This is a genomic window from Rhodococcus sp. Ni2 (assembly GCF_021352185.1).
Lineage (GTDB): Bacteria > Actinomycetota > Actinomycetes > Mycobacteriales > Mycobacteriaceae > Rhodococcus_F > Rhodococcus_F qingshengii.
This window is the reverse complement of the sequence record NZ_WOXZ01000002.1, coordinates 2544234-2774919: the sequence shown is the minus strand read 5'-3', so window position 1 is coordinate 2774919 and position 230686 is coordinate 2544234. Positions and strand designations below refer to the sequence as shown.

Here is a 230686-nt window from a genome sequence, read left to right as displayed (position 1 = left end):
CATACATGCGGTCCCGGACGGCATCACCCACTCGGTAGACGGCCAGGACGACCAATGAAATCAGAATGCCGGAGGGGAGAATCTGTTGTGGTGCACTCAAGATGTGCAGGTACGCATCGGATAAGTCACCGCCCCAACTCGGAGTGGGGGGCTGTATTCCCAACCCCAGGAATGAGAGTGCCGCCTGCGCGAGAAAAGTCAGGCCGGTGAGCACGGTCACCTGAACGACAACCGGCCCGATTGCGTGCGGAAGAAGATGACGCAGGAGCACTACGTGCGGCGGGCATCCTGAGAGTCGCGCGCTCAGAACGAAGTCTCGGTTCCTCGTTTCGCTGACCCCGGCAGCCAGAATTCTTGCAATTGTGGGTGCATAGACGACTCCGAGCGCTGACATCGACGTGATCAGGCTCGGCCCCAGAACACCGGTAATAGCCACTGCGAGAACCAAACCTGGGAATGCCAGCAATGCGTCCGCCACCCGGAGGAGTGACGCGCCGATCCAGCGTGGCCAATATCCGGCGATCAACCCCCACGGAATTCCCAACAGCAGACTGACAGCGACAGCGATCGCGACGCCGAAGAAGGCGGAGCGTCCTCCCCAGATCAATCGACTGAGCACGTCACGACCGAAGCCGTCAGTGCCAAGCAGGTGCTGTGCACTCGGACCGGCGAACGTGTTGGTCAGGTTCTGATCGGTCGGACTGTGCGGAGCCACGAACGAGGCCAAGACGGACGCCGCTATCAGCGTTCCGAGAAAGCAGTAGCTGAGCCATAATCCGGGGTGCAGTCGAGGGAGAGCCCACTTGGAGCGGGTCTCGCCTGCGGTGGTAAGCGCGAGTTGGCTCACGAGATCGTTCCCTTCCTCAATTGTGGGCTGATCATGTTGTTGACGACGTCGACCAGGATGTTCACGAGAAGCACGATCACGACGAACAGCAACACAATGCCTTGAAGCATCGGATAATCTCGCGTGTCGATCGCAATGACGAGAGCGCTCCCGAGGCCCGGCAGCACGAAGATCTGCTCGAGAATGACCGTCGCACCCAGCATCGCCACGGCGAGCAATCCATAGACAGTGACAATCGTGGGAACGATGTTTCGTAGCGCGTAGCGCCACACGATCTTCCGCTCGTCGATACCCATCGCACGCGCAGTTCGTACGTAGTCACTTGACAGTGTCTCGATCATCGCAGCCCTGGTCTGCCGAACCGCAATCGATGCTGCGCCGGCAGCGAGCGCCGTTGCTGGTAGGACCAAATGGCTCAGGTTGTCGATCACACTGTTCTCGAGAGGAACCCAGCCGAGCACCGGTAGAACTCCCAAACCGAGGGCGAAGACATCGACCAGCACGATAGCGAGGAAGAAGTCCGGTACCGCGAGTCCGATCCCCGAAACCGTGCGGGTCAGACCATCGCTGCGTCGTCCCTGCCGCGTCGCGGTCCACACACCGAGCGGTATGGCGACGACGGCGGACAGTAACAGTGCGAGTACAACGAGCTCGGCGCTCGCCGGCAGGCGCGCAAGGATCTGTGGGCCGACGGGGGCGCTGTTCTGTAGCGACGTTCCCAGATCTCCGTGCAGAGCCGACACCACCCAGTTCCAGTACTGGACCAGCAGAGGTTGATTCAATCCGAGGCGCTCGTTGAGTGCCGCGATCGCTTCATCGCTGCCGTTCGGACCGAGAAGTGCCTCGGCTGGTCCACCGGGGATTATCCGGATAAGGGCAAAGGTTATGAAACTAGCGATGATCGCGGTAGGAATTATCTGTGCGAACCGGACGCCGATCATCCGTATGTAAGGATTCACCGGCGATCGGTGAGGGTTTCGGGTCGGAACGCTCTCAGGCTCGGGGGCCAACGAATTCTCTTGCGATACAACGGTCGTCGTCATGACTTCGAGAGGTACGTCAGATTGGGGGAGCCGTTCAGTGCGGGAACGGCCCCGTGGACGTTCTTCGTGTAGGCGACCACGTCGGGAGTGAAGTACAACGGTACGTACTCAGCGGACTTGATCACGACTTGATTGATCTGTTTGACGATGTCGAGCTGAGCGGTTTCGTCATACGTGTTGTTCAGCAGTGCGATCAGCTTCTCCAACTCCTCGTTGGGGACGGAATTCTGCCGGAAGTACGATCGCGAACCCAGAGAGGCTTCGAAATTGAGCGGTGCGGATGCTCGCGTGGGCCATCCCACGCTGAAGACGTCCGCGCTGTTGTGTGCGACGAACTCCGTAATCGCCTGAGGTCCACTCATTTCGACGAAGTCGACCTTGATGCCGACTTTCTCCCATTGTTCTCCGACAAGGACCGCGTTGGTCGAGTACGGCGGTAGGTTGCCTGCTAGTCCGCGCACGGTGACCCCATTCGGATACCCCGCCTCCGCTAGCAGCGATTTGGCCTTCTCCGGGTCGTACGGCCATGCATCTTCGGTTTCCTCGTCGTAGAACTGCGAACCGGGAGGATATTGACCGAACGCCGCAGTTCCTTCCGAGCTGTCCAGCGCGGCTCGCGCAATTGCCTTGCGGTCGAGCGCATACTGCATCGCCAGACGAACCCGGACGTCGTTAACCACAGGGTTCTTGTTGTTGATCACGACGAGCGCAACTCCGAGTCTCGGGTCGTGACTGACGTTCAGGTTGGGATTCCGTTCGAGGATCGGAGCACTCGACGGTGTGAGCCCGTATGCAAAATCCGCAGCGTTCGATGTCAGGGCATTTGTCAGCGCTGTGGGATTGGAGATCACCTGGATCTGGATCTTGGCGAGCTGGGGGCTGGGTGGACCTGCCGGTTTGTAATCGTCGAATCGACTGAATGTGTATGAACTGTTCGGGACTGCGCTGGTGAATGTGTACGGCCCTGCGCCTACAGGCTTGTTGGCGAAGTCTGCCCCTGCTGCTGCCAGCGCAGTGGGGGAGACCACCATTCCCAATCTGCCGTTGAGCCACCCTGGTAAGCCGGAGGTAGGTGAACTCAACGAGATCGTGATGTGATCTGGGGACGTTGCTTCGATGCTCTTGATCGTCGGGACGGAAACGATTCCGAGACTCAAGCAGTGTTCCATGCTTGCCTTGACTGCTGCTGCATCGAGAGTTGTACCGTCGTGAAAGGTCAAGCCGTTCTGCAACGTCATCTCGAACGTCAGGTTGTCCGGTCCGGAGAAGCCCCACTCGCTGGCGATTCCGGGCCGCAACTTCTGGGTGGCAGGTTCCGCATCGATCAGTGGTGCATACATCAACTGTAAGTAGTCGATGTCGTATCCGATGTTTCCCGCACACGGGTCGAGCGAGGCGGGCACGTGCGATGTCGCGACCTTGAGTTCGGCGTTCGGATCGGCAGGTCCGGTATCGCCGGCGGTACCGGTGGCGCTGCTCGAACAGCCGCTGAGCACGAGAGCAGAAAGTGCAAACGCAGCTACCAGCACACGTGGGCCACTTTTCCCATGATTCTGGAAGCGTGTGATCGGATATCGGGATCGCAAAGACAGACGCGGATTCATATGGTGGACTTTCGCTTTGGTCTTCTCGGAAGGGGGAGACTGACGCGGCACGCATTTACTGCGGCGGGTTGGAGATTCCGATCGATGTGGCCGGGGACGATAGATGGCAGGCGGAGCTGTGTGCGGAATTCGAGGCCGCGCGAAGTGACGGCGCTTCCGACGCACAGCGATCCATCGCAAACGGGCAGCGGGTGCGGAATCGACAGCCCGAGGGTGGATTCCGTGGGTCGGGTAACTCGCCCCGCACCAATGCTTTCCGACGACTGCGCCGCTCGAGTTCGATGTGCGGGGCCGCGGCGAGAAGTGCCTGCGTGTAGGGGTGCGATGGAGTCCTCAGGACCGTGGCAACCGGTCCGATCTCGACGATTCGGCCGAGGTACATCACCGCGACGCGATCGGCGATCCGTGCCACCGAACCCAAATCGTGCGAAATGAAGATGTACGTGAGGTCATGTTCTTCTCGGAGATCGGCAAGAAGTTGCAACACCTCTTCCTGAAGCGAAACATCCAGGGAGGCAACAGGTTCGTCGCAGAGAATCAGTGGCGCCTTGGAGGCAAGTGCACGAGCGATGGTCACGCGTTGGCGTTGGCCACCGGAGAGCTGGGTCGGGAGGCGGTCGGCAAGCTCAGCGCCGAGACCGACCCGACGCAACAGCTCGACGGCTTTCGGCCGCAAGGACTGTGGGATGCGCAGACGCCCTGGCGCCATCGGCTCGGCTACGCAAGCCCATGAGGCCATCCGATTGTTCAAGGCCGACGTAGGGTTTTGAAAAATGAGATGGGAAGATCCACCCTTGCCGAACGCCGGGTCGTCGAGATTCATAGTGATGGAGCCTGCGGCCGTCGCCACCAGACCCGCGAGAGCGTGAGCCGTCGAGGATTTTCCCGATCCTGATTCACCGATTATCGCAAGGGTTTCGCCCCTCTGTACGGAGAAGCTGACGTCGTCGACCGCGCGAAGAGCTTTGCGTCCGCGTCCGTACTCGACTGCCAGATTCCTAACGTCGACGATGACGTCGGTGTTGCTCATCAGCTCACCAGTCCGAGCAACTCGAGTTCGTCGCTGCGGTGACATCTTGTTGCCGATTCCGGTGATCCGATCAGAAGTGGATGATCGGATATGCAGAGCTCCTCGGAGTAGTTGCACCGGGCGACGTATCGGCAACCCACGCCGTCAGCAGGGGCTTTGGTGGTGAAATCGCCTCGCGACTTGGGCGATTGGGGGGAGACTTCTTCGAATGTCGAGCGTGCCGCCTCGAGAAGGCTGAACGTGTAGGGATGCGCGGGCCGCCGAAGCAGCACGTCTCGTGGCGCGACGTCGACGATCTCGCCGCGAAACATGGTGATGACTCGATCCGCGACCTCGGCGACGACCGCGAGGTCGTGACTGATCAACAACACGGCAAGATCGCGCTGTTCGGCCAGTTCTCGAAGGAGATCGACAATCTGAGCTTGGATGGTGACATCGAGCGCTGTTGTCGGTTCGTCCGCGATCAGCAACTTCGGACCGCATGCCAGGGCCATCGCGATCATCACCCGCTGACACATCCCGCCAGAAAGCTCGTACCCGAACGACTTCAAGGTTCTGCTCGGGTCGGCCAGACCGACCTGGTGGAGAAGATCTGTAGCCACGTCCTCCGCATCGACTTTCGTGATGTCGCGGTGGGCCTTCAACACATCGACGATCTGGCGACCGATGCTGACGGAGGGGTTGAGAGCCGAACTCGGGTCCTGGAAGACCATACTGACGTCGCGACCGCGTATTTTCCTCAACTCGGCGGCGGGCAGACCCACAAGTTCCTGTCCTTCCAAACGGATGCTTCCGCTGGTTGTTGCTGTACGGGGCAAGAGACCGAGCAGAGCGAGTCCGGTCAGTGTCTTTCCGCTCCCGCTCTCTCCTACGAGACCGGTGATTTCGCCCGACCCCAACTCGAAGCTCACGCGGTCGAGGAGTCTGTTCGAAATCGATTCTGTCCCAATGTCAACCGTGAGGTCTCGTACTTGCAGAAGTGGGCTCATCGTCGGGTCGTCCACGTGTGATCGTTCATCGCATTCCTCCGTAAACAACTGAACTGTTGTGACTGGAATCACGTACCGGGGAACCATAAACACTCACCTGCAACAAAGTCAATGAATGTTGCAACGATTGCCGTCGATGGCGCCGTCTGATCGCCTCCGGCTACCGACCAGCACGTCGTCAGCGATACATTCACTCCATGGCCGAGACACGTGACATCCGCGCGGAAGCGTTGAGTGCCGCCCGACGACAGTTCGCAGCCGGAAAACCGCTCGATGTGAACGCTTTGGCCACCGAGTTGGGGGTGGATCGGACCACCTTGTTCCGGCGTGCAGGGAATCGCGACACAATTACCGGTGACGTGCTCGATTCGCTGGCGCGCCGAACGTGGCGAATGGGCCTCGAGGAGTGCGGTGGAAGCGGAGCGTCAAGGGTTGTCGACGTCCTCACTTACCATGCACGGGCGACAATCGAGACCGAATTCTTCCGGACGTATTTGACTCGGGAACCGCAAAAGGCGTTGTGCATACTCACAACTGGACTGGGGCCGATTCAGGGCACGATGGTCGAATCCGTGCGAAGGCTGATCGAAGCTGAAATACCGGAGCAGATTCGGCCAGACCTGCCCGTCGAGGACATGGCGTATCTGCTGGTTCGCGTGGGTGAGTCGTTCATCTACAACGATTTGCTCACTGGTGGCACTCCGGATACGGAGAAGGCTCGCTTGGCGTTCCGGCTCATCCTCTCGCGTGACTAGTGTGCCGAGTTTCCGTTTTCTCAGTTTTCGTGAAAGCGCTTCGAATGCAAGCTATTTCATAGCTATGCCTGGTTGTATGACCCAATCAGGCTGGTGGGATCGGCACAAAGCTCCGCATCTCGTCCCGTCCGGGCCGGATGACGCCTGCGGCGGATTCGGGAACCTCGTTCCAGGCGCCGGGAAGGTCACGTAGAGGCTCGGAGACGACGATTCGGGTCTCCTCACTCAGATGGTGCAGGGCATCCACCTCAGGATGGAGCTTGCGCAACGTGGAAATCTCGGTGGAGAAGAACAACGACCTCGACTGGTGCTCGCTGGAATAGCGAAAGATCCAGGTGGAGATGCCATCCGACGTGGCGACGGTCATCTGAACCGGATTGTCGATTCCCTGCGAGCGGGCCGTGTGCTCGACGAATCCGACGGCCCTCGCGACACCTTCGAACGGATCGTCGGTCAGGCCGAACGTCAGCGCGAGGAAGAACAAGGTTTCCGAGTCCGTCGATCCTTCGAGATCCGGAAAGAGCGACGGATCAATGGCAGTCACCAATTCCCGTTTCATGTCGTGGAATCCGTGTAGTGAACCGTTGTGCATCCACAACCATTGCCGGTGCCGGAACGGGTGACAGTTGCTGCGCTGCACTGCAGTTCCCGTCGAGGCGCGGATGTGAGCGAACAGCAGAGGGGTGCGCAATTGGGAGGTGACTTCGCGCAGGTTCGAGTCGTTCCACGCGGGTTCGATGCTCTTGAAAACTGCCGGTTGGGGGCCTTCCCCGTACCAGCCGATTCCGAAGCCGTCGCCATTTGTCGTCGTGGCCCCGAGTTGAGAATGCAGGCTCTGGTCGATCAGCGAGTGCTGTGGCCTGAACAGCAAGTCATGGGCCAGTATCGGCTCTCCGGAATACGCCATCCACCTACACATACTTTCAACTCAAGCAGATCGAGTCGGCGTTGACGGTGCATGCGCAGCGGCGTGCGTCGTCTGGGTGGGCTTCCATGTCGACACAGCCCAGATCACGACGATGTTCAGCGCGATGATGAGAGTCGACCACCAGGGGTAGTACGGCAGCCACAAGAAGTTCGCGATGATCGAGATCGCGCAGATCACCACTGCCGACACCCGCGCCCAGGCCGCTCCGGTGAACAGTGCAAGCCCGACGAGAGCGACGAGCGCGCCCAGCACGAGATGGATCCAACCCCACGTCGTCAGGTCGAACTGATAGACGTAGTCGATCCCGACTACGAACACTTCGTTTTCGGCGACGGCAGCGAGTCCTTGGAAGAACTGCACGATGCCGACCGTCACCAAGATGACGGCTGCCCCGATCGATGTTCCTACCGCGAAACCCTGCTTGACTGATGTTGTATCCGACATGACGGTTTCCCTTGATTCGGTGGGGGGGCGACCGGACACGTGCCCGGCACGCTCGTTGTAGTGATCGTTGTTCCACCGGCTGACCGCTATGAAACGGAAATACCTGTCCAATGCGGTGAGAAATCAGTGCGATCTGCTCCGATGTGCGGGCGAAATGTAACTTCTGACCCCTGTTGATCCGATGTACCCCTTGCCGGAACGTGTGTGCGGAGAAATTGCTCGTAACCGAAGTTCACAGAAAACAAGAGGAATTCGGCACGGAATTCGACCTATTTGTCCAGCTGTACTGGTATTTTGACTGAATTGACCGGAAGCTACGGTCCGCGGAAAAAGGTAGCGAGAGAATGACGATCTTCGGCAGGCGTACCGCGGGCATCACCGCGACGGCCTTCGTCTTGGCGACCGTTGTGTCGACAGCACTCCCCGCAGTGGGATCGGCTGCCCCCGTTTCGCTCACCCGCGCGTGCAACTCGGAAATCAACGAAAATTCGATGTCACTCGATCCGGCCGTGATCGACGGTTGGTACGACATCTCGACTGGATCGCCTGGAACGAAAATCAACTCGATCGAGGCGTGGCGGACAGTGCCGGGAGACATCCTCGAGTTTCGCGCATCGGTGACGATCAGAGCCCACGGAAGTCCCGTCCGAGGGACCCTTCGGATCGACGGCGCCGGCTTGACCGGAGATCAGGATTTGATCTCCAAAATGACGTTGACCCAAGATCTCGGCCGGTCAGGGTCAACGGTCACCGACGCTGACGACGGTTCGGTCATCCCCGTACGTGCCAAGCTCGCATTCGACGTCACAACTCCTGGACAAGTCGCGCAGAACCAGACGGTCAACCTCTCGGCAGTCAAGATTGTCTTGGCAGGCGACACCACCGATCCGGGAGGTGAGTGCCCCGGCCCCGGCCCCGGCGGCGGGGGGAATGGAAGCGGTGGCGGAAACGGCAGCGGTGGTGACGGTTCCGGTGGGAACGGTGGGGATTCCGGTGACGCACTTCCCGGTCGTGACGTAGGAAACCGAGTACCAATTGCCCAGATTCCGTCCGGCCCGACTTCTCGTCCGTGACAGCGGCACTTGGATCCACGGCCAGCCGAACGTGGGCCGCTGCAGTAGTGGCGACAATGCTCTTGATCGGCGGATGTTCCGACGACGGTGACTCGCCGACCCGCGTCCTCGCGACCGGCCAACAAGATTTGCCGCCGGCAGTTCGCGCCGCAGTCGACGGTCCGGATGTCCCGACCACGCTGCGCACAGGCAACAGCACCGCTGACATCCTGCCGATCAAGACGACGACGGACGGCTCGCTCATTCCGCCCGAGGATGTCAGTGAGATCGGATGGTGGGCAGATTCGGCATTTCCCGGCTCCGGCGCGGGCACTGTGGTGATCACCGGACACGTCAACGACATCTATCAGGGTGACGGTTTCGGAAAGAAGTTCTCGACACTGGAAATCGGCTCGGTCGTGACCGTGGCGGGCGCCGGGGGACAGACCTGGAACTACCGTATCGATGCGGTCGATCACTACGGCAAGGACGGCGAGCTGCCGGTCGAGCGATTGAACAGCCTCGACGGACCCGAAACCCTCGCGCTGATCACCTGCGGCGGCGAGTTCGTCGGTCCGCCGTTCGGATACGAGGACAACGACGTCGCGTGGGGAACTCCGGTGCCCGCATAGCCGAAAACCAGACGTCGGAACGGTTGATAAACTGGGTCCCGCGTTCGTGGCCATCCACGCACGTTTCGAAAGTCCGAAGAAGGAGATTGTGCTGTGGTTGACCTCGCCTATGTCATCGCTGGGTCCGAAGCGACTGGCGGTGCCGGCCTGCAGGTCGACCTGAAGACGTTCCAGGCATTGGACGTCTACGGCGTAGCGACCACCACATGTATCGTCTCGTTCGATCCCAAGAACAATTGGGGTCATCGCTTCGTGCCGATCGCTCCTGACGTGATCGCTGATCAGATCGAGGCTGCCACGGCAGCTCACGATCTGGACGTCGTCAAGATCGGAATGTTGGGAACTCCCGCCACGATCGAGGTTGTGGCAGAGGGTCTGCGTCGGCAGTCCTGGCGCCACGTCGTCCTCGACCCGGTCCTGATCTGCAAGGGCCAGGAGCCCGGCGCGGCTCTCGATACCGATACAGCACTTCGTGATTCGATCCTCCCGCTCGCCACCGTCGTCACACCCAACCTGTTCGAGGCACGCACCCTCGCCGGAATGGACAGCATCGAAAGCGTCGACGACCTCATCGAGGCCGCACGTCGTATCCATGACCTCGGACCCAAGTACGTGCTCGCAAAGGGCGGTGTCGAACTCGCCGGTGGCGACGCCGTCGACGTGTTGTTCGACGGGACCGACGTGACGGTTCTCTCCGCCCCCAAGGTCGGCGAAGAGCGCGTCTCGGGTGCCGGTTGCACGCTGGCCGCCGCAGTGACCGCCGAACTGGCAAAGGGCGCCGACGTGGGAGAAGCCGTCGCTCTGGCCAAGAAGTTCGTCACGGCGGGCATCGAAGGCCGCGTCTCGGCACACACGCCGTTCGACACCGTCTGGCAGGGCGCGTTCAAGGGATAGGCGCACGGCGGCTCACATCGCCGCGCGCGGCCTGGCAGGATCGAGTGCGTGAGTACTGCGAACCTGAATCGAAGCGAAGTCGCCGAACGATCTCGAGCCATCTCCGTCGCCGGTTACCGGGTGGAGTTGGATCTGCGATCGGCGGTCGACTCCGCCGTGAAGACCTTTTCGACGGTCACGACAATTGATCTGACGTCCTCGGTGGAGTCCACGTGGCTCGATTTCATCGGTGCTGCAGTCGATTCCGTGGACGTCGACGGTGCGTCGATTCCGGTGGAGTACGACGGATCCCGGATCGGGCTGCGCGGACTCGGCGGATCGAACGTCGTTCGGGTGGCAGCTCACGGCCACTACAGCCGTTCGGGCGAAGGGCTGCACCGATTTGTCGACGACGCTGACGATCAGACGTATCTGTACACGCAATACGAGCCTGCCGATGCCAGGCGTGTTTTCGCCTGCTTCGAGCAGCCGGACCTCAAGGCGCCCTTCACATTCGAGGTGACAGCACCTGACGGCTGGGAAGTCCTGTCGAATCAGCCCGCGACCCAGACTCTCTCCGTGGACGGTGCACAACGCGTCACTTTCGCCCCGACGCTGCCGATCTCGACCTACATCACCGCGATCGCGGCCGGGCCGTATCACCGCGTGGCGTCGTCGTGGAGTCGCGGCGAACTCACTGTCGAGTTGGGTGCGCTGTGCCGGGCGTCGTTGGCTCCACACCTTGATGCAGACAACGTTTTCGACATCACCCGTCAGGGGCTGGACTTCTACGCCGAGTACTTCGACTATCCGTATCCGTTCGGCAAGTACGACCAGATCTTTGTCCCCGAGTACAACCTCGGCGCCATGGAGAACCCGGGACTGGTGACCTTCACCGAGGCATACGTGTTCCGCGGCACCGCAACCGACGAGCAGCATCAGCGCCGCGCCAACACGATCCTGCACGAAATGGCGCACATGTGGTTCGGCGATCTCGTGACCATGGTCTGGTGGGACGACCTGTGGCTCAAAGAATCTTTTGCTGATTTCATGGGATCGCTGGTCAGCGCCGAAGCCACTCGCTTCACCGATGCCTGGGTGGCATTCGCCATCAAGCGAAAAGCGTGGGCGTACCTCCAAGATCAGCTGCCGACAACTCATCCCATCGTCGCCGACATCGTCGATCTCGAAGCTGCGAAGCTTAACTTCGACGGAATCACCTACGCCAAGGGCGCCAGTGTCCTCAAACAACTTGTGGCGTTCGTCGGCCGTGACGCGTTCTTCGAAGCGGCACGACGGTACTTCAAGGCCCACGCCTTCGGGAACACCACGCTGGTTGATCTGCTCGACGTGCTCGCGGAGACTTCCGGACGTGATGTGCGCGAATGGGCCCGAATCTGGTTGCAGACCACCGGAGTGTCCACGCTGTCGCTCGACGGAACAGACCTGGTCCAGACGGACCCGAGGCCGCATCGGCTCGCAGTCGGAATCTACGACTACAACGAGTCCGGAGACCTTGTTCGCACCGAACGCGTCGAACTCGACATCACCGAATCACGCACGTCGGTCGACCTTCCGCCCGGAGCACTCACACTGCTCAACGACGAAGACCTCACCTACGCCAAGGTGCGATTGGACGCGGAATCTCTGTCCACTGTCGAGGCATCCCTGGACCGCGTGAGCGATCCGCTTGCGCGCGGGGTGATCTGGTCGTCGCTGTGGAACTCGGTGCGTGATGCGCAGCTCTCGGTGTTCCGGTACCTCGACATGGTGGAACGATTCGCTCCCGCGGAGACAGATCTTGCGATTCTCAGCTCGATCCTGACCGATGCCCAATACGCGGTTCTTCACTACGTTCCGAAAAGCTTGCGGCCCAATGTAAGTGCAGGCTGGTTGGAAACGACCTGGAAGGCGGTGTTCGAAGCCGAACCGGAGTCCGGAAGGCAGCTGGCATGGGCACGGGCTCTGTCGGCCGCTGCAGCGGTCAACGATGCTCGCGCCGACGAGGTGCGGTCGATACTCGACGGCACCTGCCCGGGGCCGGTCGGACTGGCTCTCGATCCTGATCTGCGGTGGGCATTGTGGATCGCCCTGTCGGCGACCGGCCATGCGAGTGTGAGCGACTTCGATGGTGAGCTGAGCAAGGACAGCACGTCAGCGGGTCGAACGGCGTACGTCCGCGCCGCGGCGTCGATTCCCGATGCCGAGACCAAGGCGGCTGCCTGGGCGTCGGCGACCACTGACGGCTCACTCTCGAACGACCGCCTGGATGCGACGATCGCCGGATTCCGTTCGGGCACGGACCCGTCGTTGATCGAGGGATATGCGGCAGAGTACTTCTCGTCCCTGGGGAAGTGGTGGTCCGAACGCAGCATCGAGATCGCCCGACGGTTGGTGAACGGACTCTTCCCGGCAGCTGAAGACACCTCTGCTGTCGATTCCTGGATCCAGGCCAATGCGGAGGCGCCCGCGTCGCTGCGGAGGCTTGTTCTCGAGCGTCGGGATCACCTGGCCCGAGACCTACGTGCCCAGGCGTCGAACGCAGTGATCTGACGCCATCAGCTCCGAAATGTCCTGTTCTTGGATATTGTCTAAACAGGGCTGCGACGGGAGACGACGTGCACACGATCACGGATCTGTCGCTGGTCACGGGCCCGGTTCCGCCCGTGGTGACGGTGCTCGGAATTCTGGCACTTCTGTGGCTGATCTTCTCGAGATCGAGGCGTCACGTCCTGATCTCGATTCCGGTCTGCATCGTCGCGGCAATCGCGATCACTCTCGTGCTGTACTGGCTGATCGAGAAGGTGTGGCACCCGTTCCCCGATCCGATTGCCCGTCCGGTCTACGTGTGGATCGGGTTGGGCATTCTCGGCGTGCTGCTGGGCGTTTCGCGGGTATTTGCGGCGACGCGGATCGACGGCCGCGTGCTCACCGTGGTCTCCGTGCTCCTGGTGGTCGTGTCGAGCGCGGCTCACGTGAATCTGCAGTTCCAGTCGTATCCGACGTTGGGAACAGCGCTGGGACTCTCGGACGCGGAGAAGGTTTCACTCGCAGACCTGGACGACGGCAAGGACGGGGCGGTACCGGTTTCGCAATGGAAGGCTCCCACGGACATGCCGTCGGCGGGCAAGGTCAGCACGGTCACGATTGCGGGGACGGTCTCCGGATTCAGCGCCCGCGACGCCGAGATCTACCTACCGCCCGCGTATTTCACCAACCCACGACCGGAGTTGCCCGTGTTGGTCCTGCTAGCCGGCCAACCAGGCGCGCCCGAGGACTGGCTACAGGGCGGACGTCTCGTCCAGACCATGGACACCTACGCCGCTGCGCATTCGGGCTTGGCTCCCGTTGTCGTCGTTGCTGACGGGACCGGGTCGGAACTGGCGAATCCGCTCTGCGTCGATTCCCAACTCGGGAACGTCGCGACGTACCTTTCGCGCGATGTTCCCGACTGGGTGCGCGGGAACCTCCAGGTGGATCCCGACCCGAGGAAGTGGGCGATCGGGGGACTTTCCTACGGCGGTACCTGCGCGTTCCAGATGGCAACGAACTTCCCCGCGGTATATCCGACGTTCCTGGATCTGTCCGGTCAGATCGAACCCACACTCGGCGATCGCAAGCAGACGGTCGATGCAGCGTTCGGCGGCAATGACGCCGCGTTCGTGGCAGTGAATCCGCAGGATCTGCTCCGGGAGAAGAAGTTCCCCGACAGCGCCGGGGTGTTCGTGGTCGGCAAACAGGACAACGACTACCGCCCAGGTCTTCAAACGCTCTACGAAGCCGCAAAGGCCGCAGGGATGGACGTCCAGTACGCCGAGGTCGACGGAGGGCACAGCTTCCAGGTGTGGTCGGCTGGATTGGCGAGTCAATTAGGTTGGCTGGGAACGCGACTCGGTCTGCCCGGATGAACGATCGTCCGGAAGTTCCGAAGACCCGATGATCAGCGGGTGAATTCTTCCGGTCGCCCCGGCTTCGGAGCCCAATCCCTGCGGATCCGCCACACTCGCGAGCCGACGGTCGAGTGCGCCGGTCCATTCTCGGGTCAATTGCGCATCGAGTGCGTCGACGCGCTCGAGTAGCGGAGGGTGCTGGTCCGGCGGGCAGGCTTCGAGCAAGGTCGCGAATACCGCGCGCAGACGACGCTGGACCTGCGCGGAATTGGTACTGAAGTGCCGGATCTCGTCGGTGGCGACGGACACGTAATCGGTCCAGGTGCGTTGCTGCCCTCGGATCAGCGTGAGATCCGAGGTTGACGTGTCGAAGCGGACCCGCGGGGCGAGAAGTACCAGAAGATCTTCGATGTGGTCGAGAGCCTGGACGGCTCGGCCCGGGTCGTTGATGGCGGGTGACAGTGCCTTGAGCGCGATGTCCACGATCGACTGAAGCGCTGCACCGGGGCTGACGACCGGGCTGTGCGTGTCACCGAAGATCAAGCACGACATCAAAGTGTCCGGGCGTACCTTCAGCGAGGGTCCGCGTACCTCGAAGAGGGGCGCGTTCTGGGCGACGAACTCGCCGATGCTGGGGACGACTTCGACCGAGACGTCCCAGCGGCCGGCCAACCGCTGCAGTCGTGCGAGGTCGATCGCCAGCAGAATCCGGCCGTCGGGTGAGAGGTGGCGCAGGCGAATCACCAGTGCGTCGGCGCTCTCGGAGTTCTCGGACTCGCGCGGTTGGGGTAGGGGGAGCGGCTGACTGGGTTTCGGTGCGCCAGAGGGCAGGTCCTCGTACAGCGGATAGGCACGAATCGTCGCGCTCCGGCCCTGGGCCGCTATCCAACGCAGCAACCGACTGGAATTGAGAATCGACCCGACCTTCGCCACCAACGCGATGAACAGGATCGCACTGGCCAATGCCAGAAGCAGTGCGATCGCCGTGGAGATGGTCGGTGAGGAATTCTCCGAATCGAGCGCCAGATCGAGCGCAATGATCAAGGAGAAGACGAACGTGGCCAGAAACATGCCGATCGACCACCGCATCACTCGCTGTTGCGCAAGCATCGGGACCACCCGCACCGAAATCTGCGATGCGCCGAACTGCATTGCGAGGGTGATGGCGGTGAACACCAGACCGGTGAGAGTGATCATCCCGCCGGCGATGACGCTGAGCAGCGTCGCGGTGGCCCCGGCGTCGACGCCCTCGGAAATGGTACCGACGTCGCCGTCGCTGACCAGGTCTCCGTCGATCCCGACGAGGATGTTCGCGGTGACGACGGACAGGACGACGAGGATCACGGGGAGACGCCAGACGGGGACTGTTCGTAGTCGTCGGCGAGTTCGACGCCAGCGAATTCTGTCCGAGAGCCGCCGCGACAATCCGACCTTCGACGTGGGGGTTGCGGTGTCGACGACGGGGAGCGGTGGTGGGGGCGGGGGAGTGGAACCGAAACTTCCCGACACCGTTTCCTGAACGTAGATCTTCGCGTGGATCATCGGCTCGCGATAACGCTGTTCACGGGCCACTGCCCGGCTCATCTTCGCCGGCTTGTCGCGGTAACGCGAGCGCGCCCACGGCGCACCCGGGCGACTCAACCGAATTGCTCCGATCAACAGAAGTGGGGTGAAGAACAGCCCGATCAGGCCGGTCCAGAGTTTGCCCTTCATCAACGTGATCACGGCGAGTCCGAGTTGGATCACGATCGCGACGACAACGCCGATCAACGTCGCCAGGCTGCGGTCCTGCTCGTACGGGTCGAACTCTCCCGCGAACCCGATCGGGTGGACCCCGAGAAGGAAAAGGAACGAGATCGCGATGGCAACGAACACCGCGTCGATGGACGAGCGACCTTCCTCGGCCCAGTAGACATCGCGCAGATGCAACACGAGCGCGTACTCGTCGAGGACCAACGCGCTGCCGATGCCGAACACCGACGCGAGAACACAATTGGCGATCGGGGTGTGATAGTCGGCCAGAGCGATGAAGGCGAAGCCGGACACGAGCATCATCATCAAACCGAAAACCATGTGGTGGATGTGCATTCCACCGGGCGTGACATTGCCTGGCCACCACGAGACCTCGGCCCGGATCATCCGGACGCTGAAGCGGATGAACAGGAACGTCAGGACAAAGGCGAGTAGGAGGAAGAACAGCGGGAGCCTGCCGGTGTCGACGACCGTGTGCTCGAACCAGGACCGCACGGCGTCAACTCTTGCTGGTGGCGAGCTTGATCAGCTGAGGAGCCGTCGCGTCGGGCAGGTAGGCACGCGTCAGTGCGATTCCGATCCGAGGCAGGTCGGCCTCGTCGCGGAAACACAGGAAAACGGGTTCGTACCTCGGCTTGAACTTCTTCTTGAACGCGTGAAGAGACCGGAAGCCGTACAGCGGTTCCATCGCGGCTCCGAGCATGTCCAGCAGGCGGTCCATCGATGCGGCGTCGGCGCCGTCGTCGCTGCGGGCGAGCGGTGCTCCGGACAGTGAGACGAATTGGGCACCTTGTTCTTTGAACTCGAGGGCCGACGATGCGATGAGGAACTCGACCACCGGACGGAACCCGTCGGGACGTCGACGCATGACGTCGAGTGTCCAACCCTGAACCACGCCGCCTTCGCCGTACACCGGCAACCACGAGGTGACGCCGTGAATGCTTCCGGTCGGGTCGACGGCCAAGCCGACACGGACGTCGCGATCGAGCGCCTCCTCGACGCTTCCGAGGGTGAACCCCATCTCGGGTAGCCCCTTGTCGCCCACCCATTCCTCGGAGATGGCGCGCACCTGAGCCAATACGGAGAACGGCTCGTCGGCCAATGTTGTCATCCGGAAGGTGATGTCGTCCTTCTTGGCCTTGTTGAGCGCCGAGCGGATGTCCTGCCAGGATTTACCGGTGAACTGCAGTTCTGGTAGGTCGACGATCGTGTCTTCGGCGACCTGAACGGTGCGCCAGCCACGCCGGGTGGCGGCGTCGGCTGTCTCCTTCCCCACGGAGAACAAGCAGGGAGTGAGGCCGTTGGCTTCGGACATCGTCGTGAATTCGTCGACCGCTGCGGCAAGTCGGTCGGGGCTCGCTATCGGATCCGCCAGGACCACGACGACACCGACATGCCGTTGGAATGCAACGACGCTCTCACCCGACTCGCCGAAGTAGTAACTGTTGCCGTCCCACGTCGTCATCCACGACATGGTTCCGCCGCCGTGTCGTTTGAGCAGTTCCCGAGCGGCGGCGCGCGGATCGTTCCCGGACAACGGCCCGCCTCGAATCTTGCGCCGCATCGGTACGTGAAAAGCGTGGCGGCCCTTGATCAACAAGATGAGTTCGAGAAGCCAGAGCAGCGCGGTACCGACCGTGACGGCGCCGGCGCTCTCGTAGTCGAAGAAGATGACCGAGACGAGGACGAGGGCGGTGGCCAAAACCGTCAGTGAACCGAACACCACGGCAACCCACCAGGCCCAGCGGCGACCTCGTCGCAACTGGTCCGCGATCAGGGCAACGATGACCACGTCGATCAATGCCGTCCAGCCCGAACCGGTTTCGGCTTCCGTCGGCCCGAACGGTCCGCTTCCGGGGAACAGCCAGACGGCGATCTCGACCACGCCGATCAGGAGCAGGCCGATGAATCCGAGCAGGCGGATCTCGCGTCGCGTTCGTGGGATGAACCCGCGCTCTCCGTCGCCGAAGAACTTCTCGCCCACCGGCAGGAATATCGCGACCGCGATGAGGTGCTGCACGTCGGCGAGGCGGCCTTCGAAGAGGAACGCGATCGCAATGTACGCGCACAGAATGGCGCGCACTCGCATTCGCCAGGGCGAGCGGAGTGTTGCCGTGGTCGCGGCGAGTGCGGCGATGATTGCGGTGGTCACGCCGACGTCGCGGTGGGTGGCGAGGTTGCGAGCCCAATCCCAGTCGGTGTGGCTGCCCGCCCAGAGGAGGAGCGATGCACCGAGTTCGCCCGCCAACTGACCGCTGATCGTGACGATGGCCGCGTTCTTGGTTCCCAGGCGCCATTCGCACCAGCCGACCGCGAAGGCAAAAACGACGATGATCGAAACATACTGACCCGGCGTCAATCCGAAGAACCACCCCGTGACGAGAGTCCACCACTTGCCTTCCTGCAAGGCAGGAACTCCGTAGGCGATGTCGTTGAACCACGAGTAGGTACGGACGTGATTCCACAGGGCGCCGGTCGCGATCCCGACGACGGTGATGGTGAGGACGACGCTCGCGGTGAACGGCACACGCCGCAGGACGCTCAGCGTGTCGGAAGCAAAGCGAGAGGCCCGATTCGACGCGCCCGGCGCGCCCTGGTCGGTCTGCGGGGTGGGGGTCTGGGACTGCTCAGCCATCGAGGTTCTCTTCTCGCCATGCCGCACGGTGGATTCTGCCTGTTCAGCATGACAGGAATACAGACCGATAATCAGGCGAAGCGGCCAAAATGGACCAGACTGGCTGAGGGTCTCAGTCTCGTGGCGCTACTGTCGAGCCATGGTGAACGGAGATTTACTGAATCGGGACCACGTGGTCGCCTCACTTGCCGCTTTCGAACCCCGGTCGGTCGAATTGGACGGAAGGCGCTCGGCGTCGGTGGTCATCGTCGTCATGCGGACTGCGGACGGAACACCAGTGTTCCCGGTGACGAAGCGGCCGAGCAAGATGCGCGCCCACCCCGGTCAATTCGCGTTGCCGGGCGGAAGCGTCGACCCGGGCGAGTCGTCCGAACAGGCAGCGGTTCGGGAACTTTCCGAGGAGCTGGGTGTCGACGTTCCCGAGTCGAAGATCATCGGCCGGCTCGACGACTACGTCACTCGTTCGGGATTCGTGATCCGGCCGTTCGTCATGTGGTCGGGCGAGGACATCGGGGGACTGGTACCCAATCCCGACGAGGTGGCCCAGGTGTATGCCGTCACGTCGGAGGAGCTCGACGTGGACTCGCGCTTCGTCACCATCGAGGAGTCACCGAACCCGGTGATCCAATGGCCGTTCCGAACGAGCCTGATCCATGCGCCGACCGGAGCCGTCATCTATCAGTTCCGCGAAGTGCTGAACGGACGGCACACGCGCATCGACAAGCTCGAGCAGCCGGTGTTCGCCTGGAGATAGGGGCAGCTCGACACGCTCGGGACAGTTCAGGCTACGGCGCCTCGGCGAATAGTCCGTCGTGCTGTGGAAAGCTGGCCGCACGGCAATCGAACGACGCGAGGTGTGTGCAGTGAACTCTGGCGAACAAGAACCGATCCCCACGGATCGGATTCTCACTGTTCCCAACGTGCTCAGTATCGTGCGTCTACTCGCTCTGCCGCTGTTCGCCTACCTGCTGCTCGTCACGCACTCGGACGGCTGGGCATTGGCGCTGCTGATGCTCAGCGGGTTCACCGACTGGCTCGACGGCAAGCTGGCCAGAGTGCTCGGACAGACCTCGCGTCTGGGAGCGCTTCTCGACCCGCTGGTCGATCGTCTGTACGTCGTGACGACACTGGTCACCTTCGTCGCCCGCGATTTCATTCCCTGGTGGGTCGCAGCGATACTCATCGGCCGTGATCTTCTGCTTGCGTTGACGCTGCCGATCTACCGCAGGCGTGGCCTGCCACCGCCCGAGGTGGTTTATCTCGGCAAGGCTGCGACCTTCCTACTGATGTTCGCTCTGCCGTTGATTCTTGCCGGGCACGGAGACTGGGCCATCGGACCGTTCACCCATGCCTTCGGTTTCGCTTTCCTGATCTGGGGAACCGTCCTGTACGTGTGGACTGCCGCGATCTACGTGCTCAAGGCCGTTGACGTTGCGCGAACCCACGAGGTCGTGCCCCGATGAAGTCGACCGGGGAGGACGTCCGTCGTAACCCGGTACCGTCGCTGCTTCGCTCACTCATGACCGAACATCTCGACCCGGGCTACGAGGCAACTGCATTCGAACGCCAGCACGAGCACACCAAGAACAGATCCTCGAAGACGGGGCCGTGGCTGGCCCTCGGCGCACTGTTGATCGGGTTCATCGTCACGGTCTCGGCTGTTCAGGCGACGAAGCAGGTGACCGGCACCGAAGAGGTTCGAAGCGAGTTGGTGGCGAAGGTCCGTGATGCGGAGGATCGAATCGATTCGCTGGCCGCGTCCCGCGATTCACTCGGCGGAGCCGTCGACGCCGCGCGCGGCGTGGCGCTCGAAGGCGATGCACGCGGCAGCGCCGTCCTCGACCAACTGCGAGCGGTCGAATCCGGCGCAGGAGCCGAAGCTGTTCACGGGGAGGGACTGGTGGTGACGTTGACCGACCCGGCCGGACGCCCGAACCTCTCGGATGCGTCGCAACGGAGTGTCGGCGGTAAGACAGTTGTCCTCGATCGCGATCTGCAGACCGTCGTAAACGCCCTGTGGGCTGGGGGAGCGGAGGCGATCGCCGTCGGCGGAGTGCGAATCGGGCCGACGGTGACCATTCGTCAGGCGGGCGGCGCGATGCTCGTCGACAACCAACCTGTTTTCTCCCCGTACCTCGTCGAGGCGATCGGAGACACGCGAGCACTGCAGCGGAAATTCGTCGTCAGCGACGCCTACGTGAGAATGTCTAGCGTCTCGCAACTGTACGGAGTCGGTTTCGCGGTGGCCGAAGACGATTCGTTGACTCTGCCGCCTGCGGCGCCTCGCGCCGTCCGAGTGGCAACAGAACCCACAGAACCCAAGTGACAGAAGGAGTTCGATGAAGGCCGGTTCCGCCCTGTACGGACTCGCAGCACTGGTCGTCGGCATCGTGCTGGGCGTAGTTTTCAGCCCGCAGGTGCCCGACGTGATCCAGCCCTATCTTCCGATCGCTGTCGTTGCGGCGCTCGACGCCGTCTTCGGTGGACTACGCGCGTATCTGGACGAAATCTTCGACGCGAAGGTGTTCGTGGTTTCCTTCGTCTTCAACGTGCTCGTCGCGTCGTTGATCGTCTGGCTCGGTGATCAGTTGGGTGTCGGTACTCAACTCTCGACGGCGATCGTCGTCGTGTTGGGTATCCGGATCTTCGGCAACGCAGCGGCATTGCGACGCCGACTGTTCGGAGCGTGAGTCATGGCGGAACATTCCACGACCGAACCGGAAGAAGAACCTCCCGTCACCACTGCGGGTGAAGGTCGTCACGAGTTGCGTTCACCGTCCAAACACCGCACCAACGTCGTCTTCGCAATCCTCGCTGCTGTGCTGTTGGGCGTGCTCGGCGTTGCGATTGCCACACAGGTACGCAGCACAGTGGCCGGAGATTCACTCGACGCCGCGCGCCCTGCCGACCTCCTGGTGGTTCTCGACAATTTGAATCGGCGCGAAGCCGCGCTGAGGCAGGAAGTCGCGAATCTTCAGGAATCGCTTGCCACTTTGGAAGCCGGTGGCAACACGGGAGCAGCGCTGGACGAGGCGCGGGCGCGGCTGACCTCACTCTCCATTCAAGTGGGGACCGCTCCGGCCACTGGACCGGGTGTGACGATGACCCTGACAGATCCGGCGGGCGGCGTCGGATCGGAAGTGATTCTCGATCTCATCCAGGAACTGCGTGCTGCCGGTGCCGAAGCCATCTCGATCGCAGGTGCGAACGGCGAACCCATTCGTATCGGCGTGAACTCGTGGGTGAGTGGGCGCGGCGGCGAGATCGAATTGGACGGAACCCGGATCGAGCAGCCGTACACTGTGACCGCGATCGGAGATCCGCCGACATTGGCGGCAGCGTTGAACATTCCCGGAGGCGTCTTCGACAATGTCGCACGCAATGGCGGAACGTCGTCCGTCGAGCAATCGCAGCAGGTCACGATCTCCGTCTTGCGACAATTGAATCCGCGCCAATACGCTCAACCCGGAAATTGATCTTTTTGCGTCCGACTTTCGGACGGCCTGTGAAAGGAAGCCACTGTGAGTGAGCTCGATACACCTACCGATCTGCGCTACACCGCGGAGCACGAGTGGGTGAAGCGAACCGGCCCGACCTCAGTTCGAGTCGGTATCACCGACTTTGCTCAGTCGCAGCTCGGTGACGTCGTGTTCGTCCAGCTTCCCGCTGTCGACGAAGACGTGACCGCCGGTGAATCGCTCGGTGAGGTCGAGTCGACCAAGAGCGTCTCCGACATCTTTGCTCCGTTCACTGCGAAAGTTCTTGCAGCGAACGGTGAATTGGACGGACAGCCCGACCTCGTCAACACCGACCCGTACGACACGGGTTGGTTGGTCGAACTCGAGGTTGCCGACGAGGCCACACTCGACGCCGCACTCGCGGCAACTCTGGACGCGGAGGCATACAAGGGACTCACGTCCGAGTAGAAAACCTGCGCGTGGACCGGCCAACTCGTGTTGTGTCGCGGCCTGTCTCGCTGCACACGGCGGTCTGCGCAGGGTACGGTCGTTAGGTACGCATGTGCCGAGTCGGGGCGCAGGGCCGTATCGAACGTGACTGTGAAAGATGCTCGTGAAGAAAGTGCACTGCGTAGTCCAGTGATTCATGATCTGGATGATTGACCCAGGAGGAGAAACAGTGAGCGAGAACGGTAACGACGCGGGCTATGGGGAGTCGCCGGCGGAGACCACTTCGGTTTTCCGCGCGGACTTCCTCAATGAGCTCGACAACACCTCCTCTGCAGCACCGGCCGCCGAGCAGCCGGTTTCGGGCGTGGAAGGCCTTCCCGCCGGAGCCGCACTTCTGGTGGTCAAGCGGGGACCGAATGCAGGATCCCGCTTCTTGCTCGATCAGCCGACGACGTCGGCAGGTCGGCACCCGGACAGCGACATCTTCCTCGACGACGTGACCGTCAGCCGTCGTCACGCCGAGTTCCGTCAGGAAGATGCAGATTTCCACGTCGTCGACGTCGGAAGCCTCAACGGCACCTACGTCAACCGTGAGCCTGTCGATTCGGCAGTTCTCGCGAATGGTGACGAGGTTCAGATCGGCAAGTTCCGTCTGGTGTTCCTCACCGGCCCTCGTGCCGGCGGTTCGCAGGTCGGCGAGTCGTCAGCAGGTGCGGGTAGCTAATGACGGCAGTGCGGCAGCAGAGCCAGCCCGGAATGTCGATTGGTTCCGTGCTGGATCGGTTGCGTCCAGATTTTCCCGACGTGACGATTTCGAAGATCCGTTTCCTCGAGTCCGAGGGCTTGATCAGCCCGCAACGGACACCGTCGGGATACCGCAGATTCTCTGTCGAGGACTGCGAGCGTCTTCGCTTCGTGCTGACCGCTCAACGCGATCAGTACCTGCCGCTCAAAGTGATCAAAGAACAACTCGAAGCGATCGACAGTGGCGCAGCGACGGTGAGTGCAGAAGTTCCTGCGCCTCGTCGTGCTCGCGTCCTGTCGATCGCTACGGGCGATGTCTCACCCGAGGCGTTCCGGGTCGATCGCGAAGTTCGAGTCGGTCGTCAGGATCTTCTCGCGCGCGCTGACATCGACGATCGGTTTCTGACCGATCTGATCCGCACCGGTTTGGTCGTTCCCGGCGCGGCGGGATTCTTCGACGAGGATGCCGTGACGTTGGCGCGCACCGCTAAGGCGATGTCCGAGTACGGCTTGGAGGTTCGCCATCTGCGGGCGTTCAAGTTGGCTGCTGATCGCGAAGCGGGGCTGGTGACTCAGATCGCCGGACCGGTTGCCAAGGGTCGTGACGCCGGAGCACGTGATCGTGCCGAGGAAATGGTGCGGGAGCTGGCCGCTCTGTCACTGACTTTGCACACGTGTCTGGTCAAATCGGCAGTTCGGGGAAGTCTCGATCGCTGAGTTCCTCGATCAGCGGGGCACACTCGAATAGAATTTCAGTACGACCGCATCGGAGTCGGTCGGCTGGATCACGTCAGGTTGGAGGCAAGCTCGATGGGCGAAATGCGTGTGATCGGAGTTCGTGTCGAGCAGCCTCAGAATCAGCCGGTCCTGTTGCTGCGAGAGTCCGACGGCGATCGGTACCTGCCGATCTGGATCGGGCAAACCGAAGCTACCGCGATTGTTCTCGAACAACAGGGAGTCGAGCCGGCGCGGCCGCTGACTCACGACCTGATCAAGATCTTGATCGAATCTTTCGGTCGGAGCCTCAAGGAGGTTCGGATCGTGGACCTGCAAGAGGGCACTTTCTACGCGGATCTCGTCTTCGACGAGCAGACCACTGTCTCGGCACGTCCGTCGGACTCGATTGCATTGGCCCTGCGCATCGGCGTTCCGATCTTCGCGTCGGAGGCTGTTCTCGCCGAGGCCGGTCTGGTCATTCCCGACGAGCGCGAAGACGAGGTCGAGAAGTTCAAGGAATTCCTCGACACCATCTCGCCGGACGATTTCAAAGCCACTGATGGTTAGCCTGAATTGACTGGTTGCGGACTTTAGTCTTCAACTCTCAAGTAGAGGTTGAGTCTCGGTCGGCGTGTTGCGTTGACCATGCACCCTCCTGGACTTACCGTTGCGTGCGGTGGAGATCTTCTCGCCTTGTCGATCGAGGCGTACTCTGGGTAAGTCCACTCATGGAATTACCTGCCTTGGATTCACATCTGAAAGTTCGGTCGGCACGGGATTCTCGTGACTGCTGATAGCACAGGTTGGTTACATGATGGCGAAGCGAGAGGGAGACGGCAGTGGAAGAACAGTCGAATGAGCGCGGGACGGGCATAGCCGGTAGTGCCGCGACTGCAGAAATGTCTTCCGAAGAGCTGCAGCCGGGCCTGTTCCCGGACGATTCCATCCCCGACGACCTCGTCGGATATCGAGTACCCAGTGCGTGCCAGATCGCCGGGATCACGTACCGCCAACTCGACTACTGGGCACGGACGTCGTTGGTTGTTCCGTCGATCCGTGGCGCTGCCGGATCCGGAAGCCAACGTCTGTACTCCTTCAAGGACATTCTCGTTCTGAAGATCGTGAAGCGTCTGCTCGATACCGGCATCTCACTGCAGAACATCCGCGTTGCCGTCGATCACCTCCGTAAGCGTGGCGTCCGCGATCTTGCCAACATCACTCTGTTCTCCGACGGCACCACCGTGTACGAATGCACGTCCCCCGAAGAGGTCGTCGACCTCCTCCAGGGTGGGCAGGGCGTATTCGGCATCGCAGTCAGTGGCGCGATGCGTGAACTCACCGGAACGATCGCCGACTTCCCCGCCGAGCGGGCCGACGGCGGCGAAAGTGATCCCAACCCGGAAGACGAGTTGGCTTCGCGACGCAAGAATCGCGCCAGCCGCAAAACCGGATAACGTACGTCACATCTCTTTGGAGGATGCCACGGTGCAGGTAGGCGTTTCGGTCAACTAGACTGGGCCTGCGTCGCCGGCGTACGGGAGAGCCTCGGATACCGATTCACCGAACTTGTCTTTGTTTCAGTCTTTGTCTCAAAGGTCAGTCGTGAGCGGGATCAGGGCGCCGAAGGAGCAATACCTCCCCGTCAATCTCTCAGGCACCAAGGACCGTACGGGCTCCGACGCCTCTGGAAAGCGGTGGGACAACCCACCCGCCGACGGGGAAAGGCTGTGGCTTCCGCCTTCGGCGGATCACTACCGAATCTCTCAGGCGCTCGGGAATCGAGCATGCGACAGAGGGGGAGGAACACACCGCAGTTCGGTGTGTGTCCTGATCCTCCGATCTGTCTGGGAGTTGTCGTGATCGACGCTGCAAGCCGTATATTTGCCGACCGCCATGTCGGTCCGAACGCCGCGGAACTCGCGCGCATCCTCGAACTCGTCGGGGTCGATTCACTCGACGAACTGGCAACCAAGGCCGTTCCCTCCGTCATCCTCGACGCTGCCCCGAACGGCATCGCTGCCGGACTCGACGCTCTGCCGCTTCCGGTCGGAGAGCACGAGGCACTTGCCGAACTGACTGCACTCGCAGCCCAGAACACCGTCGCGACGTCGATGATCGGCCTCGGCTACTTCGACACGTTGACGCCGCCGGTGTTGTTGCGCAACATCATCGAGAACCCGGCCTGGTACACCGCGTACACCCCGTATCAGCCGGAGATCAGCCAGGGCCGTCTCGAAGCCCTCCTCAACTTCCAGACCATGGTCGCCGATCTCTCCGGCATGGAACTGGCAAACTCGTCGATGCTCGACGAGGCCACCGCCGCTGCCGAAGCCATGACGCTCCTGCGCCGCGCGAACCGCAGCAAGTCCCCACGATTTGTCGTCGACGCCGATCTCTACCCGCAGACCCTCGCCGTCATCGAGACTCGCGCCGAGCCGCTCGGGATCGAGATCGTCTCCGCGGACCTCACCGCTGGTCTTCCGGAAGGTGAGTTCTTCGGCGTCATCGCCCAGATCCCAGGTGCCTCGGGACGAGTCGTCGATTACACCTCGATCATCGCGGAAGCTCACGAGCGCGGCGCACTGGTTGCCGTCGGCGCCGACCTCCTCGCGATGACGCTCATCACCTCACCCGGTGAGCTCGGCGCGGATGCGTGCTTCGGAACCACCCAGCGTTTCGGTGTTCCCATGGGATACGGCGGACCGCACGCCGGTTACCTGGCCGTGCACTCCAAGCATGCGCGTCAGCTGCCCGGCCGCTTGGTCGGCGTCTCCATCGACGCCGACGGAGACAAGGCATACCGCCTGGCGCTGCAGACACGTGAGCAGCACATTCGCCGCGAGAAGGCGACGTCCAACATCTGTACCGCTCAGGTGCTCCTCGCCATCCTCGCTGCGATGTACGCGAGCTACCACGGCGCCGAGGGACTCAAGGCGATTGCGTTGCGCGTCGCTGCCCGCGCACACGCGTTGGCAAACGGCCTGCGCGAGGGCGGCGTGACCGTCGTCCACGATTCGTTCTTCGACACCGTGCTCGCTCAGGTTCCGGGCAAGGCGGCCGACGTCGTCGCTGCGGCCAAGGAATCCGGGATCAACCTGCGTCTGGTCGACGCCGATCATGTCGGTATCTCCTGCGACGAGGCCACGACCGCCGACCACGTCCTTGCCGTGCTCGACGCGTTCGGGATCGAGGATGCTGTTGTCGCCATCGAAGCCGAGGGCAATTCGGTTCCGGCTGCTCAGGAGCGCACCTCCGACTACCTGCAGCACGAAGCCTTCACCCGTTACCGTACGGAAACGGCAATGCTTCGCTACCTGCGCGCGCTGTCCGACAAGGACATCGCCCTCGATCGCAGCATGATCCCGCTGGGTTCGTGCACCATGAAGCTCAATGCGACCGCCGAGATGGAATCCATCACCTGGCCCGCGTTCAACGCGATCCATCCGTTCGCGCCGACATCGGATGCGCCCGGTCTGCTGAAGATCATCAAGGATCTCGAAGACTGGCTGGTCGCGGTCACCGGCTACGACAACGTCAGCCTGCAACCCAACGCCGGCAGCCAGGGGGAATACGCGGGCCTGCTCGCGATCCGCAACTACCACCTCAGCCGGGGCGACGACCACCGCGACACCTGCCTCATTCCGTCGAGTGCTCACGGCACCAACGCGGCTTCTGCCGTCATGGCCGGGATGCGCGTCGAGGTTGTCGCCTGCCGTCCCAACGGTGACGTCGACGTCGACGATCTGCGCGCGAAGATCGCCGATCACGCCGAGCGTCTCGCCGCGATCATGATCACCTACCCTTCAACACACGGTGTCTACGAGCACGAGATCTCCGACATCTGTGCAGCGGTACACGACGCCGGTGGCCAGGTGTACGTCGACGGCGCCAACCTCAATGCGCTTGTCGGCCTTGCCCGTCCGGGCCGATTCGGCGGCGACGTCAGCCACCTGAATCTGCACAAGACCTTCTGCATCCCGCACGGCGGCGGCGGACCCGGCGTCGGCCCGATCGGTGTGCGCTCACACTTGACGCCGTTTTTGCCCGGACACCCGATGGCCCCCGAACTCGGTGGTGGAGGAACGATCTCGGCAGCGCCGTACGGCAGTGCGTCCATTCTGCCCATCACCTGGACCTACATCCGGATGATGGGTGCTGCGGGCCTGCGCCGCGCCAGCCTGACCGCCATCGCGTCGGCCAACTACATCGCGCGTCGACTCGACGAGTACTTCCCGGTTCTCTACACCGGCGAGAACGGCATGGTCGCGCACGAGTGCATCCTCGACCTCCGTGGGTTGACCAAGGACACCGGCGTCACCGTCGACGACGTCGCAAAGCGTCTGGCCGACTACGGTTTCCATGCACCGACCATGAGCTTCCCCGTGGTCGGCACACTGATGGTCGAGCCCACCGAGAGCGAGAACCTCGAAGAGATCGACGAGTTCTGCGAGGCGATGATCGCCATTCGCGGCGAAATCGATCGCGTCGGCGCCGGCGAGTGGACGGTGGAGGACAACCCGCTACGCGGTGCTCCCCACACTGCCGGAAGCATTGCAGCGCAGTGGGATCACCCGTACTCGCGTGAGATCGCCGTCTTCCCGCGTGGCAAGGCCCGCCCGAAGGTGTGGCCGTCCGTGCGTCGTATCGACGGTGCACATGGCGACCGCAACCTGGTCTGCTCCTGCCCGCCGATCGAAGCGTTCGCAGGCAACTAAGGCGTGTGCCCGCCGGAGATCATCACCTCTCGTGTACGAGTTCGAGAACAGTGATCTCCGGCGGGGCGCCGACGCGTACCGGCGGACCCCAAGCCCCGGCGCCACGCGTCGTGTACAGCACTGTGTTTCCGACCCTGTCCAAGCCTTGCACCGAAGGCTGCTGCAGCGGAACGAGATACCGCAGCGGCCACATCTGACCGCCGTGAGTGTGCCCGGACAGTTGCAGATCGATACCCATCTCGGATGCCTCGATCGCTTGACGCGGTTCGTGCGCGAGAAGCAAGGCGAAAGTATTCGGATCGCGACCTGCGAGCGCGGCAGTCAGGTTCGGCTCGTACGGGGCCGGCGACGTGTAGTCGTGGATGCCCACGATGTCGATGGTATCGCCGCCATGCTGGATCGAGGTGCGGCTGTTGCGAAGTGTGGTGATCCCCAATGTCTCCCACACGTCGAGCCATTTGCCGCCGTCGTCGGCGTAGAACTCGTGGTTTCCGCTGACTCCGAAGATTCCGTCGGGCGCCCGAAGATCGGCGAGCGGAGCAAGATCGGGAGCAACTTTCGCGACGGTTCCGTCCACGAGGTCGCCGCCGATCGCGATCAGATCGACATTCTGCGAGTTCACGATATCGACCACCTTGCGGGTGAAGTCGACCCCGCGGGCCGGTCCCACGTGCAGGTCGGTGATCAAGGCGATCCGGTATCCGTTGAAGCCCTCAGGTAGGCGAGCGAGCGGCACGCGGACGCGGGAAATCTTGGGGCCCGACGCCTCGTAGACGCCGTAGCCGGCGGTGCCGATCGCCGCGAGAGTGACTGCTGCCGTAGCCAACTGCAACGTACGACGCTTGGCTGGGTCGACTTCGGTCGTGGTATCCGTGTGGCGTGCACGTAGTCGACCGATCCCGGCGAACAGGCCGATCACGAGCAGTCCGGGAATCAGATACAGCCACGAAGCCAGCCAGACCCATCCGACAAATCCGATCGGTCGCGCCCACGATGTCGGAAAGACTTCGCCGCTGCCGACCCCGATGAGCGTCGAGACCGCCAAGACGACAAGCGCAGTGTCGGCGAGACGAGCCCATCGCCTCGGGATGCCGGTGGCGCGAACGAGTCGGCGATGCAGGAACCAGGTCAGAAGGGCGAGAAGGACTGCAAAAACCGCGACGCGCCCCATCAGGACAGCATCTTGGTCACTGCGGCCGCGAGAGCGGGGTCGGACGTCGAATCGACCCGAACCAATGTGCCGCCCGTCCGATCCGAGACGTCTTGGAGTGTGGAGACGTCGTCGCCCGCACCGACGACGATCACGTCGACCTGTACCGGACGCGACGGATTGCCCGCAGCGGCGATCGCGCTGAGCAGTTCGGCTCGCGTCGTGGTGGATTCGTCAGGCGTACTCGAGGTGATCAGCAGCACCGAGTTCACTCGCCCCGCGTCGAAACCGTCCACGGCGGCTTTGTAGGAGCTGGCAAGCGCCGGGTATTTGGAGGTCTTTCCGCCGGCCCGAAGCCCGTTGAGGAAATCGGTGATCGTGGCACGCCGATTCGGCTCGGACAGTGAACCGCCCGGAACCAGGATGCGCTCGGACGGTTTTCCGTCGGTGCCCGTGCTGAACTCGCGAAGGCGGATGTCCGAAGCGTCAGGGCTGCGACCCAATTGGGTATTCACCGCCGAGGCAACGTTCGCCAAGCGGGTAGTGCCACCGTCGTCGGTACCCATCGACGCCGACGTGTCCATCAGGATGGTGGCACTACGCGGCGAGACCGGGTTGGCGACTATGTCACCGAGCGCCGCTGCGGTCTCCGCCGAAGCCGGTTTCAACGTGGACGAGATCTTGGCCGGGGACACCGCCCCGAGATCGGGAAGGTCTTGGCCCTCGACCCGGAAACCGGCGCCGACGAACAACTGTGACTGATTCGGCTCACGCATGAAATCGGCAAACTGTGCCGCTGCGCGCGACGCGGTTTCGTCGATCCCGCTGCCCGAGACGATGACCGCCGGATAGTCCGCGACTGGCGTTGCGCCGGCGGGGGAGTACGTCGTCATCGCCGCGTTCGCGCTCTGCGCTATCGACTGTTCCGTGGCCGGAACGGCTTTCACCGAATCCGGTGTTCCGGCGCTCAGTGCTCCGAGGGCTTCGGCAGTGGACGAGGGGGGAGTCGGCAAGGATTGGAACTGCAACGCCCGTGCACTGAGCGCAGCGTTGACCTGAGCGGACTTCGCCTGATCCGTCGTGACCGGACCGGCACCCGCATCGGCGACGTCGGCAGCGATCGCCTGTGCAGCCATCGAGGTTTCGGTACTTCCGACCGGCAGGGCGACCGTCAGATCGGAAGGCAAAGACTTCCAACTCGATGCTGCGCCGGCCAATGCTGCCGCGGTCTCGGGACCGGCTGCCAGAACGATCGGGGAACTCGCGAGCGAGCGAGGATCACCGTTGATCACGGCCTTGCCCGACAGTGGCGCGAGTTCGAACGAACTCGTCGGGATCCACAGGGAGGGACGCGGTCCCAATGCTGCGTCGTCCCAGGGGGCCGCCGGACCGGCTTCGAGTGCCGTCGAGACCGACGCGGACGGCGCACCGTGCACCACGACGGCGATGCAGTGATCACGCACCACCGGCGAGGTCTGGGTGTACCGCTTCGCCAGTTCCTCGACCTGTGGGGCTATGGACGGATCCGCGGTGACGTCGAGTGTCTTGTTGCCCTCGACGCACGTACCGGCTGCCTGCTGTCCCTGATCGTCGATCCGGTTGCTGAGGGCCTTCCATCCGAAGAAGCCTGCCACGATCAAGACGATCAGCACGACGACGAGAATCGGCCCCTTACTGATACCTCTGGCGCCTGACCCGCCGCGATGTTCGCCCACGTACCTTGCCCTACCTTGGTCACTCGAAGAATGTCTGTTGAACGGACTGTGTCCTCGGCCAGTCTAGTGACGAATCTTCGGGGCCTACGCGAACAGCCTCGACACCGGGAGCGGTGCCGAGGCTGTTCGGGTTCAGCTTCGAGTTCGAAGAAGGTGAAATCAGGCGTTGGCAGCCTTGTACTCGCGGCGGCGGCGATGCAGGATCGGCTCCGTGTATCCGCTGGGCTGCTTCGCGCCTTCGAGGATGAGTTCCTTGGCAGCCTGGAACGCGATGTTGGAATCGAAATCAGGTGCCATGTTGCGGTACTCGGCGTCGCCCTCGTTCTGACGGTCGACAACCGGGGCCATGCGCTCGAGTGCACTGACAACGTCGCTCTCGCTGACGATGCCGTGACGCAGCCAGTTGGCGAGCAGCTGGCTCGAGATGCGCAGGGTGGCGCGGTCCTCCATGAGCGCGACATCGTGGATGTCGGGAACCTTGGAGCAGCCGACACCCGCGTCGATCCAACGGACCACGTAGCCGAGGATGGACTGGCAGTTGTTGTCGAGCTCTTCCTTCTTCTCCACGTCCGTCCAGTCGGTGCTGGGAGCGAGCGGGATGGTCAGGATGTCGTCGACGCTCGCACGCGGCTTTCCCTTCAGGCTGTCCTGAACAGCGAACACGTCGACGCGGTGGTAGTGCGTCGCGTGCAGCGTTGCGCCGGTCGGCGAAGGTACCCATGCGGTGTTGGCGCCGGCCTTGGGGTGACCGATCTTCTGCTCGAGCATGTCTGCCATCAACTCGGTCATGGCCCACATGCCCTTGCCGATCTGAGCCTTGCCCTGCAGACCGCAGGCCAGACCGGTGTCGACGTTCCAGTCCTCGTACGCACCGATCCACTTCTGCTTCTTCATCTCGGCCTTGCGCACCATCGCGCCGGCTTCCATGGAGGTGTGGATCTCGTCGCCGGTGCGGTCGAGGAAGCCGGTGTTGATGAACACCACGCGGTCGACGGCTTCCTTGATGCAGGCGGCGAGGTTGACCGTCGTACGACGCTCCTCGTCCATGATGCCGACCTTGAGCGTGTTCTCCGGAAGCCCGAGGACCTGCTCGACACGGCCGAACAGTTCGGTGGTGAAGGCAACTTCCTCGGGACCGTGCTGCTTGGGCTTGACGATGTAGATCGAGCCGGTGCGGCTGTTGTCGAGCGGTCCGTTGGCGTCACTGATCGAGAGGCCGTGCACTGCACAGGCACTGGTGATCAAGGCGTCGAGGATGCCCTCGGGGACCTCGTTGCCGTCGGCGTCGAGGATCGCGGGGTTGGTCATGAGGTGACCGACGTTGCGGACGAACAGGAGCGAACGACCGTGCAGGCTGAGTTCGCTGCCGTCGACTGCGGTGTACTTACGGTCGCCGTTGAGCGTGCGGGTGAAGGACTTGGCGCCCTTCTTGATCTCCTCGGACAAGTCACCACGGTTGAGACCCAACCAGTTTCGGTAGCCGACAACCTTGTCGTCGGCGTCGACAGCGGCGACCGAGTCCTCGAAGTCCATGATCGTGGTGACGGCGGATTCGAGAACGACGTCCTTGACGCCGGCGGCGTCGGTGCTGCCGATCGGGGACGAGGCGTCGATCTGGATCTCGGCGTGCAATCCGTTGTTCAGCAGCAGGATGCTCGTCGGTGCGTCCTTCTCGCCGAGGTAGCCGACGAACTTCTCCGGCTGGGCGAGCGTGGTGACCGTACCGTCTGCCAACGTGATCTTCAGTTCACTGCCGTCGACAACGTACTTGGTTGAATCTGCATGCGATCCCGACACGAGAGGTGCTGCCGCATCGAGGAATTCACGCGCCCAGGCGATGACCTTGTCGCCGCGGACCTTGTTGTAGCCGGAACCCTTCTCGGCGCCGTTCTCCTCGGAGATGGCGTTGGTGCCGTACAGCGCGTCGTACAACGAACCCCAGCGGGCGTTGGACGCGTTGAGTGCGAAGCGCGCGTTGAGGATCGGCACGACCAACTGCGGGCCGGCCGTCGAGGTGATCTCGGTGTCGACGTTCGCGGTGGTGACCGAGAATTCGGCAGGCGTCGGCAGGAGGTAGCCGATTTCCTGCAGGAACGCCTTGTATGCAGCGGCGTCGATGGGAGCGCCGGCGTGATTGCGTTGCCACTGATCGATCTGAGCCTGCAGATCGTCACGCTTGGCAAGCAAGTCGCGGTTCTTCGGTGCGAGCTCGGTGATGACCTTGTCGGCGCCGGCCCAGAACGTTTCGGCGTCTACACCGGTGCCGGGAAGAGCCTCCTCGACCACGAAGTCGTAGAGAACCTTGGCAACCTGAAGACTGCCGACCTGAACGCGCTCAGTCATGAATAGCCTCACTTTTCCGAAAGCGGAGCATCACATATGGATGCCATGAACCAACATCAATGTTACCTGGGAGTATTCCCACCGCTGTCCGCGCCCTGAGCTGCGATAATCGGGCGCGAAGAGCTGAAACGATCAAGTGAAATTCGTTCTGTCTAAAGTTTGCGCGCGGAAATCTCGAAACCAGCCGCGCGTAGACGCTCGACCAGGACGTCGCCGAGCGCTGTCGCTGGAGTCAAAACGCCGGTGGCCGGGGGAAGAGCCTTTTGGTCCTTCGCCAATGACAACGCAGATTCGCCGAGCATTACCGCCGTCGCGCTGTATCCCGGGTCGCCCTTCGCCTTCACTCGTGATGTGTATCGGGCGCCGGTCGTGGTCGTGGTGAACACGTCGAGCGCGAAGTGGCCCTTCTTCTGGGTGCTCTCGCTCGGACCTTCACCGGGAGCCGGCAATACCTTGTCGAGAAGGAAACGTGTCGGAGGTAGAGCGAGTCCGGCGACCAGCGCGCCGAGGCCGACCGCCACGCCGCCCGCAATCACCGGTGACACCACCGATGAGCCGACGCTCATCACCTCGCTGTACTTGAACTTCTTGCCGTACGCCCACTCTCGGAGCGCATTGCTGCGACGGACGACTCGTGTGTTGTACGACGCCATCACGAACGGCGCTTTCCACCCCTTCAACGACGGATCGATCTTCTTGCCGTCGACCACGCTCACGTCGCTCTGGCGTCCGAGTTCGGGCTCCCGATCACGATCGGGGCTCAGCGAGTACGGCGAGGCAGCAAGTTTCCGCAGGCGCGCATCGTCTTTCGACACGTCGATCTGGTTGCGAAGCGAATCGATGGTGCCACCGCTCACGCCGCCGCGCAGGGCCGTGACCACCAGGGTGGTGTCGGTGAGCTCGCCGGCGCCGTCGGCGGCGACCTTCTCGTGCAGGACGTGAACTCCGAGATCGGAAGGGATGGAATCGAATCCGCAGGAATGGACGATCTTGGCACCGGTCGACACGGCCAGGGCGTGGTTAGCGTCGATGCTCTCGCGGTGGAACAGCACCTCGCCGGTGAGGTCGACGTAATGAGTTCCGGCGGAGGCGCATTCGTGAACAAGGGCGTGGCCGTACTTGGCATACGGGCCGACCGTGGTGGCGACGACCCGGGTTCGCTGGGCGAGTGCCTTCAGTGCGGTGGCGTCGTCGGCGTCGGCGATGATCAGGGGGAGATCGGCAGCGGCGGTACCCAGATCGGCGCGAGTGGCTGCCAACTTCTCGAGGGAACGGCCACCGAGGCCGATCTTCGTGCCTTCGGGAGCATGTTTGACGAGGTAGTCGGCGAGTAGCTTACCGACGAAGCCGCTCGCTCCGTAGACGATGATGTCGAGTTCTCGGGCGGGCGAGGTTCCAGTCATGGAGCCAGCCTACAAACGAGCACCCGAAAGTGATGTGACCGAGGTCACTCGGCGGGGAGGGGTTCCTTGACGACGAGGATCGGAGCCTCCACTTCGAGTAGGAGACGCTGCAGCGGGCGTTCGAGGAGGAACTTGCCGATGGGGGACATCCGGCGTGTTCCAACGATCAGGAGATCGACACCCGCGTCGTGGACCAGGTCGACGAGCGCGGTAACCGGATCGCCGTCGTGCTCGGTGGTGCGCAGATCCCACTTCGTTTCCGAGAATCCACCGGCGTCGAGCGCCGACTGGATTTCGCCGCGAAGAGCGGCCCGATCGTCCTCGGTGTCTCCGAGGTTGGCCGTGCCTCCGATGTTGACGTCGTCCAGGACGTGCAGAACCAGCAGTTCCTCGCTTCGACCCACGGATTCCCGTGCGGCGGCCACGATTGCGGCGCGGCCTTCCGGGCTGTCCTTGTGTACGACGGCGATCGTCATGGTTCCTCCGAGTCGGTGAGCAGGTACGCACTCCATTATCGCCTGCAATGCTGTGCTCTACCTGAAATGAGCTACTCGACACGGGGGTTTGGGGGTGACGAGATCGCCACATCGGGGCGGCTGGGTGCTGCCCATCACGAATGCGGCGTGCTGCCGATCACCACGGCGAAGGTTTGTAATCCTTGAGGAAGCAGCCGTGCAGGTCGACGCCCAGTTCACCCTGAACGATGGGGTCGTAGACGCGGGCGGCACCGTCGACGAGGTCGAGTGGTGCGTGAAAACCTTCGTCGGCCAACCGCATCTTGGTGAAGTGCGGGCGTTCGTCGGTGATCCAACCGGTGTCGACGGCGGTCATGAGGATGCCGTCGTCGAGCATTTCCTTGGAGCTGGTGCGGGTCAGCATGTTCAGTGCTGCCTTGGCCATGTTGGTGTGCGGGTGGCCAGGGCCCTTGTACGCGCGGCTGAACTGGCCTTCCATGGCGGAAACGTTCACGACGTACTTGCGTCGTGCAGCGGCCGCGGCCATCGACGGGCGCAAGCGCGAAACGAGGATGAAGGGCGCGACCGAGTTGCAGAGCTGGACTTCGAGAAGCTCGATCGGATCGACCTCCTCGACGGTCTGGACCCAACTGTTGGTGTGCGCGAGGTCCGGCAGCAGCCCGCCGGCGTCGATGGCGATGCCTTGCTCGATGCGATCGGGTGAAGCCGACTTGGCGACGAGTGCGAGTGAACTGACCGCGTCGGCGGACAGATTTCCGGAGGTGATGCTTGCGACATCCGACAGCGATCCGGCCAGAGCCGCGGGGTGAGCGTCGCTCGTCTTGCCGAAGGTCAGGACATCAGGCAGTTCACCGGCGGGCAGCGCTCCGGACTCGGCGTCGACCAGAGCGCCGTAGGCACCGGGGGAGCGTCGGACGGTTTGCGCGGCGTTGTTGATGAGGATGTCGAGTGGACCCTGTGCGGCAACGGAATCCGCGAGTGCAACAACCTGGGCGGGGTCGCGGAGGTCGATGCCGACGATGCGCAGACGGTGAATCCAGTCGTTGCTGTCTTCCATCGCTTTGAATCGGCGGATCGCGTCGTTGGGGAATCGCGTCGTGATGGTCAGATGTGCGCCGTCACGCAGCAGGCGCAACGCGATGTACATGCCGATCTTCGCGCGGCCGCCGGTCAGAAGTGCGCGTCGGCCGGTGAGATCAGTGCTGGCATCACGTTTGCTGCGGCTGGTGGCAGCGCAATCGGGGCACAGTTGGTGGTAGAAGGCGTCGACTGCGGTGTAGCGCTGCTTGCAGATGTAGCACGGCCGCGCCTTGATGAGCGTTCCGGCGGAGGCGCCGGCGGTGTTCGACTTGATCGGAATGCCTGCGGTCTCGTCGTCGATGCGATCGGGTGAACCGGTGGCAGTCGCAGCGACCACTTGGCGGTCGGCTTCGTTGACGGCTGCGCGCGAGGCGAGGCGACGCTTCTTCTTGAGTCGCTTGAACAGATGGCCGACAGCGCGCTGCATGGTGATCGAATCGGGATGCTCGTCGTCGAGTTCGGCGGCTTCGGAAAGGACCTTCAGGCAGATTTCGAGTTCTGCGGGGTCGAGTCCGGTGAGTTCGGCTCGAGCAGATTCTGAATCGGCTGTTTCCAGCGAATCTGCCTGCAGTGCATCCGACTTCTTGGTGTCTGTATCCACTTCGAACTTCTGTTCCATCTCGATCGCCGCTCGCGCGGACTGTTCCCTGGTGCGGGAACTTCGCCAATTACGAGAAAAGCTCCGGTTCGATGAACCGGAGCTTTTCCTGTCTGTCTCAACACAGAGTGTCCGAGGGGGGACTTGAACCCCCACGTCCGTTAATAGGACACTAGCACCTCAAGCTAGCGCGTCTGCCATTCCGCCACTCGGACTCGGCCCCGATTTCTCGGTGCTGGGAAAGAGTATCCGATGCCATCCCCAGGTCCCAAATCGCCCCACTGCTGTGCGCCTTTATTAACCGCCGGGGGTTAATAAAGGCGCACAGCAAAAAGACCCCAACCTGATCAGGCTGGGGTCTTTCTGCTGTATTCGAGTGTCCGAGGGGGGACTTGAACCCCCACGTCCGTTAATAGGACACTAGCACCTCAAGCTAGCGCGTCTGCCATTCCGCCACTCGGACTCGGCCCCGATTTCTCGGTGCTGGGAAAGAGTATCCGATTAGGTGAGCTGCCCCAAATCGCCAGGTTGCGGGGCATTCCGGTCGCCCGCGTCGTTTGATTCGATGGTAGGAAAGTGGAATGACCACAACCCCGAATAATCCGAATCCGAGCAGAGCCGAAGCAGAAGTAGTCGAACTGGTCAGTTCCCTCATCCGCTTCGACACCTCGAACACGGGAGAACTCGAAACCACCAAAGGCGAGCGTGCGTGCGCGGAGTGGGTTGCCGCGCAGCTTCAAGAAGTCGGTTACGAGACGGAATACGTCGAGTCCGGAGCACCCGGCCGAGGAAATGTCTTTGCTCGTTTGAAGGGAGCCGAGTCGGGTCGTGGTGCGTTGATGCTTCACGGTCACCTCGACGTAGTTCCGGCCGAGCCCGCCGACTGGAGCGTCCATCCCTTTGCCGGCACCGTCCAGGACGGTTACGTCTGGGGGCGCGGCGCCGTGGACATGAAGGACATGGTCGGGATGATCCTGGCCCTCGCCAGACAGTTCAAGGCGGAAGGCGTCGTACCGCCGCGTGATCTGGTGTTCGCCTTCGTGGCGGACGAGGAAGCTGGCGGAAAGTACGGATGCCAGTGGCTGGTCGAGCACCGCCCGGATCTGTTCGAGGGAGTGACCGAGGCCGTGGGTGAGGTCGGCGGTTTCTCGCTGACGGTTCCGCGGCCTGACGGAACCGACCGCCGGCTCTACCTCGTGGAGACTGCGGAAAAGGGCCTCGGTTGGATGCGTCTGACTGCCAAGGGACGCGCCGGACACGGCTCCTTCCTCCACGACGACAACGCAGTCGCGACACTCGCCGGCGCGGTCTCGAGGCTTGCTGCCCACCAGTTCCCGATCGTGATCTCGGATTCGGTCGCGGAGTTCCTGACCGCCGTCGGCGAGGAGACCGGATTGGACTTCGATCCGGGATCACCCGACATCGACGGGACTCTCGCGAAGTTGGGGACGATCGCCAACATCATCGGGGCGACGTTCCGTGACACGGCGAACCCGACGATGCTCAAGGCCGGATACAAGGCGAACGTCATTCCGCAGACGGCCGAGGCGGTCTTCGACTGCCGCGTGCTGCCGGGACGTCAGGCCGAATTCGAGCGAACGGTGGACCAACTGATCGGTCCCGACGTGACCCGCGAGTGGATCACCAAGCTGGATTCGTACGAAACAACGTTCGACGGCCATCTCGTAGACGCCATGAACGAGGCGATCCTCGCCCACGATCCGGAGGCTCGCACAGTTCCGTACATGCTCTCCGGCGGAACCGACGCGAAGGCATTCGCGAAACTGGGCATTCGCTGCTTCGGCTTCGCGCCGTTGCAGTTGCCGCCCGAGCTGGATTTCAGCGCGCTGTTCCACGGCGTCGACGAGCGAGTTCCGGTGGACGCACTACTGTTCGGGACACGTGTTCTGGAACATTTCCTGCTCAATTCCTGACGAGCACGTAGATAGATCCGTGAGCTCGACGCACATCGAGCTCTCTTGTCACAGAAAGGATTCGCATGGCGCACGATCCGTACGAACCATTGCCGAAGTTGCCGAGTTTCGAGCTGACCAGTGACGACATCACTGCGGGCCAGCCGCTGAAGCTTGCTCAGGCCAGTGGAGCCTTCGGTGTCCCCGGTGGCGAAGACATCTCACCGCAGCTCTCGTGGTCCGGCTTTCCGGCCGAGACGAAGAGCTTCGTCGTGACGGTGTTCGATCCGGACGCACCGACTGCGTCGGGGTTCTGGCACTGGGCCGTGGCGAACATCCCCGCTTCCGTCACCGAGCTCCCCGCCGGTGCCGGCGCGGCGGACAGCGATGTCCTGCCCGCCGGAACCGTCACCCTCCGCCACGATGGTGGTGGGTTCGGTTTCATCGGTGCAGGCCCGCCTCCCGGGCACGGTCCGCATCGCTACATCGTCGCGGTGCATGCCCTCGACGTGGAGACACTCGACGGAGTCACCCCTGACTCGTCGCCGGCGTTCCTCGGTTTCAACGTGTTCCATCACGCGATTGCGCGTGCAACCTTGACCGGGACGTTCGAGGTCGAATAGTCACCATGCTGTGCGCCTTTATTAACCGCGGGCGGTTAATAAAGGCGCACAGCAGTTTCTAGCGAGGGTTCTCAGCTCCCACAGCCTGGGCAATTGACGAGAAGCCGGCTGCGCGGACCCGCTTGGCTATGCCCTTGTGGATGCTGCGAGCCCAGAACGGTCCGCCGTAGATGAAGCCGGTGTATCCCTGCACCAGCGTCGCGCCGGCGAGGATCCGTTCCCACGCCTGATCGGCCGTCTCGATACCGCCGACCGAGATGATGGTCATCTTGTCGCCCACTCGGGCGTACAGGCGCCGAAGTACTTCGAGTGAGCGCTCGGCGACCGGTGCACCGGACAGCCCGCCTGCGCCGAGTGCAGCTACCTCGGCGTCCGGGGTCTTCAAACCGTCGCGACGGATCGTGGTGTTGGTTGCGACGATTCCGGCAAGTCCGAGTTCGATTGCCAGATCGGCGACCGCGTCGACGTCCTCGTCCGAGAGGTCGGGCGCGATCTTCACCAGTACCGGCACGCTGACGGTGTCGAGCACGGCCTGCAGGATCGGGCGCAGTGATTCGACGGCCTGCAGATCACGGAGTCCAGGTGTGTTCGGCGAGCTGACATTCACGACCATGAAGTCGGCCAGCGGACCCAGAAGCTGCGCGCTGGCGGTGTAGTCGGCAGCGGCGTCGGCGGCTTCGACGATCTTGGTCTTGCCGATGTTGGCACCGATCGGCACCGTGACGCGGCGCTGTCGCAGGAAATTCGCCGCGTGACCAGCGCCGTGGTTGTTGAAGCCCATCCGGTTGATCAGAGCGCGGTCGGCCGGAAGACGGAAGAGACGCGGCGCGGGGTTACCGGGCTGAGCCTGGGCCGTCACTGTTCCGACCTCGGCGAAACCGAATCCCAACGGGCCCCAGGCGTCGACGCCGGTGGCGTCCTTGTCGAATCCTGCGGCGAGGCCGAGAGGTGCCGGGAACGTCAGACCGAATGCCTGACTCCGCAGAACCGGGTCGTCGACGACAAGGACTTTTGCGACCAGCCAGCGAAGGGGAGCGAACCGTGTCACCAGTTTCATCGCGGTGAAGGCAATGTGGTGGATGCGTTCCGGTGGGACCCGGAACATCAGGCTCAGCAGCAGTTGGTACACGATTCTCCAGCTCTTCGATGGTGTGATTTTGTCAGCGGTTTCGACAGCGGCGGGCCCTGGTCGTCTGTTGAACGATCAGTGCTGAATGCCGTCCGGATCGGTCACGTGCAGCGGCGTCTTCTTTCGCTTGAGGAGCACGCGACGACTGCCGTCGGGGTAGAGACGGACTCGGGAGAGTTCCCATCCGCCGAACTCGGCGGAGATCGCCAGGCGCATCGACGCCGTGACCCGCGAAACGTTCGGCGGTAGCCGGAGCGGCACGTAGTCGAACTTGTCGTCCGACGTCTCCCACTGCGCGGGGATCCCGCGCGTACGCTTTTCCATCAGTTCTCCCGTGACGGGATGACCTGCAGCCCGTCACCGGTTGCCGATCCGACGATCAGATTGCCGTTGGAAGAGTCTACGGCCAACGAATTCGGCTGTCGCACCGTCTTGAACCGTCCGGTCTCCACGGGGATGCCGGACGACAGATCGAAGCCGACCACTTCGTTGGTCGCGGTCAGCGTGACCCACACCCGATCCGCGGCCTCGTCGTAGGCGACGGCGTACGGCGACTCGCCGACGGGGTAGCGCTGGTGCATCAGGAGCGGATCGGCAGTGAAGACGAGCAGTTCGTTTCCGGTGGTGTCGGTGACAAGGATGCGTCCGAAGCGATCGGTGGCCAGATGAGTTGCGCCCTCACCGGCGCGAAGAGCGACGCCGAGTTTGCCGTCTTCGAGATTGATCGCCGTCAGCGAGGTCTGACGGTGATCGAGGGCGCTCAGGTTGTCGCCGGTGACCGCGAGTTCGTCGACGGATGCGAATCCCGAAACCGTCTGTGACTGATCGGTCTTCGGGTCGACGATGTGAACTGAACCATTGTCCGTGCCGATCGCGATGCGGCCGTCGTTGAGTTCGACCGCTGAATTCGCCTGCCCGTCGACCGGGATGGACATCTGTTCGCCCGAAGTCAGATTCAGCTTCACTACCTGGCGATCCATCGACAGAAGAGCGCTACCGTCAGAGCCGATCGAAACGTCGCGTACGTCGGAATCCAGGGCTGTTGGACGACCTGCAGAGGCGGGGTCGGCGCCGGCCAAACTGTCCGAAGGAACGACCAGCACCGAACGGGGATCGTTGGCAACCACTACAGCGCTGCGCGTGATCGGGTCGAATGTGATGGAATCGATCAGACCTGAATACGGGTGAACCACGCCGTCCGGGGTACTGGTGGTGGCCGGTGAGACCGCTGCCGTTGCGGGATCGATCGTGATGAGGTCGTCTCCGCCATCTCTGGAAGAACATCCTGTGACCAGCAGAACCGCCGCCCCCATTGCTGCTGCAGTGGTGCGGATCCCTAGGCGAGCCATGTGTAGTTCCTCTTTTTCTTGTCATCTGTTCTTCACGCAGTGCGACTGTCATCGATCATCCCTGATCGCAGTCGGGCGCCGTTCATCGCGTCGAGGAACTACCGACCATTCCGCTCACACCCTTGACGCGATACCGTACGAACAGCGGTTGCGGTTGACGCTGCAATCACCGAGGAGATCATTGTGATTCCCACAGAACCCACCGATTCCGGCGCGCAGTCGCCCGAACCGGCGCGGCCGGGCTTCGAGATCGAGGACCTCACCGTCGGCGCTCACGCACACGGTTTCGGCAGGTCCGACGGTCGAACTTTCGCGTTCCGCGTACGAAAGAGCATGCTGTTCGTCGAGGTATACGGCGAATACTGCGAGCACAGTGTGCCGACCCCTGCAGACGTTGTCGCCACCGCGGAGCGATCGGTGACCGACATCGATCTGACCGACGAGCGAAGCATCGCCGGTGTGGTCCGCGACGCAGTTCTGTCCACGGAGGCTGATTGGTCACAGCCCGGTCCCGGTGACGGAGTTCGTGAGGGCGACGGCCGCAGCCTGCCGACGGTGAGAGCCGTCCTGAACAGGCTGGGATCGATCATCGATTCTGTTCGGTGAATTCTCGGCGCGGGATGACCAGCGTTGCTCCGGTTGTCGGATGCGGGAACACCTCGACCGGATAACCGTAGACGCGGGTCAGAAGCTCTTCGTGCAACACCGATTCCGGGGGACCGTCAGCGGCGATGCGGCCGTTTTCGAGCACGACGATCCGATCCGCGTACGCCGCTGCCAACGCGAGGTCGTGCAAAACGACGACGACGGCATCGCCGTCCGCAGCGCGAGCGCGCGCCACGGACATCACCGCCTCCTGGTGTCCGAGGTCGAGAGCTGCAGTCGGCTCGTCCAGCAGGATGGTCGACGTTTCCTGTGCCAGTACCCGGGCCAGCGCGACCCGCGCCTGCTCGCCGCCGGACAGCACGGCGAACGGCCGATTGGCAAACCCCTCGACATCGCAGGTCTTCATCGCCGCGGTGATAGCAGCGCCGTCGCGGTCTTCTCGGCGAGTTCCGGTCCATGGCGCACGTCCCATACGAACCACCTGGCGAGCGCTGAACGAAAATCCGATGGTGTGTTTCTGGGGGAGCACCGCGCGTCGGCGCGCCATGTCGATCGGCGACCACTGAGTGAGGTCGGTGCCGTCAACGTCCACCCGCCCAGCGATGACGGGCTGATCACCGGCCAACGCCGCAAGAAGAGTCGACTTACCGGCGCCGTTCGGTCCGACGAGAACGACTAGCTCGCCTGCCCGGACTTCGATGGACACGCCTTCCAGAATCTGCCGACCACCGCGTTCGACGGTGATGTCGCGCGCCTCGAGGGTGACATCACCGACGGCTGGGCTCTTCGGTTCGGGGGTGACGCGGCCGAACAGTTCGCGCCAGTTTCTTACGAGGCTGCTCATGCCCACCCGCCCTGTTGCGCGCGCGTGCGTCGGAGAAGCCAGAAGAAGAAGGGGCCGCCCACCAGAGCGGTCAGCATTCCGAGGGGCAGGTCTGCGTTGTCGATCAGCGACCGCGAGCCCAGATCTGCGACAAGCAGAACCAGTGCGCCGGCGAGGGCGCTCGCCGGAATCAGCGCGCGGTGGCCAGGTCCGACGAGAATGCGCATCAGGTGCGGAACGACCAGGCCGACGAAGAGGATGATTCCCGTGAAGGCAACACTCGCCGAGACCAAGAGAGCGACGATCAGTACCGCGAACTGGCGAAGCCGTTCGACGTTGACGCCCAGATGACGGGCCGCGTGTTCACCGAGCGCCAGCAGGTCGAGACGTGGGGCGATCATCATGGTCGCGGCGATCCCGACGACGGTCATCGGCGCCACGATCAGGACTGCGTTCCAGGAAGCGCCGTTGAGTGAGCCGAGTTGCCAGAACACGATCTGATCGCGAGCGGACGGGCTGGCGACGAAGGTGAAGAACGCGATGAGCCCGCCGGCGAACGCGTTGATCGCGACGCCCGTCAGCACCAACGTCACTACTTCGGTTCGGCCTTCGTGCCGAGCCAGCAGGTAGACCGCCGCGGTGGTGACCAGCCCGGCGACGAACGCAGCCGCAGCAACGGCCCAGCCGGCCACGAACGTTCCCCCGACGACGATGACAGCACTCGCGCCAACTGCCGCGCCCGCAGACACTCCGATCACTCCGGGTTCTGCGAGCGGATTGGAGAACACACCCTGCAGGAGCGCACCGGAACATCCCAGCGCCGCGCCGACACAGATGGCGAGCACGACGCGGGGGAATCGAACCTCCCACAAAGTCACTTCACCGCTGGGATGGGCGGGCATCGGACCGAGGTCGAGCCCGATGCGATGCAGGATGCTGCCCAAAACCTCGAGAGGCGACGTCGGAACTTGACCGATGCACGCCGACAGCACCGCGACGATCACGAGGGCGAGAGTCAAGCTGACCAGAACCGCACTCACCCGCGACCGCGACGCGGGGCCAGACGCCGACTTGTCGGCGCCCCCGACGTCGTGTGAATCCTCGGCCGACACAGTCTTACCTGCTTCGGAACTACCTGTCTCTGTACTCACGAATCAGCACTCACGAATCTTTGCTCACGATCCACCGGGCTCGTAGATCGCTTCGGCGAGTGCCGCCATGACGCGTCCGGTGTTCGGCCCGAAGCTGAGCAGTACTCCGTCCGCCATGTCGACTACTCGTTTGTTCTTTCCAGCCGGCGTCTGAGCGATGCCAGGGACCTTTTCGAGGCCGTCGATTCCGCCGATCGATGCCAATCCGTCCGTCATCATCAGCAGGGCGTCAGGCGCTGCGGCGATGAGCGCTTCGCTGGTGATGGGCACGAACTGTTGTGTGATGCCCGAGGCGGTTCCTGCATCGGTGGCGCCGAGTGCCTCGATCAAGGAATCTGCTCCGGACCCTTCACCGCCGATCATGGTGATGGCCGATCCGCGCATGTAGAGGAATGCGATTTTCAGTGGATCGCCCTCGGTGGGGACCAGATCGCGAGCTCCAGCGATTTCCGATTCGGTCCGATCGACCAGCGCTGCGCCCTGGGCGGGTACGCCGAGCGCGTCGGCGACGGCCTGGAGTTGTCCTGGCACACCCTCGAGTGTTCGGGTCGGATCGAAGAAGACGACGGGAACACCGGCGGCGCGCAACTGATCCTGGACGCTCTTGGGCCCGATACTGGTGTCGGTGAGAACAACGGTGGGATTGAGGTCGAGAATCGCCTCGGTGTTGAGCGATTGGCCGCCGACCGTGACAACCGGCACGTCCGCGACTGCGGGGAACTTGGCGGCGGTGTCGCGGCCGACGAGATTGTCACCGAGGCCGAGCGCCACCGTCGTCGTCGCGAGCGTCCCGTAGCGGTCGGCCGCAACAATCCGGCTGTTGTCGGTGATGGTCACGTCGACGCCGTCGAAGCTCTTCACCGTCACGGGCAGTGTCGCGGTCGGGTTGTCGGACACGGGAACCGGGCTGGAATCTTCGAGTACCGCGGTCCTGGCACCCTGAGATGTCGTCGAAGTGTCGCTGGACCCGCAAGCCACCAGACCGAAACCGGCTGCTGCGACCAGAGCCGCCGCGGCCAAGCGCTTCATCATTTGACGAGGTAGCTCTCGATGTCGCCTTCGAGGTCGGCGAACAGGTCGCCGTTGAGGCGGTACGCCAGATTCACCTCGTCGATGAAACGCTGCTGTTCCTCGGCGGGAATCTGCAGTGCATCCAGATTCGAGCGGTAGTCGTCCTTGAAAGGCTTCGGCTTGGGGATGCCTTCGAAGATGTAGAAGCGAAGTCCGTCGGTCTCGAATCCGTAGGCGCGTTCGAGCATCCGGCGGATGATCTGTCCGCCCGAGAGATCGCCCATGTACCGAAGGTAGTGATGTGCGACGAAGCCGGCAGGCCAGTCGAACGCCACCTCCTTCAGGCGGGCGATGTAGCGCTCGGTTGCCGGCAGTGCCACGAGTTCGTCGCGCCAGTTCGGTCCGCCGAGGAACTCGAGATCGGCCTCGAGTGAAGCCACGCGCAACAGATCCTCGGACAGGAACGGGGCGACCAACTCGTTGTCGGCGTGTGTGCGGCCGGCCTCTTCGAGGCTCGTGTAGACGAGGTACGTCTGTCCCAGAAGTGCGGCGTAGCCAGCCGTGGTCAGCTCACCGCCGAGTAGTGCGCCTACGAATCGCGACTGCTCCGTCTCGCGGTGTGCTGCGTCCGTCTCGGTCTTGATTCGTTCGGAGAAGGCTGGGCCTGCGTCTGCGGAAAGGCTGTCTACGTCGAGCGTGGTCATTGATTCTCCTGAGGCTGTAGTCAAGCGTTGCCTACTAGGTTAGCCTGCCCTCGCCAACGCGATACCTCCGGTATTTCGATCAGCGGGACAGATCAAGCGCTCACATCGTCGAGAGCCGCGGCAATCGCTTTCGGAAGTTCCAATTCTTCGGTTGCCAGTACTCCTGTCAACTGGGCGAGATCACGCGTGCCGACGACGGCGCTGGCCACCCCGGCGCGATCGCGCGCCCAGGCCAGTGCCACCGCCAGTGGGGAAGTACCCAGACCGTCGGCAGCGGTAACGACTGCGTCGACCACCCGGATCGAGGAATCGGTCAGATAGCTCTGCACATCCTGCGAATGTGCTTCGTCGGCGCCGCGCGAATCGACGGGAATGCCGTCGCGGTACTTGCCGGTCAGCACACCGCCCGCGAGGGGTACTGCGGCGAACACTCCGACGCCGTGATGGGCCGCCGCTGCGAACAATTCTTCCTCGACGCCGCGTGCGAGCAACGAGTACTCGGCCTGCGTCGCGGCGAGTGTTGTTGCGCCACCGGCTCCTACGGCCGTCGCGAGCTGCCAGCCGAGGTAGCCGCGAACTCCGACGTACCGCACCTTGCCGCTCGAGACGGCGTAGTCGAGGGTTGCTGCAACCTCGTCGACAGGCGTGAGCGGATCCCAGGTTGCGACCTGCCACATGTCGAGGAAGTCGGTTCCGAGTTCACGAAGAGTCGCGTCGAGCTGGCGGAGCAATCCGCGCCGCGAGCAGTCGACGCGGTCGGTGCCGATCGGTGTGGGGTCGATGCCGGCGCTCGAGCTGACGATGAGTTCGTCACGTGGAACGACGTCGTCGAGCAACTCGGCGAGGATTCGTTGCGCCGCACCGGCGCCGTAGGCGGGCGAGGTGTCGACCAGGGTTCCGCCGGCCTCGGCGAACGCGAGTAGCTGCGCAGCAGCCTCGTCGCCGTCCGTGTCGCGTCCCCATGTCAGTGTGCCGAGCCCAAGTCGCGAGACCCGAAGTCCGCTCGTTCCGACAGATCTGTGCTTCATAACCGCCTGCATCTCGCGCCCGACTCGTGTGCGCAAGTGCGGCACCCGAGAGATCTCACCACGTGCAGACTAGTAGGCGCTCGCCTCGAGTCGGGGTATTCGGACACGGACGTGCCGGGCGCGGCGCGGCGCCGTGGGCCCCGGTAGCGTGGCGCCGGTGAAACGTGAACCCGACACACGAAACCTGTGTGCAGTAACCCCATTCGAATCAGCCGGGATCGGTGAGTGATGGGCGAAGCGATGACCTGGCTCCAGGCCGTGATCCTGGGCCTCGTGCAGGGCTTGACCGAGTTCCTGCCCATCTCGTCTTCCGGACATTTGCGAATCGTGTCGGAGATATTCTTCGGCAGTGACGCCGGCGCGTCGTTCACCGCGGTGACGCAGCTCGGCACCGAGTTGGCGGTCCTGATCTACTTCGCACGCGACATCGTGAGGATCATCACTGCCTGGTTCCGAGGTGTGTTCAATGCCGAGCACCGGGGCGATCTCGATTACCGGATGGGCTGGTACGTCATCATCGGCACCATCCCGGTCGGCATCCTCGGGTTCTTCTTCAAAGACCAGATCCGTACCGGCGCACGCAATCTGTGGCTGATTGCCACGATGCTGATCGTGTTCGCGCTCGTCATCGCTGCTGCCGAGTACTACGGACGCAAGACGCGCCCGATCGAATCGCTCACAGCGCGCGACGGCATCATCATGGGTTCGGCTCAGGCGCTCGCGCTCATCCCGGGTGTCTCACGTTCGGGTGGCACGATCAGTGCCGGCCTTTTCCTCGGACTCACCCGTGAGGCCGCAGCCCGTTACTCGTTCCTGTTGGCGATTCCGGCAGTTCTCGCCTCCGGTTTGTTCAGCCTCCCGGATGCCTTCGAGCCGGCCGGTGAGGGTCTGAACGCGAGCGGTCCGCAGTTGCTGGTGGCAACCGTCATCGCCTTCGCGGTCGGTTACGCAGCGATCGCCTGGCTGCTTCGATTTGTTGTCGATCACTCCATGTACTGGTTCGTCGGATACAGAATCGCTCTCGGCGTAGTCGTCCTTGCGTTGCTGGCCACAGGGGTCGTGTCCGCGACATAGGGCCCGTTTCGACGTCGACCACCCGTCCGTGCGGCCACCGCCCCATTAGGGTTGTGGAATGACAGTTGTCCTACTGCGGCACGGGCGGTCGACGTCCAACACTGCCCATACCCTGGCCGGTCGAACGCCGGGTGTGGAACTCGACGACCACGGCCGGAAACAGGCCGAAGGCGTCGTCGATCGGCTGGTCGGTCTGGACATCGCGGAGATCGTCCGCTCGCCGCTGTTGCGGTGTGAGCAGACGGTCGGCCCCATTGCCGTCGACCGTGGTCTGACGCCGGTGGTCGAGGATCGCCTCATCGAGGTCGATTACGGCGACTGGACGGGTCGCCCGCTCAAGGAACTCTTGGAAGAACCGCTCTGGAAAGTGGTGCAGCGCCACGCTTCCGGTGCAGTGTTTCCCGGCGGTGAAGGGCTGGCCCAGGTACAGGCGCGAGCCGTTGCCGCGATCCGAGAGCACGACGCACGGCTGGCCGAAGAACACGGCAAGGACGTCGTCTGGATCGCGTGCACGCACGGTGACGTCATCAAATCGGTTCTCGCCGACGCGTTTGCGATGCACCTCGATTCGTTCCAGCGCATCGTCGCCGAGCCCGCCTCGGTCAGTGTGATTCGCTACACGGCGACACTGCCGTTCGTTCTTCGCGTCAACGACACCGGAGACGTACTCGCCGCGATCGGTGCAGCGAAGGCCGCGACCAACGGTTCGGCTCCCGCGCAGGAGTCCGTCCCCGGCGGAGAGGTCGGTGCGTGAGCTGTGACGGATAATGGGTATTCAGTGATGTTCTGCTCGAACTCGAGGAGGTGCAATGTCGCGCGCGATTCACGTATTTCGCACTCCTGACCGATTTGTCGCAGGAACGGTGGGCGAACCCGGTGACAGGTCTTTCTATCTCCAGGCCGTGCACGAATCACGGGTGGTGAGTGTGCTGCTCGAGAAGCAGCAGGTTCAGGTTCTCGCCGATCGCATGGGCTTACTCCTCGAAGAGGTGCATCGACGCTTCGGAACCGAGGTTCCGCCACAAGCCGACGACGTCTCCGACCTCAGCCCGCTGGTCACACCACTCGACGCGGAGTTCCGGGTCGGCACGATGGGGCTCGGTTGGGACGCCGATGCCGGGGCGGTCGTCGTGGAGCTGCTTGCCGTCAGCGAGACGGAGTTCGACGAATCGGTTGTCCTCGACGACGCCGACGACGGTCCGGACGCAGTCCGTGTGTTCCTGACTCCGGAGCAAGCGCGCGAGTTTTCGCTGCGGTCCGAACGCGTCATCGCGGCGGGACGCGCGCCGTGCCCGCTGTGTGGTGAACCGTTGGCGCCCGAGGGGCACGTCTGCATCCGCACCAATGGGTACCGACGCGGCGAGTCCTTCGGTTTCGCGATCGACGACGCAGACGACGACGAGGTCTGACGTCGTGTCCGAACCTGGTGTGCCGGACGTGCTGCTCGAGGGTGATCTGACTCTGATCGGTCAGATCACCACGGCGAGCAACGCCACGCTGGTATGTGAGTCGACTCTGGGGGAGAAGTCCACCCGCGTGGTCTACAAGCCGGTCCGGGGTGAACGCCCACTGTGGGATTTCCCGGACGGCACACTGGCGGGGCGTGAGGTCGCGTCGTACCGCGTGTCCGAGGCGCTGGGTTGGGGAGTGATTCCGCGAACAGTGTTGCGGGACGGCCCCTTCGGTCCAGGCATGGTGCAGCGATGGATCGACACCGTCGATCGCCGTGCGGATGGATCTGGCGGACTCGAGATGGTGGACCTGTGCAGTCCCGGCAACGTTCCGCCGGGGTGGTTCGAGGTCCTGCAGGCCTTCGACTCGGAGGGTGAACCCGTCTCCCTGATCCATGCGGACGATCCACGGCTGCAGCGAATGGCCGTTCTGGACGTCCTCATCAACAACGCCGACCGCAAGGGTGGTCACGCCCTCGAGGGCGTCGACGGCTCGGTGTACGGCGTTGATCACGGAATCTGTCTTCACTCGGAGAACAAGCTGCGGACCGTGTTGTGGGGGTGGGCCGGGCAGCCTGTACCCGGTGCCTTGATTGCCGACGTCGCCGAATTCGCGACAACTCTCGACGGGGATCTCGGCGACGAGTTGTCCGAACTGATCACCGAGGAAGAGATCGTGGCTTTGGCGGTGCGGGCGATGCAGTTCGCAGAGTCGGCCGTGATGCCCGAACCGAACGGCCATCGAACGATTCCCTGGCCGGCCTTCTAGTCGCGAGACGTTTCCTGCTGTTCGCGAGTTGCCGTCTTCAATCCGGGTGAGCGAACCAATCGCAGTAGTTGTTCGCGCAGCGCGGCGACATCCCCGACGCCGACGGTCAACGCCGCATCTTCCTTCTCGAGCGTCAGTAGTCGCTCGTACGTCAGTCTTCCGGCGTCGGTTATCGCGATCACGCGCCGACGCTCGTCCCTCGGATCGGTGTCACGAGTGACGTAACCCGCTCGTTCGAGACGGTCGATCGTGCGGCTCATCGTCTGATCGGTGACGCGGGCGTTCTTCGCGATGTCGCGTTGAGACGCCGCCCCACCGGCGATCGAGTGGAGCACGATCAGGCCCGCGTGCGTCATGTCCTGAGACCGCAAGACCTTCTCCCACGAGTGCTCCACCAGGCGTGCAGCGGTGGACAACAGCCGGCCGGTGGGCCAGTCGTCCAGGCCGTCGCTGCTCATTTTTCTGCCTTCCGTTTGCAATTACTCAGCATGCTGAACAAAATAGTCGGCAAGTCCTCTGCTGCCGATCCCTGGAGACCCAGTGAGCACACCAGTACAAAATCGTCCTGTTCGTCGCCTTCGATGGATTGTGCCAGCTCTCCTCGTGATCGGCTGGCTGGCAATCGGAGGATTCGGCGGTCCGTTCGCCGGAAAGCTCAGCACGGTGCAGCAGAACGACAACACGTCGTTCCTGCCCGCGTCGGCCGAAGCGACCGAGGTGGCAAAGCTTCAAGAGAGCTTCACGGACACGCGCTTCGTGCCGGCCATCATCGTGGCGGAACGACCGGGTGGCCTCGAGCCCGCCGACTCGACCTTCCTTTCCCAGACCGTCGATTCGTTCGTCGGTACCGAAGGATTCGGCGACGCCTCATCGCCGCCGATCCCGTCGGCCGACGGCCAGGCACTCCAGATGTTCCTGCCGGTCGACAGCACCCTCGAAGTCAAGGACAGCGTGAAAGCGCTGCGCGCGGCGCTGGAGTCGAGCCCTGACGGACTGACAGTCAAGGTCACGGGCCCCGCTGGGCAGGTTGCGGATCTGTCGGCAGCATTCGCCGGTATCGACGGATTGCTGTTGTTGGTAGCCGGATCCGTCGTGATCGTGATCCTGATCATCGTTTACCGAAGCCCGATCCTGCCGTTCGTGGTGATCTTCTCGGCGATCTTCGCACTCGGATTGTCGAGCTTGCTCGTGTATCTGCTCGCGGACGCGGACGTCATCGCACTGAACGGTCAGAGCCAGGGCATCCTGTTCATCCTCGTGTTCGGTGCCGCCACCGACTACGCGCTACTGCTGGTCTCTCGCTACCGGGAAGAATTGCGGATCGAGAAGGACAAGTACGCAGCAATGCGCACTGCGTGGCGCGCGACGCTCGAACCTGTCGCAGCGTCTGCAGGAACGGTCATCGCGGGCGTTCTGTGCCTGTTGCTCTCCGACCTGAACTCGAACCGCGGACTCGGTCCGGTGGCCGCCATCGGTATCGCCGCGTCCTTCCTCGCATCGATGACCTTCCTACCTGCTGTCCTGGTTCTGTTCGGGAGGACGGCGTACTGGCCGACCAAGCCGAAGTTCGATGCCGACCGCGAGCACCACGACGAGGCGAACGATCACCGGTTCTGGGCCGGGCTCGCTGCTCGAATCGGTAGGCATCCGCGCCGCTTCTGGGTGGCGTCGACGCTGGTGCTGGTGATCTTCGCGATGATGATGCCGCAGTTCAAAGCCAGCGGTGTCTCGTCGTCCGACATCTTCTTGCTCGATGTCGATTCGGTTGCAGGCCAGGAGATTCTCGGCGAGCACTTCGACGCGGGTTCGGGTTCACCGGCCGTGGTCATCGCGAATGCAGACCAAGTGGATGCCGTTGCGGCAGCCAGTCGCGTGGAGGGTGTCAGCGACGTAAGCGTCGTGCAGAACGGGGGAGCCCCACTGGTTGTCGACGGGCGAGTCTCCCTGCAGGCGACGTTGACTGACGCTGCCGACTCGCTCGAGGCCGAAGACACCATCGTGCGACTGCGTGATGCAGTTCACTCAGTGGAGGGCGCCGACGCATTGGTCGGTGGCGTCACTGCGACCGACCTCGACACGAAGACCACCTCGACACGGGACCGGACACTCATCATTCCCGTGGTGATCATCGTGGTGTTCGTGATTCTCTCGCTCTTGCTGCGTTCGCTTCTCGCACCGCTGCTTCTCATGGGCACCGTTGTGCTCTCGTTTGCTGCGACACTGGGCATTTCGTCGCTGGTGTTCGACCACGTCTTCGGTTTCCCCGGCGCGGATCCGGTGGTCCCGCTCTTTGCGTTCGTGTTCCTCGTGGCTCTGGGAATCGACTACAACATCTTCCTCATGACGAGGGTGCGTGAGGAAGCGCTGAAGATCGGCACCAGGGCGGGCGCTCTGCGGGGACTCACGGTGACCGGCGGGGTGATCACATCTGCCGGAGTTGTTCTGGCAGCAACCTTCTCGGCGTTGGCGGTGATCCCTCTGTTGTTCCTCGCCCAGATCGCGTTCATCGTGGCGTTCGGTGTCCTGCTCGACGCTCTGATCGTCCGATCCTTGCTGGTCCCGGCCTTGACCTACGACATCGGTCAGAAGATCTGGTGGCCGAGCAAGCTCGCGTCGACGCCCGAACCGGAGCAGGATCAGCCAGCACCTTCCCAGCCTCAGAGCAGTCTCCACTAGGCTCGGCAGCATGCAGTCTTGGTCCGATACCGCACTCCCGTCCGTTCCCGGTCAGGGGCCGCCGTTGCGGCTGTACGACACAGCCGACCGTCAGGTTCGCCCCGTCACCCCGGGCGAGAAGGCGACGATGTACGTCTGCGGCATCACCCCGTACGACGCCACCCACCTCGGCCACGCGGCCACGTACCTCACGTTCGACCTCGTGAACCGCATCTGGCGCGACGCCGGACACGATGTCCACTACGTCCAGAACGTGACCGACGTGGACGACCCGCTGTTCGAGCGAGCCAATCGCGACGGCGAGGACTGGATCGTCCTCGGCATGCGTGAGACGGCACTCTTCCGAGAGGACATGGAAGCGCTGCGTGTGCTTCCGCCGAAGGACTACATCGGCGCCGTCGAATCGGTGAACGAAGTAGTGGAGTTGGTGGAGAAGTTCGTGGCGTCCGGCGCCGCGTACATCGTCGACGACGCGGAGTTCCCCGACGTCTACTTCCGTGCCGACGCGACCGAGCAGTTCGGCTACGAGTCGGGCTACGACCGCGCGACGATGGAGAAGTTCTTTGCCGAACGCGGCGGAGATCCCGAACGCGTCGGAAAGCGCAATCCGCTCGACGCACTTGTCTGGCGTGCGGAGCGTCCGGGCGAGCCCTCGTGGCCCTCACCCTTCGGGCCGGGTCGCCCCGGCTGGCACATCGAATGCGCGGCCATTGCACTCAACCGCATCGGCTCCGGCTTCGACGTCCAGGGCGGTGGCAGCGATCTGATCTTCCCGCACCACGAGTTCTCGGCGGCGCATGCCGAATCGGCAACGGGTGATCGCCGTTTCGCGCGGCACTACGTGCACACCGGCATGATCGGTCTCGACGGCGAGAAGATGTCGAAGAGTCGCGGAAACCTGGTCTTCGTCTCCAAGCTGCGCGGTGAGGGGGTGGACCCAGCGGCAATCCGTCTCGGACTGCTGTCCGGCCACTACCGCCAGGATCGCGCGTGGACTGATCAGGTCCTCGCGGATGCTCAGTCGCGCCTGAAGGTGTGGCGCGAGGCCGCGGCTCTCGGTTCTGCGCCGTCAGCCACTGACACTGTTGCGCGTTTGCGTCAGCACCTGGCCGACGATCTCGACACCCCGAAGGCGCTCGACGCGCTCGACGGTTGGGCCCGCCGCGCCATCGAGGGCGGCGGATCCGACACGCAGGCACCCGGCGAGTTCGCCGATGCCGTCGACGCCCTACTGGGTATTTCGCTTCGCTGAACCCCTGCTGTGCGCCTTTGTTAACCGCCCGCGGTTAATAAAGGCGCACAGCAGTTTCTAGGCGTAGTCCAACGCACCTTCGGCGGGTGTCGGCACCCGGCGCCGTAGCGGCGAGCCCAATGCCCTCGCCAGATCCGTTCCGTCGTGCTCGGCGAGCAGCTCACCGTTCGACCAGACCAGCAGCGCGGCGCTGACAGCCTGTTCGGCCGTGGAGTGCGCGAGGTCGTAGTGCGCACAGCCGGGGACGTCTGCGTACGTGATCCACAGGTCGTAGCCGGTCATGAAGAGGTCCAGGTCGAACTGAACGCTCAAGCCGAGAAGCTCGCTGCGACCGTTGTCGTCGACACCGGCGAAGGCCTCGTCGAGTGCCAGCAGACGCGGGGCGTGCGGGTCGGCCGAGTCCAACATGACGTGCGCCGCGGCGAACAAAGGAAGGTGCAGCGAGACGGACTGCTCGCCACCGGACAGCGCGCTGTGCCGCGCGACGGTAAGACGGTCTTCCTTGCCCTCACCGCTGATGAGGGTGAACGAGAACACGCGCCATTGACGGTAGTCGAGCGCCGAGGACAGAATCTCCGGGTACGAGCGTTCGGGGTGCGCCGCGCGGGCGGTACGGATCTGCGTCGCGAAATGTGCTCGCAGAGTTGCCAGTTCATCGACGCCGAGGGCCGACGCGTCTCGATCCAGCAGCTTGGAGATCGCCCGCGAGCTGTCGTCGAGGTTGTCGGCGAGCACCCAGTGAACGCCGATGGTATTACCTGAGGACATCCGACGCTCACGCATCTCGGTGCCCATCTGTGCGATCAACTCGCGTGCGTCGACCGTGCGCTCGTGGATCTGCTGAGCCAATCCGGTCAACAGGGCATCTTCGAGAATGCGACGCTCGGATTCGGTGAGCAACTGCTCCTGATCGCCGCGAGCGTCGTGGATCCGCGTTGCGAACTCGCCGATCGACGAATAGCCCTGATCGTCCTGGACTCGTACGACGGTCAGCCCATCCGGTGCATCCCACTGCAGACGGTAGTCCTGTCCGGCCGCTGCGAGTTGGGCGTCGAAGTCCTGCAACGCCGAGGTCAGTGCCGTGCGGGTTGCCTTGCGGGCTCCGTCGGTGACTCGGACTGCCGAGGTCGCAGCCTCGAGCGCTCGGTACAACCTGTCGACGTCTTCGGGGAGGACGGGCGGGTGGGCTGCGTCCTCGCTGCGATCTTCGTTCTGGATGCGGTAGACCAACTGATCGGGGCTCATCCACGCCGCTGAACTTGCCGGCCAGCTCAGATGTTCCTTGACGCCCAACAACTCGAGAAGGTCCGGGCGCGCGTAGGGTGCGAGTCGCTCTGCATCACTGCGGGTTTCGGTCAGGGTGTGACGCAAAGTCTCCACGGCGGTGTTGTACGCACCCTCCGCCGTGCCGATCTGGAGGACGGCGGCGTCGTACGCCTTTCGCGCCGCACGCTGTTCGACCTTGCATTCTTCGATCTTCGCGCGGGCTTTTGCCAGGTCCAGGTCGATCTGCTCGGCGCTGGCACCGAGGGTGTCGCGCAGCGTCTCGAGACGCTGCACCTGCTGGAGCAGACTCTCCTCGGCGATGGCGGCTTCCTCGGCGAATTCCTCCGCATTGGCGCGTGATTCGTCGAGACGGTCGCGAGACTCGCGTTCGAGTTCGACTTCCTTGGCATGCTCCCGTCGGCAGCGCAGCGCCAGTTCGCCCTGCTTCTCGAAATGACGGATCGCCGCCGCGAGGGAGTCGAGTTCACGGCCGATATGCGGCGTCCGGTGCTGCGACGCCGTCGCTCGGAGTTGCTTTTCCTTCGCCGCGAGATCAGCGATCGCCGCATCGAGTTCGCGTTGTGCCGTTTCCGTGGCCTCCGAGCGAGTACGGAGTGCGCCGGCGGATTCGGTGACCGTCTTGAGTGCGCGCAGGATCGAACCTGTCTTCGGCAATTCCTTTGCCGCAGAGTTGATCCGGCTCAGTTGCTCGTTGGTCTGCGCCACCAGTGCCTTGGCCGTATCGACTGCCGCGGCAAGTTCTTCCAGAGCCGCGTCGATCTCGGTGATCCGAGCCTCGCGTCGACGCGCCCGTGCTGTGGTGCCGATGTACTCGGCGTCGGCCTTGACGTGCCGGCCACGCGCGACGCCCTGCCAGAAGCGGCCGTCGACGCCGATCGCGACGCTTGCGTCGGAGTCGCCCGGCGCCTCGACGAGACTGATCGACGCGAGAATGTCCTGTACCCGAGCGTCGGGTACGTCGGCATTGCCTTCGACCTCGAGGACGTCGGCCAGCGTTCGTCCCTTCGGACGCTGCTTGACGGGCAGAGCCGTCAGGAACTGCTCGCTGACGTGCTCGGGAATCTTCTCGTCCGGGCAGACCCAGCCGTCGAGCAGATTTGCCGCCTGGAGTGCGGATTCGATTCCCGTGGCCACGTCTGGTTCGACGGAATCGGCGAAGCGCACCAACTGCCACAGCGGTGCACCACCCAGTTCACTGCGGTTGTCGGAGCGTGCGTGGAAGGCAGGCGGAGCGTCGTCGTGTTCCGCGGAGACGGCCTTGCGCTCGGATTTGAGAGCCGCGATGGAGGCGTGTGATGCAGATATTTCAGCTTCGGCCTCACGTCGACGCTCGCGCAGCGTCTCGGTGCCGGCCTCGGTGTGCTCGGCGAGAACTGCGGACAGCGCCGGAGCGTCTTCGTCGCCGACCTCGGCGAGCGCCGCGTCGAGAGCTTCGAACAGCGACGTGTCGGCGCCGACAGCCGAAAACAGGGAGGAGTGATCGGTCCACCACGCGCGCAGCCCGCTGGCGCACTGACTGCGTGCGAGTTCCACGGCAGCTTCGCCCTCGAGTACCGCGGCCTTGGACGCTTCGAGCAGCTCTTGTCCACGGCGAGAGCTGTTTTCGGCCCGGGTTCGTTCGGTCGCCGCCTTCTCGACGGTCGCCAGTGCGGTGCGGACGACGCGTACGTCACCGTCACGCTCCTCGGCATGGCCACGGACGGCTGCCGTGATCTGGTCACTGCGTGAGCCGTCGGGCAGGGGAGTCCAGACGATGCCGGCGTCCTCGGCTGCTGCCTGAAGTTCGTCCTCGGCGCGCGAGAGTGCTTCGGCCGCACGCTTGACCGACGATGCAGCCTTGTCGGCTTCGTCGCCGCGTTGAGCGAGTGCGGCCTGCGCTTTCCGGGACTTGTCTGCCTGCTGCTCGGTCGAGAGCTTGAGCGTCGCGACGGCCTGGGCGAGGTCGTCGAGTTGCTGTTTGCCTTCGTACGCGCTCGAGCGTTGCAGTGCTTCGACATTGGCGCGCGCGTTCTCGAGTGCCTGCTCGGCCTGGTTGAAGCGCTCCTCGGCTGCTGCCCGCGCCTCACGGCTGCGGGTCTGGGCGAGCGACGACTCGTCCATGGCGGCAACACCTCTGGTGACCGCTGCGAGGCGGGTGCTGACCTGTTCGATCTCTCCGCGAGACTGCTGACGCAGGTACTTGGTGTAGACCCCGATGAAACTCTGGGCTGCCTGATCGGCGGCCGCGAGCCCCTCGAGCGCGCGGCCGACTTCCTCCATGTCGCTGAACGAACGCGCAGCTTCGAGGACCAACTGATCGTCGAGTGGACGGAGACCGTCGGTGAGTGCCTGCGAAAGGCCCTTCGGGTCGAGGTTCTTCGCGAGCTGGGGGCGGCGAAGCGTGAGAATGAGATTGATCAGCTGGTCGTAGCGCTGCACACCGAGACCGAACATTCGCGCGTCGATGGCTGTGCGGTAGTCGAGGGGACGGTCGGTGATGGAATCGCTGCCGAGTTGTTCGGCCAACTGCTTCTTGGTGAGAGGACGATCGTCGTTGCCGATCAGCGAGAAGTCGACTCCGACGCGGCCGTCGGCGACGAAGTACCAGCGGGTGACCTTGTCGTTGGTTCGGGTTGCCCGCATGCCGATTCCCACGGTCACCGACTCGGGATCTTCGAGGGAGCCGCGGCAGAACTCCATCCACACGTAGGAGTGCGCGCTGTCCTGGCCCCGGTAGAGCAGGTTGGACTTCATCGTGCGCTCTTCACCGGCGAACGGGTTGAGGCGCCGCGGTTCGATGCGGCCGTCGAAGACGAACGGGAACAGGACCTCGAGGGCCTTGGTCTTGCCGGATCCGTTGGGTCCCCGCAGAACCAGTCGACCGTCGGCGAACGAGAACTCTTGGTCTCGGTAATCCCAGAGGTTGATGATTCCAGCCCGAGTAGGTCGGAAGCGGGCGTTGCTCATACGTTCTCTACCTCTGATAGTTCGCCGTTGGGGGAAGGTTCGGGGCCGAATTCGTCGACCGGATCCGGTGCGGAGTTGTCCACCGCGAAGTCGATCTGAGGATCGCGTTCGCGCACGGAGACCACGACGTCGCGGTACCGGGCAAGGACGGGCAACACCAGTACGCCGCCGTCGACCGCATGCGTCAGGCGCAGACGTTGCAGCAACCCGAGCGCCTGCTTGCGCAGCCCGTTGTGATCGGCCTGCCACTGCGCCGCGAAAGTTCGCCCGAACTGGTCCACCAACTCGGTGACCTTGTCAGCGAGCCAGTCGTCGTCGATTTTCGGGTACGTGACGGGTGGGGGTGGCTCGGCCGGTTCGCCGGCGGGCAGCACGAAGTCGTCGTCCTCGTCGGCGAGGTCCTCGAAGATCCCGGCCTCGGGGATGGCGGCATCGAGTTGTTCGATCAGGTGATCGTCCGACACGTGCGGGATCGGAAGTATCGGCAGTTCGGGAGCGTCGACGTCGAGTACGCGGTCGGCAATCTCGCCGGCCAGGAGAAGTGCCACCTGAGCGATCGTTCCGGTGCTCGGGAAGCGGACGTCGGAGAGTCGGCCGGTGGGATCGATCATCGCGATTCCCTCGGCGCGACGCTCGGCCACCAACCCCGTCAGTAGTTCGACTTCCGACGCGGTCTTGGGCTGCGCCAACGCGATCAATTCGTGCTGATCGAGTTCACCGGCCAGTACGACCGGGCGCTCGACGAGTGCCCGACGTACTCGGCGTCCGATCTCTTTCGCGTCCACGGGAATTCCGTCGTCCTCGGAGGCGCTCGAGGTCTCGGCGGCCAGGAGTCCGCGGATGGAGTGAAGGTGCTGCAGGGCGCGCGGTGGACGGAACAGCGCTACGACGACGGAACGATCGATGTCGTAGAGCGCTTCTCCCGCTTCGGGATTGGACGCCCAGCCGTTTGCGTCACCGTCGGCGAGGGCGATGGCGCCTCTGACTCCGAGCCAGCCCACTGCGTCGACGAAGGCGTCGCGGTCGGACGCACGATCGGTGGAGAGTTCGACGCCGTCGACCTGCGCGGCGTCGGCCGCCACGTGATCGGCCAACTCTGACAACGTGATCTGGTTTCCGGCGCGGCCCAATGCGGCCAGGCACAACGCCAGGTACGCGTAGCGCGTGCGATCGAAGGTTCGCTCGGAGGCAGTTCTGGCCGGTGCCGACGGGTTGAGCCGATCCGACACCGTGAACAGGCGCGCGGTGGTCTCCGTCACCTCGAGGCGGTAGCCGAACAGTTCGAGAAGGTCGTCACGCAGTTCGGTGGCCCAACGGCGCAAGAGCGGCAACGCAATTCGATCCGGGTACGTCGAGGTGATCAGGTGGTTGGACAGGATCACTCGCGCCGCGCGTTGATACGAGTCGAGGGCAAGGGGCGTGATCTCGCGAGCTCTCATCGAACACTGACCTCGATGCCGTCGAGATGCATTCGTCCGCGAGCAGTCTTGATGGTGGTCGAACCGTCCGAGGGACTGAGTGTCAGCTTCACCCCGTTCTCGCTACCGGTGGAGCTCTTGACGCGTCCCACCACCGGAACGCGCGCGGTCAGTGCTGCATTGAGCAGACTCAGCAAAACTTCGGTCTCCTGCTCGTTGAGTTCGCGCTGATAAACACCGTTCGACGCGAGTGATTGCGCCGCGGCGCTGCGCGTACGTTGCGCCGCCAACTGCTCTTCGCGCAGGCGGCGGATGCTGCCGTCGTTGCGGGCGACTTTGCTCGGCAAGCCGGGTGAGGGCGGGCGGCCGGTTTCGGCGAGTGTTCGCGCGATCTCGACCGGCGGTGCCTCCCACCACGAGCGCGAGTGCGAAATGATGTCGGCGTCCGGATGCACCATCGAGAGATGGCGTGGACGACCGAGGTCGAACACTGCCTGGAACAGAGCATGAGCTGCGTCTTCGGACGGCGTGGCGGCGAACCAGCCGGCGAGGTGCCGGAGCTGGCTCTCACGGCTGACGCCGCCGCGACGGGTTTCCGTGACGCGGCGAAGTAGCGCCAGAACCGCGGCGATCGCGCTCATCGTGCCCTCACGTAGACGCTCGGACTCGCTGATCCCCGATTCCGCGGAGACGAACCAGGCGGTCAATCCTCGCCAACGCGCAGCCCAGTCGTCTTCGCGTTCGGTGATCGGGACGAACACCCGTTCGTCACTGGCGGCGGCGAGGCGGATCATGCGATCGACCCCGGTGGATTCGACGTGCTCGATCGCTTCCTTGAGCTTGGGGGCGTAGCGCGCCAGATCGGAGCTGAACTCCCGCATGTGCGTGAGCAGAGCGTCCTTGTGCGTGAGGAAAGCCTGCGGAGTGATCTCCGTGGTCCGTACGAGGTCCCCGAGGGTCAGATAGAAGTGCGCGGCTCGATCGGCCATGTCGGAGAGTGTCGAGTCGAGGCGCTTGAGCTTGCGGAAGATCAGATCGCCGTCGGAGCTTCGGTTGGCCTCGGCGAGTTCGGACATGTCTGCGAGCAGGTCCGGCAGAGCGAGACGCGAGAGCGACGCCGAGTCCAGGCGTGCGGCGAGAACGTCTTCGACTGATCGATAGACCTGGTATCCGGCCTGACCGAACTGGTAGACGAAGTGGCGATTGCGGTACTCGGCCAGCGTGGCCGCGCGGGTGCCGTCGTAGCTGCGCTCGAGGATCTCCCACACGTGGAGCTGATCCAACAGGGGAGTGACCTCTGCTGCCGACAGATCGGCCGCCGGATCCGATCCACCGATCTTCTCGAGGATGTGCGCGACGGCTCCGGCATGCAGCAGGACGGTGTAGTTGGCGCGAGCATGGTCGAAGGCACGAAGTACCCAGAGGTACTCGGCCCGTTTTTCCGCGATCGTGAACGAAAACAGCTTCAGTCGATTGGTGTCGGCGTACGCGGCGTAATCGGGCGCACTCGTTTCTTCCACCATGACAGGGTAGGCGAGAGACGCCCCCTCTTTTTCCTACGGGCGATCCGTAGCAGGGGATGCGGCGCGTCGCCACTGCGATTCGTTCTCGATCATCCATGTGAGCAGGTGCTCGGCCGCCGCCTCGTCGGAGTCCGGGCCGACCAGCAGATCGGCGAACGCTTGGCTGGGGGCGACGATGCGGATGCCGTCGCGGGTGAGCAATCGGTCGAAGGCAGACGGTGAGAGGGGAGCGGTGATCCACACGTCACCGCCGGATTCCACCCGCCGTAGTCCGAGAGCGTCGGCGAACTGATCGACGTTGTCGGCATGGAAGTGGGCACGTCGAGTGGGCGCGTACCGAGCAAAGGGTGCGGCGGCCACCGAGGCGGTACCGGCGTAGATGTGACCGCTGAGCTGACGCAGTTGATCGAAGAGTGCTTCCAACCCGTCCGGCGCGTGAAAGCCGTGAGGCGTCGGCGCTTTGGCCCCGGCCTCAGCCGCCCATTCACGAAGCATCTTCGGCCAGCGGACGTCACCGATCCCACCGCGGGGGAGCCTGGTCACCAGTTCACGATCCGACAGTGTCTGAACCACCCGATAGGTTGCTCCCGTCGACGCACCGGCCAGGCGCACCAAGGCAGTGATCGCCAGTGGCGCCGCGAAATCGGCAAGCGCACGCACGACGCGAGCTGACGGATCGCCCGTCAGCTGTCCGGAAGGACGTCCGGGCCCCCGCCACGGATCGGCGTCGGCTCCGCGTCCACGCACCCAGACGGCGGGTCGATCAGCGGTCAACGACACGTTGCCCGTGGCGTCTGCGTACGAGATCGCGTGGGAATCGAGCTGCCGGCGGACCGGCTCGGACAGATATTTTGCGCACACGAAGCCGGGTTGACCGGTGGGGAAGCGATCGGCGATACCGGGAACGTCGCTGCTCAGGACACCGTGCGCGGCGTAGACGCCGAATTTGGCCACCGCACCGTCAGGGGAGCGGAGGTCGAGTCGGAGTGGCGCCTCGGACAGGTCGGGGGAGCGCTGTGTCGACAAAGACCAGGTAGGAGGCAAATTTTCTTCGATGACGGCAACCGATCGCCGAAAAATGTCGATCGGCCGTTCCGGTTCCGACTCAGATTCGCTCATGTTCCAATGGTATCAATATCTGTCGACGACGGAAACACGAAATTTTCCGAATAATGTTCGCCCTGACAGCCTCGCGACAACGGTGGTCGCTTTCGCCGAGAAACTCACTACCTACACAACTTCAAATTCGAAATTGCCTAGACCGATCAGCGTTGCTTCGGCATGATCAGGGGAGCGACGACGGCGAGCAGTAATGCGGGGATCAGGAAGCTCGCGGCAGGCGAAGAGTCGTAAATCGGTGTCAGGGCCAGGGGAGCAAGAGCGGCGCCGCCGAAGCGCATCGCTTGGACGACGGACACGGCGCCGCCACGGTTCGGCCCCGCGGATCCGAGGACCGCCGCGTTGACGCCGACCAGCACGAACTGGCTCGCGACGCCTGCGACAAACCATGCGATCGCGATCACCGGCACCAAGCCGGCAAGGCCGACGACGGAGACCAGAACTGCTCCGCCCAGGGCGCCGATCATCACGGAGGAGCGTGCGCCGATGCGATCGATGAGGATTCCGATGCGCCGGGCCGAGAGGATGCCGGCCACGCCGAAGACGGTGAGCAGTAGGCCGCGGACGGTGGGGGACAGCCCGAACTCGTCTTCGAAGCGGAAGGCGAGCAGGAAGCTCAGTCCACCGAGGGCGCCCCAGCCGAGCAATGCAGCGATACCGATGCGGAGCACTTCGGGGCGTAATGCATCGCGGAGACGGGCGGGAGTGGTCGCTGCCGGTGCTTCGGACTTCGGAAGTCCGACGGCTCCCAGAATGCCCGCGACCACTGCGATGACGAGAAAGGCCAGACGCCAGTCGAATTCGGCCGCCAGTCCGCCGATCAACGGAGCCGACGACTGCCCTGCGGCCTGGAAAGCGCCGAAGGCTCCGAGGGCTCGACCCAGCCGTGCCTGCGGTGTTGCGGCCGCCAACGAGGCAAGCAGTAGCGGCGTGGTGAATGCGTTCGCGGAGCCCTGCAGTACCCGGGCGGCAAGGAAGATCTCGAGTGTCGGGGCGAGGAAGCATGCCAACGACGCGAGGACGTAGACGCCGTAAGCGATGCGCACCGTCCGAACCTTGCCCCACCGCGTCCCGAGTGTCCCCGACACCAACATCAGAGCGGCGAAGGGGAGCAGGTACGCGGTGAGGGAAGAGGCGGCCGCCGACGGACCGACCCCTAGATCGTCACCGATCTCGGGAAGGATCGAAGCAACCACGCCGCCGCCGAACGGGCCGAGGAACCCGCCGGCGTACAGCGCGATCAGCTGAAGCCGGAGGCGCAGTGGGCGCTGTGTACTTCCGCCTTCTTCTGGAGTGTTCTTGCTCACAGTCCGAAGCTGCCGGGGCCTCGCCGTCTGAGGTAGCGCTCGAATTCCGCGGCGATGGCGTCGCCGTCGATCTTGGAGATTGCTTCGCTGATGTCAGTTTCGGCGTCTCCCCGTTCTTCCAGGGTGCGCACGTATTCGCCGATTTCCTCGTCGTCCGCGGTCATTTCGTTGACCGCTTCCTCCCAATCCTCCGACTGAGCCGGGAGCTCCCCGAGTGGGACCTCGATGTCGAGAACATCCTCGACTCGTTGAAGGAGGGCCACTGTGGCCTTCGGGTTGGGTGGCTGCGAGACGTAGTGCGGAACCGCCGCCCAGAACGAAATAGCGGGTACACCAGCACGAACGCACTCGTCCTGAAGAACCCCGGTGATGCCCGTCGGGCCTTCGTACCGCGTCTGTTCCAGGTTGAATCGGGCGGCGGATTCACTGCTGTAGGCCGTGCCCGTCACCGGGACCGGTCGGGTGTGCGGAGTATCGGCGAGCAGGGCGCCGAGGATGACGACCGTCTTGACGTTCAGTTGGTCGATCAGCTCGAGCAGATCCTCGCAGAAACTGCGCCACCGCATGTTGGGCTCGATCCCGCGAAGCAGGACGATGTCGCTCTCGCTGCCAGGAGGCGAACAGACCGACAAACGTGTTGCCGGCCAAACGATTTCGCGAGTGACACCGTCGACCTGCCGGACTGTGGGGCGGTTGACCTGATAGTCGTAGTAGTCCTCTGAATCGAGTTCGGCGAGCGGCTGGGCATCCCAGATCAGCTCGAGATGTTCGACCGCACCGCTGGCTGCGTCACCGGCGTCGTTCCAGCCCTCGAAAGCTGCAACGAGGATGGGATCACGTAGGACAGGGATGTCGCCCTCGAGGCGGTCGCTGCTGTCGACGGCAAAGCCGTCAGGACTCTCGAAGGCCGCGGAATCATCGAAATCGACCGGGCCGTCGGGAGTGACGGGGAACTCACTTGGACTCACCCACCCAGCCTACGGCCAGAGCTTGTCGGTGCGCCCACTACTCTGGACGGCATGTCTGCCCCATTTAACTCTGCCCTGCTTGATGCGCTGAAACAGCGCGTTGTCATCGGCGACGGAGCGATGGGCACCATGTTGCAGGCCGCGGACCTCACCCTGGACGACTTCCTCGGCCTCGAGGGGTGCAATGAGATCCTCAACGACACCCGTCCCGACGTGCTCAAAGACATCCACCGTGCGTACTTCGCCGCTGGTGCCGATGCCGTCGAGACCAACACCTTCGGTTGCAACCTGCCCAACCTCGCCGACTACGACATCTCTCACCGGATCCGCGAACTCGCGGAAAAAGGCACTGCTCTCGCCCGTGAAGTAGCGGACGAGATGGGACCAGGCCGCGACGGCATGGCCCGATTCGTACTCGGCTCGATGGGACCGGGAACCAAGCTCCCCAGCCTGGGACACGCACCGTACGCAGTCCTGCGTGACGCGTACACCGAAGCTGCGCTCGGCATGATCGACGGTGGCGCCGACGCCATCCTCGTCGAAACCTGCCAGGACCTGCTTCAGGTGAAAGCTGCAATCCTCGGCAGCCAGCGTGCGATGGAGCAACTCGGACTGCGGTTGCCGATCATCACGCACGTGACGGTCGAGACAACCGGAACGATGCTCCTGGGCAGTGAGATCGGTGCGGCGCTGACGGCACTCGAGCCACTCGGTATCGACATGATCGGTCTGAACTGTGCCACCGGGCCGGCCGAGATGAGTGAACATCTCCGTCATCTGTCCAAGTACTCCACGCTGCCGGTGTCGGTCATGCCCAATGCCGGCCTGCCGCAGCTCGGTCCCAAGGGCGCCGAGTATCCGCTGACTGCCGACGAATTGGCCGAAGCCCTCAGTGGTTTCGTCTCCGAGTTCGGACTCGGCCTCGTCGGTGGCTGCTGCGGTACGACGCCCGAGCACATCAGCGCGGTCGCCGACGCGGTCCGTCAGGTCGAGAAGGCCCAGCGCACGCCGATCCACGAGCCGAGCACCTCTTCGCTGTACTCGGCGGTGCCGTTCGAGCAGGACGCCAGCATCCTGATGATCGGCGAACGCACGAACTCCAACGGCTCCAAGGCTTTCCGCGAGGCGATGCTCTCCGCGGACTACCAGAAGTGCCTGGACATCGCCAAGGACCAGACCCGCGACGGCGCACACATGCTCGACCTCAACGTCGACTACGTGGGCCGCGACGGTGCCGCCGACATGTCGGAACTTGCCAGCCGCCTGGCGACGTCCTCGACGCTGCCGATCATGCTCGACTCCACCGAGCCTGCCGTGCTGCAGGCCGGCCTCGAGCACCTCGGTGGCCGCTGCGCCGTCAACTCCGTCAACTACGAAGACGGCGCCGGCCCCGAATCGCGTTTCCACAAGATCATGACTCTGGTCAAGGAGCACGGCGCGGCGGTCGTCGCCCTGACCATCGACGAAGAGGGCCAGGCTCGCACCGCCGAGACGAAGGTCGCCATCGCCAAGCGTCTGATCGAGGACATCAAGGGAAACTGGGGACTCGCCGAGTCCGACATCATCGTCGACGCATTGACCTTCCCCATCTCCACCGGTCAGGAAGAGGTGCGACGCGACGGCATCGAGACCATCGAAGCCATCCGTCAGCTCAAGGCTGCGTACCCGGAACTCCACTTCACCCTGGGTATCTCGAACATCTCGTTCGGTTTGAACCCGGCCGCACGGCAGGTCCTCAACTCGGTGTTCCTGCACGAGTGCACCGAGGCAGGTCTGGACACGGCGATCGTTCATGCGTCCAAGATTCTGCCGATGGCCCGAATTCCTGACGAGCAGCGTGAAACCGCACTCGACCTCGTCTACGACCGTCGTAGCGAGGGGTACGACCCGCTGCAGAAGCTGATGGCTCTGTTCGAGGGTGTCTCGGCTGCGTCGGCGCGCGAGTCCCGTGCGCAGGAACTGGCGGGACTTCCGTTGTTCGACCGGCTCGAACGCCGCATCGTCGACGGCGAGCGCAACGGCCTCGACGACGACCTCACCGAGGCGATGACGATCAAGCCTCCGCTGGCCATCATCAACGAGACCTTGCTCTCGGGCATGAAGACCGTCGGCGAGCTGTTCGGCTCCGGACAGATGCAGTTGCCGTTCGTGTTGCAGTCGGCCGAGGTCATGAAGGCTGCCGTGGCATTCCTCGAACCGCACATGGAAGCGAGCGACGAGGACGGCAAGGGTCGCATCGTGATCGCGACCGTCAAGGGCGACGTTCACGACATCGGCAAGAACCTGGTCGACATCATCTTGAGCAACAACGGCTACGAGGTCGTCAACATCGGTATCAAGCAGCCGATCGCGACCATCCTCGACGTCGCGTTGGACAAGAAAGCCGACGTGATCGGCATGTCCGGACTGCTCGTGAAGTCCACTGTCGTGATGAAGGAAAACCTCCAGGAACTCAACGCACGCGGAGTCGCCGAGAAGTTCCCGGTTCTGCTCGGTGGTGCGGCGCTCACGCGCTCCTACGTCGAGAACGACCTGCAGGAGGTGTACGAGGGCGACGTCAGCTATGCCCGCGACGCCTTCGAGGGTCTGAACTTGATGGACCAGATCATGACGACCAAGCGTGGTGGCGGCCCGGCGCCGGACAGCCCGGAGGCCATCGCTGCTCGCGAGAAGGCTGCCGAGCGTAAGGCACGTCACGAGCGTTCCAAGCGCATCGCCGAAAAGCGTAAGGCTGCAGCGGTTCCCGTGGTCCTGCCGGAGCGTTCCGATGTCGCAACCGACATCGCGGTGCCGACACCTCCCTTCTGGGGCTCGCGCATCGTCAAGGGAATCTCGCTGTCCGAGTACTCGGGGCTGCTCGACGAGCGCGCTCTTTTCCTCGGCCAGTGGGGCCTTCGCGGTCAGCGCAAGGGCGACGGTCCGACGTACGAGGAACTGGTCGAGTCGGAAGGCCGTCCGCGACTTCGGTACTGGCTCGATCGGCTGACGTCCGAGGGCATCCTCGCGCATGCCGCGGTCGTGTACGGGTACTTCCCGGCGATCTCGGAGGGCGACGACGTCATCGTGCTCACCGAGCCGAAACCGGATGCACCCGAAAGGTTCCGGTTCACCTACCCGCGCCAGCACCGCGACCGCTTCCTGTGCATCGCGGACTTCGTTCGCTCGCGCAAGGACGCCGAGGCCACCGGGCAGGTCGACGTACTCCCGTTCCAGTTGGTGACGATGGGTCAGCCGATCGCGGACTTCGCCAACGAGTTGTTCGCGTCGAACTCGTACCGCGATTACCTCGAGGTTCACGGAATCGGTGTCCAGCTCACGGAGTCTCTGGCCGAGTACTGGCATCGACGCGTCCGTGAAGAGCTAGTGCTTCCCGAGGGTCACACCGTCGCGGAGCAGGATCCCACCGAGGTTGCCGGCTACTTCGATCTCGAGTACCGCGGCGCTCGTTATTCGTTCGGATACGGCGCGTGCCCGGATCTCGAGGATCGAGCCAAGTTGGTTGCGTTGCTCGAACCCGAACGAATCGGCGTCGAATTGTCCGAGGAACTGCAGCTGCATCCTGAGCAGTCCACGGACGCTTTTGTCCTGCACCACCCGGAAGCAAAGTATTTCAATGTCTGAGTTGTTGACCGAAGTATCCGAATCAACGCTCGGTGGTGTCCTGTGGGACATGGACGGCACCCTGCTCGATTCGGAGAAGCTGTGGGACATCGCGCTTCGTGAGCTGTCCCTACGCCTGGGCGGACCGATGACGGAAGCGACACGCGTTGCCGTCATCGGTGCGTCGAGCCCCTTCGCCCTTGCGACGGTGTTCGACGCTCTCCGCCTGGAGAAGCATCCCGATGCCATCGCCGAGGCGAAGGACTGGATGTACACCCGCGTCGGCGATCTTTTCGAGGACGGCGTGACCTGGCGGCCGGGTGCTCGCGACGCACTGTCGACCGTGCGTGACGGTGGTCTGCGTTCTGCACTGGTCACCAACACCGAGCGAGTTCTGGTCGATCGGGCACTCGGCATGCTCGGCCGTGAGTTCTTCGACCATTCGGTGTGTGGCGACGAGGTCCCCAACGGGAAACCGGCAGCGGATCCGTACCTGCGCGGCGCGCATCTGCTCGGACTCGAGCCGGCGCAGTGCCTCGCGATCGAGGACTCGCCGACCGGCACGGCGTCGGCCAGCGCTGCGGGTTGCGCGGTGCTCGTCGTTCCGTGTGAGGTCGACGTCCCCGCCGGCCCTGGACGCGTGTTTCGAGAGTCCCTGTTGGACTTGTCCATTCACGATCTTCACGACGTTCACTCGAGCGCGGCACGTTAGGCTGGATTTGCTGTGGCTATTCCGAAAATTGTTCTCTTCTACCAGTTCACGCCGTTGGCGGACCCGGAAGCGATCAAGCTGTGGCAGCACAGCCTGGCCGAGTCCAACAACCTGACGGGCCGGATCATCGTCTCGCCGCACGGGATCAACGCGACGGTCGGCGGAGACATCGAGGATGTCAAGCGATATGTCCGTGGTACGCGTGGTTACGAACCCTTCCGTACCGCTGACATCAAGTGGTCGGACGGCCTCGGTAACGATTTCCCTCGTCTGAGTGTCAAGGCACGCTCGGAGATCGTGACGTTCGGTGCCCCCGACGAGCTGAAAGTCGACGAGAACGGTGTGGTCGGCGGAGGAGTTCACCTGGTGCCCAAGGAACTACACGAACTCGTCGACACTCGCGGTGACGACGTCGTGTTCTTCGACGGGCGCAATGCCTTCGAAGCCGAGATCGGCCGTTTCCGAGATGCGATAGTTCCGGACGTCGCCACCACTCGGGATTTCGTCAACGAACTCGACAGTGGCAAATACGACCATCTCAAGGGCAAAGCCGTGGTCACGTACTGCACCGGCGGAGTGCGCTGTGAGGTGTTGTCTTCGCTGATGCGCTCACGTGGCTTCGACGAGGTCTATCAGTTGGACGGCGGAATCGTCCGTTACGGCGAGACTTTCGGCGACCGCGGCCTCTGGGACGGTTCCCTGTACGTGTTCGACAAGCGGATGAACATCGAGTTCTCATCCGAAGCCAAGACACTCGGCGTGTGTGTCGATTGTGGTACTCCGACCCCGCGGTACCGCAACCGGATCGACGGCGACGGCCGAACCCTCGAATTGCTCTGCGAGAGTTGTTCACCAGACCTCGAGCAGGACTGAGCTGTGCCCAAGGCTCCGTTGCCGATCCGAAACGGTCTCGGACCTGACCGGCTGCGGATGCCGGCGGAGTCGTCGGCGCGGACCGTCCTCGAGCACCTGGTCGGCGAGCATCCCGGGGAGCGGGACCTGTGGGCGGACCTCGTCAGCGCCGGGGACGTCGTCGACGAGCACGGGCGGAAGATCACGAGCCGAACGCCCTATCAGCCGACCCGGTTCGTGTACTTCTACCGCGAGCCGGCCCCCGAGATTCCGGTTCCGCACGAGATCGAGATCTTGTACCGCGACGACTCGATTCTCGTGATCGACAAACCGCACTTCCTGGCGACCATTCCACGGGGAGCGCACATCGTCGAAAGCGCAGTCGTGCGCCTGCGTCGTGACCTGGACCTTCCGGATCTTGCGCCAGTTCACCGCCTCGACCGGATGACGGCGGGTGTCATCGTGTTCACCGTGACACCGGACCTACGACGGCCGTACCAGGAACTTTTTGCCGAGCAGCGGATCGTCAAGGAGTACGAGGCGATTGCGGGCTTCGATCCGGAACTGACTTTCCCTCGCACGGTGCGCAGCCGCATCAACAAAGTTCACGGCGAGATGACGGCTACCGAAATCGCGGGCGAGCCGAACAGTGAGACCTCGATCGAACTGATCGAGGTGATCACCGACTCGGCCGGCCGGACGCTCGGGCGATACAGGTTGCTCCCACGGACCGGCCGGACCCATCAGCTTCGGCTGCACCTCAACTCGTTGGGCGTCCCGATCGTCGGTGACAACTACTATCCGGAGTATCTGCCCGCAGTGCCCGGTGACTTCTCGACTCCGTTGCGATTGTTGGCGCGAGCGTTGGAGTACCCGGATCCGATCACCGGGCAGACCCGCAGGTTCGTGAGTTCGCGCAGCCTCGACGCAGGCCTGTGAACACCGCTGTTCGTGGGCGTGTGAAAACCGCTTCCGTCCTCGTGAAAGAATAGCTACCCGTGAAGACCTTCGAATCCTTGTTCGCCGAATTGACCGAGCGCGCTGCTACTCGCCCCGAGGGGTCCGGCACTGTCGCCGCCCTCGACGCCGGTGTGCATGCTCAGGGCAAAAAGGTCATCGAGGAAGCCGGTGAAGTGTGGATCGCTGCGGAATACCAGAGCGATGAGCAGCTAGCCGAGGAAATTTCCCAGCTGCTGTACTGGACGCAGGTGTTGATGGTCGGTCGCGGACTGACCCTCGAGGACGTGTACCGACATCTGTGATCGGAGCTGACCAGCGAGATGTACTCCGTCTCGCTCGTCCAGGGCTTCCGATTCATGTCGTCTCACGTCACCCACACCTTCCGAAAGGACATCCACCATGCTGCGCGTAGCAGTTCCCAACAAAGGCTCACTGTCCGAGTCCGCCGCCGAGATTCTCAGCGAGGCCGGTTACCGTCGACGCACCGATTCCCGTGATCTGACAGTCCTCGATCCGGCCAATCAGGTCGAGTTCTTCTTCTTGCGCCCCAAGGACATTGCGATCTACGTCGGCTCCGGTGAGCTGGATCTCGGCATCACCGGTCGTGATCTCGCCGGCGACTCGGGTGCTCCCGTATCCGAGCGTCTGTCACTGGGCTTCGGCCGTTCGTCGTTCCGTTACGCAGCACCGGCCGGCAAGGACTGGGCCGTCGAGGATCTGTCCGGCCTGCGCATTGCAACGTCGTACCCGAACCTGGTCCGTAAGGACCTCACAGATCGCGGACTCGACGCCACCGTCATCCGTCTCGACGGAGCAGTGGAAATCTCGATTCAGCTCGGCGTCGCCGACGCGATCGCCGACGTGGTCGGATCGGGTCGTACTCTCCGCCAACACAACCTCGTGGCTTTCGGTGAATCGCTCTGCGATTCCGAAGGTGTCCTGATCGAGCGCACCGGCGCTCCGCAGGACGATCCCGCCCGCAACCAGCTCATCGAACGCGTACGCGGAATTGTCTTCGCGCAGCAGAATCTGATGATCGACTACGACTGCCCGCGCACCATCCTCGACGACGCCATCAAGATGACTCCCGGTATGGAATCGCCGACCCTCTCACCGTTGGCCGATCCCGACTGGGTCGCGGTTCGCGCGATGGTCCCGATCAAGGGACACAACCAGGTGATGGATGCCTTGGCCGAACTCGGTGCCAAGGCCATCCTCGCGTCGAACATCCGCTCGGTACGCGCTTTCTGATCACTGCCTGAATAGATTTACGCGCATTCGCGCCCGTTCCTGGAAATCAGGAACGGGCGCGAATCTGCAAAGTCTGGGCGATACGGCCCACGGCACCCTGCTCGTCGTAGAGCACGCCCGCACACATGCCGACGCCGTCCGGACCCGTTGTGGTTTCGGCGGCGACACCGACCCACTCTCCCTCGGGCACACGGAAGATATGCACCGTGAGATCTGTGTTGAGAAACGTCCAGTGCTCCGGGTCGAGCTTGGCGCCGACCCCGTTTGAGATGTCGGCCACCGCGAACAAACGCTCGAGAGCAGACATCTTCTCACCCTCGACCAGCTCTGGCTTGGGGCGCGCCCATACCTTGCCGGTTCCCACGCACCCGATCGGAGCAATCCAGGACCAGTCGAGGGTCTTGAGATAGCCGACGCTCCACAGACCCTCGAGAACGCCCGGGGTGCCGCTGTCGCGGGGTTCGAGCGGGGGATCGACTACGTGGACGACGTCGCCGGTATCCACCGTCTCCATCCGCCACGCCGTACCGCGCGCAACCGCGCGTGCAGATCCGTCGGCGGTGGTTGCCCACAGTTCGGCGACGATCAATTCGATTCGGCGACCGGGTCGTTCGATCCAGGACCGGACTTCGAGGTCGGCAATCGGAATCGGTCCGAGAATCTCGACGACGACGCGCGTCAGACGGGTTTCGTCGCGCGCACCGCACCGCTCGAGGGCTCGTACCAACAGCGCCGACGGGGGAGCGCCGTGCTGCAGTGTCGGGCCCCAGATGCTGACAGTTGCCTGCGTGCTCGCGAACCGCTCGTGCCCTTCCTCCGTCGTTCCGAGGTAGCGGTAGTACGAACTGTCCGTCATGTTATGAATTCTCCTTTGCGGCAACAGGTTCGGTGCTCAGCAGGTCCGGCCAACCTGGATACGGCGGAGGTGTTCCGCCGAACGAGGGGCACAGTGACTTGTGATCGCACCAGTCGCACAGTTTGCCAGGCTTGGGTCTGAAGTCTCCGGTCGCACCTGCTGCGAGGATCGCTTTCCAGATGGCGGAGAGGGTTCGCTCGAATCGGATGAGCTCGTCGTGATCCGGGGCGTACGTGAGAATCGAGCCGGAGGCCAGATAGATCAGGCGCAGTTGTGCGGGAACGATTCCGCGAGTGCGCAGCAGTACGAGCGCGTAGAACTTCATCTGGAAGAGCGCCTTGGATTCGGTGAACTCGCGAGGCGCTTTTCCGGTCTTGTAGTCGACCACCCGCACCTCACCCGTCGGTGCAACGTCTATCCGGTCGACGAAGCCGCGGAGTCGAACGCCGTTCTCTAATTCGGTCTCGACGTAGACCTCGCACGCCTCGGCATCGAATCGAGTGGGATCTTCGAGCGTGTAGTACGTCGCGACGAGCTTGCCGACTTCGTCGAGGAACGAATCCAGCTCGCCCTCCGGAACAAGGTCAGCGGCCTCGGGAGACTCGGCACTGACACGTTCCCACGCGGGACGGACGAGTTCGGCTGCGCGATCGGGAACCCGGTGACCGGTCGGGAGTGCAAACAGTGCTTCCAGTGCCGCGTGTACGACGGTGCCTCTGACCTGGGCTCTGGTTGGCGTTTCCGGAATTCTGTCGACTGCTCGGAAGCGATAGAGCAGGGGGCATTGTTTGTAGTCACCCGCCCGAGACGGAGAGAGCGCCGGCCGACTACGCGGGCGCTCGTGTGATGTTGCACCCGTTGGAGTGGGGGTTGGCAATTCGACAGAGCTCACACCTGGCAGGCTATGCGGTTGGTCCGACAACTCCGTCGGAGCCGGTGGCGAGGACACCGGAAACAAGCGAACAGGGATCATCTGCGCATGGCGAACGAGCTGCAACCAGAAGAAGGCACGACCGAAGTGGATGAGGTTGTGCAGTCCGCTGTCGCCGAGATTCCCGAACAAGAGCTTCCAGAAGCTGATCTCACTGCGCCGGGCAAGCGGCCGTCAGGTCCGTTCCGCGTCGGCGACCGAGTACAGCTGACCGACGGCAAGGGACGCCACTACACGATCGTTCTCGAGGCGAACCGCGAATACCACACCCACAAGGGCGGAATCGTTCACAACGATCTGATCGGTGCCGACGAGGGCAGCGTCGTCAAGTCGGTCAACGGCACGCCCTATCTCGCACTGCGCCCCCTGCTGGTGGACTACGTGCTGTCCATGCCGCGCGGTGCCCAGGTCATCTACCCGAAGGACGCAGCTCAGATCGTCCACGAAGGCGACGTGTTCCCAGGGGCACGCGTGCTCGAGGCCGGAGCCGGCTCCGGCGCACTGACATGTTCGCTGCTGCGTGCCGTCGGACCCGAGGGCAAGGTCATCTCCTACGAGGTCCGCGACGATCATGCCGAACATGCGGTTCGCAACGTCGAGACCTTCTTCGGGGAACGTCCGCCGAACTGGGAACTGACCATCGCCGATCTCGCCGAGTTCGATCCGGAAGCGCACGGAGGCAAGGTCGATCGCGTCGTACTCGACATGCTGGCCCCGTGGGACGTCCTGCCCGCCGTCTCGCAGGCACTCGTGCCGGGCGGCGTGTTGATCGTCTACGTCGCGACCGTTACTCAGCTCTCGAAGGTCGTCGAGGCGATGCGGGAGCAGGAATGCTGGACCGAGCCCCGCTCGTGGGAATCGATCGTGCGCGGTTGGCACGTCGTCGGATTGGCGGTGCGCCCCGAACATCGGATGCAAGGCCACACCGCGTTCCTCGTGAGCGCTCGTCGTCTCGCCGAAGGAACTGTCACCCCGAAGCCGCAGCGGCGTGCGGGCAAGGGCTCGAACACCGCGGCCAAGTAGTCACACGAAAACAACAAGAGCGGCGATCCGGTATCCGGATCGCCGCTCTTGTCGTAGCTGGAAGTTATGCGGTGCAGGAAGCGCGGCCCATTTCCAGGAGCACGCAAGCCGAGGTGTCGGACAGCTTCCAGGAGCCGTCTTCGAGCTCCCAGGTCCACGGGGTGGCCGGGGCGGCGCCGTGCGGGCTGACGACGGCGACGTCTGCGGTTGCGGTCTGACCGTCGACCTTTACGTTGTCCACGTTGAACGTGATCGCGTAGGCCGGGTTACCGCCCAGCGCAGCACTCATCGTCTCGATGTTGGCCTGACGCTTGGTTCCGTCGACCACCAGAGCGGTCTTCTCCTCGATCGGCTTGGCCGGATCGATCAGAGCGACGAGCGAAGCGTTGAGCTCCTCGGCCGTCGGAGCCGCTGCGGCAGCGGCAGCTGACGTCGTGGCGGAAGCCGAGGCCTTGGCCGTGGTGCTCGAGGCGGCGGCGGAAGTAGAACTTGCAGCCGTCGAATCCTTGTTGTCGTCCGAGCTGCATGCACCCATGGTCAGGACGGCAGCGACAGCACAAGCGCTGATGAGAGTCTTGCGGATGATCACAGCGTTACCTTTCGTTGTAAAGAGAGACAGGCGCTGTCTCCATCTTGTAGGCAAGGCTAACATGACCAAATTCTGGCTCGAGACCAGTCGGCACGGTCCGCGCGCAGGTGTGAATTCGCACTCGCGCACCGTGTCTGGCGACAGTTGGGGCCTTATGCCGGTAGCGTTGATGGATCGCACTGGGAGGAGACGCACATGAGCTCGACAGAGAACCCGGATTCGGTTGCGGCAGCAGAAGAACTCCACGCGCTACGAGTGGAAGCACAAGTACTGCGCCGACAACTTGCACAATCGCCGGAGCAGGTGCGTGAGCTGGAGTCGAAGGTGGACTCGTTGTCCATCCGAAACAGCAAGTTGATGGACACCCTCAAAGAGGCCCGTCAGCAGCTCATCGCGCTTCGTGAAGAAGTCGACAGACTCGGTCAACCGCCGAGCGGTTACGGAGTCCTTCTCTCGGTACACGAGGACAAGACCGTCGACGTGTTCACGTCGGGTCGCAAGATGCGGTTGACGTGCTCACCGAACATCGACACGGACACCCTCGCCCTCGGGCAGACGGTTCGCCTCAACGAGGCACTCACCATCGTCGAGGCCGGCACCTACGAGCAGGTCGGTGAGATCAGCACGCTCCGTGAGGTACTCGACGACGGCTTGCGCGCACTGGTGGTCGGCCATGCCGACGAAGAGCGCATCGTCTGGCTCGCAGCACCGTTGGCGGCAGTCTTCGCCGACCCCGAAGCCGACATCATCGCGTACGACGCCGATTCTCCGACCAGGAAACTGCGTCCGGGCGACTCGTTGCTCGTCGACACCAAGGCCGGGTACGCCTTCGAGCGCATCCCGAAGGCCGAGGTCGAAGATCTGGTTCTCGAGGAAGTTCCGGACGTTCACTACGACGACATCGGTGGTCTCGGGCGTCAGATCGAGCAGATCCGTGATGCCGTCGAACTCCCGTTCCTCCACAAGGATCTGTTCCACGAGTACTCGCTGAGGCCGCCGAAGGGTGTACTGCTCTACGGTCCGCCTGGTTGCGGCAAGACGCTCATCGCCAAGGCCGTCGCCAACTCGTTGGCCAAGAAGATCGCCGAAGCTCGCGGTCAGGACAGCAAGGACGCCAAGTCATACTTCCTGAACATCAAGGGCCCGGAACTTCTGAACAAGTTCGTCGGCGAAACCGAGCGTCACATCCGGATGATCTTCCAGCGTGCTCGTGAGAAGGCGTCCGAGGGCACGCCGGTGATCGTCTTCTTCGACGAGATGGACTCGATCTTCCGTACCCGTGGTTCGGGAGTCTCCTCCGACGTCGAGACAACGGTTGTTCCGCAGCTGCTCAGCGAGATCGACGGCGTGGAAGGGCTCGAGAACGTCATCGTCATCGGCGCCTCCAACCGTGAGGACATGATCGACCCGGCCATCCTGCGTCCCGGCCGACTGGACGTGAAGATCAAGATCGAGCGCCCCGACGCGGAATCGGCTCAGGACATCTTCTCGAAGTACCTGGTGGACGGTCTGCCGATCAATGCGGACGACCTCGCCGAGTTCGGTGGAGATCGCACTGCATGCTTGAAGGCGATGATCGTTCGCGTCGTCGATCGCATGTACGCGGAGAGCGAAGAGAATCGTTTCCTCGAGGTCACGTACGCCAACGGCGACAAGGAAGTTCTGTTCTTCAAGGACTTCAACTCGGGGGCGATGATCCAGAACATCGTCGACCGCGCCAAGAAGTACGCGATCAAGTCTGTGCTCGACACCGGTGCTCCGGGCTTGCGTGTGCAGCACCTCTTCGATTCCATCGTCGACGAGTTCGCCGAGAACGAGGATCTGCCCAACACCACCAATCCTGATGACTGGGCACGTATTTCGGGCAAGAAGGGGGAGCGGATCGTCTACATCCGCACTCTCGTCACGGGCAAGAACGCCAGTGCAAGCCGCGCGATCGACACGGAGTCGAACACGGGCCAGTACCTGTAGCGAAACGAACATCGATCGGGCCGGCCACTCCGCGAGAGTTGTCGGCCCGATCTCTGCGTCGCTGCCGTTGACTCGTTGCGATTGGACCGGTCGGTCGCGCTGGTTTAGAGTCCCGCCGTGCAGATACATCTTCGACACAATCCGTCGTCCACAGTCGCTCGCTGCTACCTCGCGCCCGGCGAACCGCTGCGCGTGGAGAGCGGGGCGATGCTCGCGCATTCTGCCGGCGTAGTACTCGAAGCGAAGGCGCAGGGCGGCGTCCTGCAGGGACTCAAGCGGTCGATGCTGAGCGGCGAATCATTTTTCGTCACGACGTATACCGCTCCGCCGCAAGGTGGTTGGGTCGACGTGACTGGCGTGCTTCCCGGAGATCTGATTCCGCTGACCATCACCTCTGATCGCCCGTTCTTCCTCAACCGTGGAACCTGGTTGGCCAACTCCTACGGTGTGACGGTCGAGTCCAAGTGGGGCGGCATGTCCAACCTCTTCGGCGGTGAGGGAGGCTTCGGCCTGCGGGCAAGTGGCGACGGTGAAGTAGTGCTGGCCGTCTACGGCGCGATCGACGTCATCGACTTGCAGCCAGGCGAGACAGTCACGATCGATACCGGTCACGTGGTCGCCTACGACCTCGGCATGAATTTCAACATGCGGCGCGCCGTTCAGGGGCGCACCATTCAGTCGATGAAGTCCGGTGAAGGATTTGTCTTCGACTTCACCGGACCCGGTCGCGTTCTCGCGCAGACCCGCAACCCCAGCGCGTTCGCTGCTTGGCTCTCGGCGATCACCCCGGGCTGATCACAGGTCCCACCAGTGTTCAGTCCCAGCGGTGTTCAGTCCCAGCGGTGTTCAGCTCCAGCAATAGTCGGCCAGCAGCGCGCGTGAGTCCGGAACGAACGGCCACGACGGGTCCTGCAGGTGGGCGCCGAGTTCTTTCGGCGTCCACCACCAACCTTCGGCGATCTCGCTGGGCTGATGTGCCATCGGCCCGTCGTATCTGAGTTCGAACGCAAACAGGTGACAGCGCAACGGAGAGTTGTTCCACTCGCCGTCCCAGGATTTTCGAGCGATCTCCGTCAGTTGGAGTGGCTGGTCTGCCGTTCCGAAGATTCCGAGTTCTTCACCGACTTCACGGATCGCAGTTTCCTGCGGCGTCTCACCTGGATCGACGACACCTCCGGCCAGACAGTCGTGATAGCCCCCGAACACCGCTTTCGTGTCGGTTCGGCGATGGACGTAGATGCGGGAGCCGTCCCCGGTACGAACCAGGACGCCCGCACTCGCGTGCCAGAGCGCACCCGAGTAGACGACGGAACGTGGTGCTCGGCCGATCGGATTACCCGTCCGGTCGTACACGGCGACTACCTCGTCCGCGGGATTCAGGTCTGCGGTGAGAGGTTGGTGCATTCCTCCAACTGTGCCACGCCTGTGGGTGCCGCGCCGCAATCACATAGGCTCTTGTGTCATGCAGCGGATCATCGGTGTCGAGGTCGAATACGGAATATCTTCACCCAGTGAGCCGTCGGCGAATCCGATTCTCACTTCAACCCAGGCGGTGCTTGCCTACGCCGCCGCAGCGGGCGTGCCACGGGCCAAGCGCACACGCTGGGATTACGAGGTCGAATCTCCGCTGCGAGATGCCCGAGGCTTCGATCTGGGGCGAATGAGCGGTCCCGCGCCGGTGATCGACGCGGACGAGATCGGCGCCGCGAACATGATTCTCACCAACGGGGCACGGTTGTACGTCGACCACGCACATCCGGAGTATTCGGCGCCCGAGGTCGCCGACCCGCTCGACGCCGTGATCTGGGACAAGGCCGGCGAACGCGTCATGGAAGCGGCTGCGCGGCACGCATCCAGCGTGCCGGGTGCGCCTCGGCTCCAGCTGTACAAGAACAACGTCGACGGCAAGGGTGCCTCGTACGGCACGCACGAGAACTACCTCTGCTCACGTGAGACCCCGTTCGCCTCGATCGTGACAGGATTGACGCCGTTTTTCGCGTCCCGGCAGGTGATCTGCGGTTCCGGTCGTGTGGGTCTCGGTCAGTCCGGCGACGAGGCCGGATTCCAGCTTTCGCAGCGATCCGACTACATCGAGGTCGAAGTAGGCCTCGAGACCACTCTCAAGCGCGGAATCATCAACACCCGCGACGAACCGCACGCGGATGCGGACAAGTATCGCCGCCTGCACGTCATCATCGGTGACGCGAACCTCGCGGAGATGTCGACGTACCTCAAGGTTGGAACAACGGCGCTGGTACTCGACCTGATCGAGGCAGGTGTCGACCTCACCGATCTGCAACTGGCGCGTCCGGTCACGGCCGTCCACCACATCAGTCACGACCCCACTCTGCGCAAGACCGTTGCGCTGGCCGACGGACGTGAACTGACAGGGCTTGCGCTGCAACGCATTTACCTCGAACGTGTCTCGAAGTTCCTCGACCGTGAGACCGATCGTGATCCGCGAGCGGACGATATCGTCGCCAAGTGGGCGATGGTTCTCGATCTCCTCGAGCGCGATCCCATGGAGTGCGCCAACATCCTCGACTGGCCGGCCAAACTGCGTCTGCTCGAAGGGTTCCGCAATCGTGAGGGACTCGCGTGGTCGGCGCCGCGATTGCATCTGGTGGATCTGCAGTACTCCGACGTGCGACTCGACAAGGGCCTGTACAACCGCCTGGTTGCTCGCGGCTCCATGGAGCGGCTTGTCACCGAACAGCAGGTTCTCGACGCGGTCACGAACCCTCCCACCGACACTCGCGCATACTTCAGGGGCGAGTGCCTACGCCGATTCGGGGCCGATATCGCGGCCGCGAGCTGGGATTCGGTCATCTTCGATCTCGGCGGTGAATCGTTGATCCGTATCCCCACCCTCGAGCCGCTTCGAGGTACCAAAGCGCACGTCGGAGCGTTGCTCGACTCCGTGGACAGCGCCGCGGAACTGGTTGATCAGCTCACTCACTGAAATCAGCCGATGCGGCTCGCCGTCGCGTCTCTCCACACCTGACGGTGCCGCTCGGTAGGGTGAAGGTCCGAGCGGGATCAGTTACCGACTCTGCTGGGCCGAACAGGATGCTCGCGAGAGCTCCCTTCACACAAGGAGGTCGACGGCGATGGCTCAAGAACAGACGCAGCGTGCCGGTGGCGGCGAAGACGACGAAACCACTGGTGGCGACGGCAGTGCCGGCCAGGAACGTCGCGAGAAGCTCGCTGCAGAAACCGACGACCTGCTCGACGAGATCGACGACGTGTTGGAAGAGAACGCCGAGGACTTCGTCCGTGCCTACGTCCAGAAGGGCGGCCAGTGACGGTGGATCGCGCGCCCCGGATCACAGACGGGGACACACGGTTGAGCTTCGGCTCGAATCTGTCGTCATTCTCGGAATACCTTCGGGTGCATGCACCGGAGCATCTTCCGCAGAACCGCTTCGCCGACACAGGAGGTGTTGTCATGGGCGGGGGAGACGTAGCTCCGCACGGCACCACCATCGTCGCGATCAGCTATGCGGGTGGTGTTCTGCTCGCGGGTGATCGCCGAGCGACGATGGGCAATCTCATCGCCAGCCGTGACGTGCAGAAGGTGTACGTCACGGACGACTACTCGGCTGCGGGTATTGCCGGTACGGCCGGGATCGCAATCGAACTGGTCCGGCTCTTCGCGGTCGAGCTCGAACATTACGAGAAGATCGAAGGCGTCCCACTCACGTTCGACGGCAAGGCCAATCGACTTTCGTCGATGGTTCGAGGAAATCTCGGAGCAGCGATGCAAGGTTTGGCGGTTGTGCCACTGCTCGTGGGTTACGACCTGGACGCGGTCGATCCGTCCACCGCCGGTCGCATCGTCTCCTACGACGTCGTCGGTGGGCGATACGAGGAGCGCGCGGGCTATCACGCAGTCGGATCCGGCTCCCTGTTCGCGAAATCGGCGCTCAAGAAGCTGTATTCACCGGGAATCGACGAGGACACCGCGCTTCGGTTCGCCGTCGAGGCGCTCTACGACGCGGCAGATGACGATTCGGCTACCGGTGGTCCTGATCTGACACGAGGGATCTATCCGACGGCGGTCACCATCACCTCGGCCGGCGCTGTGGAGTTGTCGCCCAGCAGGGCTGCCGAGATCGCCCGGGAGATCGTCGCGGCTCGCACGGCGACCGCGAGTCCGGAAGGGGAGTCTGCGCTATGACGATGCCGTACTACGCATCAGCCGAACAGATCATGCGCGATCGTTCGGAATTGGCGCGCAAGGGAATTGCCCGCGGGCGCAGCGTCGTCGTTCTCACCTACCGCGACGGAGTGCTCTTTGTCGCCGAGAACCCGTCGCGTGCTCTGCACAAGGTCAGCGAACTGTACGACCGTCTCGGATTCGCGGCAGTGGGCAAGTACAACGAGTTCGAGAATCTGCGCCGCGCGGGCATCGTCCACGCAGACATGCGTGGGTACTCGTACGACCGTCGGGACGTAACCGGGCGTTCTCTCGCCAATGCGTACGCACAAACCCTGGGAACGATCTTCACCGAGCAGCCCAAGCCGTACGAGGTCGAGATCTGTGTTGCCGAGATCGGTCGCTTCGGAAGCAGTACGCCGGCTCAGCTCTACCGGATCACGTACGACGGATCCATCGCGGACGAGCAGGAATTCGTGGTCATGGGCGGCACGACCGAACCGATCGTGACGGCGATGCGCGAGTCGTACCAGCGAGACCTCGACCTCGAATCCGCAGTGCGGATTGCAGTCGGGGCGCTCCAAAAGGGCGGCCCGGCACCGGCCGGAACCACTGAGGCGGAACCACGAACTCTCGATGTGAGCGCACTCGAGGTTGCCGTACTCGACAGCAATCGTCCACGCCGTGCGTTCAAACGGATCGCTGGAACGGTTTTGGAAGAGATGCTTCCAGCTCCGGCAGCAGTCGAGGATGCGCCGCCGGCAAACGGCGACGCACCCTCGTAGATACTCCGTAGGTCTGGGAGCTACTGCAGGTCTGGAGTCACTGAGTGACTCGGTAGACGGCCACCGCGCCCGGTTCGGTGTCGAAATCGAACCGGCGCGCGTCTGCCACCACTTCACCGTCGGTGGCGATGGCTACCGGTGAATCGGCGACTCGGACCGACATCGAAGAGACTAGTTCGCGAACGTAGACCCGCGAGCTGCCCAATGTGCCTGTGGCTGCGGCAAACAGCAGACGTGAGCGCGAGAATTTCTTGTCCGCGCGCAGATAGCGGACGTCGAGTAGTCCACGGTTCATCTCCGGACGCGACATCGGCACTTGATCGGAGGGGGAGTATCGCCCGTTTCCGACGAACAGCATCCAGATGGTGGTCCGCTTTTCGTCGATGGTGACAGTCATCGGCTCCGCCGCTGCGAGAACCCGGATCATCGCGGCTCCCGCGGCCGGCCACTTACCGAAACGTGGTTCCCACTTTTCCCTCAGGCGCACAGCATCCGGGTATCCACCGAGGCTGGCTGTGTTGAGAAACCGTGCAGTCACTCCGGAATCCGTGCGCACCACCGCGTGGTCGACGAATGCCGCCTGACCGGACTCGACTGCCTGTGCGGTCTCCTCGACATTCACCGCCCCGACGTCGCGGGCGAAATGGTTCAATGTTCCGCCGGGAAAAACCGCAAGTGGTAGCTCGTGCTTTGTCGCCGCGGTCGCGACCGTGACCACTGTTCCGTCGCCGCCGCATACACCCAACGCTTTCGGCGAGAGCTCGGGGATCTTGGCATCGATCTGCATGTCGAAGTCGATGTCCGCGTCGAACTCGTAGACGATCGCCGCAGGTAGTAGTTCTCGAATCGATTCCACGATCCCGTCGTCCTCGGAGCCTGAACCAGGATTGGTGAAGACCAACAAGCCTTCTCCGCGCGGGAGCGCGGGAACCACGCACTCGGGTCCGAGTTCGGCGGGCTCTTCGTCCCGCACCGCCCACCAACGACGCGTGCCGGCAGCGATAGCACCGCCGACCGCGAGGCCTGCGAAGACGTCGGACGGCCAGTGGACTCCGTTGTGAACACGTGAGTACGCCACTGCTGCGGCCAGTGGTGCGAGAGCAGCTCCAGCAACCGGGGACTCCATGGCCACTGCCGCGGTGAATGCCGCGGCCGAAGACGAATGTCCGGAGGGGAACGAGGACGACGTCGGAATGTCGACGCCTCGCTTCGGGCTCAGCCAGACGCGTGCCGGTGGGCGTCGGCGGGGAAAGAGGGGCTTGAGTATGCCGTTGGCCAGCGCGCTGGAACCGGCCAGTGCGAGCAGCCCGCGTGCTGCTGCCCTACGGGGCCGCCCGCCGATCATCGCGAGCAAGGCGGCGACAACCATCCACAAAACGCCGTGATCGGCGGCTCTGGAGAGAAACCGCATGGTCGGGTCGAGCACGGAAGGGCGCAGTGCTCCAGTGCTTTCCATGACTTTGACGTCGCTTCGGACAACTTTTCGGCGAATAAGGCTCACACCGTCACACTATGCTGCCGCCCGACGTTGTCGAGTCGTGACTTACGACGCGATCGAAGTACACGGGTGAACCTCGCATTCTGGTTGTACTGTCGAAGTGTGCAGAGACGAATCATGGGTATCGAGACGGAATTCGGCGTTACCTGCACCTTTCACGGGCACAGGAGACTGAGCCCCGACGAGGTTGCTCGTTACCTCTTCCGTCGTGTCGTGTCGTGGGGTCGCAGCTCCAACGTCTTCCTCCGTAACGGAGCCCGCTTGTACCTGGATGTGGGTTCGCACCCGGAGTACGCGACGGCCGAGTGCGACAGCCTCATCCAGCTGGTCAATCACGACCGTGCCGGTGAGCGTGTGCTCGAAGAACTGCTGATCGACGCCGAGGCGAGACTCGCCGAGGAGGGTATTGGTGGCGACATCTATCTCTTCAAGAACAACACCGACTCGGCCGGAAACTCGTACGGCTGCCACGAGAACTTTCTCGTCGCGCGCGCCGGTGAGTTCTCCCGCATTTCGGATGTCTTGTTGCCGTTCCTCGTCACGCGCCAGTTGATCTGCGGCGCCGGAAAGGTACTGCAGACTCCGAAGGCCGCGACGTTCTGCCTCTCGCAGCGCGCGGAACACATCTGGGAGGGCGTCTCGTCGGCTACCACTCGCTCGCGTCCGATCATCAACACCCGCGACGAACCGCATGCCGACGCCGAGAAGTACCGCCGCCTGCACGTGATCGTCGGCGATTCGAACATGGCCGAAACGACGACGATGCTCAAGGTCGGTTCTGCCGCACTGGTGCTCGAGATGATCGAAGCCGGGGTGTCGTTCCGCGATTTCGCTTTGGACAACCCGATTCGTGCCATCCGCGAGGTCAGTCACGACGTGACCGGTAAAAAGCCGGTTCGCCTTGCTGGTGGACGTCAGGCCAGTGCTCTCGATATTCAGCGCGAGTACCACGCCAAGGCGGTCGAACATCTTCGTAACCGCGAACCGGACCCGCAGGTGGAGCAGGTTGTCGATCTCTGGGGTCGCACCCTCGACGCCGTCGAAGCTCAGGATTTTGCGAAGGTCGACACGGAGATCGACTGGGTCATCAAGCGCAAGCTGTTCCAGCGCTACCAGGACCGTCACGGTTTCGATCTGTCCGATCCCAAGATCGCGCAGCTCGACTTGGCTTACCACGACATCAAACGCGGCCGGGGCGTCTTCGACGTTCTCCAGCGCAAGGGCTTGGTCAAGCGGGTCACCGAGGACGAGACGATCGACGACGCCGTCGAGAATCCGCCGCAGACCACGCGCGCCAAATTGCGGGGCGACTTCATCACCGCAGCCCAGGCAGCAGGCCGGGACTTCACAGTCGACTGGGTTCACCTCAAGCTCAACGATCAGGCGCAGAGAACGGTGCTGTGCAAGGACCCGTTCCGCTCCGTCGACGAGCGTGTCGAGCGTTTGATCGCTTCGATGTAGGTCACTCAATTTCGAGATGTACAAGACGGCAGGTCTGTTTTGCGGCGACGCGCCGGGCACGAAAGTGTCCGGCGCGCGTTCGGTTATCGGATAGCCACTAGGATTTCGGCGTGGCGACATCAAAAATCGAGCGGTTGATGAACCTGGTGATCGCATTGCTGTCCACCAGACAGTTCCTCACGGCGGAGAAAATCCGTGACAGTGTGGCCGGGTACAACGATTCCGCGAACTATGAAGCGTTCAGTCGCATGTTCGAGCGCGACAAGAACGAACTTCGTGACCTGGGTGTCCCGTTGGAAACCGGTCTGGCAGGACGGTTCTCGACCGTCGAGGGGTATCGGATCAATCGCAATGCCTACGAGCTTCCGGACGTGGACCTCACCAGCGAGGAATCTGCTGCTGTCGCCGTCGCAGTGCAGTTGTGGGAGTCGCCGGAACTGATTTCGGCAGCCCAGAGTGCACTACTCAAACTCCGAGCGGCCGGCGTCCAGGTCGACTCAGAAGTCAGTGCCGCCCCGGTCACCGCGATTCCGGCACGCACTCGCGGTTCGGAGCCCGCGCTCGGCAAGCTGCTTGCAGCGGTCGACGCCGGCCGAGCAGTTCATTTTCAGCACCGCGGCGCATTGAACGAACCGTTCACCGAGCGCACCGTCGAACCGTGGGGCGTCGTCACGCACAACGGCAAGTGGTACCTGGTCGGGCACGACGTCGACCGTGATGCGGTGAGGACCTTCCGGCTCTCACGGATCGGTGACGACGTCAGGGAGTTCGGCCCGGCCGGTTCGGTTCACAAACCTGAAGGTGTCGACCTTCGCGAGGTCGTCGATCGCGTGACCGGTTCGGGCGTCGTGACCGGGACGGCTACGGTGTGGGTCGCAGACGGCCGCGCCCATGAGCTTCGGCGGCTTGCGACGTCGTCGTCCGAACGGCGGTTGACCGATCGCGACGGCAGCGTGCTGGCCATCCCCGTCCGATCCTGGGAATGGACCGCTCGGTTGATCGCCGGTCACGGGTTGGACGCATTGGTGCTGGACCCACCGGATTTGCGTGCTGAGGTCGTCGCGAAGCTGCGGGCCGCCGCGGCGAGCCCGATCACCGGCCATGGACAGGGGGAAAACAGATGAGCAATCGACTGTCGTCGCGGTTGGCACGGCTGCTCAACCTCGTGCCGTACTTCATCGCAAATCCTGGCATCAGTCCCGCCGAGGCCGCCGAGGAGCTCGGTGTCAGCACCACTCAACTGATGACCGACCTCAATCAACTGTGGGTGTGCGGACTGCCCGGTTACGGTCCCGGTGATCTCATCGACCTGTCCTTCTCCGAGGAAAGTATCGAGGTCACGTTCTCGGCCGGGATCGATCGCCCGTTGCGCCTCACCTCGACGGAGGCGACGGCGTTGCTGATCGCCCTGCGGTCCTTGGTGGAAATGCCGGGCATGGTCGATCCGTCCTCGGCGCAGCGTGCCATCGCGAAGATCGAGGACGCAGCAGGCTCGGCCGCGGCACGAGCCATCGGTCAGGACCGGGACACATCGCCTGCGCCGGATATCGCCGAAGACCCGATAGCCGCGACGGTCAGAGCCGCGCTCGCAGACAAGACCGCCCTGCGATTGACGTATTACTCGGCCTCGCGTGACGCGGTCTCCGAGCGCATCGTCGACCCCGTTCGTATCGTGTTGGTCGACAACTACAGCTACCTCCAGGCGTGGTGCCGTCAAGCCGAGGGCGTGCGGTTGTTCAGATTCGATCGGATCGACGCCGCCGTCCAACTCGACGAGCCCGCCGACCCGCCGCCGCAGGCCCTCGAGGAGGATTCGAATCTCGAATTGTTCAGCGGCGACGGTTCCCTTCCGGAAGCGCGGTTGTTCATCACCAAAGAGTGGGTGTGGATGCTCGACTACTACCCGTTGGACGTCGAGCACGTGAACGACGACGGGTCGGTCGAGGCGACGATGAGTTTCGGAACACTTGAATGGATGGCAAGGCTGGTGTTGGGATTCGGTGAGGGCGTTCGGGTCCTTAATCCGCCGGAACTGGTCTCCGAAGTCCATGATCGAGCCGTTGCGGCGCTCGACGCCTATGACGTAATCGGTTCGTAAAACTTCGGGAAACTTCACGTTCAGTGAGTTCGCAGGAAACAAACAGGTAAAAGGTAGCTGAAGTAAGTGCTTTGGCACCTCCGAGCGCCGGTTGTGTCCGGTAGCATCGAGGAATCTGATCATGGGAGGTCGTTATGGGTGCAATGCAGCCGATGCATTGGCTGATTGTCGCTGTTGTCGTCGTAATTCTGTTCGGGTCGAAGAAGCTTCCCGATGCAGCACGCGGTCTGGGTCGTTCCCTCCGCATCTTCAAGAGCGAAGTCAAGGAAATGCAGAACGACGATGCGGCGCCCGCAAGCGCGCCGGTCGCACAGCCTGCTCCGGCACAGTTGCCGACGGCCAACACCGCGGTGGTCGCAAACGGTGCAGCAGCACCTGTTGCGCAGCCGACCGAAGTCAAGCCGCTCTAGTACACACTGCGTTCTAGCCGGGGTGAAATATTCGTTCACCCCGGTTGTCTGCTGACCAAGACCAGGATGCACAGTGCGTATTCCGTTAGACCCGCGTAACCGCAAGCGGAAGGTCAACCCAGACGGCACCATGTCGTTGGTCGACCACCTGTACGAATTGCGGACTCGTTTGTTGTTCGCATTCCTCGGCGTGATCATCACCACGGCGTTCGGCTTCTTCTGGTATTCACACTCGATACTCGGTCTCGAAAGTCTGGGCGATCTGCTTCGCGGACCGTACTGCGAGCTTCCGTCCGAGAGTCGCGCCAACCTCAGCACCGACGACGCGTGCCGATTGCTGGCGACCGGGCCGTTCGAGCAGTTCATGCTGCGATTCAAAGTGGCGCTCACCGCCGGCATCGTTCTTGCCTGCCCGGTGTGGCTTTACCAATTGTGGGCATTCATCACCCCGGGCCTCTACGCCAAAGAGCGTCGCTACGCGGTCGGATTCGTCACCGCAGGTGCCGCTCTCTTCATTCTCGGCGCAATCCTGGCGTACCTCGTCGTGGCGAAGGCTTTGCACTTCCTCCTGACCATCGGTGACAACGTCCAGATCACCGCGCTCAGTGGTTCGGAGTACTTCGGCTTCATCATCAATCTGCTGCTCATCTTCGGCGTCAGCTTCGAAATTCCACTGCTCGTCGTCGTGTTGAACTTTGCCGGCATTCTGACGTACGAGCGTTTGAAGGCCTGGCGTCGAGGATTGATCTTCGGGCTCTTCGTATTCGCTGCAGTTGCCACGCCAGGGTCGGATCCGTTCTCGATGTTGGCGCTCGCGCTGGCTCTAACGCTTCTCTTCGAGGTCGCGGTACAGATCGCTCGCCTCAACGACAAACGTAAGGCCAAGCGCGCCGGTGAAGACTGGGGCGCACTGTCCGACGAGGAAGCTTCCTCCATCTCGGCTCCGTCCGATCTGAACGAGGCTTTCGACAATCCGACCAAACCCAAGGCCGAATCGAGTGGATTGTTCGGACGTAAGTCCAAGTCCAAGGCTCCGGTCGCGGAGAAATCCGACACCGCCGGCGACAACGCGCCCGGCCAGGATTTCACTGACACTCTCTGAGCGCCGTGCCACCACGTCGGCGGCGTGTGAAACCCTGACGAGGTGGTTATGAACAAGAGTGAACTGAGCACGTTCGCGTCCAGCCTGAAGTTCGAACTCGATCCATTCCAGGTGAAGGCATGTGTTGCGCTCGAAGCGGGCCACGGCGTCCTTGTCTGCGCGCCGACCGGTGCAGGCAAGACCGTGGTCGGCGAGTTCGCTGTCCATCTGGCTCTGGCGGCGGGCCGCAAGTGTTTCTACACGACGCCGATCAAAGCGTTGAGCAATCAGAAGTACGCCGAACTCGTCGAGCGGTACGGCCCCGGCGAGGTCGGTCTGCTGACGGGTGATTCGAGTATCAACTCTGACGCACCGGTGGTCGTCATGACCACCGAAGTCCTGCGGAACATGCTCTACGCCAACTCCGAGGCACTGCGCGGGCTTTCGCACGTCGTCATGGACGAAGTGCATTACCTGGCCGACCGGTTCCGTGGGGCGGTGTGGGAGGAAGTGATCCTGCACCTGTCCGAGGACGTACGCCTGGTGAGTTTGTCGGCGACCGTGAGCAATGCCGAAGAATTCGGTGCCTGGATGGAAACCGTCCGCGGCGACACCACTGTGGTCGTGGACGAGACTCGGCCGATCCCGCTGTGGCAGCACATCATGGTCGGTAGGCGAATCTTCGATCTCTTCGACAGTCGTAGTCATCCTGCTGCCGGGCCGAAGACCGTGCTCGTCGACCAGGATCTGGTTCGCCACGTCAAGCAGCGTCAGGCTCTCGAACGCGTCGAGAGCTGGCAGCCGCGTGGCCGCGGACGACGCGGCAGCTACCAGAGTTCCAACGATTTCCGGCCCTTGCCACGACCTGACGTCATCGCTCAGCTCGATCAGTCCGGACTGCTCCCGGCGATCACTTTCATCTTCAGCCGCGCCGGTTGTGATGCGGCTCTTGCACAGTGCCTGCGGTCCAGACTGGATCTCACTTCGCCGGAGCAGGTCCGCGAGATCGACACCATCATCGAGAAACACACCGGGGAACTACCCGAAGAGGATCTCGAAGTTCTCGGATATCGGGACTGGTGCAAGGCACTACGACGCGGACTGGCATCTCACCATGCCGGCATGCTGCCGGCATTCCGCCAGACAGTCGAGGAACTGTTCGTCAAGGGGCTCGTGCGGGCGGTCTTCGCGACCGAGACGCTGGCCCTCGGCATCAACATGCCGGCACGCACGGTGGTGCTCGAACGTCTGGTCAAGTACAACGGTGAATCGCACGCCGAACTGACGCCGGGGGAGTACACGCAGCTGACGGGTCGGGCCGGCCGACGCGGCATCGACGTCGAAGGCCACGCTGTGGTCCTGTGGCAGCCCGGGGTCGAGCCGACGGATGTCGCCGGCTTGGCGTCGACACGGACGTTCCCGCTCCGCAGTTCGTTCCGCCCCTCGTACAACATGTCGATCAATCTCGTCGAGCGCATGGGCGCGGCGGATTCACGGAAGCTGCTCGAACGTTCCTTCGCGCAGTTCCAAGCGGATCGCTCGGTGGTCGGCCTGGTGCGTGGCATCGAGCGGAACGAAGAAGCACTGAAGGGTTTGCAGGAGAAACTCGGCGGTGCGGACGGCGAATACTTCGAATACGCGTCGTTGCGTGAGCGGCTCAGTGCGCGCGAGCGCGCGCTCGAACGTAAGGGCCGCGAAGACCGACGCGGAGATGCGGTTGAGTCCCTTCGTGCACTCGCCCGCGGTGACGTGATCGCAATTCCCATCGGTCGTCATTCCGGGGTGGCGGTGGTCCTCGTCCCGGACAACGATCCGAAGGACCCGCGTCCGCTGGTTCTGACGGCCGATCAGTGGGCCGGCCGACTCTCCTCGGGTGATTTCCCGGAAGCAGCCGACGTTCTGGGAAAGATGCGACTGCCCAAGCATGTCGATCACCACACCGCGCGGATCCGGCGCGATCTGGCCTCGGCGTTGCGTAGTACCGGGATCAGTGCCCCCCGGCGAAAGAAGCGCCACAAGGCCGGCGCGTCCGAAGATGCCGAGGTCGCTACTTTGCGACGTGCTATTCGCTCGCATCCGTGCCATAGCTGGCCCGATCGTGAACATCTGAGCCGGATCGGTGAGCGCTACAACCGGCTGGCCAGGGAAACGCAGTCGATGAGGGAAAAGGCTGCGGCCACCACCAACTCGTTGGCGCGGACGTTCGACCGCATCATTGCGCTACTCAAAGAGCGTGAGTACATGACTGCCGAAGCAGCGCCCGAAGTCACCGAATCCGGACGACGACTCAGCCGCATCTACTCGGAAAGCGACCTTCTGGTCGCCGAATGCCTGCGGACGGGGGCGTGGACCGGTCTCAGCCCGGCCGAGCTGGCGGCCGTCGTGTCCTCGGTGGTCTACGAATCACGTCGGGACGGGGACACCGTCGATCGGGTGCCGACAGCGGCGCTTCGTCACGCACTCAACGACACTCAACGATTGTGGAGCGAACTGCGGTCGGACGAGATTCGCCACAAGCTGCCGCCGACGCGGGAACCGGATCTCGGATTCGTCACTGCCGTTTATCACTGGGCGAGCGAGAACTCGCTTGTCGACGCACTGATCGCGGCTGGAGTGCAGGGTCGTGCGCTGTCTGCGGGTGACTTTGTACGTTGGTGTCGTCAGGTGATCGATCTCCTCGATCAGGTCCGCCTGACTTCGACGGATGCCGACGTCGCGAAGACTGCGGCGCGGGCGGTAGCTGCAATTCGTCGCGGGGTAGTTGCTGTCGACGCAGCATGACCGCAACTATGTGGTTTGATTCGCAGACTGGTATTTCGAGTGGGAGGCGAACATGAGCGGGCCTTACGGACCGAACGATCCGAATCGGCAATGGGGTCCTGGTGATCAGCAGCAGCCGAACGAGCAGCAGTGGGGGCAGAATCCTCAGCAGCCGGGCGGACAACAGCAGCCTGGTCAGCAGCCCGGCCAGCAACAGCCGTGGGGTCAGCCTGGTCAAACACCGCAGCCCGGTCAGCAGCCCGGCCAGCAACAGCCGTGGGGACAACCTGCCTACGGCCAGCCGGGTGGTCAGCCTGCGTACGGTCAGCCGCAACAGCCTGGACAAGGACAACCCGGCCAGCAACAGCCGTGGGGACAACCCCAGCAACAACCTCCCGCACAGCCGTGGGGTCAGCCCGGGCAACAGCAGTCACCTGACGCAACCCAGGCGTGGGGTCAGCCTCCGGCTGCCGCACCGCAGCAGGCGTGGGGCGCCACGGCCCCCGGGCAGACTCCGGGACAGCAGAACCAGTGGAACCAGGCTCAGCCGTTCCCGAGTCCCGGTGCGCCCGGAAACCAGTCGGGTAAGTCGAAGAAGCCCCTGATCTTCGGTGCGATCGGCGTTCTCGTCGTTCTTGCCGCTGTCGTGGTGGCCCTGGTGTTCGGAGTCTTCGGCAAGAACACACTCGATCAGAGCGCGGCTCAGGCCGGCGTCGAGAAGATCGTCACCGAGTCCTACGGGGCGAAGAACGTGAGCAACGTTCAGTGCCCCGCGGACCAGGAAGTCAAGTCAGGCAACAAGTTCACCTGCACGCTTTCGATCGCGGGTGTGAAGTCGAACGTGACCGTGACGTTTGTCGACGACAACGGCACGTACGAGGTCAGCCGCCCGAGCTGACGCCCTATTGGTCGGAACGGCTTGCCGCCGCAGCCTCGAGCGCGGCGGCAAGCCGGCCGGCCGAGCGCTCGATGTTCAGCGAGGCCGCCACTTCCTCGAGGCGTGCGGGATCGACGGGGGTCGCCGGGAGTCGGTCGTCCTTCGAGAACTGAACGTCCGCGTCGCGAACCACTCGTACGACCGGCAACGCAGCATCAAGGTAAGCCATTGCCTCAGGTGAGGTCAGTTTTGCGCGAATCCCCTTGGCCATATCCGATTCAGGATCAGCTGCGGCCGCCCGAAGTCCGGCCAACGAGCCGTAACGGAGCATCAGTGTCGACGCAGTCTTCTCACCGACACCCTTGATGCCGGGTAGACCGTCGGAGGCGTCTCCGCGCAGTACCGCGAGTTCGGCGTAAGCCTCGCCCGCACGGTCACCGGGTACTCCGTATTTCTCCGCAACCTCGACCGGTCCGAAGAGTTCCGCCTTGGACAGGCCACGGCCCACGTACAGGACACGGACGGGCACGTACTCGTCTGTGACGACCTGCAGTAGGTCTCGGTCACCACTGACGACGACGGTGAGATCTTCGCGCTCGGTGGCGGCAAGCGTTCCCAGTACGTCGTCGGCTTCGAGTCCGACTGCACCCGCCGTCGCGATACCCGCTGCAGCGAGCACGTCCATGATCATGTCGACCTGAGGCGTCAACGTGTCCGGAACTTCTTCGGACGCACCGTCAGAGCCTTCCTCGACGCGATGTGCTTTGTACGTCGGAACGGCGTCGACGCGGAACTGCGGTCGCCAGTCCAAGTCCAGGCACACCGCGAGACGACTCGGCTGGTGTTTGGTGATCAGGGAAGCAACCATGTCGGTGAATCCGCGCACCGCGTTGACAGGTCTGCCGTCGGGGTCGACGAATGACTCGGGCAGTGCGTAGAACGCACGAAACCACAGGCTGGCACCGTCGAGGAGAAGCAATGGCCCACTCATGGTCACCATCCTGCCAGTCGGCACTAACCTGTAAGCCATGACGTCTCCAGCCGAACAGGATTCCCGATTCTCCAGCGCCGTGTACGGCGCACGTATCGCTCGTGCCGCCGAGTTGGCTCGATCAGCAGGTCTCGACGGTCTGGTGGTGACTCCCGGTCCGGATCTGCGGTACCTGACGGGTTCTCGGGCTGACTCGTTCGAGCGCTTGACCGCGTTGGTCATCGCCGCGGACACGGCGAAGGCATCCGTCGTACTTCCTCGGTTGGAGTTGGCGTCGCTGAAGGAATCGGCAGTGGGCGATCTCGGGTTGACCGTCCTCGACTGGGTCGACGGTGTCGACCCGTATGCGATTGTGGCGGCGCAACTCCCGACCGGCGCGAAGGTGGCGGTGACGGATGCTATGCCTGCGCTGCATCTGATCCCGCTCGCAGACACCTTGGGCGCGTTGCCGATTCTCGCCACCGGCGTCTTGCGCGAATTGCGGATGGTCAAGGACGGCGCCGAGATCGAGGCGTTGCGGCGAGCCGGTGCGGCCATCGACCGTGTTCACGCCCGCATGGCCGAGTTCTTGGTCGTCGGACGTACGGAAGCTGAAGTAGGCGAAGCGATTTCGGCGGCGATTCTCGAAGAGGGGCACACCGAGGCCGCGTTCGTGATTGTCGGTTCGGGCCCGCACGGCGCCGATCCGCATCACGAGGTTTCGGACCGGGTGATCGAGAGCGGCGATATCGTGGTCATCGACATCGGCGGACCGGTCGAGCCCGGATACAACTCGGACTCCACTCGCACGTACAGCATGGGGCAGCCGTCCGCGGAGGTTGCCGCACAGTTCGCGGTACTCGAGGCGGCGCAGCAGGCTGCGGTCGATTCGGTGCGGCCAGGAATCTCCGCAGAATCCGTGGACGTTGCAGCTCGCGAAGTGCTTGCCGCACAAGGGCTTGCAGAGGTATTCGTTCACCGCACCGGTCACGGTATCGGGCTGTCCGTGCACGAGGAGCCGTACATCGTCGAGGGCAACACCATCGAACTCGTCGAAGGTATGGCCTTCAGCATCGAACCGGGAATCTACTTCCGCGGCAGTTGGGGTGCCCGTATCGAGGACATCGTCGTCGTGACCGCCGACGGTTGCGAGTCGTTCAACAACCGTCCGCACGGCCTGACTGTCCTCGCCTGATCAGCTTTTCTTGAACGCAGCGGACCCGAGTATGCGTGTGACGTCGATTTCGATGACCACGCGCGCGGGATTGACCCGTGGCTGGCGGTACCGCTCGGCATAGCGCCGAACGGCGTCGGCCACGGAGTCCGCGTCGGTGAGCACGCGTGCCGGCCCCTCGAGCGTGAGCCAGCGGCCACCGTCGACCGAACTGACGGCGGCGTATCCGCCACGCGCTGCGTTGATCGCCTTCTGTGAGCCACCGCTGGTGATCACGCGCGCTTTTCCGGCTTCCTGGTCCCAGGTGAACCCGACGGCAACGACGTGTGGGGTGCCGTTCGGACGCAACGTCGTGAGTGTCGCGAGGTGGTATTCACCGACGAACTTCAGCCCGTCTTCGGTGAGAGTCTGCTGTGACGATGGCGTGGTGGAGGGGGTGAGCGTCATGCCACGACGGTAATCCAGGACACTGGAGCGGTGACTGCGGGTGCGAACGTGAATGACATCGAGACGGTACTGCTCCTCGGCGGACGAAGTGAGATCGGCCTCGAGATCGGGGTCAGGCTCGCGCCGGGCCGCAACATCGTTCTGGCTGCCAGACGCAGCGGAGAGCTGTCGGAGCAGGAGCAGATGCTCAAAAACGCCGGCGCTGTCGACGTCTCCACCGTCGAGTTCGACGCCGACGCCGTCGACACGCACGGAGACCTCCTGGGCGCCGTAGTGGCCGAGCACGGCCGGATTTCGATTGCAGTGCTGGCCTTCGGGATTCTCGGCGATCAGGCGCGTGCCGAAACCGACGCGGCGCACGCGGTCGCGGTGGTGCACACCGACTACGTGGCTCAGGTCAGCATCCTCACGCATCTCGCGGAGATCATGCGCGGACAGGGAACCGGAAAGATCGTGGTGTTCTCGTCCGTCGCCGGCGTCCGGGTTCGCCGCGCCAACTACGTCTACGGGAGCGCAAAGGCCGGCCTGGACGGTTTTGCCAGCGGCCTCGGCGACGCGCTGCACGGTTCGGGCGTCCAATTGATGCTGGTACGGCCCGGGTTCGTCATCGGCAAGATGACCGAGGGAATGTCGCCTGCCCCGATGTCGAGCACTCCGTCGCAGGTCGCGGACGCCGTCGTGCGGGGACTGAACTCCGGGGCGACGCGTGTGTGGGTACCGCGAATTCTGCAGCCGGTGTTCTTCGTCATGCGGCTTCTGCCTCAGACGATCTGGCGCCGGATGCCGCGATGACCACACACCCGGTGGTGATCGTCGGCATCGGCGCCGACGGCTGGGATGGGCTGTCCGAGAGCGCAAAGGGCGCAATCCTGGGCGCGGAGGTCCTGATGGGGTCGCCGCGCCAATTGGACTTGGTCCCGGCGACACATCTCGGGGCACGGCGTGCGCCCACCAGGCTGACCTGGCCGTCTCCGATGATTCCGGCGTTGCCGTCGATGTTCGCCGAGAACGCGGACCGCAGAGTATGCGTGCTCGCCAGCGGTGACCCGATGTTCCACGGTCTCGGTGTCACATTGGTCAGGCTGCTCGGCGCGGACAACGTGCGAGTGATCTCCCACCCGTCGTCGGCGGCGTTGGCGAGCGCGCGAATGGGATGGGCATCGGCCGAGATCGACGTCGTGAGCCTGGTCAACCGAGACTCGGCGACAGTATTGGCTTCCGTGACTGACGGTGCGCGACTGCTGGTGTTGAGCAACGGGCGCTCGACACCGGGGGAGGTGGCACGTCTGTTGTCCGGCGCGGGCTTCGGTCGATCGATCGTGACCGTGCTGGCCCAGCTGGGCGGGGCCGGGGAATCGCGGACCGTCATGGTCGCAGACGAGTGGGATCACGCGGACGAGGACGTGGACGCGTTGAACGTTCTGGCCGTCGAGTGCATCGCGGCCGATCCTCTCTTGCGGCTGACTCGAATCCCGGGGCTACCGGATGCTGCTTTTGTCGGCGACGGTCAGATGACGAAGCAGGAGATCCGTGCGTTGACGTTGTGCGCGCTTGCCCCGGCGCCGGGAGAACACCTCTGGGACGTGGGCGGTGGGTCGGGAACCGTCGCCATCGAGTGGATGCGAACTCACCCACGTTGCACTGCAACAACATTCGAGAAGGTGGCGAGCCGCGTGTCGCAGATCGGTGCCAATGCACTCAATCTCGGCGTGCCCGCGTTGAACGTGAAAGGGGCCGCGCCGGAGGCGTTTGCGGACGAAACTCGACGTCCCGATGCGGTGTTCGTCGGCGGCGGCGTCACGCAACCGGGAATGCTCGAAGCGTGCTGGGAGCAGTTGAGCGTGGGTGGTCGTCTGGTCGCGAACGCCGTGACCGCCGAGTCCGAATCGTTGCTGCTCGGCTGGATGAGTCGCCATGGTGGGACGCTTCGACGCTTTCAGGTGCAGCGCGCCGAGCCGTTGGGAACGTTCAACGTTTGGCGACCGCAACTTCCGGTGGTCCAATGGTCCGTCACAAAACGTCAGCCGTCTGCAGGCGCAGACACAGATACGCCGGAGGAATCCACACAATGACCGTTCATTTCATCGGTGCGGGTCCTGGTGCGGCAGATTTGATCACTGTCCGCGCGCAACGGATCATCGCTGCGAGCCCTGTGTGCTTGTACGCAGGCAGCCTTGTTCCAGCGGAGTTGCTCGAGTGGTGCCCGGTCGGAGCTCAGGTCGTGGACACTGCTCGGCTGAGCCTGGACGAGATCACCGCGATTCTTGTCGAAGCGGATTCCGCTGGGCTGGACGTCGCGCGTTTGCATTCCGGTGATCCGTCGATCTTCAGTGCAGTGGCAGAGCAAGCTCGTCGCCTGGACGCCGCAGGAGTCGATTTCGACATGATTCCCGGTGTTCCTGCATTTACCGCGGCTGCAGCTGCGCTGGGGCGCGAGCTGACTGTCCCAGGCGTCTCGCAGACCATTGTTCTCACCCGAGTCTCCACCTTGTCGACGGCGATGCCGGAGGGCGAGGATCTGCGGTCCCTCGGCCGCAGCGGCGCGACGATGGTGATTCACCTCGGCGCTCATCGCATCGAACAGATCGCATCCGAGTTGGCCGACAATTACGGCGAGGACTGCCCGGTCGCGGTGGTCGCCTTCGCCTCACGGCCCGAGGAGATCGTTGTTCGAGGCACTTTGAAGACGATCGTCGAACTTGTTCATGCGGCCGGCATCACGAAGACGGCCGTCGTGATCGTCGGCCGAGTGTTGACTGCGGAGGGGTTTCCGGACAGCTACCTCTACTCGGCAGCGCGCGAGAGAAGCACACACTGACCTCGACAGGTACTCGTCGCCGCGTACTCCTGCTCGGCGGCACAGGCGAAGGTCGAGTGATCGCTTCTCGCTTGGCCGGTTCAGCCGACCTCGAGGTTGTCACATCGCTGGCCGGCCGGGTTCGTGATCCTCGATGGCCGGAGGGGGAAGTGCGTATCGGCGGGTTCGGGGGAGCCGAAGGGCTGTCGGAGTGGTTGTCGGCCAATGATATTCGTGCAGTGCTCGACGCCACGCATCCGTTTGCCGCTCGCATCACCCAGAATGCATTCGAAGCGTGCCTTGCGAATTCCGTGCCGTACGCCATGTACCGACGCCCGCCCTGGCGCGAGCAACTCGGTGACACTTGGCTTCCGGCACACGATCTCGATCACGCCGCAGAGTTGGTGCCGACGGTCGGCTCACGCGCTTTTCTGACGATCGGGAGGCAAGGAGTTTCGGCGTTCGACCGCGTGAAGAGCGTCTCGTTTCTCGTGCGCTCGATCGATCCGCCTTCAGGGACATTGCCGCCTCACTCGCAATTGCTGCTCGCACGTGGTCCATTCGACATCGAAGCGGAAGTCGATCTGATGCGAACTCACAGCATCGACGTCGTGATCACCAAGAACAGTGGCGGCGAGCAGACGTACGCAAAGATCGCCGCAGCCAGGCAATTGTCGATCCCGGTGATCGTCGTCGAACGACCACCGATCCCGGCGACCGTCCCGGCATTCGATACCGAAGCCGAGGCGATGGACTGGCTCACGGCTTTCGGTCGTGGAACGGCGCTGTGAGGCCGACATCGCGTTCGCTTCAGGTTCGTCTAAGGTTCCGTGACCATACTGGAGGGATGTTGGGATTTTTCGACGCCGCACTGCGGGACCGCGCATGAGAGTGTCGGTTCCCGGAATGAGCCGTCGAAAACCATCGGGAATTCACGTGCGGACGCTCCATGCTCGCGTGAAATTGCTGACTGCAGGCCTGGTGGCGATCGCGGTGATCGTGTCGGCGTCGGCGGTGTACATAGTGTTCAACGCGTATTTGCAAGGCAACGTCGATCGGCAACTCGAGCGCACGAGTGACGCGATCACCGACACCGTCAATTTCGGCGGTGTCACACCGGTTCTGGGATTGACGGCCGGCGCGGATACAGCGGTCATCCAGGCGGTGGGGCTTCTCACTGCCGACGGCGCCTTGGTGACGGCGACTCCCGGTCTGCCGCCGTTCAGCACGAGCGCAGACGCCATCAGGTCGATCGCAGACGGCAATTCGTCGCAGACAATCGCGACGGTTGATGCGTATCGAATTCTTGTCGAGCCCTCGGTTGCGGGCCAGACTTTGGTTGTCGCGCAATCCCTGGGGCCGACGCGTTCAGTACTCAAGCGACTGGCAGTGGTGTTAGCGGCACTCGGGGCGGCCGGAATCGCCCTAGCTTACGCGGCCGGAGATGCTGTGGCACGCACAGGATTACGGCCGATCGCGCGACTTACTGCGGCGACGCGGCGGGTCGCCGAAACGGATGATCTTGCGCCGATCCCGGTGACCGGTGACGACGAGTTGGCGTCGTTGACAGTCAGTTTCAATCGGATGCTCGGGACGTTGTCGGAATCGCGGGCACGCCAGAGAAGTCTGATCACCGAAGCGGGCCAGGACCTTCTGGCTCCTTTGACTGCACTTCGCACCAATATCGAGTTGTTGATGTCTTTCGATACCAAGTCCGGCGCGATTTCCGAGGCGGATGCAACGCAGTTGCGTGAGGAAATCACCGACCAGATGATGGAGTTGACGCTCCTCGTCGGAGAGTTGGTGGACCGTGCGCGGGTTGACGAAAGCACGTTGGGGAGAGGAGATTCCCTCTAAATCGGACGTCTGACCAGCGACTTTGTTGCATTCGTAATTGAAGCAATGGAAGGAGCGCTGGTAATGTGGGGCAATTGTGAAGTTTTTGGGTATAGCTGGAGTGTGGCGCGAACCGTGGGGTTTGCTGGGCGGGGGCCTTTGGAGGACGAGAGGGATTCAGTGGTCAAGCAAGCACGCGCCGAGCTGACTCGGCAGCAAATCGTTGCCGGCGCGGCCGCGCAGTTCGAGAAGACTGGTTACGGCAGCACCAGCATGGCCGACATAGTCTCGGGGGCCGGTACTACCAAGGGCGCGTTGTATTTCCATTTCGCGTCGAAGGACGAGCTCGCGCAGTTCATCATTGCCGAACAGCATCGGCTCTCGATCGAGTCGGTGCAGGCGATTTCCGCGACGGGCAAGGACCCGTTGGAACAGATGATCATGCTCACGCACGAAATGGCACGCCAGATTGTCGACGAGCCGATCGTTCGCGCGGGCATTCGCCTCACGCTGGAACTGAGCACGTACGAGGGGCCGGTGGAACCGTACGCCGAATGGATCTCGGCAATCACCGATCTCACCGCCAGGGCTCAGGCGGAAGGTGAAATCCGAAAATCGGTCAGCGCAGAATCGTTCGGCAGGTTCATGCCCTCGGCATTCACGGGGGTACAGCTGGTTTCGAATGTTCTCACCCGACGCTCGGATCTTCCGGATCGTGTCGACGAGATGTGGCAGATCCTGCTTCCGGGGATCGTCAGCGACGAACTTTCCGGTGACATCGAGCGCCTCGTCAAGTCGCGGTGGACTCCGGCGGCGGCGTAACCTGCGGGACATGGCCGTCACGCGGATAGTTTCGGATCTGTCGAGTAGTTCGCTCGAGGCCGCGCAGCGCTTCTACACCGAAGTGCTGGGCCTCGAAGTTGTCATGGATCACGGGTGGATCGTGACGTTGGCTTCGCCGACGGATCCGTCATTGCAGATCAGCGTCATGACGCACGACGCTCATGCGCCCGTAGTACCGGACGTCTCCGTCGAGGTGGATGATCTCGACGCGGCGTACGAGGCCGCGGTGCAGCGCGGCGACACCATCGTCTATCCCGTCACCGAGGAGCCGTGGGGGGTCCGCAGGTTCTTCGCTTCCGACCCCGACGGCCACGTGATCAACATCCTCAGCCACCGACGCGAGCAATGATGGCGTCCCGCCCGGGCGGGCTGACGTACCTCGAGGTGGGCGCAACGTCAGGCGTTCTCCCCGCCGGCTATCACCACGTTCACGAGAGCGCGACGGTCGGATCCGGACGGGAGGATTTCGAGGTTGCCGCTCGAACCGTCGCGAATTGGGGAATGCACCGCGGAGCCGGACTGGCCGTACGGACGGCAGCCCCGACCGCCGTGGCGGGTCAAGATGCGACCTTCGGACTCGGTCCGGTAACTATCCCCGTTCGGATCGTCTATGTCGTAGACGAACCCAATCGCAAGGGCTTCGCGTACGGAACCCGCGCGGGCCACCCCGAATGCGGGGAGGAATTGTTTGTCGTCCAGTTCGACGAGGCCAGCCAAGCGGTTCGTATCGAGATCGTTGCGTTCTCCAAGCCCGGAACGTGGTGGGTGCGTCTCGGCGCTCCGATCGGACGTCGAGTACAGGCGTTTGTCACGCGCCGCTACATCCGTGCCGTCCGCCAGAGCGTCGCCCGATCGCGGGTATGACCGCTGCCGGGCGCGCTGGAAAAATGATTGGACGAGCTTCGGTTCGGGTTGATAGCTTGTGCGAGACCGTGACAACACGCCAGGAGGTGAGACCCATGAACGCTGTAACCATGTGGGTGCTCCCACTCGTGTTCACGGATCGGCGATTGACGTAGGTGTCGCCGGGAGCGCCTCGAGTAGGCAATCCCGAAAGGTAACACCATGCAATCCAATTCTCAGACCATCGAATTCACCTCCGAGACAACGTCGAACGGTGTCATCGAACGCCATTTCGTTGTAGACGACATCACCGGCGTGCTCTGGTCACCGCCATCCGGATCCGTCGGATCACCACTTCTGCTGTCCGGGCACTCCGGCGGCATGCACAAGAAGGCGCCGGGACTGGTTGCCAGCGCACTCCACAGTGTGAGCTCCCACGGGTTCGCAGTCGCCGCGATCGACGCGCCCGGACACGGCGATCGGCCGCGGAACACACAGGACGAACAGTGGGTCGAGGCGATCCACCAGGCTAGGGCGGCCCACGAGCCGATCGCTCCGATCGTCGTCGAGTACAACCGATCGCTGGCGGAGCGTGCAGTGCCGGAATGGCAGGCGACCATCGACGCTCTGCAAACGCTGCCCGACGTCAACGCCGACGCTCCGATCGGCTTTGGCGGCGTGTCGCTAGGGGTCGTGACCGGGCTCATGTTGGCCCCGGTCGAATCCAGGATCGCTGCCGTGAGCTTCGGGGGAGTTTTTGTGGACGACTCCCTCATCGAAGCGGCACTAAAGCTCGCGGTCCCGGTCGAGTACCGGATCCCTTGGGACGACAAGGATTACGACCGCACGTCGGGGATAGCGTTGTTCGATGCCTTCGGCTCGAAGGAGAAGACGCTGCACGCCTACTCGGGCAGGCACTATCCGGTGCCCGACTACGAGCGCGACAGTTCGGCTCGGTTCTTCGTCCGCCACCTCGGCGGGAGCGGTGGCGCTCCTGTGAGCTGACGTGAACACGTATCGGCGTCCGGCCTGTGTCGGACGCCGATACGATCTCGACCAGGTTTCGTTTCTCAGCAAGACCCGAAGTAGTGGCGTCAACGTATCCTGCATCAATTTGACCAAAGCTTTTCAGATGATCATTTTTGTGGCGCTCGCGATGGTGGCGATTTCGATCCTTCGCTCGCTAGTAGCCGTCCAGCTTGGCCATTTTTGCTGAGGCGCTCGATGGCGACATATGTCCTTACGGTCCGCCGGGCGGAATGAACTTGTTCGTGATCCAGTTCGATGCTTCGATCTCGTCGAGGGTTGTCCGGAGAACTTCGGTGGCTAATGTTCATGCTGTGCCGAGTGTCCGGTCGATACCGAACACCGAACAAGACTGGGAACTCTTCTCGCGTCCGAACTGAGGCGACGACATGTCTTTCAACCGCGCATGTCCAGCCATGCGTCGACTACCCGTCCGATACCTGACCCGGGGGCGGTATTTGAGTGGGCCGATATCGCACGGCGACTGCACCCGACTGGAACTCGTGGCGATCGACGAGTTCGAGTTGGATGCGCTTGCGCAGACCGGCGAGCAACGTCGGTCCGTGTCCGGCGAGGACCGGTTGCACAACGAACTCGTACTCGTCGATCAGTCCCAGGTCTGCCAATGCCAGGGGGAGTGTCACGCCGCCAACCCACAGACCTTCGCCGGGCTGCTCCTTGAGCCGTTGAATCACTGGCCCCAAGTCGCCTTGCACGAGTTCGGCATTCCAATCGACCCCGCTCAGCGTGTTCGACAGGACGTACTTCTTCGCCCGGTCCATGGCCTGGGCGAACGGGATCTCCCACTCGTCCATCCAGTCAGGCCATGTGCCCGTTGCGGGCCGCCGCCACGCCGACTCCATCATCTCGTAGGTCACCCGGCCGAACAGCAAGGCATCGGCTCGTTCCATCTGAGCGGTCCAGTAGCGCATCGACTCCTCGTCGGGTGGGAGCCCCGCCTCGTGATGGCAGCAGCCGTCGAGTGTGACGTTGATCGAGTATCGAAGTGGTCTCATCTCGTTGTTCTCCCCTGATAGGCGCAGAGTGACAGCACCGGACCGTACTCAGACTACTGCCGGGCCGTCGGTGTAGATCAGGTTCGGGACCTGGAGTCACGCGGGGGTCGACCGAACAGTAACCAGACGAGCGCACCGAGTACAGGCAGCGCGATCACCAGTGCCGACCACCAGAATTTGCCGCCCGAGCGTTCGAAGTCAGTGCGCACGATCGCCACGAGCGCGCTAATCGTGATGAAGATCCAGGCAAGAACGAAGGCGGTGAAGGTGATGTCCATCCAAAGCGGAATGGTGGGGTTGGGGGTCGATTCGTTCACGCTTCCAAACCACTTTCGACGACTGTGCCTTGATGAAACAACACGCTCCATCGATTCTCGGTGAACCGCCAGATGGATGATCGCTCGGTAACTCGTTGCGCTTGCGCCAGCCGGTAAGTCACCAGATACGTGTCAGGTGCAATCCGGCTCAGCGCGGGTCGGTCAACCCTCCATCCGAGTTCGGCCGCGTCGTTCACTTCGCCGCGGAGTCGCCGGGTCTCGACTACGGACTGCACGTAATCGCGGGCGTACCGCGCACCCGAGGCTCCGATCTCCCGGAACTCCGGGTCGACGACCGCATCGAACTCGTCTCGTGACATCGCTACTCGAGTTCGATGAAACAGAGGTTCGAACTCCATCAACTCGTCGAGGATCGGGCGCAACTCGTGCGGAGTCGTCACGACTGCTCCGAGAACTGCGCCCTCATCTCGATACCTATCTCCGCGTGGCGCAGGAGGAAGGCCTTCTCGTCATACCCCTTGCGCCGCAACCAGAGAGTGACCTCGCTGTTGCATTTGCTCGCATTGCACGAGCGGCAAGCCGGTGCGATGTTGTCGAGCGTGTAGCGCCCACCGCGGGAGATCGCCAGCACACAGTCACGCTGCGGCGACTCGTCCGGCTCGCCGCAGTACGCGCAGCCACCCCAGGCCGCTTTGAGCGCGGACCACTGCTCGACGGACAGGTCGTGCTCCATCAGATCCATTCGGCGTTTGCGCCTACGCGCGTATCTGGCTTTCCGGGTCCGGTTGACGGGCATGAGGCCATGCTATCGCTGTGCGATGTTCACTCCGGGTAGCGCCGCGGGGTGAACACCTGACGGCCCGAACCGGTTTCGACGACCGTCGTCATCGAGGAGCCGACGATCAGCAGAGTTCGCATGTCGATCTCGGAAGGCTCGAGCTCGCCGAGGGTCACGACGCGAACTGATTCCTCGGCACCGGCAACATCGCGGCCGATGACGACGGGAGTCTCGGGGGAGCGGTGCTCGAGCACGAGGTCCTTCATGGCTTGGACCTGCCACGTCCGGGACTTCGACGCCGGGTTGTAGACCGCAAATGCCATGTCTGCGGCTGCAACTGCCGAGATACGGCGCGCGACGACATCCCACGGCTTGAGGCGATCAGACAACGAGAGCACCGCGTAGTCGTGCCCGAGGGGAGCGCCGACGCGACTGGCGACAGCGTTTGCCGCCGTCATGCCGGGAAGGATGCGGACCGGCACCCCGCGCCACTGGTCTTCGGCGGCAACTTCGAGAACTGCTGCAGCCATGGCGAATACGCCGGGATCACCCGAGGAGACGACAGCTACACGGGCGCCGTTCTTCGCCAGGTCCAACGCCATCGCGGCGCGTTCCGCTTCGACGCGGTTGTCGCTGGAATGGCGACGCTGGCCCGGACGCGTCGGCACGCGATCGACGTACGGGCCGTAGCCGACGAGGTCGGTTGCCAACGAAAGCTCATGCGCCACTTCGGGTGTGGTCCAGGCGGTGTCGCCCGGCCCGAGTCCGACCACGACCACCTCGCCGCGAGACTCGGTCGCAGGTCGAGGGTTGTTCGACGGGCTCGGAACGATGGCGATCGAGAAGTACGGAACTCCGTCCGGGTCGACCTCCGCAGCGGATTCGACGCGTTGACGTGTGGTGCTCGCGCGCTCGACGTAGTGGGCCTCGCCGAGGCGACCGGAATCCTCGAGCGATTGGAGGACCGGTGGGAAGGTACGTCCGAGCTTGAGGATGGCCGCGGCGTCGGTTTCCTTGAGCCGCCTGGTCAGCTCGGCCTGCGGCAACGTTCCGGGCAGGATCGTGAGGATCTCTTCACCCTCGACCAGCGGCTTTCCGAGTGCAGCAGATGCCGCGCTGACGGAGGTGACGCCGGGAATCACTTCGGCGTCGAAGCGATCGGCCAGTCTCTTGTGCATGTGCATGTAGGAGCTGTAGAAGAGCGGATCGCCGGCGGCGAGCAACGCGACGGTTCGACCGGCCGCGAGGTGAACTGCCAGCCGTTCGGCAGCTGCTTCGTAGAACTCGTCCATCGCGCCCTGGTATCCGCCGGGATGATCAACGGTCTCGGTGGTCACGGGGTAGACGAGGTGTTCTTCGATCTGTCCTTCGCGCATGTACGGCGCTGCAACTCCGCGGGAGATGCTCTTGCCGTGCCGCGCGGAGTGGAAGGCAACCACATCTGCCTCGCCGATGACGCGGGCGGCCTTGACGGTCACCAATTCGGGATCGCCGGGGCCGATACCGACACCCCAGAGCTTGCCTGCACTCATTCGACTTCGCTCGCAATCGCATTGACGACGGCGGCGGTGATCGCGCTGCCGCCGCGTCGGCCGCGGAGAACGAGATGATCGATCCCGCTGGCGTGTTCGATGAGGGCTTCCTTCGACTCGGCAGCGCCGATGAAGCCGACCGGACCTCCGACGATGGCGGCCGGACGGGGCGCTCCGGCTTCGATGAGGTTCAGGAGATGGAACAGTGCGGTGGGTGCGTTTCCGATCGCGACAACAGCGCCCTCGAGCTTGGCTCCCCACAGTTCGAGAGCAGCCGCCGAGCGAGTGTTGTCGATGGTCGACGCCAGCACGGGAACCCGCGGATCGCCGAGGGTGCAGATGACGTCGTTGCCGGCGGGCAGACGCTTGCGCGTGATGCCGGCAGCCACCATCTGGGCGTCGCAGAAAATCGGCGCGCCGTCGCGCAGAGCTGCGCGCGCAGCCGAGACGACACCGGGTGTGAAGGCGACGTCGTCGACGAGATCGACCTGGCCACTTGCATGAATCATGCGCACTACAGCTTGCGAGACATCCGCCGGGAAACGGCTCAGGTCGGCTTCGGCCCGAATGGTGGCAAAGGACTGGCGATAGATTTCCGCGCCGTCACGGATGTACTCGATCATGTGCCACACGATAGAGGCATCACCGATCGGGCGGATTCACCCGGTAACCGTCACCCGTCGCGATCACATCCGCTACGTCCCCGCGGGGACGTCCGCAGCTGCGGTCGCACCCGGCCCAGTGCTGGCGCCCGACAACCGGAAGTTCTGCCTGCTCGACGGCGGTGATCGCGTCGGCGCGCACGTCGGCGAGCGACTTCTCGCATCCCGGACTTCCGGTGCAGGCGGTGACCTCGAGCCACGGTGAGTTCTCGTCGAAGATCAACCCCATGGGTGCCAGCACCCGGACTACCTGCTCGGCTGCCCATTCGTCGAGGTCGAAGATATGCACCGATCGCCACGGCGTCACGACGACGGGCTTGTCGACGGCGGCGAGGAACTCGGCCAGCCGAGCGTCGAGCAGCCCGAATCGCAGGCCGCCGCCCAGAGCTACGGTCCCGTCGCGCTGCTCGAGCCAGCCGATAGTGGGCCGCGCATCCGGCGTGAGGTCCGCCGCAACGGTGGACTCGGCGGTCAGACCCAGCTGCTCGAGGGTGCGTTCGATTCCGTCCGGAACCTCGGCCAGGCGCCAGTGCTTGTCGCGAACGTCGAGGAATGATCGAGCCGCCTCGAGGAGCAATTCGACGGCGTCGTCCGCCTGGACGAGATGAGTGGTGTGGTGACCGGCGAGCACCAGTGAATGCTCGGTGGCGCTGCGCGCATGGAGTCCGAAATCGCCCCGTAGCCCGGTGATGTCTCCGCGGCCGTCGTCGAGCGTGAACAGGGTTCGCCCTGGCAGATCCGCCAATGCTTGATCTGCTTGGATCGCCGAATCGAGACGGTGGACCAGTTCACGAATGTCGGCGACGCCCCCGATACGGCCGGACAGTGGGGACGCGAGGATGTTGCGCACTCGCTCGTGCGTCGCTGACGGCAGCAGACCGGCCGACGCGATTCGCGCTGCGAAGGCTTCGGGGTCCGAGACCGAGCGCAGTTGTACGTTGCCCCTCGAGGTGAGTTCCATCTGCCCGTTGCCGAGATCGCGCGCCGCGTCGGCGAGCGTCTGCAATTGGACCGGGGTGAGGAGTCCGCCGGGTAGGCGCACGCGTGCCAGTGCGCCGTCGGCGGCGTGGTGAACTTGCAGTGCACCCGGGCACGCGTCTGGCTGTGAACGGTCCGTGGGCATGGCTCCAGGGTACGACCTGTCATGAGTGCCTTCTGCGGACCGGTAGCATCACCACCACCAGTGACGGCAGTTGAGGAAACCGGTGAAAGTCCGGTGCGGTCGCGCCACTGTGAGTGTTGCTCGAGCGGGACGTGTTTCCGCCCGGAAACACGAGTCAGACCCTCAACCGCCGTCGATGACAGATCTGTGCCACGGGGCGCGAAACCCCAGGAAGGCTTCACCCGTGATTCTTCTGCTCTCCACGTCCGACACCGATCTGCTGAGCGCCCGCGCCAGCCAGGAAGCCGGCGACGGAGTTTCCTACCGCTGGGCCAACCCCTCACGCTTGCTGGTCTCGGAGGACTTGCCGCCCTTGCTCGACGGCGTCGACCTCGTGATCGTTCGTATCCTCGGCAGCCGTCGCAGCTGGGAAGACGGCTTGGACATGGTCCTCGCCTCCGGACTTCCCGTAGTCGTTCTCGGCGGCGAGCACGCGCCGGACGCCGACCTCATGGAGTGCTCGACGGTTTCCGCCGGTGTTGCTGCCGAGGCGCACAACTACCTGGCCGAGGGTGGCGCACAGAATCTGGCACAGCTGCACCACTTCCTGTCCGACACCGTCCTGCTCACCGGCCACGGGTTCGAACCGCCGGCCCACCTGCCTTCCTGGGGCATCGCTGATTTCGCGCCCGATCTCGACTCGGCGAGCGGTCCGGTCATCGCAGTTCTGTACTACCGCGCCCAGCATTTGGCCGGAAACACCCGGTACATCCAGGCGTTGTGCGACGCGGTCGCCGAGGCCGGTGGCACCGCGCTGCCGATCTACTGCGCATCTCTGCGAACCGCAGAAGCCGAACTTCTGAGCACGCTCCGCCGCGCCGACGCCATGGTTGTGACAGTTCTTGCTGCCGGTGGCACGAAGCCCGCGACCGCGTCCGCCGGTGGCGACGACGAAGCCTGGGATGTCGCCGCACTCGCTGCGCTCGACGTCCCCATCCTGCAGGGCCTGTGCCTGACCAGTAGCCGCGCCACCTGGGACGAGAACGACGACGGACTGTCGCCTCTCGACGTCGCGACCCAGGTCGCGGTGCCGGAATTCGACGGCCGCATCATTACCGTCCCGTTCTCCTTCAAGGAAATCGACTCCGACGGACTGTCCACGTACGTCCCCGACGTCGAGCGCGCTGCCCGTGTCGCCGGGATCGCGGTCCGTCACGGCAAGCTGCGCCACATTCCCACCACCGAGCGTCGCGTTGCTCTGATGCTCTCGGCGTACCCGACCAAGCACGCCCGCATCGGCAACGCCGTCGGTCTCGATACTCCGGCGAGCGCAATCGACCTGCTCACCGAAATGCGTTCTGCCGGTTACGATCTCGGTCCGGTCGACGGTCCGGACGCAGTTCCCGGCCTGGCGGCGAAGGACGGCGACGCGCTGATCCATGCCCTGATCGCGGCCGGCGGACAGGATCCCGACTGGCTCACTGCCGAGCAGCTCGAGGGCAATCCGATCCGCATCTCGGCAGCGAAGTACCGCGAATGGTTCGCCACCCTGCCCGAGGAACTGCGCAGCGGTGTCGAAGAGCACTGGGGCGCAGCGCCCGGAGAGCTGTACGTCGACCGCTCGCAGGATCCGGACGGCGAAATCGTCATCGCGGCACTGCGATTCAACAACATCGTGCTCATGGTCCAGCCGCCGCGGGGATTCGGTGAAAAGCCCGTCGCGATCTACCACGACCCGGATCTGCCGCCGAGCCACCACTACCTCGCGGCCTACCGCTGGATCGCTGCAACACCGGACAACGGCGGATTCGGCGCCGACGCCGTTGTGCACCTCGGCAAGCACGGCAACCTCGAATGGTTGCCGGGCAAGACGCTCGGCATGTCGAGCAACTGCGGCACCGACGCAGCCCTCGGCGACCTGCCGCTGATCTACCCCTTCCTGGTCAACGACCCGGGTGAAGGAACACAGGCAAAGCGTCGTGCCCACGCGACTCTCGTCGATCACCTGATCCCACCGATGGCCCGCGCCGAAAGCTACGGCGACATCTCCCGTCTCGAGCAACTGCTCGACGAGCACTCCAACATCTCCGCACTGGACCCGTCCAAGCTGCCGGCCATTCGCCAGCAGATCTGGACGCTGATGCGGGCGGCCAAGATGGACCACGACCTCGGCCTCGCGGAGCGTCCCGAAGAAGACGTGTTCGACGACATGCTCCTGCACGTCGACGGGTGGCTGTGTGAGATCAAGGACGTCCAGATCCGCGACGGTCTGCACATTCTCGGCCGCGCACCCGAGGGCGACGCCGAAATCGAACTGGTCCTGGCTATGCTCCGTGCCCGTCAGATGTGGGGCGGCGAACAGAGTGTCCCTGGTCTGCGCGAAGCTCTCGGGCTCAGCGAAGACGGCGACGAGTCCCGCAACCGTGTCGACGACGTCGAGGAAAAGGCGCACGCTCTGGTTCGCGGCATGTACGACGCCGATTGGAACCCCGCTGCGGCAGAACAACTCAGCGACGACGAGACCGTCGTGAAGATCCTGCAGTTCGCGGCCACCGAAGTGGTTCCGCGTCTTCGGCAGACCGACAACGAGATCAAGCAGGTCCTGCACGCGCTCGACGGCGGATTCATCGCCGCCGGCCCGAGTGGGTCGCCGCTGCGCGGCCTGATCAACGTTCTTCCCACTGGTCGTAACTTCTACTCCGTCGACCCCAAGGCAGTTCCTTCACGCCTGGCGTGGGAGACCGGTCAGGCGATGGCCGAGTCGCTCGCCGCTCGCTATCTCGCCGATCACGGCGAATACCCGCGCTCGGTGGGTCTGTCGGTGTGGGGAACCGCCGCCATGCGTACCTCCGGCGACGACATCGCCGAAGTGTTCGCGCTCCTCGGTGTTCGCCCCGTCTGGGACGAAGCGAGCCGACGCGTCGTCAACCTCGAGGTCATCGATCTCGAAGAACTCGGCCGCCCGCGCATCGACGTCACCGTCCGCATCTCCGGATTCTTCCGTGATGCGTTCCCGCACGTGCTCGCACTGCTCGACGACGCCGTTCAGCTGGTCGCGGCACTGGACGAGACGGACGAGCAGAACTACGTGCGCGCCCACGCACAGGCCGACCTTGCCGAGCACGGCGACGCCAGGCGTGCGACCACCCGTATCTTCGGTTCGAAGCCCGGAACATACGGCGCCGGACTGCTGCAACTCATCGACTCCAAGACCTGGCGCGGTGACGACGACCTCGCCGAGGTGTACACCAACTGGGGCGGCTTCGCGTACGGCCGTGGGCTCGACGGAATCCCGGCAGCCGACGACATGCGCAGTGCTTACCGTCGAATCAACGTGGCGGCCAAGAACACCGACACGCGTGAGCACGACATCGCCGATTCGGACGACTACTTCCAGTACCACGGCGGCATGGTTGCCACCGTGCGCGCGCTGACCGGAAAGTCGCCCGAGGCATATATCGGCGACAGCACTCGACCGGAATCGGTTCGCACACGCACACTTTCGGAAGAGACCGCACGTGTCTTCCGGGCGCGCGTGGTCAATCCCCGCTGGCTCGACGCGATGCGCCGTCACGGGTACAAGGGTGCCTTCGAGATGGCAGCCACGGTCGACTACCTCTTCGGGTACGACGCCACCACCAACGTGGTCGCGGACTGGATGTACGAAAAGCTCGCCGAGACCTACGTTCTGGACGAGCAGAACCAGAAGTTCATGACGCAATCCAACCCGTGGGCACTACACGGAATCGCCGAGCGGCTCCTCGAAGCCGCCGAGCGCAACATGTGGGAGCACCCCGAGCAGAAGACACTCGACGGCTTGCGTCAGGTGTACCTCGAAACCGAAGGCGAGCTCGAGGGGGAGTAGACCTCGAGCATCACCGGCAGATCCGGGCGCTGAAGTGAGTCAGCGTCCGGACTTGATGATCTGAGCGATGTTCCGCTCCGCCAGGGCAGTGATGGTCAGTGACGGGTTGACGGTGCCGGTGCTGCCCGGAATAGCGGCGCCGTCCATCACGTACAGGCCGTCGTAGCCCTTGACTCGCCCGTAACCGTCGGTGGCCTTGCCCAGAACCGCACCGCCGAGGGGATGCGCGGTGAACGAGGAATTGACGTCCTTCGCGAACGGCAATGCCGACGGCAGCGTGGTGCCGGCGAAGGCCATCTTGTTCTGGACGGCGCGTAGTGCCTCGACGGTGGCGTCGTTGCCGTTCTTCGGCCAGTTCAGCACCACCCGATCGGAGCCGCCGTCGTAGGCGAAGTCGGCGCGCTGCGAGTCGAGGGTCATCCCCAAGGTTCCGAGCATGCCGATGTTGACGGGTAGGCCGGGGACGTACCAATTTTCCAGGGAGAGTGGCATTCCCGACTCGTCGACGATGCGTGATGCCGACGGTGCGGCTTGCGCAGTGCCGTCACTGAAGCCGAACGAGCGCACCATCCCGGCGTCGCCGTTCGTTCCCCAGCCCTTACCGACGTGTTCGTTGAGGTTGGGCAGCGCGCCCGTCGCCTGGGCGCGTACCAGCAGTTCGGAGGTGCCGATCGAGCCGGCGCCGAGGAACAGACGGTCACAGGTAAGAGTCTTCCGGGCCAGAACGCCACCCGTCGGATCCGTCGATTCGACGTCGACGACGTAGCGTCCATCACGTTCGCGACTGATCGCGAGCACCTGATGTCCGTAACAGACGGTGGCTCGTCCGGTGGCTTCGGCGGCGGGAATGTAGTTCTGTGTGAGGTCGAACTTCGCGCCGTTGGAGTTACCCATGTTGCTGTCACCGACAGTGGCCGAGGCTCGGGTTCGGCCGTCGAGTTCTGAGCGCACCACGTCCCAGTTCCAGATCCCGTCGATCCGCTGCGGATCGAATCCGGCACGACGAGCGTCCTGATCCCAACGACGCGAGTGACCGAAGTTCGGGGTTTGGTAAATGTCTTCGGGCAACGGGCTCAGACGCAGCATCTGGCGCACTTTGGGGTACCAGGTGGACGCCATCTCGTCGTAGTCGAGGGAGTTGCCGAAGACTGCGTCGAAGAATCGGCGCTCGGGCGCGATCATCACGCCGGTGAAGATGATGGAACCACCGCCGACTGCAGCGCCGCGCCAGACCGAGATGTGTTGGTAGTCGGTGGCATCGAGGACGCCGCTGAAGTAGTCGCACGCCACGGGGAGTCCGGTGAGGTTGGTGAACGATGTTCGCCGGAAGACTCCGCGGCCGTCGGCCAGCATGTCGGAGGTGTGAATCTCCCGTTGCGGATCATGCGGCCACCGAAGTCCGCGTTCGAGGATGGTGATCTGGGTGCCGCTCTGCGCCAACCGGAGGGCGGTGGCGCTTGCGCCGAATCCGGACCCGATGACGATGGCTTCGGAATGCTCCGGGGGAGTAGGAGATGGTGCGAACAACTCGGGGACGAGCGCGCGGTAGTGATCAGCACCCATCGGGAGCGCCCGCAGTGGTGCGGGGGTGGCGTGGCTGGTCGACGTCGACATGAGCGGCGCCGCGGCTGCAACTGCCGCCCCCGCCCCGGCGGCTTTGAAAAAGTCACGACGCTGCATGTCACGGCGCTGCATGTGTAAATTCGACTCCCCAGTTCGACGGTTTGCCTCAGAATAACTCGAGATGGAGTTCGGGGACGAAACGGCGTGTCTGAAGTCATGAAGAACCGGATAAAACGTGCATAAGTGGCACTTCCTGGGTGGTACTGATCGGTCACCAGATAGTCGCGGAATCTTGTCGGTGTTCAGCGAGAGGCGCTCGCACCTATCCTCGAGGAGTGAACCCCGACTTCAAGCGCGTCTCCGAGGCCAAGTACGTCCTACTCACGACCTTCCGCAAGGATGGAACTCCGGTGGCGACTCCACTCTGGGCCGCGCCGGACGGCGACAAGCTCCTGATGTGGACCGTCACCGATTCCTACAAGGTCAAGCGCATCAGGCGAAACCCGTCGGTCACCGTCGCTGCGTGTGACGCTCGGGGAAATCCCAAGGGTGAACCGGTGGCCGCCGTCGCCGAGATCCTCGACGGACCGGGCACCGATCATGCTCGCGACGCGATAGCACGTCGGTACGGAATCCTCGGCTGGATCACCATGAAAGGCAGTCTCCTGCGCCGCGGCAAGACCGGAACGATCGGACTTGCCATCACTGCAGCCTGACCACGCGTCAGTTGCCGAGCAGATCGTCCAACGCTGAATCGAACCGCGGATACGTGAAGGGGAAGCCTTTGTCCGCCAACACTTTCGATACGGCATGACGACCCGTCAGGCCCAGGGCAGCGTCGCTGCGAAGAAGGAACGCGCCGAATCTGACCATGAAAGCGGGCGTCGGCGGCGCAGGTGGCCGGTGAAGGTGCTTGCGCAGCCCGGCCATCAGCTCTGAGTTTCGGACGGGATCCGGAGCCGTCGCGATGACCACCCCCGAGGCAGCCGAAACGGGTTCGAGTGCCCAACGAACGATCGACAGCCAGTCCTCGATGTGAATCCAACTGGTCCACTGCCTACCCGAGGCGACGCGTCCGCCCAGTCCGAGACGCACGAGCAACAGCAATCGCTCGAGCGCCGGTGTGCCCTTCTCCAACACGACACTGGTTCGCAGGATCACCACTCGTGACGCGTTTGCACCCTCGACCGCTGCCTCCCAGTCCTTTGCGACGTCGGTCATCTGAGGTGGCCCGTCAGCGAGGGGAGAATCCTCGTCCAATCGTGCCTCACCCGCATCGCCGTAGATCGCGAGCGTGCTCGCCTGGATCCACACCGGAACAGGGTTCGCCAGTAGTTTCGACGCTTCGACCAGCGCGCGGGTCGGATCGACCCGGGAGTTGGTGAGTAGTGCGATGTTTGCCGGGGTGGGTCGGCGATCGACCAACTCGCCGGCCAGATTGATCATCGCGGCGCCGCCGAGTTCTCCCGCCCAGTCGCCCACCGTGACACCGTCCCACTGAACCTGCCTGTGCCTGCCAGGTTTCGGTGAGCGAGTCAGGACCACGACGTCATACCCACGGTCCGCGAGATCGTCGCTGATCCGGCGGCCGAGAGCGCCGGTGCCGCCGGCGATCACGACCTTCGTCATCACTGCGCCTGGCTGACCGAGGACATGTGGAAGTCGGGAATCCGCATGGGCGGCATGGCCGTGCGGGTGAACCAATCTTTCCACTCCCGGGGAAGCGTGATCTCAGTACGTCCAGCCTCGGTGACCCGCCGCAGGAGATCGAGTGGACTCTCGTTGAAACGGAAGTTGTTGACGGCGCCGACGATCTTGCCGTCCTCGATCAAATACACCCCGTCACGGGTGAGTCCGGTCAACAGCAGCGTCGTCGGATCCACCTCACGGATGTACCAGAGGGTTGTGAGCAGTAGACCCTTCTCGGTACCTGCGATCATGTCCTCGATCGAGGTGTCGTCACCACCGGTCAGGATGAGATTGTCGCCGGGAACTGCGACAGGTCGACCGAATTCTCGTGCAGCGTGGCGCGGGTACGCCAGCGCATTGACGACGCCGTCTCGGACCCAGTCGACGGGTTCGATCTCCATACCGTTGTCGAACAGTGAGACGGATTCACTCGACGACGTCGTGATCACGAACGGCGCGGATTGCAAGCCCTCGGCGCCGGGGTCGGAGGTGAGTGTCAGTGGCAATCCGAGCTTCTCGCCGATCCGGGTTCCACCGGTGGTGGACAGTGCGGTGTGGCCTTCTTCGGCGCCGCGACCCTCCATGGTCCACATCAGATAGATCATCAGGTCCGCCACAGCAGACGGAGGAAGAATTGTCTCGTAGCGGCCGGCAGGCAGACTGACGGAGTTACCCGCCCAGTCGAGTCGAGTGGTCAACTGCGACAAGAGCTTCGGTATCGAGATATCGCTGAAATCGACAGTTCCGGATCCGACCCAGGCGCTGGCGTCGCCGCGCTTGCCGTTGATCTCCACGGAGCCGGTGGCCTGAGCCGTTCTACGTCGCACGCCCGTCGAGGTTCCGAGCCAGGTGGTGTGCAACTGGTGGTGAGCGAAGCCGAACAACTGGTCGCCGCCGTCGAAGGCCGTGGACAGGTCGGCAGCCAACGGCGCAAAGACACCGATGTCGGTCAGGGCGGCCGGCAGGTCCCAGTCGGTCTCTGCCGCCGACTGCGTGATCAGGTCGGACGCGTCGTCAGCCGGAGTGGCTGTGCGCGCAGCTTCTTCGCTTGCATGTACGAGCGCGGAAATCTGCTCCGGATCGACACTGCTGGAGCTGACAGTGCCCACCTTCGCGATGTCACCCTCGCGCACGATCGAGATCACCGTCCACGTCCGGGACAGCGAAACTCCGTTGGTGGTCATCGAATTGTTGGCCCACCGCAGCGACGCCTCACTAGCATCGGTCACGATCACCAACGATTCGTCTACCGTCCTCGCGGCCAATGCACGCTCGACGACCTGCTGCGGATCGATCACTGCTGAGCCTCCGAACGAGTATTGAGGATGTTGACTCCGCGGAACAGAGCGGACGGGCAGCCGTGGCTGACCGCCGCAACCTGACCGGGTTGCGCCTTGCCGCAGTTGAACGCGCCCTGCAGGCGCCAGGTCGACTCACCGCCAACGGCTTCCATCGAGCCCCAGAAATCCGTCGTCGTCGCCTGATACGCCACGTCGCGCACCTGACCGTCGAGCTTTCCGTCACGGATCTTGAAGAACCGCTGACCGGTGAACTGAAAGTTGTAGCGCTGCATGTCGATCGACCAGGACTTGTCACCGACGACGTAGATGCCGTTCTCGACTCGCGAGATCAGGTCTGCGGTCGAGGTGTCCGTAGAAGGGTCGGGGGAGAGCGAGACGTTGGCCATTCGCTGGATGGGAACGTGATGTGCGGAGTCGGCGTACGAGCAACCGTTGGAACGCGTCAGCCCCAGCCTCGGCGCGAACACGCGGTCTAGTTGATACCCGACCAGTGTTCCCTCTGCCACCAGATCCCACCGTTGAGAGGCGACGCCGTCGTCGTCGAATCCGACGCTGGCCAGGCCGTGCTCTTCGTTTCGGTCGGCGGTCACGTGCATGAGTGGCGTTCCGTATTTCAGCGTTCCCAGCTTGTCCGGCGTCGCGAACGACGTACCGGCGTAGGCCGCTTCGTAGCCGATCGCGCGGTCGTATTCGGTGGCGTGTCCGATGGATTCGTGGATCGTGAGCCACAGATTGGTCGGATCGATCACGAGGTCGGTCGGACCTGCTTCGACGGTCGGTGCCTTGGTCTTCTCGGCCAGCCACTCCGGGATCTGCGCGAGCTCATCGCCCCAGTTCCATGTGCTCTCCGCCCCGAGGTACTCCCATCCGCGGCCTACCGGCGGCGCCAAGGTGCGCATCGATTCGAAGCTGCCGGCCGACTTGTCGACGGCGGTCGCCTCGAACTCGGGGTGCAGACGCACCCGTTGCTGGGTGATCGACGAACCGGCCAGATCCGCGTAGAAGGTCTGCTCCTTGACCTGGAGGACACTCGCCGTTACGTGATCCACGCCGTCGGCGGCTTGAAGCCGTCCGGAGTAGTCGACCAGCAGGCCTACCTTCTCGGCCGTCGGTGTCGCGAAGGGATCTTCGAGGTACGGCGACACCCACGTCGCGTCGGCGTAGACGGGCTCGTCGGCGAGGGTGACCGGATCCCGATTGAGCGAGCGCAATGCCTTCGCGACCTCGACCGCTTGGCGTGCCAGCGCAGCAGCGACATCGGGGGACACCTCGGCGTGCGAGGCGAATCCCCACGTGCCGTCGACGATCACACGGACGGCGACCCCGATCTCGTCTCCGTCGGACACCGCCTGAACTACGCCGTCGCGCAAGCGGATCGACTGTGTGAGCACGCGGTGGACACGAACATCGGCGTGCTGGGCGCCGGCCGTTCTCGCTGCCGACAGCGCCGCATCAGCGACAGCTCGCAGCGGGAGGGCGAGGAAATCTGCATCGACATCTCGGGTGACGGTCACGCACACGACGCTAGCCGACGACCGCCGATCTCAGCCGAACTGCTGCCATCCGAGGCGAATCACCATGGCGATCACGACCACCAACAGCGTGATCCGCACGAATCCGGATCCCTTGCTCAGCGCCATCCGCGAACCGATGACCGCGCCGAGAACGTTGCACACCGCCATCGCCAAACCCAAACTCCACCAGACATGCCCGGTGACGGCGAAGTAGGCGAGCGCGCCGAAATTGGAACCGAGATTGATCACCTTCGCCATCGCTGCGCTCCGAACGAATTCGGTTCCGAGGAAGGTCGCGAAGCTGATGATGAGGAAGGTGCCGGTGCCGGGTCCGAGCAGACCGTCGTAGAGGCCGATGAGTCCGGCGGAGAGCAGCAGGACGAGGACGGTCTTGCGCTGCGTCGGACGATGGGTCGCGATCGTGGTGCCCAGCGTCGGACGCATGGTCACGAAGACGGCGACGGCGACGAGGACGACCATCACGATCGGAATGAAGTACTTCTTGTCGATCAGCGAAACGGCCGCCGCCCCGCACGCGGCCGTCACCGCAGCCAACGCGGCTGCCGGCGCCATCTGCCGCCACTCCATCGGGATTCGACGGGAGAACGTGTACACCGCAGCACTCGTCCCGGTGAATGCCGTCAATTTATTGGTGGCCAGTGCCGCCTGTGGGGTCAATTGCGGGGCGACCAGAAAGAGCGCCGGCAACAGAATCAATCCACCGCCGCCGACCACGGCGTCGACCCAACCCGCCGCCGTCGCTGCCGTCATCAGCAGTCCCCAATCAGCAATATCCACGGCGGTGACTCTTTCACAGCTGTGACACTCTTGAGCACATGCGGAGGTTCAGCCTGTGGCTGCGAGGAAAGCCGATGATCGCGGACAGCGCGCTGGCGCTCGTGTTCTTCGCGCTCGAGGTAGTTACGTTCGTCAGTTCGCCGCGTGAGGAGCGGTGGCCTCAGCTCGTCGTCGGATTTCTGATCTGCCTTCCCGTCGTGTGGCGTCGCAAATATCCGCGTGTGTCCGCTGCGTCCATTTTGTCGATGTCGTACTTCGCAACCTTGATGATGTGGGCGACAGGGGATCCGGCTGCGGAACATCCAGGCCTGTTGGCGCTCGGGGTCTCGCTCTACACACTCGTTGCGTATGTCGATCGACGCACCGGGGCGATTTTTGCGTGCTTCCTTGCCCTGGACATGACACTCTCGTTGCTCGTCATCCGCGAAGACGTGATCCTCACGATCATCATTGCGACCCTGCTCTATGCACTGGCCTGGATCACCGCCGAGTTCTTGAGCGCCCGCCGCGCCTACGACGAGGAAGTGGCCGCCAGACTCGAAGTGGCCGAATACGAACGGGATCGGCGTGCCGAGGATGCGGTGGCCACGGAAAGAACCCGAATCGCCCGCGAACTCCACGATGTCGTCGCCCACGCGGTCAGCGTGATGATCGTCCAGGCGGACGGCGCGTCGTATGCGGTCGATTCCAATCCCGCGTTGGCCAAGAAGGCGCTCGGCAACATCTCCAGCACCGGACGCGACGCCCTTGCCGAGCTTCGCCGGACCGTCTCGCTTTTGCGCACCGAGGTCAGTAGCGATTTGATGCCGCAACACGGAACGGCCGGCATCGCCAAGGTCGTCGAGATGATGCGTGCCGCTGGTCTCGGCGTGCGCCTCGAGCTGACCGGCGAGCTCGACGACGTCAGTCCTTCAGTCAGCCTGGGAATTCATCGCCTGGTCCAAGAGTCACTGACCAATGTCCTCCGTCACGCCGGCGCAAATCCGAAGGCACGAGTCACCGTGCGCCGCACCGACACCGCGGTGCTGCTCGAGGTCGTCGACAACGGAACGTCGAGTTCGACCTTCTCCCACGGTTCGGGGAATGGACTGGTCGGAATGCGTGAGCGGGTGGCGGTACTGCACGGGACACTCGAGACCGGACGACGCCCCGACGGCAGTTGGCGTGTGTACGCAGAGCTGCCGCTCGAGATCCACGATTGATACCGGCTCGCCGCAATCGCATTGGCACCGACGTCTCAGGCCCGATAGGTTTACGCCGTGCCCATCACCGTGCTGCTAGTCGACGACCAGGAACTCATGCGGATGGGCCTGAACATGGTGCTCGAAGCACATGAAGACATCTCGGTTATCGGTGAGGCCGGTGACGGAGCCGCGGCGGTCGCAGCGGCGGTGGCGCTGAAGCCTGACGTCGTGTTGATGGATGTGCGGATGCCGATTGTCGACGGGGTGAAAGCGACGGAGCAGATTCTTGCGTCCGGGATCGAATCCAGGGTCCTGGTGATGACGACGTTCGACCTGGACGAACACGCTCTCGGTGCCTTGCGTGCCGGAGCGAGTGGTTTTCTTCTCAAAGACACCCCGCCCGAGGACCTCGTGTCGGCTATCCGCAGCGTGGCAGCCGGTGACGCGGTTGTCTCCCCGAAGGTGACACGTCGTCTGCTGTCGAGGTTCATCGTGGACGGTCCGGCGCCCCGGCGCGATCCGGTGGTTCTCGACGTCCTGACCGAACGCGAACGCGAAGTCCTCGGACACGTGGCCACGGGACTGTCGAACATCGAGATCGCACAGCAGCTGTACCTGTCCGAATCGACGATCAAGTCGCACGTCGGACGCATTCTCACCAAACTCGATCTGCGTGATCGTGTGCAGGCTGTGGTGCTGGCCTACGAGACCGGACTGGTGACTCCGGGCGCGTAGGCCAGCCGTCTGTCAGGCAGCGAGCGTTTCGCTCTGCTCAAGCATCAAAAGCGCCCACTGTTGGCAGCACGATGCAGGTCTTCCCGTCTGCGTAATCGACATTGCCGAACAGAGCGGCAAACACCTTGCCGTCACCGGTGTCGACGACCTTCGAGAGCAACGGCGTATCGAGTACGGGCAACTTCTCGTCCAACGGGACGATGCCGCCCTTGAACGTGCCGACGTTGATCCAGGCAACACTCAACCCTGAGGTCTTGGGTATGCCGACGTAACCCGGGATTGCCTGGAAACGGAGATGGTCGGCCTCGACCCACGGCGGCAACGGGAAGTTCGGACCGGCCTGTGCGGAGCTGAGGGTTACGGTGACGGGTTCACCGGCCACGCCACACCCGACCGTCGGTGCGGGGTACATGAACGACTGCGGCTTGGTGACGCCGATGTCCGGGAGATCGAGAGCGGTCGTGATCTGATCAGCGCCTGCCGTGCCGATCAACTGCTGAACAGCAGCAGAGGCTTCGGGGGAGATGGCTGCGGCCTGCGCGATCAGTGCGGCAATCCCTTCGGGTACTACCGGTTCTGCGGCCGCGGTTCCCGCGCTGATCATCGCGCTGCCGGCGGTGAGTGCCACGACGGCGGCAGTGCCGGCGATGGCAGCGGGAATGCGTCGGGCGAGTGTCTTGCCGGGGAGTCGGCTCATGTCGGGCTCCTTCATTTCATGAGGCCGGGAAATGCGGCCCGAAGTGACTTGACCATGCGCAGAGTCTCAACGTCAACTTGAGGTTTAGAATCGTTAGCGGAGCGTTAGTTAACGCCAGGCAAGTCGCACGTGCGTGAGAGAAGGCCCGTGTGACTCACGGCACCCACCTGTTTTGCACCTCTGCGTCGTTGTCGGGAGAAAAACCGGCCCCTCGAGCGTTGAACGAATAGACCGTCTGAAAGGGGACGTCATGATCGCCGCCGTATTTCTCCTCTACGTGATCGTCGAGATCGCAGCCTTGGTCATCGTGGGCAACGCCATCGGTGTCGCCTGGACAGTGCTGCTGTTTCTCGCCGGATCGCTTGTCGGATTGATCCTCATGCGCTCGCAGTGGCGACGGGTCATGGACGGGTTCCGTAAGGCCACGCGGGGTGAGGGATCGCCGTCACTGGCGGTCGCCGACGGCGCCCTGGTCGCGGCGGGCTCCGCGTTGATGTTCGTACCCGGACTCGTGACTTCGGTTCTGGGCCTGCTGCTTCTGATTCCGCCGACCCGCTGGGCGCTGCGCCCGCTTGCAGTGCTCCTGGCAGGTAAGCGCGCAGCAGCATTTGCCGCCGGTGGTGACGCCTTCGCCGGAACCGTCGGCTACGCGGCGCGGATGCGCGGAAACGGCGAGGTGATCGACGGCGAGATCATCGTCGAGACACCCGAAACCACCGAGTACGTCGCCAGCAACGGCAAGGAACTCGTCCTCGAGGGTGAGATTCTGGACACGGATACACCCACCCGTTCGCGGGGGCCGCAGTACTAACAGGCAGACTGGGTGCTCGTGACTACTCGTCTGCTGGTCAACGGCCGGATCTACAGTTCATTTGCACCTGATGCGACCTCGATCGCCATTACCGACGGCACCGTCGTGTGGGTCGGCGACGAGCGCGCCGGACGGGCGTTGCACCCCGCCGCGGAGATCGAAGACCTGGGTGGTGCGTTTGTCACTCCCGGGTTCGTCGACACCCACGTCCACATCACCGCACTGGGACTCAATCTCGTCGGCCTCGATCTCGTGGGCGCGAACTCTCTGGACGAATGTCTCTCGCGAGTACGAATCTTCGCAGCCGCGAACCCCGAAACTGCCCATCCCGACGCAGTCATCTGGGGACACGGTTGGGACGACACCGAGTGGGCCGAGCAGACCCCGCCGTCGACCGCAGATCTCGACGCGGCCGCCCCTGGCCGCAAGGTGTATCTCTCGCGGATCGACGTTCACTCGGCCGCGTGCTCGAGCGCATTGCGCGACGGGATCTCCGGCCTCGCCGACACCGCTGGATACTCAGCCGAAGGCCCGTTGACGTTCGACGCACACCACCTGGCGCGCAATGCCGCTCGGAATCTGCTGACGGAAACTCAGCGCGCGTCTGCTCGTACCGCTGCGCTCGATCTCTGCGCCTCACGCGGAATCGTGGCCGTTCACGAGTGCGGGGGACCGGACATCTCGGGATTGACCGATTTCCAGGAACTGTTGGCCCACGATCACGGCGTGGAGGTTCGGGGCTACTGGGGTGAGCGTGTCGACAGCGAAGAGGATGCTCGCGCGCTCCTCGACAAAACCGGAGCAGACGGACTCGGCGGGGATCTCTTCATCGACGGCTCGCTCGGTTCGCATACCGCGTGGTTGCTCGAACCCTATGCAGACCAACCTGATTCGACGGGCAATGCCTACCTCGACGTCGACGCGATCGCCGCACACATCCGGGCCTGTACCCTCGCGGGCGTCCAGGCCGGGTTCCATGCCATCGGTGACGGCGCCGTCTCGTCGGCAGCTGCCGCGTTCCGCAGGGTCGCCGACGAACTGGGTGGCCCCAAGGTCGCCGCGTTGGGTCACCGCCTCGAGCACGCGGAAATGATGTCCATGGCCGACGCGGAAACCTTTGCCGCCTTGGGTGTCATCGCTAGCGTCCAACCGGTGTTCGACGCACTGTGGGGTGGCACCGACGGTCTTTACGCCACGCGCCTGGGAGTAGAGCGCGCAGCAGCGTTGAATCCGTTTGCACCTGCTGCCGGTAAGGGTGTCTCGCTCGCATTCAGCTCCGACGCCCCGGTCACCCCCATCGAGCCGTGGGCGATGCTGCGCGCCGCTGTCCAGCACCGCACCGACGGAAGTGGAATCTCGCCGCGTGCGGCCTTCTCCGCGGCAACTCGCGGCGCCTGGCGCGCGGGCGGAGTGCGGGACGGCGCCGCGGGAACCCTCAATCCGGGCGCACCGGCCTCCTACGTGTTGTGGGAGGCAGGCGAACTCGAAGTGAGCGCACCCGCCGACTCGGTTCAGCGATGGTCTACCGATCCGCGCTCGCGCGTACCCGCTCTGCCGAGGCTGGCGGAAGATGCGCCGATTCCGGTCTGCATCAAGTCGGTGCATCGCGGACGCGTCGTCTATCAGCGCGGCTCGTCGAGTGAGTGAGGCCGGCGCAGAGGCGTCTGTCGGTGATCGCTCCCGTGTGAGCGCTGTGCTCACCGGTTCCGCATGGCTACGTTCGCTGTACGCGGCCGCAGGTGGATTCCTGATCTTCGCAGGGTTCCCACCCCGCCCGCTGTGGTTCTTGGCGCCCGTCGGGATCGCTCTTCTGACGTGTGTGTTGACGAACTTCGGGCGCGGCGGACTGCGCCTTCGTGCCGGCTTCGGTTACGGATACTTGGCCGGTCTCGGATTTCTGGTGCCGTTGCTTCCGTGGATCGGTGTGTTCGTAGGTGCGGTCCCGTGGATCGCGTTGGCCGCGGTGGAGTCGTTGTTCATCGGACTGTTCGGGCTGCTTGCGGTTCTGGTGGCGAGGTTGCCATGGGCACCCTTGTGGATTGCTGCGACCTGGACGCTCACCGAGTGGCTTCGTTCCAGCGTTCCTTTCGGCGGATTTCCTTGGGGCAGGCTCGCATTCGGTCAATCCGAAGGGTGGCTCCTCCCTCTTGCGAGTGTCGGCGGTGCGCCGCTGCTCAGCTTCGCGGTGGCCCTGACCGGTACCGGCTTGGCAGCAGTTGCAGTCGCTGTCGCGGCCAAACGATGGGACCGAGGATTCTTCGGAGCTGTTGCCGCTGCCCTCGTGCCCGTGATCATTGCTCTCGTGGTGTCGCCGTTCTTGTCCACCATGGATTCCGGTGATCGAACGATCACCGTCGCCGCCATTCAGGGAAGCGTTCCGAGGTTGGGCTTGGACTTCAACTCGCAACGCAAGCAGGTCCTCGACAACCATGTCGCCGAAACCGTGAAACTTGCTGCCGAGGTGGACGCGGGCCGCGTCGATCAGCCTGACGTCGTGATCTGGCCGGAGAACGCCTCGGACATCGACCCCCTGCGAAACGCCGATGCCGCTGCCGACATCACCCGGGCCTCCGAAGCGATCGGAGCGCCGATTCTTGTCGGCACCGTACTCGTGAACGCCGATCGTACGACCACCAATTCGGTGATCGTGTGGGACGGCGCCAACGGTCCTCAGGAACAGCACGACAAGAAGATCATTCAGCCGTTCGGCGAATACCTGCCCTACCGAAGCTTCTTCCGGAACTTCTCCTCGTACGCCGATCGCGCGGGCAATTTCGTTCCCGGCGAGGGCAACGGCGTTGTCCATGCAGCGGGGGTACCCATCGGTGTCGCGACTTGTTACGAGGTGGCGTTCGACCGGGCGTTCCAGGAATCTGTGCGCAACGGTGCACAGTTGCTGGCGGTACCGACCAACAACGCCACTTTCGGGGACACCGAGATGACCTATCAGCAGCTGGCAATGTCGCGTGTGCGGGCAGTCGAGCACGGCCGCGCCGTCGTTGTCGCCGCAACCAGTGGTGTCAGCGCCATCATCGCTCCCGACGGTGCGGTGACTTCGCAAACCGACCTGTTCGTGCCGGCGACCCTGGTGGCGAAGGTGCCGCTCTCGACCAGCTCCACCCTTGCCAGCCGAGTAGGTCCGGTGCCGGAGATCGTGCTCAGCATCATCGCGGTCGGCGCGATTGCCATGGCAGTGCTGGCCCGGCGCCGAGATCAGGCTGAGCACTCACCCGAGGAGACTGCGGCAATCTGAGCCGAGCATCGGATATTAGGGCTGCCGATGTTCCGAGGAGCGCCTACGCGGGTACTCGCTGTGCCACCCGTTCCTGCGTAAGGCAGCTTCTTGTGACCGAGCCTGAGAAAACCGAGCCAGACAAGTCCGAGCCCCGGGATGCAGTTCACAAAACCAGTGTCGTCGACGCGGTTCTGCAGTCACCGCTCGCCGGCCTGTCACCGTGGATCTTGCTGTCTTTGCTCTCCGGGCCGGGAAGGTTCGAGGAATCCGCGGCCGCAGCCCTCGGGTTGTCGCTGCTGATCTTGGCGGCCAGTCACCGGCGCGGCGGCACCGTGAAGCTGTTGGAGGTCTTCGACGTCGTGTTCTTCGGCGTTCTGGCGGCCATCGGCCTCCTCGCGTCGGCGAACACGATTCGGTGGTTCGAACTCTGGGGAGGCGAACTGACCAACATCGCGCTGGTGGTCTTTGCCTTCGGATCGATCCTGCTCCGCAATCCTTTCACTTTGCAGTACGCGAAAGAGTCGACGCCTGAAGAGTATTGGACGACGCCACTGTTTCTGCGCATCAACTACGTCATTACGGCGGTGTGGGCTCTCGCCTTCACCTGGTCGGCCGTGGTGGGCCTGTTCGGAGACGCACTGCTGCACGACGGTGACAACTTCTGGACCGGATGGATTCTGCAGTTGCTCGGAACCTTCTTCGCGATCTCCTTCACCGAGTGGTACCCCGAGTATGCGCCGAACAAGGCCGCTCAGGCTCAGGGCCTCGAAACCGAACCACCGCAGTCGATTTTCAGGCTGTTCGACTTTTTGCCGGTGTTCGTAGCCGTGACCGGCATCGCGGGGTTGGTGACCGACTCCGTTTCCGTGACCGCAGGCGTCACGTTGATTCTGGTCGGCGTGTTCGGACATCTGGCGATGCGAAGATTCACAGTCGACTAGGAGCTCTCGGTGATCTCGCGCCTACGGGAACTTGGTGCACGATCGTCTCGATGACCGGCAGGTGCCGGCTGATGCACGGAATTTGTCCGTTTCTGCGATAGTCAGTGCACCTGCTGTGCAATGGAAACGAGGGAAATTGAGCGTTATTTCGAGTACTGCACACAAGCACGAGCCCCTACACGGAACACGTCCACCAGCGGATCACCGCTTCCTCGGATTCGACACACGAGTCTTCCCACACGCCCTCGCGATCTTGGCGGTGTGGATGCTCTGGACCGTGATCGTGCCCGCCATCGATTCCGCTGTCTCCTCCGAAGATCCAACCGGCGCCGGAGACCGGATGGCCGTGACCGAAACGGTCTCCTTCGCCGTACCTGCGGGCTGGAATGTCGACAGTGGTTTCCGAACCGACCAACATGGCGCGTCCGATTCGCTCCCACGTGTGACGTTGACCGATGGCACCGTCACCGTGAGCGTCGACGCCGACACATTCAGTGGAACTGCCGACGAGCTCCTCTCCCAAACAGATGCCGTGAGTCTTGCGACGAACGGCAGTTCCGTGCTTGCGGTCTCCGGTGCGCGCCAGCCGATCAGCACCGCCGGGGGTCTGAGCGGCGTCCAGGTCAGCTTTGACACTCCGCGGTCCGCCGGATCGGTGACCACATTCGTCGTCGACGGCAAGGGAATTCGGGTACAGGTAGTCGGCCCACCCGATCAGATCGCCGCCCGCAGTCGAGAAATCACCGACATGATCGCCTCTATCGGCACACACGAGGGAGACACCAAGTGAGCACCGATCTCCTCGAAACCCGCTCCCGCGCATTCGATACGACGGCCTGGGGCGAGAAATTTCACTTCTTCCAGCCACGCAACGTCGTGTTCTGGATATACCTGTGGATGTGCGGATTCGGCCTCGTCAAAGGCTGGCAGATGTTTGCTCCCTTCGCCGGATACTTCGGGCGCGCACTCCTCGTTGCCGGCATCGTCGGCGTCATCAGCGCCGCGGTCTGGACATGGTGGTTCCGGCACATCGACCGCTACGAACGCCAACCCGTAGGACTAGTGGTCACCGGCTTCATCTGGGGCGCCACCGCAGCAACGTTCACTATCGCAGTACCCGCGAACGGAGCAGTCGGTTCGCTCTACTCGAAGATTTTCGGGCAGGTATGGGCTCAGGACTGGCATGCGGGCCTCTCTGCACCCTTCGTGGAGGAAACCGCCAAAGGCATCGGCATCGTAGTCCTCCTCGCGCTTGCACCACGCCTGGTGCGCACCGCAACCGACGGCCTGCTCCTCGGTGCTTTCATCGGCTTGGGATTTCAGACCAGCGAAGACTTTCTGTACTCGATTGCCGGCGCAACACAGGGCTTCGGCGCCCACCAAACCGACGGCCTGCTCGGTTCCATCGCCACCCGCACCTACTCCGACATCGTCTCTCATCCCCTGTTCACCGCCCTTTTCTGCGCCGGCGTGATCTATCTGATCGGCACCCCGGCCCAGCCCCGGCGGATCGGACGCGGATTGGCGTTGATCGTGGCACCCATCCTGATCCACGGCGTGTGGGATTCCATGCTCGCGATCGCCGGCGGCAGCAGTTCGCTCGTGTTCGTCATCATGATCGGCGACATCGTCTTCGCGTTCACTGCCTTGTGGATCGCGTTCGTCTGGGCGCACCCACGTGAATCCCACTTCGTCCGTGACATTCTCGCCCCGGAAATCGAGTCCGGCGTCCTGACCGACGCCGAGGTGACAGCCGCCGGCGGATGGCGACAACAACGCACTTACGCGAAAGCCGCACCCACTCGCACCGAACGTCGCCAACGACGACATATCGTTCGTGCCGCGCTGGATCTGTGCAGCGACCTAGCTGTCAGCAAGGGCGACGACAGCCCCCAGGTCGTCGAATCACGCAACGAAATCACCCGCCTCCGCCAAGGAACCGCGGCACAGAGCATCACTCGGTGACCGGGAAGTAGCAGAAGAACCGTTCAGCACCGCAAATCATTCACCCACACCCCAGTCGGCCGGGTGACTGGGCTACCAGTTCACTCCGTATCGAAGTTTGGTGTACCGAAGTTTGGTGTGTCGCGGGGTGGGGGATACAGCTCACACTGGTGCACGAAGCAGCGCCGATGGTTCTCCAGCGCAAGTCCAGGATTTGCGCACTGTCGGCCCGCGAGTGCGCCTGGATGCTGAATGACGTTGCCCTGAAGTGTCTTTGAGGACCGCGAAGCATCCTGAAGTTGCCACGTCGAAGAAGGGCCGAAGTATGACGTCGACTTGTGAACGATCACTCCCCGAAGAACGAGAAAGACCGCCCGGTGTAGAACCGGACGGTCTTGATCGAAGTGCTAGTTCATGCGCCGCGACGCTTGGCCTTCAGCAAATCGAGACGCTCTTTGAGGAGCTCTTCGAGTTCCTCGACCGAGCGACGCTCGAGCAGCATGTCCCAGTGGGTGCGGGGAGGCTTGACCTTCTTGGCTTCGGGAGCAGTCCCCTCCATGAGGGTGCCTTCGAGGCCGTTTCGGCACAACCAGGTGCCGGGGATCTCGGCTTCGTCCGCGAACGGGATGTCGAAGATCTCGCCGTTCTCGCACTTGTACTTGGCCATACGACGGGGCGCGAGGTCATGGTCACGGTCGGTCTCGTAGCTCACAGCTCCGAGTCGGCTACCTCGAAGTACGCGATCTGCCATGGTGGTGTCCTCTCTTCGTTCGTCACCGCTGGTGGGCGCCCTGACTTGGGGAGTAGACGCTCACACTCATCTACAACGCCACGAGCACCCGATTGGTTCCCGTGTGGCGAGAAGACGCAACCTCTCCATCTTACCGGGTACCGTGCGCGTTCATCGAAGGCGTCCGAATCTCGAGTACAGTGTCGATTCATGGCTGAGAGCACGCGCGTCGGATCACCGCAGTCTGCGCGTTCGGGAAACCCGTGTGTGTGGTGTGGTCGAGAGGTCGCGGTGACCGGTGTCGGTCGTCGACGCCGGTACTGCAGCCAGTCTTGTCGACAGCGTGCGTACGAGCAGCGCAATGCCGTCAAGGGCACGTCGATCCCGGCTGACGCCGTCATCTTGACCGCAGTCGAAGCGGTCGAACTCGTGGATCGGATGTTCGAGGTCCGATGCGCTGCCGAAGATGTGGCGACAGCAGTTGCCGAGGGCGCAGAGAGTTCAGAGCTCACACAGTTGTGTGAACGGTTGACCGAGCTTGCCCGCGAAGCCGAACGTTTCCGGTAGAGCAGGTGTGGGCAACCGGTTTCTAGCCTTGCGTCGAGCACTGCAACACTGCGGTGCTCCTGACGCCTGACGACGACAAATTTTGATCCTGAGTTCGGACCTTCGGGGAGGTTCGGACTTCGAAGCGGCCCTTCGTCGAGGTCGATGACCTTCGGCTGCGCTCTCGCAGGATCGCCACATGGTTTCCACTCGATATCGAGGCGGTGCGATGTTTCTCTTCATTCCCCGAGCCACACTTCCCGGCGCTGATCGTGGCAACGCTGATCGTCACAACGCTGTGTGGGGGTGGTCGTGATGGATACCGACAAGAGGATCGACCCGCTCACCGGATCGCGAAGCCTGCCGGCAGGAGCGTTCCCCCTGTCAGCGGTGCAGCGCAGCATGTGGTTTGCGCAGCAACTTCACCCGACGGTCCCGTACTTCATCGCGCAGTACATCGAGTTCCACGGCGATTTGGACATGCAACTGCTCAGTCGCGCCGCGGTGGAGGCTGCCCACGAGTTCGAATCACCGTTTCTACGGTTGATGTACCCGGATGGGGAGCCCTGCCAGATCGTGGACTTCACGATCGACCCGGGCATCGACTACTTCGACTTCCGCGAGCGTGAGAACCCTCGGCAGGCTGCCTCGGAGTGGATGGACAACGATTACGCGACGACGCTCGATCTGACTCGCGATCGTCTCGTCGAGATGACAATTCTTCAAACTGGTGATCGGGATTACCTGTGGTACACCAGGATTCATCACGTCGCTCTCGACGGATACAGCGGTATGACGATCGTCAATCGGATTGCGGCGATCTACACCGCAGCCGTCGAAGGTCGAGAGCCTGCGGTGAACAAGGCGCTCGACGTCACGACGCTGTCCGAGCTCGACCAGAAGTACCGCGAATCGAGTCGATTCGAAGCCGACCGCGAGTACTGGGCCCAGCGTGTGTCGGGCGTCGAACACGGTTCGACGTTGGCCACCCGTGAGGGACCCCCGACTGCACGCAGTGAACTTGTCAGTGCCGCGATGTCGACGAACAGCCTTGCTGCCTTGGACGAGTGGAATTCACGTTCCGGTGCAACTCCGGCCGCAGTGTTGATTTCGGCACTGGCGTGCTACCTGTCCCGCAGTACCGGCTACGACGACGTGCTGATCAACCTGCCGGTTTCCGCGAGGACGACGGCACCGCTGCAGCGGTCCGGCGGAATGCTGGTCAACGTCGCGCCGCTACACATCCACGTAAACCCGGACGAAAGTGTCGACGATCTGGTCGGGCGCGTGCAACTCGAACTTCTCGGTGCGCTTCGTCATCAGCGATGCAGCCTCGAGGACATCCGGCGTGATGCCGGTCTGACCGTCGGCGACGCGCGTCTGTCCGGCCCGATGATGAATGTGATGCTCTTCCGGCAGGAGATAACCCTCGGGCCACTGACCGGTGAGTATCACATCGTCACGTCGGGTCCGGTCGAGGATCTGCTGGTCAACGTGTACCAGAGCGGCGATCCGGCGCAGACGTTGATCGACTTTCGCGGAAACCCCAATCGCTACGGACACGACGAACTGGCCGAGCACCACCGGGCGTTCACCGAGTTGGTCGCAGAACTGACAGCAGCACCGGCCGGTACGCCGATGAACCGGATTCATCCGGCAAGTGCCGAGGTAGGGGCGCGCAGTGCACAGCGCAGGGAACTCGAGCGGTTCTGGGCGAGATACCTGGGGGACTCCGACGAGGGCCCCACACTGGACCTCGAGACACTGGGCCTCGAGCGAATCGACGCCGAATCGGAGCCCACCGGTACGAATCGGCTGAGCGTCCCACTCGATCCCGCGGTCGCCGAACTTGCGCGCACGGAAGGCGTCTCCCTCTTTGCCGTTGTCCATGCCGCATTTGCTGCGTTGCTGTCGAGATCGACCGAGCGCCGGGACGTGCTGATCGGAACGAGGACCGAGTGGGGAACTCTGCCCCTGCGCTGCGAGGTCGATCCGGCGGCGCCGTTCGACGAGTTCGTGAGTTCTCTTGCTCGAGAACGCGATACGTTGTCGATTCGATCGGCGGCAGGTGTCCCCGCACTGCCCGAGTTGCACGTCCACCTCAACGACGGCTCGCAGGAGACCACGATTGCCGGCCTCGACGTGGCGATCGACGTCCACGCAGATACCGGCGCCCTCGAGGTTGCGTACTCCACGCAGCACTACGCCGAATCCACGGTCCGAGCCTTCCTCTCGCGACTGGTGCGGATCCTTGCAGGCGCAGCAGCAGCCCCGCGAACGCCGGTCGGAGACCTCGATCTCCTCGACGACTTCGAGCGTGAGTCCCTGGTACCGGCGCGGGGAGCGACCGCGTCCTCCCCGTTGACCCTCCCCGATATTCTCCGCCGGGCCTCGGCTGTGAACCCCGATGCCCCAGCGCTCGTTTTCGGTGATCGTGAGGTGAGCTACCGGGATCTCGACGCCGAGTCGAACACACTCGCCCGTGAACTGATCAACAGGGGAGTCGGCCCCGGCACCTATGTCGCCCTTGCGCTGTCGAGGTCTCTCGAATCGGTGACCGCGACGTGGGCGGTGGCCAAGACCGGCGGTGCCTTCCTCCCGATCGATCCGCACTACCCCGAGGATCGTATTCGGTACATGCTCACCGATTCGGGAGCTGTAGTCGGAATCAGTGTGGGGGAGCACCACGGCGGGCTCGCCGATTCGGTGGATTGGCTGCTCCTCGACGAACTGGACACCTCGCACCATTCCGATGCACCGGTCGACGACGCCGAGCGGCGTACGCGCCTGAGCTACGACGATCCGGCATACCTCATCTACACGTCCGGCTCCACTGGTGTCCCCAAAGGCGTCGTGGTCAGTCACCGCGGGCTGAGCAGCTTCGCCGACGAAGAACGAGTCAGGTTCGGAGTCGAACCTGGAGACCGCACCCTGCATTTCTCTTCGCCGAGCTTCGACGCTTCGGTCCTCGAACTCCTCCTTGCCTTCGGGGGCGCGGCAACGATGGTGATCGCGCCGCCCACCGTGTACGGCGGCGACGAACTGGCACAGGTGATGCGTATCGGACGGGTCACCCACGCCTTCGTCACCCCGGCCGCGCTGGCAACAGTCGATCCCGCCGGCCTACCGGATCTACGAGTGGTCGTGACCGGCGGCGACGCATGCTCACCCGCGCTGGTGGATCAGTGGTCACACGGACGCTCGATGTTCAACGCGTACGGACCGACCGAAACCACCGTCGTCGCCACTCTGACCGGACCGCTGAGCAGCGATGTTCCCGTCACCATCGGGAAGCCGATGCGCGGAGCCGCAACCGTCCTCCTGGACTCGCGGCTTCAACCGGTGCCGATCGGTGTCGCCGGCGAGCTCTATGTGAGCGGTGTCGGTTTGGCGCGCGGGTACCACGCGCGTGCCACGATTACGGCCGAACGATTTGTTGCCGACCCCAACGGTGTTGCGGGAGAGCGCATGTACCGCACGGGTGACCTCGCGCGGTGGAACGGCGAGGGTGAGCTGGAGTACCTCGGCCGGAGCGACTTCCAGATCAAGATCCGCGGTTTCCGCGTCGAGCTCGGCGAGATCGACGACGTGCTGCGCCGCCACCCGAGCGTCGCACAGGCAGTCACCGCCGGAGTTGCGGGCCCGAGTGGGGAAACACTGTTGGCGGCGTACGTCACGGCGGCTGCGGGCACACACATCGACAACTCCGAGCTGGTCGCCCACGCGAGATCTTCGTTGGCAGCCCACATGGTTCCGGCGCGGATCGTCGTCCTCGACTCCATTCCGTTGACTCCGGCAGGAAAGATCGACAGGAAAGCGTTACCGGACATCGATTCTGTGGGCGGGTCGGCTGAATACCGTGCCCCTGAGACCTCGACCGAGAAGCGAATTTCGGCGGTGTTCTGCGATCTGCTCGGTATCACCCGGGCGGGAGCAGACGACAGTTTCTTCGACCTCGGCGGTGACTCGTTGATCGCGACCCGCGTCGTGTCGCGAGTCAACGGAGCTCTCGGAACGACGCTGAGCGTTCTCGACCTCTTCGAGGCGCCGACCGTCTCCGCTCTGGCAGCACGTGCCGACCTCGCGGACTCGCGGAACACACGTGCCCCGGCACTGACGCGTATCGATCGCCCTGACCGGATACCGGTATCTCTGGCGCAGCAACGAATGTGGCTGACCAATCAACTCGATCCGAGTTCGCCGGCGTACAACATTCCGATCGCGGTTTCGATGACCGGCGATCTCGACGTCGATGCACTGTTCACCGCGCTGCGGGACGTGATCGTTCGACACGAGATCTTGCGGACCGTTTTCCCCGAGAGTGCGCGTGGCCCCGTCCAGCACGTTCTCGGTGTGGACGAGATGTTCGATCATCTCGAGGTGGAAACGGTGCCTGCCGCAGCGACCTCGGCGCGGGCGAGTGAGCTCGCGCGAGAGGGATTCGACGTCAGCGAATCGGTGCCGATCCGCGCGACTCTGCTCGAGGTGAACGAACGCGAGCACACCTTGGTCCTCGTCGTGCACCACATTGCAGCAGACGGCCTGTCGATGGCGCCGCTGGCTCGTGACGTGATGGTGGCGTACGCCTCGCGGGCGAGCGGACGCGTGCCGGCGTGGCTGCCACTCGAAGTGCAGTACGGCGATTTCAGCGAGTGGCAACGCGGAGCGCTCGGTGAAGCGTCCGACCCGGATTCGATTCTTGCCGAGCAGTTGCGGTTCTGGTCGCACACGCTCACCGAACGCGGTGAGCTCGCGGAACTGCCGATGGATCACCCGCGGCCTGCGGGTGTCTCGCTGCGCGGTGACGATCTCGATTTCCGGATCGACTCCGCGACGTACCGCCGGGTCGGCGAGATCGCGGCGCGCAGCGACGTCAGCGTGTTCATGGTGATCCACGCCGCGCTGGCCGTCCTGCTCAGCCGAGAATCCGGAGCGAACGACATCACGATCGGCACTCCGGTGGCCGGGCGGAGCGAGCGCGCTCTCGACGACGTCGTCGGAATGTTCGTCAACACGGTGGTGCTGAGGACGGTTCTCGAGGGGGGACTCACCTTCGGTGAAGTTCTCACCCGCGTCCGCGACGTCGACGTGGCGGCCTTGCAGCACACCGAAGTGCCGTACGACGTACTCGTCGAATGCCTCGCAGACAACCAGGCGCCGCTGTTCCAGGTGATGCTGGTGATGCAGGGCGCCGCTCCCACCGAGGTCACTTTGCCCGAACTCGAGGTCACGGTCGACGAACTGTCGACGGGCGCGGCAAAGTTCGACCTTCAGGTCATTCTCACCGACCGCGGCGACCATCTCGACGGCCAGTTGAACTACGCCAGCCAGCTTTTCGACTCGGACACCATGTCCGGCCTCGCTGATCGCTTCACGATGCTCCTCGACGCGGTAGCTGCCTACCCGGAATCCGTCGTCGGCGACGTCGATCTCACAGCTCCGGGCGAGGCGGAACTGGTCCTCGAGCGTTGGAATGCCACCGAACACGCCGTACCGATCACCACCCTCTCGGACCTGGTGGCGGAGCAGGCAGCCCGGACACCCGAGGGGGCCGCGCTGGTCTACGGCGAGCGGACACTGACCTATGCGGAGTTCGACGCGAGGGTCGGTGAACTTGCCAGAACCCTCATCGCCCGCGGGGTCGGCCCGGACATGCGCGTCGCGGTGTCGATTCGACGGTCACCGGAACTACTCGTCGCGGTCCACGCCGTGATCCGTGCCGGTGCGGCATACGTCCCGGTGGATCCCGATCATCCCGCCGAGCGCATCGCGTACGTCTTCGACATCGCGGAACCGATCTGCGTGCTGAGCCGGCCCCAGGACCACGGCGCTTTTCCCGCGCGAGTCCCGATCGTGGACGTCGATCTCGATCGTCAGGTGTCCAAGACGGCGCCGATCACCGACGCTGATCGGCTCGGACCCCTGCGCCCGGACAATGCTGCTTACGTGATCTTCACGTCCGGATCGACGGGTCGACCGAAAGGTGTTGCAGTATCACACCGTTCGATCGTCAATCGCCTGCTGTGGATGCAGGACACGTACCCCCTTCACGCGTCGGACGTGGTGCTGCACAAGACCCCGGTGACCTTCGACGTCTCGGTGTGGGAACTGTTCTGGCCCCTGCAGACCGGCGCGCAGTTGGTGATCGCGGAACCGGACGGGCACCGTGATCCCGGGTACCTGTCGGCGTTGATTGCCGACAGAGGCGTCACGACGGCGCACTTCGTTCCGTCGATGCTCGCGGAATTCGTCGCTGCCGCGACTGCCGGGCAGTGTGCGAGCCTGCGTCAGGTGTTCTGCAGCGGTGAAGCCCTCGCGCCTACCACTGCGGAGGCGTTCACCCGTCTGAGTTCTGCGGGACTGTTCAACCTGTACGGACCCACAGAGGCTGCCGTCGACGTCAGCGCCGCCGAATTCACCCCCGACATGACCGTCACCGTTCCCATCGGTGCGCCCGTGTGGAACACCCAGCTCTATGTCCTCGACGGGCGGCTGCATCCGGTTCCGGTCGGCGTTCACGGCGAGCTGTATCTGGCGGGAGTGCAACTGGCGCGTGGATACCTCGGGCGCAGCGATCTCACCGCCGACAGGTTCGTGGCCGACCCGTACGGCCCGTCTGGCACCCGGATGTACCGAACCGGTGATGTCGTCCGGTGGCGCGCCGACGGGCTGCTCGACTATGTCGGTCGACGCGATTTCCAGGTCAAGATCCGCGGGCAGCGCATCGAACTCGCCGAGGTCGAAGCAGCGTTGCTCAGGCTGCCCGGTGTCACGCAAGCTGCTGCTCTCGTCCATCACGACGACGTGGTCGGTGACAGTTTGGTCGGCTACGTCATCGCCGAGACCGGCACTTCGATCGACACGGACGGTCTACGCACCGAGTTGAGAGGTCTCCTTCCGGCCTACATGGTTCCCGCGGTGGTCATCGCCCTCGACGTGTTCCCTCTCGGTTCGACCGGCAAGCTTGATCGGAAGGCTCTGCCCGCGCCCAGCTTCGACAGTTCGCAGACGTATCTGGCGCCGCGAACACCGCTCGAAGCGCAGTTGGCGGCGATCTTCGAGGAACTTCTCGAATCCGGGGCAGTCGGTGTTCACGACAACTTCTTCGAGATCGGCGGAAACAGCCTCGTCGCTGCACGCGCTGTGGCGCGCGTGAACGATTCGCTGTCGTTGAACTTGTCGATCAGAGAGTTGTTCGACGCGCCGACCGTTGCGCAGTTGGCGGTCGAGTGCGCCACGGCTCGAGGGGGAGCGGCAGTCCTTCCGCTCGAGGCATTGCCGCGGCCACAGACGATCCCGCTGTCGCTGGCACAAAAGCGCATGTGGTTCGTCAATCAATTCGACGTCACGTCCGCGGCGTACAACGTCGCCATAGCGATCAGGCTGAGAGGCCGGTTGGACGTTGCCGTGTTGGAGGGCGCGATCACCGACGTGCTTACTCGCCACGAATCGCTGCGCACGCTGTTTCCCATGATCGAGGGAGTGCCGGCGCAGGTGATCGTCGAACCCGGTGAAGCGTTGGGCGCGCTGCCGATTGTCGCCGCGAACGCCGAAGCGGTACTCGGGGAGATCGAACGTCTCACCTCGAGGGGCTTCGACGTCACGCAGGCTCCACCGATCAGGGCGGAACTGATCGAGGTCGACGAAGAAGATCACGTCCTGACCGTGGTCGTCCATCACATCTGCGCCGACGGATTCTCGATGGCACCGTTGGCGTTCGACGTGATGAGCGCGTACTCGGCAAGGCATCGAGGTGAGGCGCCCGACTGGTCTCCTCTTCCGGTCCAGTACGCGGACTTCGCCATCTGGCAGGAAAGGGCTCTCGGTCGGATCGACGAAGCGGACAGCACTCTTGCCGGTCAGCTCGAGTACTGGACACGTCAACTGGCGAGTGTTCCCGAACTTCTTGCGCTCCCCGCAGATCGACCGCGTCCGCGTGTGCAGGATCTCTCGGGCGGCGTCGTTCGATTCGACATAGATGCCGGCATCCACCGCCGTCTGAGCGAAACCGCGATCGAACACCGAAGCAGTATGTTCATGGCGGTACACGCCGCATACGCAGTGCTCGTGGCGAGATTGTCCGGCATGGAAGACATCACGATCGGCTCACCGATCGCCGGGCGCGGAAATGCCCTGCTGGATCCGATGGTCGGTATGTTCGTCGGCACGTTGGTCCTGCGCGCCGACGTCGACCCCGCCGCCTCGTTCACCGATCTGTTGGCCAGAGTTCGCAGCACCGACCTCGACGCCTTCGCTCACGCAGACGTCCCCTTCGAGCGCGTCGTCGATGCGCTGGCTCCGGAGCGGTCGACGTCGCATTCACCGTTGTTCCAGGTGATGCTGGAGTTCAAGAACACCACTCGGCCAGCAGTTCGTCTGACGGATTTGGACGTCGAGGTCCTCGAACTCGAATCCGCCGTCTCGAATTTCGATCTGCAACTCACGCTTGCCGAGACCTTCGACGACGACGGCCGGCCGGCGGGAATCGAGGCCGGGTTCACCTACGCCAGCGCCCTGTTCGACGAGTCGACCGTCGAAGGTTTCGCTCGATACCTGGTTCGGATTCTCGGTGCTGTCACCGAATCACCGCACACGCCGGTCGGCGACATCGATCTCGTGAGTGATCTCGACACGATTCGCGCCGTCGCACCGGAACTTCCCGAGCAGGTTCACTTCTCGACGTTGCTCGAGCGGAAGTACGTCGACGAACCGCAGAGGACTGCACTGATTTTCGGCGACCGCCATCTGACCTACTCCGATCTGGACCGCCGCGCCAACCGGCTTGCACGACTGTTGATCAGCCGCGGGGTCGGTCCGGAATCCGTTGTCGCCCTGGCATTACCACGCTCACTGGAATCCGTGGTCGCGATCTGGGCGGTTGCCCGGTCCGGCGCTGCATTCGTACCCGTCGACCCGGCGTATCCCGTCGACCGCGTGCACCACATGATCAACGACTCGGGAGCGGGCGTCGTTCTCACCACCGCCGAGCATGTGGGTGTCGTCCCCGACGAGGCAGACGCCGTTCTGCTCGATCAGGCAAAGACACTCGCAACCCTCGAACAGATCGGTGATCAGCGGATAGATGCCTCGGAGCTGCTGGCTGCGGTGTCCCTGGACAACCCGGCCTATGTCATCTACACCTCCGGTTCCACCGGCGTCCCCAAAGGCGTCATGGTCACTCACCGTGGGCTTTCGGCACTTGCCGAGCAGGAACGCAGTCGCTTCCGCGTCGAGTCGACCTCGCGCACGCTGCATTTCAGCTCACCGAGCTTCGACGCCTCGATTCTCGAACTCCTGATGGCTGTTGGTGCCGGGGCCACGATGGTCATCGCCCCACCGAGCATCATCGGCGGAACCGAACTGACGAGTCTGATCGCCGACCAGCACGTCACGCACGCCTTCATCACACCAGCCGCACTGGCCACGGTCGATCCGAGCGGACTGAACGAGCTGGTGTGCATCGGAACCGGCGGCGACGTCTGCCCACCCGACCTCGTCGCCGCCTGGGTCAGCGATCACCGGATCATGATCAATGCCTACGGACCAACCGAATCGACGGTCGTCGCCAGCATCACCGAGCCGATGTCCCCGACCGATCGAGTCACGATCGGTCGCCCGTCGACAGGCATCACCGCGTGGGTCCTCGACAATCGCCTGCACCGCGTCCCGGTCGGAGTGACGGGAGAGCTGTACGTCAGCGGCGACGGACTCGCCCGCGGTTACCGAAACCGCGCCGGCACGACCGCCGAACGATTCGTGCCCAATCCCGCGGGCAGTGCGGGCACACGGATGTACCGAACCGGCGACCTCGCCAGGTGGAACAAGAACGGCGAACTCGAGTACCAGGGTCGAGGCGATTTCCAGGTCAAGATTCGCGGATTCCGCATCGAACTCGGCGAGATCGAGGCAGTTCTGGCTCGCTATCCCGGCGTTGCACATTCCGTGGTGACCACGCTCGAACGTGACGGAGGCGCCGCACGGATCGTCGGATACGTCGTGCCTGCCAACGACGCTCAGACTGTGGATCCCGAGGCCGTCATCGCGTTCGCGGGCTCGGCTCTGGCCCCGTACATGGTTCCTGCGGTCGTGGTCGTTCTCGACGAACTGCCGATGACTGCCAACGGAAAGCTCGACCGCCGAGCCCTGCCGGTTCCCGACTTGCGAGCAACCCAGGCACGCTCGCGGGCCGCCGAATCCGATACCGAACGCACGCTGGCCGCCTTGTTCGTCGATGTCCTCGGTGTCGAATCGGTGGGCGTCGACGACTCGTTCTTCTCGATGGGCGGCGATTCGATCATGTCGATTCAGCTCGTCGCCCGTGCCCGCGATGCCGGGCTCGTCTTCACCCCGCGTGACGTCTTCGAGGTGAAATCGGTCGCCGGTCTTGCGGTTTTGCTGGCATCGACCAAGGACGACGAACCCGAGGTGCTCGAGGAACTTCCCGGAGACGGCGTGGGCCACGTGCCGTTGATGCCGGTGGCTCAGTGGTGGCTCGACCGGCTCGGCTCCGATCTCCGAGGTCTCGATTCGTTCTCCCAAGCGACTCTTCTCAACGCGCCGCACGGGCTTCACAGTGTGGAGCAGTTGACCGCGGCTCTTCAAGTTGTTCTCGATCGTCACGACGTCCTTCGCGCACGCCTCGAGCTCGACGGCGAGCGCAGGCTTGTTGTCGGCGAGCCGGGATCTGTTGCAGCCGAGAATATTTGCCGGGTGATCGAGGTAGAGGCCGAGCCGGGCACCGCGGTGTTCGACGGGGCGATCGTCGACGCACTGGGCGGTGCGCGTCGAGAACTCGACCCCGGCCGGGGCGTGATGGTGCGGGTCGTCTGGTTGTCCGGCGTGCGCAACACCGGCCGGCTGCTCCTGGTGATCCACCACCTCGCCGTCGACGGTGTCTCCTGGCGCGTCCTCGTGCCGGAACTTGCGTCGGCTTTCCACCGCATCGATGCAGGCGAGGAACCGGAGCCGTCGTACTCGGGCACGTCGGTTCGTCGTTGGTCGCATGCGCTCCGCGACATCGCGCCCGATCGAAGAGTCGAATTGCCCCGGTGGCGTTCGATACTCGAAGGTGCCGACCCGCTGATCGGAACCCGGCCGCTGGACCCGCGGCTCGACACGTTCGATTCGGTCGGCCGAGTTGTCGCCGACGTACCCGTCGAACTGTCCGACACAGTCCTGACCACGCTTCCGGCGCTTTTCGGTGGATCAGTCAACGACGGTCTCGTTGCTGCTCTCGCACTGGCACTGACGCAGTGGAGGCAGGCACAGGGCATACGAACCGACAACGTGCTCATCTCGATGGAGGGCCACGGACGCGAAGCTCACGTGGTGCCCGGTGCGGACGTCCTGCACACGGTCGGCTGGTTCACCAGCGTCTTCCCGATGCGGATCGACCTCGCCGGCATCGACATCGCGGAAGTGATGAGCAGCGCCCCAGAGGCAGCGGTGGTGCTCAAGCGTGTCAAGGAAGAACTCTTGGGTGTTCCGGACAGCGGCATCGGCTACGGAGTTCTGCGTTACCTCGACGAGGTGGGTCGAGCGGAACTCGAAGACCTCCGCCAACCGCAGATCTCGTTCAACTATCTGGGCCGTTTCTCCGGCACCGAAGCAGGAGAGTCACTGGGGGACTGGGCACTGGCCCGGGACGTCGATCTGGAAGCGGCAGCGCGGTCCGAGATGCCAGTGGGTTCGGTCCTGGACGTCAACGTCGTCACCACCGAGATCTCGGGCGCACCGCACATCGGTGCCACTATCGCCTATCCCACCGGCGTGCTGGCAGAGCGCGATGCTCGCGCCATCGCCGACCTCTGGGTGCAGGCGTTGCGCGCGCTGGCCACCTATGCCGAACACAGCGAACGCGGGGGACTCACCCCGTCGGACATCGACCTGATCGACCTCGACCAGGATTCCATCGACCACCTCGAGCGCGAGTTCCCGACACTGACCGACGTCTGGTCCCTCTCACCACTGCAATCCGGACTGCTCTTCCACGCCCGCTACGCCGAACACACTGTGGACGCGTACACCGTCCAACTCGCACTCGAACTCGACGGCGTCGACGCGTCCCGGTTGCACCGCGCCGCACAGGCACTGCTCGACAGACACGAGAACCTACGCGCGGCGTTCACGACCGACACTGGTGGACGATCGGTGCAGGTGATCAACGCAGACGTTGACGTGCCGTGGACCGAGATCGACATCTCTCCGTTGGCCCCCACCGAACAAGCGACCGAAATACGCGAGCTTCTCCATGCGGATCGGGTCCGCGGCTTCGACATGGCCACTCCGCCCCTGCTGCGGTTCCTGCTTCTGCGAACCGGTGACGACGCGTATCGGTTGATCCTGACCAACCACCACATCCTCCTCGACGGATGGTCGATGCCGCTGTTGGTCCGCGACCTACTGACGCTCTACGCGACAGACAGTGATCACAGTGCCATCCCACGCGTGCACCCCTACCGGGACTATCTGAGCTGGATCAGCACTCGCGACGACAGCGTGTCGATCGAAGCCTGGGGCGAAGCACTCCGCGGACTCGACGACCCGACGCTGCTGACCGGAACCCACGCTGTCGACGAGGACGGCGCGACTTCACGCTCGACCACCACAGCCCTCGGAGAACGTGAGACGGAACTTCTGCGTGGATTCGTCCGCTCCCGTGGCCTGACGACAGCCTCCTTGATCCAGGTGGCCTGGGGAATCGTGCTCGCCGAACTCCTCGGCCGCGACGACGTCGTCTTCGGTGGAACCGTCTCCGGCCGACCACCCCAGGTGTCCGGCGTCGAGTCGATGGTGGGTCTGTTCATCAACACTGTCCCCGTCCGAGTTCGCCTCGATCCAAGAGAGTCCCTGGCGGCGCTGTGCGTTCGCGTCCAAGCGGAACAGGCGCGGTTGTCCGATCACCATCATGTCGGGCTTTCTCACATCACTTCGGCAGTGGGGGCCGCTGCATCGTTCGACACGCTGACTGTGTTCGAGTCGTATCCCGTCGATCGCGGTGGACTCTCCTCCGGCACCGACATCGCCGGAATGCACGTTCTCGACGTCCACGACGCCGAGGATGCCGCGCACTATCCACTGGCAATCGTCGCCTCTGCGGCCGACGGGCGACTGCGGCTCAAATTCGAGTATTTCCCGGGAGTCCTGGGCGATCACGACATCGACGCGATCGCCGACCGGTTGCTCCGCACCCTCGAGCTGATCACCGCACAACCGGATCTGCCGCTGGCGAAACTGCGTTTGATGCCGGATTCGCAAGTGCAGCAGTTGGTTCCCGCGCGCGGCAGGCAGGGCCGCTCGGTCAGGACACTCGATCGCATCTTTTCGGACACCGCGAGCAGATTCCCCGAACGGGTCGCGCTGTCCTGTGGTGAGAGAAAGATGACCTATCGAGAGCTGGACGAGGCGTCGAATCAGTGGGCGCGCGTGCTGATCGCTGAAGGCGCCGGGCCGGATTCACGGGTGGCGATCTGTGTGGAACGCTCCTTCGAATCCGTCGCAGCGGTCTGGGCGATCACCAAGACCGGCGCCGCCTTCGTGCCGATCGATCCTCGCTACCCGAGTGACCGGATCTCGTTCATGCTCGAGGACTCGGCATCCTCGCTCGGATTGACCACGGCTGCCCACAGACCCGGCGACGGCGGTGTGACGAAGTGGCTCGAACTCGACGACCCGACGAGCATCGCTCGGCTCTCCGGAGTATCCGCGGCGCCGCTACGCGAGGACGAGCGTCGAGGAACCCCGCGGTTGGAGAACACTGCCTACCTCATCTACACCTCGGGCTCGACCGGCCGACCCAAGGGCGTCGTCGTCACGCACACCGGTCTCGAGAACTTCGCCGACGAACAGCGTCATCGCTACGGTCTCACCGAGAATTCACGCGCACTGCATTTCGCCTCTCCGAGCTTCGACGCCTCCGTTCTCGAGTATCTACTCGCCTTCGCCGTCGGCGGTGAACTGGTCGTAGCTCCCACCACCGTCTACGGAGGAACCGAACTGGCCGACGTTCTCCGCGAGGGACATGTCACCCACGCGTTCATCACGCCTGCAGCGCTGACGTCGGTGGATCCCGAGGGAATCGACGAACTGACCACCATCACGGTGGGCGGCGAGGCGCCCTCGGCGGACCTGGTGCGCACCTGGGCGCCGGGAAGATCGTTCGTCAACGTCTACGGACCCACCGAAACCACCATCTCCTGCAACCTCAGCGACCCCATCCCGGCCGGCGAGAAGGTCTATCTCGGACCGCCGAACCGCGGATTCAGCGAGGTCGTCCTCGATCGCAGACTTCAACCGGTGTCCGTCGGAGTTCCCGGCGAACTGTATGTCGCCGGACTCGGACTCGCGCGCGGCTATCACGGGCGCTCACCACTGACGAGCGAACGATTTGTCGCCAACCCGTACGGCGAGCCGGGGGAGCGGATGTACCGCACGGGCGACGTGGTGCGCTGGCGCAGCGACCGCACCATCGAGTACCTCGGACGCAGCGACTTCCAGGTCAAGATCCGCGGCTTCCGTATCGAACTCGGCGAGGTCGACACGGCGTTGGGTCAGCTGCCCGGCGTGGAGTACGCGGTCACGTTGGCGGTGCGCGGACCCTCCGACGAGCAGGCCTTGGCGGCATATGTCGTCTGCGACGACGAACGCCGGGTGAGCGCCGAGGACATCCGGGCGGCGGCACGGGAGCTACTGCCGGCACACATGGTGCCCGCAAGCGTCGTCGTGCTCGACGAACTACCGCTGACCGGCGTCGGCAAGGTCGATCGGGCTGCTCTTCCGGCGCCTCGTTTCGACACCGATGCCGAAACACTCACTGCACCGGCCACCGAGTTGGAACGGCTGGTGGTGGGCGTTTTCGAGGACGTGCTCGGAGTGTCTCCGATCGGTATCGACACTCACTTCTTCGACGTCGGCGGAAACTCACTGACCGCGACCCGCGTCATCGCCCGCGTCAACGCACTTCTCGGCACCGACATCGGCGTTCGAGGATTGTTCGAGTCTCCGACAGTTCGGCAGCTGTCTCGTCTGGCGGAGAGCGTCGGCCGCGGCGAGAACCCCAGACCACCGTTGACTCGGCGATCCCGCCCGGACCCACTGCCCGTGTCACTGGCACAGAAGCGGATGTGGTTCCTCAACCAGTTCGACGTGACGTCCCCCGCCTACAACGTTCCCCTGGCAGTGCGCCTCGACGGCGATCTGGACTTCGCCGCATTGCAGGCCGCGGTAGCGGACGTACTGGGGCGCCACGAGAGCTTGCGGACGAAGTTCCCCTCGATCGACGGACAGCCGGTTCAGCAGGTGATGTCCAGCGACGAGGTCATGCCGATCCTGGAGCCGGAAATCGTCACTGCTGCCAGAGTGTCCGATCGAATCCTCGAGCTGGCCTCGGCAGGCTTCGACGCCTCGGCCGAAGTTCCGATCCGCTGCGCGGTCCTGCGCGTCGACGGGGACGAGCGCAGGCACGTACTCGTGATCGTCGTCCACCACATCGTCGCCGACGGGTTCTCGATGAACCCCCTGGCAGCGGACGTGGCAGCGGCTTATGCGGCCCGCAGTGCCGGGAGTGCGCCGAACTGGTCGGAACTGGCCGTGCAGTACGGCGACTTCGCTGTGTGGCAGCACGAAGTGCTCGGCTCCGAGGAAGATCCGGACTCGGCTCTGACCCGTCAGCTCGATTACTGGAAGGACCGACTCGCGGGACTCGGTGAACCGATCGCGTTGCCGACGTCGTTCCCACGTCCGGCAAAGCCGTCCATGGTCGGCTCGGTCCACCGGTTCGCGGTATCGCCGCAGACCCATCGGGCGCTGACCGACCTGGCACGTGAGCACGGCACCACCATGTTCATGCTCATGCACGCAGCACTGGCGGTACTTGCGGCGCGCCTGGCCGGTACCGAGGACATCGCCATCGGGACACCCGTCGCCGGCCGCGGCGAGGCCGAACTCGATCACCTGGTCGGTATGTTCGTCAACACTCTCGTGCTGCGAACACAGATCACGCCCGACGCGTCGTTCGAGGACGTCCTCGCCCAGGTTCGCGAAGGCGACCTCGGCGCGTTCCAGCACACCGATTTGCCCTTCGAAAGGTTGGTCGACGCACTCGACCCGGAACGCTCGACTTCGCACACTCCGTTGTTCCAGATCCTCATCGAGTTCCGCAACAATGCACTCCCACAACTCGAATTGCCGGGGCTGTCGGTCTCGGGAGTCGAGTTCGACCTACCCGTCGCCAAGTTCGATCTGCAACTCTCGGTCACCGAGCGTTACGACGCGGATGGCGGAACGGATGGCATCGACGCCGAATTCATCTACGCCACAGACCTGTTCGACGGTGACTTGATCGATTCGTTCTCACGCAGACTGCTCACCATCCTCGAGGCGGTCTCCCGAGAGCCGTCGACTCCTACCGGTGACATCGACGTCGTGAGCGCCGACGAGCGTCGACAGATGCTGACCGAGTGGAACACTCACGCCGAACCGGCTCCAGCGGACAACATCGCGGACCGATTCTTCGAGGCTGTTGCAGCACATCCGTCGTCGACCGCGGTCAACGACAGCGACGGCGCCATGACGTACGCCGAACTGGACGGGCGCGCTAACCGCCTGGCCCGACTCCTGATCGGCCGCGGTATCGGTCCGGAATCCGTGGTTGCCGTTGCAATGCCCAGAACCACCGATCTCGTGCTCGCCCTCGTCGCCGTCATCAAAACCGGAGCGGCATACCTGCCGGTCGACATCACCTACCCGGCCGAGCGCATGCGGTTCCTCTTCGACGACGCGCGGCCGGTATGCCTGGTCACGACCGGAGACTTCCGAAGCGACCTACCTTCGGAGATCATCGAATCCGGCATAGACGTCGTCGAACTCGGATCGCCGGAGATCGCGGTACGCCTCGATCACTCCGCGCCCCATCGCATCACCGACGCGGACCGGACGACACCACTTCTGCCCGACGCGATCGCGTACATCATCTACACGTCCGGATCCACAGGGCGCCCCAAAGGTGTCCAGGTCAGCCACCGAAACGTCCTGACTCTGATGGACAACACCGCCCCGACGTTCGGGTTCGACGACACGGACGTGTGGACGATGTTCCACTCGTACGCATTCGACTTCTCCGTCTGGGAGTTGTGGGGGCCGCTGCTACACGGCGGCCGACTGGTCGTCGTCGACTACTACACGACCAGATCACCGGACATGTTCCACGAACTGCTCCGCCGGGAGCGAGTGACGGTCCTGAACCAAACGCCCACCGCCTTCTACCAACTCGCCGAAGCCGACCGTGCGTACTCACCGAACGGCACCGGTCCCGACCTTGCACTGCGTTACGTCGTCTTCGGTGGCGAAGCGCTCGACCTCGGGCAGTTGCGCAAGTGGTACGACAGGCGGGCCGACACGGCTCCGACGTTGGTCAACATGTACGGGATCACCGAGACGACAGTGCACGTCAGTCGAATCGCACTCGACCGCAACGACAGCGAGCACGCGTCGGCGAGCATCATCGGGCGAGCAGTACCGGGATTGTCCGTCTACGTACTCGATCGGCGACTGAACTTGGTACCACCAGGTGTCGTCGGCGAAATGTACGTCGCCGGTGATCAGGTGACTCGGGGATACCTCGGGAAACCCGCATTGACTTCGGTGCGGTTCCTTCCCGATCCATTCGGTAGTTCGGGGGATCGAATGTATCGGAGCGGGGACCTGGCGAGGTGGAACGACGCGGGGCAGTTGGAGTACGTGGGCCGCAGTGATTTCCAGGTGAAGGTGCGTGGTTTCCGCATCGAACTCGGAGAGATCGAAGCCGCAATGCTCCGCTGCCCCGGCGTCGCTGCCTCGGTAGCACTTGTTCGGACAGAGGGAGCGTCACCGCGGATCGTCGGGTACGTGGTCGCCGAAACAGGCAGTACCGTCGATTCAGCGACGGTGACCGACTTCGTCGCCGCCGAACTCGCGGAGTACATGGTGCCCACCGCGATCGTCGTCCTCGAATCGCTTCCACTGACGGTCAACGGAAAGCTCGACCGACGCAGCCTCCCGGCTCCGGACTTCACCGTCACGGGACCAACCGAGGCGACGCGGGCGCCGGCCACCGCTACCGAAGCGGTCCTCGCGGACCTCTTCGCGGAGGTGCTGGGTCGGGGCAGTATCGGAGTGGACGATTCCTTCTTCGGTCTCGGCGGCGATTCGATCATGTCGATCCAACTCGTCTCACGGGCGAAGTCCGCAGGCCTCGTCTTCACTCCGCGGGACGTCTTCGAAGCGAAGACCGTGGCCGGCCTCACCAAAGTGCTCCTCATCGAATCATCGGAAACGGCACCGGTTCTCACGGAGCTACCCGGCGGGGGAGCCGGCCCGCTACCGCTCACGCCGATCATGGAGTGGCTCGTCGAACGCAGTCGCGGTGACCTGAGCACGATCCGCAGTTACAGCCAGAGCGCGCTGATCGCACTGCCCGCGGATGTCTCCGGCCCCGCGCTGGAACGAGCATTGCAAACGATCCTCGATCGTCACGACGTGCTGCGGGCGCGCCTGGACGCCGCGACTCACCAACTCGAGATCCGCGAGCCAGGGAGCATCACCGCCCCCGACATCCTGCGCCGAACCCCCATCGTGTCCACCAGCGGCGAAGAATTCGTCGCCGCTGCGGAAACCGCGATGCAGGACGCATCCAGCCGCCTCGATCCCGAACACGGGAAGATGATCAGCGCAGTCTGGTTGGATCCCGTCAGCTCGAACGGCAACCGGGCCGAAGCCGGACGGTTGCTCCTGGTCCTTCATCACCTCGCGGTCGACGGTGTGTCCTGGCGCATGCTCGTCCCGGGCCTGGTCACTGCTTATGCCTCGGCGTTCGACGGAGAAACACCGATACTTCCGCCGGGCGGAACGTCGATACGTCGCTGGGCGACAGCGCTCGCCGAGACCGCTGCGCAGCGACGCGACGAGATCGACCTGTGGTCGAGAATGCGGACCGACGAGCCATTGCTCGGGGCACGCGGGCTCGACCCAGCCGTCGATGTCGGAGCCACCGTCGACCGCGTCAGCGTCGACGTTCCGACCTCCGTGACCGAGAACGTCATCTCGACGGTGCCTCAGCATTTCGGAGGCTCGGTGAACGACGGGCTGCTCGCTGCTCTCGCGATTGCCGTCACCGCCTGGCGTCGATCGCGCGGACAGCGCAGCGGGGACGTGCTCGTCAACCTCGAAGGGCACGGCCGCGAGGAGAACGCCGTACCGGGCGCCGACCTCTCGCGCACGGTCGGCTGGTTCACCACCTTGTTCCCCGTCCGGATCGATCTCACCGGACTCGATGTCGTCGATGCACTGGCCGGGGGATCAACCGCCGCCTCCGCCGTGAAACTCGTCAAGGAAACGCTGCTCGGCCTGCCCGACAACGGAATCGGGTTCGGCATCCTGAAGTACCTCGATCTAAACGAGGAACTTCGTGAGCTGCCCACGCCGCAGATCTCGTTCAACTACCTCGGACGATTTGCCGGCTCGGATCCCGAGCACGGCGAAGTGCCGTGGCTGCCGATCTCGGAAGTGACCCTCGACGAAGCGCACAGCGGCGAATTGGCCGCCGCGTCGGTGCTCGACATCAACGCCGTCACGACCGATACCGCACACGGTCCGATTCTGCGCGCTACGTGGTCCTTCCCCCGCGGCATTCTCAGCGAGGCCGAAGTCACCGAACTGGCGGAGCTCTGGGCCCGAGCACTGGGCGCACTGAGTGAATACGTGGAGGAACACTCCGAGCGCGAGCTCACGCCCACCGATCTCGATCTCGTCACCGCGGATCAACAGAGCATCGAACAGCTCGAGCGCAGATTCCCCGACCTGACCGACATCTGGTCACTGTCACCTCTGCAATCGGGCATGCTCTTCCACGCCCAGTTCGACGAAACCGAAATCGACCCGTACATGGTGCAACTGACCCTCGAGCTCGGGGGTCGGGTGGAGGCGCCGCGCCTGCGCCGCGCCGCGCAGGCCTTGGTTGATCGTCATCCGAGCCTGCGCGCGGGATTTGTCTCCGCACCGGGAGGGCGGGCGCTGCAGGTGATCCGTTCCGGTGCCGACATCGGCTGGGCCGAGATCGACCTGTCCGGGGCCGAAGACAGTGAAGTCGCGTTCGGTCAACTGCTCGAACGCGATCGCGCTCATCGTTTCGACATGGAAACAGCCCCGCTGATCCGCTTCATGCTCGTGCGAATCGGACCGGACACAGCACGCCTCGTCGTGACGAACCACCACATCCTGCTCGACGGCTGGTCCACCCCGCTGTTGCTTCGAGACCTGCTCACTCTCTACGCAACCGACGGTGACCCCGAGATTCTGCCCCGAGTTCAGTCGTATCGCGACTATCTCTCCTGGATCTCGAAGCAAGAACCCGAGACTTCGCTACGGGCGTGGCAAGAAGCGCTACGGGGCGTCGACACGTCCACCCACCTCTCGAGGGCAGACACCGCCGCCGAAACCGTGGCAAGTGAAATCCACTCGTACTCGCTGCCGACCGAACGAGCCGAGACTCTTCGGGCGTTCGCGCGAAGCCGCGGTCTGACCATGGCGACCCTGGTACAGGTGGCATGGGGAATCGTGCTCGCCGAACTTCTCGGACGCGACGACGTCGTCTTCGGCGGAACGGTCTCAGGACGCCCACCACAGGTGCCCGGCGTGGAATCGATAGTCGGCCTGTTCATCAACACGGTGCCTGTCCGAGTCCGCCTCGACGCCCGAGAAACCCTCGCCGAACTGGCCATTCGCGTCCAATCCGAGCAAGCGTCATTGCTCGACCACCACCACATCGGACTGTCGGACATCGCCGGAGCAGTCGGCGCCGCCGGTTCCTTCGACACCCTGACGGTATTCGAGTCGTATCCCGTCGACGAGACAGCCCTGACCGCCGAAACCGACATCGCGGGAATGCACGTTCTCGGCATCGACGGACGCGACTCGGCGCACTATCCGATTGCCGTGGTGGCGTCCGAAAGTGACACGCTGAATCTGAAGATGGAGTACTTGCCGACACACTTCTCCGCCCGCGAAGTCGCCAAGATCACCGAGCGCGTGGGCATCGTCCTCGGGCAACTCGCCTCGGCACCGGATCAGCCGCTGGCCCGTCTGCAGGTTCTCACGGAGTTCGAGAGCCGTGATCTTGCGCCGGTCTTCGGCTCCCCGGGGCGCTCCGCGCGAACGCTCCCAGAGATTCTCGCCGACGTCTCTGCCACCTATCCCGACCGCATCGCGCTCTCGGCCGGCAGCCGTTCCATGACCTACGCCGAACTGGACCGGCGCTCGAACCAGTTGGCCAGAGCCATGATTCGCCGCGGCGCCGGGCCCGAGACGTCGGTTGCCATCGGCATCGAAAGGTCCGTCGAATCCGTACTCGCGGTGTGGGCGGTGGCCAAGACCGGCGCAGCGTTCGTCCCCGTCGACCCCACCTATCCGGCTGACCGAATCGAACACATGCTCAGCGACTCCGAGGTGTTGTTCGGGTTGACCGTCGTCGACGCCATCGACACACTTCCACCCATCGTGTCCTGGTTGGTGCTCGGAGAAGAAGCCTTCGACGACGACGTTGCCACCAGTTGCACGCTGCCGATCACCCAGGACGAACGGCGTGCACCGGTGGTCATGGACAACGCCGCCTACGTGGTCTACACCTCGGGATCCACCGGCCGACCCAAGGGAGTTGTCGTCACCCACACCGGACTCGACAGCTTCGCACTCGACCAGCAACGTCGATTCCACGCCGATCACCACTCTCGAACCCTGCACTTCGCCACCCCCAGCTTCGACGGAGCCGTCTTCGAGTACCTGCAGGCATTCGGTGTCGGAGCAACCATGGTGATCGTCCCGACCGACATCTACGGCGGCGCCGAACTGGCAAGTCTCATCCGCCGCGAACACGTCACTCACGCGTTCGTCACCACGGCAGCACTCGCCACCGTCGACCCGGCCGGCCTGGACGAGTTCCGGCACGTCGTCGTCGGGGGAGAGACACTGCCGCCGCATCTCGTCGGCCTCTGGGCTCCCGGACGAGAATTCGTCAACGCCTACGGCCCGACCGAGACAACCGTCATGGCAGACATCAGCGAACCCATGACAGTGGGCGCACCCATCACGATCGGTGGACCGATCCGCGGCGTGCACGAGATGATCCTCGATTCGCGCCTGCAGCCCGTACCCGTCGGAGCTCCCGGTGAGCTGTACATCGCCGGCATCGGCCTGGCTCGCGGATACCACCGGCGTCCCGGCCTGACCAGCGAGCGATTTGTCGCCGACCCCTTCGGCAAGCCAGGCGACCGGATGTACCGCACGGGCGACATCGTCTCCTGGCGAAGCGATCACACCATCGAATACGTCGGGCGCAGCGACTTCCAGGTCAAGATTCGCGGATTCCGCATCGAGCTCGGCGAGGTCGACGCCCAGATCACCGCAATGGCGAGTGTCACGAATTGCGTGACACTCGGCGTCGACGGACCGGCCGGCGCCACAGTTCTCGCGTCCTACCTCACCGTCGAGGAAGGATCGACGCTGACCGGGGCAGAGATCACCGCGCACCTCGCCGGACGTGTTCCCTCGCACATGGTTCCGGCCAGCATCATGATCGTCGACGAGCTACCGCGCACCGCGGTCGGCAAGCTCGATCGAAAAGCGTTGCCGACGCCGGAGTTCACCGGAACCGGTGTGGAATTCCGGGCGCCCGGCACCAGCCTCGAACGTAGGATCGCCGATGCGTTCATCGACGTACTCGGCGTCGAACGGGTCGGCATCGACGACAATTTCTTCGAGCTCGGCGGCAACTCGCTGATCGCCACTCGCGTGGTCTCGCGGCTCAACTCCGCACTGAACATCGACGTCGGGGTGCGCGTGCTGTTCGAGGCACCGACGACGGCTCAGCTCGCCGAACGGCTCTCCAGCGCTTTCACTGCCGTCGGCACTGTGCCGCTCACTCCCATGGAGCGCAGTGGCAGCGTCCCGCTCTCGTTGGCGCAGAAGCGCATGTGGTTCCTGAACCAATTCGACACACGCTCAGCCGCGTACAACATCCCACTAGCTGTTCGCCTTACCGGTGACCTCGACGTCACGGCCATGCAACAGGCCATCGCCGACGTCGTCGAGCGGCACGAAACACTGCGGACGGTGTTCCCCGCCGTCGGCGGCGATCCGATTCAGCAAGTGCTCACCGTCGACGAGGCAGTACCGCCGGTCCGTGAAATGACGTTGGGGGAGGACGAACTCGCGGAGCGCATGCAACGACTCGCCACGACCGGCTTCGACGTGTCGGTGGACCTGCCGCTGCGCGTGGCACTGTTCCGACTCGACACCGCTGAACCCGTTCACATTCTGTTTGTCGTGGTCCATCACATCTGCGCCGACGGTTCGTCGATGGCGCCGCTCGCACGCGACGTGATGACGGCCTACCTGGCGCGTACGGCAGGGACCGAGCCCACGTGGGCGCCACTCGAGGTGCAGTACGCAGACTTCACGTTGTGGCAGCATCGCGTCCTCGGATCGGAAGACGACCCGGAATCCGTCATCAGTCGCCAATTGCACTACTGGAGTGAGCAACTCGCCGGACTCGACGACGTCATCGCACTGCCCGCCGACCACCCGCGACCCGTGCAACAGACCTTCCACGGTGACCGATTCACCTTCGACATCGACGCGAACACCCACCGCGCCCTCGCGGACCTCACCAGGGCAAACGGTGTCACGATGTTCATGGCGCTGCACGGCGCGCTCGCAGTGCTGATGTCCAAGTTGTCGGGCGCCGACGAAGTCACCATCGGCACACCGATCGCCGGCCGAGGTCAGGCAGCGCTCGATCATCTCGTCGGAATGTTCGTCAACACACTGGTCCTGCGAACCAGCGTCGATCCCGACATCACGTTTGCCGACCTGTTGGAGCACGTCCGGGAAATCGACCTGGCCGCATTCCAGAACTCGGACCTGCCATTCGAACGGCTCGTCGACGTCATCAACCCAACCAGATCCACGTCGTACTCACCGTTGTTCCAGGTCGCCCTCGAACTTCAGAACAACGAACCCGCACATTTCCACCTACCCGGCCTCGACATCGACGGACTGACCGTGGAAACCAAATTCGCGAAGGAGGACCTGGAGCTGATCGTCGACGAGAAGTTCGACGAGTTCGGCATCCCGGCTGGGATGTCCGCAGCCTTCGACTTCGCAACCGATCTCTTCGAACCCGCCACCATTCGTCGGTTTGCCGACCGACTGCGCCTGATCCTGGACGCTGTCGGACGCGAACCCGCAACACGTATCGCCGACATCGGCATCCTCGGCGCCGACGAAACAGCTGCCCTGGTGCCGGCATCCGGTGCCGCCGCGACTCGAGCGCGGGTGTGGCCGGAGATCCTCGCCGAAGCAGTCGCCTCGAACCCGGATGCCCCAGCCCTCTCGAGTCGCGAGAGGTCGATGACCTACCGCGAGCTCGACGAGGAATCGACGAAGCTGGCGCGCGCGCTGTGTCGGCGCGGCGTCGGTCCCGAAGATTTTGTGGCGCTGGGTCTGCCGCGGTCCACCGCGGAGATCGTCGCGATCTGGGCGGTCACGAAAACCGGTGCAGCATTCTTGCCGGTCGACCCGAACTATCCCGACGATCGCATCAACCACATGCTCGACGATTCGCGGGCCGTACTCGGCATCACCGACGACGCTCACCGCAGTCAACTTCCCGAAACGGTCGAGTGGATGGTCCTCGATGAAGCCGAGACCGTCGACGAGATCGACGCCCAGAGCGCAGCCGCGATCACCGATCGCGACCGCACGATCCCCTTGCATCACGGGCATCCCGCGTACCTGATCTACACCTCGGGTTCAACCGGGAAGCCGAAGGGCGTCATCGTCACCCACCTCGGGTTGTCAAACCTTAATGCCGAGGAACATCAGAGATTCAACGTCCAGCCCTATTCGCGGATCTCTCACCTGGCATCACCGAGCTTCGACGCCTCGGTCTTCGAACTCATGATGGCGTTCGGCAGCGGAGCGTGCCTGGTCGTCATCCCACCGACGGTCTTCGGCGGATCCGAGTTGGCCGAAATCTTTGCCGACGAACACGTCTCACACGCGTTCATCACTCCGACCGCGCTCAGTTCGATCGAAAGCTCCGCGCTGCCAGAACTCCGCGTACTCGCAGTCGGTGGCGAGGCCTGCCCACCCGAACTCGTGGACATCTGGGGCCGCGACCGTCGCATGTTCAACGGATACGGACCTACCGAATCCACCATCCAGGCCAGCGTCAGTGAACCCATGCGGCCGGGCAAGGACATCAACATCGGACGACCGGCCATCGGCTTTGCCGGACTGGTCCTCGACGGGCACCTCAAGCCCGTGCCGGTGGGAGTCATCGGGGAGCTGTACGTGACCGGCCCCGGACTCGCCCGCGGATACCACAATCGTCCCGACCTCACCGCCGACCGATTTGTCGCCGATCCGTTCGGCGAACCAGGCCAGCGGATGTACCGCACGGGCGACCTGGTGCGCTGGCGCTCCGACAGCACCCTCGAATACCTGGGCCGCAGCGACTTCCAGATCAAGGTCCGCGGATTCCGCATCGAGCTCGGCGAAATCGACTCTGTCCTGATGGCACACCCATCCGTCTACTTCGCCGCCACACTCGGGCACGAAGCGCCGTCGGGGGAGACGATGATCGCCTCCTACATCCAGCCCGTGGAAGGACAGACCGTCGACGACTGGGAGCTTCGCCGCCATCTGTCTTCTCGCCTGCCCGCGCACATGGTTCCCGGCGCGATCGTCGTCGTCGACCGCATTCCGGTGACACCGGTCGGCAAGCTGGACCGCAAGGCACTGCCGACCCCGAGCTTCGAGCGACGCACGGTCCCGTACGCACCGCCGACAAACAACACCGAACGAACGGTCGTCGACATCTTCGAGACCGTGCTCGGGCACGAGCACATCGGCGTCGACGACGACTTCTTCGAACTGGGCGGAACGTCGATCGTGGCCACTCGCATCACCATCGAACTCGAGAAGCGTCTCGGGATGCGAGTGCCGTTGCAATCGCTTTTCCTGGATCCGACACCTGCCGGAGTCGCCCGGGCTGCCGACGGAATGGACGCACACTCGCCGGACGATTCGTCGGATCTTCTCGCCCCGATGATCACGCTGCGCGCCGGATCCGATCGTGCACCACTGTTCTTCGTCCATCCGGGTATCGGATTGTCCTGGGGTTACGCAGAATTCGTCAAGCATCTCGAGCTGGATCAACCCGTCTACGGTCTTCAGCTACCGTCCCTGAGCGGCGGGCCCAGCTTCGACTCGCTGACCGAACTCGCCGACGACTACGCGAATCGCATTGCAGCCGTGGCATCGACCGGCCCGATCCATCTGGCCGGCTGGTCGCTCGGCGGCGTGATCGCACACGCCGTGGCACACAGCCTCACTCGGAGCGGACGTGACGTGACTCTGTCGATACTCGACAGCTATCCGTCGTCGGATTCCGATCAGCCCGCAGAACTCTCGGTCTCCGAACTACTGGCCGGGCTCGCGATGCCGGCGGGATCCAAGACGGTCGAGACCTTCGAAGAAGCGGCGGAATTGCTGGAGCAGACCCTGGGTGCCGGAATCGGAATCGAAGCGGAGCATCTGGCGCGGATCAGTCGCGGTTACTCCCACTCCGTCGAATTGACGAATCGGCACCAACCGCCTGTCCACGTTGGAGCCATCGAGTTCTTCGTAGCCGGAAGATCTACGGAGAACGGACACGATGTCGCCGAATGGCGAAGGTTTGTAGAAGGGGACATCCGAGTCACCGAAGTCGATTGCGAACACAACCAGATGATCGAACCGGGTCCGGCGGCAACCATAGCTGTACGATTGCGAGAAGTTATCGCTCAGTGGGGTGTCTGAACCAGGTTCGACATGGGTATGAGTGAAACACACAGGGTGATGGACCCCGGGTGGGTCCGGACGAGGGGAAAACGTTGAAACTGCGAACCACACGCGTGTTTACCGGATCGATGCTGACTGCCGCTGCACTGACTGCCGCACTGCTCTCCGGGGGGACTGCACAGGCCGATCCCGCATATCCGGCACCGGACCCGGACCCGTTCTATTCGCAAGCAGCGGCCGAGGGGACCGCCGGCACGCCGATCTCCGTGCGCCGGGCCCCTGACCTGATGACCTTTCCCGGCGTCGCGATCTGGCAGGTCAGTTACAGGTCCACGAACTCCGAGAACAAGCCTATTGCCGCGGTCAGCACGATCCTGGTCCCGCCGAATCAAGCACAAGACGGCCCGTTGCTCTCGTATCAGCACATCGTCAATGCACTCGGTACGGGATGTGCGCCGTCTCGCGCGCTTTACGCATCGGATCCCAACATCGTCATCCGTGAAGCGCCCATCCTCAACGTCGCGCTGCAACGTGGATGGACCATTGCCCTTCCCGACCATCTCGGACCCAACAGTGCGTACGGCGCCGCGCGCCTGGGCGGACAGATCACGCTCGACGGTATCCGCGCCGTTCAGAAAGTCCCCGAATTGCGTAGTGGCGCCAGCCCTGTCGGTATTGCCGGCTACTCCGGCGGCGGCATGGCCACCGCGTGGGCGGCCGCACTGGCCCCGAGCTACGCACCCGAGGTCAACCTCGTCGGTGTAGCCGAGGGCGGTGTCCCGATGAATCTGTCCAAGATGGCAAACGGCCTCGGACAGGATCCGCACCCGGCATTCGGCCTCGCGTTCGCCGCAGCCATGGGCCTCGAACGCGAGTATCCCGACCTACTGCCGCTGAGCAACCAACTCAACGACCTCGGACGGTCGATGCGGGCCGAACTCACCAACGCGTGCACCAACGACATCCTCAGGGTCGGTGCCGGGCGCAGTGCCTCTCAGGTGTCGACGTCGACATCCTTGCTGTCCAGCCCTGAAGTGCGAAAGGTGATGGACGACAACAGCGTCGAACTCTATCCGGGTGTGCCGACTGCCCCGGTGTTCGAATGGCACACGCCCGACGACGTTCTGATCCCCATCGATTCGGTGGTCAACACGATTTCGCGGTACTGCGCCGCCGGAGCCACGATTCAATCCCAACTGTTCCCCAGCCCGGACCACCTCACCACTGCGGTCCTCGGTCTGCCCACCGCATTCGAGTACCTACAGGACCGATTCGACGGAGTGCCGGCCCCGCGTTCGTGCTGAATGTCTCCGCAGTGATGTATCGAGCAGGCGCGGCACATGGCCAACTCGGTGTGCCCGTGGCATCGTTGATCGTATGAGCGACACGGATGACACCGGCGCGGCCGGCAATGGCGATTACAGTCTCGATCCCGACGACCAGCTTCAACCTGAAGACACTCTGATCGATCGAGGCGTCGACGACATTCTCGACGAGGGAATCTCACCACCGGAACGCCCACTGGGACTTGATGCCCACGGGTTGACCGGCAGCGAGGAATCAGCGGGGGAGACCCTCGACGAGCGCCTGGCCGAAGAAGAACCCGATCCGTACGCGTCGCTCGGAGATCCTTTGAAGGATCCCGCCGATGCCGACGAATTCGAACGGGAAGAAGAATTCCCGAACGGTGACGAAGTGGGTAACCGTCGCGTCGGGCGTCTCGTTGCCGAAGACGAGGGCCGATACGAGGACGAGGAAAGCGAACTCATTGCCGGAGACGTCGGAATCGACGGCGGCGCAGCGTCGGCGGAGGAAGCCGCGATGCATCTGATCGAAGAATCAGACGACTGACCGACCGCGTGACTGTTGTGGCTGTTGATCGGTGAGAACGATGGAGTGGACGTGATTTCCACCCATTCTCTTGCTTTCGTACATCGCCGAATCGGCTAGGCGATGTAGATCGTGAACGCCGCTTTCTGCTGCTTGTACGTCTGGCCAGGCGCCGTTGTGTATGGCTATGCCGATGCTTGTCGTCGAGAGTGGTTCGCCTGTAGGGGAGTTCATGATGGGCGCGATCCGGGCCAGTAGATCGCCGACGTACGGCAACGGCATCATCTGAACGACGACGAACTCGTCACCGCCGATGCGCGCTATCGCCGCGTCCGATCTGGCCCAGTCGTGTAGTCGATAGGCCGTGCGCAGTATGACTCGGTCGCCGACGTCGTGACCGTAGGTGTCGTTGAAGTGTTTGAAATTGTCGATGTCGATCACCACCACCAGCAAGGACTGGTCGAGGCTGGATTTCGCTTGCAGGAGTTCGGAAGTCCGCCGTGAGAGTCCGCGCCGATTCAGCAGGTCCGTCAACGGATCGAGTTCGGAGCTTTGAGCGTCGTTGCTCAGGAGCGCCAGAGCAATCTGCGTGACCACCGGTATGACAGTGATGACGGGAATGGCAAAGGCAATGCGCCCCAGGACGTCTGGAAGGCCAGAAGGTACATCGGTGAACACGCCGATGCTGGCAACAACGATGACCGCCCCGGAAAACAGCAGGTGCCACAGCTGAGTTCGAAGATTGTGAAAGAAGGCTATGTACGAGCCGACGAGCCCGAAGACGAGACATCCGAGCAATCTCTGATCCGGATTCGCCTCAGCCAGCACGATCACCGCAACGGCGAAGTCCCCGGCAACGACGAAGAAATACGACCTTTCACGGGTGGTCGCTACGACAGGCAGGGCAATTCCGCCGATCATCACAAGCACTGCGACGACGACGTCCAACGGAAATCCGATGGTCTGTACCGAATGAGTGCCCAGTCGCTTCAGCAGAATCGTGATACCCAGGAGGAAAACCAATACGCCGATGCCTATCCGAGTCGGCATCAGAATTCCGTTGTCGCGCAAGAATCGCGTGAATCGGTCAAACTGGTCTGGCACTGCGAGCCAGCGATGCACGACCTTGGGTGTGTCGCTCATCGCGGCCACTGACCATGAGAAGCGGCCGGTCGAATACAACACATGCGGCGATAGTAGTCCGTGGCGATGACAATGGAACTGAACTCGCCTCCAGCCTGTCGACCATAATACGTCACAGTGACGAATTGAGGTGGGGTAGCCGGAAGTCGGTGAGACGTGTTTATCGGCATCAATCCACATCAGAGCACTTATTGGTCGTTTCTGACATCCAGGTCGCGCGGCGTAGCCGCAGTCGCCGGCGAGGCCAGGCGGTGATCGGTACCAATTCAGCCGGCGATCGCGGAGTCGCAATGGTCGAGTCGTGCAAGCCGGTCGCAGATCTAGGACGGAAACGCAGGAAAGCCGGCAAATGTACCGGCAGACAGACATAGGTGGGCGGAAACAAGGAAGGTTGCACGAACCAGGCGTGAGCCGGATATCGCCAGGTCGAGAATTTGCCGATAATCTACATTATGTCAAGTAATGGATATTCGAACGTCCCCCGTCAGCTTGTCCGCTAGCTTTACCCAGATGGATTCCGTTGCACTCGTCCTCGGTTCACCACGTGGCCGTCGCTTCTGTGCGAACGTCGGGCACGCGTGCCGCGCCAGCGCAAGCAACTCCGGTGGACACTGGCCTCAATCGCCGGAACATGCGCTCGAAGTTCTCGGCGCTGTTGATATCCGGGCAATCGCCGAGATGTCCGAACTCGAGATTCTGCACTGTCTTGCGTATGCCGTAGATTTTGCACGCTACTGGGAGCCGCCGGACGAAGAAGACCTGATCTTCGTCCGGCCGGATGTCGCAGCGGCGCTGCGACCGATTGCCGAAGCACTACTCGACTCCCCACGCACTGCCTGGTGGACCGAGCCGATCGACCGTCTGAACCAGAATCTGGTTGAAAAGCGAAACCCTATTTACGGCTGGTCGGACCTACCCTTGCGGATTTACCGTGCAGAGGACGGCCTCGAACAGTGGCGTGCTGAGGCACTCGACAACGAACGTCAGTTTCTGGAATACCAGATCGAAGATCCGGACCGTCACATCGGAGGCGAATGGTGGTCTATCCCGTTTGCCAACGGTACAACCGAAACAACCAGGGCCCGCGACGGTATCGGGGCGCTCGGGGTGTTTCTCGAAGAAGACAGCTCCTCGAACGAGGCGCGGGTGCAGCCGGTAAGGATCTACGGCGCGCCCCGGATCTACGAGGTCACCGGTCCGCAGGACTGGGCGAATCTGGTCGATACCTATCCCCTGCCTGTGCCCGCTTCACGTCGCTCCGTGTGGTACGACACGACCGGTGAATACCGTGACTGGTTCATTCCGGACTGGGTTTCGGTGTCCGCGGATTACGACGCCGTGCACCTGACCATGATGGCTTATCTGACCACGCCAGGTGTCGCGATCCCGTTGTCGGCCAACGCGGGGGCCACTGTGCTCGCCGGGTGGGATCCGGACGCCACCTTCTGGCTACGTAGCAACAACATCACTGTTGACGACGACCCGACGGGCTGACGTTCGGCTACACCGAGTTGAGCAGGTGCGGCCGCACTGCCAGCCACCGCGCGGTGTCCTCGATCCCCTGTTCCAGGGTGAATGTCGGAACCCACCCGAGTAGTCGCAACGCACGATCGTTCGATGCGTAAGCGCCGGCAGTGTCACCGGTGCGTCGGCCGGCAGCGACCACGTCGATATCTTCGCCGAGCACGTTCTCGAATGTGTGTACCAGCTCCCACACGGTCGTCCCCCGCCCGCTGCCCAGATTGACCACAGTCATGCGTGATGATTCAGCGGTGACCCGGTCGAACCTTTTCAGTGCTCGAACATGAGCGTCTGCAAGGTCCCAGACATGAACGTAGTCACGCACTCCGGATCCGTCGCGCGTCGGCCAATCCGTTCCCGTAACCCTGAAAGGCGTTCCTGTCGAATATGATTCGAACAGCTTTCCGAGTGCGTGGGTCGGGCGTGCCGATGGTGTACCACTTCGCAGATCCGGATCTGCCCCGACCGGATTGAAGTAGCGTAGAGATATCGCCGATAATTCAGTGGCCGCCGCAATGTCGTCGAGCATCGTTTCGAACTGAGCCTTGCTGTGCGCATAGGGACTCTGCGGTGCGATCCCCCAACGTTCGTCGACACACCCACCGTCGCTCGGCGCATACACCGCCGCAGAGGAACTGAACAAGAAGCGCTCACACCCGTTCCGAAGGACACTCGATGCCAGCGTCAGCGACTTGGATACGTTGTTCTCGTAGTACCGCGCCGGGTTACTCACGGAATCTCCGACCACGATCAAGGCCGCACAGTGAACTGTCGCATCGATATCGGAATGATCTGCGAATACTTTGTCGAGCAGTTTCTCGTCCGCGATGTCGCCGCAGTAGAACGGGAATCTGTGCGCAAATTCGGCGCGGCCGGTCAGCAGGTTGTCGAGAATCACGACATCGATCCCGGCGTCGACGCACTTCGACGCGACGGTGCTTCCGATGAATCCCGCTCCGCCCGTGATCAGTACTTTCACGCCGCTCCCCCGGCATCTTCGACGGCAGTCCTCGCACGACGGACGAAGTGGGACACGCGTGAGCGGGCCAAGTCCCATCCACGTAGGTCACGCCCGTCCCGGATGGAAAGCCGATCACGGTCGAGAAAGAGCGGCACCATGACCAGATCGCGGTAGAGCGAGTGCAGGCGTGGGCGATCCGCCAACCACAGCGTCCATCGCCACCACCAACGCGCCGAGACGGTCGTCATTCCGGTACTTACGCCGAAGATCGATTCCACCGCCGCCCAGTGGACGTTCACCGCCCGACGGACATCGCGTGGCAACTGGCGTCTGGAGAGCGTCACAGCGAGTTCCGGTTCGGAAGTGAGCAGGTACCCCACGTCGAAGACACTGTTCAACGACAAATCGGCTCGAATCAAGGCCCGATCGGCAAGCCGCGCGTGAGCGATGACGTGCAGCGTCACGTCGGCCATCGCAAGGCGGGATCCTTCCGCCTCCGAGCTGATTCCTCGGACCGCGGCCTCCCGGGTCAGCGCGTGACGGGCGAACCTCGGAAGTAAGTGCGAATGGATTTCGACGGAGCCATGACGGTCGTCGCGAAGGAGTGCCGGTTCCTGGTGATCGTCGTGATCGATGGAGTCGGAGTCCACTTCGTCGGGGCGGACCATTCGGTAGCCGAAATCGAGGATCGCGTCGTTGGCCGGAACGGCATGTGCAGGGTCGACGACCAAAAGGTCGATGTCCGTCATCCGTCGAGCTGCCGGGTTCGGCCAGATTCTTCGCTCGAGAAGGGCGGCACCCTTCAGTGCAACCGTCGGAAATCCGTTGCTGTGTAACAGCTCTTGCAGTTCCACTCGTTGCGCGTCGAGGTCCGAGATCCTTATGGTGTTTCGGTGATGGACAAGGCTCAGCGTCAATTCCGGACTCGATGCGGTGGCCGAGGATTCCGACAGCATTTCCGCGAAGCTCGCAGGTAGGACCGATGCGAAGCCGGCCTCGACCGCTCGGGAGGCGAGCAGCGGCAATACCTTGTGCCTTACAGCGGCGTCGATGACTCTGGGCCAATCCTGCTGCGAACACAAGCGGATGACGTCGGCCCCACACTCGGGTTTCAACATGGAAATCAGGTACCGGGTGTCACGCATGACGCCACCAGTTCCTCCACCGTGTCGGCGCCGGTATCGCCGTGATGTCGAATCAGTCTGTAGCACGGGGCATTCGAGAGTAGAGCAGCGATGTTTCTCAGGGTCACTCCGTGATTGTCGGACCACAGTGCGGATTGCCCGGCCAGCGACTGTATCGCTTGGGATACGGGCATCGGAGCGAGTCGAGTCGGCGCCTCGCCCCATCCATCGAGGATCAGCACCAGATCGATTCCGCGAACCGCCGAGCTGACGTTTCGTTCAGCAGGCAAGGTCGACGGGTCCAACGCCCACACCGGCGGGGCGTACGGAAGATACAGCGAATCGTGCGCTTTGATCTCCGGGAGGACGTCGAACGTACCGGCTTTGAGGTGAACCCGCCGCGGTAAGCCCACAGCTTCGGTACCACGAATGAAGACGCCTTCGTCAGCTCGCAGTTGTGCACCCCGTAAGGCAAGGGCGAGCGCCAAGGTGGTCTTGCCCGCCCCTGAATGCCCGGCGATCGCCACTCTCACACCGTTGCAGTCGACCAGAGCGGCGTGCAGGCGTGTCCACTGTCGGGCGTGCGCGGCCGTCATGACATCCCGGTGCACCGTGCGGTACACGCTCTCCGCGAGCTGGAGACCGTCCAGACCGATCAGCGTTTCATGGCTGCCGCCGATGGTCGATTCGATGGTGACGTCCCAGCGACCGAATGTCGCTCGATTCCGCTGAATCCGAACTTCGACGTTGTTGTCCGCAGGCCACGGGCTGGCAATCCGATGCTCGACGACACCGACCTCGGGTATGCAGAAACCGCGCACAATCGCGTCAACCCAAAGGTAATGCGCCCGGAATTGTGGAACGTGGTTGCCTGTCACGGAATTCTCACACCAGCAGACGAGAGGTGCTCAGCTGTCCGTACGTCTCGTTGACTACCGACTTCGCCTCGTCGTCAGGGATCTCGAGCACTTCTGCCACGGCCTGGACAATTTCGCTGACGGTCCGGCCGTCACACAGTTCCCACACCAACGTCGCGACCGGGTTGAGGTGATGGGCAACCTCGCTGGAACTGTCGTACAGCACAACACCGTCGGTGAGATCGTTGCTCTCCACCGTCTGAGAGCGTTGCGGTCTCACACCTTCGAGTAGTTCGGTCAAGATATCTCCTTGATTCAGCGAATCCGATTTCGTTTTGGTGGTGGTCTCACAGTGCGAAGCGTCGTGAGTATTCGGATTCGATTGCGCCCGAACGAATCAGGCTGCGTGTGGAGGCGATGCCGGGCGACAGCGTCAGGCACGTGAGCGCTCCCCCGGCACTCGCATCCACCAGGTAGTCGCCCAGAGTTCGGTAGTGACCCGCCCATTGTCCGAATGCTTCGGGATCTGACTCCGGATCCGCAATCTCGTCGAGAATTCGCTCGAAGGCGCGTGAATGTACGAGAACGGCGTGGACTCCACGGTTCTCAGGACTGGTGCGCAAGAGTGCCGAACCGTCGAGCAGAGCTCCGTCCCTCGATTTCGGGTCGTGTCCGAGGTGGACGACGTCCCAATCGCCGTGATCCAACTCTTCGCGGGCATGGCCAAGGATCGATGCGGCGGCATCCAGCAAACTGACGTCGTCAGCAGCGATGAGGACCGAATCCCAGCCCTTCTCAGTCGCCCGAGCGAGCGCACGACGCCACGAGACGGCAAAGGCCGCGTCCTGATTCATCGCGTCCTCGAAAGCCGACACTCTTTCCACCGCTGTTACGCGCGGTAAGCGAATGAATCTATGCCAGGACGCTTTCCATCTGTCGATGTCGAGATCGAGATTCACGACGGCAACACCGAGGTCCGACTCAGAATCCTCGACAACGGGGTTGGGTTCTCCCCCTACTCGGACAGGCGACAGTGGGCGATCGAGCACAACGTCGACTGCGCCTCGCTCGAGCAGATAAGCCGCCAGTGAGAAGTCGGACGGCACGGGTCCGTTGATCCTTCGTGAGAGTTCGTCTCGCAAAGTTCCGTATGTCGCCGCGCGAACAATCAGTGCAGCTCCGACCAGATCTTCGCCGTGTGCGTGGATGACAGCCGTATCGGCCTCGGCCGGGAGGTCGTCGACGATGTTCCGTAGCTTGTACATAACCGCGGGTTCGATCACGCGAGCCTCGTCCAGAAAAACTACCGATTTCCAGGCCAACAGAATGGCCTTGTCGATTCCGGCGACGAACGCAGACGCAGTCCTCCACACATCCGGAGCGTCGTCCTGCGACGGAATGGCACGGTGAACGGTCAGTTCGATCGACTCGGCCTCCGCCAGGCATGAACGCCACGGAGCGACTCGGCCGTCGTCGCCGAGAACGATCACTCCACCAAAGGCCAACTCGGGTTTCTGGACGCTCAGCTCCGCACGGAGACGGATCTCGGGATACGAATCACCGAGGTATTCGGAGAACTGACGATGGAGTGAATCGATGTCCCAACCGACCTCAGTCCAACCGAGCAGGTAGTTGTGAACACGATCTTCCCAGTTTATTCGATATGGGACGCCTGCCGGGCGCTCGAACCGATGGTGCCAGCCGAAAGCCGGAAGGCAGACGACCTTGCCGCCGTTGATCCGGAACTTCTCGTGGATGTACCCCTCTTCACCTCCGAATCCGGTGATGTGCGAGTTCAATCCCGGCCACGCCTCACGCCTGCAGGCAAATGAGCCGAGGCCCTGCATGACGATCTCGAAAGGCACGTCCGGGTGCTGCTTCGCGCGCGAATCAACTCCCCACGAGCCGAACATCCCGTTGCGCCACTTGGGGTCCATGTGGGTGGCCGCGATGTGCGAGGAATCCTGGGAGAGCATCGGCCCCTGGATCAAATCGTCGGTTTCCGGATTTGCATCGAAATACGCCAGCAACGCCGACAACGATCCCGGTGCCAAGATCACGTGGGAGTCGAGGACCAGGACGTACTTCCCTGTTGCCTTGCGGAACAGGACGTCCCGCACCGCAGTCGATCGAACGTCGGTGAACGGAACGTAGCGGAACCGATCGATATACCCCGCAAACGATTCGAGCATCGGCGCCGGCAACCCCTCGGGGTTGTTGTCCAACAAGACGAATTCGACTCTGTCCAGAATCTCGCGATGATGGACCAAGATCGAGTGGATCGTGAAGTACGCGCCGTCGAAATCGTCGTAGGTTGCGATCGCGACAGTCAGATCGGCCGGTTCTCCGTGCGGTGGAGTCTCCTGCACCTGAACCGACCCCGCGCTCTGAAACTTCTTCAGAGCGCGGTGTAGCGCGACGTCGAACTCTGTCATCGTCGGTGTTCCCCCTCGGAACCAGTCGCGTCGTGTCGGCTACGTAGGTTCCGTGGGATTTGTCGGCTGGGTCGGAGGGGTCGGGAAGGTCGGCTCGGTGCGAGTGGTCGGCACTGTCGGTACGGTTGGCACAGTCGGGACGGTCGGCACAGTCGGCCCGGTCGGCTTGGCGGTCGTCGTTCCACCCGAACCTGACGAGCTACCGGTTGATCCGGAACCTGTGGAACTTCCGGACGGTCCCGAACTCCCGGAACTACCCGAACTTCCTGACGATCCCGAACTTCCCGATGATCCGGGATTGCCCGGCTCGTTTCCGCCCGGCTGATTCCCTCCCGGAGTATTACCACCGGGTTGATTCCCGCCTGGTTGCTCGCCGCCTGGTTGATTCGGATTCTGCTGGCCACGACTTGGCGCTCCGGAAAGATTCGGCGTGTCACCGGCTGCGAAGGCCGGCGCCGCACCACCGAGGCTGATCGACGTCACGACTGGCACAGTTACCGCCGAGGCCGCTAGAACTGTCTTGACGAACTTGCGTCGATCAACTGGAACATTCCGAAAAGCGTCGCCGCCCATAGCGTTTCTCCCATGCGTCCGAGACGAGGTCGTCCTCACTCGATGTCGGGCAAAACGCTAGCATCCTTCTGGCAACTTTACAGACTGAACCCGCCGAAATTTGGTTCTTATGCGAAGTTGAGACCGGACTGGGCCGGCAATTCGGACGGGAGTACGACAATTCCCTCCAGTACAGGGAGCACGTTTGTCCTGTTCCATCACCGTCAGCCGGCCGGCATCTCCCACGGCGCCACCGGAAGAATGCTTCCGGTTTCGAGGTAGGACTTCAGGTTCGACAACACCGCCGACCATCCGCCGGCCACCTCCATGCGAGCCGATTCGTCCGCCAAATCGGTGTGCTTGACGGTCAGTCGCACGATCGCGCCGAAGGCTTCGATGTCGAAACTCACCCGAGAGATGTCGACGCCCGGTTCGCCGTTCGGATCAGCCCAGGTGGTGACCAACCTCGACGGAGGGTTGCTCTCGACTACGGTGCCGACTACATCGGCAATGTTCGAACCGTCGATCCGGCGGTGCTCCCAGGTCGATCCCGGCTGCCAGTCGGAGACGTTGCTGTGTCCCCAATACTCTGCGGTGGCCTGTGCGTCGGTGAGCGCTTTCCAGACGTTGTCCGCCGTGCTCGCAATGTAGGTGACGTACACAAAACTGGGCTTGTCGGTCATGGCTTCCTCCGCAATTTTTTTGACGGTACTGAGCGCACGAAGGCGCGGTACCTCGAACTTGTTGATCCACCGCTCTCGAATCTCCTCGAGCGCAACGGGATTGAGATAGTGAAGCTTTGCCCTCCCCTGTCGGACCGTGCTGATCAGATTGGCGTCCTCGAGCATGGTGAGGTGTTGAGTGACAGCTTGCCGACTCATGTCGAGGCTGTCGCACAGCTCACCGAGCGACTGACCGTTGGCTACGAACAAGCGGTCCAGGAGAAGCCTTCGTGTGGGATCGGCCAGTGCTTTGAAGGCTGCATTCATCCGGTCGTTCACAACTTCACAATATGCAAGCATTTACTTGCATGTCAACGCTTGGGCGTGCCGGGTTTCGAAAGTTGGGACAGATGAGGTGTGATGTCTCTAGGCAGATGTGATCTGAATCCCGGATTACACCGTAAGAGAGGTTGGGCACATGGACTGGGCAGCAATTGGAGTGGGTGTCGGGTATGCCTCGGTGGCCCTGTCGATCCTGGTTTTCGTCGGCGGATGCATCGCACTGTTCATCTTGTCCGTCCGCCAGTAGCCGACACCTCGACAAAGTGGTGATCACCCCGGGGTCCGGCCAAGCCGATCACCTCGGGAGTGATCACCCTCGAGGCCGCTTGATCGATTCGGACACACCGGCGCGCGTCGGACTGCTCGCAGAGAAGCTCGGCCGCGGTGGGACTACCGTAGGACTGTCGCCTAGAACTCGAGGAGTACGGAATGAGCATCCAGTCGGTTGAACCGCACCGCCACCGCGTAGTGGTGATCGGTTCCGGCTTCGGAGGATTGTTCGGCACTCAGGCTCTCAAAAAAGCCGATGCCGACATCACGATGATCGCGCGTACAACCCACCATCTGTTTCAGCCGCTCCTCTATCAGGTTGCGACCGGCATCCTCTCGGTCGGTGACATCGCTCCCGCCACGAGACTGGTGCTGCGCAAGCAGAAGAACGCACAGGTACTGCTCGGTGAGGTCGAGACCATTGATCTCGAGAATCAGACCGTGACCTCGCGCCTGCTCGAACGCGTCACTGTTACGCCGTTCGACAGTCTGATCGTGGCAGCCGGTGCCGGTCAGTCGTACTTCGGCAACGACCAGTTCGCGGAGTTCGCCCCCGGAATGAAAACGATCGACGACGCCCTCGAACTGCGCGGACGAATCCTCGGGGCCTTCGAACAGGCCGAACTGTCGGACGATCCCGCCGAGCGTGCGCGCTTGCTCACCTTCGTCGTTGTCGGCGCCGGCCCCACCGGCGTGGAGTTGGCCGGGCAGATCGCCGAGCTTTCCCGTCGAACGCTGGACGGCGCGTTCCGCAAGATCGATCCTCGTGAAGCGCGCGTCGTGCTCCTCGACGGCGCCCCTGCCGTGTTGCCCGTGTACGGCGGGAAGCTCAGCCGCAAGGCTGCCGAGACGCTCGAGAAGCTCGGCGTCGAGATCCAGCTCGACGCGATGGTCACCGACGTGGACAACGACGGTCTGATCATCAAGGAGAAGGACGGCACGCTTCGCCGTATCGAGTCGCAGTGCAAGGTGTGGTCCGCCGGCGTGCAGGCCAGCCCCCTCGGCAAGCAGCTCGCAGAACAGAGCGGCGGAGAAACCGACCGCGCCGGCCGCGTCATGGTCAATCCCGACTTGTCTCTGCCCGGGCACCCCAACGTCTTTGTCATCGGCGACATGATGTCGCTCGACAAGCTTCCCGGATTGGCTCAGGTCGCAATGCAGGGCGGCAAGTACGCGGCCAAGCAGATCAAAGCGTCACTGGACGGCAAGTCCCCGTCGGAACGAGTTCCGTTCAAGTACTTCGACAAGGGCAGTATGGCAACGATCTCGCGCTTCAGCGCGGTAGCCAAGGTGGGCAAGCTCGAGATCAGCGGCTTCATCGGGTGGGTTGCCTGGCTGGCAATTCACCTCCTGTACCTCGTCGGATTCCGTTCCCGTGCCTCGACGCTGTTGTCGTGGGCGGTGACGTTCTTCGGGCGTGGCCGTGCTCAGATGGCGTCCACCGAGCAGCAGGTCTTCGCGCGAAACGCGATGGGCGAATTGGAGAAGAAAAACAAGGAAGCGACGGAGTCCGGCAGCGCTTCGAATGGCGAAGCCAAGAAGGCTGCCGGTAAGCAGCAGAAGGCCGCCGGCTGATCAACACCTGAGCGACCGGCGGAGGGCGGCTGTGGAGTTCAACTCCGCAGCCGCCCTCCGTCATTCGATCGACTGCCGCGTGGTCAGTTTCCGATCTTCGCCACCTCGGTGATGTTCGCGAGGCGAACCTGTCCCTTGGAAACGAGTCGGTCGTTCTCGTCGGTGATGCGAACTTCCCAGAGTTGCTGGGTGCGTCCGCGATGAATCGGGGTGGCTTCAGCGGTGAGAGTGCCCTCCCGCGTTGCGCGCAGGAAGTCGGTGTTGTTGTTGACTCCGACCACGTGTCCTCGCTCGCCCAGCCACACGGTGCCACCGACGCTGGCGAGAGACTCCACCACCGAGCAGTACACACCCCCGTGCTGTATCCCGGCGGGCTGGTGCAGCGTGGGCTTGACGGTCCATTGCGCCCGCACGCGATCTGGGCTCAGTTCGGTGTATTCCAGGCCGATGGTGGCGTCGAAGCCCGTTCCGAGCCGTTTCATCATCTCTGCGGTCTCAGCAGTGTCGACCATGCCATCTCCATCTGTGATTCTCTGGCGCCGGTGTGGCTGCCACTCCCTACCTGATTACACGAGAGGTAACTCGAGCTTGGAATCAGGTCTGGAAAAAGAACCGGCGGGTTTCACATCATTCGATGTGAAACCCGCCGTGGGAAGGACCGGGAGTCTCTGCAGCCCTCAGGACTCCGGCGCGGTCCGGCAGTTTCGTCACTCTCGCGGGGTGTAACTCTCCGCGTGGTGTTCCACAATCATAGGCAAGGCTGACCTAATTTAGCAAGCCCTTCGTCGAACTGGTTCCAACGAGGACGCAGCGAGACCTTGCGGCGTGCACGCACGGGCAGCCCTGCGGCGACAAAAGCGTCCAGCAGCCCCTGCCCGCGGCGCTGAGCGGCTGATTCGCCCCCGCCGGCCAAGATGGGGACATATGCCGCTGCGCCCAGGATCGACTCCCCTACCAAGCCCCAGAATCTGAACTGGTCGACGGGCGCACACCTGGAGACGGCGTCGTAGATCGCCCGTAGCGAGGTCAGGCAACGGTGCGCGGTCCAGACGAGGAGCGCTTCTTCGCACGGCATGTCGACGACGCCGTCACTGCCGGACTCCCGTCCGTTCGGCGCAACTCGCAGAGTTTCGTCGATCACCCCGGCCCAGTCGATACCGCCGTCGCTGTCCATGTGGATGAACAGGTTCTCGAGGCCTGGATCCCAAGCGGCACCTTCGGAGACGATCGATGCGGCAACCCTGCCGACCACAGCGTGAATCAGTGATGTTGCGACCTGTATCGCCGCAGCTTCGGCACTGTCGAGATCCTGGAGCGAGCGGGCGAACATCTGATGCACCCGATCCCCGCACAAGCCTTCACTCAACTGCCACCAACGCCGTTTGCCTTCACCTGACATGGCGGCAACCGCGTAGACGCGCGGGTAGTCAGGGTTGAGTGCTCGTAGGCGAACGCTGGTGCGGCTCAATGCGTTCGACCGGAGTTCGAATTCACGAACATCCGCATGCTGGGTGGTCAAGGTGATTGTCACCGTGCACTCCAATCGGCCGAAGTTGTCTTGTGGTTCTTAATGTAGGTTAGCCTCACCATAATTCAAGAGTAAAGAACTGTGACGCTGGGCACCGCATATTCACAGGAACTTGCCCCGCAGGGAGCACACCCACATAGGGTTCCGTAACCTAAGATGCGAATTCCCTGCGCACAAAGACCAGGAGCTCGAACCGCCAGTGACGATGATCAAACCGCTCGGGAACGGACATCCCCGAGGACCCAGCGAGACGTACGGACGGCGCATAGTGCCGCGCGGCCCGGCTCCTGTCCGAATGCGTGTTCTAGCTGGGATTTTCGACGCGGGGGTGTTCCTGCTTCCGTTGCTCGTCGGCTGGTACGTCGTTCAGTCGCTCCGAGACGAGAACGGTGGCGGCGAAGCCGACCGCGCAGTATTCGGTGGGACGGCAATAGCCATTGCCGTTGGTCTCCTCGTGTGGAACCTGGGATTCCGCGAAGGTGCCACAGGCCGGACCTCGGGAAAGGGATGGGTAGGTCTGGTCACGCGTGACGCGAAGACAAAGCAGCCCATCGGTGTTCGCCGGGCTCTGCGCAGGCCGTTCGATCGAACCGGTATCGAGGTGGTCCGTGAAAGCACGGCGCGCGAAGAAGGGTTCGAGGAACTCGCGCGCGACAACAGCGTCGGGGCAACTCGTCGACGCCGGCTGATCGGTCTCGCGGTGCTCACGGTTCTTCTCGCGCTCGTCATGCTCGCGAGCATCGCGGTGGGCGCACGTCCGCTGACGTTTGCCGAGATCTTCCACGCCATCTTCAGTTCGGACGGCACCCAGACGGACATCATCGTGCGAACGTTGCGCGCTCCGCGGACCATCCTGGGTCTTGTCGTCGGCATCGCACTCGGTATCGCCGGCGCCCTGATTCAGGGACACACGCGTAACCCGTTGGCAGATGCCGGACTACTCGGCCTCAACGCCGGCGCGGCTTTCTTCGTAGTCATGGCGATCTATCTCTTCGGCTTCACCGCACCGAGTCAGTACCTCTGGTTCGCGTTTGCAGGATCGTTCGTTGCCAGCATCGTCGTCTTCGGCTTGTCCTCCATCGGAAACGGCGGCGCAAGTCCTCTGAGTCTGGCTCTGGCGGGCGCGGCCGTCGCGTTTTTCCTGCAAGCCATGACCAATGCCGTGATCATCCTCGACCAGACCAGTCTGGACGCCTACCGTTTCTGGGTAGTCGGGTCGGTGTCCGGTCGCGGGTTCGACGTTCTCTGGCAGGTCCTCCCCTTCCTGATACTCGGATTGGTCATCGCCCTGGCAAGTACGCCTGGTCTCAATGTCCTCAGCTTGGGTGAAGACGTCGCAAAAGCCTTGGGAACGAACATCGCGTTCAGTCGCACACTCGGCATCATCGCGATCACCCTGCTGACCGGCGCCGCGACCGCAGCGTGTGGACCTATCGCGTTCATCGGATTGGTGGTCCCCCACGTGGCCCGGGCCATCACCGGACCCGACTACCGCTGGCTGGTCCCGTACGCGGGCTTGCTCGGTGCGGTCATGCTGATCACCGCGGACATCATCGGTCGCGTAGTCGTGCGCCCCGGCGAGTTGCAAGTCGGAATCATCCTGGCCCTCTTCGGCGCCCCGTTCTTCATCGCTCTCGTACGCCGCAGGAAGTTGGCAAGTCTGTGACGCTCAAGCAAGAACTCCGGGTACTCCCCCGGACCGTCCCCTCACGTAAGTCGATTCGTATCGGTGGATTCTCGCTGGTCTACCGTCCACTCGCGGTGTCGGTGTGCATTGCCCTCGCGGTCGCACTCTTCCTTCTGCTCTGCATCAACATCGGACGCGGCGACTATCCGATCTCGATCCCCGATGTCATTTCCGTCCTGCTCGGTAATGGAAGCAAGACACAGAACCTGATCGTCTTCGACCTCCGACTTCCTCGATCGCTCACCGCACTCTTCATCGGTATGGCACTCGGCATTGCCGGTGCGGTCACCCAGACGATCGCTCGCAACGCCCTCGCCAGCCCCGACATCCTCGGAATCACGGCCGGATCGAGTGCTGCCGCGGTTGCTCTCATCGTGCTCGGTGGTGGCGGGTCGTTCGTGGGACTGCTTGCCACACTGGGGATTCCGTTGGCTGCACTGTGTGGCGGTCTGCTGACAGCTGTGGTGATCTACGCCTTGGCATGGCGCAAGGGCGTCGAGGGGTTCCGCCTCATCCTGATCGGTATCGGCATCAACGCCATGCTCGTGGCAGCGACGGGATGGCTTCTCATCTCGGCGGACATCAACGATGCTTCCCGCGCACAGGTGTGGCTCAACGGTTCGCTCAACGGTGCCACCTGGAATCAGATGTGGCCGGTAGCCATCGCTGTCGCGGTAGTCGGCGGCTACGCGGTGATCGCTTCGTTCACCATGGGAGCGCTGCGGTTGGGCGACGACAACGCCACCTCTCTCGGTGTTCGCTTGCAATCATCGCAGGCCAAACTATTGCTCTCCGCCGTGGCGCTGGCCGCCATCGCAACCGCCGCAGCAGGTCCGGTCGGCTTTGTCGCCCTGGCTGCGCCACAGGTCGCTATGCGTCTGGTGCGCTCTGCCGGCCCGCCCATCGTGGCGTCCGCGCTGACCGGTGCTGTACTGGTGGTCGGCAGCGACGTCATCGCTCGAACAATTCTGCCTGTGGAACTCCCCGTCGGAATCGTGACTTCCGCACTTGGTGGTCCGTTCCTGCTCTACCTGTTGGTTCGTAACAATCGGAAGGTCACAGCATGACCACCATCGCCCAGTCCACCGATACTCCTTCGCGTCTCGTCGCCAAGAACCTGACGCTCGGGTACGGGGACCGCATCATCGTCGACGGACTCGATCTCGAGATCCCTACCGGCGTGATCACGACGGTCATCGGCCCCAACGGTTGCGGCAAGTCGACGCTCCTGCGTGCGCTCGGTCGTCTGCTCAAGCCCAAGGGCGGATCGGTCGTCCTGGACGGCAAGGCGATCAGTTCGATGAAGACCAAGGAAGTCGCACGGGTGCTCGGAATGCTCCCCCAGACTCCGGTTGCGCCCGAAGGACTCACGGTCGCCGATCTGGTCTCACGTGGGCGCCACCCGCACCAGTCGTGGATCAGGCAGTGGTCCGCGGACGACGAGGGCGAGGTCGCCGAAGCGCTGGAGCTGACCGGTGTCTCGGATCTCGCCGATCGACCCGTCGATCAATTGTCCGGCGGTCAGCGCCAGCGGGCCTGGATCTCGATGGCTCTCGCCCAGGGAACCGACATTCTGCTTCTCGACGAACCGACTACCTATCTGGACCTCGCGCACTCGATGGAAGTCCTCGACCTGGTGGATCAACTCCACGAGGAAATGGGGCGCACCGTGGTGATGGTTCTGCACGACCTCAATCTCGCGGTCAGATACAGCGATCATCTGATCGTGATGCGCGACGGCGCCGTCGTCGCTTCTGGTGTCCCCAAGGACATCATTTCCGCGGAACTTCTGCTCGAGGTGTTCGGTCTCGAAGCTGCGGTCATCGACGATCCCGTCTCGGATCGGCCGCTGATCGTTCCGATCGGTACCCGGCACGTGTTCGGCGCCGTCGGCGGGCCGGCAAAGCCTGCGTGACGATCGCGAATCAGCGACCCAGAATCGTCCGAACAAGTTTGAATCCCTGACCGATCGTCACGGTTGGCAGGTACGCCCGTCCGACCGCGTTCCCGATGCTCGGCAACGCGGCTGGATCGGCGAAGGTCATGTGCATCGGCACGTACCGCGGCTGGAACTTCGATTTGAAGGCCAACAGCGAACGAAATCCGTACACCGGTTCCAGGGTGCGACCGAGTAGGTCGAGCACGCTGTCCATCATCGCCGAGAAAGTCGTGGCCTCCGGTTCGTTCGCATTCCTCTCGGAGTCACCGGCGATTGTTGCCAACGGTGCACCGGACAGACTGAGGAACTCGACGCCCTCCTCCTCCAATTTCAGTGCAGCGGAGGCGATGAGGAACTCCATCGCGGGACGGAATCCTTCGGAGCGTCGCCTCATGAAGTCGAGTGTCCACCCGACGACTTTGCCGTCGCGGTACACCGGTAGCCACGACGTGACACCGTGCACGGTGCGATCCTCGTCGACGGCGATCAGGCACCGCACTTGTTCGTCGTCGACCTCGTCGAGTCCGCCGAGGGTGAATCCCATCTCGGGCATCCCCTTGTCCGCCACCCATTCCTCCGAGATCGCAACTATCTGATCCTTGATCGCGAGAGGTGCATGAGGGAAGGAAATCCACTCGGCCGTGATCCCGGACTTCTTCGCGCGGTTCAGTGCTGTTCGCACATCCTGGAACCGCTTTCCTGTGAACGCGACCTGTCCGAGGTCGAGCACGGTTTCCTCGGCGACCTGCAGGCCGCTCCAGCCCATGGAATCAGTGATGCTTCGGGCGTCGTCGGTCACTGAATAGAAGCAGGGAATCCAACCGTTCGACGAAGCGAACTCGGCAAACTCCTCGATCGCCGTGCGCATGCGATCTGGAGGACCGACCGGATCACCGGTTGTGAGAGCAACACCGGCGATGACGCGATACGCGACGTAACTCGAACCGTCCGCGCTGAACCAGTATGTGTTTCCCTTCCAGGTCGTCATCCAGGACAAGGGGCTGCCGGTACCGGCGATCAACATGGATCGCGCTCGTTCGGCGGCTTTGGGATCGGCGGTCTTGACCGGCTTGAGGAAACTCACGAACACCAACACGGCGGCGACGCCCCAGAACACGACGCCGGTCCACTCGAAGAGCAACGTCGACTCGATGTCCACGGGAAGCAGACGCGGATCGATCAACTGCAGGTACACGGGCGGTACAAGGCGCTGAGGGAAGTCCGCGAGCAACATCGTTACGGTTGGCTCGCGATCGAACCCGTGCCTGGCGAGCATTCCGCCGCCGACGTAGATCACGGCGAGGACCGCGAGCAAGGTCACGATCGCAGCACCGAGACGTCGGTATGTCTTGGCCGGGGCCGCGACGTCGAAGTATCGACGTGTCGCGATCAGCAGGATCAGTACGAAGAGCGGTGTCAGGAACGGCACCAGAGTTCGGTACACGTTCGGATCGCTGATTCCGTAGAACAAGCTGTCACTGTCGACGGCGTCGACGAACCTGATGACGAAGTTCCCGATCGAGAGGACGAGTAGGACTACCTGAGCACACACTGTCGCAATCCAGGCGAATCTGCGGCCACGACGGAGCCCGTCACTCAACACGAGAACGAAGATCGACGGCATCAGCGAGAGCAGAGTCGGGCCGATACCGGAGAGTCTGAGCTCGAGGAGTCCTCGTCGGCAGTCCGGATCCGACGAGGACTCCTCGCACAGTTCTCGAACCTCGGCGACAGTCCAGGGAACTCCGCGGAAGAGGTCACGGAGGACCGCGAGTGGGCCGACCGCCTGCGGGGACAATGCGGCGATCATCGGGCCGATCGCACTCGCCGCGACGACGATGGCGACCAGGACGCGACCCTCTCGCTGTGTCCCGGCGATGCGCTCACCGCGCGCCGATCGTCCGACGATCCACTGTCCGATCACCAAACCCACCACAGCGGCAAAGAATCGGATGACGTCTTGCAGCTGACCACTGAACAAGGCCAAAGTGATCGTCAACGCCAAAGTTCCGACGCGAATGCGACGGCGCCACAGGGTGCCCATGTTCGAGCTGGCGGCCATCGCAGCGCCGACGATCCATGCACTGGCTCCGACCGCGGAGCCCACGTGGAGGCGGAATCCCCAACTGGAATCGAACACCTTCGCAAACGACGCCCAGCCGAGCCCGAGCAGGACTCCCAAGATTTGAGTGCTTGCGCCGGCGATCGCAAGCTTGATCGTTCCCATTCGGCGTTCGAGGGGTGCGGCGACTGCGATCAGGAGCACGGTCGCGCCGAGGTACCCGAGCAGGTTTCCTGCCCACAGCACGGACGTGAGCGGAGTCCAGATGCGGCCGTGCTGGATCGAGCCCATTCCGGCACCGATCGTGTGCTCGAGATCGCGGGACGGTCCGTGAACGAGGCTGCCGGTTGCGGCACCCACGATCCACATGGTGAGAAGTAGAACGACCGTCAACGGTGCGTCGCGAATGCCGAAACGGATGATGCCGACAGCTTTCTGCGTGACTACCCGCGCCCGTGATGTCGATTCTTCGGTGCCCGGCGAACTGTCGATCGTCATCTACGTGCGGCTACTTTCTGCGGATCGACTGTTGGCTTGCAATTATCGGGCATCGTCATTGTCGGGAATTCCGTCGTCTCACACCACCGTAACCGTCACGCAGATCACTATGGCCAATACCACACCCCCACCGAGGTGGTTACTACTACCAGTAGTACGTATTTCGTCGTGGAAGTCCGTAGAATCGAAGAATGGCAGGTCTAGGTGAACTCGAACGCGCGGTGATGGATCATTTGTGGTCCACATCGGAACCGCAAACTGTGCGACAGGTGCATGAAGCACTCGCGACGCATCGCGAATTGGCGTACACGACGGTAATGACCGTTCTGCAGCGCCTGGCGAAGAAGCATCTGGTGATTCAGCAGCGTGACGATCGCGCACATCGCTATCTTCCCGTCAATAAGCGCGAAGAACTGGTCGCGAGTCTGATGGTCGACGCGCTGGCCCAGGCTCCGGAGTCCGGCGGTCGCGCTGCGGCGCTCGTCCACTTCGTGGGACAGGTCAATGCTGACGAAGCCGACGCTCTCCGCGAGGCGCTCGCTGCCCTCGAGGTGCGCGAGTCCGCGAAAAAGGCTGCGCAGCCCGGAATTTCTAGGCCGAACTGATTTCGTCGTGCATGATGTGTAGGACATGAACGCCACTACTGCACTGGTTTTCGGACTGCTTGCCTTGTTGCTGGCCGGTCCGGTTCCCGCACTCCTGAGCCGCTCCACGTGGCCTTACCGCGCTCCACGCGCGGCGTTGGTTCTGTGGCAAGCCGTCGCAATTGCTGCGGTGTTGTCGGCATTCAGCTCGGGCCTGGCCATTGCCAGCCAGCTGCTCGTTCCCGGCGCTGACGGTAGGCCGACGACGGCCCCGACCGCCGAAATCGATGCACTCGGGCTCCCGCTGTGGATTCTGTACGTGGTTGTTTTTGCCCTGACGCTTCTGATCGGCGCGAAGCTGATCTTCTCGATCATCCAGGTCGCTGTGAGAACCCGACGTCGCCGTGCACGTCACCGCGTGTTGGTGGACCTTCTCGACGACTGCGCCATGCCCGCGTCGGTGGAACGCACACCCGATCTGCGGGTACTGGACGTCGACGAACCGATCGCATACTGCCTGCCAGGTCTGCGTCAACGCGTGGTCCTCAGTCAAGGCACTCTGCAGAACCTCGATCATGCCGAGGTCAAAGCCATCCTGACGCACGAGCGTTCCCACCTGCGAGCTCGTCACGATCTGGTCCTCGAGGCTTTCACGGCCGTCAATCACGCGTTCCCCCGCTTCGTCCGTAGCAAGTCGGCGCTCGGATCGGTACAACTCCTGGTGGAGTTGCTCGCCGACGATTCAGCCGTGCGGGCTACCGGTCCCACTCCCCTCGCGCGGGCGCTTGTCGCGTGTGCCGGATCGACGGCACCCCGCGGGGCAATGGCAGCGGGCGGGCCGTCGACGCTCATCCGGGTGCAGCGCCTCTCGGCCGACGACGCAGATCCCCGCATCGCAGTTTTTGCGTATCTCGGGGCGGTCGCGATTCTCGTTGTTCCCACGGTTGCGGTGGCTGTGCCCTGGCTCACCGAACTTCGACTGCTTTTCAACGCATACTGAGTCTTGACCTGCGTAACCCCGTGTAGTAGTGCAGGTCACAGGCGGGGCTACCTGACTTCGGTGTCCCCGGTGGCGTAGAGTGGATCACGGCCACCATCGTGGTCCGTCAACATATAACGGCACACAGCCCAATTCCCCGCAGTATGCGTTCGGATTGCCAGGTGACATGTGCCCTGGCTCGTCCCTTTGCGAACTGTGTCGTGTATTTCAGCATGGCTTCTTCCGCTCCGCGACGTGCCCGTAGTCCGGAGAGGTTTCCGCGTGACCAACGCTGTCCAAATGTCGTCTTCCGAGAACATCGAAGACCCCACCGTCAACACCCCCGCTGCCGAAGAAGCAGTCGCCACCGAGCCGGGTATCACCTTCGCCGAGATCGGCCTGCCCGAGCAGCTTGTTGCCGCATTGGCGCGCAACTCCATCACCGTCCCGTCCCCCATCCAGGCGCAGTCCATCCCGGACGCGCTCGCCGGAACCAACGTTCTCGGCCGCGCACAGACCGGATCGGGCAAGACCCTCGCCTTCGGCCTGCCGATGCTGACCCGCCTCTCACGCCACGAAGATCGCCCGGCCGCCAAGCGTCCCCGCGCACTCGTGCTCGTCCCCACCCGTGAGCTTGCTTTCCAGGTGGTCGACTCCCTCAACTCCTACGCCGGCGCACTCGGACTCACGGTTCGTCCCGCTGTCGGTGGAACGCCGTTCGCCAAGCAGGTCGATCAGCTCCGACGCGGCGTAGACGTCCTCGTCGCAACGCCGGGTCGTCTCGGCGACCACCTGCGTCAGGGCACCTGCATCCTCGACTCGGTGGAAATCACCGCACTCGACGAAGCCGATCAGATGGCAGACATGGGCTTCCTGCCCGAGGTTCGCTCGATCCTCGGCGAGACCCCCGCAGACGGACAGCGTCTGCTGTTCTCGGCAACCCTCGACCGTGAGGTCCAGTCGCTGGTTCGTCAGTTCCTGGCCAACCACGTCACCCACTCCACCGAAGACGGCCGCGCAAGCGTCGACACGATGGAGCACTACGTCCTCCTCGTCGATCGTGGACAGAAGGATTCAGTCCTCGCCGAGATCGGTGCCCGCGACGGACGCACCATCATGTTCGCCCGCACCAAGCTCGGTTGCGAGGGAATCACCGACCGCCTCCGCGCAGTCGGCATCGCTGCCGAGTCGCTTCACGGCGGCAAGGCACAGAACCAGCGCACCCGCGTCCTCGAGCGTTTCAAGAACGGCCGCACCCCGGTCCTCGTCGCAACGGACGTCGCAGCACGCGGAATCCACGTCGACGGCATCGACCTCGTCGTTCACGTCGATCCCCCGGCCGACCACAAGGACTACCTGCACCGCGCTGGTCGTACCGCTCGCGCCGGCGAGAAGGGCACCGTTGTCGCCATCGTGCTGCCCAACCAGAAGCGTCAGTTCAAGCGGCTGACCGGAATGGCCGGCGTCAATGCCGCAGCCGTTGCCGTCACCCCGGGTTCTGCTGAACTTGCTCGAATCACCGGTGCCAAGAAGCCGACCGGAGAACCGTTGCGCGAGAGCTCTTCTCGTGGCGAGCGTTCCTTCGGTGATCGTGGTGGAAGCCGTGGCGGATACCAGGGCAACCGCTCGTCCGGTGGATACCAAGGCAACCGTTCTTCGGGTGGCTACCAGGGCAACCGCGACGGCGAGAGCCGCGGCGGATACCAGGGTGATCGCTCCAGCGGTGGTTACCAGGGCAACCGCGACAGCCGCCCCTCGACCGGATACCAAGGAAACCGCTCTTCGGGTGGCTACCAGGGCAACCGCGACGGCGAGAGCCGCGGCGGATACCAGGGCAACCGTTCGTCCGGTGGTGGATACCAGGGTGATCGCTCCAGCGGTGGTTACCAGGGCAACCGTGACAGCCGTCCGTCCTACGGAGACCGCGACAGCCGCCCGTCGACGGGTTACCAGGGCAACCGCTCGTCGGGCGGATACCAGGGAAGCCGTGACGGCGAGAGCCGCGGCGGATACCAGGGCAACCGTTCGTCCGGTGGTGGATACCAGGGCAGCCGTGACAACAACCGCTCGTACGGCGATCGCGACAGCCGCCCCTCGACCGGCTACCAGGGCAACCGCTCCTCCGGCGGATACCAGGGAAACCGCGAAGGCGGCGACAACCGTGCAGCCTCGACCAGCGGTGGCGGCTTCCGCAGCCGCACCGACCGTCGTAGCTATGACGGATTCGACGGCCCGAAGCGCGATCAGCGGTAATACCTGCGCTGAGCTGCGGCTCGACAACTGAACACTGAGAACCTTCCGGCTGTGCCGGAAGCTGTATCGAGACGGATGCAGGTCACTGCAATTAAAGTGATCTGCATCCGTGTTTTGTATGCACGGTCTGATGTTCACGCGCGTCGCGGCCGCACCGTTTTCGGCTGCGCACAGCGCAGGATTTCACAGCCGCGGACCGAGAGGGAAAGCTGTAAGCATGTCAACCACTAGCACCGAATCACCCCGAGCTCAGATCGGCGTCACCGGCCTGGCCGTCATGGGTTCGAATATTGCCCGCAATTTCGCCCGCCACGGTCACACCGTTGCCCTGCACAACCGCAGCATCGCGAAGACCGATGCCCTGATCGCCGAGCATGGTTCCGAGGGCGATTTCGTGCGCACCGAGACCGTCGAGGAGTTTGTTGCCGCACTTCAGAAGCCGCGACGCGTCCTGATCATGGTCAAGGCGGGCGCCCCGACCGATGCTGTCATCGAAGAGCTCGCGAACGCCATGGAGCCCGGCGACATCATCATCGACGGTGGCAACTCGCTCTACACCGACACGATCCGTCGTGAAGCGGCGATCCGCGCCCGCGGTCTGCACTTCGTCGGCGCCGGTATCTCCGGTGGCGAAGAAGGCGCACTCAACGGTCCGTCGATCATGCCGGGCGGCCCGAAGGAGTCCTACGAGGCTCTCGGCCCGCTTCTCGAGTCCATCTCCGCTCACGTCGACGGCACCCCGTGCTGCGCGCACATCGGCCCCGACGGCAGCGGTCACTTCGTCAAGATGGTGCACAACGGCATCGAGTACGCCGACATGCAGCTCATCGGCGAGGCGTACAACCTCTTCCGCGACGCTCTGGGCTACGACGCCGGTCAGGTTGCCGACGTCTTCACCGAGTGGAACAAGGGCACCCTTGAGTCCTACCTGATCGAGATCACCGCCGAGGTGCTCCGCCAGGTCGACGCCGAGACGGGCAAGCCGTTGGTCGACGTCATCGTCGACGCTGCCGAGCAGAAGGGAACGGGCCGCTGGACGGTCAAGTCCGCTCTGGATCTGGGCGTGCCGGTCACCGGTATCGCCGAGGCCGTATTTGCTCGCGCACTGTCCGGTAGCCGCAATCAGCGCGCCGCAGCTCAGGCGCAGGGTCTGGCTGCCGGCTCTCTCGGCGACAAGCCTGCTGACGCCGAGCAGTTTGCCGCCGACATCCAGGCCGCGCTGTACGCGTCGAAGATCGTGGCGTACGCGCAGGGCTTCGATCAGATCGCTGCCGGCAGCGCCGAGTACGACTGGAACCTCAAGCCTGCCGACCTGGCGACGATCTGGCGCGGTGGCTGCATCATCCGTGCGCAGTTCCTCAACCGCATCAAGGACGCGTTCGACGCCGATCCGAGCCTGCCGAGCTTGATTCTGGCGCCGTACTTCCGCGAGGCCATCGAGGCAGGCATCGACAGCTGGCGCCGCGTGGTCGCCACCGCGACGATGCTCGGCATTCCGGTACCTGCGTTCGCGTCCTCGCTGTCGTACTACGACGGTCTGCGCGCGGAGCGTCTGCCGGCCGCCCTGACTCAGGGTCAGCGCGACTTCTTCGGCGCGCACACCTACGAGCGCATCGACAAGCCGGGCAAGTTCCACACACTGTGGAGCGGTGACCGCAGCGAAATCGAGGCCTGATTCACAGCGGGTATCGGTAGATGCGGTCATCTGCGTCTACCGATACCCGGTAGCCTGGACAAATGCAGGAATCGACGATCGACTCGCCCACCTCGACCGAAGGGCGTTCGTTCGTCGACCTCGGAATCCCCGCCGTGATGGTGCACGCGTTGCGCCGAAGCGGCATCGATGCCCCCTTCCCCATTCAGTCGGCAACCATCCCCGATGTTCTTGCCGGTCGGGATGTACTCGGGCGCGGTGCGACGGGTTCCGGAAAGACTCTGGCCTTCGGGCTTCCGATGCTGGTGCGCCTCAAGGGTGGGGCGAGCAAGCGGAATCGTCCGCGCGGTTTGGTGCTCGCTCCCACCCGTGAGCTGGCGATCCAGATCCACAAGGCACTCGACGACGCCGCTACCGAGATCGGTTTGCGTGTGGCAAATGCGGTCGGGGGCGTTCCGATCAAGCGTCAGGCCGACATCCTTGCCCGCGGCGTCGATCTGCTGATCGCGACCCCCGGGCGCCTGCTCGACCTACTCGAGCAGAAGTCGGTGATTCTCGACGACGTCGTGATCACGACCATCGACGAAGCCGACCACATGGCGGACATGGGTTTCATCGACGAGGTTGCGAAGATTCTCGACACGACTCCGAAAGACGGTCAGCGTCTTCTCTTTTCGGCGACACTCGACGGCAAGGTCGACGATCTGGTCGCGGGTTACCTGCGCAATCCGGCGTCGCACTCGACTGCTCCCCCGGTTGCGACCGTCTCGACCATGGAGCATCACCTGCTTTTCGTCGACCGCGACGACAAGAGATCCGTTGTCGCACATATCGCTTCGCGTGCGGGGCGGACCATCATGTTCGTCAAGACCAAGCACGGTGTGGATCGTCTTGCGCAGCAACTGCATTTGATCGGCGTCTCGGCGGGGGCTCTGCACGGCGGCAAGACGCAGAACAATCGGACCAAGACCCTCGCGTCGTTCTCCGACGGGACAACACCGGTCCTGGTCGCCACCGATGTCGCCGCGCGCGGAATCCATGTCGACGACGTGACGCTCGTCGTTCACGTCGATCCCCCGGCCGAGGCGAAGGACTACCTGCACCGGGCCGGCCGGACGGCACGCGCCGGCGAATCGGGCGTCGTCGTCACCATCGTCACCGACGAAGAACGTGAATCGGTCGAGAAGTTGACCAGGCAGGCAGGCATCAAGGTTCACGGTGTGCGGGTTCGTCCTGACGATCTTGAGCTCACGCGCATCACCGGTGCGATGGAGCCGACGGGAATTCCGGTCGAGGCTCCCGATACGACGGTTGCCGTCAAGCACACCGCCAAGCGTGGCCGTCAGGAACACGACACTGCAGGCCGGACCGCTGCCGGAGGCCGGATGAAGAAGGACGGCGACAAGCGCGCCGCCTCCTCGCGGCGCGTCACCGATCCGAAGAGTGTGAAGAAGATCCGTGCGGACGGCACTCCGGTCCCGACCCGTTCGGAGCGTCTGGCGTCCAAGGGCTTGACCCCGCGTCGCGGCGCACCCGGCGCAGGAAAGCCGTCTGCCGGAAATCGGGCGGGCAAGCGCGCACACTGAGGGAATGGGTGATCTTCCACTGATCTCGGTTCTCTGCGCACTTCTCGCTGCACTGCTCTTCGCGTGCGCTTCGGTCGCTCAGCAACGGGCGGCGTCCGCGGTTCCCGAGGGCGAGGCGTTGGTGGCGTCGTTGATTCGCAGTCCTCGGTGGTGGGCCGGGCTGATCGGTGACGGCGGCGGGTACGTCATGCAGGCCGTTGCACTGTCGTTGGGTTCGGTGTTGGTGGTGCAGCCGCTGATCGTGACCTCGTTGCTGTTCGCGCTGCCTCTCTCGGCCAAATTCTCGGGAATCCGCATCACCCGTTCCGCGTGGTCACTGGCGATCATGCTCGCGATTTCCTTGGCGATCTTCCTCGTCGTCGGCGATCCCACCGAGGGAGACAGCAATGCTCCATGGTCGGATTGGGCTGTGCCCCTGACGATTACGGTCGCAGTGGCCGTGGCCGCAACTGTCGGCGGCTTGTCCAAACTCGACGGCGGCTGGCGCGCACTGCTTCTCGGCTCTGCGGCAGGCATCTTCTACGGCGTCGCCGTCGCATTCACCAAGTACGTCACCGACCTACTCGGCCACGGCGTCATCGGGGTGATTTCGGCATGGCAGACGTGGGCGCTGATCGCCTCGGGCGCAATCGGGGTCTACCTGCAACAGCGCGCGTTCCAGGTCGGGCCGCTGTCGGCGTCGCTACCCGCCCTGACGATCGGCGAGCCGATCGCGGCCATCTTCCTGGGGATGACAGTGCTCGACGAACGCCTCCGCGTCGACGGTCCCGGAATTGCTCTCATCGGGTGCGCCGTCGCCGTCATGATCATGACCACGATCGCCCTCTCCCGCTCACAAGCGCGCGATACCGAGGGCGCTACGGCGGAATCGACGGTAGGCTCGTGAAACGTGCAGTTCCTCGAAGGGCAACGCCCCCCATACGACCTGACCTACGACGACGTCTTCCTCGTCCCTAACCGGACCGAGGTCACCTCTCGGTTCGACGTCGATCTCAATTCTTCCGACGGATCCGGAACGACCATTCCCGTCGTGGTCGCCAATATGACCGCAGTCGCCGGCCGCCGCATGGCGGAGACTGTCGCCCGCCGCGGCGGACTGGTCATCATTCCGCAGGACGTCCCCACCGAAGCTGTCGCCGAGACCGTGGCGTTCGTCAAGAGCCGCCACCTCGTCGCCGATACGCCGGTCACGCTGAGTCCGGACGACGCCGTCTCCGATGCGCTGGCGCTGCTTCCCAAGCGTGCTCACGGCGCGGTCGTGGTGGTCGAGGACGGTAAGCCTCTCGGTGTCGTCACGGAGGCTGCCTGCGCGGATGTCGATCGGTTCACTCGCCTCCGTACCGTCGCGATCACCGACTTCGTCACGGCCCCGGTCACCGCCACACCGCGTGAGGTCTTCGAACTGCTCGAAACCAAGCACGATCCGCTGGCGGTCATCGTCAACGAAGACGGGACTCTTGCCGGCGTCCTCACCCGCACCGGCGCGATCCGTGCCGGCATCTACGACCCCGCAGTCGACGAGCGCGGCGCACTCCGGGTCGCTGCGGCGGTCGGTGTGAACGGTGACGTGGGCGCCAAGGCCAAGGCTCTCGTCGACGCCGGTGCAGACGTGATCGTCGTGGACACGGCTCACGGTCACCAGCAGAGAATGATCGATGCGCTCACCACCCTCAAGGCGCTCGATCTCGGCGTCCCGTTGGTTGCAGGCAACGTGGTCTCCGCACAGGGAACCCGTGATCTGATCGCCGCAGGCGCGGACATCGTCAAGGTCGGCGTCGGGCCCGGAGCCATGTGCACGACTCGCATGATGACCGGCGTCGGACGCCCGCAGTTCTCGGCCGTCGCGGAATGTGCTGCAGCGGCACGTGAGCTCGGCAAGCACGTCTGGGCCGACGGCGGCGTTCGACACCCCCGCGACGTTGCACTCGCCCTCGCGGCGGGCGCGTCGAACGTCATGATCGGCTCGTGGTTCGCCGGCACATACGAGTCCCCCGGCGATCTCAAAGTCGATCAGGCGGGCAACGCGTACAAGGAGAGCTTCGGTATGGCCTCCAAGCGCGCTGTTGCCGCTCGCACAGCCACCGAAACGGCTTTCGATCGCGCCCGTAAGGGATTGTTCGAGGAAGGCATCTCCAGTTCGCGGATGCGTCTCGATCCCGAGCGCCCCGGAGTCGAGGACCTGATCGATCAGATCTGTTCCGGCGTGCGCAGTACCTGCACGTACGCGGGTGCGCGTTCTCTCGAGGAGCTGCACGAGAAGGCCGTTCTGGGCGTGCAGTCCGCCGCCGGATTTGCCGAAGGACGGCCGCTTCCGTCTGGTTGGTGAACCACGTTCTGTGACTGTCGGCGGGTGCTCGGGTCCCTACTCCCGGGCACCCGCCGGTATCATTGGATCCGTAAACAGAAAACAAAACTCGGTCGGGTGCCCTTCGGCGACCCGACCGAGCCCGCTACAGCCGAGAACTACTCGGCTCTGACGAAAGGAACCCGGTGCCCGAGGCACCCACACACTTACCCGGCGCTACACCCGTCGTCTTATCCGAGGAATCTTCTGATTCCGCCGGTTCGGAGGGCTCCTCTAGCGAGCCGGGAGACAAACCCGGCGGCCCCCGTGCACATCTCAGGTGGCGATGACACATGGACATCGTTTTCACCATTCTCAGCCTGGTCGGCTTCATCGCGCTGACTGCAGGCACCGCCCTCTTCGTGGCGGCCGAATTCTCACTGACCGCGCTCGAACGCAGCACCGTCGACGAAGCTGCTCGTGGCGGCGACCGACGCTCGCGGCAGGTTCAACACGCGCACAAGACTCTTTCGTTCCAGCTCTCCGGCGCTCAGCTGGGCATCACGATCACAACCCTGATCACCGGTTACCTGGCCGAGCCGGTCCTGGCACGGTTCATCACACCGGTCACGAAGGCCGTCGGGCTCAGTGAATCCGCGGCCTCGACAACGTCTTTGATCCTGGCGCTCGTGATCGCGACCTCGTTCTCCATGATCTTCGGTGAGCTCGTACCGAAGAACCTCGCAATCTCCAAGCCGATGCCCACCGCCCGCGCGACTGCGGGCCTGCAAGCAGGGTTCTCGCTGATCTTCCGGTGGGCCATCAACGGCCTCAACGGAACCGCCAACTGGATCGTGCGACGCCTGGGCATCGAACCCGCGGAGGAATTGCGCTCCGCGCGATCACCGCAGGAACTCGGGTCCCTCGTGCGGACGTCCGCGCAGCGCGGGTCCATCGACAAGGGCACGGCGATGCTCGTCGACCGTTCACTGCAGTTCGGTGACCGCACGGCAGAAGAGCTGATGACTCCGCGAGTGAAGATCGAATCGCTGGAACTCTCGGACACCGTCGCAGACCTGATCGTGACGGCGTCGCGGACCGGCTATTCACGCTTCCCGGTCGTTCGCGGCGATCTCGACGACACGGTCGGCGTCGTACACATCAAGCACGCGTTCACCGTTCCGGCCGAACGTCGGCGCACGACGCGCGTCGACAGTCTGGCTCAACGTGTTCCCGTCGTGCCGTCGAGCCTGGACGGGGACACCGTCATGGAGCGAATCCGCTCGGACGGTATGCAGGTTGCGCTCGTCGTCGACGAGTACGGCGGAACTGCCGGCATCGTCACGATGGAAGACCTCATCGAGGAAATCGTCGGCGATGTGCGCGACGAACACGACGAACCCGAACTCGACGTGCAGCGCGTCGGCGACGGATGGTCGTGCTCCGGTCTCCTGCGCATCGACGAGGTCACTTCGGCTACCGGGTACACCGCTCCCGAAGGCGACTACGACACGCTCGGCGGCTTGGTGCTCACCGAACTGGGCCGCATCCCCGACGAGGGTGACGAGGTGGAATTGCCCGACGTCGACTCGTCCGGTGATTCGCGCGGAAAGTGGATTGCACGAGTGACCGGCATGGACGGCCGCCGTATCGACCGGGTGACCATCACGCCGGTCCCCGCTTACGTCGAACCCGAATCCGCAGACGACAGCAAGAAGGAGTCCGACGATGAATAACCTCTTCGGTGTACTCCTCACCGTCGTGCTGCTCGCCGGCAATGCATTCTTCGTCGGTGCGGAGTTCGCACTGATCTCCGCACGACGTGACCGTCTCGAAGCACTGGTCGCGCAAGGCAAGAAGCGGGCGCTCACAGTCATCAAGGCCGGTGAGAACCTCTCGCTCATGCTTGCGGCGGCTCAGCTGGGCATCACGATCTGCTCGATCCTCCTCGGTAAGGTCGCCGAGCCCGCCATTGCGCACCTCCTCGAGGTGCCGATGGAAGCCGTCGGCCTGCCCGACGGATTGCTGCACCCGATCTCGTTTGCCATCGCGCTGTCGCTCGTCGTCGTGCTGCACATCCTGCTCGGCGAGATGGTGCCCAAGAACATCGCGTTGGCCGGCCCCGAGAAGACGGCCATGCTGCTCGTTCCCGTGCATCTGGCGTTCATCAAGATCGCTCGCCCGATCATCGCGTTCTACAACCTGTGCGCGAACGGAGTGCTCAAGCTCCTGCGCGTCGAACCCAAGGACGAACTCGACGTCACGGTCTCGGCGGTGGAGTTGTCCGCGATGATCGGTGAATCGCGATCTGAAGGTCTGATCGACGCCGAAGAACACCGGCGGTTGAAGCAGGCACTCGAATCGACCGATCGGACCGTCTCCGAGGTCCTGATCACTCTCGACAAGGTGCGGACCATTCCCCTCACACCGTCGGGAACAACACTGGGTGAGATCGAGCGTGCGGTCATCGAGACCGGATACTCGCGTTACCCGGTGCGAGCGAGCGACGGATCGCTGGCTGGGTACGTGCACCTCAAGGACGTGCTCGACGAGGTGCTCGACGAGGCCGCTGGACCGGACACCGTCGTTCCGACGTCGGATATCCGGCCGCTGCCCATCGTTCCGCTCAGCACACCGCTGGCCGAAGCGTTGGCCGGCCTTCGTCGGGCCAGCTCGCACCTCGGCGCTGTCACGGACGCTGACGGAGTGGTGATCGGTATCGTCGCGCTCGAGGATCTCCTCGAGGAGTACGTCGGAACGGTCCGCGATGGCACGCATCGCGGCACGGATGCTGTTCCCGGACAAAGAAACAGCTGATCGATGACACGTTCGGTGCATTCACTCGCACTCGCGCAGAGCGAGTGGACGGCTCGGCGGGCACTTCACCTCGAGGAGGTGGAGAAGCTCGTCGAGCCGCACCGAGCGCGTCGTAGCGCCGGTATCTCTCACCCGGTGCACGACTTCCTCTTCACGTACTACAACTTCAAACCCGCTCAACTGCGCCGCTGGCACCCCGGGTACGGAGTCGCGCTCGAGAACGCCGCCGAATACGCAGCCTTCTCCGGCTACCGCGTCGACGAGTCGGGTACCGCGACGGTCGAGGCCTCAGTGCTGGAGCGTCGGCGTCACACAGTCGAATTCGTGTGGAATCTGTTGAATCAGACGTCTGCGCGGCCCGCTGTGCTGGGTTGCTTCGGCCTCCACGAATGGGCGATGGTCTATCGCGGGGGCGAGGACGCAATCCGTCACCAGTCGGTGCCGCTGCGACTCGGGTTCGCCGGTACCGACGCGGTCGTCGAATCCCTGCCACTCAAATGCACGCACTACGACGCGTTCCGGTTCTTCACACCGGACGCGGCCCCCAAGAACTCGCTCCCGCTTGCACGCGAAACTCAGATCGATCACGAACAGCCGGGCTGCCTGCACGCCGGTATGGATCTGTACAAGTGGAGCTTCAAATTGTTGCCACTCGTCGATTCCGACCTGGTGATGCGGTGCTTCGAACACGCGCTCCTGGCCCGTGAACTCGACATGCGCGCGAGCCCATACGACCTCGCCGAGTACGGGTACTCCCCCATTCGTATCGAAACTCCCGCGGGCCGCGCCGAATACGTGCGTGAGCAACAACAGTTGGCGGATCGTGCTGCGCCGCTCCGCGATACGCTGGCAGAGAAGTGCCGGGAGCTTCTCGGCCACTGAACTGCCGAAAGGCGTCGCATGGATCACGGGTACGGGTTCTATCTCGACGAATACCAGCGTGATGTCGGGGTGCACACCGACGACCGCCGCGGGCACATCGAATGCCCGGACTCGGCGGGTTTCCTTGCGGCGCACTTGCCGGTGTTCGACCTCGCTGCGGGCTCGGTAGCGGCGTTCGCCTCGGCGATTCATCGGTCAACCAGCCCGGGCGACGGACACTGGACCCTCGATCCCGAGCGCATCGCCGCGTCCTTCTCGAGCGATCGACTGTTCCGGATCGGCGGCGAGCCGATCAACGGGTTCTCCGAGCACTCGGGGTTCTTTGCCGCCCGCGACGGTTGGGTCCGCACGCACGGCAACTATCCGCACCATCGCGACCGCCTGCTCGCCGTCCTCGAGCTCGATGATGGATCACCCAAAGATGCAGTGGTGCAACGGATATCCGAACTCAGCGCCATCGAGATCGAGCTGCAGGCCGCCGAGATCGGAGCCATCGCGGTCCGTGTTCGTACCGAGACCGAGTGGCGCCTGAGTGAGCAGTGCGCAGCTGCGAGGTCTGCGCCTCTGGTATCCATCCGAGCACGCGACGAGGGAAAACCCCGCACGCATCCGACGCGCCCACGCGTTCTCGACCTGACCCGCGTCATCGCCGGTCCGGTCGCGACGCGTGCCCTGGCGTTGGTCGGCGCTGACGTTCTGCGGATCGATCCCCCGGCGATCCCCGAGATCGGATGGCAGCACCTCGACAGTGGACAGGGCAAGCGGTCGGCGCTTCTCGACCTGAAGTCCTCGGCGGGAGCGACAGCGTTCCGAGAACTCCTCGAAACCGCAGACGTACTGGTCACCGGCTACCGGCCGGGTGCACTCGAAGCGCTCATCGGGCAGGATCTTCCCGCCCACCTGATTCACGGGCGCGTCAGCGCATGGGGATGGGAAGGTCCGTGGGCGAATCGCCGCGGCTTCGACAGCATCGTGCAGGCCGCGTCCGGCATTTCGTTCCTCGCGGGTGGTGAGAACCCTGGTGCGCTTCCGGCGCAGGCACTCGACCACTCGACCGGATACTTCTTGGCAGCGGGGATCCTCGACGCGTTGACGCTGCGCTCGCAGGACGGCCGTGGCCGCGATGTCGACGTGTCGCTGGCAAGCACAGGCGCTCGTCTTCTCGACGCACCCGGCCGAACCGTCCATCCTGGTCTGCCGACGGCTCCCGGCCTGAATGTTGTTGTCAACCATGCCGACGTGACCACCGCACGACCCGCGCTGGCAGAGTTCGAGGACTACCCCGAACCAGCCCATCCGTGGGGATCGGATCGCGCGGAGTGGGCACACTGAGGGACCGGCACATTCAGGGCAAGATGGACCTGTGAAGTCACATACCTACACACTCGACCTTCAGTGGACGGGCGATCTGGGAACCGGAACGTCCAGCACGCAGGGATATTCGCGCAATCATGCAATATCCGCGGTCGGAAAGCCGGAACTTCTCGGCAGCTCCGATCCCTCGTTCCGCGGTGACGCGCAGCGATGGAACCCCGAGGAACTGCTCGTTGCCTCCCTCGCCCAGTGCCACATGCTCTGGTACCTCGGGCTGGCAGCTGCCGCTGGGGTCGTCGTTCTCGACTACAGCGATCAGCCGGTCGGCAGCATGATCGAGGAATCCGATGGCGGCGGCCAGTTCATCGAAGTGACGTTGAATCCGACGGTGTTGGTCGCGGAGGCGTCGATGGTCGAGAAGGCCCAGGAGCTTCACGGCCCCGCACACACGAAGTGCTTCATCGCTCGGTCGGTGAACTTCCCCGTCCTGCATTCCCCGACGATCCTGGTGGCCACCGATGAGTGACATGCACAAGCTCATCGTCGACGTCGACACCGGTATCGACGACTCGTTGGCGCTTCTCTATCTCCTTGCCAGCCCCGAAGCCGAGATACTGGGGATTGCGAGCACCGCCGGCAACGTTCCGGTGGAACAGGTCGCGGCCAACAACTTGAACTGGCTTGCGCTCTGCGGCGCCCCGGACATCGAGGTTGCACTCGGCGCCCGCGAGCCATTGGTCATACCGTTGCGCACCACCGAGGAGACTCACGGTCCGCAAGGAATCGGCCATGCGGTCCTCCCCGATTCGGGTCGCAAGCGCTCGGTCCGAACCGCCACCGACCTCTGGGTGGATCTCGTCCGGGAGTACCCCGGACAACTCACCGGGCTGGTGACGGGGCCGCTCACCAACCTGGCCTTGGCGATCAGACGTGAACCCGATCTGCCGTCTCTGCTGAAGCGACTGGTAGTGATGGGTGGGTCGTTCAACTATCCGGGCAACACGACGCCGACCGCGGAGTGGAACGTCTCGGTGGATCCGCACGCCGCCAAGGAGGTGTTCGACGCGTTCTCCGTCGTACCCGCGCACCGGCGCCCGATCATCTGCGGCCTCAACGTCACCGAATCCATCGAGATGTTCCCCGAACATGTGCGTCGGCTCGCCGAAGCTGCCGGGAGCACCCCGGAAGAGATCATCTCGCCTGACGACGGTCCCGACGTCCGCAGTTCCGCGTCCAACAGCGTGATCAGGCATATGTCCGACGCAATCCGGTTCTACATGGAATTTCATCGTGAATACGACCAGGGATTTCTTGCTCACATGCATGATCCCTTCGCTGCTGCCGTCGCGCTCGATCCGAGCCTGGCGACGCTGAAACCGGCAACGGTAGATGTCGAAACCGAGAGTCCACTGCTGATCGGAACGACGGTTGCGGACTGGGTCGGGCACTGGAAGCGTGAGCCCAACGCGGATATCGCGGTCAGCACCGATCCGGCGGAATTCTTCGATCGACTTGTCCACCGAGTGGGAAATTACGCCCGCGTCGTGGGTTGACCGAGCCGGGCACCGGCTATGCTCGCATGGACAGAACACCAACGTACGAGAACAAAGGACCTGACGTGCAGATTTCCAGCCACGATGCCTCCCCGGCATTTGCGCTCGGATTGATGGCGTTCTGGCCCACTCGTCGTAGCGCATGCTTCGATCAGGCGTGTTGCTGAGCGGCGATTCTCGCTGCCTGCACCCCTGACTTTGTCGCTTCTTCGCTCGGAGTCTGTCTTCTTATGTTCAATCTTCTTTTGTTCACCCTTGTCGGCGTCGGCGCCCAGCTCGTCGACGGCGCCCTCGGTATGGCCTTCGGTGTCACCGCAACCACTCTGTTGATGATCGGTGGCCTCGGTCCGGCTCAGGCCAGCGCCGCTGTTCACCTGGCCGAGGTCGGCACCACCCTCGCTTCGGGTGTGTCGCATTGGAAGTTCAAGAACATCGACTGGAAGCTCGTCGCCAAGCTCGGTGTGCCCGGCGCAGTCGGTGCATTCATCGGCGCAACTGTGCTCTCGGGTCTGTCCATCGAAGCGGCAGTCCCCATCACGGCGACGATCCTGCTGGCCATCGGTATCTATGTGGCACTACGCTTTTCGGTCCGCCCACCGGCCGTCGCGGACGCTCGTACCACCCCGCACACTGCACGTTTCCTGTCCCCACTCGGCCTGTTCGGTGGTTTCATCGATGCATCCGGCGGTGGTGGTTGGGGTCCGATCACCACCAGCACGCTGCTCTCACGAGGAAAGACCGCGCCGCGCACCGTGATCGGCTCGGTCAGCGCCTCGGAGTTTCTGGTCGCGTCAGCCGCGTCGCTGGGATTCCTTGTCGGATTGGGACGTGAGTCGGCGGGAAACCTCCTCGTTGTCGCCGGTCTCGCGCTCGGCGGTGTCATCGCAGCTCCGTTCGCGGCGTGGCTGGTCAGCCGCGTACCTGCAACCTTGCTCGGAACGGCGGTGGGCGGCGTCATCGTGTTGACCAACGCACAGAAGCTGTTCAAATCCTTCGACATCACCGGGGCGGTCACAGTGGCCGGTTACCTGACCATTCTCGGCGCGTGGGCAGCGCTGCTGTTCTACGCGTGGAAGCGGTCCACTCTCACCCCGGCCGAGGCAGAAGGCGATTTCACGGGAGTCGAACTCGCTGTCGAGACCGAACTCACCGAGCCTGCAGTCAAACGCGAACGATAGCTCGTCACAGAAGAAATCCCGGGTATCCGCGCTCGGATACCCGGGATTTCGTTCTTTCCGCGCTAGTTGCTTCCGTCGAACGCGTCGAGAATTCGCCCCGCCGCCAACGCTGCCGTCAGCGAACCGTCACGCACGCTCTGCTCGACGTCGGCCCGGATCGCACGCACCCGATCGTTGCTCGAGAGCCTGCGTAGCAGCTGATCGTTGACCATCGTCCAGGTCCAATCGACCTGTTGCTTGCGACGCTTCTCCTCGAACTGTCCCGCTTCGGTGAGCACCTCACGGTGTTTGGTGACAGTTCCCCAGAACTCGTCCAGCCCGACACCTTCGAGACCGCTCATCGTGATGACGGGCGGCTTCCAGATGGCGTCGTGCGGGTAGATCAGGCGAAGCGCACCCGCCAATTCACGGGCAGCGCCCTTTGCCTCGCGCTCATGCTTGCCATCGGCCTTGTTGACCGCCACCAGATCTGCGAGCTCGAGGACACCCTTCTTGATGCCCTGGAGCTGATCACCGGTACGAGCGAGGGTCAGGAACGTGAAGCAGTCCACCATGTTGGCAACAGTGACTTCGGACTGGCCGACACCCACCGTCTCCACCAGGATGACGTCGAAACCGGCAGCTTCGAGAAGCACGATGGTCTCGCGGGTTGCCTTGGCAACACCACCGAGCGTGCCGGACGTCGGTGACGGCCGGATGTACGCATTCGGTTCGACGGTGAGCCGAGCCATGCGTGTCTTGTCGCCGAGAATCGAGCCGCCGGTGCGGGTGGACGACGGATCGACCGCCAACACCGCAACCCGATGTCCCTTGCCCAGCAAGTACATTCCGAGCGCGTCGATGAAGGTCGACTTGCCGACGCCGGGAACGCCGGTGATGCCGATCCGGTGCGCTCCCCCGGCCTCGGGCAGCAACTTCAGTAGAAGCTGCTGCGCGAGGGCCCGGTGGTCGTCGCGAGTGGACTCGACGAGGGTGATCGCCCGAGCGAGGCCGGCACGCTGATTTCCACGTACCGCCTCGGCGAGGGAATCAATGTCGATGGGCTGACGTGCCATCTTCAGTGACCCCCTTCTCAGCTGTTGTCGTGACCCAGTTGGGCGGAGAGCTTCTCCAACAATCCGCTGGCAGCGTCGGCGATGACGGTTCCGGGCGGGAAGATGGCAGCAGCGCCGGCCTCGTAGAGTTCGTCGAAGTCACCGGGCGGAATGACGCCGCCGACGACGATCATGATGTCGGGACGACCGGCCGCAGCCAGAGCCTCCCGCAGCGCCGGCACCAAGGTCAGGTGACCGGCGGCCAACGACGACACACCGACTACGTGGACGTCGTTGTCGGCCGCCTGATTGGCGACCTCTTCGGGGGTCTGGAACAGCGGTCCGACGTCGACGTCGAATCCGATGTCCGCGAAGGCGGTGGAGATGACCTTCTGGCCACGGTCGTGACCGTCCTGGCCCATCTTCGCGACGAGGATGCGGGGACGACGTCCCTCGTCCTCGGCGAACTTCTCGACCAGTTCCATCGCCTTGCTGATGTTGCTCACCGTTCCTGCCTCGTCGCGGTACACACCACTGATGGTGCGGATCTCGGCCTGGTGGCGTCCGTACACCTTTTCGAGGGCGTCGGAAATCTCGCCGACGGTAGCCATCGCGCGGGCGGCGACGACAGCGAGGGCGAGGAGGTTGTTCTCCATGCCGCCTTCGGTGGATGCGGCAGCGCGAGTGAGGTTCGCCAGTGCGGCCTCGACGGCTTCCGGATCACGTTCCGCGCGAAGACGAACCAACTTCTCGAGCTGTTCCTTGCGGACCTTGGAGTTCTCGACCTTGAGAACTTCGATGGTGTCGACCTCGTCGGGAACGTACTTGTTGACGCCGACGAGCGGCTGCCGACCGGAGTCGATGCGTGCCTGGGTGCGGGCGGCAGCTTCCTCGATGCGCAGCTTCGGGATGCCTTCGTTGATGGCCTGAGCCATTCCGCCGGCTTCCTCGACCTCTTCGATGTGCTTACGAGCCCGGTTGGCGAGTTCGTTGGTGAGCCACTCGACGTAGTACGAGCCACCCCACGGGTCGATGGGACGCACGGTGCCGGATTCCTGCTGCAGCAGCAACTGGGTGTTACGGGCGATGCGGGCGGAGAAGTCCGTCGGCAATGCGATCGCTTCGTCGAGTGCGTTGGTGTGCAAGGACTGAGTGTGGCCCTGGGTGGCAGCCATGGCTTCGACGCAGGTACGCGGAACGTTGTTGAAGACGTCCTGCGCGGTCAGGGACCAGCCGGAGGTCTGCGAGTGGGTACGCAGCGAGAGCGACTTCGCGCTCTTGGGATCGAACTTGGCGACAAGCTCGGCCCACAGGAGGCGTCCGGCGCGGAGCTTGGCGACCTCCATGAAGAAGTTCATGCCGATTGCCCAGAAGAAGGACAGGCGAGGTGCGAACTTGTCGATGTCCATACCGGCGTCGAGGCCGGCGCGGATGTACTCGACGCCGTCGGCGAGGGTGTACGCCAGTTCCAGATCGGCCGTCGCTCCGGCTTCCTGGATGTGGTAGCCCGAGATCGAGATGGAGTTGTACTTCGGCATTTCCGCGCTGGAGTACGCGAAGATGTCCGAGATGATCCGCATCGAGGGCTTCGGCGGATAGATGTAGGTGTTACGAACCATGAACTCTTTGAGGATGTCGTTCTGGATCGTTCCGGCCAGCTTGTCCGGAGTGACACCTTGCTCGCCTGCCGCAGCGACGTACAGCGCGAGAATCGGCAGCACGGCGCCGTTCATCGTCATCGAGACCGACACCTGCGAGAGGTCGATTCCGTCGAAGAGCTGACGCATGTCGAGGATGGAATCGATTGCGACACCGGCCATTCCGACGTCACCGGCAACGCGAGGATGATCGGAGTCGTAGCCGCGGTGTGTAGCGAGGTCGAAGGCGACCGAGAGGCCCTTCTGACCGGCCGCGAGGTTACGACGGTAGAACGCATTCGACTCCGCGGCAGTGGAGAATCCGGCGTACTGGCGAATGGTCCACGGCTGGTTCACGTACATGGTCGGGTACGGACCACGCAGGAACGGCGCTGCGCCCGGGAAGCTGTCGAGCGGGTAACCCGACTCGGCGGCGGCCGTGCGGTCCGCACCGGTGTACACCGGCTTGACGTCGATGCCTTCCGGGGTGGACCAGACAACCTGCTCGGCGGCGTAGTTATTGGCGTTGGCGCCCTCTTCGATGAGGGCCTGGGCCTGCTCGACCGACGGCGGTGTGGGTGCCGGAGACTGCGGGTCCTCGAGTGGGACCTCGGCGAAACTGCCGATCACGTGCTTGACCTCTCGTGTCGTCACTTGGAGCTTCCCGTCTCGATGAAGTCGAGCAGTTCGGTCAGAGCCGACACTGCGTCGATGCGGGCGGTGAGGAATCCGTCCGGGCGAGAATCGCCGGTCGCGTCGGCGACTGCCTTCTCCGGTCCTGCGAGCAGCACCTTGGCGATGCCGGCGGCGCGAAGTTCGGCGACGGCCGCTGCGGCGCTCTCGCCGTAGCGCTTGTCCGTGCCGCACAGCACCGCGACGGTGGCACCGGAAGCCTTGACTGCAGCGGAGATGGCCTCGGCGCCCACCTCGAGCGGGCCGGGGTTGACTGCGTCGATACCACCCGAAGCGAGCAGGTTGGACGCAAACGTGGTGCGCACGTTGTGTTCTGCAACCGAGCCCAGCGGCGCGAGAAGCGCAGTGGGACGGGCGCCGCCGGCGGCGAGGAACGCGTCCGAACGGTCACGAAGCGCTTCGAATGCAGCTGCGTAGCGGGCGACGGACTGGCCGGGCTCGACGGCTTCGGCGGACAGCGGCGTTTCGCCGAGGTTCGGGAACTCGTTGACACCGGTGACCGTGGTCTTGCGGTGTGCGATGTCGGAGTCGCGCTTGGCCTTGGTAGCGGCGATGCGACCGGAGACGATTCCCGCTTCGAGTGCCGCCAGATATCCTCCGGCTGCTTCGATTTCCTGGAAGAACTCCCACGCGGTGGCGGCAATCTGCTGTGTCAGGTCCTCGACGTACCAAGACCCGGCCGACGGATCGAGGACACGGCCCAGGTGCGACTCCTCGAGCAGGAGCAGCTGTGTGTTGCGCGCGATGCGCGAGGAGAAGGACTTGCTGACGCCGAGGGTGCCGTCGGCCAGTGCGACGTCGAACGGAAGAACTGTCACTGCATCTGCTCCGCCGACGCCGGCGCCGAATGCAGCGAGGGTCGTGCGCAGCATGTTCACCCAGGGATCACGCTGAGCCATCATCGCGGCGGAGGTGACTGCGTGCTGCGGCGCTCCACCGAAATCGGAAGCTCCGCAGACCTGGGCGATGCGTGCCCATACGAGACGTGCGGCGCGGAACTTCGCGATGGTCTGGAACTGATCGTCGGTTGCCGCGTAGCGGAAAGCCAACTGCGACAACGCAGCACCGATGGTCAGGCCGCTCTGGGCGGTGAGTGCACGGAGGTACTCGAGGCCGGCGGCGATTGCGGCTCCGAGTTCTTCGGCATCCCCGGCACCCGCGTTGTGAAAGGCCGTGCCGTCGACGGTGATCGCGTGCACGGTTTCCGCACGAGCTGCGGCGAGGGCGGCCAACTCGACTGCGCCTGCAAGTTCGACGTCGGCTGCGCCGGAGAACGAACTGGTCAGCGGCGCTGCACCGAGGTGAACTCGGATACTGCTGCGATCGCTGACACCGTCGCCGGCTTCGCCGCGAGCATCGAGGAGAGAGAAGAGTGCTCGGGCTGCATCGTTTGTCGCTGCGCCTGCATCGAGCGTGAGCGGTGCGAGGTCGAGAAGCACGCCCTCGAGCGCAGCGGCGAGGTCGGTGACCGGAACGCCGTCGGCGCCCACCTTCAACCAGAGTGCGCTGACTCCGTTTTCGAGGGCGTCCAGGATGGCGCGATTGGTCTCGGCCGCCGAAGCGGTTCCGAAAGCAGCGGAAACCAACCAACCGGCATTGACATCACGGTGAGCGTCGACGCCACGCACGTACGGAAAAGTGCCCGGCAAGCTCTGCTCGGGACGCTCGTCGCGTGGGCTGTAGAGCGGTGCGACAGTGACACCGTCGTAGGTGACGGTTTCGAGCAGTTTCTGTGGCTCGGGGCCCAGTTCTGCCGCGTCGACTCTGCGGGACTTGGCGAGCACACCGGCTACGGAGCGCTGCCACTCCGCGTACGCCTGCTCGACAGCCTCGGCTTCTGAAGCTAATGACACTGTGTCCGCTCCCTCTCATTTTTTGCGTGAGCGCTTTACCGATAATCGGATTTGTTCGTTAGTTCTGTGATGCTAACCCGCGGTTGAGCCCAGATATCGTGAGGATCACGTCATGTTCTTCACAGGGCTGTTCGCGGCCACTTTCCGACCGGTCAGACGACGTGCAGATTCGGTCGTTCGTGCACGTGTGACCGGCCCTTACCTAGCGATTGTTCAGCATGTTTACGGGTTACCCGCGAGTTCGTTTCACTGGCCGGGACTGCAGGTGAAGGCCACTCCGAACGCCTAGTGGTTTTCGTCACAGCGCCGTTTCATTATCGCCTGGAGCACGTCGCTTTCCCGCCCCCGTGGCGATGTTCGACTCACGATTGCGGGTCGGCAGTCGGCCCGGTTCACCGTTCACAGGTAGCCTTGTGACCTGTGATGGGACGCCTGCTGGACCGAAGATTGATCGCAATAGTCCTGGTAGTGCTCGCTTTGTTCCTCGCAGCCCTCCTCGCCCCACATCCCACGGTGTCCCAGGTACGCGAGTGGGCGGACTCGGTTGGCCCGGCGTTTCCCCTCGTGTTCTTCCTGGTTCATTCGATAGTCACCGTCGCGCCGTTCCCGCGCACCGTCTTCACGCTCAGCGCGGGGGTTCTCTTCGGCTCGGCAACCGGCATCGCCCTTACTGTGGCGGCAACGACTGTGAGCGCCGTTCTGGCCCTCTACCTGGTCCGCGCCATCGGCCGCGACGTCGTGTGGCAACGGATTTCGAGTCCGACGATCCGGCGGGTGGACGAGCGGATCGAAAAGCGGGGGTGGCTGGCCGTCGGCTCTCTGCGCTTGATCGCGTTTGTCCCCTTCTCGGTGGTGAACTACTGCTGCGGCATTTCGTCGATCCGGATCGTGCCCTACATCCTTGCCACCGTCGTCGGCATCTTGCCCGGCACTGTTGGGATTGTCGTTCTGGGCGATGCGCTCTCCGGCGAAGCCGATCCTCGTCTCCTGATTCTGTCCGGGATCTGCATTGCGATCGGCATCGCCGGTCTGGTGTTCGACGCTCGCCGTCAGCCTTCACCGGGCGAAACCATCGTTGACAACGGTCAACCCCAAGAGGTTGATTTGATTGAGTCAACCCAAAACGATTGACTATTGAAAGTCAACTATCTAGCATTGACTAATGTTTGTACTGACGGTGGATCAGCGAGGTAGCCGACGGGATGTCGACCGCGTCGGGGACATCATCGACGACATGGCCGATTGCAGGCTCCTGCGGCCGTTCGAGCGCACAGCGGGCGACGAGATTCAAGCGGTGACCGACGATCCGGCGCTACTCGTCCTCGTCGCACTCGAGCTGATTCGGCGCGAGCACTGGAGTGTCGGGATCGGGATCGGTCCCGTCGAGCAGCCTCTCCCACGGCAGACCCGGGCCGGACGCGGACCGGCATTCGAAGCTGCTCGGATCGCCGTCGAGCGAGCCAAGCGAGCTCCGGCCAGAATTGCCGTCGAACAGGCGCCGGCGGATAGCTCACGCGACGAACTCGCCGCAGATGTCGATGCCGCGTTCACCTTGCTCGGAACGATCGTCACGAGACAGACGAAGGACGGACGCGAAGCCATCGCCCTGATGGACAGCGGACTCACTCAGGTCAGCGCAGCGGCCCACCTCGGAATCACCAAACAGGCCATGTCCAAGCGACTCCTGACAGCCGGGTGGCACGCAGAACTCGCCGGGCGCAGACTCGCAGAACGACTTTTGGTCAGACTCCAGCCCTAGACTGCTCACGCTCGCACCGGTACAAACTCGTCGACACAGCAGGGGGCTCGAATACATGGTCGTTCTGGCGTTGATCGCGCTCGCCGTCGCCGCCGCGGCACCAGCAGTTGCAGCGGCACTGGGACCGCTCAGTCGTGGTCGACTCGAAGTCCCCGAATGGGCGTCGTCCGTGGTGGCTCTTCCGGCGCTGGGTGTTGCCGCACTGGCATCGACCCGAACGACCCCGGTCACCGGTTTCGCTCTCGGGGCGACGCTTGTCCTGTGCGTACTTGCCGCCGCCACGGCCGGTGCACCGTTGGTACTTGCCACCTTCAAGATCGCTCGTCGCCAACCGGACGGGAGCCCGGCACCGGACGCCGGACCTCTTCGCGGCGGACGTGTGATCGGCATCCTCGAACGGCTCGCGGTGGCGGCATCGATTCTCGCAACCTGGCCGGAAGGCATCGCGATCGTCTTGGCAGTCAAGGGGCTCGCGCGGTACCCGGAACTTCGCGAACCTCATGCGTCCGAGCAGTTCATCATGGGAACCTTCGTCAGTGTCCTCTGGGCGATCGCCGTATGCGGAACGGGACGGGCACTCATCACGTAGGTGATGAGTGCCCGTCCCGATCAACGTTCGCTACGAGAGGCGTCTACTGGCGCTGGCCACCCTCGGGCGGCTGCCCCTGGTACGGGTACTTCTGCTGGAAATCTTCACGCTCGGGCGGCAGCGGCAACTGACCCGGCCAAGGATTTTCGCCCTGCTGTGGCAACGCGGGATCTACGAATCCAGGCTGCTCGGGCGCACTCTCACGGCGGTGCCTGACCGCAGCTGCCGGGTCTTCGACCGGTGTGCGTGCAGCAACTTCAGCAGCGCGCACTGCTTCCGCGATAGCCGGATCGGATTTGGTCTCGAACCACTCCGCCACCTCGGCTGAATCGTCCTCAGGATTGGGAAGATTCTCTTCGGCGGCCGGCGGCTCGTACCGGAAAACGCCATCCTGCCCTTGCGCGCCAAGCGTTTTGGCAAATCCCTTCAGCGCGTCACCGAAGTCGCTGGGTACGAGCCACACCTTGTTCGCATCGCCTTGCGCCATCTGCGGCAACGTCTGAAGATACTGGTATGCAAGCAATTCCGGAGTCGGCTTACCGGACTTGATTGCAGCAAAAACCTTCTCGATGGCCTTGGCCTCGCCTTGAGCCTGCAAGTACTTGGCCGCGCGGTCACCTTGAGCACGAAGGATCTGGGACTGACGCTCACCCTCGGCGTTGAGGATCGAGGCCTGCTTGTTTCCCTCGGCAGAAAGAATCTGGCTCTGCTTGGCACCCTCGGCGGTCTTGATAGCGGATTCGCGGTGACCTTCAGCCGTCAGAATCATCGCGCGCTTCTCGCGGTCCGCCTTCATCTGCTTTTCCATCGACTCCTGGATCGAGGGCGGCGGATCGATGCTCTTGAGCTCGACGCGGGCCACTCGCAGGCCCCAGCGACCGGTCGCCTCGTCGAGGACACCACGAAGCTGACCGTTGATGGAATCACGCGAGGTAAGCGTCTCTTCGAGGGTCATTCCACCGACGACGTTTCGCAGCGTGGTGGTCGCCAACTGCTCGACGGCAGCGATGTAGTTGCTGATCTCGTACACCGCAGCTTGCGGATTGGTGACCTGGAAGTACACCACCGTGTCGATGGACAGTGTCAGGTTGTCCTGGGTGATCACCGGCTGCGGTGGGAAGGAGACCACACGCTCACGAAGATCCACCTTGGCGCGCACACGATCGGCGAACGGGATCAAGAACGTGAGCTGCCCGGACACCGTCTTCGAATACCTACCGAGCCGCTCGATCACCGCGGCTTCTGCCTGCGGTACCAGTGCTACCGACTTCGCGACCACCAAGATCACGAATAGCACCAACACACCGAGCACTATGAGTGCTGCCATTAAGGTCCCCTCCAGACGACTGCTGTTGCGCCGTTGATTTCCATCACCGTCACCTTGGTGCCCGGCGGGTACACCTCGGTGGTGTCGTACGGCCTGGCAGTCCACACCTCGCCGTCCAACTTGACCTGCCCGGAATGCTCGCCCACTTCTTCCAGAACCAGAGCGTGCTTACCTTCGAGTGCCTGTATTCCGGTCGGGGTCGGCGGCGGACTACCGAAGCGACGCAACATGATCGGTCGCACGCCCAGGACGAGGGCGGCGGAGAACACTCCGAACATGACGGCGTCGACCCACACCGGGAAGTCGGTGACAGCACTGACACCGGCAGTAGCGAGCGCCCCACCGGCGAGCATCAGCAGGAAGAAATCCCCCACCAGCGCTTCGGCCCCGGCGAGCACCAGTGCTCCGATCAGCCAAATAAGTGCAGCCACAACACCATCTAACCAGAATGTGTGACCCAGGCCGCCGCTACGTCAGTTCGGCTCGGTAACGAAATCGACAAGTTGTTCGACGGCACCGATCAAAGGAGCTTCCAGATCGCGGAAGCTCTCGACCGAGTTGTAGACCCGCCGCCAGCCCTCCTGAGGTGTCCCCCAGCCCAGTTCGCGGCAGATTCCCGTCTTCCAATCCTCGCCGCGTGGAATCTTCGGCCAGGAGGCGATTCCGACAGATTTGGGACGAACGGCCTCCCACACGTCGATGTACGGGTGCCCGGTCACCAACACGTCCGGGCCGAGGCCCTGAGTCAGTTGGGTTTCCTTGGAACCGGTGACCAGGTGGTCGACCAGGACCCCGACGCGGCGGCCGGGACCAGGCCCGAATTCGGCAAGCCGCTCCCCCAGATTGTCGAGTCCTTCGAGATGTTCGACGACAACACCTTCGACGCGAAGATCGTGACCCCACACCCGCTCGACGAGGGCAGCATCGTGTACTCCCTCCACCCAGATCCGGCTGGGCAGTGCCGTGCGGGCGCGTAAGCCTTCGACTCGCGTCGAACCCGAAGCCGACCGTGCGGGTTTGGTGGACACGGGCTTGGGGGCCGGGCGTACGAGGGTGACCGGTGCGCCGTCGATGAGGAAGGCCGCCTCGCGCATCGCGAACAACCGCGTTCGGGAACGACCGTCCTCGAGCCGCACGAAATCGCCGTCGTACGTGCGCTCGAAACCGACTACCGCACCGCAGAATCCCGTCGCCGCATCCTCGACGACAAGATCACGCTCGGCCGCGACTTCAGGCGTCACGCGCTTCTGTTTGCGGGTATGACCCGCAAAAATGTCACCGTATCCGTTGCCACCGCTCACGCCGGATCACGCTAGGTCACAACGCCGGGGCCGCGCATGTCGCCACGCCGAACTAAACTTCACGGTCATGAGTTCTCCCAGCGCAACCCTCACCGTGTGGGCAGCGTCATGGCTCGCCGGCGACGCTGCGCCGGACGACGTCATCGACGCCCTTGCCGCGTGGGCACCGATGCACCTGATCGGCGCCGCCGATGCGGAAACCGCGGTCCGCCACGATCTCGAGTGGCCGGGAGTCACGGCTTCCGGTGTGCCCACCCTGCTCAGAATCGCGCGCTCGGAGGCTGCCGAGGTCCGCCTGGTCCTTCCCACGGCCGGTGATGTACGTGGTCTGCCCACCGGGACCGAGTTCGCGCGCGCTGCGATCGCAACGGGTGAAGGGATACAGATCGGCGCCGTCGGCAAGCCCGGAGTCGGACTCGTGCCGTCGAAGGAAGGCCCGGACGTCCTGCGATGGACGGTCTTCTCCATTCCCACTGTGGCGGGCAGCGCCGAATCGATCGGACTCCGCGAAGCCGAATACGAACTGCGCCAAGCTGTTCGGGACGCAGCCGAGGTGCTCGGCGGGCTTCCGGCCGTAGCCACCGGAATGCCTGGAAACGACGCTCGTACGCTGGTCGCCGAAGCCCTGCAGGCACAGGCCGGACACCGCTGGCCGTCGACACTGTCACCTCGCCATCTACAGGTGATCGACACAGCCGACAACGTGGCAGCCATTCTCACCGTGGCTGCGTCGGTATCGACCAACCAGGCCCCGAGCGTGTCCACTGCGCAGAGGCGTGACGACCTGCTGCGACGACTGTGGGACGTTGTTCGCACTGCCCGTGTCGCGTCGGCGAACAGCGTGTCGATCAGAGCTTGAGCACGAAGTTCCGGCGTTTCTCGGCAAACCCGTTGCGGTCACCGAACATGTCGATCTTCATCTCTTCGAGCTCACGCTCCTCGTAGGGCTCCACCGGATCACGTTCCAGTCGAAGACGTTTGCGCTCCAGCATCGATTCCAGCCGATCTCCTTCGAGCAAGTCGGTGGCGACCTCGCGCAACCACGCCTCGAACAGATCCGGCCGCCTGGGGCCGATCGCGTCGACAAGTCCGATGTCCAAGGCTCGACGGATGCCTATCGCACTGCACTCGGCCAGCAGACTGCGGGCCTGCTGCTCGCCGACCCGAGCCGGAAGTGTGTACGTGTGCAGTTCCGAGCCGAACAGGCCCATCGTGGCGTAATGAGGATTGAGAACCACACCGTCCCTGGCCACGACTACGTCGGCTCCAAGCGGGAGCATGACCCCGCCGGCACCGGCGTTGCCTGTGAATGCCGCCACCACAACCTGTTCCGTACAGGTGACGATCGCTTTCGCGATCTCGTTGATGGCTTTGATGTTGGCCCACGCTTCTCCGGCTTGATCCGACGCGGCCTCGATGACGTTGAGGTGGATACCGTTGCTGAATCTGTCGTAGTCACCCGTCAGGACAAGGATCTTGGTGTCCTGCGCGATCGCCCAGCGGAGCCTGGAGGCCAGTCGCGCGCATTGCTTCGTACTCATCGCACCGTTGTAGAAGCGGAACGAGATATATCCGATTTCGCCGTCGCGGTGATAGTCGGTCTCGGGGTAACGACTCTCCCAGACCTGTGGAACGAACACGTCCGGACGTACGACCGCGGTCGACGGAAGTTTGACATTGCCGGCGCCGACGAGCCGCGCATGTCCGATCCAAACGGAGCCCGCACCGGTGGCAACACGTATTGCCTGGTGGAAGTACTCGACGATGGTGCCGGGCGCTGCATCGACGTGGGTATCGAGGTGAGCGTCGTAGACGTAGACCCGGTCGAGCCCCAACTGAACGGCGACGCCGGGAAACCCGTCGGCGGCGTTGACGGCGCGGACGATGCTCGACGCGTCTTCCTCCCAGCTGAAAACGCGATCGGCCTGTTTCATGCTCGGCCGCGATCGGGTCGAAGCCACGGGCCGCGCAACTCGATCCGATGGAATCGGCTGGAAGTCAGGAGTACGGAAATGTTCGACGACCTCTCCAATGCACTCCATCGCCGCGTCGGTGACTTCCTCGTTGTATACCGAGGATTTGGTTGCCCCGTTCCGGAGTTCGAACGTCCGCCACGCCCACACCGGCCCGGCATCGAGTTCCTCAGCGGCCTGCAATGCCGTGACACCCCAGATCGGTTCGCCATCCGTTATCGCCCAGTCCAGCGACGACGGCCCGCGATCTCCGGGCGGGCCGGGATGGATGATGATCGTTGTCCACCGCTGCCAAACAGATTCCGGGACATAGGCTTTCAAGAACGGGCAGATGACGAGGTCAAAATCTCCCGAAGAAGTCGCGGCCAGCACTGCGTCCGCGTCGGCGACGACGGCTGTACGGACTTGGTGTCCCGCCTCGCGAAGAACAAGACCGGCCCGCTGCGAGAGACCGTTGTCGGAGGTGACGAGAAGAAGCACGCTCAACGGTGGCGCGAAGGTCGTACGTGGGCGTGAGCGCCGGAACAGCGCCGCCGTCGCCGCTCGCAGACGGCCCCTGCCCGATACACCTTCACGTAGCTTAGCCGTTGCTACATCGCTGGAAATAGCCACAGAAGTCGTGAGCGCGGCCGATTTGGGCATCGGTCGTACTTCGGGGGTCGAAACCATGAATTCCTGCTCGCATGCTCGGGTATCTGCAGCGCAGACCAGACTCCCCCCAGAGCAGGACCGACGCACCGATAGATTGATTGAGGTATTTAGGGACTTTATACCTACCGTCGGTTTGTTTCAATAGCTATTTTCAAGCAAACCGTTTGATCGATCAACCCACAGTCTTGTGATTGATCGCGATATGGCGGTCGATGCGAATATGTTCATCCAGCGTCGGGTAGCGCAAACCGGTGTCCTGGCTGTACCCCTGACGGCGCAACCAATCCAGGACGTCGCCCCAGAACCAGATCCCCCCGGCAACCGAGTTGTACGGAACCGGGAAAGGCGTAGCCGCCTGCCGGACCCCTCGCACCCACTGCCCGACAGCTTGCCGCGTCACCCCCGCACGGTCGGCAATGTCCTGACGTGACACCAGATCGGGATGTGTCCGCTGGGGACGCACGCCTGCAGCCACCAACTGGTCCACCACGGTGATAGCCGTTGTCGCCGCTCGCATACCTTCCGAGGTGAGCGTCAGCAGCTGCAGCCCGCGTCGGTCCTCGACCCTTCCGCCCAAGCTCTCTTCGATCGCCTGCTCTTGCGAGACTGTCAGCATCTGAACGATGAATGTGAATTCGTAACGGTGATAGAGGTCTTCGGCCACGCAATGAACATAGCCGTAAGCTGCACTGTTTCCACATGGACACACTCGGATCCCGCCCCCGCACGCACAATGGGCAGATGATCGACGTGGACGACAGCCAGTTCGAGGACATGGTCAAGCGGGCGCTCGACAGCCTGCCACCGAAATTGGGTGCGGAGATGGCCAATGTCGCAGTGACCGTTCAACTCGAAGGTGGACGACCGGGGCTACTCGGGCTGTATCAGGGCATCCCACTGACCAAGAGAACCACCACGTACGCCGGCGTCCTTCCCGATCGCATCACGATCTACCGCAGGGCCATCTGTGCGATCTGCAGCACCGAAGACGAGGTGATCGAGCAAGTTCGCCGAACAGTGATCCACGAAATCGGCCACCACTTCGGGATCGGAGATCCCCGGTTGCGTGAACTCGGATGGTGACAACCGACTCATCTACAAGTCGGAAATCAGCTAGAGGTTGATAATCGGCGAATTGTCATGTCAGCTGTACCAAGCCCGCAACAATTGAACACTTACAGGAGTTCGCATGGTCAATTTGATCCAGATCGCCCCGAAGAATGCCCCGACGTTCGCGATGAGCCGACAGAAGGCCGCAGAACTGCTGGGCATCTCGGTCGACAGCGTCGCGTTTCTCCTCAAGTCTCGCTATCTCCCGGATCTGGACGCCGGTCGGTTGATCAAGATGGCCAACCAGCCCTGGTTGTACTCGGACGGCGACTTTCCCGTCCTTCAGCAGGGCGCATCCGAACTTGCCCCCAAGAAGATGCTGCCCGCACGTAAGTACATCGGCGAGAGCGCAATTCACTCCGATGCCGAATGCGTGGAGGCCAACCAGGGGCAGTGGGCGGGATTCAACGTCGACCATGTGCTCGGCGCCCGCTTCCTGCCTGTGACGCTGCGCAAGTTTCCGGTGTCGGTGCTGCAGATCCACGACGTCAACGACGACGACGAAGAACGCGTCTCGTTTGTCGCGACCCTCGCCGGGCGAGTCCGCGAACTGGGCGCGCCCGAACTCAACTACATCGACCCGTCACTGAGCCCCGAGGATCGACAGATCGTCGAGACGCTTCTCACCTCGCGCAGCACGTCCACCGTTCCCGGGCCCTGCGGAAAGCTCAAGCATCCGAACACCTGAGCGTCGGACGGTCAGCGGGGACGCTGAACGGCCGCGCAGCAATTGACTGCACACGAGAGACCGTTGGTGGTCGAGCCGAGCAGCGGCTCGACCCCCAGTCGCAGTGGCTGCTCGGCCTCGGCCAGTTCCCGAACGAGCGTGGGCACCAGCTGCGCGAAACGCTGATCGCGGCCGGGCGTTGCTGCCCGAACGAAATTCATCCCGAGTTCGGCTGCCTTGTCCTTGGCCTCGGTGTCCAGGTCCCACACCACTTCGAGGTGATCGGAGACGAAACCGACGGGGCACACGATCACGGCGCGAACATCCTTGGCGGACAACGTATCCAGGTGATCACAGATGTCGGGGTCCAGCCACGGAACCTGCGGCGGGCCTGATCGCGACTGCCACACCAGATCGAAATCCTCGACGCCGACGGCCTCGGCAACCAACTTCGCGGCCTCGGCGACCTGTCGACTGTAGAGGTTTCCGCCCTCTGCCGGCGGCCCTGCATTGCGGTCTGCGGCACTCGGTACCGAATGCGCGGTGAACACCAGGCGCGCAGTATCGCGAGTCGCTTCGGGCAACTCTGCGCGGGCCGCGCGCACACCGTCGGCGAACGCGCCGACGACCAGCGGATGGTCGTAGTACTGGCGAAGTTTTGTCAGCGTCGGTGCGCCGTCACCGACCGCCTCACGGGCACGGGCGATGTCCTCGTGGTACTGCCGACATCCGGAGTAACCACCCCACGCCGACGTGGCGAACACGGCGGCGTTGCGGACACCGTCCTCGCGCATCTTGGCAACGGTGTCTTCGACCATCGGGTGCCAGTTGCGGTTGCCGAAGTACACGGGCAAATCCACGCCGGCTGCTGCCAGCTCACCTTCGACCCGTTCGATCAGGTCTCGGTTGAGCGCGTTGATGGGCGAAACTCCACCGAAATGCATGTAGTGCTCGACGACAGCGTCGAGCCGCTCCGGTGGCACTCCCCTACCGCGCGTGACGTTTTCGAGGAACGGCCGTACGTCTTCGGGTTTTTCGGGACCGCCGAACGACAAAACGAGAAGAGCATCGAACTGCATGTCCATACTTACGGTCATGAGTTCAATCTTGCGCGATGCCGTTCGGCGGGAGTCACCCGGGTACTCACCTGCGTAGTAGAAGGGGTGCTACTAGCCGACCATCGCGTGGAAGCCGCCGTCGACGTAGATGATCGACGCGGTCGTGCCGGGCAACCAATCCGAGAGAACGGTGCAGACCGTTTTGGCGACCGGCTCGCGATCGTCGACGTCCCAGCCGATGGGCGCAGCACCGTCCCATGCGGTGTTCAGCTTGTCCAACTCCGCGCCCGGACCGGTGCTGTCACCGGCAATGGCTTTGGCGGCCAAGGTCTTGATCGGGCCGGAGGACACCAGGTTCGAGCGGATGCCGCGGACGCCGACCTCTTTGGCCACGTACCGATTGACGGCCTCGAGGGTCGCCTTGGAGACACCCATCCAGTTGTAGAACGGCATCGCGCGCGCCGGATCGAAGTCCATACCGACGATGGACGCGTTGTCGTTGAGCACCGGCAGCAAGGCCTTGGCCAGTGCGCTGTACGAGTATGCGGACACCTCGAGTGCGACCGCCACGTCTTCCCACGGCGCGTCCATGAACGGGCTTCCCAGGCAGGAGCGGGGAGCGAAGCCGATCGAGTGGACGACGCCGTCGATACCCTCGGGAGCCAGCTCGCGCACACGCTCGGCGAGAGAGGCGAGATCCTCCGAGCTCTGGACGTTGAGCGAGATTGCCGGCGGCACGGGCTGCGGCAGTCGCTGGGCGATGCGATCGATGAGGCGCAGACGATCGAATCCGGTGATCAGTACCTTCGCGCCCTGCTCCTGCGCGACCTTGGCCACGTGGAACGCGATCGACGAATCGGTGATGATGCCGGTGACAAGAATGGTCTTACCCTCGAGCAAGCCGCCCATGAGATGTCCTCCTGATTTCAGACGTACGAGAAAGGTGTGTGTACGAAAAGCGGGTCAGTGCCCCATGCCGAGTCCACCGTCGACGGGGATGACCGCACCCGAGACGTAGGCCGAATCGTCGGAGGCGAGGAAACTGACAACTGCTGCAACATCTTCCGGCTTTCCGGTCCGCTGCAACGGGATGAACTCGGTGGCCTTGTCCTTGACGTCGTCGCCCAGTGCTGCCGTCATGTCGGTCTCGATGAACCCTGGTGCGACGACGTTGGCGGTGATCGAACGTGAGCCGAGTTCCCTTGTCAGGGAACGAGCGATACCGACGATGCCTGCTTTGGACGCGGCGTAGTTGACCTGGCCGGCTTGTCCTGCCAGACCCACCACAGAGCCGAGGAAGATGAACCGTCCGAAACGCGCGCGCAGCATCGAACGGGTCGCACGCTTCGAGAGGCGGAACGTACCGGTGAGGTTCGCGTCGACGACGCTCGTGAACTGCTCTTCGCTCATTCGCATGATCAGTGTGTCGTCGGTGACGCCGGCATTGGCGACGATGACCTCGACCGGCCCCTGGTGCGCTTCGACCTCTTTGAACGCACGGTCGATCGACTCGGTGTCGGTGACGTCGCACACGACGCCGAACAACCCTTCGGGGACACCGGAACCGCGGTGCGTGACGGCTACCTTGTGGCCGTCTGCGGCGAGCCGCTGAGCGACGGCCAAGCCGATTCCGCGGTTACCGCCGGTGACGAGCACCGAGCGAGGTGTGGTGACGGTCCGTTCGGAAACCACTGTCGTGGGAGGGGTAGACATGGCGATCAACCTATCAATTCTCTGCGGGCCGCGTACCAGCGGTATTTGGACAATTCGGAACTGCTCTCGATCAGGGCAGACGCTGCCTGCGTACCAGGGCAATCGTCAGACCAGCGGTCGCGAACACGACGCCGAGGACCAACCACGGTCGACTCGCGTCTCCTCGTGTCGTCTCGAAACCGATCTGCTCTTCGAGCGTGTCGTACACCTGGCGCAGTTCTTCGAGGCTCGATGCCGTGAAGAAACTTCCGCCGGAAAGGTTGGCGATCTCCTTCAATGACGCGTCGTCGACCGGGACGGGGATTCGGTCTCCTTCGATCTCGACTCGCCCGTATGTCGTTCCGAAGGAAATGGTCGAGATCGGAACGCCCTTGTCCTTGGCCTGACGGGCAGCGGTGAATCCGCCCCGCGGATCGTCCGAGTTCTCGGGAACGGTCTGCTTACCGTCGGACAGCAACACGATGCGCGCCGGTGGCGCCTGGTCGCTGCCGCCGAGAACAGCCGACAGCGTGTCGATCGACTGCAACGAGGTGAAGATCGCTTCGCCCGTCGCCGTTCGCTCACTGAGCTTGAGGTTGTCGATGGCGACCTTCGTCGCGTCACGATTCGTGGTGGGCGACACCAGAACCGAAGCCGTTCCGGCAAATGCGACCAACCCGAGGTTGATGCCGGGAGTCAGACCGTCGGCGAACGACTTCGCAGCTTCCTGCGCTGCTGCCAATCGCGTCGGCTCGACGTCGGTGGCCTGCATCGACAGCGACACGTCGATCACGAGGATCACCGTGGCACGGTTTCGCGGGACCTTCTTGTCTGCCGTCGGACCGGCAAGGGCGACGGTGAAGAACACCAATGCGATGACCATCAGAATCGCCGGAATGTGACGCCACCGCCCGGGCCGCGAAGGCGCGACCTTCTCCAACAGTGCGAAGTTCGTGAACCGAAGTGTGTGCTTGGCTCGCTGCTTCTGCACGAGTACGTAACCGACCACCAACGCGGCGATGACAGCGAGGAACAGCAGCCACCACGGTGCGGTGAATTGAGAAAGACTCACGAACGAACGCCCCCAGTTCCGGCGCCGGCACCATAACTGTGTCGGCGTGCCGAGATGAATCTCACGACGTCGGCGATCCAGTCCCGATCGGTGTGCAGGGACATGAGCGGTGCGCCGCAACGACGTAGAGCTTGCCTGACCTCGACGCGGTGCTCGGCGGCGACTCTGGCGAAGTCGGCGCGCAGTTGCGGCGTCGTGGTGAATTCTCTGGTCCGGCCGGACTCGGGATCGTGGAGCACCACGTCGCCCACGTCGGGCAGTTCGAGGTCTCGCGGATCGACCACTTCGACACCGAGCACGTCGTGCCGTCCTGAAATGGCGCGCAGCGAGCGTTCCCAGTCGATCGGTCCGAGGAAGTCACTGATGACCACCGCCAGTCCGCGCCGACGCTGTGGGCGTCTGAGCGCTTCGATCGCGCCGACCAGATCACCGCGTACCCCGTCCGGCGCGTGCGGAGTCGTCGCGATCTTGCGGAGCATCGCCTGTGCGTGAATTCGCCCACCGCGGGCCGGAATTCGAGTTGTCTGTGCGCCGGTCGAGATGATGGCGCCGACGCGGTTACCGCCCGAACTGGTCAGGTGAGTGATCGCCGCGGCTGCGGCGACGACCAGGTCGCGCTTCTCGCATCCGGCGGTCCCGAAGTCGAGACTTGCGGACAAGTCGATGACGAGCCACGTCTCGAGCTCACGATCTGCGACCGACTGACGCACGTGTGGGTGCGTCGTCCGTGCGGTGACGGACCAGTCCATCTGCCGCACGTCGTCGCCCGGCTGGTACTCGCGGGCATCTCCCGGCTCCGAACCCGGACCGGGAATCAGGCCGAGATGATCGCCGTGCAGCACACCGTCGAGGCGGCGGCGAACCGTCAGCTCGAGGGTGCGCAGCGCAGCGGTGAGTTTGGGGTCGCTGAGCTCGCCGGATCGGAACGACGGCGGAGAACCGGTGGATCCGGCGGGTGTCGCCTGGCCACCGTCGCGGCCTTCGGTCACTGCGGGCGACTCATCGTCTCAGCGGTCGCGATCGGCGCGCCGTTGCCCTGCGGATTAGCTGTGCCCTGTGGGTTAGCTGTGCCCGGTGCGTTGAACTGCGGTGCTTGTGGTGCGGCCTGCTGGGGCGGACCGGGAACGGTGGGGACCGGCCGCGCGGCGATCTGCGGCAGTCCGACGGTCTGCAGCACCCGGGCGATGACGGCGTCGGGAGTCACCTCGTCGGCCATGGCGTCGTAGGAAAGAACGAGACGGTGACGCAACACGTCCGGGATCACCTCGATGACGTCCTGCGGCACTACGTAGTCGCGCCCGCGGACGAGAGCGAGAGCTCGCGACGCGGCGATGATGCCGAGCGTCGCGCGGGGTGAGGCGCCGTACGCGATCCAGCCGGCGACGTCCTCGAGTCCGACCTCACGCGGCGTACGCGTGGCGGCGATGACCCGGACAACGTAATCGACGAGCGCGTGGTGAACGAAGACGTTGCTGGCGACGCGTTGGAGCCTGACCAACTCCTCCGGACCGAGGATCTGGTGCGGCTCCGGGGCCGCGACGCCCATCCGATAGACGATTTCGCGTTCTTCCTCCACTGTCGGGTAATCGACGAGGATCTTGAACAGGAAGCGGTCGCGCTGCGCTTCGGGGAGCGGGTAGACGCCCTCGTTCTCGATGGGGTTCTGCGTCGCCATCACCAGGAACGGATCGGGCATGTGGTACCGCTTGCCACCGATCGAGACGTGGCGTTCTGCCATCACCTCGAGGAGCGCGGACTGCACCTTGGCCGGGGCACGGTTGATCTCGTCGGCCAACACGAAGTTGGCGACGACGGGTCCGAGTTCGGTGTCGAACTCCTCGCGGCCCTGACGGTAGATGCGCGTGCCGATCAGGTCGGTGGGCACCAGGTCCGGGGTGAACTGGACGCGGGAGAACGAACCGCCGACGACCTTCGCGAAAGTCTCGACGGCCAGCGTCTTGGCGACACCGGGTACGCCTTCGAGGAGGACGTGCCCCTTGGCGAGAAGTCCGACGAGAATGCGCTCGACAAGCCGGTCCTGCCCGACGATGACTCGCTTGACCTCGTAAATCGCTCGTTCCAAGGTCTGAACGTCGGCTGCCAGGGAAGGTGCTGCTCCGTCCGCACTTCCACTCGCCTTGCTTACGTCGACCGTTCCGACCGAATCTTCACGTGAGGTCACCAAGAATCCATCGCTTTCACCTAGAAAAGTACCGACAGTAACGTGTTCCCCGTCAACTATTCCAGGTAGTTGCGCTCGATGCCGTAACACCACGTCGGGAACTTGATACTTCCCTGACAATGCGGGTGTCAGCGGCATTTCCTCTGACGGTCAGGACACCAGTCGGACGGCGTACGGCGTCATTCCGCCCCACCGAACCGGTGAGACCATGACACTCGAACCGGATTGTGGTGCCTCGAGCATCTGACCGTTACCGAGGTAGAGCGCCACGTGTTGGCTGGCGTTGGGGCCGTAGAAGATCATGTCGCCGCGCTTCATCTCCGAAGACGGAACCTGAGTGCCTGCGGTGTACTGATAGCCGGTGTAGTGCGGCAGCGAGATCCCGATGCCGGCAAAGGCATAAATCATCAAGCCGGAGCAGTCGAACCCGACCTTGTTGAAGTCGCCGTAACTGTCAGCGACGCCGCCGTCACGGATGCCTCGCGTCGGTCCGTTCTCGTCGCCGCCGCCCCAGGCATACTGCACGCCTAGCTGAGACATTCCGCGGTCGATGACGGATTCGATTGCAGCGCTTCCGGTGACGGAAGGCTTCGGAGTGGTGGGTTTCGGCGTCGTCGGCTTCGGGGTGGTGGGCTTGGGCGTCGTGACCGTTTCCTCGTCGGTGCCGGTCTCTTCGTCCGTGCCTGTTTCCTCGTCGGTCCCTGTTTCTTCGTCAGTCCAGGTGTCGTCGTCGTCCGGGATGACGGTCGGAGTCGGGTCTTCGACCGCGGTGTGCGGACGCTGGGCTGCTGCCAGTGCGGCAGCTCGATCCTTGGCTGCCTGGTCGGCTGCGGCACGGGCGGCGGCCTGAGCGGCCGCTTCCTTGGCAGCGGCTTCGAGAGCCTTCTGATGAGCTTCCTCGGCGCGGCGCTGTTCGTCCCAGGTCGCGTATGCCTGGCGTTGACCCTGCAAGCCGGCGACGGCGTTGCGGGCGGCGTCGAGCTGAGCCTGGGCAGAGTTGCGCTCGGCTTCGATCGCGGCCTTCTTGGCTACCTGCTGATCGAGAGCGTTGCGCGCGATCTGAATCGCCTGCTCCGCCAGATCCTTCAGCTGCGCGGCGACCTCGGCGGCGGCATCGGCCTGCTGCTTGGCCTGGCGGGTCGCGGAATCCTTGTTCGCCTGCTCGGTACGTGCTCGCTGGAGACCGTCGAGCACTGCACTCTGCGTATTGGCGAGAAGCTTGAGGACCTGGGCGCGGTCGAGAACGTCGCCAGGACCCTTGGCGTCGAGGAACGACGAGATCGACGCAGTATTGGTGCCCTTGACGTAGCTCGAGCGTGCGTACTTGTCGAAGTCCGTCTGAGCGACCTCGATCTGCGCCGACGCGTCCTTCAGAGCTTGTTTCGTGACTCCGACGGCCTGCGCTGCGGAGTCTGCGGCGCCGCGAGCGTTCTGCAGATCCACGAGAGTCTTGTTGACGTCTTCACGCTTGATCGCAACTTCGTTGTCGAGTGCTGACAACTGTTCGTTTGCCGATGCGACTTGATTGATGAGCGCGCTGACGGTGCCGACGCTCGACGAGACCTGCGAATCTGCCGCGGCGATATCCGAGTCACTCGGATTCGGCGGCGGTGGCGGTACGGCCGAGGACATGGCCGGCGTCCCGACGATCAGGGATCCGACGACGCCGAATCCGATGACCAGTTGCGCCAGGCGCATCGATTTACGGGAAGGACCACGACGGGACTCGCCGCCACGTGTTACTTGCCTCACAAATAACTCTCCCTCGCGTGTAACGCCACGGCCCGCTGGGTCGCCGATCCGTGCGGGGAGGGAATGCGCAGACCAAGCACCGGTCGCCCACAGCCCGAGAGCTGCTCGTCGACCTGGACGTGCCGTACGAACGCCACCGTCGACACCTCGAGAACGAGGCAACCGACAAGTACGCGTCGAACAACATCAGCCTGTCTGCGACACTTCTTCCCCAAAAAGTGCCAGTTGTACCGTACGACACTCAAGCGTTCTTTGGAAACTTTAGCCACAAATAACACAAACGGTATTTGAGCTGGTCGAATGGCATGCAGGCACCAAAAAGGGCAGGTACTCACCGCAAACAGCAGTGAGTACCTGTTTTCACCGAGTTACTGAAAATCTCGCAAAAGGACCAAGGTCAGACGGAATCGGCCCGGTGGTCGGATGGTGCTGGTGTTTCCGAAGTTGAGGCGATATGTCTGGTTTGCGCGTTTTCTGGCTCTCGCCGCCACTTGACGGCAAAGGTAATTCCGGCAATAACCGCCACCACTGCGATGACAAGGACCGTGTAAAGCGTCCACGGCGGACCTGGCGCCACGATCTCGTGCGAGAAGCGGTCCGCGGTCACGCTTGCGCTTTCGCCGAAAGATCGGTCCTGTGCAGTTTCGAGCTGCACTCGACTGATCGAATCGCTGTAGCTACCCATCCAGTCAGGGCTCAGAACGAGAACCGTTCCGCCTTCTGTTTTGCCGACCGTCGTGGCCAGGTCTCGAAGATCGGACGGCCGGCCCGGATTTGCGTCGACTACTACGACGCTCAAGTCGACACCACGTTCACGAGCGTCGGTCACCACCGCGGTCAGCCCCGCAACATCATCCGCGGGGGCGGAGACGCCGTCCGTCGAAATGTCCGCGAGCACGTCGTCGAGATCGACGTCCGACGGAACAGCGACGTGCAACGGGGACTTCACGTGCACAGGCGCAAAAGCGTGATTTGTAGGAGCAGACATCTCTCATCCGGGTGCTGTTCGGATTCCGTCCACCGCTGAGATGCGGGGAGTTCTTCCGAGGTCGTTTTTCGGCGGCCGACCCGCGACGGGCCTGCATGCACCCTACTTCAGGTCGACTGCCACCAGGCGTCACACACAACCGCCGCGCGTGCCGCCCGAGCGGTAGCTGTGGGTGCGGTCACCCAGCCAAGCCTGCGTTGCGCAGGCCCGCAGTCTGCATGAAGATTGTTTCGGTCAACTTGCCCTGAATTCTCACAGGACAAGCGTACTGTTAGACTTGGACCAAGAGGTACCACCGGTCAGGACAGGTTCTACTGCAGCTCCGATGTTCGGACAGTTCTCACGCGAACTGTGCGATTGGCGTGAGCTACGGAGGATCTTCCCGGCCGAAGTACCTCGCTTCAGCTGCCGACACAGCCCCGTCGGTAGCGACCCTCATAGACGAGTGGAGCAGACGTGAGCACCAGTATCGATTCATTCGGAGCCAAGGGAACCCTCGAGGTCGGTGAGAACTCTTACGAGATCTTCCGCCTCTCGGCCGTCCCCGGCACCGAGAAATTGCCCTATTCCTTGAAGGTTCTCGCCGAGAACCTTCTCCGCACCGAAGACGGCGCCAACATCACCGCGGATCACATCCGCGCAATCGCAAGCTGGGATCCCTCAGCCGAGCCGAGCATCGAAATCCAGTTCACGCCTGCCCGCGTGATCATGCAGGACTTCACCGGCGTTCCTTGCATCGTCGACCTCGCCACCATGCGTGAGGCCGTCACCACCCTCGGCGGCGACCCGAACAAGGTCAACCCGCTCTCCCCCGCCGACATGGTCATCGACCACTCGGTCATCCTCGACGTCTTCGGCCAGGCCGACGCACTCGAGCGCAACGTCGACCTCGAATACGAGCGCAACGGCGAGCGTTACCAGTTCCTCCGTTGGGGCCAGGGCGCATTCGACGACTTCAAGGTCGTCCCCCCGGGAATGGGCATCGTTCACCAGGTCAACATCGAGTACCTGGCACCCACCGTCATGTCGCGTAACGGACAGGCATACCCCGACACCTGTGTCGGCACCGACTCGCACACCACGATGGTCAACGGCCTCGGCGTGCTCGGCTGGGGCGTCGGCGGCATCGAGGCCGAGGCAGCAATGCTCGGCCAGCCCGTCTCCATGCTGATCCCCCGCGTCGTCGGCTTCAAGCTCTCCGGTGAGATCAAGCCCGGCGTCACCGCAACCGACGTCGTGCTCACCGCCACCGAGATGCTCCGTAAGCACGGCGTCGTCGGCAAGTTCGTCGAGTTCTACGGCAACGGTGTTGCCGAGGTTCCGCTCGCGAACCGCGCGACGCTGGGCAACATGAGCCCCGAATTCGGTTCCACCGCAGCGATCTTCCCGATCGACGCCGAGACCATCGAATACCTGCGCCTCACCGGCCGCAGCGACGAGCAGCTCGCTCTCGTCGAGGCGTACGCCAAGGAACAGGGCCTGTGGCACAACCCCGACAAGGAACCCGTCTTCTCGGAGTACATCGAGCTGGATCTGGGAACCGTTGTTCCCTCGATCGCCGGCCCGAAGCGCCCGCAGGACCGAATCCTGTTGTCGGAGTCCAAGACTGCGTTCCGCAAGGACATCCACAACTACGTGGAAGAGAACCACCCGACCGAGCACACCCAGCTCGACGAGGCCGTCGAAGAGTCCTTCCCGGCTTCCGATCCCGCGGTTCTGTCGTTTGCCGACGACGGAGCGGTCGACGTTCTCTCTGCTGCCAACGGTGCAGAAGGCCGTCCGAGCAAGCCGGTCGTCGTCAAGTCCGACGCCGGTGAGTTCGTTCTCGACCACGGCGCCGTCGTTGTTGCAGGTATCACCTCCTGCACCAACACGTCCAACCCGTCGGTCATGCTCGGCGCTGCACTGCTCGCACGCAACGCCGTCGAGAAGGGCCTCGCCACCAAGCCGTGGGTCAAGACCAACATGGCTCCCGGTTCGCAGGTCGTCACCGATTACTACGAGAAGGCCGGCCTGTGGCCGTACCTCGAGAAGCTCGGTTACTACCTCGGCGGTTACGGCTGCACCACGTGCATCGGTAACACCGGACCGCTGCCCGAGGCAGTCTCGAAGGCCATCAACGACAACGACCTCTCGGTCACCGCGGTGCTCTCGGGTAACCGTAACTTCGAGGGACGTATCTCCCCCGACGTCAAGATGAACTACCTGGCTTCCCCGCCGCTCGTGATTGCCTACGGCCTCGCCGGAACCATGGACTTCGACTTCGAGACCGATTCGCTCGGTAACGACACCGACGGAAACCCCGTCTACCTCAAGGACATCTGGCCGTCCACGCAGGAAATCGAAGAGACCATCAAGTCCTCGATCGACCAGGACATGTTCCGCAAGTCGTACGCAACCATCTTTGCGGGCGACAGCCGCTGGCAGAACCTCGAAACCCCGAAGGGTGACACCTTCGAGTGGGACGAGAACTCCACCTACGTGCGGAAGCCACCTTACTTCGACGGCATGACGATGGATCCGGCTCCGGTCAAGGACATCAAGGGCGCTCGCGTCCTCGCACTGCTCGGCGACTCGGTCACCACCGACCACATCAGCCCGGCAGGTCCGATCAAGGTCGGTACCCCCGCTGCGCAGTACCTCGACTCCCATGGCGTCGAGCGTGCGGATTACAACTCGCTCGGCTCGCGTCGCGGTAACCACGAGGTCATGATTCGCGGAACGTTCGCGAACATCCGTCTGCGCAACCAGCTCCTCGACGACGTCTCGGGTGGTTACACCCGCGACTTCACGCAGGAAGGCGCACCGCAGGCATTCATCTACGACGCGTCGCAGAACTACCAGGCAGCCGGCATCCCGCTGGTCGTCCTGGGCGGCAAGGAGTACGGCTCCGGATCCTCGCGTGACTGGGCAGCCAAGGGCACGAGCCTGCTCGGCGTCAAGGCCGTCATCACCGAGTCGTTCGAGCGCATCCACCGTTCCAACCTGATCGGCATGGGCGTTGTCCCGCTGCAGTTCCCGGTCGGCGAGTCCGCAGGTTCGCTCAAGCTCGACGGCACCGAGACCTTCGACATCGAAGGTGTCGAGAAGCTCAACGAGGGCGTCACCCCGAAGACCATGAAGGTCACGGCGACGCGCGAGAACGGCGAGAAGGTCGTGTTCGACGCAGTCGTACGCATCGATACCCCCGGCGAAGCGGATTACTACCGCAACGGCGGCATCCTGCAGTACGTGCTTCGCAACATGATCCGGGGCTAGTAGGCACTACGTGCCTGTGAGCACTTTCGGCCCCTGACGGGTCACAAAGCGCTCACGACCACTTTCGCCGGAAGGCGAACCAGGTTTCATCGGTGGTCGTGAGCGCTTTGTGCACTGAGTCGACATTCAGCGCCTACGGCCGAAAGTGCTCACAGGCAACCCGACAAAGGAGGGATGCCCGTGCCCAAGGTCAGTGAAGACCATCTCGCGGCACGGCGCAGTCAGATCCTTGACGGCGCCCGCCGCTGCTTTGCGGAATACGGCTACGACGGCGCCACAGTTCGCCGTCTCGAAGAAGTCACCGGTTTGTCCCGCGGAGCGATCTTCCATCACTTCAAGGACAAGGACGGCCTGTTCCTCGCTCTCGCAAGCGAGGATGCGAGCCGGATGGCAGATGTCGTCGCCGAAGAGGGACTCGTCCAGGTCATGCGGGACATGCTCGCGCAGCCCGATCAATTCGATTGGCTGGGAACGCGACTGGAGATAGCGCGTCGACTGCGCAACGACGCCGATTTCCGTGAGAAGTGGTCGCAGCGCTCCGTAGAACTGACGGAAGCGACCAGTGCGCGTCTCGCCAGACAGAAATCGGCAGGCAGACTCCGTGACGACGTCCCCACCGAAATTCTGATCGGGTATCTGGATCTGGTGATGGACGGCCTGGTCGCGAGAATCGCCTCCGGCCACGGCGTCGACAACCTGTCAGCGGTTCTCGATCTGGTCGAGGAATCGGTGCGGCGGAGAGATTGAGGGGCTTCGCCCCTGTGCGCCTTTTTGGTAGTTCCCACTACCAAAAAGGCGCACAGGGGGTTAGGCGAGCTGGATCAGCTCGAGGTATTCCTGCGACCAGTGGTCCTCGTTGCCGTCGGGCAGGAGGATGACTCGCTCAGGGTTGAGTGCCTCGGCAGCACCCGGATCGTGGGTGACCAGGACGACGGCACCGGTGTAGCTGCGGAGCGCATCGAGCACCTGCTCGCGTGAGATCGGGTCCAGGTTGTTGGTGGGCTCGTCGAGAAGCAGAACGTTGGCAGCCGAAGACACCAGACCGGCCAGAGCCAAACGCGTCTTCTCACCACCCGAGAGCGTTCCGGCCGGCTGTTCGAGCTGCGGGCCGGTGAACATGAAGGCACCGAGCAGCGAACGCAGTTCCTGCTCCCCTGTGTCCGGCGCGGCGTGGCGGATGTTCTCCCACACGGACGCGTCGTCGTCGAGGGTGTCGTGCTCCTGAGCGAAGTAGCCGACCTTGAGTCCGTGACCGGCGATCAGCTCACCCGCGTCCGCCTTCTCCGCGCCCGCGAGGATGCGAAGCAGCGTGGTCTTACCTGCACCGTTGAGTCCGAGGATCACCACACGAGACCCACGATCGATCGCGAGATCGACACCGGTGAAGATCTCGAGCGAGCCGTACACCTTGGTGAGGTTCTTGCCCATCAGCGGAGTCTTGCCACAAGCGGCGGGTTCGGGGAAACGAATCCGCGCAACCTTGTCCGAGACACGTTCGGCATCGAGGTTCGCCATCAACTTGTCGGCTCGCTTGGCCATGTTCTGAGCCGCGACGGCCTTGGTTGCCTTTGCGCCCATCTTGGCGGCCTGAATCCGCAGCGCACCGGCCTTCTTCTCGGCATTGGCGCGCTCGCGGCGACGACGCTGCTCGTCCGTGGCACGAGCGTCGAGGTACTTCTTCCAGTTCATGTTGTAGACGTCGGCCTCACCGCGGACGGCATCGAGGAACCACACGCGGTTGACGACGTCGTTGAGCAGGTCGACGTCGTGGCTGATGACCACCAGTCCACCCTCGTGGTTCTGGAGGAAGCCACGCAGCCAGGTGATGGAGTCGGCGTCGAGGTGGTTGGTGGGCTCGTCGAGCAGCAGAGTCGTGTCCGAGCGGGCACCGCTGCCGTCGGAGGCGGCGAAGAGGATGCGCGCCAATTCGACGCGACGACGCTGACCGCCGGAAAGCGTGCTGAGCGGCTGCCCGAGAATGCGGTCTTCGAGACCGAGGCTGCTGGTGATGCGTGCGGCTTCACTCTCGGCTTCGTATCCGCCGAGGGCCGAGAACCGATCCTCGAGCTGGCCGTACTTCTTGACCGCGCGGTCCTGCGATTCCTGATCGAGCACCTCGCCCATCAGAATCTGCTGCTTCTCCATCTCGCGGAGCATCGTGTCGAGGCCACGTGCGGAGAGAACCCGGTCCTTGGCGAGGACGCTCAGGTCGCCCTCTTTGGGGTCCTGCGGGAGGTATCCGAGTTCACCGGTACGTACGACGCTTCCCGCATATGCCTCACCTTCGCCGGCGAGGATGCGCAGTGTGGTCGTCTTTCCGGCTCCGTTACGTCCGACGAGTCCGATCCGGTCGCCCGGCTGGATGCGCAACGAAGGCCCGGGAGCCGTGAGAAGGGTGCGGACACCGGCACGAACTTCGAGGTCAGTGGCGGTAATCAAGCAAACTCCTCAGGAAAAACGACGAATACGGGTAAACAATGCCTGACTACAGACACAAGAACTATCGATTTTACCGTGACCTGACGGTCGTTCCGACCAGCAGCGTGTGAGTCCGCTAACGTTCGGGACATGACTAGCGAAAACAGCACTCGTCCTCGCGACCTCGAAGGCCGTGCCGCCATCGTCACCGGCGCAAGTCGCGGAATCGGCAAAGCTGTCGCCGCCGAACTCCTCGCTCGCGGTGCCGACGTCTTGATCACAGCCCGCAAGCCGGAGCCCCTCCAGGCCGCCGCATCCGAGCTGTCCGCTCTGGGGCACGGCGGAAAGGTCGTCGCATTCGCGGGCAACGCAGCCGATGCCGAAGCCCGCTCCGGTGCCGTCGACCGCGCCGTGTCCGATTTCGGTTCACTCGACATTCTGGTCAACAACACCGGAATCAACCCCGTCTTCGGTTCGCTCATGGAAGCGGACCTCGACGCCGTGCGCAAGATCTTCGACGTGAATGTGGTTGCCGCCCTCGGTTACGTCCAGCAAGCACATCGGGCATGGATGGGCGAACACGGTGGAGCCGTCGTGAACCTGGCAAGTGTGGCCGGGATCCGGTCGACGGGCGTCATCGCGGCGTACGGCGCGTCGAAGGCTGCGCTCATCCGCCTGACGGAAGAACTGGCCTGGCAACTGGGACCGAAGATTCGTGTCAACGCCGTAGCTCCCGGGATCGTCAAGACGCAGTTCGCGGCAGCCCTGGTCGCTGCCGGCGAGGACAAGGCGTCGGCGGGCTACCCGATGAAGCGGCTCGGCACCCCCGAGGACGTTGCCGGTCTGGTCGGCTTCCTCGTCTCCGACGCGGCGGCGTGGATCACGGGCGAAACGGTCCGGGTCGACGGCGGTCTGCTCGCAACGGGATCGATGTAGTGCGCCGGTCGTGAGCACAGACAACTCCTCCGCCGACGTGGTGATCGTCGGTGGCGGCCCGGCCGGGCGGGCACTCGCCACCCGCTGTATCGCCCGGCAACTCACCGTCGTCGTTGTCGATCCGCATCCCCATCGGGTGTGGACGCCGACCTATTCGGCGTGGGCTGACGAGCTGCCGTCGTGGCTGCCGGTCGATGTGATCGCAAGCCGGATCGAACGCCCGAGCGTGTGGACCCGCAGACAGAAAACGCTTGATCGCACATATTGCGTATTGAATACATCTTTACTGCAATCATTTCTCTCAGGCACATCCGTACAGTTCAGAGCCTTGCGCGCTCAAACACTGTCACCTACCGCCGTCCTGTGCGTGGACGGATCGCAGCTGACAGGTTCCGTCGTCATCGACGCCCGGGGTACCGAACTGACGGTGACAACCGCCCAGCAGACCGCCTTCGGAGTGATCGTCGACCGCGCTCTGGCCGATCCGATTCTGGGTGGTGGCGAAGCCTGGTTCATGGACTGGCGAACAGACAACGGCGCCTCCGACGCCGACACTCCGTCGTTTCTCTATGCGGTCCCACTCGACGACGAGCGAGTCCTCCTCGAGGAGACCTGCCTCGTCGGCCGGCCGGCGTTGGGGCTCCGCGAACTCGAAGCGCGTCTGCGCACCCGGCTTCGCAATCGGGGCTGCGAAGTCCCCGACGACGCACCGGTCGAGCGGGTCCGTTTTGCAGTCGAAGGCCCGAAGGAGTCGTTCCCCGACGGTGTCCTCCGTTTCGGCGGGCGAGGCGGTCTGATGCATCCGGGAACCGGATACAGCGTTGCCTCGTCACTCGCCGAGGCAGACGCTGTCGCCAAAGCAATCGCCGGCGGTGGAGATCCCAACGCGGCGCTCTGGCCGCGGTCGGCCAAGGCGGTGTCTGCCCTTCGCCGCGTTGGCCTGAACGCACTTCTCACCCTCGGCTCGAGAGAGGTCGCGACATTCTTCGACACGTTCTTCGATCTACCGGTCGAGGCTCAGCGGTCCTACCTGTCCGATCGGCGGGACGCGTCCGCGACGGCGAAGGTGATGGCAACCCTGTTCCGATCGTCACCGTGGCACGTCCGAAAGACGTTGATGCGCGCGCCGTTTCTGAGGTGAGCACTCCGGACCGACTACTGCGCTCCTATCGAGCCGGCGATCATCGGCCAGGAATTGTGTAGGTCGTCCTGCCAGTAGCCCCACGAGTGGGTTCCGGTCGGCTTGAAGTCGAAGGTCGCGGGGATGCCCAGTGCGTTCAGTCGGTCCGCCAAGCCGTGCGTGCACCCGTTGACCGCGGATTCGATGATGCCGCCGACGACGATCTGATTAAGGAGGGCTCCGGGATTTCCGTTCACATCGGGTGCCTGAAGGTTGTCGTGCGGACCTGGCAGCCCGGATCCGGTGGAAACGTACAGTGCGGTCCCCCGCAACTTCTCCGCGTTCACAACCGGATCGTTCTCGCGCCATCCCGGACCGTCGAACGGTCCCCACATGTTTGTCGGATCAGCGCCACCCCGCGCGCCGACCACCAACCGCACATAGTCCTGACCCGGCTGGGTGGAAGTCTCCGCGCACCCGCTGTAGGCCCCGACACTCCGATAGAGCCCTGGTGCCGAGATCGCGAGATTGAGTACCGACGTCGCCGTCATCGAAATCGCCGCGATGGAGTTGACCCTATTGGTACCGAACTGCGCATCGATGACGGGCGGCAGTTCGCGAGTGAGGAACGTCTGCCACTTGTTGCGCCCGAGTACGGGATCGTCTTTCTGCCAGTCGGTGTAGTAGCTGAACGCTCCTTCCAGCGGCGTCACGACGTTGACGTTCTTGTCGGCGAAGAAGTCCAGGACATCGGTCCGTCCTTCCCACGTTGCACTGTCCTCGCCACCACCGGCGCCGTTGAGCAGATACAACGTGGGCCGTGGGGCGCTCGTGTCGGCGGGGAGGATCACCTCGAGTGGAATGTCGCGGCCCATCGCATCGGAGTGGACGCTGATGGTTACGGTGCGTGCCGGATCTGCGTTCGCGGGCCAAGGCGCAAACAGCAGTGGAACCAGTGAAATCGCCAGCGCCGCGGTGACGCGTCGACGGTAGGTTCGGATTCTCATCGGAGCGTCCCCCCAGGTGTGCGAGTCGGGTTCTCGAAGCGGATACCCGCTCGATACGCCCCGAACCGACCCATCCACACGCAACGGTTCGGGATCAACCGTGATCGTTTGCCTCGCGCAAACGGCCGGCGGCGACCATCATGGGAGGCATGCGCTCGATTTGGAAAGGCTCGATAGCCTTCGGTCTGGTCAACGTCCCGGTCAAGGTGTACTCGGCGACCGAGGACCACGACATCCGATTTCACCAGGTCCATGCAAAAGACGGTGGCCGCATCAAGTACAACCGTGTGTGTTCCGAGTGCGGAAACACGGTTCAGTTCGCGGACATCGACAAGGCGTACGACTCGGAAGACGGATCGCGCGTCATCTTGAGCGACGAGGACTTCAACAAACTCCCGGCTGCGGAGAAGCACGAGATTCCGGTGCTGGAATTCGTGCCGAACGATCAGATCGATCCGATCTTGTTCGAGAAGAGTTACTTCCTCGAGCCCGATTCGGCGTCGCCGAAGGCGTACGTCCTGCTTTCGACTGTGCTCACCGAGAGTGATCGAACGGCACTGGTGCATTTCACGCTGCGACAGAAGACGCGCCTGGCCGCGATGCGCGCTCGCGATGGTGTTCTGGTGATCCAGACCTTGCTGTGGCCCGACGAAGTTCGTGCAGCAGAGTTCCCTTCCCTCGACGACGTGGAGAAGCCGAAGGCGAAGGAACTGAAGATGGCGCAGACGCTCGTCGAGAGCATGGCGGGCGATTTCGATCCGACCGAGTTCACCGACGACTATCAGCTCCAACTGAGGCAGTTGCTCGACGAGATGATCGAGAACGGCGGCAAGAAGGTCATCCCGGCCGCCGAGGTCGACCAAGAGGGCACCGACGCAGAGGTGGTGGACCTGGTTGCCGCACTGCAGCGCAGTGTGGACGAAGCGAAGTCGAACGCCTCCAAGGCCGGCTCGTCGAAGTCGACTACACCGAGGAAGAAACGAGCCTGAGTCAGCCGCGCACGTCTTGGATCTCGATCAGAGCGTCCAACTCTGCGTCGACGTCCGGAGCCGCGTGACGACCCGTTCCGACCGCAAGGTTGATCACGGGTCCGATCGCCTCCAGACCTGCCTCGGTGAACATTTCGGCGTGTGACGTGGGCACCGGACGGTCGATGATCACCCCGGAGACGAACGGTCGCCACGCCGACGCGGTTCGCAGCGGGTCGAAGGTGTCGGCGTGTGCCGAGAAGAACAGCAGATCGCCCACGAACTTGCCCGGGCGGTATCGGTGAGCCAGTTCGGCGCCTGCGGAGTATTCCTCGAACAGTCGCTCGATTCGATCGCTCGAGACCAAGGGGTGATCGCCGATGGCTTCGCGCAAGAGTGCTTCGGCGTCCTCGGGTGTCAGATCACGCTCGCCGGTGTCCGGGACCGAGATCCCCAACCCGCCGATCAGTTCGGCGAGAGAAGGCTGCGCGCCCGCCATCGTCGGGTCTTCGAGAACGAAGCTGTCGAGCAGAATCAGGTCGGCGACGCTCTCACCTGCGGCTTGCAACTGCACCGCCGCCGCGTGAGCGATCAATCCGCCGATCGACCACCCCAGCAGGTGATACGGACCGTGCGGCTGAACTCCGCGAATTTCCTCGACGTACCGCGCCGCGAAGTCCTCGATCAGCTCCGCCCGAAATTCGGAGTCCGTCAGGACCGGCGACTGCAGGCCGTAGAGCGGCCGGCTGGAGTCGACGTAGCGATCGAGCGCTCCGTAGCACCAGGCCAATCCGATGGCCGGATGGATGCAGAACAGTGGCTCGGCGCGGCCTTCCGGACGTAGTGGCAGGACTACCGCAAGTGCGGAGGTATCCGCGTCACTTGTCACAACTGTTGCCTCGAGTTCGAAGAGTCTGCGCGCCAATGCCTCCGGAGTCGGGTCGGAGAATATCCACGCGACGGGGACGGTCATGCTGGTGCGTTCTTTGATGGCAGCGACCAAACGCGTTGCCATGAGTGAGTTGCCGCCGAGTTCGAAGAAACTCGAATCGGCGTACGTGTCTACGTCGGCCAGATCGAGTACCTCTGCGAAAGCAGCGCAGATCGCGATCTCGTCGCTGCCTTCCGGACTGCGTCCACTCGGCGACTCCCAGTTGGGAGCAGGCAGAGCGCTGCGATCGAGCTTGCCCGCCGGTGTGGTCGGGACTGCGCCGATCACGACAACAGCGGACGGGATCATGTGCGCAGGCAGCGATATACCTGCGTGACGGCGTAGCGCGGCGGCGTCGAAGTCCGCATGTGCCGGGACGACGTACGCGACGATCCGAGCGTCGACGCCCTCCCCGACGACGACGCTGACAGCCGAATGCACGGACGCTTCCGCTGCCAGCACCGCGTCGATTTCTCCGAGTTCGATTCGGAACCCTCGGATCTTGACCTGGTGGTCTGCGCGTCCGAGGTAGATCAGTGCCCCTGAGCGATCTTCGCGCACAAGATCCCCGGTGCGGTACATCCGAGCGCCTTCGGGTCCATGCGGGTCGGCGACGAAGCGCGCGGCTGTGAGTGCGGGGTTGCCGAGGTACCCGCGGGCGAGACCGTCGCCGCTGACGTAGAGCTCACCGACGACCTGGCCGGGAACCGAGTGCAGTCGGGAATCGAGAATCATCGCGTCCACGCCGCGGATCGGGCCGCCGATCGTCACGGGCTCCCCCGCGACCAGCGAATCACTGATGGTGACTGCGACGGTGGCCTCGGTCGGGCCGTACGCGTTGAACATTCGGCGCCCCGGTGCCCACCGAGATACGAGGTCGGCGGAACAGGCGTCGCCGCCGACGACGACGGCTTCGAGATGGTCGAGCCCGGCGGGATCGACAGTCGCCAAGGCGGCTGGAGTCACGAAAGCATGGGTGATCGTCTGCTCGTCGAGCAGTTCGTGCAATTCGACACCGCCGAGAACTGTCGGCGGCGCTATCACCATCGTTGCGCCGGCGCCGAAAGCCAGAAGGAGCTCGAGAACCGACGCGTCGAAGCTCGTCGAGGCGAAGCTCAGAGCGCGAGAGTGCGCGGTGACGCCGAAACGCTCCCGCTGTTCGTCGGCAAACGCTGCCAGTCCCGCGTGAGTGACCAACACGCCCTTGGGTTTTCCTGTCGAGCCCGAGGTGTAGATCAAGTAGGCCGGGTTGTCGAACTCGAGTGGCGCGTCCGGCAGTGTCTCGGAATGGACTGCCTCGATTTCGGTGGTGAATTCGATCGCATCCAACTCGATCCACGATGTGACGCCCGGAAGGTCGGCCGCATACTCGCCCCTGGTGATACCGAGTACCGCTCCACTGTCGGTGAGCATGTGCTCGATCCGCTCGGCGGGGTACGCCGGATCCACGGGAAGAAACACTCCGCCGGCTTTCGCTACGGCCCAGAGCGCGATCACATAGTCGGCCGACCTCGGAAGCGCCAGTGCCACAATCATTTCCGGCGCTATTCCGCGAGCGATCAACGCAAACGCCATAGCGTCGGAG

Annotated in this window: 182 protein-coding genes, 2 tRNA genes and 2 riboswitches (2 of these 186 only partly in view); of the genes, 102 read left to right on the top strand and 82 right to left on the bottom strand. The window is 63.5% G+C overall.

The window, feature by feature from the left end; genetic code table 11:
- The 5 genes from GN300_RS29930 to GN300_RS26345 all read right to left on the bottom strand — a co-directional run.
- Nucleotides 1-847, bottom strand: partial view of an ABC transporter permease gene (locus GN300_RS29930; protein ID WP_020969703.1) — the 5' portion only. It extends 14 nt beyond the left edge of the window; 847 of the gene's 861 nt are visible here — the first part of the coding sequence; its start codon is at nt 845-847; the stop codon falls past the left edge of the window.
- The gene (locus tag GN300_RS26360) at nt 844-1806 is read right to left on the bottom strand and encodes an ABC transporter permease (protein WP_158510646.1); all 963 of its coding nucleotides are present in this window, start codon (nt 1804-1806) and stop codon (nt 844-846) included. The genes GN300_RS29930 and GN300_RS26360 overlap by 4 nt, the downstream gene beginning before the upstream one ends.
- Before the next feature lie 80 nt (nt 1807-1886).
- Nucleotides 1887-3419 (bottom strand): ABC transporter substrate-binding protein, encoded by a 1533-nt coding sequence (locus GN300_RS26355; RefSeq protein WP_197487736.1) that lies wholly within the window; start codon nt 3417-3419, stop codon nt 1887-1889.
- A 130-nt stretch (nt 3420-3549) separates the two neighbouring features.
- Nucleotides 3550-4524, bottom strand: coding sequence for an ABC transporter ATP-binding protein (locus GN300_RS26350; RefSeq protein WP_007731960.1), 975 nt, complete (start codon nt 4522-4524; stop codon nt 3550-3552).
- Nucleotides 4524-5435: an ABC transporter ATP-binding protein gene (locus GN300_RS26345; protein WP_230587654.1), complete on the bottom strand. Its 912-nt coding sequence runs from the start codon at nt 5433-5435 to the stop codon at nt 4524-4526. The genes GN300_RS26350 and GN300_RS26345 overlap by 1 nt, the downstream gene beginning before the upstream one ends.
- Before the next feature lie 275 nt (nt 5436-5710).
- On the opposite strand from GN300_RS26345, the gene GN300_RS26340 reads away from it, so the two are divergent.
- Entirely contained in the window at nt 5711-6268 is a 558-nt protein-coding gene (locus tag GN300_RS26340; RefSeq protein WP_021333511.1) for a QsdR family transcriptional regulator, read from the top strand.
- A gap of 85 nt (nt 6269-6353) precedes the next feature.
- On the opposite strand, the gene GN300_RS26335 is transcribed toward GN300_RS26340, so the two are convergent.
- Complete coding sequence (locus GN300_RS26335; protein WP_031331541.1) at nt 6354-7175, bottom strand: class II glutamine amidotransferase; 822 nt, start codon at nt 7173-7175, stop codon at nt 6354-6356.
- Nucleotides 7176-7196: 21 nt separating this feature from the next.
- Nucleotides 7197-7640 (bottom strand): hypothetical protein, encoded by a 444-nt coding sequence (locus GN300_RS26330; RefSeq protein ID WP_030537512.1) that lies wholly within the window; start codon nt 7638-7640, stop codon nt 7197-7199.
- 344 nt (nt 7641-7984) lie between these two features.
- Here GN300_RS26330 and GN300_RS26325 point away from each other — a divergent pair, with 344 nt between their 5' ends.
- From GN300_RS26325 to GN300_RS26305, 5 genes are all read left to right on the top strand, one after another.
- Complete coding sequence (locus GN300_RS26325; protein ID WP_021333507.1) at nt 7985-8713, top strand: hypothetical protein; 729 nt, start codon at nt 7985-7987, stop codon at nt 8711-8713.
- Nucleotides 8710-9324, top strand: a complete 615-nt coding sequence (locus tag GN300_RS26320; protein ID WP_233405703.1) for a class F sortase — start codon at nt 8710-8712, stop codon at nt 9322-9324. Before GN300_RS26325 ends, GN300_RS26320 begins: the two co-directional genes overlap by 4 nt.
- Before the next feature lie 93 nt (nt 9325-9417).
- Nucleotides 9418-10218 (top strand): bifunctional hydroxymethylpyrimidine kinase/phosphomethylpyrimidine kinase, encoded by an 801-nt coding sequence (thiD, locus tag GN300_RS26315; protein WP_003946192.1) that lies wholly within the window; start codon nt 9418-9420, stop codon nt 10216-10218.
- 48 nt (nt 10219-10266) lie between these two features.
- Nucleotides 10267-12750, top strand: coding sequence for an aminopeptidase N (gene pepN, locus GN300_RS26310; RefSeq protein WP_030537514.1), 2484 nt, complete (start codon nt 10267-10269; stop codon nt 12748-12750).
- Nucleotides 12751-12815: 65 nt separating this feature from the next.
- Nucleotides 12816-14105 carry an esterase family protein gene (locus GN300_RS26305; protein ID WP_063316368.1) on the top strand — a complete coding sequence of 430 codons (1290 nt, stop codon included), beginning with the start codon at nt 12816-12818 and terminating at the stop codon, nt 14103-14105.
- Here GN300_RS26305 and GN300_RS26300 read toward each other — a convergent pair.
- Nucleotides 14067-16334 (bottom strand): DUF2254 family protein, encoded by a 2268-nt coding sequence (locus tag GN300_RS26300; protein ID WP_063316369.1) that lies wholly within the window; start codon nt 16332-16334, stop codon nt 14067-14069. The genes GN300_RS26305 and GN300_RS26300 overlap by 39 nt on opposite strands.
- A gap of 4 nt (nt 16335-16338) precedes the next feature.
- Nucleotides 16339-18474 (bottom strand): bifunctional lysylphosphatidylglycerol flippase/synthetase MprF, encoded by a 2136-nt coding sequence (locus GN300_RS26295; RefSeq protein ID WP_063316370.1) that lies wholly within the window; start codon nt 18472-18474, stop codon nt 16339-16341.
- A 139-nt stretch (nt 18475-18613) separates the two neighbouring features.
- On the opposite strand from GN300_RS26295, the gene GN300_RS26290 reads away from it, so the two are divergent.
- The 11 genes from GN300_RS26290 to gcvP all read left to right on the top strand — a co-directional run bounded on the left by GN300_RS26290 (nt 18614) and on the right by gcvP (nt 28558).
- On the top strand, nt 18614-19228 hold the full coding sequence (locus tag GN300_RS26290) for a CoA pyrophosphatase (protein ID WP_003946186.1): 615 nt from the start codon (nt 18614-18616) through the stop codon (nt 19226-19228).
- 109 nt (nt 19229-19337) lie between these two features.
- On the top strand, nt 19338-19937 hold the full coding sequence (locus GN300_RS26285; protein WP_030537518.1) for a CDP-alcohol phosphatidyltransferase family protein: 600 nt from the start codon (nt 19338-19340) through the stop codon (nt 19935-19937).
- Nucleotides 19934-20800, top strand: a complete 867-nt coding sequence (locus GN300_RS26280; RefSeq protein ID WP_003946177.1) for a DUF881 domain-containing protein — start codon at nt 19934-19936, stop codon at nt 20798-20800. The genes GN300_RS26285 and GN300_RS26280 overlap by 4 nt, the downstream gene beginning before the upstream one ends.
- 13 nt (nt 20801-20813) lie before the next feature.
- Complete coding sequence (locus tag GN300_RS26275) at nt 20814-21164, top strand: small basic family protein (RefSeq protein WP_003946178.1); 351 nt, start codon at nt 20814-20816, stop codon at nt 21162-21164.
- 3 nt (nt 21165-21167) lie between these two features.
- The gene (locus GN300_RS26270; protein WP_007731994.1) at nt 21168-21950 is read left to right on the top strand and encodes a DUF881 domain-containing protein; all 783 of its coding nucleotides are present in this window, start codon (nt 21168-21170) and stop codon (nt 21948-21950) included.
- Between the two features lie 45 nt (nt 21951-21995).
- Nucleotides 21996-22400, top strand: a complete 405-nt coding sequence (gene gcvH / locus GN300_RS26265; protein ID WP_003946160.1) for a glycine cleavage system protein GcvH — start codon at nt 21996-21998, stop codon at nt 22398-22400.
- A gap of 211 nt (nt 22401-22611) precedes the next feature.
- Nucleotides 22612-23106 carry a glycogen accumulation regulator GarA gene (gene garA / locus GN300_RS26260; protein WP_003946166.1) on the top strand — a complete coding sequence of 165 codons (495 nt, stop codon included), beginning with the start codon at nt 22612-22614 and terminating at the stop codon, nt 23104-23106.
- On the top strand, nt 23106-23843 hold the full coding sequence (locus tag GN300_RS26255) for a MerR family transcriptional regulator (RefSeq protein ID WP_003946161.1): 738 nt from the start codon (nt 23106-23108) through the stop codon (nt 23841-23843). The genes garA and GN300_RS26255 overlap by 1 nt, the downstream gene beginning before the upstream one ends.
- A gap of 93 nt (nt 23844-23936) precedes the next feature.
- Nucleotides 23937-24410 carry a bifunctional nuclease family protein gene (locus GN300_RS26250; protein ID WP_003946194.1) on the top strand — a complete coding sequence of 158 codons (474 nt, stop codon included), beginning with the start codon at nt 23937-23939 and terminating at the stop codon, nt 24408-24410.
- A gap of 332 nt (nt 24411-24742) precedes the next feature.
- Nucleotides 24743-25297 (top strand): MerR family transcriptional regulator, encoded by a 555-nt coding sequence (locus GN300_RS26245; RefSeq protein ID WP_021344354.1) that lies wholly within the window; start codon nt 24743-24745, stop codon nt 25295-25297.
- A 220-nt stretch (nt 25298-25517) separates the two neighbouring features.
- A riboswitch (glycine riboswitch) is annotated at nt 25518-25646 on the top strand.
- A gap of 53 nt (nt 25647-25699) precedes the next feature.
- A complete protein-coding gene (gcvP, locus tag GN300_RS26240) occupies nt 25700-28558 on the top strand; it encodes an aminomethyl-transferring glycine dehydrogenase (RefSeq protein ID WP_063316371.1) in 2859 nt (952 codons plus the stop codon).
- Between the two features lie 22 nt (nt 28559-28580).
- Here gcvP and GN300_RS26235 read toward each other — a convergent pair whose 3' ends face one another.
- From GN300_RS26235 to GN300_RS26200, 8 genes are all read right to left on the bottom strand, one after another.
- Nucleotides 28581-29729, bottom strand: coding sequence for a metallophosphoesterase (locus GN300_RS26235; protein WP_054187381.1), 1149 nt, complete (start codon nt 29727-29729; stop codon nt 28581-28583).
- A complete protein-coding gene (locus GN300_RS29925; RefSeq protein WP_063316372.1) occupies nt 29729-31423 on the bottom strand; it encodes a VWA domain-containing protein in 1695 nt (564 codons plus the stop codon). Before GN300_RS29925 ends, GN300_RS26235 begins: the two co-directional genes overlap by 1 nt.
- Before the next feature lie 159 nt (nt 31424-31582).
- Nucleotides 31583-33766, bottom strand: coding sequence for a malate synthase G (locus tag GN300_RS26225; RefSeq protein WP_063316373.1), 2184 nt, complete (start codon nt 33764-33766; stop codon nt 31583-31585).
- A 152-nt stretch (nt 33767-33918) separates the two neighbouring features.
- The gene (locus tag GN300_RS26220; RefSeq protein WP_063316374.1) at nt 33919-35169 is read right to left on the bottom strand and encodes a trans-acting enoyl reductase family protein; all 1251 of its coding nucleotides are present in this window, start codon (nt 35167-35169) and stop codon (nt 33919-33921) included.
- A gap of 44 nt (nt 35170-35213) precedes the next feature.
- A complete protein-coding gene (locus tag GN300_RS26215; protein WP_063316375.1) occupies nt 35214-35645 on the bottom strand; it encodes a universal stress protein in 432 nt (143 codons plus the stop codon).
- 157 nt (nt 35646-35802) lie between these two features.
- Complete coding sequence (locus GN300_RS26210) at nt 35803-37344, bottom strand: SDR family NAD(P)-dependent oxidoreductase (protein ID WP_074447104.1); 1542 nt, start codon at nt 37342-37344, stop codon at nt 35803-35805.
- Between the two features lie 108 nt (nt 37345-37452).
- Nucleotides 37453-37538: transfer RNA gene (locus GN300_RS26205), tRNA-Leu, on the bottom strand.
- A 162-nt stretch (nt 37539-37700) separates the two neighbouring features.
- Nucleotides 37701-37786: transfer RNA gene (locus GN300_RS26200), tRNA-Leu, on the bottom strand.
- A gap of 118 nt (nt 37787-37904) precedes the next feature.
- Between GN300_RS26200 and GN300_RS26195 the strand changes: the two genes are divergently transcribed.
- Complete coding sequence (locus tag GN300_RS26195) at nt 37905-39257, top strand: M20/M25/M40 family metallo-hydrolase (RefSeq protein WP_003946170.1); 1353 nt, start codon at nt 37905-37907, stop codon at nt 39255-39257.
- A gap of 65 nt (nt 39258-39322) precedes the next feature.
- The gene (locus GN300_RS26190) at nt 39323-39859 is read left to right on the top strand and encodes a YbhB/YbcL family Raf kinase inhibitor-like protein (protein ID WP_007733394.1); all 537 of its coding nucleotides are present in this window, start codon (nt 39323-39325) and stop codon (nt 39857-39859) included.
- Nucleotides 39860-39917: 58 nt separating this feature from the next.
- On the opposite strand, the gene GN300_RS26185 is transcribed toward GN300_RS26190, so the two are convergent.
- The 3 genes from GN300_RS26185 to GN300_RS26175 form a co-directional block, all read right to left on the bottom strand.
- Nucleotides 39918-40988: a quinone-dependent dihydroorotate dehydrogenase gene (locus tag GN300_RS26185; RefSeq protein ID WP_003946149.1), complete on the bottom strand. Its 1071-nt coding sequence runs from the start codon at nt 40986-40988 to the stop codon at nt 39918-39920.
- 75 nt (nt 40989-41063) lie between these two features.
- Entirely contained in the window at nt 41064-41312 is a 249-nt protein-coding gene (locus GN300_RS26180; protein ID WP_003946171.1) for a DUF5703 family protein, read from the bottom strand.
- Nucleotides 41312-42337, bottom strand: coding sequence for a YncE family protein (locus GN300_RS26175; protein WP_063316376.1), 1026 nt, complete (start codon nt 42335-42337; stop codon nt 41312-41314). The genes GN300_RS26180 and GN300_RS26175 overlap by 1 nt, the downstream gene beginning before the upstream one ends.
- 183 nt (nt 42338-42520) lie before the next feature.
- Between GN300_RS26175 and GN300_RS26170 the strand changes: the two genes are divergently transcribed.
- Complete coding sequence (locus GN300_RS26170; protein WP_007733387.1) at nt 42521-42943, top strand: hypothetical protein; 423 nt, start codon at nt 42521-42523, stop codon at nt 42941-42943.
- Here GN300_RS26170 and GN300_RS26165 read toward each other — a convergent pair.
- From GN300_RS26165 to GN300_RS26145, 5 genes are all read right to left on the bottom strand, one after another.
- On the bottom strand, nt 42924-43787 hold the full coding sequence (locus GN300_RS26165; RefSeq protein ID WP_007733386.1) for a heme ABC transporter ATP-binding protein: 864 nt from the start codon (nt 43785-43787) through the stop codon (nt 42924-42926). The genes GN300_RS26170 and GN300_RS26165 overlap by 20 nt on opposite strands.
- A complete protein-coding gene (locus GN300_RS26160; protein WP_042451000.1) occupies nt 43784-44878 on the bottom strand; it encodes an iron ABC transporter permease in 1095 nt (364 codons plus the stop codon). Before GN300_RS26160 ends, GN300_RS26165 begins: the two co-directional genes overlap by 4 nt.
- A 63-nt stretch (nt 44879-44941) precedes the next feature.
- Nucleotides 44942-45949 (bottom strand): hemin ABC transporter substrate-binding protein, encoded by a 1008-nt coding sequence (locus tag GN300_RS26155; RefSeq protein WP_042450998.1) that lies wholly within the window; start codon nt 45947-45949, stop codon nt 44942-44944.
- The gene (locus GN300_RS26150; RefSeq protein WP_003946162.1) at nt 45946-46632 is read right to left on the bottom strand and encodes a heme oxygenase (biliverdin-producing); all 687 of its coding nucleotides are present in this window, start codon (nt 46630-46632) and stop codon (nt 45946-45948) included. Before GN300_RS26150 ends, GN300_RS26155 begins: the two co-directional genes overlap by 4 nt.
- A 92-nt stretch (nt 46633-46724) precedes the next feature.
- The gene (locus tag GN300_RS26145; RefSeq protein ID WP_063316377.1) at nt 46725-47660 is read right to left on the bottom strand and encodes an aldo/keto reductase; all 936 of its coding nucleotides are present in this window, start codon (nt 47658-47660) and stop codon (nt 46725-46727) included.
- A gap of 228 nt (nt 47661-47888) precedes the next feature.
- Between GN300_RS26145 and GN300_RS26140 the strand changes: the two genes are divergently transcribed.
- Genes GN300_RS26140 through GN300_RS26125 form a run of 4 tightly spaced genes read left to right on the top strand, consistent with a single transcriptional unit; the run spans nt 47889 to nt 50954 of the window.
- Nucleotides 47889-48734, top strand: a complete 846-nt coding sequence (locus GN300_RS26140; protein WP_030537531.1) for an undecaprenyl-diphosphate phosphatase — start codon at nt 47889-47891, stop codon at nt 48732-48734.
- 58 nt (nt 48735-48792) lie between these two features.
- Nucleotides 48793-49488 carry a histidine phosphatase family protein gene (locus GN300_RS26135; protein WP_003946173.1) on the top strand — a complete coding sequence of 232 codons (696 nt, stop codon included), beginning with the start codon at nt 48793-48795 and terminating at the stop codon, nt 49486-49488.
- A 55-nt stretch (nt 49489-49543) separates the two neighbouring features.
- Complete coding sequence (locus tag GN300_RS26130) at nt 49544-50143, top strand: DUF3090 domain-containing protein (protein ID WP_003946200.1); 600 nt, start codon at nt 49544-49546, stop codon at nt 50141-50143.
- A 4-nt stretch (nt 50144-50147) separates the two neighbouring features.
- Nucleotides 50148-50954 (top strand): SCO1664 family protein, encoded by an 807-nt coding sequence (locus GN300_RS26125; RefSeq protein WP_030537533.1) that lies wholly within the window; start codon nt 50148-50150, stop codon nt 50952-50954.
- On the opposite strand, the gene GN300_RS26120 is transcribed toward GN300_RS26125, so the two are convergent.
- Nucleotides 50951-51412 carry a MarR family winged helix-turn-helix transcriptional regulator gene (locus GN300_RS26120; protein WP_003946187.1) on the bottom strand — a complete coding sequence of 154 codons (462 nt, stop codon included), beginning with the start codon at nt 51410-51412 and terminating at the stop codon, nt 50951-50953. The two genes, GN300_RS26125 and GN300_RS26120, sit on opposite strands and share 4 nt — an antisense overlap.
- Nucleotides 51413-51539: 127 nt before the next feature.
- Between GN300_RS26120 and GN300_RS26115 the strand changes: the two genes are divergently transcribed.
- Together GN300_RS26115 and mshC are read left to right on the top strand one after the other, a co-directional pair.
- The gene (locus GN300_RS26115) at nt 51540-53630 is read left to right on the top strand and encodes an MMPL family transporter (RefSeq protein ID WP_370852732.1); all 2091 of its coding nucleotides are present in this window, start codon (nt 51540-51542) and stop codon (nt 53628-53630) included.
- Between the two features lie 10 nt (nt 53631-53640).
- Nucleotides 53641-54882, top strand: a complete 1242-nt coding sequence (gene mshC / locus GN300_RS26110; protein ID WP_063316379.1) for a cysteine--1-D-myo-inosityl 2-amino-2-deoxy-alpha-D-glucopyranoside ligase — start codon at nt 53641-53643, stop codon at nt 54880-54882.
- A gap of 57 nt (nt 54883-54939) precedes the next feature.
- Here the strand turns inward: mshC and GN300_RS26105 are convergent, their stop codons facing one another.
- From GN300_RS26105 to GN300_RS26080, 6 genes are all read right to left on the bottom strand, one after another.
- Nucleotides 54940-59115 (bottom strand): TIGR02680 family protein, encoded by a 4176-nt coding sequence (locus GN300_RS26105; RefSeq protein WP_030537536.1) that lies wholly within the window; start codon nt 59113-59115, stop codon nt 54940-54942.
- Complete coding sequence (locus tag GN300_RS26100) at nt 59112-60554, bottom strand: TIGR02678 family protein (protein ID WP_063316380.1); 1443 nt, start codon at nt 60552-60554, stop codon at nt 59112-59114. The genes GN300_RS26105 and GN300_RS26100 overlap by 4 nt, the downstream gene beginning before the upstream one ends.
- Nucleotides 60551-62056 carry a TIGR02677 family protein gene (locus GN300_RS26095; protein ID WP_007733760.1) on the bottom strand — a complete coding sequence of 502 codons (1506 nt, stop codon included), beginning with the start codon at nt 62054-62056 and terminating at the stop codon, nt 60551-60553. The genes GN300_RS26100 and GN300_RS26095 overlap by 4 nt, the downstream gene beginning before the upstream one ends.
- 33 nt (nt 62057-62089) lie before the next feature.
- A complete protein-coding gene (locus GN300_RS26090) occupies nt 62090-63175 on the bottom strand; it encodes a hypothetical protein (protein WP_019748530.1) in 1086 nt (361 codons plus the stop codon).
- A gap of 146 nt (nt 63176-63321) precedes the next feature.
- A complete protein-coding gene (locus tag GN300_RS26085) occupies nt 63322-64482 on the bottom strand; it encodes an MFS transporter (protein ID WP_050655280.1) in 1161 nt (386 codons plus the stop codon).
- Nucleotides 64479-65333: a PAC2 family protein gene (locus GN300_RS26080; RefSeq protein ID WP_223257810.1), complete on the bottom strand. Its 855-nt coding sequence runs from the start codon at nt 65331-65333 to the stop codon at nt 64479-64481. Before GN300_RS26080 ends, GN300_RS26085 begins: the two co-directional genes overlap by 4 nt.
- Nucleotides 65334-65501: 168 nt before the next feature.
- On the opposite strand from GN300_RS26080, the gene metH reads away from it, so the two are divergent.
- The 6 genes from metH (at nt 65502) to hisG (ending at nt 72825) form a co-directional block, all read left to right on the top strand.
- Nucleotides 65502-69071, top strand: a complete 3570-nt coding sequence (gene metH / locus GN300_RS26075) for a methionine synthase (protein WP_047270513.1) — start codon at nt 65502-65504, stop codon at nt 69069-69071.
- Complete coding sequence (locus GN300_RS26070) at nt 69064-69762, top strand: HAD family phosphatase (protein WP_063316381.1); 699 nt, start codon at nt 69064-69066, stop codon at nt 69760-69762. The genes metH and GN300_RS26070 overlap by 8 nt, the downstream gene beginning before the upstream one ends.
- Before the next feature lie 12 nt (nt 69763-69774).
- On the top strand, nt 69775-70635 hold the full coding sequence (locus tag GN300_RS26065) for a rhodanese-related sulfurtransferase (RefSeq protein WP_042450983.1): 861 nt from the start codon (nt 69775-69777) through the stop codon (nt 70633-70635).
- A gap of 57 nt (nt 70636-70692) precedes the next feature.
- Nucleotides 70693-71553 carry a pseudouridine synthase gene (locus GN300_RS26060; protein WP_047270562.1) on the top strand — a complete coding sequence of 287 codons (861 nt, stop codon included), beginning with the start codon at nt 70693-70695 and terminating at the stop codon, nt 71551-71553.
- Nucleotides 71554-71612: 59 nt separating this feature from the next.
- Nucleotides 71613-71876 carry a phosphoribosyl-ATP diphosphatase gene (locus tag GN300_RS26055; protein ID WP_003944933.1) on the top strand — a complete coding sequence of 88 codons (264 nt, stop codon included), beginning with the start codon at nt 71613-71615 and terminating at the stop codon, nt 71874-71876.
- A 97-nt stretch (nt 71877-71973) separates the two neighbouring features.
- Nucleotides 71974-72825, top strand: a complete 852-nt coding sequence (gene hisG, locus GN300_RS26050) for an ATP phosphoribosyltransferase (protein ID WP_003944905.1) — start codon at nt 71974-71976, stop codon at nt 72823-72825.
- Nucleotides 72826-72871: 46 nt separating this feature from the next.
- Here the strand turns inward: hisG and GN300_RS26045 are convergent, their stop codons facing one another.
- Both GN300_RS26045 and GN300_RS26040 read right to left on the bottom strand, forming a co-directional pair.
- The gene (locus GN300_RS26045; RefSeq protein WP_003944950.1) at nt 72872-73681 is read right to left on the bottom strand and encodes a thioesterase family protein; all 810 of its coding nucleotides are present in this window, start codon (nt 73679-73681) and stop codon (nt 72872-72874) included.
- 1 nt (nt 73682) lies between these two features.
- Nucleotides 73683-74573, bottom strand: coding sequence for a RecB family exonuclease (locus GN300_RS26040; protein ID WP_370852750.1), 891 nt, complete (start codon nt 74571-74573; stop codon nt 73683-73685).
- A gap of 138 nt (nt 74574-74711) precedes the next feature.
- Here GN300_RS26040 and GN300_RS26035 point away from each other — a divergent pair, with 138 nt between their 5' ends.
- A complete protein-coding gene (locus GN300_RS26035; RefSeq protein ID WP_042919726.1) occupies nt 74712-75635 on the top strand; it encodes a tRNA (adenine-N1)-methyltransferase in 924 nt (307 codons plus the stop codon).
- Between the two features lie 64 nt (nt 75636-75699).
- On the opposite strand, the gene GN300_RS26030 is transcribed toward GN300_RS26035, so the two are convergent.
- Nucleotides 75700-76224 (bottom strand): hypothetical protein, encoded by a 525-nt coding sequence (locus GN300_RS26030; protein WP_003944789.1) that lies wholly within the window; start codon nt 76222-76224, stop codon nt 75700-75702.
- A gap of 195 nt (nt 76225-76419) precedes the next feature.
- Between GN300_RS26030 and arc the strand changes: the two genes are divergently transcribed.
- Complete coding sequence (arc, locus tag GN300_RS26025) at nt 76420-78195, top strand: proteasome ATPase (RefSeq protein ID WP_003944870.1); 1776 nt, start codon at nt 76420-76422, stop codon at nt 78193-78195.
- Between the two features lie 117 nt (nt 78196-78312).
- A complete protein-coding gene (locus tag GN300_RS26020; protein WP_003944961.1) occupies nt 78313-78990 on the top strand; it encodes a TIGR00266 family protein in 678 nt (225 codons plus the stop codon).
- 51 nt (nt 78991-79041) lie between these two features.
- On the opposite strand, the gene GN300_RS26015 is transcribed toward GN300_RS26020, so the two are convergent.
- The gene (locus GN300_RS26015; protein ID WP_063316382.1) at nt 79042-79599 is read right to left on the bottom strand and encodes an NUDIX domain-containing protein; all 558 of its coding nucleotides are present in this window, start codon (nt 79597-79599) and stop codon (nt 79042-79044) included.
- A 58-nt stretch (nt 79600-79657) separates the two neighbouring features.
- Between GN300_RS26015 and dop the strand changes: the two genes are divergently transcribed.
- From dop to prcA, 4 genes are all read left to right on the top strand, one after another.
- Complete coding sequence (gene dop / locus GN300_RS26010; RefSeq protein ID WP_003944852.1) at nt 79658-81157, top strand: depupylase/deamidase Dop; 1500 nt, start codon at nt 79658-79660, stop codon at nt 81155-81157.
- A gap of 148 nt (nt 81158-81305) precedes the next feature.
- Nucleotides 81306-81500 (top strand): ubiquitin-like protein Pup, encoded by a 195-nt coding sequence (locus tag GN300_RS26005; RefSeq protein ID WP_003944925.1) that lies wholly within the window; start codon nt 81306-81308, stop codon nt 81498-81500.
- Nucleotides 81497-82375 (top strand): proteasome subunit beta, encoded by an 879-nt coding sequence (gene prcB, locus GN300_RS26000; RefSeq protein ID WP_030536341.1) that lies wholly within the window; start codon nt 81497-81499, stop codon nt 82373-82375. The genes GN300_RS26005 and prcB overlap by 4 nt, the downstream gene beginning before the upstream one ends.
- On the top strand, nt 82372-83139 hold the full coding sequence (gene prcA / locus GN300_RS25995; RefSeq protein WP_003945006.1) for a proteasome subunit alpha: 768 nt from the start codon (nt 82372-82374) through the stop codon (nt 83137-83139). Before prcB ends, prcA begins: the two co-directional genes overlap by 4 nt.
- A 37-nt stretch (nt 83140-83176) precedes the next feature.
- Here the strand turns inward: prcA and GN300_RS25990 are convergent, their stop codons facing one another.
- Nucleotides 83177-84595, bottom strand: a complete 1419-nt coding sequence (locus GN300_RS25990) for a bifunctional phosphatase PAP2/diacylglycerol kinase family protein (protein WP_197487743.1) — start codon at nt 84593-84595, stop codon at nt 83177-83179.
- A 144-nt stretch (nt 84596-84739) separates the two neighbouring features.
- On the opposite strand from GN300_RS25990, the gene pafA reads away from it, so the two are divergent.
- The 7 genes from pafA (at nt 84740) to GN300_RS25955 (ending at nt 93345) form a co-directional block, all read left to right on the top strand.
- Nucleotides 84740-86098, top strand: a complete 1359-nt coding sequence (pafA, locus tag GN300_RS25985; RefSeq protein WP_007729869.1) for a Pup--protein ligase — start codon at nt 84740-84742, stop codon at nt 86096-86098.
- 110 nt (nt 86099-86208) lie between these two features.
- The gene (locus GN300_RS25980) at nt 86209-87222 is read left to right on the top strand and encodes a YafY family protein (protein ID WP_063316384.1); all 1014 of its coding nucleotides are present in this window, start codon (nt 86209-86211) and stop codon (nt 87220-87222) included.
- Nucleotides 87219-88196, top strand: a complete 978-nt coding sequence (locus GN300_RS25975; RefSeq protein ID WP_063316385.1) for a YafY family protein — start codon at nt 87219-87221, stop codon at nt 88194-88196. Before GN300_RS25980 ends, GN300_RS25975 begins: the two co-directional genes overlap by 4 nt.
- Nucleotides 88197-88330: 134 nt before the next feature.
- Complete coding sequence (tatA, locus tag GN300_RS25970) at nt 88331-88606, top strand: Sec-independent protein translocase subunit TatA (RefSeq protein WP_003944836.1); 276 nt, start codon at nt 88331-88333, stop codon at nt 88604-88606.
- 73 nt (nt 88607-88679) lie between these two features.
- Nucleotides 88680-89708, top strand: a complete 1029-nt coding sequence (gene tatC / locus GN300_RS25965) for a twin-arginine translocase subunit TatC (RefSeq protein WP_003945030.1) — start codon at nt 88680-88682, stop codon at nt 89706-89708.
- A gap of 48 nt (nt 89709-89756) precedes the next feature.
- Nucleotides 89757-92468: an RNA helicase gene (locus tag GN300_RS25960; RefSeq protein ID WP_003944907.1), complete on the top strand. Its 2712-nt coding sequence runs from the start codon at nt 89757-89759 to the stop codon at nt 92466-92468.
- Nucleotides 92469-92520: 52 nt separating this feature from the next.
- Nucleotides 92521-93345: a DUF4333 domain-containing protein gene (locus GN300_RS25955; RefSeq protein ID WP_003944884.1), complete on the top strand. Its 825-nt coding sequence runs from the start codon at nt 92521-92523 to the stop codon at nt 93343-93345.
- A gap of 4 nt (nt 93346-93349) precedes the next feature.
- Here the strand turns inward: GN300_RS25955 and GN300_RS25950 are convergent, their stop codons facing one another.
- Nucleotides 93350-94315 carry a 5'-3' exonuclease gene (locus tag GN300_RS25950; protein ID WP_058038861.1) on the bottom strand — a complete coding sequence of 322 codons (966 nt, stop codon included), beginning with the start codon at nt 94313-94315 and terminating at the stop codon, nt 93350-93352.
- A 37-nt stretch (nt 94316-94352) separates the two neighbouring features.
- On the opposite strand from GN300_RS25950, the gene GN300_RS25945 reads away from it, so the two are divergent.
- On the top strand, nt 94353-95489 hold the full coding sequence (locus GN300_RS25945) for a Xaa-Pro peptidase family protein (RefSeq protein ID WP_058038804.1): 1137 nt from the start codon (nt 94353-94355) through the stop codon (nt 95487-95489).
- On the opposite strand, the gene GN300_RS25940 is transcribed toward GN300_RS25945, so the two are convergent.
- On the bottom strand, nt 95490-95915 hold the full coding sequence (locus GN300_RS25940; protein WP_007729859.1) for a PPOX class F420-dependent oxidoreductase: 426 nt from the start codon (nt 95913-95915) through the stop codon (nt 95490-95492). It lies immediately after the preceding gene.
- A 30-nt stretch (nt 95916-95945) separates the two neighbouring features.
- On the opposite strand from GN300_RS25940, the gene GN300_RS25935 reads away from it, so the two are divergent.
- The 9 genes from GN300_RS25935 (at nt 95946) to GN300_RS25895 (ending at nt 103239) form a co-directional block, all read left to right on the top strand.
- Entirely contained in the window at nt 95946-96707 is a 762-nt protein-coding gene (locus GN300_RS25935) for an SDR family NAD(P)-dependent oxidoreductase (RefSeq protein WP_063316386.1), read from the top strand.
- A complete protein-coding gene (locus GN300_RS25930) occupies nt 96704-97987 on the top strand; it encodes a bifunctional cobalt-precorrin-7 (C(5))-methyltransferase/cobalt-precorrin-6B (C(15))-methyltransferase (RefSeq protein ID WP_050655278.1) in 1284 nt (427 codons plus the stop codon). The genes GN300_RS25935 and GN300_RS25930 overlap by 4 nt, the downstream gene beginning before the upstream one ends.
- Entirely contained in the window at nt 97984-98733 is a 750-nt protein-coding gene (cobM, locus tag GN300_RS25925) for a precorrin-4 C(11)-methyltransferase (protein WP_003944967.1), read from the top strand. Before GN300_RS25930 ends, cobM begins: the two co-directional genes overlap by 4 nt.
- Complete coding sequence (locus GN300_RS25920) at nt 98730-99503, top strand: cobalt-precorrin-6A reductase (protein ID WP_037126390.1); 774 nt, start codon at nt 98730-98732, stop codon at nt 99501-99503. The genes cobM and GN300_RS25920 overlap by 4 nt, the downstream gene beginning before the upstream one ends.
- A gap of 145 nt (nt 99504-99648) precedes the next feature.
- The gene (locus GN300_RS25915) at nt 99649-100569 is read left to right on the top strand and encodes a HAMP domain-containing protein (RefSeq protein ID WP_007729850.1); all 921 of its coding nucleotides are present in this window, start codon (nt 99649-99651) and stop codon (nt 100567-100569) included.
- Between the two features lie 159 nt (nt 100570-100728).
- Entirely contained in the window at nt 100729-101370 is a 642-nt protein-coding gene (locus tag GN300_RS25910) for a ScbR family autoregulator-binding transcription factor (protein ID WP_019748499.1), read from the top strand.
- Between the two features lie 10 nt (nt 101371-101380).
- Nucleotides 101381-101740, top strand: coding sequence for a VOC family protein (locus tag GN300_RS25905; RefSeq protein ID WP_047270531.1), 360 nt, complete (start codon nt 101381-101383; stop codon nt 101738-101740).
- Nucleotides 101740-102255, top strand: coding sequence for a DUF1990 family protein (locus GN300_RS25900; RefSeq protein WP_007729847.1), 516 nt, complete (start codon nt 101740-101742; stop codon nt 102253-102255). The genes GN300_RS25905 and GN300_RS25900 overlap by 1 nt, the downstream gene beginning before the upstream one ends.
- 201 nt (nt 102256-102456) lie before the next feature.
- Nucleotides 102457-103239 carry an alpha/beta hydrolase gene (locus GN300_RS25895; RefSeq protein WP_063316387.1) on the top strand — a complete coding sequence of 261 codons (783 nt, stop codon included), beginning with the start codon at nt 102457-102459 and terminating at the stop codon, nt 103237-103239.
- A 446-nt stretch (nt 103240-103685) separates the two neighbouring features.
- Here the strand turns inward: GN300_RS25895 and GN300_RS25890 are convergent, their stop codons facing one another.
- From GN300_RS25890 to cobG, 7 genes are all read right to left on the bottom strand, one after another.
- Complete coding sequence (locus tag GN300_RS25890; RefSeq protein WP_063316388.1) at nt 103686-104276, bottom strand: dihydrofolate reductase family protein; 591 nt, start codon at nt 104274-104276, stop codon at nt 103686-103688.
- A 77-nt stretch (nt 104277-104353) separates the two neighbouring features.
- Nucleotides 104354-104593 (bottom strand): PLDc N-terminal domain-containing protein, encoded by a 240-nt coding sequence (locus GN300_RS25885; protein WP_063316389.1) that lies wholly within the window; start codon nt 104591-104593, stop codon nt 104354-104356.
- On the bottom strand, nt 104590-104994 hold the full coding sequence (locus GN300_RS25880) for a hypothetical protein (protein WP_063316390.1): 405 nt from the start codon (nt 104992-104994) through the stop codon (nt 104590-104592). The genes GN300_RS25885 and GN300_RS25880 overlap by 4 nt, the downstream gene beginning before the upstream one ends.
- Nucleotides 104991-105350 (bottom strand): HNH endonuclease, encoded by a 360-nt coding sequence (locus GN300_RS25875; RefSeq protein WP_065455757.1) that lies wholly within the window; start codon nt 105348-105350, stop codon nt 104991-104993. Before GN300_RS25875 ends, GN300_RS25880 begins: the two co-directional genes overlap by 4 nt.
- Before the next feature lie 26 nt (nt 105351-105376).
- The gene (gene cobJ, locus GN300_RS25870; protein WP_030536355.1) at nt 105377-106864 is read right to left on the bottom strand and encodes a precorrin-3B C(17)-methyltransferase; all 1488 of its coding nucleotides are present in this window, start codon (nt 106862-106864) and stop codon (nt 105377-105379) included.
- On the bottom strand, nt 106861-107487 hold the full coding sequence (locus tag GN300_RS25865) for a precorrin-8X methylmutase (RefSeq protein ID WP_007729839.1): 627 nt from the start codon (nt 107485-107487) through the stop codon (nt 106861-106863). Before GN300_RS25865 ends, cobJ begins: the two co-directional genes overlap by 4 nt.
- A gap of 19 nt (nt 107488-107506) precedes the next feature.
- Nucleotides 107507-108649 carry a precorrin-3B synthase gene (gene cobG / locus GN300_RS25860; protein WP_030536357.1) on the bottom strand — a complete coding sequence of 381 codons (1143 nt, stop codon included), beginning with the start codon at nt 108647-108649 and terminating at the stop codon, nt 107507-107509.
- 74 nt (nt 108650-108723) lie between these two features.
- Nucleotides 108724-108809, top strand: a riboswitch (cobalamin riboswitch).
- A gap of 63 nt (nt 108810-108872) precedes the next feature.
- On the opposite strand from cobG, the gene cobN reads away from it, so the two are divergent.
- Nucleotides 108873-112493: a cobaltochelatase subunit CobN gene (gene cobN, locus GN300_RS25855; RefSeq protein WP_063316391.1), complete on the top strand. Its 3621-nt coding sequence runs from the start codon at nt 108873-108875 to the stop codon at nt 112491-112493.
- 39 nt (nt 112494-112532) lie between these two features.
- Here the strand turns inward: cobN and GN300_RS25850 are convergent, their stop codons facing one another.
- A complete protein-coding gene (locus GN300_RS25850) occupies nt 112533-114188 on the bottom strand; it encodes a GMC oxidoreductase (protein ID WP_082845784.1) in 1656 nt (551 codons plus the stop codon).
- Between the two features lie 203 nt (nt 114189-114391).
- On the opposite strand from GN300_RS25850, the gene GN300_RS25845 reads away from it, so the two are divergent.
- Nucleotides 114392-114772, top strand: a complete 381-nt coding sequence (locus GN300_RS25845) for a PPOX class F420-dependent oxidoreductase (protein WP_054188250.1) — start codon at nt 114392-114394, stop codon at nt 114770-114772.
- A 7-nt stretch (nt 114773-114779) separates the two neighbouring features.
- On the opposite strand, the gene GN300_RS25840 is transcribed toward GN300_RS25845, so the two are convergent.
- The 4 genes from GN300_RS25840 to GN300_RS25825 are packed head-to-tail and all read right to left on the bottom strand — an operon-like array spanning nt 114780 to nt 119358.
- The gene (locus tag GN300_RS25840; RefSeq protein WP_063316392.1) at nt 114780-115685 is read right to left on the bottom strand and encodes a TIGR01777 family oxidoreductase; all 906 of its coding nucleotides are present in this window, start codon (nt 115683-115685) and stop codon (nt 114780-114782) included.
- The gene (locus GN300_RS25835; protein ID WP_058226726.1) at nt 115685-117043 is read right to left on the bottom strand and encodes a metallopeptidase TldD-related protein; all 1359 of its coding nucleotides are present in this window, start codon (nt 117041-117043) and stop codon (nt 115685-115687) included. Before GN300_RS25835 ends, GN300_RS25840 begins: the two co-directional genes overlap by 1 nt.
- The gene (locus tag GN300_RS25830) at nt 117040-118560 is read right to left on the bottom strand and encodes a TldD/PmbA family protein (protein WP_003944822.1); all 1521 of its coding nucleotides are present in this window, start codon (nt 118558-118560) and stop codon (nt 117040-117042) included. The genes GN300_RS25835 and GN300_RS25830 overlap by 4 nt, the downstream gene beginning before the upstream one ends.
- A gap of 30 nt (nt 118561-118590) precedes the next feature.
- Nucleotides 118591-119358: a TSUP family transporter gene (locus GN300_RS25825; protein ID WP_030536361.1), complete on the bottom strand. Its 768-nt coding sequence runs from the start codon at nt 119356-119358 to the stop codon at nt 118591-118593.
- A 74-nt stretch (nt 119359-119432) separates the two neighbouring features.
- Between GN300_RS25825 and GN300_RS25820 the strand changes: the two genes are divergently transcribed.
- Both GN300_RS25820 and GN300_RS25815 read left to right on the top strand, forming a co-directional pair.
- Nucleotides 119433-120560 (top strand): sensor histidine kinase, encoded by a 1128-nt coding sequence (locus tag GN300_RS25820; RefSeq protein WP_082845803.1) that lies wholly within the window; start codon nt 119433-119435, stop codon nt 120558-120560.
- A gap of 57 nt (nt 120561-120617) precedes the next feature.
- Nucleotides 120618-121277, top strand: a complete 660-nt coding sequence (locus tag GN300_RS25815) for a response regulator transcription factor (protein ID WP_003945024.1) — start codon at nt 120618-120620, stop codon at nt 121275-121277.
- 37 nt (nt 121278-121314) lie between these two features.
- Here the strand turns inward: GN300_RS25815 and GN300_RS25810 are convergent, their stop codons facing one another.
- Complete coding sequence (locus tag GN300_RS25810; protein ID WP_003944837.1) at nt 121315-121974, bottom strand: hypothetical protein; 660 nt, start codon at nt 121972-121974, stop codon at nt 121315-121317.
- A 250-nt stretch (nt 121975-122224) separates the two neighbouring features.
- Here GN300_RS25810 and GN300_RS25805 point away from each other — a divergent pair, with 250 nt between their 5' ends.
- The 6 genes from GN300_RS25805 (at nt 122225) to GN300_RS25780 (ending at nt 128926) form a co-directional block, all read left to right on the top strand.
- On the top strand, nt 122225-122785 hold the full coding sequence (locus tag GN300_RS25805; RefSeq protein ID WP_003944915.1) for an FxsA family protein: 561 nt from the start codon (nt 122225-122227) through the stop codon (nt 122783-122785).
- Between the two features lie 12 nt (nt 122786-122797).
- The gene (locus tag GN300_RS25800) at nt 122798-124432 is read left to right on the top strand and encodes an amidohydrolase (RefSeq protein WP_063316394.1); all 1635 of its coding nucleotides are present in this window, start codon (nt 122798-122800) and stop codon (nt 124430-124432) included.
- A gap of 37 nt (nt 124433-124469) precedes the next feature.
- Entirely contained in the window at nt 124470-126038 is a 1569-nt protein-coding gene (lnt, locus tag GN300_RS25795) for an apolipoprotein N-acyltransferase (protein WP_063316713.1), read from the top strand.
- 92 nt (nt 126039-126130) lie between these two features.
- Nucleotides 126131-126961, top strand: coding sequence for a hypothetical protein (locus tag GN300_RS25790; protein ID WP_047270554.1), 831 nt, complete (start codon nt 126131-126133; stop codon nt 126959-126961).
- A 136-nt stretch (nt 126962-127097) separates the two neighbouring features.
- Complete coding sequence (locus tag GN300_RS25785; RefSeq protein ID WP_225320033.1) at nt 127098-127751, top strand: hypothetical protein; 654 nt, start codon at nt 127098-127100, stop codon at nt 127749-127751.
- Complete coding sequence (locus GN300_RS25780; protein WP_003944910.1) at nt 127748-128926, top strand: PrsW family intramembrane metalloprotease; 1179 nt, start codon at nt 127748-127750, stop codon at nt 128924-128926. The genes GN300_RS25785 and GN300_RS25780 overlap by 4 nt, the downstream gene beginning before the upstream one ends.
- Before the next feature lie 391 nt (nt 128927-129317).
- On the opposite strand, the gene GN300_RS25775 is transcribed toward GN300_RS25780, so the two are convergent.
- A complete protein-coding gene (locus tag GN300_RS25775; protein ID WP_003944971.1) occupies nt 129318-129656 on the bottom strand; it encodes an RNA polymerase-binding protein RbpA in 339 nt (112 codons plus the stop codon).
- Nucleotides 129657-129845: 189 nt separating this feature from the next.
- On the opposite strand from GN300_RS25775, the gene GN300_RS25770 reads away from it, so the two are divergent.
- The 4 genes from GN300_RS25770 to GN300_RS25755 all read left to right on the top strand — a co-directional run bounded on the left by GN300_RS25770 (nt 129846) and on the right by GN300_RS25755 (nt 158906).
- Complete coding sequence (locus GN300_RS25770) at nt 129846-130202, top strand: hypothetical protein (protein ID WP_042450945.1); 357 nt, start codon at nt 129846-129848, stop codon at nt 130200-130202.
- A gap of 294 nt (nt 130203-130496) precedes the next feature.
- The gene (locus GN300_RS25765) at nt 130497-157073 is read left to right on the top strand and encodes a non-ribosomal peptide synthetase (RefSeq protein WP_063316715.1); all 26577 of its coding nucleotides are present in this window, start codon (nt 130497-130499) and stop codon (nt 157071-157073) included.
- 110 nt (nt 157074-157183) lie between these two features.
- Entirely contained in the window at nt 157184-158359 is a 1176-nt protein-coding gene (locus GN300_RS25760) for a lipase family protein (protein ID WP_054827626.1), read from the top strand.
- A 73-nt stretch (nt 158360-158432) separates the two neighbouring features.
- A complete protein-coding gene (locus GN300_RS25755) occupies nt 158433-158906 on the top strand; it encodes a DUF5709 domain-containing protein (protein ID WP_019748468.1) in 474 nt (157 codons plus the stop codon).
- Here the strand turns inward: GN300_RS25755 and GN300_RS25750 are convergent.
- A complete protein-coding gene (locus tag GN300_RS25750; RefSeq protein ID WP_233405702.1) occupies nt 158895-159935 on the bottom strand; it encodes a diguanylate cyclase in 1041 nt (346 codons plus the stop codon). The two genes, GN300_RS25755 and GN300_RS25750, sit on opposite strands and share 12 nt — an antisense overlap.
- A gap of 603 nt (nt 159936-160538) precedes the next feature.
- Between GN300_RS25750 and GN300_RS25745 the strand changes: the two genes are divergently transcribed.
- The gene (locus GN300_RS25745) at nt 160539-161522 is read left to right on the top strand and encodes a hypothetical protein (protein WP_063316396.1); all 984 of its coding nucleotides are present in this window, start codon (nt 160539-160541) and stop codon (nt 161520-161522) included.
- A gap of 7 nt (nt 161523-161529) precedes the next feature.
- Here GN300_RS25745 and galE read toward each other — a convergent pair whose 3' ends face one another.
- The 5 genes from galE to GN300_RS25720 are packed head-to-tail and all read right to left on the bottom strand — an operon-like array spanning nt 161530 to nt 166926.
- Nucleotides 161530-162528 (bottom strand): UDP-glucose 4-epimerase GalE, encoded by a 999-nt coding sequence (galE, locus tag GN300_RS25740; protein WP_063316397.1) that lies wholly within the window; start codon nt 162526-162528, stop codon nt 161530-161532.
- Nucleotides 162525-163655: a nucleotidyltransferase family protein gene (locus GN300_RS25735; protein ID WP_063316398.1), complete on the bottom strand. Its 1131-nt coding sequence runs from the start codon at nt 163653-163655 to the stop codon at nt 162525-162527. Before GN300_RS25735 ends, galE begins: the two co-directional genes overlap by 4 nt.
- Nucleotides 163634-164512, bottom strand: coding sequence for a hypothetical protein (locus tag GN300_RS25730; protein ID WP_233405701.1), 879 nt, complete (start codon nt 164510-164512; stop codon nt 163634-163636). The genes GN300_RS25735 and GN300_RS25730 overlap by 22 nt, the downstream gene beginning before the upstream one ends.
- Before the next feature lie 7 nt (nt 164513-164519).
- Nucleotides 164520-164792, bottom strand: coding sequence for a PqqD family protein (locus tag GN300_RS25725; protein ID WP_007732082.1), 273 nt, complete (start codon nt 164790-164792; stop codon nt 164520-164522).
- Between the two features lie 46 nt (nt 164793-164838).
- Nucleotides 164839-166926 (bottom strand): glycosyltransferase, encoded by a 2088-nt coding sequence (locus GN300_RS25720; RefSeq protein WP_063316400.1) that lies wholly within the window; start codon nt 166924-166926, stop codon nt 164839-164841.
- Nucleotides 166927-166978: 52 nt separating this feature from the next.
- Here GN300_RS25720 and GN300_RS25715 point away from each other — a divergent pair, with 52 nt between their 5' ends.
- On the top strand, nt 166979-167251 hold the full coding sequence (locus GN300_RS25715) for a hypothetical protein (protein ID WP_063316401.1): 273 nt from the start codon (nt 166979-166981) through the stop codon (nt 167249-167251).
- A gap of 451 nt (nt 167252-167702) precedes the next feature.
- On the opposite strand, the gene GN300_RS25710 is transcribed toward GN300_RS25715, so the two are convergent.
- A complete protein-coding gene (locus GN300_RS25710) occupies nt 167703-168500 on the bottom strand; it encodes a metalloregulator ArsR/SmtB family transcription factor (RefSeq protein WP_082845785.1) in 798 nt (265 codons plus the stop codon).
- Nucleotides 168501-168911: 411 nt separating this feature from the next.
- Here GN300_RS25710 and GN300_RS25705 point away from each other — a divergent pair, with 411 nt between their 5' ends.
- Nucleotides 168912-170327 carry an NAD(P)/FAD-dependent oxidoreductase gene (locus GN300_RS25705; RefSeq protein WP_003944885.1) on the top strand — a complete coding sequence of 472 codons (1416 nt, stop codon included), beginning with the start codon at nt 168912-168914 and terminating at the stop codon, nt 170325-170327.
- 83 nt (nt 170328-170410) lie between these two features.
- Here the strand turns inward: GN300_RS25705 and GN300_RS25700 are convergent, their stop codons facing one another.
- Nucleotides 170411-170839, bottom strand: a complete 429-nt coding sequence (locus GN300_RS25700; RefSeq protein WP_003945020.1) for a PaaI family thioesterase — start codon at nt 170837-170839, stop codon at nt 170411-170413.
- Between the two features lie 236 nt (nt 170840-171075).
- Nucleotides 171076-171858 carry a hypothetical protein gene (locus tag GN300_RS25695; RefSeq protein WP_003944809.1) on the bottom strand — a complete coding sequence of 261 codons (783 nt, stop codon included), beginning with the start codon at nt 171856-171858 and terminating at the stop codon, nt 171076-171078.
- Nucleotides 171859-172060: 202 nt separating this feature from the next.
- On the opposite strand from GN300_RS25695, the gene GN300_RS25690 reads away from it, so the two are divergent.
- From GN300_RS25690 to GN300_RS25680, 3 genes are read left to right on the top strand one after another with little or no spacing between them, the layout of a single operon-like run.
- On the top strand, nt 172061-173521 hold the full coding sequence (locus tag GN300_RS25690; RefSeq protein ID WP_073512408.1) for an iron ABC transporter permease: 1461 nt from the start codon (nt 172061-172063) through the stop codon (nt 173519-173521).
- Nucleotides 173518-174609 (top strand): iron chelate uptake ABC transporter family permease subunit, encoded by a 1092-nt coding sequence (locus tag GN300_RS25685; protein ID WP_003944960.1) that lies wholly within the window; start codon nt 173518-173520, stop codon nt 174607-174609. Before GN300_RS25690 ends, GN300_RS25685 begins: the two co-directional genes overlap by 4 nt.
- Nucleotides 174606-175457: an ABC transporter ATP-binding protein gene (locus GN300_RS25680; protein WP_003945031.1), complete on the top strand. Its 852-nt coding sequence runs from the start codon at nt 174606-174608 to the stop codon at nt 175455-175457. Before GN300_RS25685 ends, GN300_RS25680 begins: the two co-directional genes overlap by 4 nt.
- A 10-nt stretch (nt 175458-175467) precedes the next feature.
- Here the strand turns inward: GN300_RS25680 and GN300_RS25675 are convergent, their stop codons facing one another.
- Nucleotides 175468-178041: a bifunctional lysylphosphatidylglycerol flippase/synthetase MprF gene (locus GN300_RS25675; protein WP_058038790.1), complete on the bottom strand. Its 2574-nt coding sequence runs from the start codon at nt 178039-178041 to the stop codon at nt 175468-175470.
- A gap of 191 nt (nt 178042-178232) precedes the next feature.
- Between GN300_RS25675 and GN300_RS25670 the strand changes: the two genes are divergently transcribed.
- The 15 genes from GN300_RS25670 (at nt 178233) to GN300_RS25600 (ending at nt 195125) form a co-directional block, all read left to right on the top strand.
- A complete protein-coding gene (locus GN300_RS25670; RefSeq protein ID WP_003944876.1) occupies nt 178233-178646 on the top strand; it encodes a BlaI/MecI/CopY family transcriptional regulator in 414 nt (137 codons plus the stop codon).
- A 25-nt stretch (nt 178647-178671) separates the two neighbouring features.
- On the top strand, nt 178672-179625 hold the full coding sequence (locus GN300_RS25665; protein WP_003944922.1) for a M56 family metallopeptidase: 954 nt from the start codon (nt 178672-178674) through the stop codon (nt 179623-179625).
- A 261-nt stretch (nt 179626-179886) separates the two neighbouring features.
- The gene (locus tag GN300_RS25660; protein ID WP_030536379.1) at nt 179887-181857 is read left to right on the top strand and encodes a DEAD/DEAH box helicase; all 1971 of its coding nucleotides are present in this window, start codon (nt 179887-179889) and stop codon (nt 181855-181857) included.
- Between the two features lie 217 nt (nt 181858-182074).
- Nucleotides 182075-183532, top strand: coding sequence for an NADP-dependent phosphogluconate dehydrogenase (gene gndA, locus GN300_RS25655; RefSeq protein ID WP_063316402.1), 1458 nt, complete (start codon nt 182075-182077; stop codon nt 183530-183532).
- A gap of 62 nt (nt 183533-183594) precedes the next feature.
- On the top strand, nt 183595-185097 hold the full coding sequence (locus GN300_RS25650; RefSeq protein WP_054188236.1) for a DEAD/DEAH box helicase: 1503 nt from the start codon (nt 183595-183597) through the stop codon (nt 185095-185097).
- 4 nt (nt 185098-185101) lie between these two features.
- Complete coding sequence (locus GN300_RS25645; protein WP_042919783.1) at nt 185102-185983, top strand: DMT family transporter; 882 nt, start codon at nt 185102-185104, stop codon at nt 185981-185983.
- A 3-nt stretch (nt 185984-185986) separates the two neighbouring features.
- Nucleotides 185987-187423 (top strand): GuaB1 family IMP dehydrogenase-related protein, encoded by a 1437-nt coding sequence (locus tag GN300_RS25640; RefSeq protein WP_020969620.1) that lies wholly within the window; start codon nt 185987-185989, stop codon nt 187421-187423.
- A gap of 311 nt (nt 187424-187734) precedes the next feature.
- A complete protein-coding gene (locus GN300_RS25635; RefSeq protein ID WP_003944847.1) occupies nt 187735-189117 on the top strand; it encodes a hemolysin family protein in 1383 nt (460 codons plus the stop codon).
- Nucleotides 189110-190198, top strand: coding sequence for a hemolysin family protein (locus GN300_RS25630; protein ID WP_003944826.1), 1089 nt, complete (start codon nt 189110-189112; stop codon nt 190196-190198). Before GN300_RS25635 ends, GN300_RS25630 begins: the two co-directional genes overlap by 8 nt.
- Nucleotides 190199-190201: 3 nt before the next feature.
- Nucleotides 190202-191080, top strand: coding sequence for a hypothetical protein (locus GN300_RS25625; protein ID WP_058038788.1), 879 nt, complete (start codon nt 190202-190204; stop codon nt 191078-191080).
- A gap of 18 nt (nt 191081-191098) precedes the next feature.
- Nucleotides 191099-192412: a CoA transferase gene (locus GN300_RS25620; RefSeq protein ID WP_058038787.1), complete on the top strand. Its 1314-nt coding sequence runs from the start codon at nt 191099-191101 to the stop codon at nt 192410-192412.
- A 31-nt stretch (nt 192413-192443) separates the two neighbouring features.
- Nucleotides 192444-192920, top strand: a complete 477-nt coding sequence (locus GN300_RS25615) for an OsmC family protein (RefSeq protein WP_007727816.1) — start codon at nt 192444-192446, stop codon at nt 192918-192920.
- A complete protein-coding gene (locus tag GN300_RS25610) occupies nt 192913-193947 on the top strand; it encodes a nucleoside hydrolase (RefSeq protein ID WP_007727817.1) in 1035 nt (344 codons plus the stop codon). Before GN300_RS25615 ends, GN300_RS25610 begins: the two co-directional genes overlap by 8 nt.
- Before the next feature lie 26 nt (nt 193948-193973).
- Nucleotides 193974-194114: a hypothetical protein gene (locus GN300_RS25605; protein WP_156423186.1), complete on the top strand. Its 141-nt coding sequence runs from the start codon at nt 193974-193976 to the stop codon at nt 194112-194114.
- Nucleotides 194115-194177: 63 nt separating this feature from the next.
- Entirely contained in the window at nt 194178-195125 is a 948-nt protein-coding gene (locus tag GN300_RS25600; protein WP_063316403.1) for a sulfite exporter TauE/SafE family protein, read from the top strand.
- A 62-nt stretch (nt 195126-195187) separates the two neighbouring features.
- On the opposite strand, the gene meaB is transcribed toward GN300_RS25600, so the two are convergent.
- The 3 genes from meaB to mutA are packed head-to-tail and all read right to left on the bottom strand — an operon-like array spanning nt 195188 to nt 200342.
- Nucleotides 195188-196180, bottom strand: coding sequence for a methylmalonyl Co-A mutase-associated GTPase MeaB (gene meaB, locus GN300_RS25595; RefSeq protein WP_003945003.1), 993 nt, complete (start codon nt 196178-196180; stop codon nt 195188-195190).
- 17 nt (nt 196181-196197) lie between these two features.
- Nucleotides 196198-198450, bottom strand: a complete 2253-nt coding sequence (gene scpA, locus GN300_RS25590) for a methylmalonyl-CoA mutase (protein ID WP_003944912.1) — start codon at nt 198448-198450, stop codon at nt 196198-196200.
- On the bottom strand, nt 198447-200342 hold the full coding sequence (mutA, locus tag GN300_RS25585; RefSeq protein ID WP_063316404.1) for a methylmalonyl-CoA mutase small subunit: 1896 nt from the start codon (nt 200340-200342) through the stop codon (nt 198447-198449). The genes scpA and mutA overlap by 4 nt, the downstream gene beginning before the upstream one ends.
- A 423-nt stretch (nt 200343-200765) precedes the next feature.
- On the opposite strand from mutA, the gene GN300_RS25580 reads away from it, so the two are divergent.
- From GN300_RS25580 to GN300_RS25570, 3 genes are read left to right on the top strand one after another with little or no spacing between them, the layout of a single operon-like run.
- Nucleotides 200766-201473: a TVP38/TMEM64 family protein gene (locus GN300_RS25580; RefSeq protein ID WP_058038785.1), complete on the top strand. Its 708-nt coding sequence runs from the start codon at nt 200766-200768 to the stop codon at nt 201471-201473.
- A gap of 31 nt (nt 201474-201504) precedes the next feature.
- Nucleotides 201505-202101 carry a hypothetical protein gene (locus GN300_RS25575; RefSeq protein WP_042449124.1) on the top strand — a complete coding sequence of 199 codons (597 nt, stop codon included), beginning with the start codon at nt 201505-201507 and terminating at the stop codon, nt 202099-202101.
- A gap of 55 nt (nt 202102-202156) precedes the next feature.
- Nucleotides 202157-202690 (top strand): hypothetical protein, encoded by a 534-nt coding sequence (locus GN300_RS25570; RefSeq protein WP_003944797.1) that lies wholly within the window; start codon nt 202157-202159, stop codon nt 202688-202690.
- A 43-nt stretch (nt 202691-202733) separates the two neighbouring features.
- On the opposite strand, the gene GN300_RS25565 is transcribed toward GN300_RS25570, so the two are convergent.
- Genes GN300_RS25565 through GN300_RS25555 form a run of 3 tightly spaced genes read right to left on the bottom strand, consistent with a single transcriptional unit; the run spans nt 202734 to nt 205318 of the window.
- Nucleotides 202734-204017 (bottom strand): SPFH domain-containing protein, encoded by a 1284-nt coding sequence (locus GN300_RS25565; protein WP_030536387.1) that lies wholly within the window; start codon nt 204015-204017, stop codon nt 202734-202736.
- On the bottom strand, nt 204017-204448 hold the full coding sequence (locus tag GN300_RS25560) for an NfeD family protein (RefSeq protein WP_003944877.1): 432 nt from the start codon (nt 204446-204448) through the stop codon (nt 204017-204019). The genes GN300_RS25565 and GN300_RS25560 overlap by 1 nt, the downstream gene beginning before the upstream one ends.
- A 42-nt stretch (nt 204449-204490) precedes the next feature.
- Nucleotides 204491-205318, bottom strand: coding sequence for a DUF3097 domain-containing protein (locus GN300_RS25555; protein ID WP_042919794.1), 828 nt, complete (start codon nt 205316-205318; stop codon nt 204491-204493).
- A gap of 67 nt (nt 205319-205385) precedes the next feature.
- On the opposite strand from GN300_RS25555, the gene GN300_RS25550 reads away from it, so the two are divergent.
- On the top strand, nt 205386-206177 hold the full coding sequence (locus tag GN300_RS25550; protein WP_007727857.1) for a hypothetical protein: 792 nt from the start codon (nt 205386-205388) through the stop codon (nt 206175-206177).
- On the opposite strand, the gene GN300_RS25545 is transcribed toward GN300_RS25550, so the two are convergent.
- Together GN300_RS25545 and GN300_RS25540 are read right to left on the bottom strand one after the other, a co-directional pair.
- Nucleotides 206167-207960 carry an enoyl-CoA hydratase-related protein gene (locus GN300_RS25545; RefSeq protein WP_007727872.1) on the bottom strand — a complete coding sequence of 598 codons (1794 nt, stop codon included), beginning with the start codon at nt 207958-207960 and terminating at the stop codon, nt 206167-206169. The genes GN300_RS25550 and GN300_RS25545 overlap by 11 nt on opposite strands.
- A 154-nt stretch (nt 207961-208114) precedes the next feature.
- Nucleotides 208115-208606, bottom strand: coding sequence for a hypothetical protein (locus GN300_RS25540; protein WP_063316405.1), 492 nt, complete (start codon nt 208604-208606; stop codon nt 208115-208117).
- A gap of 77 nt (nt 208607-208683) precedes the next feature.
- Between GN300_RS25540 and GN300_RS25535 the strand changes: the two genes are divergently transcribed.
- Nucleotides 208684-209025 carry a metallopeptidase family protein gene (locus GN300_RS25535; protein ID WP_003944783.1) on the top strand — a complete coding sequence of 114 codons (342 nt, stop codon included), beginning with the start codon at nt 208684-208686 and terminating at the stop codon, nt 209023-209025.
- Nucleotides 209026-209131: 106 nt separating this feature from the next.
- Complete coding sequence (locus GN300_RS25530) at nt 209132-209740, top strand: transcriptional regulator (protein ID WP_007727873.1); 609 nt, start codon at nt 209132-209134, stop codon at nt 209738-209740.
- A gap of 11 nt (nt 209741-209751) precedes the next feature.
- Here the strand turns inward: GN300_RS25530 and GN300_RS25525 are convergent, their stop codons facing one another.
- The 8 genes from GN300_RS25525 to GN300_RS25490 form a co-directional block, all read right to left on the bottom strand.
- Nucleotides 209752-210804, bottom strand: a complete 1053-nt coding sequence (locus tag GN300_RS25525) for a ferrochelatase (RefSeq protein ID WP_063316406.1) — start codon at nt 210802-210804, stop codon at nt 209752-209754.
- An 84-nt stretch (nt 210805-210888) separates the two neighbouring features.
- The gene (gene inhA, locus GN300_RS25520) at nt 210889-211686 is read right to left on the bottom strand and encodes an NADH-dependent enoyl-ACP reductase InhA (protein ID WP_003944803.1); all 798 of its coding nucleotides are present in this window, start codon (nt 211684-211686) and stop codon (nt 210889-210891) included.
- A 54-nt stretch (nt 211687-211740) separates the two neighbouring features.
- The gene (gene fabG1, locus GN300_RS25515) at nt 211741-212490 is read right to left on the bottom strand and encodes a 3-oxoacyl-ACP reductase FabG1 (protein ID WP_007727875.1); all 750 of its coding nucleotides are present in this window, start codon (nt 212488-212490) and stop codon (nt 211741-211743) included.
- Between the two features lie 70 nt (nt 212491-212560).
- Nucleotides 212561-213541 carry a VWA domain-containing protein gene (locus GN300_RS25510; protein ID WP_003944878.1) on the bottom strand — a complete coding sequence of 327 codons (981 nt, stop codon included), beginning with the start codon at nt 213539-213541 and terminating at the stop codon, nt 212561-212563.
- Nucleotides 213538-214530, bottom strand: a complete 993-nt coding sequence (locus GN300_RS25505) for a DUF58 domain-containing protein (protein ID WP_003944991.1) — start codon at nt 214528-214530, stop codon at nt 213538-213540. Before GN300_RS25505 ends, GN300_RS25510 begins: the two co-directional genes overlap by 4 nt.
- Nucleotides 214527-215723, bottom strand: a complete 1197-nt coding sequence (locus GN300_RS25500; protein WP_063316407.1) for a MoxR family ATPase — start codon at nt 215721-215723, stop codon at nt 214527-214529. Before GN300_RS25500 ends, GN300_RS25505 begins: the two co-directional genes overlap by 4 nt.
- A 150-nt stretch (nt 215724-215873) precedes the next feature.
- Nucleotides 215874-217421, bottom strand: coding sequence for an NlpC/P60 family protein (locus tag GN300_RS25495; protein ID WP_003944866.1), 1548 nt, complete (start codon nt 217419-217421; stop codon nt 215874-215876).
- A gap of 451 nt (nt 217422-217872) precedes the next feature.
- Entirely contained in the window at nt 217873-218463 is a 591-nt protein-coding gene (locus tag GN300_RS25490; protein WP_021332993.1) for a DUF6676 family protein, read from the bottom strand.
- 456 nt (nt 218464-218919) lie between these two features.
- Between GN300_RS25490 and acnA the strand changes: the two genes are divergently transcribed.
- Both acnA and GN300_RS25480 read left to right on the top strand, forming a co-directional pair.
- A complete protein-coding gene (gene acnA, locus GN300_RS25485) occupies nt 218920-221721 on the top strand; it encodes an aconitate hydratase AcnA (RefSeq protein WP_007727883.1) in 2802 nt (933 codons plus the stop codon).
- 180 nt (nt 221722-221901) lie between these two features.
- The gene (locus GN300_RS25480; RefSeq protein WP_003944970.1) at nt 221902-222468 is read left to right on the top strand and encodes a TetR/AcrR family transcriptional regulator; all 567 of its coding nucleotides are present in this window, start codon (nt 221902-221904) and stop codon (nt 222466-222468) included.
- Nucleotides 222469-222528: 60 nt separating this feature from the next.
- Here the strand turns inward: GN300_RS25480 and GN300_RS25475 are convergent, their stop codons facing one another.
- Nucleotides 222529-224160 (bottom strand): ABC-F family ATP-binding cassette domain-containing protein, encoded by a 1632-nt coding sequence (locus tag GN300_RS25475; RefSeq protein WP_003944932.1) that lies wholly within the window; start codon nt 224158-224160, stop codon nt 222529-222531.
- Between the two features lie 129 nt (nt 224161-224289).
- On the opposite strand from GN300_RS25475, the gene GN300_RS25470 reads away from it, so the two are divergent.
- The gene (locus tag GN300_RS25470) at nt 224290-225075 is read left to right on the top strand and encodes an SDR family oxidoreductase (RefSeq protein WP_063316408.1); all 786 of its coding nucleotides are present in this window, start codon (nt 224290-224292) and stop codon (nt 225073-225075) included.
- Nucleotides 225076-225085: 10 nt separating this feature from the next.
- Entirely contained in the window at nt 225086-226216 is a 1131-nt protein-coding gene (locus tag GN300_RS25465) for a lycopene cyclase family protein (protein ID WP_047270399.1), read from the top strand.
- Between the two features lie 14 nt (nt 226217-226230).
- On the opposite strand, the gene GN300_RS25460 is transcribed toward GN300_RS25465, so the two are convergent.
- Nucleotides 226231-227202, bottom strand: a complete 972-nt coding sequence (locus tag GN300_RS25460; RefSeq protein ID WP_047270398.1) for an alpha/beta hydrolase family protein — start codon at nt 227200-227202, stop codon at nt 226231-226233.
- Between the two features lie 140 nt (nt 227203-227342).
- On the opposite strand from GN300_RS25460, the gene GN300_RS25455 reads away from it, so the two are divergent.
- On the top strand, nt 227343-228191 hold the full coding sequence (locus tag GN300_RS25455) for a Ku protein (protein ID WP_020907736.1): 849 nt from the start codon (nt 227343-227345) through the stop codon (nt 228189-228191).
- A 1-nt stretch (nt 228192) separates the two neighbouring features.
- Here the strand turns inward: GN300_RS25455 and GN300_RS29920 are convergent, their stop codons facing one another.
- A protein-coding gene (locus GN300_RS29920; protein WP_063316409.1) for a non-ribosomal peptide synthetase crosses the window boundary here: on the bottom strand, nt 228193-230686 show its 3' portion. 11792 nt of this gene lie beyond the right edge of the window; the window shows 2494 of its 14286 coding nt (coding positions 11793-14286); its start codon lies off the right edge, out of view; it ends in the stop codon at nt 228193-228195.

Bases quoted from the DNA above. Each gene is read 5' to 3' on its own strand.
- GN300_RS25960 (WP_003944907.1), top strand. From the start codon at position 89,757: ATGAACAAGAGTGAACTGAGCACGTTCGCGTCCAGCCTGAAGTTCGAA.
- GN300_RS26325 (WP_021333507.1), top strand. From the start codon at position 7,985: ATGACGATCTTCGGCAGGCGTACCGCGGGCATCACCGCGACGGCCTTC.
- GN300_RS26120 (WP_003946187.1), bottom strand. From the start codon at position 51,412: ATGAGCAGCGACGGCCTGGACGACTGGCCCACCGGCCGGCTGTTGTCC.
- GN300_RS26100 (WP_063316380.1), bottom strand. From the start codon at position 60,554: ATGAGAGCTCGCGAGATCACGCCCCTTGCCCTCGACTCGTATCAACGC.
- GN300_RS25530 (WP_007727873.1), top strand. From the start codon at position 209,132: ATGGTCAATTTGATCCAGATCGCCCCGAAGAATGCCCCGACGTTCGCG.
- GN300_RS25905 (WP_047270531.1), top strand. From the start codon at position 101,381: ATGGCCGTCACGCGGATAGTTTCGGATCTGTCGAGTAGTTCGCTCGAG.
- GN300_RS26175 (WP_063316376.1), bottom strand. From the start codon at position 42,337: ATGGCTCGCCTAGGGATCCGCACCACTGCAGCAGCAATGGGGGCGGCG.
- GN300_RS26155 (WP_042450998.1), bottom strand. From the start codon at position 45,949: ATGATGAAGCGCTTGGCCGCGGCGGCTCTGGTCGCAGCAGCCGGTTTC.
- GN300_RS25690 (WP_073512408.1), top strand. From the start codon at position 172,061: ATGATCAAACCGCTCGGGAACGGACATCCCCGAGGACCCAGCGAGACG.
- GN300_RS26255 (WP_003946161.1), top strand. From the start codon at position 23,106: ATGACGGCAGTGCGGCAGCAGAGCCAGCCCGGAATGTCGATTGGTTCC.
- GN300_RS25565 (WP_030536387.1), bottom strand. From the start codon at position 204,017: ATGGCAGCACTCATAGTGCTCGGTGTGTTGGTGCTATTCGTGATCTTG.
- GN300_RS26195 (WP_003946170.1), top strand. From the start codon at position 37,905: ATGACCACAACCCCGAATAATCCGAATCCGAGCAGAGCCGAAGCAGAA.
- hisG (WP_003944905.1), top strand. From the start codon at position 71,974: ATGCTGCGCGTAGCAGTTCCCAACAAAGGCTCACTGTCCGAGTCCGCC.
- GN300_RS25550 (WP_007727857.1), top strand. From the start codon at position 205,386: ATGAGTTCTCCCAGCGCAACCCTCACCGTGTGGGCAGCGTCATGGCTC.
- GN300_RS25840 (WP_063316392.1), bottom strand. From the start codon at position 115,685: ATGACGAAGGTCGTGATCGCCGGCGGCACCGGCGCTCTCGGCCGCCGG.
- GN300_RS26235 (WP_054187381.1), bottom strand. From the start codon at position 29,729: ATGGGGCGCGTCGCGGTTTTTGCAGTCCTTCTCGCCCTTCTGACCTGG.
- meaB (WP_003945003.1), bottom strand. From the start codon at position 196,180: ATGGCACGTCAGCCCATCGACATTGATTCCCTCGCCGAGGCGGTACGT.
- GN300_RS25575 (WP_042449124.1), top strand. From the start codon at position 201,505: ATGTTTGTACTGACGGTGGATCAGCGAGGTAGCCGACGGGATGTCGAC.
- GN300_RS26270 (WP_007731994.1), top strand. From the start codon at position 21,168: ATGGCGGAACATTCCACGACCGAACCGGAAGAAGAACCTCCCGTCACC.
- GN300_RS25900 (WP_007729847.1), top strand. From the start codon at position 101,740: ATGGCGTCCCGCCCGGGCGGGCTGACGTACCTCGAGGTGGGCGCAACG.
- GN300_RS26060 (WP_047270562.1), top strand. From the start codon at position 70,693: ATGCCGGCGGAGTCGTCGGCGCGGACCGTCCTCGAGCACCTGGTCGGC.
- GN300_RS26105 (WP_030537536.1), bottom strand. From the start codon at position 59,115: ATGAGCAACGCCCGCTTCCGACCTACTCGGGCTGGAATCATCAACCTC.
- GN300_RS26135 (WP_003946173.1), top strand. From the start codon at position 48,793: ATGACAGTTGTCCTACTGCGGCACGGGCGGTCGACGTCCAACACTGCC.
- GN300_RS26165 (WP_007733386.1), bottom strand. From the start codon at position 43,787: ATGAGCAGCCTCGTAAGAAACTGGCGCGAACTGTTCGGCCGCGTCACC.
- GN300_RS25735 (WP_063316398.1), bottom strand. From the start codon at position 163,655: ATGCGTGACACCCGGTACCTGATTTCCATGTTGAAACCCGAGTGTGGG.
- GN300_RS25635 (WP_003944847.1), top strand. From the start codon at position 187,735: ATGGACATCGTTTTCACCATTCTCAGCCTGGTCGGCTTCATCGCGCTG.
- GN300_RS25930 (WP_050655278.1), top strand. From the start codon at position 96,704: ATGACCACACACCCGGTGGTGATCGTCGGCATCGGCGCCGACGGCTGG.
- GN300_RS25680 (WP_003945031.1), top strand. From the start codon at position 174,606: ATGACCACCATCGCCCAGTCCACCGATACTCCTTCGCGTCTCGTCGCC.
- GN300_RS26350 (WP_007731960.1), bottom strand. From the start codon at position 4,524: ATGAGCAACACCGACGTCATCGTCGACGTTAGGAATCTGGCAGTCGAG.
- GN300_RS25990 (WP_197487743.1), bottom strand. From the start codon at position 84,595: ATGGAAAGCACTGGAGCACTGCGCCCTTCCGTGCTCGACCCGACCATG.
- GN300_RS25600 (WP_063316403.1), top strand. From the start codon at position 194,178: ATGTTCAATCTTCTTTTGTTCACCCTTGTCGGCGTCGGCGCCCAGCTC.
- GN300_RS25670 (WP_003944876.1), top strand. From the start codon at position 178,233: ATGGCAGGTCTAGGTGAACTCGAACGCGCGGTGATGGATCATTTGTGG.
- GN300_RS26295 (WP_063316370.1), bottom strand. From the start codon at position 18,474: ATGGCTGAGCAGTCCCAGACCCCCACCCCGCAGACCGACCAGGGCGCG.
- GN300_RS25470 (WP_063316408.1), top strand. From the start codon at position 224,290: ATGACTAGCGAAAACAGCACTCGTCCTCGCGACCTCGAAGGCCGTGCC.
- GN300_RS26015 (WP_063316382.1), bottom strand. From the start codon at position 79,599: ATGCACCAACCTCTCACCGCAGACCTGAATCCCGCGGACGAGGTAGTC.
- GN300_RS26190 (WP_007733394.1), top strand. From the start codon at position 39,323: ATGGCGCACGATCCGTACGAACCATTGCCGAAGTTGCCGAGTTTCGAG.
- GN300_RS26130 (WP_003946200.1), top strand. From the start codon at position 49,544: ATGTCGCGCGCGATTCACGTATTTCGCACTCCTGACCGATTTGTCGCA.
- GN300_RS25750 (WP_233405702.1), bottom strand. From the start codon at position 159,935: ATGCCGACTCGGATAGGCATCGGCGTATTGGTTTTCCTCCTGGGTATC.
- GN300_RS25705 (WP_003944885.1), top strand. From the start codon at position 168,912: ATGAGCATCCAGTCGGTTGAACCGCACCGCCACCGCGTAGTGGTGATC.
- dop (WP_003944852.1), top strand. From the start codon at position 79,658: ATGCAGCGGATCATCGGTGTCGAGGTCGAATACGGAATATCTTCACCC.
- GN300_RS26330 (WP_030537512.1), bottom strand. From the start codon at position 7,640: ATGTCGGATACAACATCAGTCAAGCAGGGTTTCGCGGTAGGAACATCG.
- tatA (WP_003944836.1), top strand. From the start codon at position 88,331: ATGGGTGCAATGCAGCCGATGCATTGGCTGATTGTCGCTGTTGTCGTC.
- GN300_RS25525 (WP_063316406.1), bottom strand. From the start codon at position 210,804: ATGGACATGCAGTTCGATGCTCTTCTCGTTTTGTCGTTCGGCGGTCCC.
- GN300_RS25620 (WP_058038787.1), top strand. From the start codon at position 191,099: ATGGATCACGGGTACGGGTTCTATCTCGACGAATACCAGCGTGATGTC.
- GN300_RS25805 (WP_003944915.1), top strand. From the start codon at position 122,225: ATGATCGCCGCCGTATTTCTCCTCTACGTGATCGTCGAGATCGCAGCC.
- GN300_RS25765 (WP_063316715.1), top strand. From the start codon at position 130,497: ATGGATACCGACAAGAGGATCGACCCGCTCACCGGATCGCGAAGCCTG.
- GN300_RS25895 (WP_063316387.1), top strand. From the start codon at position 102,457: ATGCAATCCAATTCTCAGACCATCGAATTCACCTCCGAGACAACGTCG.
- GN300_RS25630 (WP_003944826.1), top strand. From the start codon at position 189,110: ATGAATAACCTCTTCGGTGTACTCCTCACCGTCGTGCTGCTCGCCGGC.
- GN300_RS25570 (WP_003944797.1), top strand. From the start codon at position 202,157: ATGGTCGTTCTGGCGTTGATCGCGCTCGCCGTCGCCGCCGCGGCACCA.
- mshC (WP_063316379.1), top strand. From the start codon at position 53,641: ATGCAGTCTTGGTCCGATACCGCACTCCCGTCCGTTCCCGGTCAGGGG.
- inhA (WP_003944803.1), bottom strand. From the start codon at position 211,686: ATGGGCGGCTTGCTCGAGGGTAAGACCATTCTTGTCACCGGCATCATC.
- GN300_RS25955 (WP_003944884.1), top strand. From the start codon at position 92,521: ATGAGCGGGCCTTACGGACCGAACGATCCGAATCGGCAATGGGGTCCT.
- prcA (WP_003945006.1), top strand. From the start codon at position 82,372: ATGACGATGCCGTACTACGCATCAGCCGAACAGATCATGCGCGATCGT.
- GN300_RS25675 (WP_058038790.1), bottom strand. From the start codon at position 178,041: ATGACGATCGACAGTTCGCCGGGCACCGAAGAATCGACATCACGGGCG.
- GN300_RS25720 (WP_063316400.1), bottom strand. From the start codon at position 166,926: ATGACAGAGTTCGACGTCGCGCTACACCGCGCTCTGAAGAAGTTTCAG.
- GN300_RS25745 (WP_063316396.1), top strand. From the start codon at position 160,539: ATGGATTCCGTTGCACTCGTCCTCGGTTCACCACGTGGCCGTCGCTTC.
- GN300_RS25810 (WP_003944837.1), bottom strand. From the start codon at position 121,974: ATGAGCCGACTCCCCGGCAAGACACTCGCCCGACGCATTCCCGCTGCC.
- GN300_RS25625 (WP_058038788.1), top strand. From the start codon at position 190,202: ATGACACGTTCGGTGCATTCACTCGCACTCGCGCAGAGCGAGTGGACG.
- GN300_RS26210 (WP_074447104.1), bottom strand. From the start codon at position 37,344: ATGGAACAGAAGTTCGAAGTGGATACAGACACCAAGAAGTCGGATGCA.
- GN300_RS25950 (WP_058038861.1), bottom strand. From the start codon at position 94,315: ATGAGTGGGCCATTGCTTCTCCTCGACGGTGCCAGCCTGTGGTTTCGT.
- GN300_RS25755 (WP_019748468.1), top strand. From the start codon at position 158,433: ATGAGCGACACGGATGACACCGGCGCGGCCGGCAATGGCGATTACAGT.
- cobM (WP_003944967.1), top strand. From the start codon at position 97,984: ATGACCGTTCATTTCATCGGTGCGGGTCCTGGTGCGGCAGATTTGATC.
- GN300_RS26095 (WP_007733760.1), bottom strand. From the start codon at position 62,056: ATGGTGGAAGAAACGAGTGCGCCCGATTACGCCGCGTACGCCGACACC.
- GN300_RS25775 (WP_003944971.1), bottom strand. From the start codon at position 129,656: ATGGCAGATCGCGTACTTCGAGGTAGCCGACTCGGAGCTGTGAGCTAC.
- GN300_RS26145 (WP_063316377.1), bottom strand. From the start codon at position 47,660: ATGAAGCACAGATCTGTCGGAACGAGCGGACTTCGGGTCTCGCGACTT.
- GN300_RS26150 (WP_003946162.1), bottom strand. From the start codon at position 46,632: ATGACCACGCTCGACGTAGACAGCCTTTCCGCAGACGCAGGCCCAGCC.
- GN300_RS25605 (WP_156423186.1), top strand. From the start codon at position 193,974: ATGGACAGAACACCAACGTACGAGAACAAAGGACCTGACGTGCAGATT.
- GN300_RS25770 (WP_042450945.1), top strand. From the start codon at position 129,846: ATGGCTGAGAGCACGCGCGTCGGATCACCGCAGTCTGCGCGTTCGGGA.
- GN300_RS25975 (WP_063316385.1), top strand. From the start codon at position 87,219: ATGAGCAATCGACTGTCGTCGCGGTTGGCACGGCTGCTCAACCTCGTG.
- GN300_RS26250 (WP_003946194.1), top strand. From the start codon at position 23,937: ATGGGCGAAATGCGTGTGATCGGAGTTCGTGTCGAGCAGCCTCAGAAT.
- GN300_RS26290 (WP_003946186.1), top strand. From the start codon at position 18,614: ATGGTGAACGGAGATTTACTGAATCGGGACCACGTGGTCGCCTCACTT.
- GN300_RS25710 (WP_082845785.1), bottom strand. From the start codon at position 168,500: ATGCTTGCATATTGTGAAGTTGTGAACGACCGGATGAATGCAGCCTTC.
- GN300_RS25665 (WP_003944922.1), top strand. From the start codon at position 178,672: ATGAACGCCACTACTGCACTGGTTTTCGGACTGCTTGCCTTGTTGCTG.
- GN300_RS25850 (WP_082845784.1), bottom strand. From the start codon at position 114,188: ATGCAGCGCCGTGACATGCAGCGTCGTGACTTTTTCAAAGCCGCCGGG.
- GN300_RS26090 (WP_019748530.1), bottom strand. From the start codon at position 63,175: ATGAGCGAATCTGAGTCGGAACCGGAACGGCCGATCGACATTTTTCGG.
- GN300_RS25460 (WP_047270398.1), bottom strand. From the start codon at position 227,202: ATGAGAATCCGAACCTACCGTCGACGCGTCACCGCGGCGCTGGCGATT.
- GN300_RS25650 (WP_054188236.1), top strand. From the start codon at position 183,595: ATGCAGGAATCGACGATCGACTCGCCCACCTCGACCGAAGGGCGTTCG.
- GN300_RS26215 (WP_063316375.1), bottom strand. From the start codon at position 35,645: ATGACGATCGCCGTCGTACACAAGGACAGCCCGGAAGGCCGCGCCGCA.
- cobG (WP_030536357.1), bottom strand. From the start codon at position 108,649: ATGCCCACGGACCGTTCACAGCCAGACGCGTGCCCGGGTGCACTGCAA.
- gndA (WP_063316402.1), top strand. From the start codon at position 182,075: ATGTCAACCACTAGCACCGAATCACCCCGAGCTCAGATCGGCGTCACC.
- cobJ (WP_030536355.1), bottom strand. From the start codon at position 106,864: ATGAGTGCAGGCAAGCTCTGGGGTGTCGGTATCGGCCCCGGCGATCCC.
- GN300_RS25940 (WP_007729859.1), bottom strand. From the start codon at position 95,915: ATGACGCTCACCCCCTCCACCACGCCATCGTCACAGCAGACTCTCACC.
- GN300_RS25455 (WP_020907736.1), top strand. From the start codon at position 227,343: ATGGGAGGCATGCGCTCGATTTGGAAAGGCTCGATAGCCTTCGGTCTG.
- GN300_RS25580 (WP_058038785.1), top strand. From the start codon at position 200,766: ATGGGACGCCTGCTGGACCGAAGATTGATCGCAATAGTCCTGGTAGTG.
- GN300_RS25865 (WP_007729839.1), bottom strand. From the start codon at position 107,487: ATGATCGAGTACATCCGTGACGGCGCGGAAATCTATCGCCAGTCCTTT.
- GN300_RS26070 (WP_063316381.1), top strand. From the start codon at position 69,064: ATGTCTGAGTTGTTGACCGAAGTATCCGAATCAACGCTCGGTGGTGTC.
- GN300_RS25545 (WP_007727872.1), bottom strand. From the start codon at position 207,960: ATGGTTTCGACCCCCGAAGTACGACCGATGCCCAAATCGGCCGCGCTC.
- GN300_RS26005 (WP_003944925.1), top strand. From the start codon at position 81,306: ATGGCTCAAGAACAGACGCAGCGTGCCGGTGGCGGCGAAGACGACGAA.
- metH (WP_047270513.1), top strand. From the start codon at position 65,502: ATGTCTGCCCCATTTAACTCTGCCCTGCTTGATGCGCTGAAACAGCGC.
- GN300_RS26225 (WP_063316373.1), bottom strand. From the start codon at position 33,766: ATGACTGAGCGCGTTCAGGTCGGCAGTCTTCAGGTTGCCAAGGTTCTC.
- GN300_RS26220 (WP_063316374.1), bottom strand. From the start codon at position 35,169: ATGACTGGAACCTCGCCCGCCCGAGAACTCGACATCATCGTCTACGGA.
- GN300_RS25945 (WP_058038804.1), top strand. From the start codon at position 94,353: ATGACGTCTCCAGCCGAACAGGATTCCCGATTCTCCAGCGCCGTGTAC.
- GN300_RS26180 (WP_003946171.1), bottom strand. From the start codon at position 41,312: ATGGAAAAGCGTACGCGCGGGATCCCCGCGCAGTGGGAGACGTCGGAC.
- GN300_RS25760 (WP_054827626.1), top strand. From the start codon at position 157,184: ATGCTGACTGCCGCTGCACTGACTGCCGCACTGCTCTCCGGGGGGACT.
- fabG1 (WP_007727875.1), bottom strand. From the start codon at position 212,490: ATGTCTACCCCTCCCACGACAGTGGTTTCCGAACGGACCGTCACCACA.
- GN300_RS25645 (WP_042919783.1), top strand. From the start codon at position 185,102: ATGGGTGATCTTCCACTGATCTCGGTTCTCTGCGCACTTCTCGCTGCA.
- GN300_RS26340 (WP_021333511.1), top strand. From the start codon at position 5,711: ATGGCCGAGACACGTGACATCCGCGCGGAAGCGTTGAGTGCCGCCCGA.
- arc (WP_003944870.1), top strand. From the start codon at position 76,420: ATGAGCTCGACAGAGAACCCGGATTCGGTTGCGGCAGCAGAAGAACTC.
- GN300_RS26275 (WP_003946178.1), top strand. From the start codon at position 20,814: ATGAAGGCCGGTTCCGCCCTGTACGGACTCGCAGCACTGGTCGTCGGC.
- GN300_RS25495 (WP_003944866.1), bottom strand. From the start codon at position 217,421: ATGCGCCTGGCGCAACTGGTCATCGGATTCGGCGTCGTCGGATCCCTG.
- GN300_RS25610 (WP_007727817.1), top strand. From the start codon at position 192,913: ATGAGTGACATGCACAAGCTCATCGTCGACGTCGACACCGGTATCGAC.
- GN300_RS26335 (WP_031331541.1), bottom strand. From the start codon at position 7,175: ATGGCGTATTCCGGAGAGCCGATACTGGCCCATGACTTGCTGTTCAGG.
- GN300_RS25820 (WP_082845803.1), top strand. From the start codon at position 119,433: ATGATCGCGGACAGCGCGCTGGCGCTCGTGTTCTTCGCGCTCGAGGTA.
- GN300_RS25490 (WP_021332993.1), bottom strand. From the start codon at position 218,463: ATGTCTGCTCCTACAAATCACGCTTTTGCGCCTGTGCACGTGAAGTCC.
- GN300_RS26245 (WP_021344354.1), top strand. From the start codon at position 24,743: ATGTCTTCCGAAGAGCTGCAGCCGGGCCTGTTCCCGGACGATTCCATC.
- GN300_RS26045 (WP_003944950.1), bottom strand. From the start codon at position 73,681: ATGACGGACAGTTCGTACTACCGCTACCTCGGAACGACGGAGGAAGGG.
- GN300_RS26280 (WP_003946177.1), top strand. From the start codon at position 19,934: ATGAAGTCGACCGGGGAGGACGTCCGTCGTAACCCGGTACCGTCGCTG.
- GN300_RS26140 (WP_030537531.1), top strand. From the start codon at position 47,889: ATGGGCGAAGCGATGACCTGGCTCCAGGCCGTGATCCTGGGCCTCGTG.
- GN300_RS25890 (WP_063316388.1), bottom strand. From the start codon at position 104,276: ATGAGACCACTTCGATACTCGATCAACGTCACACTCGACGGCTGCTGC.
- GN300_RS25700 (WP_003945020.1), bottom strand. From the start codon at position 170,839: ATGGTCGACACTGCTGAGACCGCAGAGATGATGAAACGGCTCGGAACG.
- GN300_RS25535 (WP_003944783.1), top strand. From the start codon at position 208,684: ATGATCGACGTGGACGACAGCCAGTTCGAGGACATGGTCAAGCGGGCG.
- GN300_RS25875 (WP_065455757.1), bottom strand. From the start codon at position 105,350: ATGCCCGTCAACCGGACCCGGAAAGCCAGATACGCGCGTAGGCGCAAA.